Origin of the sequence: Candidatus Kuenenia stuttgartiensis (genome assembly GCF_900232105.1) — a bacterium.
Taxonomy (GTDB): Bacteria; Planctomycetota; Brocadiia; order Brocadiales; family Brocadiaceae; genus Kuenenia; species Kuenenia stuttgartiensis_A.
The window spans coordinates 3,458,415-3,689,100 of record NZ_LT934425.1; the positions used below are offsets into that span (position 1 = coordinate 3,458,415).

The window sequence follows — 230,686 nt, forward strand, 5'->3', positions numbered from 1 at the left end:
AGAACTGCGATATGTGCTGCAATGGCGGTATAATTTGTGCTTCCCGTCGCATTTAACATGATAATTTCTTTTTAAAATTGTCTGTCTTACTGTTTTGCGGAATAAATTTGACATTCAATGCTACCGGATTTATCGGCAGAATAGAGGTGGGTATTAGTGAATTTATGTTGCAGCATTTTACCGTTATGTATTTTTATGAGTTGTTTCGTTCCCTCCGTTTTTTGAAAATTATAATTGCTCATATATCCCGGTCTTTCTCACCATAAAAAAATGCATACCCATAAAGAGCATCATTGCAAGCGGAATACCGGCAATGTGTAATGTGTAAAAACAAGTAAGTTGGAATTTCGATAATTCCGCGGCAGTATTTGCCTTTAAAAAACTGCCGGTGTAATACATGAGCAGTGTTAAAATAAGGAGGTTTGCCCCAGATACCCAGTGTAATTCCCTTGGATGCCGGTAAATTCCTTTAAAATAAATCCTGAGCATATGGCTGAAAACCATTCCAATCATAATATGCGGTCCAACGGAATGTATGCGCTGAATCAACCATCCATACGGAACACTATGGCTCACACGCTGAAAACTTGCTGCCGCTTCATTCGGGCTGGGAATAAAATAGAACATAAGAAATATGCCTGTTCCCAACTGGATTAAAAAAGCAAGCAGCGATAATCCACCCATGCACCCTAACCAACTTAATCCTTTAGGGATCAGTTTCCTGGTTATGTTTGTTTCGATGATTTCCTTTAAAATACCCGTGTTTTGGGATTCATTTCCCGATACGCCTGGTTTAGACATGTAATTCCTGCAACCTCCTGACAATATAGCCAAACAAATATGGTCTGACTTCCGACTTCTGACTTCTGGCCTCTGACCATAGATTTGTTTGACTGTAGTTAGCCATCTGATACTTTTGATAAAATTATCCCTAACACCATGCAAAGGTGGTCGATGTCGTTTTGTGTAATCACCAGAGGTGGTTGGAATGTGAGTACATTTCTTGATATACCTGTCCTGCCCGCAAGGATCCCCAGATCCTTTAACTGTTCCAAAATATTATCTGTTTCGTCAAACGCCGGGATTTTATCCTCTTTTACCAGCTCCACGCCCAGCATAAGGCCCATCCCTCTGACGTCGCCGATAATGCGGTATTTTTGCTGCAAATCGTTCAATGCGTTTTTAAAATAATCGCCCAGTTCTTTTGCCTTCTCAACAAGACGATAATTCTCAATGACGTCAATTGTGGCAAGTGCGGCGGTTGCTGATACGGGATTTCCCCCGGTTGTTGAAGCCCCGGGCCTGGTATATGCCGACGCAACAGCGTCATTGGTAATAAAAGCGCCCAGGGGTGTTCCGTTCGCCAATGCCTTTGCCATACACATAATATCAGGCACAACGTCCCAATGTTCAATGGCAAACATTTTTCCGGTACGGCCAAAACCCGTCTGCACTTCATCTGTTATCAGGAGTACCTTATATTTATTGAGAATCTCCCTTATGAGTTGAAAATACTCTGGAGGCGGTGTAATAATTCCCCCGTTTCCCTGTATAGGTTCAATTATTAAGGCGGCAAAATCTCCATCCCGTACAACATCCTCAAGACGTCTGGCGCACTTTAAATCGCAATTGGGATAGGTAAGGCCGTAGGCGCAGCGGTAACAGTATGCAGCGGGGATGTGTGTCACATTACCGGATGGATACGGATCTGTCCTCCACATGGGAATGCCGGTAAGGTTCATCGTCAGCTTTGTACGTCCGTGAAGACCCTGCTCAATAGCGACAAATTTGCTCTTTTTCGTAAATAACTGTGAGATAAGCGCAGCGCCTTCATTTGCCTCTGACCCGCTTGCGCAGAAAAACGACCGCTTTAGATTTCCCGGGGTAATCTCCGATAACTTCTCCGCAAGGTCTGCAATGGGTTGTGTCAGGTATATTGTCGTAGTATGTTGCAGCGTGTTTACCTGTGCACATATTTTTTCAACAATTTCAGGATTGCAATGCCCCGCATTCATCACCGAGACGCCGCCATAAAGATCCAGATATTTTTTCCCTTTATGGTCATAAAGATATTGCATCTCTCCCCGGACGATCTGCATCGGCTTTTTATAAAAATGATAGACACAAGGAATAAGATATTCCTGTTTCTTTTGAAGAATGGCTTCAGGTCCTATGTAGTTCACCGTTGTATGCCTCCGATTACTATTGAAATAATGTACGTGCGCGATTTAATTTGAAATTACTAAGCTGGCATAGCAAGAGATGGACAAGCGAGAGAACAATCCTCAGTCCTCGATCGGCAATTTGCCGACTGCATTAAGAACACCTCGCTATTTTATACTTCTCATTACCGCTGCAGTACTCCGGGAATGGGTTATGTCTTGTACATATCCACCCAAATTAAACCCCCTCGGACTTTCTTTTGCCAGCATGTCCCAATCGCCTTCTTGTATTGGCAATGAAAGGCCGGAATATTCATTTGCAATATTTAAATACTTTCGATACAAGCCAACAAGGGTTTTTATGAAAGCCTCTTCATAATATTGCGCTTCGATCCTCAATACCTTTACGCCTGTTTGTACAAATGCGCCAAGATACGGCAACACGCAAATATCCCTGGCGAGTAAAATGTGATTACGGCAGTATTGATCCGTTTCGATAGGGCGTATTTCACCTCTTTCATCTCTCAGCGCGTATCCCATGTATTGGCAGACCTGCCTGCAGTGATCTTTTTTATGTGACCTCGATGTAATCATGGCAGGGATACAATGTTCAAGAATCATGCCGGTAACAGGGCCATGGGCAACGCATTCAACGGGGACTGCTGCATTTTGTACCAATTGTTTCAGCGTTGAATAAGAACACTCCAGTGAAGCGGTGACGCCGCAAATCCCTCTTTTTTCTAAAAAGCGCAATGCGGTGGAGTTGAGTATGTTTAATGAATAATCCGCAATAGGTTTTAATCCATATTCTTTTGCCAATCTTGCGGTTCCAAGATTGTGAACAAGGACACCATCCACTTTCAGTGAAACGGCTTGCTCATACAGCCATCGAACGTCGTTCATTTCTATTGCGGTTGTTATGCGCGGAGTACCGAATCTTATTATTTTCCCTGCGTCTTTTGTCCTGTCACATGCTTCTTTCCGCAGTAGCTTTGTCCATACCTGTTTTCTAAACTGTGAGCCTTCCGCATTTACGATAATCTGGTCAGCGCCTTCATCCAACGCTGCAATCAAAGCGCTTATTGACCCTACGTTTACCGATAACTGAGGAATAACGGTTATTTCATGCTCCATAGAATAGTGTTCTGCCGTTTCGAAAGGATTATCATAGATATCTTCTTTTGCAAGCGACCTTTCTTTTGCCGCACGGCTTAAAAAAAGAGGTTCACGTTCCCCGGAAATATCAACAAGAGAAGCGGAGGATGGCGTAAAGGACATTGCCGTTGTAAAATCCCGTACACGGCTCTGATAAAGCTGCTCGTATGATGAAGAATTCATGGCGTAGGACATTGGGTCATCCCTGTAAGTATCAATGGCGTGACGATAGATACCTACGATTTCTCTTAAATAATCTGCATGTCTCATCCTCCCCTCGATCTTAAACGAGCATACACCGGCATGGATAAGGTCAGGGATGTGTTTCAGCAAACACATGTCTTTTATTGCAAGCAGATAACCGGAGGGCAAATTGCCTATTGTTTGTCCCGAATTACTTTCCACGAGCGTATAATGCCATCTGCATGGTTTCATACATTCGCCGCGATTCGCACTTTTGCCAAAAAGCACTCCGCTGGAATAGCATTGTCCGCTATGGCAAATGCAAAGGTCGCCATGAATGAAGTACTCAACCTCGATGTCCGCCTTTTCATGGATTTCCTTTACAAGGGAAAGAGGGATATCCCTGGACGTAACAATACGTTTGACTCCCTGTTCCTTCAGCGTCAAGGCAGATTCAACATTATGAATGTTCATCATTGTGCTGATGTGAATTGGTATCGAAACATCCATGTTTTGTATTGCATGAAGCACTCCCAAATCCTGGACTATTATTGCGTCAATGTGTATTTCCTGTAAAAATGCAAGGTAATTGGCGAGCGTTGCAAACTCTTCATTGCCGAGAAGGTTATTAACAGTAATATAGAGTTTTACATTTCTTGAGTGTGCGTATGTGACTGCCTCGGCAATTTGTTCGTCGGTAAAATTAAAATCAGACCTGTGCAGTCTCATATTAAATCTCTTGCCGCCAATATAGACGGCATCCGCTCCCGATTCTATTACTGTGGTAAAAGCGTCCCATCGCCCGGCAGGCGCAAGCAGTTCAACGGTATTATTTATTTGTTTCATACTATCCCCCTAAGCTGGCATAGCCAGAAATAAACAAGCGAGAAAACGGTCCTCAGTCTTCAGTTCTCAATCCTCAATCCTCAGTCCTCAATCGGCAATTTGCCGATTGCCGATTGCCGACTGCCGACGGTAGATTTTAGATTGCCGACGGCATAAGAGACCATTAAATATTTCGCCAAAAAAATGCTAAGAAAAAACGTAACTATTCAGCGTAAACGATACACGGCTCGTTCCCAAACTCCAGTTTGGGAATGCATTTGTTCGAGAAACTCCGGTTTCTCGCCTGTTTGCTGATAGATAGGGAATAAAATTACAGGGTTAAGACAGTTTGTAATTTGTCAAGTCAGACCCTCACTGGAAACAAAGTTTCCAGTGCAATTGCGTTCCCAAACAGATACTTCACTATGTTCAGTACAAGGTTTGGGAACAAGTTGCGCTCTGATCTCCGGTAGTTTAATAAATTACGCTGAATAGTTACGAAATTACTGATAAGGCACTAATGAACTATCTCTTTGTTAATAAACCCCAATTTTGGCATTTGATGCAAGACCGGGTAATAGTGTTGGATTTTTAATGCCGTCCTGGAAAATGCCGAGCGATTTTGCCGTTTTTGTCGGTGCAATACGCACGGCTTCATCCCTTTCAAACATATTTGGTATAAAAAAAGATTCATCAAGTCTATGGCATACTATCTGTCCTTTTTCCCCATACTCAACAATGTGGTTAAGCCGGTTTTTATCCGGCCGGATACCGTCTTTTGTTGAAATGCACTGCACTACCATACGGGGGCCTGGTGGAAAATACTCCAAATCCCCGTTCATTGAAGCCTCAAGCTCCATGCACAAACCAAAAAGGGTATTTCCATACCCTGCAATATGCACCGCATTAGGGAAAAGATGCTCTCTGAAATTATTGTATTGTTCCGGTAGTATGGATACCCCGCCGTAATGAACGCCGCGTATCCGCATCCGTTGTTCCTGATTCATTTCTGCTGCCAGTCGTTCCAGTAAAGGGGGGGTTGTATAAAGAACTTCTATGTGCTGGCGCTGTAATATATCAAGCGTCTGTTCAATTATGTGGTTAATATATCGTTTGTATCCCAGTGACCCAGGGGCTAATTTTTTTAGCCAGCGGGGGTCAAGGTCTATGGAAAATGGATCCATACTCCCCATGCTGTTGGCAACAGGACCTACTGCCTTTCCTATAATATGAGGCCCCCCGGGCCCTGCCCACAGCCAGTTTGCCTTCTTGGGGAATCCTCTTTTTTCTGCGATATATCTGAACCAGTCCACAAATATTACCGCAAACTCTTCTTTTAGATATGCAGTCACTTTCGGCTGACCAGTCGTTCCCGCAGTTTCCCCCAAAATAAACTGCGCCTTGTTTTTAAGATAAAGATGCGGAATGAAATACTCCAATGGAAAACGGCGAAGGTCATTTTCTTCCATAGGGCCAATCAACCGCAGGTCTTCAAATGATAAAATATCTTTTCTCGCGTCAATCCCTGCTTCTTTTTCCTTTTGAAGCCAGTACGGCGAACCATTGTATGGATCGAAATGGAGAGAGACAATATATCGTACCCATGCATCTAAAGGCATCCCATACCATTTGGCGCTCTGGAGAGGTAAAAGAGCCGAATGCTGATTTGCGGCAACGCTTGCCTCCTCCTGTCCATTGTGAAAATCATATGGCACACTTTTCCGTTGTGAATTTCCCACCAGGTACGGAATCACGTTGTCAGTTGTTATCGTATTTTTTTTATCTTGTTCTAAAAACATAGTAGTTATTCACCAACTGAATATTAATTTTCAAACCATGCAACTCATGTTACGTAGTAAGAAATACGAAAGATGCACTTGTTTAGCATTTCAATTATTTTGTCATTAGAATTTGTTTCGGATTTCACCAGTATTTGGTTTCAACAGCATCAGGCAGCTTGGCGATAGTAACAAATCTGATACCAGTGCGCTGAGCATTGTAATACCGGTAAGTACACCAAAATATTGTATCGGTTTAAAACTGGAAAAGGAGAATACCATAAACCCAAATGCGGCGGTTATTGAGGTAAAAACGGCAGCCCTTCCCACCCTGAACATCGTGCGGCAGACAGCTTCCTGATAATTGCCGTCAAGGGATAATTCTTTCCTGAATCGATAAAATATATGTATCGTGTCATCCACCGATATTCCCAGTGCAATGCTTGCTATCATAATGGTAGCTGCATCGAGTCTCATGCCGGCAAATCCCATCAGGCCAAGCGTCACCGTTATGGGAATCAGATTGGGAATAACACTGACAAGACCTAGCCTCACCGATTTCAGTACGATGGTTGTGGCAATAAACATAAGAATAAATGCCAGGGAAAACGAGTAAATCTCGCTTCGGAGAATATTGTCCTGTACATTGATCAAAAGCGGAACAATCCCCGTTACGTGCCATGACAGTGAAGCCGTGTTTAAACGGGTATCTATGAATGCTTTTACTGATTCAATGATGGCTTGATATCTGTTTGAACCGACTTGTTTCATCCTTACGGAAACCCTCGCGTCGGAATGTTCCTTAGTATAAAGGGTATCAACATAGGTATCGCCGTATAGGGAAGCAAGTTTTACGTAATCCGCAGAACGCTTTTCCGATGCAGGCAGTGTGTAATATTCTTTTTTATTATTATTGAGTATCTGGTGTGTTTTCATAATGTAGTCAGCGATAGAAATTGAATGTGTTATTTCAGGTATTCCGCGCAGATGTTTTTGCAGTGCAACAACAGCATTCAGGATATTTGGTTGAAATATACTTGTGCCGGCGGACGTTTCGGCAACAATCTCAACAGGTAGCAAACCCGTTAGATGTTTTTCAATATATTTATTGTCCCTTGCAATACTGCTCTTTTTCGGGAAAGAGGTCATAAGGTCTGATTCCAGCCTGAGTTTTGTAATACCGATTACCGAAATAATGAAAACAGCAAAACCTGCTGAAAGAAGGATCGTTTTGTTCTTCACCGTAAACTGCCCTATTTTAAAGAACAAGGGTAGTGCATAGTCATTGCGGGAGGAGACATTCACACTGCGCTCCTTCTGCAGGGGAATAAAAGAAAGCAGTATTGGCACAAGCGTTATACTGACGACATACGAAAGAATCGCACTGCCGCTCATAAATAAGCCGGTGGTAAATACGGGGGGAATGCTGCTCGTCATGAGTGACGCAAAACCAATGGCAGTGGTAATACTTGCCATAAGAACCGGAATGCTGACGTGCTGCAGTGTTTCGTAAATCCGCCTTTCGTGGTAATAGTAATTAATTAACCGGATAGAGGTTGAAAGTGAAATGATAAACGTCAGCGGGAGCAGCATGTTTGCTATCATATTCATTGTATGACCCATTAATACAAATATTCCTGTAATCCATGTAATGCAGACGCCTACCGTTACAACAGGGATTACTACCCCTGAAACAGTACGAAACAAACATCCCAGCACAACAATGGATACGACAAACATCAGGGGAGTAAATTTCTCCATGTCTTTTTTTGACATACGGTCAAGTTCTGCATTTACCACCGACGGTCCCGCAAGATAATACGGGCGTTGTTTTTTTGTGGTAGCAGCAGATTTCACACCTGTTTCTTTAAGTACTTTTTTTACATCAGCCACCAGTTTCTTTCGTGCTTCAGGGCCTGCGCATTTTACCGTTGCTACAATTGCCGTGGTTCTGCCGTTTTTGGAAATAATCGTATTCTGGTAAACAGGATCAGTGCGTACCTCCTGTTTAAAGACGTTCATTACCGAACGGCGCCCATATGTCTTCAGCTTTTCCTTAAAAAGCGGCGATGTGACCTTGCTTTTAAATACATCCGCCAGTGAGGCAACGGTGACGATACCATCGAGGTTTTTTATCTTTCCGGCAAGCGTACTGATCTGCTGCATATATTCCCGGCTAAAAAGATTGACCGCACTGAATGCAACCACCAGAAACTCTTCGTCCCCGAATTTCTTTAAAAACTCATTGTAGTACGCTAAATCTTTATCATCTTCTGAAAGCCAGATTTCTATGGAATTGTCCGTCTTCATCCCTTTGGCAAAGAAACCTAAAAAAGCGGTGATGATGAAAAAACACACCAAAATGGCTATTCTGTAAGAAAGAAGTATGTGAAGATATCTTTTCACGGTATTTTAAAATTAATGACAAAAATTACAGCTTTTCGAACTAATCTCCATCGTGTTGGCAACCAGTTTCCCATTTTTAACGGAAGCGTTTACATACACCTGTACCCCCGATACCATGTTATCAAATGAAATCTTTCTGGAACTCATAGTAACGCTGGAGAGACTGCTGGCGTCAATTTCCTGTCCGAGGAGTTCAAAGGTTTTTTTTGACGTATTTACCTGCCTGGTTTCTCCGGAAAATTTTCCGTCATATTTTTTATTCAGTTTTACCGGTTCTTTCACCTTGCTTGCCTCAATAACACTTGAACTGCCTGCATCTCCCTTTACCTTCACTGTATCGCCCACTTTAAGGTCGGCAAGTGTCGGGTCATCAACTCCTTTTATACGTAGCTTTGCATCGATGCAATTTACCTCCACGAGATCATCCATCAACATGATTGTTTCATTCGTCTCGTCAAGACTGCTGATCTTCCCAACCATCGCACCTTTTTTTGCCGCATAGAGAGGGAATGCAGCGGCTAGAGTAAACATGCCGGCAATTATGGTGTTGAGTGTGATACGTTTCATGTGCGTTAACATACTTTTTTCTCCTTTTGTTAAAAATGTTTTTTTAATATTTGTTTTGCAGGTCAAATAGAACCAATACTTCGCGGGTTTAGGTTTGTAATCTGAACCAAATGTTTTATACTTCCAATCCAGCTTTCTATTAGCAGAAAAATGACAAATAAATTCCAGATGCCAAACAGGGATTTTTACAGCGGTACATGGCCCCATTATACGCATAAACTCATAGGCTCAGGTTGCAAACCTGAACCTGCCTGGATTTTTGCAAAAGCAAAAATGTTCGTTCCCGAGTAGGGTGCATGCCTGATTTTTTGTGACTTCCGCCATGTTTTAATGAAACGTTGCCGTAGTGTTAACCCTGACAGGGTTGTGTCGTCCTGACCCCCATGAATAGCTACAAAAAATCGGGAATGTTCTCCACGAGTAGTGACAAAGCACGCCTTGCCGCTACAATACATAATTATTTGTAACACTTTAGTTATATGAAAAAAACGCTCGTTCCCAAGCTCCGGCTTGGGAACGAGCATTTTTGTTTTTTCAAAAAACTAAAGTGTTACAATTATTTACATATACCCGACCAGTATATTCATCTTCAACGCTAACAGGATATCCCCTTTAATATCAGCTTTACCCTGAAAAAAAGCCTGTTGAGGGGTTATTTCCCTTTTCACTATGGAGAGGAACGTTGCGCTGTCCAAAAGGAAGACGCATGTCGGATTATCAATCGTTCTTTTTGTTACCTCTCTTACAAGCCCTTTTTCAATTACAACGTTCCACACCCCCTCACTATCATCAGTTATCTGAAATTGGATAATGGCATTCAGGGTATCGATTTTGGGAAGGGGGGATTTGTTTACCCTGTCCATGAATAGTGACTCAAAATATTCCCTGTGCGTGAGTATTGCGGGTATTTCAGGCCTTTCGCTCATATGTTTGACACCAAACTATTGTTACCGGTCTTTTGGTGATCCCCTGTTCCTTCCACTTCGTATTCTCTTTCTCGGTATTCCCTGTCCGCTCCTTTCTTTCCCCATTTTGTTTGTATTGCGTATTGAATACTACGGCTAATAAACTCCTGTGTTATTAATGGACAGTCTATATTTGCACCTGCGAGAAAGGCCCTTGTATTTGCAGAATCAAAACAAGCTTCTCCAAACATGTATGGCTGAAACGCCTTGTTTCTTCTGAAAAAACTCTTTTCCAATGCATTTGGTGCGGAGGCACTAAATTCATGTTGCGGGACGACTCTTACGCGGTAAATACCGGTGGCAACTTTTAACCATTCCGCAATCTCTTCTATCGTGGGGGGCGTAGGGTTGACAATATGAAATATTTTGCCTGCGGCCTCCTCTTGTTTGGAGATATGAAAAATAGCATTTGTCGCATAGTCTATCGGGATAAGATTTATCGTGCTGTGTTTATCTCCGGGTATTCTCAATGAAACAGGGCGTACCTCATGCCTTCCCTGAATAAGGCTGTCGTTTCCTGATTTCCTTCGTGTTTCATAATCATTAAGACAAACAAGCTCCCTGCAAAATGCATAAATATTATCGTAGTTTTTTGTGTACCCTGTTATTGAATCGCCGGCAATAATACTGGGACGGTAAACGGTTAACGGAATACCCTGTTGTTTTGCTAATGAGGAGATGCGTCTTTCCGCCTCATATTTTGATTGTTCATAGTTATTATTGAATTTCTGCCCCTTCTCAAGCTCATGTTCAAAGACGATTCCTCTTCTGTTTCCCGCTACATATGCAGTACTCACATAATGAAAACGCTTGACTTTCTTCCGTGCGCAGAATCCGGCGACGTGCAACGAACCATATATATTAGTTTGAGTAAGAATATCGTTCGCATCATTTTCAAATTTTGTGGCGGCAGCGCAGTGCACCACCATATCAACAGTGCCTGCCAGCCGTAAATAATCTGCTTCAGATAATCCCAGATTTTCCGTTGAAATATCTCCTTCAAGTAGTTCAATACGATCGGAAAATGCATTTCTTTCCTCTGTCGTTTTATCCGGGAAGATTTTATCCATCTTCTCCTTTAACGGCAATCCCCGTAGATTTCTTGCAATAATCCTGAGACGATATCCTTCCTCCAGATATTTACTTGCAAGGCAACCGCCAAGGAATCCGGTTGCTCCCGTAATAAGCAGTGTTTTCATTCTCATCGTCTTTACTAACGGTATTATTTTCAAATGAATAAAAAAATATATATGCCGCTAACATGAGCAATGATAGTGCCATGTATTGTGTAAAGTTGCTATAGAGTTGTATGGCAATAATACATCGATACTTATGGGAAATGGTTTTTATTTTTGGAGAAAACGGAGGTTTTTAGAGGGCTAAAATGTGTAACAATTACATGTGCTGTTTGTAATTATTACAATCGTTTTGACAAGTTAGTTTTTTTGGGAAATTTCAAATAATGAAAATCCTTCAAACGTAACGATGTGCGAAAATTGTTTGTCTGACAGGGGATTATTTTTACCTTTTTTTACTATAAGAATGGTTTCTGGATTAACGAGTGATGACTGAAGGTCAAAATAGATATCCGGCACTTCCCTTACGTTCCTCGCATCCCAGTGTGGTAGATAATAATCGAAGAACCTTTTTTTCCCATCAAAGCAATAAATTCTGACAGAGGTATTTTTGAAATGTGTTTTAATATACTGAATGAGTTGTGTTGACGCCGGAACACTGCGACGATGTTGGATAATTGCAGTGAGAGAGAGTGAAGAGGTTGCAATAATAAGCGTTATAACAAGGATCAGGAAAAGTCTTTTCCCCCAAACTTCGCATATTTTCCCTAATCCAAACGCAATAAACATTAGGATTAATGGGAGCAGCGGTAGAAAATGGCGTGTGTTTGCAACGTTTTGCCCAAAGATTATCCAAATCGTGTAGGGAACTGCATACATTATGCAGAAAAACCGTTTGCCGTCTGCCGGAAAAAACCGAAAGGCGAATAATATGGAAAGCACTGCAATAGCGAACTGAATGACGCTGAGATAATAAAGAGTATGCCGCCAGTCGCCTAACTCTAATTCCAAAAAAGGCCGGACAATACACAGCACCCTTTCCCATCCGCCAAAGGTGAGTACAGAGCCGCCCCAATCCGTAAAATGTCCATGTGTAAAGGAAAAAGCGTGGTAAAAAAAAGGGGTTATCCCCGTGTAATTTATTTGAGGAATAAACCACAGGCATATACCAGCAAAAAGTCCAGTGATGCCAAAAAAGATACTATTCATTTCAAGATGTATTCGGTGAAAGGCGTAGTACAGCAAAGTTCCCATCCATAAAAGAACAAAGGGAAAATACGAAAGCCTGACCCCAAGGCCAATACCTAAAAACAAGCTGCCAAAGAAAAGACAGTATCCGCCATATAAATGCGCATTCTTTTTCACACGCCAAAAAAGATGGTATGAAACGGAAGCATTTTTCCCATAATTCAGCGTACATGCCCCGTAACGTGCGGCATCAAAGGCAGAAAAAAGGAATTTTATGGACAATAGTATAAAAAACGTACCGGTAGTGTCGGAAGCCGGTCTTTCTGACTGCATCCAGCATAAAGGATTTATTGTGTAAAGGATGGCTGTCAGGATAGCCGTTTTTTCAGCAAACATACTGCGGGTGAGAAAGGAGAGAGGAAATATCGTGAGGCTTCCAAAAAATACGCCCGGCAACGTCAGTGCTGCAACATCGCTGTGAAATATTTTTAAAAACAAATACGATATGAAAATATATACAGGATAGCCCGGGAAGTGCGGTTGATGAAGGGAAATATCATAATCATGAAGCCCCATGGCAAAGTTAATACTGTCTTCATTTTCCAGGTATTTGTCCACAAAGAAAAATCGCAGGAAAAGGCAGAGAAAAAAAAGGACTGTTATTTTAATATTAAAAGAAAATTTCATAAAACGTGTAGTGGAAAACAGGGGGTATCCCTTATGGTTCACTCTCTTTCTTTTGCTCTTGTGCAGGATTCATGTATCAATTTAATCGAGAAAAATAATGTACAAGAGCAGGCAATGATTATCTCTTTGGATATCAAGGAAATAAAAAAAGTATGGAAACTTGCGCAAAGAATATTGTTGATTTTCACTGCATCAAGATGTAACTAAGATAAGATATGGGTTTCTGTTCAGTCCCTCATGGCTTTACCGGCGGTTTCCTTCGAAAACACTTTTTCTCTACATATTTCGCATATGAGCACAGACAAGAATCTCCAGGCGGGGTCAGGTTACCAGCCTGAACCCGTCTGGAGATTGAACCTGATAGTCCGAACCGGATCTGAGGTGTAACCTGTCTCTCCGTTAACAATGTCAAACGTTTGGGTTCGGTCGGGGACGATTTAATCAATAGAAACCGGGTGACCCTATTGTTCTTTTATCTTTGTCGTAATAATAATAAGTAAAACAATGACTTTAAAGAAAACAGTTTTATATTTTGATAGAATAAAAAAATTCATCAAGGTTGATCTCTGGGTTGAGGTGAGAGAGACCTCTGCTATCCTGTGGATTTTGCGCCGGGTGGTAAAATTTTGTGCCCTCGTAGTAAGCGAATTCACTGAAGGCCGATGTCTGTTAAAGGCATCAGCGCTAACCTTCATTTCAATTGTATCACTTATTCCACTCATGGCTTTTGTTTTATCTGTTTCAAAAGGACTTGGTGCTGAAAAAGTGCTGGATCAAAAAATCAACACCAATATTTTTAATCTACCAGGCGGTGAGATGGTTTCTGCCTTTATCAGTTTTAAGCAGGGGCTTTTTCAACAGATTGACAAGCTTGATTTTTCAGAACCTGCTGCCCGTGAAGAGATTCTCAGCGCTATCGAGGCCTTTGAAGGGTTCATTCTTCCCCCTGGAGGAGAAATACTTTCTACAAAACCCTATACATCAGGGGATTCCTCTAACGACAACACTCATGATGCATCTTATGAGCAAATATCGGCAGCCGCAAAAGAAGAAGAAGCGAAAACAGCCATTAAAAAATACAAAGAGGAACTTACATATATCATGGCATCTGTAGATTTTAGCAGTGAAGAAGCAAAAAATGAACTGAAAGAACGTATCGAATCTTCTGTCCTTTCCATGCCTTCAAACATCAGCTTAAATGCTTTCCTGTATAAAAAACAAATTATGCACTTTGTCGACAGAACAAGTTTTAGTTACCTTGGTGCAATCGGGCTCACATTTCTCCTCTTTTTTGTAATCAACACGATAGGTAATATTGAGACCTCCTTTAATGATATTTGGAAGATTAAAAAATCCCGTTCGGTTTTCAGAAAGTTTACCGACTACACCAGCATAATGTTTGTCTTTCCCATTCTTATTCTGACATCGACAACAATTACGGCTGTTTTAACGAATGAAAAACTCGTCACCCTCTTAAATAAAATAGGGATCGGCAAGATTTATTTGAGTACGTTGGGGTTGTTTTTGCCTATTGTTGCGCTGTGGATGGCATTTATTTCCGTTTATATTTTTCTGCCAAACACCAGGGTGAGGGTCATTCCGGGGATAATCGGCGGGATTATAGGCGGAACGCTTTTTTATATACTCCAGGTCTTTTATTTTAAAAGCCAGATAGGACTTGCACGATATAACCTGATTTATGGCGCATTCGCAGCAGTCCCTTTCTTTCTGTTGTGGTTGCAGATGAGCTGGAACGTTGTTCTTTTTGGAGCAGTGATTTCATATGTTATCCAAAACATACGGTTTATTAAGCTGAAAAGTCAAGCCATTGATATAAACTATGCATCAAGGGAACTTTTGGGACTTTTTATTATGGAACGGATATCCTCACAGTTTTTATACGGAAAGGGCGAACGATGGTCAACGGAGGGGTTATCCGGAGCGCTGAGCATTCCCATTGAAACCGTTCAAGAGATTATCTCCGAACTTTCCAAGGCATCCCTGATTGTAGAAATCCCCACAGAAAAATATTTATACTACATGCCTGGGAAGGACTTAGATGCAATCCACTTGGATGAAATACTATTTGCGATGAGAAATTTTGGTGAAAAATACATGCCTGTTTCTCTGTCACCTTTGGACCAAAAAATGGTAAAACTTCTTGACGACCTCCAGGATGCTATAAAGCATCGTATGAGATTTACCATGAAAGATATTATTCAGGATGCGGGGGCGCAGAACATGGTCACATGTAATCAGTAAGTTTATTATGGAACATGGGATTATGCCGGAATAATGAACCAGAATAATGAAATTGTAAAAATATTTATGTTTAGGAATTTTAATATTTTTGTAGAGACGCATTGCATGCGTCTGGAAACTGCTGCGCGTAAAGAATATGTTGACACAGCGGAAAGACGCATGCAATGCGTCTATACATTGACAGCCACCAGACAGATAGTAAATCACGATTTGGCTTCTGTGAACCAGATATCCTGACGGATTGCAAAAAATCGTTGGTATTGCATTTTAATACCTTTGCAGCTTTGAGTGAGGTTGCAAAAGTAGTCGTTGATGCCTTAAGGGAAGTTTTCGGTTAATTGATACAAATGAGGAGAACTTATAGCGTTGCACAATGTAACACAAAGTGTTATTGCGTATTAAAAGGAGGTGCGGAAATGGGCACTACATTAACAATAAGAATAGACGAAAAGACAAAGCAAAGGCTTGAATGTCTTGCTGCGGCTATGGCAAGATCAAAGTCCTATCTTGTGTCCACGGCAATCAATGAATTTATTGAGGCTAACGAATGGCAGATACGGGAGATTAAAAAAGCAGTTACGAAGGCTGACCAGCCCGATGGGGGAGCATTCCCGATTTTTTGTAAAAATGCCATTAGCGGGGAGGGGAAGGAATAGTAACACAAGCTTCCAGTTTGAGGGTAAAATGCCACAAGTAGTCATCATGTTTCATTTGCAACACCCAGAAACGATGAAAATGGTTTTATAACCATATCATATTGCGGTACCTGTGCTTGAGCTATTTTTTGTAGTTTTACTTTCGAGTCGGAAACATCTGGCATTTCTGTTTCTGTACCGGTTCAAATGTATAGGGCCATCCAAAAGGTATCAGCTTGTAATTTACAAGGTCTCTGCTTGTCATTGCAGCTAATCTTACACAATTCAGGCACCGTAGTGTACGCATGACAGCTTGTCATTGCGAGGGTCTTTTCCGAAGCAATCAATATACTACGAGATATTTCGTGACATAAGAGACGCCATATCGCGGGAGAAAGAAACAAATTAAGGGTGGCTCAAGGGCTAAAAAAATAGAATTAATTAATGGAATGAATGCAGGATGGAAGGATCTCTATTACGGTTTATGAGGTTGCTTCGGAAAAGACCCTCGCAATGACAAGCTGAAAAAAAGACCCTCGCAATGACAAAACGGATACCCGCGTAATGGCAAAATGAGTCATCAGTCATCATGTTTCATTTGCAACACCCAGAAACGATGAAAAATGGTTTTATAACCATATCGTGTTGTAGTATCTGTACTTAAACTATTTTTTGTAGTCTTATTTTCGAGCCAGGATGCTTGTGTTACAATGTACAATTAGTTAACCAAAAATCTGGAATGCGCCCTGTTGTTCAAACTATGTCCCCCGCTGGCGGGGGTGCAGGGGGTGGACTGGATTTCTCCATCGATTCAACTACCCCTTTATTATGAAAACAAATTTGACCCTCTTTCCCACGCTCCGCAGACTGGTCAAATGGACAATTTTATCCTGTTTCGTGACATGCATTCCCGCAGAACGTAGGAATGAGAAGAAAAATTTATGGCTATTCATGTTATAAACCTCCCAGATTTCCTCCGCAGACAATTCCACCCCCTTAATCCCCCGCCAGCGGGGGACAGGCTTGCCACATCCCTTGCAGCGTTGTTTTGCCCCAATCACACAAACGGTTACAAAAAATCGGGAATGCTCCTGTTGGGTTTCACTTACGTATGTTAGATTAGCTAAATCGAGGGGTTTTCGCAATCACGAACTGGCCGAGATTGAAAGAATTTTGGTAGAATATCAAAATTACGTTTTAGAAATGTGGCGAAAGGAGGAGAAGAAACGTGGCAACCACGAAAGTTAAAATTAAGACACACGAAAATCATATCTCTGTCATTCCTATTGTCATTCCAAACCTCGATGAAGTCAGAAAATTTGCGGCTAAGTTGCACGCTTAAGGAATGCCCTGGAAGGGAGAGTTGTTTGGTTGGCAAGCGGAGTATAATCCTGAACGGTCAGAGGTGCCGCTTGATTCGAAGATGACTTTCACACCTGCAGATTTCTGGATTGGTGAAAGTGGCATTTGGTTCTTCTCGCTCATATGGGAACATGGCAAACACGCTGAACCAGAAGAGTTTTTAGATGATAGAAACATTTTTTTGTAAGGTTGTGTTCGAAAACCTTATTTGTTGTAACACTTTAGTTTTTTGAAAAACCATCAAAGTAAAATCATGCTGCTCAGCAGTCATTCTGCATTCCTGCCCTTCAATTCCACCCACTACACCCCCGCCAGCTGGGGACAGTTTGAGCAATCGCTCTCGTTCTCAAACTCCGGCTTGGGAACGAGAGCTTTTAATTTTTCAAAAGACTAAATTGATACAAAAATTCTAATAATAACGATGTTTACCGCACGGTGTAGGGGCGAAGCATTTGCATGTTTGAGCATGAACGCATGTATGCCGGTTATTGCAAATGCTTCACCCTTATGGTTTCAAAAAACTAAAGTGTTACCAATTTATACAAACCTTGAAATACAAAATTAAAAATTGAATTACGATTTTTCCTGTCTATCAACCGAGCCTCTGTTTCTTATTTCTATCTCTGCTTCGAGAAGTATCTTATAGTGGTCGATTACTGGTGCAGGAAGCTTCTCTAACAGGCTGATTATCGTGTCGTAGATACGCCTTCTTTTGCCGTATGGTATGGTTTGCTCAGCCACGATAGCCGGTTCTTCTATTGTCTTTTCTGCAAAGAGTCCGGATATCTGAATTCCGAGGGCATTTACAATCTTTTCTAAAGACCTCTCACTATATCCCCTCTTTCCGTTCTCTAAAAAATTTATATAACCCTGGGTTAAGCCACTTCTTAAAGCCAGTTCTTCCTGTGTAATTCCAAGCCTTTCCCTGATCATCCGCACATTGCTTCCCACAATATTTTTCCTCATGAGGAATTTATAACAAGGTGTTATAAAATGGTCAAATACCCCAAGTAATATACTTCTTGACATATATAACTTTTAGTCATATATTACCTATCAAATTTTATCAGCATGCAAGTGACGTCACTTGACTCAACCGGAGCAATTAATCCTGCAACACTTGAAGGAGGCTGCAGGTGCGGAGTTAGTGGATGTGAAACGTATCTCCGGCAACCGATCGGGAATGCCTTTCTGCGTGCGACGCACATGCAGGCAAAGAACACCAGGGGTACAAAGAAAAACTTAAAAAAAAGGTAACACTTTAGTTTTTTGAAAAATGTATTACCTATAAGCTCCGTAGGAGCAGCCTGTTTGTAGCAAAATAGAATCTTATAACAGATATTAGCTCCGCTAGAAGCGACCTGTCTCTTGTAAATCCATATTAAACAGGTCTGCCTGAATACGTACAGGCCGCTCCTACGGAGCTATTTACTCTATTGAATTTTATTGTGCTACAAACAGACCGCCCCTAACGGGGCTACATGGTATTTTTTCTATCCCGTGAATTTTTCATAAAGCTAAAATGTTACAAAAAAAGAAGTTTTTACATGGTAAACATTCTCTTGAGCCGGAGGTTCACAAAAGGATATGAAAAATGTCCGTTTTTTAGACATTTGACTGTGTTTTCTTGCCAATACTATAGAAGGAGGAAAAAAGAAATGGCAGCGAGAGAGATGTGTCCGTTTATAACAACACCGCCGAGCAATGATTGTTATTGTATAAATGCCGATAGTCTGAAAATCCCATCGTTTCTTGAGTACTGTACAAATAATTTCCAAAGATGTAATTTTTACATCACACACTTAAAAAAGACACATGTATCCCCGGCAAGGTGATTCCCCGGGAAGATGATGTTTTTCAGCCTGTTAGAGATGAAAAAGCAACGGGAAATTTTCAGCGGAAAAACTACGGCTATAGCCAAAAGCATCTATTTCCATAAAGTTGTAATACTTTGTAATACTTTGTTTTTTTGAAAAGTAGGGGCGAAGCATTTGCCCATTTGGGTATGAACGAATTTATGACAATTTACAGCAAATGCTTCGCCCCTACACTTACACTATACGGCAAAACATCGCTATTGTTGAGTTTTTTAAAATATTCACGTGTGCCTGTTATATAAGGAATAAAACATTTTCCTTGTAATGGCACGAAACGCCTTGCCACTACAAATCATACCTCCCTATAGGCCGATTTTTTTCCAAAAAACTAAAATGTTACCTTTTTTGTGTTCCCACAAATATCCTGCCGATATAATCCTCAATCCGGATAATAGACGTGTCTGAATTCCAACCCCGACGAATCCTATCAAAACAATGGCGCGATTGTATCAAAAAGAAAGGAAAAAGTTTTCCCGAAATTCAATACAATATATCAACAAAGTCGTCGTTTGCTTTTTCTACAATTACCCGTTACAATGCGAAAAATGTTTATTTCATTCAGGTGATTTTTTACCGGTAATTATTGTTCATCTTCACTGACTTTTTTACATCCCTTTTTATAAAAAGGAGCGCCTCACAATGAAACGCATGAATTTCCTTACAATAATAACTCTTTTCATAGCAACGTTATCCCTCCCCTTTCATTCTTCCGTAACTCTGGGAGATGGCGCTAAAGAAGAACAATTCCTCAAAAATACGCGGCAATTAATCTACCAGGGCAAACGTTCGGGCGAGGGCTATTTTTCCGAAGACGGTAATGCCCTTATATTCCAGAGCGAACGGGAACCTGATAACCCGTTTTTCCAGATATACATTTTGGATCTCGAGACAGGAGATACTAATCGGGTTTCACCCGGAACGGGCAAGACCACCTGCTCGTTTATACGGCCAGGTTCAAATGAGGTACTTTTTGCTTCCACACACCTTGACCCCGAAGCGACGGCAAAACAAAAAGCAGAATTTGATATTCGCGCTTCCGGGGAAAACAAGAGATTTAGCTGGGATTATGACGAACATTATGATATATTTTCCGCCCACCGTGATGGAAGCAATCCGAAACGCATGACGGAGGCATTGGGCTATGACGCCGAAGGGGCATATTCTCCGGACGGCAGCAAGATTGTTTTTTGTTCATTGCGTGACGCATATCCCATCGAACATCTTTCCGCCGGGGATAAAAAACGTTTTGAAACCGACCCTTCATACTTCGGTGAAATCTACATTATGAATGCAGACGGCTCCGGACAAACCCGCCTGACCCATCAGCCCGGTTATGATGGAGGCCCGTTTTTCAGCCCTGACGGAAAACGCATCATTTGGCGTCATTTCAAAGAAAACGGTTTATTGGCAGATGTTTATACAATGAACCTGGACGGCTCAGACAAACGCAGATTAACCGATTTTGGCTCTATGTCCTGGGCGCCTTATTATCACCCCTCCAATACCTATATAATTTTTCATTCAAATAAATACGGATTTGCCAATTGCGAACTGTTTATTGTTGATGTCTATGGCAAAAAAGAACCCGTTCGTGTTACTTTTACGGACGGCTTTGACGGTCTTCCGGTCTTTTCCCCTGACGGAAAGAAGCTCGTATGGACTTCAAACCGCACCCCGCAGAAAAATTCTCAGCTTTTTATCGCCGACTGGAATCACGAAGAAGCACTATCTGCACTCAATGCTTCACCTGTACGAAAACAGTCAGAAACGACACCGGCATTCGAACTTCAGGAAAGCGCAGGGGGAATTACCTCGCAGGAACCTCCGCAGTCCTTCTCCTTTACTGAAAAAACAGACCACCCCTTTTCTCCTCAAATCACCGAAGAAGATTTGCATACAATCGTTGCATACCTTGCTTCTGATGAGTTGGAAGGAAGGCTGACAGGCACAAAAGGCTCCAAAATGGCCTCTGATTATATTGCTCATCGGCTTGAAAAAATCGGGATATTGCCTGTTGACAAAAATGGCAACTACTTTCAGGGGTTTCCCTTTACTTCAGGCGTAGAAGTTATGCCGGAAGGCAATTTTCTTCACATTGCCAAAAGCGGCAAAGCAAACGACACAAAATCTTTTGAATTAGAGAAGGATTTTCGTCCGCTTGCTTTTACTGCAAGCGGTGTAGCTGACGGTGAACTGGTTTTTGCTGGATACGGCATCTCCATGCCGGGCGAAGATGGCGCAGGTTATGATTCATACGCTGGTATTGATGTAAAAGATAAAGTGGTTCTCGTCCTTAATTATATCCCCGAAAAGGTTGAAATGAAGAGACGCCACGATCTGAACCGTTATTCCGGATTGCGTTACAAAGCCATGATTGCCCGGGAACATGGTGCAAAGGCGCTGCTGGTGGTCACGGGGCCAAACTCCCCGGATGCGGGAGAACTGCTTCCCCTCACCTTTGATAATGCCTCAGCAGATTCCGGTATTGTAGCCGCATCAATAAGCGGCGATGCGGCGAAGGCACTCTTTTCCTTTATTGGAAAAGATATTGCTACGGTACAATCTGAATTGGACATTGAAAAATCTGAAGCCCAAACCGCTTTTGCTATGCCGGGAATAAAAGCAACTATTTCCACCGCTGTAAAACGTGAAAAAACGTCAGATCACAATGTTATCGGATATCTGCCCCCTGCTGATGGTAAAGATGATTGCGAATACATCGTCGTGGGAGCACACTTAGACCACATTGGCTACGGTGGTACTGAATCCCTGGCGAGAAAAGGAGAAGAGGGAATGATACATAATGGGGCAGACGATAACGCCTCAGGGGTTTCCGTAGTGCTGGAATTAGCGGCTGCTCTGGCGGAAACATACAAAAAAAAACCACAAGATAAACGACGGGGACTTGTATTTGCGTTTTGGTCGGGGGAAGAAATGGGACTGCTGGGTTCCTCTCATTTTATAAAAAACCCTGCCTTTCCCTTGAAAAATACAATTGCATACATAAATTTTGATATGGTGGGGAGGCTGAGAGACAACAAACTCATTATCCAGGGGGCAGGTTCCTCAAAATCATGGCCGCAATTGTTTGAAAAGCGCAATATCATGTCAGGCTTTAATCTCATACTTCAACACGACCCTTATCTGCCGACAGACGCCACCCCCTTTTACCAGGAAGGCGTCCCTATCATGAACTTCTTTACCGGAAGCCATGATGATTATAACCGGCCGACCGACGATACAGTGACTCTTAATTACGAAGGTATGGCAAAGATCGCCCAATTTGCGAAGAATATCATTTCCGATTTGGTAAAAAGTCCCGGGCGGCCCGACTATTTTAAAGTAAAGAGTTCAGGACCGCCTGATAGCCTGCATGGTTCCAGAAGAATATATTTAGGCACCATTCCCGACTTTACCACAGAAGATATTGAAGGTCTAAAACTGAGCGGCGTCAAGGCTGGAGGCCCTGCAGATAAAGCAGGCCTGCGGGACGGAGATATTATTGTCAGATTTGGAGATTTGAAAATCACTAATATCTATGATTATAAATATGCCCTCGACGTTATAAAAATTGGCGAGCCGGTGACGGTTGAATATTTAAGAAACGGAACGAGCGGCACACTCACCGTTATCCCGGAAGCAAAGAAGTAAATGTACTGTAGCGAATTTCTTATTTATTGTATTACTTTCAAAAAGACAAGTGGAATATAACTTGGTTAAGGGAGCATTCCTGATTTTTTGCAACAGTTTAGATTTTTGGAAAACAAAAATGCTCGTTCCCAAGCTCCGGCTTGGGAACGTAATTGTGTTGGAAGCTCTAGCTTCCATTTAGCCGGCAAGCGAAGCTTCGTGTATTATTCGATTCAAAAGATGTTTCTAAATATCTTGGGTAACATACTGAAAAGCCTCCAAGCTGACATCATGGGTTCATTCCCTTTTCCATTCGAAGCTGGAGCTTCTCAAACAATCCCGTTCCCAAGCCGGAGCTTGGGAACGAGCGGTTTTTTTCATAGGACTAAAGTATTACAATTCTTTGTAAAAAAACAAAATGTGTGAAGATATACAAAAAATCGGGAATGCACCCCTTGGTTAAGTAGTTTGGTGGTTAAATAGTTAAGTGGTTGAAACGATTTAACGACACAACTTAAAGCAGGAGATAATAATATGGATAATGTAATTTCTGTTATTTTAGGTGGGGGACGTGGAACGAGACTCTATCCCCTTACAAAAGAACGGTCAAAACCCGCAGTGCCTCTTGCCGGTAAATACCGGTTGATTGATATTCCAGTTAGTAATAGTCTGAATTCAGGGATAAATAAAATTTATGTTTTAACCCAGTTTAATTCCGCCTCCCTGCACCGGCACATCACAAGGTCATATAAATTTGATAATTTCTCAAAAGGATTTATCGAAGTCCTTGCGGCAAACCAAACTATAGGCAGTTTGGACTGGTATCAGGGCACCGCGGATGCCGTCCGCCAGAATCTGCGTTTCTTTGACCAACCAAATATCGAATACATATTGATTCTTTCCGGTGACCAGTTATATCGAATGAATTATCAGCATTTTATCAGAGAACATATCAAGTCAGGCGCTGAAGTGACTGTTTCTGCCATCCCTTCTGAAAGGAGACATGCCCAAGCCCTGGGGCTTTTAAAAATAAACGAACAGGGACGCATTGTTGGTTTTTCTGAGAAACCTAAAGATGAAGCAGTTATCGATACGCTTTCTTTGGATGCATCATTTTTTGAGAAAAGGGGGGTTGAACCAAAAGGGAGAACACTTTTGGCATCGATGGGTATTTATCTGTTCAACATTGGCGTATTAAAAGAAGTATTAAAAAAATCACAAAAACCTGATTTTGGAAAGGAAATCATTCCTGAAATTATAAAGGAAAGAGCAGTCCATGCCTATTTATTTGACGGATATTGGGAGGACATCGGGACAATTAAATCATTTTATGAGGCCAATCTCGAATTGGCAACCTTAAGTCCGAGGTTTAACTTGTACAGCGAGAAAAACCCAATATATACCAGCCCACTGTCCCTGCCCGGAGCGATTATAAACAATTGCAGGATTATAAAGTCTATTATAGCCGACGGGTGTATTATTGATAGTGGGGAAATAAGTGATTCGGTAATTGGTTTTCGAACAAGAATAGAGAAAAACACTACGATCAGGAGTTCCGTGCTTATGGGTGCCGACTATTATGAAACAAAAGAAAATATTCGTGCCAACAAAGAGAAAGGGATACCGAACATCGGAATTGGAGAAAACACAAAAATCGTGGGCGCTATTGTTGACAAAAACGTTCATATCGGAGAAAACGTTCATATAGAAAATACGAAAAAGATAGAAACATTTGATGCGGAAAATTACATGATACGTGATTCTATTATCATTATTCCCAAAGGGAGTGTTATACCATCAAATACCGTCATATAGTTCATGCTAAATGTTATGCACTAAGAAAAATGTTCAATATTCAATGCTCAAGTGGTTGTTCATTTGCCTTTATTCTTTTACATTGAACATTGAATATTAATTTTCAAAATGCGAAAGATGCACTTGTTTGAAATTTCAAATCAATTTGTCATTAGAATTTGTTTCGCCGGGTTGGTAGTATGTTTTTTTAATATAACGTTTCATTAAAATATCTACATTGATACCGTCATTACGAGCTACAGCGAAGCACTCTTAAGTCTTTTGGGAACAAGAGATTGCTTCATCGCTTCACTCCTCACAATGACATTTTTTTACGTACACATTTTAACGAAACTATGCACTAATGGTAGGATTTTTTCAGGATAAGCATTATGATTTTATTCATAAAACACATTGATATTGAAGGTCCCGGTACTATTGGAGACTTTCTGGAAGATAACAAGATTTCTTCCGCAATTGTTGATCTTTCAAACAAAGATAATCTGCCGGAGTTAAAAAAAACTCTTCAAATGGTGATAAGTCTTGGTGGTCCTATGAATGTGTATGAAGAGGAAAAATATCCCTTTTTAGCGGATGAAAATGTTTTTCTTAAGGAAATAATAAAGAGGGATATCCCTTTTTTAGGCGTTTGCCTTGGGGCGCAACTTATGGTAAAGGCTATCGGCGGCACGGTATCAAAAAATCCAAAGAAGGAAATCGGATTTTACAAGGTTTCTATTGATGAAGAGGGATTGAAGGATAATGTGTTCAGAAATTTCCCCGGGGAAATAACCGTATACCAGTGGCACGGAGATACCTTCAGTATACCGGAAGGCGGGAAAAGGATTGCTACCTCAGAATTATGTGAAAATCAGGCGGTCAAATACGGCAGGAATATTTACGGCATACAATTCCATGTTGAAGTGACAAGGAACATGATTGCCGAATGGGCAGAAGCATACGAGGGTGAATTGGCGTCTTTGAAGGGCATAGTTTCCGATAAACAGAAAATGCTTGAAGATTATGATAATCTGAAAGGCGAATACCTCAAACAGGCAGAACGATTCTATGTGAACCTCTTTTCCGCTGCCAACCTGTTGAAAAGAAAGAGTTATTCCCTGCCGTAACAGTCAAATAGTTTTAACCACTTAACTACCTAACCGGGTTTTATAATTATCTTTGACATAAACGATATCCTTGTGTTATTGATTAATGTAGAGACGCATTGCAATGCGTCTCTACATTAATATTGAAATTCCTAAACATTTAATTGGAGGTTAATAACACACCCATGCCGCCGAATGGACTTGACGCAAAAACACTTTTTGAAGGGGGAGAAGGCATTACTTATAATGACTTCATTCTGCTTCCCGGACACATAGATTTTATTTTAGACACAATTAGTCTGGATACCAACCTTACCCGTAATATAAAGATAAAAAGACCCCTCGTCAGTTCGCCCATGGATACGGTAACCGAATCGAGGATGGCCATTAGCATGGCCTTGCTGGGCGGCATTGGCATTATTCATTATAACAATACCATTGAAGATCAGGCAAAGGAGGTTCGCAAGGTAAAGAGATTTGAAAATGGTTTTATAACTGACCCGGTTGTCCTCAGCCCTTTCCATACCATCATGGATGTCGATACTATTAAGGATACATATGGGTTTTCCGGGATTCCTATAACAGAAGACGGCACATTAAATTCTAAGCTGGTTGGAATTGTCACAAAGCGGGATATTGATTTTGAGGACAATCGAACGAAACCATTGAGCGAGGTAATGACCAGGCAATTGGTGACAGCTTCTTCCGGAATATCTCTTTCTGACGGGAACAAAATCTTAAAAGAAAGCAAAAAGGGAAAATTGCCGCTAATCGATAAACAGGGGAGGCTCGTATCTCTTATGAGCCGCACTGATTTGCTGAAAAACGAGGATTTCCCCTTTTCGTCAAAAGATAAGGGCAAACAACTCCTTGTTGGCGCTGCGCTCTCTACGCGCGAAGAAGACAGGGAACGCCTTGCTGAACTGGCAACGGCGGGTGTGGATGTGGTTGTCATCGATTCTTCTCAAGGTGATACAATTTTTCAGATTGATATGGTACGGTACGTTAAGAAACACTACCCGCATATTGACGTGATCGGAGGAAATGTTGTTACCGCAAAGCAGTGTAAATCATTGATTGACGCAGGCGTTGACTCGCTACGTATAGGTATGGGGAGCGGTTCTATTTGTATTACCCAGGATACCCTTGCAGTAGGAAGAGCGCAGGGGTCTGCTGTATACCATACAGCGAAATTTTCCAGGGAATACGCAAATATTCCGGTTATAGCAGATGGCGGTATTGCCCACATCGGGCATATTGTCAAGGCATTGTCCCTGGGGGCAAGTGCCGTGATGATGGGCGGACTGCTTGCCGGTACGACAGAATCTCCCGGCGAATATTTTTATGAGGGCGGCGTGCGGGTTAAAAAATACAGAGGAATGGCGTCTCATGAGGCGATGGAAAAGGGAGGCGGCAAAAGGTATTTGTCCGTTGAAGACCGGATAAAAGTTGCGCAGGGTGTTTCGGGAACGGTCGTTGACAAGGGTTCGGTTATTCATCTAGGGCAATATTTAATGCAAAGCTTATTGCATTCGTTGCAGGAACTCGGATGTAAAAGCGTTCATGATCTTCATCAGGGACTGTATGATGGAAACCTGCGTTTTGAAATGAGATCGCCGTCCGCACAGACAGAAGGCAGTGTCCATGACCTCTACTCCAGCAAGGAACCCCACCTTGGTCTTTTAAGAAGGGTACGATAGTATCCCCCCAATTCCTCCGGAATCTCCTTTATAAAAAACCTGGAATGTACATTTGAGCAGGAAGGAGGAAAGGGGGCACATCTGAATATTTGCATGATATGTATAATTCTGAAACCATGGCAAGGCTGGCAAGAATAGCATTTGAAGGGGCTTTTTACCATGTTACGAACCGGGGAAATCGCAGATAAGATATTTTTCTTGATACCAATGGTCGAGCAACGACTTGCAGAAGATCATAAATTACATAAATAATTCAAGAAGATATTGTCTAATGTCCGGATGTGACCCTTATTTTCTACACGATAGTTTTACCTGATAATAGTGATTTTCTCAAGTTATCAGGGCAATTCAGACATAAAAAAATACGATTTTATCGACGCGCTTCGAGGCATGGCAATTCTCGGAGTAATCCTTGTACATTCGTCTCAGTCGGTTGCACCAACCAACGTAACGCTGTTGTGGTTTATGGGTGAAGGGGCGAGAGGCGTTCAACTTTTCTATGTAGCCAGCGCACTGACGCTTTGCATGTCTTGGGTAGCTAGAAGCTCGCATGAAACATTTCCAATTCGGAATTTTTACATAAGGCGATTTTTTCGAATCGCTCCAATGTTTTATCTCGCCATATTGAGTTACATTTTCGTGAATGGGTTTTCTCCATCATACTGGGCTCCCAATGGTATCGAATGGTGGTTTGTTCCAATCACGGCAGTATTCCTCCACGGATTCCACCCAGAAACCATCACATCAGTTGTTCCAGGAGGCTGGTCAATTGCTGTAGAAATGAGTTTTTATTTCATCCTGCCATTTTTGCTTCCGCATATTAAATCTGTAAAGTCTTGTGCCTTCTTTTTCGTTATTAGCCTAGTATTGAGTGGTCTTAATCGACTTATAGTGCCGCATATTTTCTCTTACCCAGAAAGCCAACAGTACCTACTGCAAAGCTTCTCGTTCCTCAATTTTCTAGGCAAACTACCCGTGTTTATCATTGGCATTTTTGGCTATTTAATACTTCGAGAAAAGTATCCTCGTAAGCTAATCGCCATCGTTTGTGGGCCGCTTTTTGTCGTTCTTCTTCTGGCTTTTTTATACCCAGCTTTTAAACTTCCGAGCAATTTTATTGCTGATAAGTTGTTTAATACTCCGCACCATTTTATTGCTGGCGGGCTATTTTGTGCCTTTGCGCTTCTATTGGCTAACTGGCCTACGCAACTATTAGTAAATAAAATTACCACTACGGTTGGAAAGTTAAGTTTCAGCATGTACTTGACGCATTTTGCAATATTGACATATTTTTCTAGGCTTGGATTTAGCAACATCTTTCCAAAGTCGAATCTAGCAAGTCTTCTACACTTTCTGTGTGTTGTTTTTGCGGCCGCCGCAGTATCGTTCTTTTTCTACAAGTACATTGAAAAACCTGGCATTGCACTGGGCAAACGTTTAATCGAAAAATCTGAACAAGATGTTGCGCTAAACCCTAACCCGGCGCTCAACACGGACGCTGCGCTATAAGGCCGCGCAGCGCCGGTTAGCTCTACGTTAGATTTTACTTCATCCTATAGGGGAAATTCCCTATAATATTAACATGAGTACTTTAAAAGACAACATTGCAAAAATGATTCGTCACTTGCCGGAAGACTCCACACTGGAAGACATCCAATACCATCTTTATGTACTAGAAAAGATAAGAAAAGGCCAAGAATCCATAAAAGACGGTAAAGGTATTTCCAACGAGGAAGCCAAAGTTCGACTTTCAAAATGGATTACAAAATAATTTGGTCGCCTGACGCTTTAGAAGATATAGAGGCAATTGGGGAGTTTGTCGCAAGAGATTCTGATCTTTATGCTGAATCTACAATTCAAAAAATATTTTAAGCCCCTCAGTCGCTAATCCAACACCTCAAAATAGGCAGAGTCGTGCCAGAAGTTGGCAATGAATTTATGAGAGAATTATTTGTTTTCCAATATCGTATCGTTTATGAAATCAAAGCAAATGAGATCCATATTCTTACCGTAATACATGGAAAACGTATATTCGATAAATAAAAAATCTAACAAGCCGATGGAGATTGACGCCCAACAGCGAGTCTCCGTTCAAGCGACTGTTAAGCATAGACAGTTTATCTTATTCAAACCTGGTTGCTACTTTTGTTGAGCGCAACCCAATGAATTCCGGGGACATCATACTTAATTATTGACTTTGTTATTAGAATAGCTAAGAGGTGGTCATGTCCAGGATTGCTCGTGTGGTAATTCCAGAAGTACCGCATCATATCACTCAGCGAGGAAATCGTCGTTTGCAGACATTCTTTTTGCGATGAAGATTATGAGGCATACATAAACTTGATTGCCCAGTGGTGTACGCACTGGGACGTTGAAGTGTGGGCCTTTTGCCTGACGCCAAATCATATACACCTGAGATTGCGGTACAACCTTCTGAGAAGGCGCTTAGTCAGGTGATTGGCGAAGCGCATCGGCGCTACACGCGTCGCGTAAACTTCCTGGAAGGCTGGAGAGGGCACCTGCGGCAAGGACGTTTTGCCTCTTTCCCCATGGATAAAACCCATTTGTACTTAGCTGCACGCTATGTTGAACTGAATCCTGTCAGAGCAAAGTCGGTTAAGAAACCGCAGGAATATCGATGGAGCAGCGCATACGCATACATGCCGGGCGGGATGACCGGCTTGTGCATGTGGCTCCGTTGCTGGAGATATTTGGTAAGTGGGGTGATTTTCTTTCCAGAGGTCTATCGGATGAGGAAATCGAAGCGTTTCAATGTCACTAGCGGACAGGGAGACCTCTTGGCACGGACACTTTTATAGCCCGGCTTGAAAATGTCCCTGGACGAATACTCCATAAGCAGAAACCTGGGCCCAAGGGTATAAAAGAAAAAAAGGAATCTCCAAAATTAAGTAAGGTGTTCCCGGAATTACCCCCCGGAATTACCCATCACATATAACATATCTTAGGTCACAGCGTCTCCGTAATTATCCAGAATTTCAAAATACATTTTACTATATATAACGGTATCCATTATAATGCGGATGTATGGGTAATGCAAAAAGAGAGGAAGCCTGGTGATACAATCATTCCATGATAAGGGGACAGAGGATATTTTTGATAGAAAAAACACCAGAGAGGCGCGTAAGACCTGTCCGCAACAAATCTGGCGAGCGGCGCAACGAAAGCTCGATCAACTTAATGGAGTTGTTTCTTTAGGTTCGCTGAAAATTCCACCGGGAAACATGCTGGAAGTTCTTAAAGATGATCGAAAGGGACAGCACAGTATACGGATTAACGATCAGTTCCGAGTTTGTTTTGTGTGGGCTGATGATGGTGTAGATAACGTCGAAATTACAGATTACCACTAAATAATAAGGAGAAAGAGTATGGTTCGTATACCAAAAAATGGTCCGCCTACGCATCCGGGCGAAATGTTATTGGAGGAATTTCTCAAACCTCTGCATATGACGCAGCGCGAGTTGGCAGAAAAGCTTGGGGTTTCATATCCGCGTGTTAATGAACTGATTCATGGAAAACGCGGGATGACTCCAGACACTGCGCTTCGTCTGGAGAAACTTTTCGGCATGGACGCACAGTTTTGGCTTAATTTGCAGTTGGCATGGGATCTCTATCATGTAACCCACTCATCAACTGCGAAGGAGATACAAAAGATAAAAAGATTGCCTGCTTTTATCCATGTCTGACCACTTCATTAAGAGAATAGAGAAAGCAAACGGGGGTCGCGCCTATATATTTTACCATTTTTAATAAGACGCTAATTTGCGCAGATTAACGCAGATACTCTTATTAAATTCAATATTTCATAACAACCTGGTCCACCGCATATATGGAAGGTAATGATAAGTAAACATGCCCATAAAACAGAATGCCATTGAAATTGTAAAAACATTGCAGGATAAAGGTTTTGAAGCCTTTTTTGCGGGCGGATGTGTGCGCGATATGATTATGAGGAGGGAATCTGCCGATTACGATATTGCCACGAATGCCCTTCCCCGGGACATTATGAATCTCTTTAAAAAAACCTTTTCCGTAGGTGCGCAATATGGCGTGGTGGTTGTTGTAAAAGATGGACATAATTTTGAGGTTGCTACATTTCGCACAGAAAAATCTTATAGTGACGGACGGCATCCGGATTATGTGTCCTTCAGCACTGCCGAAGAATACATAATAACAGGAAAGGGGTCGCATCTGGATACTCATGATCGAGCAACGACTTGTAAAAGATCATAAATTACATAAATAATTCAAGAAAATATTGTCTAATGTCCGGATGTGACCCTTATTTTCTACACGATAATTTTATATGATAATAGTGATTTTCTCAAGTTATCAGGGCAATTGATTGTGATAATCAATGGTTGGAAAGAAAAATACTCCAAAACCAATTTAACACTTAAATAAAAGTGGATATGAGTAACATAGCAATATCATTTATGGAAAAGAGAGATATTGAAGAATCAGCGAGAGTTCTCAGCGTCGCCATGACAGAAAATCCAATACACCTTGCTGTTTTTCAAAATTCTAATGAAAACGTTCGGATTGAAATTGAAAACTATTTTAAAAAACTTTTGAGCGATAAACCTGGAATAGTTTTTATCGCAAAGGCAAATCAAAATATTATCGGTGTGGTGAGAATGTGCTCGTGTTATGGGAAAAACACGATAAATGATACAGAGGTCTCTATTGATGAAACTAATATTGATTGGAGAAGAGATATTTGGATTAACGAGTGGTCTCGTCGGGATCCAAAAGATCAACATTGGCATTTAGGGCCAATTGGAGTTCTACCCACACATCAGGGAGTTGGCGTTGGTTCAATGCTTATGGAACGTTTTTGCTCAGAGGTAGATGCATGTATGGCGAACGCATATTTGGAAACAGACAAAGATGTCAATGTTGTTTTTTATCAGAAATTTGGATTTAAAACTATTTCTGAGTCTATGATATTCGGGGTTAAAAACTGGTATATGTTACGATTATCAAGATTATGATCTCATCGTAAAACAAATAACGGTGGCAAATCAAAACAGTGTTTCCATATGATATTACAACTAATCCTAAAACAAGCGTAATTTTTTAATCTGAGAGAGTTAAAGTAGGTTGAAAAGCCTGAATTTACTGGTTAAGATAGTGATATGTAAAAATTCCGATAACCAGAAAAAGGGGCATTTCAGATGAGTAAAATAGCAGCAAGAAAATATAACAAGATATTGAGAAGAAAGAAACGGAAAATAGAGAAACGGTTAAAGAGAAAGCAATGGGGAGATCAGAAGCATCCGATGTTCACGGCAAAGAACATTCATTACGAGATAGCCGCGAATAGCCAGGCAATTGCCTGTGGTGGTATAGGCGTAATCCATCAAATGGCAATAAGAAGTGGATTGGTAAAAGAGATAGACGAGAATCTTGAGTTACTCAAAAGGCATATACCGTATCATGAATCGGATCATATATTGAATATAGCGTACAATGTGCTTTCAGGGAATGTGCGGTTAGAAGACATAGAGTTGCATCGGCAAGACAGCGGCTATTTGGATGCGTTGGGTGCAGAGCGGATACCTGATCCTACAACGGCGGGAGATTTTACAAGGCGGTTTGACCGTAATGATATTGAGAAGCTGATGGAGATTATCAACAGGGTACGAGAGCGTGTGTGGGAGGAAGGGCGGAAAGAGGCATTGGAAGAAGCGTTGATAGATGTGGATGGAACGATAGTGGGGACATACGGAGAATGTAAAGAGGGGATGGATATATCGTACAAGGGGATATGGGGATATACGCCACTCATTGTGTCATTGGCAAACACGAAGGAAGTGTTGTATATTGAGAATCGTCCGGGAAACGTACCGAGCCATAGCGGCGCAGTGGAGTGGATAGACAGGGCAATAAACTTGGTAAAACCACATGCGGAGAGGGTTTGTTTAAGGGGAGACACAGACTTTTCATTGACAGGGAATTTTGATCGCTGGTCAGAGCAAGTGGACTTTGTGTTTGGGATGGATGCACGAGGTGGGCTAATAAAACTAGCCGGGGAGTTGCCGGAAGATGCATGGAAAGAACTAAAGCGTAAACCGAAATACAAGGTAAAAACAGAGGAAAGGCAGAAACCTGAAAATATAAAAGAACGGATAGTTAAAGAACGTGAATACAAGAATATTCGGTTAGAGAGTGAGCAAGTGGCTGAGTTTGAATATCGGCCTGAGAAATGCAAGAAGAGTTATAGGGTGATAGTGCTGAGAAAAAATCTGAGTGTGGAAAAAGGTCAGAAACGATTATTTGACGACATTCGTTATTTTTTCTATATAACGACACTGAGGGACAGGACGGCAGAAAAGATAGTAGAGTTGGCAAACGGTAGGTGTGATCAGGAGAATGTAATAGAGCAGTTGAAGAACGGGGTAAATGCGATGAAGTTGCCTGTAAGGGATTTGGAAAGCAACTGGGCATACATGGTAATAGCGTCATTGGCTTGGAACTTCAAGGCATGGTTTGGCATGTTGATGCCAAATGTAGGAAGGGGAGAGCAGGTGTTAAAGATGGAGTTTCGGCGGTTTCTCAATACTCTGATAATGATTCCCTGCCAAATAGTGAAGACAGGGCGTAAGATTGTATATCGAATGCTCGGATATAATGACTGGTTAAAGGATTTTTTTGCAACGTGGGAACGAATCCGAAGATTAAAACTGTGCATGGAATAGTAGTTTAACAGTAAAAAAGAAAAGGAAAGCAGAAGAAGAGCGGGAGCGGTACGTAATCACCTTGCAAAAGTATGGTAGTTTTCTCTATCAATAGTAATATTTTTCTTTTTAGTAAGTTTTTTCGCGACGAAACAAACAAAAAATACATTTAGAGACGCATAATAGTCCAAAATATTATCCCATTGTGTGTAGAGTGTTAAATCGCGCTTGTTTTAGGACTAATTATGGGAAAACAGTGTAAAAATTTCGTAACACTTTAGTTTTTTGGAAAATGTACTACCTATAAGCTCCGTAGGAGCAGCCTGTTTGTAGCAAAATAGGATATTATAACAGAGATTAGCTCTGTTAGGAGCGACCTGTCTCTTGTAAATCCATATAAACAGGTCTACCTGAATACGGACAGGCCGCTCCTACGGAGCTATTTACCTTATTGAATTTTATTGCGCTACAAACAGACCGCCCCTAACAGGGCTACATGGTATTTTTTCTATCCCGGGAATTTTTCAAAAAACTAAAGTGTTACAAAATTTCCAACATTTTGCTACACCGGACCTTCACCGTGCGTCTGCGGCATACGGTGAAGGCCAGTGAGCTTGTCGTTGTGCTGCGTGCGCCTGCGCTAAAGAAGCCGAAACTTTAAGCACCCACGGGATTATCTAAATTCTTCGCTTGGCTTGACAGTTACTCGAAGGTTGTAACTTACTTTGTGTGCGCCAAGGATTTATGGAACAGGAGGGGAAAATGACTGCAAATCATTCATTTGAAACGGAAAAACTCGTTGATCCAATCTGCGGCATGGCGGTCGCGCCGGAAACCGCCGCAGGAAAATATGATTTTCAAGGCGAAACTTATTACTTTTGCTCGACGGGTTGCTTGAACAAATTTAGGCAAAACCCGCAAAATTTTCTCGAAGGGAAGAAAAACGAAAAGCAAGCGGAGGAAAGCGCGAGCGCGGAATACACTTGCCCTATGCACCCTGAAATCGTGCAAATCGGCCCCGGAACCTGCCCGAAATGCGGAATGGCGCTGGAGCCGAAAATATTTAGCCTGGACGATGCGCCCGACCCGGAATACGTTGACATGACGCGGCGCTTCTGGATTTGCGCCGTTTTTACCATTCCGGTTTTTATTCTGGCGATGGGCGAAATGCTGCCGAATTTCCATTCGTTTATTTCACCTGAAATTTCAATTTGGATTCAATTCGTTTTAGCGATGCCCGTTGTGCTGTGGGGCGGATTTCCGTTTTTCAAGCGCGGCTGGACGTCCGTTAAAAACGCCAGTCCAAATATGTTCACGCTGATCGCTCTCGGCACGGGCGCGGCTTATCTTTACAGTCTTTTCGCCCTGTTTTTCCCGCACTTTTTCCCGGCTTCAATGCAGGACGAACACACTGGATTGATCGGCGTTTATTTTGAAGCGGCGGCGGTGATTACAACGCTTGTTTTGCTCGGACAAGTTTTAGAGCTGCGCGCCAGAAGTCAAACCTCCAGCGCGATAAAAGGACTTTTAGAGCTTGCTCCCGAAACGGCCATCGTCGTCTCAGATGGCGGCATGGAAGAAGAAATTGCGCTTCAGGACGTGCCAATCGGAGCGACGCTACGCGTGCGCGCAAATGAAAAAATCCCGACCGACGGTGTGATTTTGCAGGGCGAAACAGCGATTGACGAATCATTAGTTACCGGCGAATCCATTCCGGTTGAAAAACAGGTGGGCGATAAAGTCATCGGCGGCACGATTAACGGCGGGCGCCCTCTTTTAATGCGGGCGGAAAAAGTCGGCAGCGACACGCTGCTTGCGCAAATCGTCCGCATGGTCGGCGAAGCGCAACGCTCGCGCGCCCCGATCCAAAGACTTGCCGATGTCGTTTCGGCGTATTTCGTTCCAGCGGTAATTTTGGTGGCGATTGCGGCATTCATCGTCTGGCTGATTTTAGGCTCGCTTACTTACGCGCTCGTCGCGGCGGTTTCGGTTTTGATTATCGCCTGCCCGTGCGCTCTCGGTTTGGCGACACCTATGTCCATCATGGTAGGTACTGGTCGCGGCGCGCGCGCCGGCGTTCTGGTCAAAAAAGCCGAAGCGTTAGAGGTTCTGGAAAAGGTCAATGTGATCGTTGTTGATAAAACGGGAACTTTGACCGAAGGAAAACCGCGCCTGCAAAAAACGATTTCGCTTTCCGGTGTGGATGAAAAAGACGTTCTGCGTTTCGCCGCCAGCCTCGAAAAATCAAGCGAGCATCCGTTGGCGGCAGCCATCATCAAAGGCGCGGAAGAAGAAAACGTCCGATTAGCAGCGGTCGACAGTTTCGAATCCGTCACCGGCAAAGGCATTTTTGGAACGATTGAGGGCAAAAAAGTTCTGGTTGGCAACACCAAACTCATGCAGGACAACAATGTGGACTTTCCGGCGGACGGAAAAGCTGACGAATTGCGCCTCGAAGGTCAAACCGTAATGTTTGTGGCGGTGGACGGGGAACCCGCCGGACTTGTCGGCGTGGCGGATACGATTAAAGAATCCGCCAGAGAAGCGATCAACGAACTGCACCGGCAAAAAATCAAGGTAGTGATGATGACGGGTGACAACGCGAAAACCGCCGGCGCGGTGGCGCGGAAATTAAACATTGACCAGGTTTTCGCCGACATTCTGCCCGACCAGAAAGCCGACAAAGTAAAACAATTGCAAGCGCAGGGAAAAATCGTGGCAATGGCTGGCGACGGCGTAAATGACGCGCCAGCACTGGCACAGGCTGATGTCGGAATCGCTATGGGAACAGGCACGGACGTGGCGATGCAGTCGGCTGACATCACGCTTTTAAAAGGCGATTTGCGCGGCATTCTGAGGGCCAAAACATTAAGCCGCGCGACGATGCAAAACATCCGGCAAAATCTCTTTCTCGCGTTTGTTTACAACGTCCTCGGCATTCCGATTGCGGCGGGAGTACTCTACCCATTCACCGGCTGGCTGCTCTCGCCGATGATCGCGGCGGCGGCGATGACCTTCAGTTCCATTTCGGTGATTATGAACGCTCTGCGACTGAGGAATTTGCAGTTGTAATTTCCACCACGTGCCGATGAACACCTCATTTAGCTGGAGCGTAATAGCTGTAAAGGGAGTACTCGCTTCACAGCTATCGTCGCTCGAACATGGTCGCTTGAGCTATCCCGCTTTTCGGGTGCCGGAACCGATTAACACGCAGTCCACCGCATATATGGAAGGTAATGATAAGTAAACATGCCCATAAAACAGAATGCCATTGAAATTGTAAAAACATTGCAGGATAAAGGTTTTGATGCCCTTTTTGCGGGCGGATGTGTGCGCGATATGATTATGAGGAGGGAATCTGCCGATTACGATATTGCCACGAATGCCCTTCCCCATGACGTTATGAATCTCTTTAAAAAAACTTTTTCCGTAGGTACGCAATATGGCGTGGTGGTTGTTGTAAAAGATGGACATAATTTTGAGGTTGCTACATTTCGCACAGAAAAATCTTATAGTGACGGGCGGCATCCGGATTATGTATCCTTCAGCACTGCCGAAGAAGATGTAAGGCGTAGGGATTTTACCATTAACGGACTGTTGTATGACCCGGTGAAAAAGGAAATGCTCGATTATGTGGGAGGCAGGGACGATATTGCCGCGGGTATTATCAGGACAATTGGCGACCCTGTTGAACGGTTAACTGAGGACAAGTTGCGCATGATACGTGCAGTCCGCTTTGCGTGCCGGTTTAATTTTCATATCCATGAGGAAACAAGACAGGCGATTATAAACCTTGCGCCGCAGATTCATGTAGTCAGCGCAGAACGTATTCGTGAAGAGTTGCAAAAAATTATTACCGGACCAAACCCGCATCTTGGGATTCAACTGCTGGATGAGCTTTGCCTTTTGCGCGAAATACTTCCTGAGGTATCAGAAATGAAAGGAGTCCGGCAGCCTGAAAATTTCCACCCGGAGGGAGATGTTTTTACGCATACTTTGTTATGCCTTTCTAAAATGGAAAATCCTTCGTGGACGCTGGCAATGGGCGTGTTGCTGCATGATATCGGGAAGCCACGGACGTTTCAGGAACTAGACCGCATTCGGTTCAATTTGCATGAAAAAGTAGGAGCTGATATTACCGCTAAAATCTGCAATCGTTTAAAGACTTCCAACGCCGATAAGGAACGAATTATCTGGCTTGTTTTGAAACATCTTTGTTTTAAAGATGCTAAGAAAATGAGGCTTAACAAACTGAAACGGCTCTTTGCCCATGAAGCATACAAAGAACTTGAGGAATTATGCAGGATTGATGCCCTTGCGAGTTCTGGCGATTTATCGGACTACTATTTTTGCCGTGAGATGTTTGAAAAACTATCGAAGGAGGAGGTTAAGCCAAAGCCACTAATTACCGGACATGATCTTATTGCGATTGGATTAACCCCGGGTCCTGCATTTAAGCATATTCTGACAAAGATTGAAGATGAACAGCTTGATGGAAATATAACAACAAAAGAGGAAGCACTCAAAAAAGCACAGGAGCTAGCCTGCGCGGATGCCGGATGATAAAATTCTTAGACAAGATTATTACTTACAGAGTATTTTCCAGCAAGCACGAAATAAAAAATACGAAATTCTAAATACGCAACAAATTTCAACATCCTACCCCTCCTTACCTCCGCCAAAGGGGGAGAATGTCCCCCGTTGGCGGGGGTGCAGGGGGTGGATTTGTATTTAGCATTTCGTATTTCACCAGTTAATATTTTGCAAAAAATGCAAAAAAATTACTGGCAAGGTACTAATTAGCCGGTGCTGATTGCAATGTCTGCTGCTCCGGGCTTGCAACCATTCTAATCATCTCTAAATATCTGTTCTCCCTCTTTAGTAAATTTATATCATTGGTTTGCGTTTGATAACCTTCTTTCTCATATTTGATTGTATAGGTTCCTACCTTCAGGGAAAGGGAATAACTACCGCTGCCGGAGGATTCTTCGCTATAGGCTCGATAATCGTCTTTGGCAGATATCTTAACCTTAGATAGACCTTTGTTGTCGGTATTATATACATACCCATAAATGTCCGCTGATGCGGAGGTTATCTTTGCAGTACTATACACGAATAAACTCAAAACCATTAATACCAACAATTTCTTCACAGACTGTTCTCCTTGTATAAAATTACCCTTTACCTTACACCATGACGACGAAATGGTGGATTCGTAAATATACTTATCGTGGTTACAAAAGAAATGCCGAAGTTAAGCAAAACAAGCGGCACTCTTTTCAAAGAACCTCGCTTCGTTTGTTTCCATATACTGGGGAATTAATAACCTTTTGTGGCGTGCATTGCTGTCTTTTTGCTTTAACTACAGGTTTTAGCAGGTTGATAATTTTTGAAATCTGACGAGAGCTTGTGTTTGATTGTAGAGGCAATCGTTGTTTAACGCAACACAAATCTACCAAGGTCATTTTACCCTATTGCTTCAAAGTCTTTAAAACAAACAAAAAACTAAAGTATCATCGAAAAGGGTGTATTCCCGATTTTTTGTGATTTCCGCCATGTTTTAATGAAACGTTGCAGTAGTGTTAACCCTGACAGGGTTTCAAACCCTGTCAGGGTTGTTTTGCCCCGACTCCATGAACGCTTACAAACAATCGGGAATGCACCCCATCGAAAAAGTAAATTCCAGGACAGCCTGTTAAGAGGATAGTCCTATCTCATAAAATCTTTTAGTTGATTATCGTCGTTCTTTTTCTTTTCTGCGATATAATCCTCTATAATCTTCCTTTCGTAAGGGGGTACCTCGCCGAACTGAACGGCGAATTTATAACTATCATATGCATTTGTTTTGGTGGAATGATCGATACGAATGGCAGTCCCCTGTAATCGTAACTGATGAGATTCAAATGTACTCATTGGCAGTTTGAAGGCTATTTGTACTTTTGTCTTCAGAGGGAGAAATTCTTCTAACACGCAATGTGCTCCCCCGCAACTCAGGTTTAATATCATCCCTTCGAGCGAATTATAATATGCGCTGATTATCACGAGGATGCAGGTGTTTATTCGTTGATGTTCACGTCTTTGTTCAAAATCGTTATTTTCTTTCATGTCGATTCTTTCTCTATTAATGACAGTAAGATGGTTCGTCTAAAGAAAAAAGGGAAAGCCTTCATAATTGTTTTCTCAATCCTCAATCCGCAGTCTGCAATTTGCCGACTGCTGATTGTTGCAGAGGCATATTACTCATCCGGTTCAAAGGGGTCATCTACAATCCTTCCGTTAAATTTGTCCATGTGGATTTGCGCATATTCTCTTTGTTGAAATACGTGGATGCGATTATCGTTGGTTTCATTGGTAATGAGTTCGCTCTCAACAAAATGTGCCATGTAGGAATCTATCTTATTGCCGCGTATTTCGTCAGTGACAATAACGTGGTCAACAGCGTGTTTATTTTTTTTAAACCATTGCACGGCACAGTAGATGGAGCAAAACCTTTTAATACCGCTATCCTTCAGAACGATTTCAACTTCGTAAATGGGCGTAACCGGAGAGCCATCATAATCGCAGCGGGGATATTTTACATATTTTTGATAAAATACCCCAAGGGTTGCAATTATAAGAAAGAGGGCAATGCCTGAGCAGAATTTTTTTGTCATATCACGTTAAAACGAGGTGTATTGTTACCATTAATAATGACGTCAACAAACAAAACAGGGATAAACTGTTTATCCGTGCTGTGAATAGTTCAATTATCTGCTTCGAAGAAGAGTTTTTACCAAGAATACGTAGTATGTTTATCCAGCCGATGCCGAAAATGCCAATGATAAATAATCCAAGCATGATAGATGCATCCGGCACTATGCCATTCCCTATAAAACAATACAGGCAATGGTGAAAGGGGAGTTGCATAAGTTTCGGTGCGATTATTTCAATGAAAGAGAGCAGCGTAACAGGAATGTTTAGGAGACCTGTTCCCGATTGGAGATAAAGCAATGTCTTGTCTGACACAGGTATCAAATGTCTCCATCTTTTTGAAAGGGGGAAAAATAACAGGATGATAAGGATAATGTTTATAGAATAATAAAGAAGGAATAATGCCTTATCAAAATTTTCCCCGAATATGGCCTGGGGGATCATGGCGGAAGGGCGCAATGGAACGTCAAAGAAGGTAGCGCAACAGGAAACAGATATAAGAGGTTTCATTGACAGCAGGTAATAGACGTCAGCGCCGCTGTCAACAAAGAGTATTACGCATATGGGAATGAGAAAAAGCAATATTTTTCTGGTGAACGGTGATGTGGGATGCGCCTTATCCGCATAATAACAAAAAATCCACCCCCCCATGATGAAAAATGAAATGGGTTTTATGATTTGAAGGAAAGCGGATGTAGCGGGTAAAATCTGCGTTACGCCAAATATGCACATTGCACCCGGTACTTCAGGCACAAAGCTTTGGAGCATAAAGTAAAACCATGGCCACGCAAGCATTCGTATGCCGATGACGACGCACGCTATCAGGAATATCAGGTATCCTTTTTGTTCATATTTTGTTTTTGATTCTAATGGAACAAGGGCATCAAATGCCAGAATCGCTCTGAGTGTTGTGAAAAGGAGGACCCCCCCCAGAGAGAGCGAAACGGCAGCAATAAACAACATAATAATGGTGTAGATGTTAATAATCATTGGAGCCTGCCATTTCTCATGGTAAATGTTTCATCCGCAATTTCCTTAAAACGGGGGTCATGTGCTGCTACAACGATAGTAGCGCCTCTGTTTTTTAATTCAATCAGTGTATTCATCAGTTTTACGCATGTTTCTTCATCAATATTAGACGTCGGTTCGTCAGCAATAATGATTCCGGGATTATTTATCAGCGCCCGTGCAATTGCAACGCGCTGCTGCTGTCCGCCGCTGAGTTCTTCCGGTGTATGGGTCACTCTCTCTCCCAGATCCATCATATCTAAAAGTGTCTTTGCCCTTTTGAAACGTTCTTTTGTGCCAATCCCCACAGGAATGAGCGGATACGAAACGTTTTCCCAGCTTGGTAGTCTGGGAATAAGCATAAAATCCTGGAAGATAAAACCGATCTTTTCGCGCCGCAATACAGAAAGGGCGATATCGGAAAATGCGGTGATTTCCTCTTCGTTAATAAATACTTTACCGGTAGTTGGTCTGTCTAACGTCCCGATAATGTTGAGCAATGTGGTCTTGCCAGAACCCGAAGGCCCTTTCAGTACGACAAAACTATTTTTGGCGATAGTGAGATTTACCTCCTCTACGGCACGTACTTCGTGTTTTGTGTTAGCGTTATACCATTTGCGTATGTTTTCCATCCGTATCATTATTTCATTGCAACAACCGGTGATTCGGTTGAAGCCCTCCACGAGGAATAGATGCTCCCTACCATGGTTAAGAGAAAGGCAAAGAAAAAACCCAGCAAAAGCGGCAGCGGAAGGAATTTCGAAGGCACGTTAAACTTGGGCAAAAGGGTTGTTTCTGAAATGAAAAATTGACCAATGAACGCACCGTTGAATACCCTGATCCAAAGGATTGATACAATAATTGCTATGGTCGCCCCTAGCAGGCTGATGAGTAATTGTTCAAAAGTAATGAGTTCCAGCACTTCGAGCGTATTCCATCCGGTTGCTTTCATAATGCCTATCTCTTTTCTCCGGTCCGACAATCCGAAGCCTGATGCTACAAGAATTGCAGGTATGCCCAGGGCAAAGGCGACAACATATAATGCGGTAAAAAGCCCTTCTTTCAGCAAAAATCCCTTTTTTACAAATAGTTCAATAATATGTTTATCCTGCAAGCGGTAAGGTTCGTTCATTAATAGCGTATACAAATCAGTGGCTATCTCCGCATTGTGCCCGGGGATGCTGTATATTTGTATGTCCGTGGCGACGTCAGTCCTTCCGAACAATTCCCCTGCATCTTTAAAAGACATAAAGAGCAGGGAAGCACCCCAAATGCCCGAGTCTGCGGAGAACATTCCTACGACAGTAAACACCTTTCGTTGCTGTCCGCGCATGCTGAACTGATCGCCAATGCGCAATTGAAAATGCCGGGCTAATTCGTTGCCTACGACGACTTCATCAGGGTTTTCAAACATCCTTCCGGAAATACACGACACGGAATCAGGGACGTCTTTTTCACTGATTCCAACGATTACCGCCAGTTTGTTTTGAAAATAAGCCCTGCCTATAATGCGCGGCACTGCCTTTTTAACCCCGAAAATATGCCTGATTCCTTCCAGATATTTCAATGGAACAGAGGTGTTTCTGCCGAATTCATCAAATGTAAGGTAGAGATCGCCTCCTTCGTTAACCGAGACAAGGGATTGCGCACGTATTCCGTCAGAAATGGAAATTGCGGTAATAAAAGGCGTCACAATTGCTATTATACAAAGACATACCACAACGGTCTTTGCCCTGTGCCGTAACAGATTTTCACTTGCGAGCAGAAGTAAATTAATATGTTTATTCAAAACAAAAAAATACCCGGTTGTTTAATGCGTAATGGATAAGAATGCCTGAAGGCCATAACGTGCTATTCGTAATATTGCAGAGAAAGATTGTACAAAGTGTTTGGAGATTTATTTTAATCCAATAATTTTGGCTTTGCAAGGGTGTTTCATAGAGAAAGAAATAAGGTCTATGAACTATGAACTATGAACTATGAACTATCAACTATCAATTAATTCTTTATTCTTCCTTCGCCTGATCGATTGTATTCTTTCCAATATCGGCGGATGGGAATAATGAAAAGCCGCGTAGAGTGGATGTGGATAGAGATTGGAAAGATTATCCTTTGAGAGCTTTACAAGCATGTTTATCATGCTCTTATTGTCCTTTGTCATTTCATAAGAAAACGCATCCGCCTCATATTCGTGTTTCCGGGAAAAATAGTGTGAAAGGGGGCTGAAGGGGAATGCTGCTATAGAGCCTAAAAATCCAATGATAACAATCTTCGCAAAAAAAGTGCTTTCCTTCAATTGGAAGAGCTGTATCAGGCCTTCTTTCTGCATTATATTGAATGAAATAAACATTACAATAATTGCAATAATTTCAGAAACAATAAGGTGTTTCATAAGATGTTTTTTCTTCCAGTGTCCTGCTTCATGTGCAAGTACTGCAATAATTTCGTCTTTTTCCATCTGCCCGATAAGCGTATCATAAAGAACGATCCTTTTTACTTTTCCAATGCCGGTAAAATAGGCGTTCGTGTGCTTCGTTCTCTTTGATGCGTCCATTTGGAAGACGCTCTTTACTTTAATGCCCACCTTTTGCATAAGTTCCCTTATCCCTTTTTGAAGCGATTCGTCTTCTACGGGAGTAAATGTGTTAAAGATAGGCGCTATTACATACGGGAATATATACATCATGAGAATGCTGAATAATAAGAAAAAGCACCATATCCAGAACCACCATAAACCAGGGCTGGCCTGTACGATGAAAAATCCCGTTGCGATTATGAAAGAAACCATGATGGTTGTTATTAAAAGTGATTTCCACAAGTCTGTTATCCATAGCTTCATTGTTGTGGTTGTGAAGCCATATTTATTCTCAATGACAAATGTATGGTACAGTTTGAAGGGAATCATCAAAACGGTATCTGCATAAAGCAGTATCAGGAAGAAGACTAACCCTGATACAATGAAGGGCATTTTCAAAGATACAATCCATGAGTTGTAACTATCAAGCAAACCGCCAAATAGAAAGGCCAGCAGAATTGCGTTATGGAAGAGAGAACTTACAAAATTGAACTTTGTGTTTTCAATAACGTACCTTTGCGTCTTATTGAGTAATTCCTGGTCTATGTAGCCCTCGAAGTCCGGAGGGATTTTGTTCCCATGTTTCTTTAAGTGGGAAAGATTAAGGTAATCTAGCCAGTACCCCGCAATTACCACAAAGATATATGCTGACAATACAATGATGAGATAGTTATTCATACCTGTTTAATCCACCTTATGGTTTTGTAAGAAGCGTAGTGTCATATAAAGCGCTGTGTTTGCTGAAAAATGTTTGTTGGAAATCCTTGTGCCGTGAAATTGGCATTTTTTTACTTCGGTAAAATTATCACCTGTAATTGCAATGTAAACCAGTCCGACGGGTTTTTTGTCTGTGCCTCCGCCTGGCCCTGCAATGCCGGTGATTCCAATGCCGATGCTTGCTTCAGAGACCTTTCTGGCGCCCTTTGCCATTGCTTCCGCCACTTGAGGACTCACTGCCCCATGCGTTGCAATACATAATTCCGGTACGTGTAAAATAGTTATCTTTGCTTTGTTGCTGTATGCGACGATTCCTTCCGGAAAATAATCGGATATGCCGGGGATATTGGTAAGTTTGTCAGAGACGAGCCCTCCGGTGCAGGATTCCGCAACCGCGAGAGTTGCATTCTTTTGTTTTAAAAGCTCATACACGGCGTATTCGAGACTTGTGTCATCCGTTCCAAAAACCGCCTGCCCAAGTGTTTTCCTTAAGGCTGCCTCTGCGGCGTCCAGCTTCTGCAGGGCATCTTCTTTGACAAGGGACGTAGTGAATGCATTGATAGTAACAATACCGTCATGAACCAACGTCATTATTTTTATTGAATTATTAATAACGCCGGATTCCCCAATGAGTTTGTTTATTTCAAATTCAGGCATTCCAAATGTATGAAATTGCCTTGTTGCGATACACGTATCGTCTGTCAAATGCCGCGCTTTATATATTTTCAAATAGGAGTTAAGCATTTGTCGCATTTCTCCAGGTACGCCGGGGAGGCATACGATATCTGTCTCATTATAGTTAATTGCAAAGCCTGTCGCCGTTCCGTGATCATTGGGAATGATAAGGGCGCCGGAGGGGATTGATTTTATTTTTTTTGTGCCTTCGTGCAATGTGTCTGCGCATTGTGGCTTGTTGGTATATGATTCACCGCTGGGTATTAATGGCATGTTAAAGAGATCTGATACTATTTCGCGTGTGAGGTCGTTTTCTGTTGGGCCGAGGCCGCCGGTTGTGATAATCAGCCGTACCCGGTCTTTGGCGATATTAAGTGCGGATCTTAATAATTCAGCATCATCGCGGACTGCTGTGGCAAAAAGGACATGAATCCCGTTTTTAGTCAACATTTCCGCAATATACCGGGTATTCGTCTCGGCTATTTGACCGAGAGCGATTTCCGTGCCTATGGCAATGATTTCCGCAGTAGTCATTTAATGTTGCTTCCTAAAGCTGGCATAGCCAGTACCAAACAGGTATGAGATAAAAAACACGAAACACGAAGCACGAAATACAAAACGAATTCCAAAATACAAAATCCCAATGAAAAGAACCTGGTATTGAACATTTCCCCCTGCTGTTTTGTTTTATTGAAACATTTCTTAAAAATGCATTTTACATGAAAGGATTTATACATACAACTTTAGATTTACGATGTACGATTTTAAATTCTAAAATCACGTCTTTGCCGCACTGTGAAAATGATTATAAACTTCATTTGCCAGTTTTGCCGGTAATTTGCCTATTTCTGTTAATTGGTTTATTGTGGCGTTTCGAATGCCTTCAATGCTTCCAAAGCGTTTTATCAGCGCTTTTTTTCTGATAATGCCGATGCCTGGGATTTCATCGAGGGGCGATTTGTAATACTCTTTGTCACGAAGTTTTCTGTGATAGGCAATGGCAAACCGGTGCGCCTCATCACGAATTTTGGCAAGGAATAAGAGGACGGGGGATGAAGACGGAAGGAGTATCGGATGAGGTATGTGGGGGGCGTGGACTTGTTCCCCCTGCTCTCCCTTAGGAATACCGCTTTTTCCTCTGTCTTTTGATAATGCGAGAAGGTCCGTATCATTTATTGCGAGTTCTTCAAACACCCTGAGCGCAACGCCCAATTGTCCCTTCCCCCCGTCTACCATAACGAGATCCGGCAAATCTCCCTCTTCGACTGCCCTTTTATACCTGCGTAATAATACTTCATGCATCATTGCGTAATCGTCTATCTGGTCTACTGTTTTTATCCTGAAGCGTTTATATTTCGATTTGTCAGGCATGCCGCATTTGAACGTTACCATTGAACCTACCGCTTGTTTGCCAAAAATGTTGGAGATATCAAAACACTCTATACGTTCCGGCAGGTTTCTCAGTCCGATAACATCCTTCAGCGCCTGTAATGTGCGTGAATAATTATCGTCCTGCGTCTGCGATACCTTATAGGCATTCATCGCATTTTTTTGCGCCATTTCAATAAGACGTAATTTATCACCGCGTTTCGGGCAAAACACGGAAACCTTTTTCCCCTTTCTTTCGGTAAGCCACTCTTCCAGCAAAACAGCATCCGGGGAATTAACCGGTATGATAACTTCAGAAGGGATAAATCGGGTCTGACTATAAAATTGATTTAAAAATGAACGAAATACCTCTTCGATTGTAGTATGGTTTATTGATAAACGATAGGAAGCGATGTCTTCCATATTGCCTGAGCGGATAAACATTACTTCAATATATACATCATTATCTGTAAGGTAATAACCAAAGACGTCCCGGTCGATAAAGGTAAGGGAATTGATCCTCTGCTTCTCAACGGTTTGTTCGATGGACTGTATCTGGTCGCGCAGTTTTGCCGCCTTTTCATATCGCAACTGTTTCGACTCTTCGTACATTTGTTTCCGGAGAATGCTGATAAGGTCTTCCTGTTTGCCTTTTAAGAGAAGGATTACCTGGTCTATCAATGTCTTGTAACCTGCACGGTCTATCAGTCCGCAGCAAGGCCCGAGGCACTTATGAATCTGATAATAAAGACACGGCTTTGTCCTGCTTTTGAACGCATTATCCCGGCATTTTCTGACAGGGATTGTGTCATTAATGTACCGTAGTGTTTCTCTGACAGCCCTGGCGGAGGCATAGGGGCCAAAGTACATTGCGCCGTCATCTTCCTTCTGGCGAACGACTTTCGGATACGGAAAATCTTTGTTGGTTTCCAGTTTGATGCAGAGGAAGTTTTTGTCGTCACGTAAATTGATATTAAATTTGGGTTTGAATTGTTTTATAAAATTATTTTCAAGGATAAGGGCTTCTTTTTCAGTCTCCGTAAGCACGAAGTCAATATCAACCACGTGCTTTATTAGATATTCCGTGTAAAGTCTGTCCCCGGTTCCTTTCTGGAAGTAGCTTCTAACGCGGTTTTTGAGATTCTTTGCCTTGCCAACGTAGATTACCTTATGTTTAGCATCTTTCATAAGATAAACGCCGGGAGACACAGGCACGTTTTTTAATTTAAGTGACAAGCTCATATCATATAGTTAAAAAAATCGTAACACTTTAGTCTTTTGAAACTGGAAATACTCATTTGTAGTGCGACGGGGGTTAGTCGCACCAAAAAAAGTAGTGTGATAAGGAATAGGGTCTACTCAAAACAATGCGACGAACCTCGTCGCACTACATTGTTGGAATTTTTCAAAATACTAAATTGTTACAAAAAATCTGATTTTAGAAATGTAGGAGCGAAGCATTTGCCTGCGCTATACTTTTAACTTCTCAAACAGTCCGCAGTCCACAGTCTGCAATTTGCCGACTGCCGACTCTACAGTCTTCCCCCCATTAATAAAAGGGGCAAGGGGGGTGTTTACCTCAATTAATTGAGAAGTTACCTATACTTTATATCAGCGGCAATGCGTTTTGTAAATATCTTTGACAATTAACAACATCGATGCTATATTTCAAAAACCATGTTGCAGAATACCCGAATTAACCAGCACAGGCATAGTTATGATAAGCATTCAGCATCTGAATGAAAACCATTTCCCGCGCGTACAGGCATTTCCTTCCGCCTTCACCGGAACGTAGATAACTCCTTCTGTATTTTATATTGATAAATTTTTTACGGATAACAGGTAAGGATACTATGAATACAAATGATCGCTCACAATTACTGACAGAACAGCGAAATCCAAATTCAACCGATATCGACAAAAAATCCACATTGGAAATTCTGGACATAATTAACGCAGAGGACGCAAAAGTATTTGCCGCAGTGTATAAGGAGCGTGAAAATATTGCAAAGGCAGTAGACCTGATAGTAGACGTCTTTATGAATAATAAAGGGCGTTTATTTTATATTGGTTCCGGCACCAGCGGCAGGCTTGGCATATTGGACGCTTCCGAGTGTCCACCAACGTTTAGTACGGATCCCAATATGATTACAGGGATCATTGCCGGCGGAGAAAAGGCGGTATTTCAATCAGTGGAAGGGGCGGAAGATTTCCCGGAAAACGGGGCGAGGGATATCCAGCAAAGAGAGGTGAACCACCGTGATATTGTTGTGGGTATTTCTACCGGCGGTACGACGCCCTATGTTACGGGTGCACTGTTTGAGGCAAAAAAGCGAAATGCGAAAACGGTGTTTATCTGTTGTAATCCTGAGATAATGCCAAGTTTTGATATCGACGTTATTATCAGGCCGATTGTGGGTCAGGAGGTAATAACGGGTTCTACCCGCATGAAGGCCGGTACTGCGACAAAGCTTGTGTTAAATATGTTAACAACCACTGCAATGATTAAAATTGGTAAGGTTTACGAAAATCTTATGGTAGATTTGAAGGCAATGAACGCAAAACTTACCGACCGTGCCGAGCGTATTATTATGACATGTACAGGCATCGGGCGTGAAGATGCTAAAAAGCTGCTGCAGGCGGCGTTTGGCAATGTAAAAGCTGCCATAGTTATGCAGAAACTGGGGATTGATTTTTCGGAGGCGAAAAAACGCCTTGACGCAAACAACGGTTTTGTAAGGGCAGTTTTGAAAGAATAAGCCCATTTCCTCTATTCGGGTGGTTCAGACATCTTGGCTGTACGTACAGACAGGACTCTGCACCACCGGAATGGAGAGCGAAGCGCCTCTTCGTCAATCTAAATAATGCTTCGGCAGGTAGGGTGGATTAAGCGACAGCGAATCCACCATTTCATCTGTCAAAAGCGCCACATCTTGTTCAGTGATTTCAAAAAGGGTTTAATTACAAATCCAGATGTAACCTCCGGCGGGGTCAGGTTATAAATTTGACGTTTGGGAATTTCAATGTTTTTGTAGAGACACATTGCATGCGTCTGGAAACTGCTGGATGTAAAGCTGTTTTGTTTTTACACCGTGTCCCATTCACTCAGTCTTCATCATTCACATGAAAAACAAGAGAGATTGCATTAGATGGATTGTCGCCACATGGTTTGGTTCCGGGCTTCTCCCGAAGGCGCCAGGCACATGGGGCAGCCTGGCGGCAATTCCCTTTGCGTATATGATTTCCGTATATACCGTTCCCTATGTATTTATCTCAGCAACTGTCGCCTTGTTTCTGTTTGGCATAGGGGTATCAAACAGCATTGAAAAAAGCGCCCGGAAGAAAGATCCGGGGTTCATTGTTGTTGATGAGGTCGTAGGCCAATGGATAGCCCTGTTCCCATTGCCTTTTCTCTATAAATGCACCAACCAATATTCCTTCCCCTACTTTTTGATTTCCCTGATAGCAACAGCATTTATTGCCTTCCGTATTTTTGATATATGGAAGCCATGGCCCATTAGACATTTAGAACAGAGCATTCCCGGAGGCCTGGGGATTATGCTCGACGATGTTATTGCCGGTTTCTACGCCCTCATAATAACCTCCGCATTCACAGCAGGAATACTGTTCATTCGAAACACTTTGGTTTTTTGAGAAAATATGGGCGAAGCATTTGCTGTAAATAGTCATAAATGCTTCATACGCAAACGGGCAAATGCTTCGCCCCTACTTCCTTTTTGTAAAAATTATTGTAACTATTCAACGTAAAACATTCCACGGCTCCAGGCGGGTTTGTAACCTGAACCCGCGAATGTATTTTCCAGCGCCAGTGCGTGCCCAAGTAGCGGCAATGCATGCATTGCCGCTACTTGGGCACAAGAACGAAAAATGCATGTAGTGCGACGAGGTTCGTCGCACTACAAATGACAATTTCCAGTCAATTTTTATAGGACTATGAGCAGGGCAACCCTTTAGGGTTACTATTCCGTACAAAGACTCCTCACTAATCGTTCGGGAGGACAGATTGCCGTTAAACGGCATAGATGATTTAAATCAAAGACTATTATGAAAAATTTTATTACTAACCATAACACCGCAAACCTTAAAAAACGCTTAATCGAATTAATCCGGAAAAGCGATGAACTGAAATTCCTGGTGGGCTTTTTCTATTTTTCAGGAATCAGAGAACTTTACGAAGGGCTGAAGGAAAAGCCCGATGTGAAGCTTAAGATTTTAGTGGGGTTGCAGGTTGACAAGACAAATAATGGTATTTTTGAGTTTGCAGGACAGGACCTCCAATTATCCGATGAAGAAAGATGCCATAAATTTCTGGAATCAGTAAAAAAATCTATCAATACAGAGGATTTTGATACAGAAGAATTTTACCAACAGGTGCGGTATTTTATTAAGCTTATCAGTGAAAACAAACTCACCATTCGAAAGACGTACAATCCAAATCATGCCAAGATTTATCTGTTCAAATTAGAAGAAGGGCAGGTGGGCAGGAAAAATTTATTTATCACCGGCAGTAGCAACCTGACAAAGGCGGGCATTACTACACAGGAAGAGTTTAATGTCGAGATAAGCGATTTTGGTTTTGATGATGCAGAGGCATATTTCGACAACTTATGGGACGAGGCGGTAAAAATAACCGAAGATGATGTTATTAAAAAGAGATTAATAGACATCATTGAAAATGAGACCCTTGTTAAAGACATTACCCCATTTGAAGCCTTTGTTCTGGTCTTAAAAACATACCTTGATTCGTTTGAGCAGAAAGAAGTCAGCCAATCGCTTGTTAACACATTGGAAGAAAACGGCTACACCCCCTATAAATATCAGTTGGATGCGGTAAAACAAGCCCTTGCAATCATTGAAAATAATAACGGCGTAATCATTGCGGATGTTGTCGGTTTGGGCAAGACGGTCATTGCCTGTGCAGTCGCAAGAGAACTGAAAAGGCGCGGCGTTGTTATTTGTCCTCCGGGTCTTGTTGGGGACAGAAACAAAAACTCCGGCTGGAGAAAATATACGGAAGATTTTGGCCTTTACGATTGGGAAGTACGGTCGTTGGGCGATTTGGAAAATATTGCAGATTTTGTAAGCAGGGCAAAAGATATTGATGTGGTGATCGTGGATGAAGCCCATCGTTTCAGAAACCAGGATACACAGGATTACGAGTATCTGAAAAACATCTGCCGCAATAAGATTGTTATTTTACTCACCGCTACACCCTTTAATAACAGGCCGGGTGATATTTTGTCCTTGCTAAAGCTATTCATAACACCAAAGAAATCGTCAATAACATTGGAAAATAACCTTGTCGGTAAATTCGCTGAGTTCAAAGGCGTTTTCGACAGGCTTGCTTACATCAAAAAATACCGGATCTCGTCAAATGAAGCTAAAAGAAAAAAAACAGAAAATTATTATACAGCGCTTTTTGGCGAATTGCCGGTCAATTTAACAAAAATAAAAAAACGTTCGCACTATCTTGCAAGACAAATCAGGGATGTAATAGAACCCGTTACCATCCGCCGTAATCGCCTTGATCTGCAGAAAAACCCTTATTACAAAGATGAGGTCAAAAATCTGTCCATAATCGAAGACCCGAAAGAATGGTTTTTTGAATTGACCAAAGAACAGTCGGCATTTTACGACCGGATCATTCGTGATTATTTCGGCGACCCGGACGAGGGTGGGCGATTCAATGGCGCAATCTATCGCCCCTTTGAATACAAAACCCAACTTGATAAAATCGTCGGGGAGAAATTAACGGAAAAGGAAAATTTTCAATATATCCAGCAGCGCAACTTGTACGACTTTATGCGGCGCTTGCTGGTGAAACGCTTTGAAAGTTCGTTTGGGTCTTTCAGACAGAGTATTGAGAATTTCAGGAAGATTACAGAGAATATCTCAAGGTTTATTGAGAAAACAAACAGGTATATCCTTGACCGTACTCTTTTTGAGAAAATATATGACCTTGATATGGAACAAATCGAGGAGTATTTAAAGGATTACTCTGAGCGGATAAGAAAGGGAGATTATCCCAAAAATCATGAAGTTTACGAGGTCAGTAAATTTACATATAAAGACGACTTCCTTGCCCACATAAAAGCCGATTTAGTCCTCTTTGACAGTATTCTGCAGGAATTATCAGGATTAAATTTGGTGGATAACGATCCAAAAGCAAATTGCCTGTTGAAGAACATCAATGACGTTTTAAATAAAAGACCAAACAAAGGCGAACCAAGACGAAAGGTAATCATCTTTTCCGAATATCTGGATACTGTGAAATATCTTGAGCCTATACTTGAAAAACACTTTGGGGAAAGACTTTTAGTAGTGGCGGGGGATTTGTCGGCGCACAAAATATCCCTGATCAATAAAAACTTTGACGCCTCTTATTCTACATTAATAAAGGGGGATGAAGGGGGTTGTCCTGATCAGGAAGAGGCATACGACATTCTGCTTGCTACAGACAGGATTTCCGAGGGCTTTAATCTGAACCGCGCCGGGATGGTTATTAACTATGATATCCCATGGAATCCTGTACGGGTAATCCAGCGAGTAGGCCGCATAAACCGCATCAGTAAAAAAGTTTTTGACAAGCTTTATATTGTAAATTTCTTCCCAACCGAAAAAGGCTCTGAGCTGGTTAAATCGCGTGAGATTGCCAGCAACAAGATGTTTTTGATCCATAATACCTTAGGTGAAGACGCCAGGATATTTGACATAGATGAGGAGCCTACACCTGCCGGGCTATACGAAAGAATCCGGCAAAACCCGGATAATATTGAACAAGAAAGCTTTTATACCAGGGTACTTGCCATTTACTCAGAAATCAAAAAAGAAAATCATGGACTTATTGACGACTTAAAAAATTATCCTCTGCGGGTAAAAGTTGCTAAAAAAGCCGATGAGAACGAACTTTTGGTTTTCTTCAAAAAGGGAAGGATGTATATCCACCGTATAAAATATGACGCCGGAAAGGAAGGCGGGATAACGCAGACAACCCTTGAGGAAATCTTTGATAATATTGCATGCGACAAAAACGAAACCAGGCTCCCCTTAAGCAGTTCGTTCTGGGAATTTTATGAAAAAGTAAAAATATTCAGAGAACACCGATATAGTCCTCCAGGTGAAGTAAGCTTAGAGCAAAAGGCATTGAATAATATCAACACTTTTATAAAAAAACCATGGGAAGGGCTGCTCCCGCATTTGGATTTCCTGAGAACATTGAGGGAGGATATGCTGGACTACGGTACGCTATCTGACTACACATTGCGCCGCATTGCCAATTTAACAAATTCCGATGATAATAATCGCAAAAAAGCCATTCAGGAAATATCAGCCCTGAAAAACGAACTTGGGGATGACTATTTGCGAAGAGAAAAGGAATGGCAGAAGAATCTTGTCAGAGAAATTATTATTGCAATAGAGAACCAGAATATATGAGCAAAACAGATACGCAATTTGATAAAGGCGAAATTATAATTTATCAATCCTCTGAAAAAGAGATTGAGTTAAAAGTGCGCCTGGAAAATGAAACAGTCTGGCTTACACAAAGTCAAATTGCTTTATTGTTTGGCACCCAAAGACCAGCTATAACTAAACATATCAATAATATTTTTAAATCTGGTGAATTAAATAAAGATTCAGTTAGTTCCATTTTGGAACATACTGCCGCTGATGGCAAAACCTATAAAACCCAATTTTATAATTTGGATACTATTGTTTCCATAGGATACCGCGTAAATTCCAAACGCGCCACGCAGTTTAGAATCTGGGCAACTAGTGTGATTAAACTGTATCTTGTTAAAGGCTATGCAATTAATCAGAAACGATTGTTAGAAACAAAGGAAAAGTTTAAAGAGCTTCAGGAAACTATATCATTTCTGCATAAGAAATCAAAACATGAGTTGTTAAGCGGGCAAGGCTCGGAAATATTAAACTTACTTGCCAGCTATTCCAAAACGCTTACACTGCTTGAGCAATACTATAAAGAAAAACTTGCTATTATTAAAAAGAAAAAAGGGAAATTTGTTTTGGATTACAAAAAGGCACGTTTTGTTATTGATGAAGCAAGGTAGGCGTTAATTATCAAAAAAGAAGCGAGTGATTTATTTGGATTGGAAAACAGTGATAGATTTAAGGGAATCTTGGGATGTATTTATCAAACCTTTGATGGCAATGAATTATATCCATGTTTAGAGGAAAAGGCTGCTCATGTGCTGTATTTGGTTATTAAAGACCATCCCTTTGTTGACGGCAACAAACGTATCGCCTCACTTTTATTTGTTTATTTTCTGCAGAGAAATAAATATCTGTATCGCACTAATGGCGAACAGAAGATAAATGATAACGCATTGGTTGCCCTTGCGCTTTTAATAGCCGAGAGCGACGCTAAAGACAAAGATATTTTAATAAAAATCATTACAAACCTTTTAAACGATTGATGATCAGAGAAATGTTAGAAGATATTATTACAGAATTTAAGGAAATTCGTCCGTTTCTTCCGTGAGAAAAACCGCAATGCCTTTGCGCCGGTAACAGAGGACTTGTCTCAATATGGCGATGATTATTTCGGGAACGGATCAAAACTTGGTGAAATCAGGTTTGCCCAAGAGGAGAAGATGCTTGTCTGCGCCTTTGAAGCATGCAAGCCACTTTCAGAGCGAAGCGGTAAAAAGGCGCAGTATGAAAAAGGGAAAAAAATCCTCAAAGACAACCAGACAGATGCCGGGTTTTTATTTTTTACGATACAGATAATAACTTCCGTTTTAGTTTAATCTATGCGGAATATCAGGGTGTAAAACGCAAATTCAGCTATTTCAAACGCCTCACGTTCTTTGTAAGCCCAAGACTTACCAACAAGACATTTCTTCAACAGATAGGCGAAGCCGACTTTTCCAACCTTGAAGGTATCAAAAAGGCATTTTCAGTTGAGCCTGTAACAAAGCAGTTTTACGGAGAACTTCAATACTGGTATTTCTGGGCAATGGACAAGATTAAATTCCCCGATGATTATAAATACAGCAATGACCCCGCAAAAGACAAAGAGATACGCAATGCAACAAATCTCATCCGATTAATCACAAGGATCGTATTCATCTGGTTCTTAACAGAAAAGGACAAGGACTTAATCCCTCTGGAATTATTCTCAACGGAGAAACTCAGTAAAATTGTAAAAGACTTTATGAAAGACAAAAAAGCATCTAACTTTTACAACACAATCCTCCAAAATCTCTTCTTCGGCACATTAAATCAAAAGATGGACGAACGGAAATTTGTACAAGAAAGAGGTTTCCAGACACATAAAAAAGAATACGGAGTGAAAAATCTTTTTCGCTATGCAGATAAATTCCTGGTAAGCAAAGATAATGTTCTGGAACTCTTTAAAAACATTCCCTTCTTAAACGGTGGATTATTTGATTGCCTTGATAAAGAAGATGAATCAGGCAAAGTGATTTATGTGGATGGGTTTTCAAGAAATCAGGCAAAGCAATCAATTATCCCTGACTATCTGTTCTTTCAGCAGGAGGGAGAAAGAGTTGATCTTTCAAATTATGGCCTTGGCGTCAGCAGACCTGTCATGGGACTGATTGCGATTCTGAATAGTTACAATTTTACCATTGACGAAAACACACCGATTGATCAGGAAATAGCCCTTGACCCCGAACTTTTAGGGAAGGTATTTGAAAACCTCCTGGCTTCTTACAACCCTGAGACAGCAACCACAGCAAGAAAAGCTACTGGAAGCTATTATACTCCACGAGAGATTGTTGACTATATGGTGGAAGAGAGCTTGTTTGCATACCTCAAAGGCAACCTATTTGAAACTGAAGAAGATAAAATCAGGAGGCTTCTTTCCTATTCAGAAGAGATTCCGGAATTTTCTGAATCGGAGAGGCAAAAGATAATCTCGACAATTGATGATATCAAGATTCTTGACCCTGCTTGCGGCTCAGGCGCATTTCCAATGGGAATTCTTCACAAACTTGTCTATGTCCTTCAAAAGTTGGACCCTGAAAATAAATACTGGTATGAGCTTCAATATCAAAAGGCGCTTAAAGAATCTAAAGAGGTCTTTAAGCAGGACAATAAAAACGAAAGGCAGGAAAGGCTTGGAGAGATAAATGAGACATTTGATGAGGGTATAAACTATCCTGACTATGCCCGCAAACTGTATTTGATAGAAAACTGTATATATGGAGTTGACATTCAGCCCATAGCTATCCAAATTTCAAAACTCCGATTCTTTATCTCGCTTGTTTTAGACCAAAAGGCTGACAGGGGCAAAGAAAATTTTGGAATCAGGGCATTACCAAATCTTGAGACAAAATTTGTAGCAGCAAACACATTGATAGGGCTTGATAGACCTAAGCAATTGACAATTAAGAACCCTGTCATTAAAAAAAAGGAAAAAGAGCTGAAACAAATCAGACATAAATACTTTGAGGCAAAGACAAGAAAAGAGAAATTGGATAGTCAAAAAAAGGATAAACAAATCCGCAAGGAGATTGCTGATTTATTAAAGCACAGTGGATGGGACACTTCCACGGCAGAAAAGATTGCAACCTTTGACCTCTATGACCAGAACGCTTCGGCAGACTGGTTTGACCCTGAGTGGATGTTCGGCATAGTAGTAGAGACAGGTTTTAAACCTGTCTCTACGATCAACGCCAACGACCAACCGCCAGCCTGTGTTTACCACCGCAATGGAAACAAACAATGGTAGCGTGTTAAGGAACACAAATGACATTTAAATAAACTTCTGCCTAAGTTCTCGTCGTCTGTTTCTACTCTACTGTCTGTGGTTCGAAAAACTCACCGAAAAAAAGTGACCATTTATTTTTTAAAAGTAGAAATATACCCTTTTGACATGCCTGGTTAAATCGGCTATCATTGATCTAAAACTGTTATCACTGGAGGCTGACATGGTACGTACGCTATAAGCTATGCGCTGAATAGTTACGATATCCCTCAGAGTTGATAAGAACACCCTATAAGACCTGTCGTTTGCCGTGACACGCTATTTTGCCTTTGCCAAATGCCGATAAATCGCAGTCAGTACCACGAGCATAGCTGATGGTACTGACTTATTAAGTTATTCAATAAGGTATGCAGGAATGAGAATTTTAGTAATAGAGGATGAAAAAAAGTTAGCCAACTATCTTAAAAAAGGCCTGGAGGAACACCATTTTGCCGTTGATACATGCAATGATGGTGAAGAAGGACTATTTATGATTAATTCGCATGCGTATGACCTTGTCGTCCTAGACATCATGCTTCCCCTGATGGACGGCTTTGAAATCCTGCGTACGGCAAGGAAGAGCGGCCTAAGAATGCCATTTCTTTTATTGACGGCAAAGGATGCCATTGAGGACAAAGTACGTGGATTAGACTTAGGGGCCGATGATTACCTCGTAAAACCATTTTCTTTTATTGAATTGACAGCACGCATACGGGCCTTAATTCGACGGGGAAAGGTCCATTATCAAACAAAATTAACGGTTGCAGACCTTTCTCTGGATTTAGCAACACACCGCCTTTATAGAAACGGAGAGACAATAGACCTTACCAATAAAGAATTTGCCTTGTTGGAGTTTTTCCTGAGGAATCTTAATATCGTATTAACCAGGACACAAATCACAGAACATGTATGGGATTACAATTTCGACAGTTTTACCAATGTCGTGGATGTCTTTGTGAATCGATTGAGAAATAAAATTGACAAAAACCGGGAAACCAAACTCATACACACCATAAAGGGTGTAGGCTATATAATGAAAGAGAAATAATTTTGATATCCTGGACAATTCGCACCAAACTTACCTTCTGGTACACCTGCATTTTGGGGGGTACATTATTCCTCTTTGGTATTCTCACGTATGTTACCTTTTCTTATGTAAACAGCAAAAGCATTGATATCGGGCTGAAAGAGGAGGCCGACGGCATTGTACATTATGCGCAGCTCAGTAAGAATAATCTGGAAGAATATGCAATCCGTATTTCAAAGGAAAGCGGAGAGGAGTGGGCACATGAAAAATATGTTGCAATTCTTGATCACACAGGAAATGTTCAATTCCTGTCGAGCAGTACTGCAGATAACTACCTGCATTTAAGCAGTCACCAGATAAAAGACATTCTTTCAGGAAAGCCCTATTACAAGACAGTTAAAAACGCAAAGGGTCATCCTTTGCGTATTATTACGATGGCCATGGATGATGGCAAACAAATGATTCAGATCGGATTTGTTTTTAAAAAGGATAAAACTTCAAGAACGTTTTTAATGCTGCTTATGTCTTTAGGAGGCTTTGCAATTGTTGGCAGTTTACTGGGAGGCCGCTTGATGGCGAAAAAGGCATTGAAACCAGTAGAACATATGATACAGGAACTTCGCAATATTCAGACTGAACACCTGAATGAAAGACTGACAGTCCACCCGGCGAAAGATGAAATGAACAATCTTGCAACCGTAATAAACAGCATGTTGTCCCGTCTGGAAGATTCATTTAGCCAGGTCCGTCAGTTTACCGCGGATGCCTCTCATGAATTGCGCACGCCGATAACCATTATGAAAACAGGAATAGAAGTTGCCTTACGCAAAGGAAGAACTGCGCTGAACTATCAACGGATTCTTGCCAATACGCTTGAGGACCTTGAAAGACTTTCCAAGATTGTAGAAAATCTCTTTATTTTAGCAAAGGCGGATGCAAAGCGATATGAAATGCATAGGGAACGGATGAATCTAAGTAATGTCATTACGGATATTGCCGACCAACTCATGCTCATCGCCGAAGCAAAGCATATTTCCGTATCAATAGAAAAGACTGAAGATGCATTTATTGCTGGAGATGAGCTACTAATGAGAATGCTTTTCCTGAATCTCATAGATAATGCCATAAAATATACCCCCCAGAAAGGTTCAATCAGTCTGACCCTTTCCAAAAACGCCGATTTTGTAAGAGTGGCTCTCAAAGACAGTGGGATAGGCATTTCAAGGGAAGAACTTCCTTATATATTCGACCGTTTTTATAGGGCAAATAAAGCCCGTAGTGCAGATACCAGCGGGGGAGGGCTCGGACTCAGTATCTGCCAATGGATTATCAAATCTCATCATGGCAATATCATTGTGAAAAGCAAACTCCATAAGGGCAGTACTTTTACCATTACCCTGCCTGCCTGTTAAAAACAGCAAAATGTTGAAAGATTAACTTTCTGTTTATTTTAGCTTTATCTTTATATTTATCTTACATAACGAAATCAGGAATCAAGTCCATCGCGCTTGGCGCATACGCCAAAAACCATGATCAGTATAATTTTTGCATCTCTCGGAGCTCGCGGGTCTTGCACAAACCCTGAACAATGGATATCATTCCAACATTGATCGGGAAAGCAGGGGGGGTATAAAATAAGCTTTTTAGATTTCTTTCTTAAGTGGGATTTTCACCGCATAAACACAATTATCCGTTTCAAGACAATAGGGTCTGTTGTATGCTTCGGCGTATACTAACTCCTAACCAAACAACAATAGTGATCAGTATTATATTGGAAAAAATTATTATAACAAAATGCCCTTTCATCCATGGATACAAATCAGCCAGGATAAACCGTTCAATCCTGTCTTCCAGGTCTTCGTTTCTGTTGATAAAGAGTATATTTTCAACAACCTTGTCCTCCGATACGTCGATAACCATTGCGTGGTGAAAACAGCCATATTTATTCTTTTTGAGGTGTGCGCCACCACCACCGGTAACCAGATACACGGTATTCCCTTTCTTTACTCTTGCGTACCCATGATAGTCGCCTGTTATTACATAGTCTGCATGCAGTTTTTCCACCAATGAAACGAACTCCTCTGAGCCTTCAAATTCTCTGGCATCGATGACGGAAGAAACCGGTGGCGGAATATGTGAAAACACAAATATCATCCTGTGTCGTGATGAAGCGTCTTCCGAAATGAGTTTTTCCAGGAACAGGAGACTCTCTTTTGTGGAATATGGCTTGTCAAGGATACGGAGAAAGACAAAGAGGCATTCCTGATAGGTAAAGGAAAAAATACTCGGGCCGTAGACCTCTTCAAATCTCGATATAGGAAAATTATTAGTATCGATATCATGATTGCCTGCAAGAAAAAAGGTTGGAAATGGAAATGCAATTTCCCTGGCCAACTCCGCCTTGAAATAAGCATGTTCACCTTCCGTGCCCCGGCGCACAAAGTCCCCCAGAAAGACAGCAAACGACAATGGTTCCTCTTTTAGTTCGTCGGCAATCTTTTCAAAGGTGCCAGTGCTTTTCGTATCACCAAAAACGGCAAACCGGAATGCTTCCTTAGGTTTTTCCTGTGTCAACACTTCTCTGACGTGCATAAAATTGCCGGATAACGGCGGGAGTTTCTCGTTTCCCTCAAAACGCTGCAAAAGCAAGGCATATACTTCAAAGGAGAAGAAGCATAAAATGAATAAAACAATCGGGACTGTTACCCTGAGAGAGGTTGGTTTTTGAATTAACTGGTGAATTCTCATCATGTTACCATTTCCAAAAGAGGATATTTGTCAGAAAAGTAGCTGGATAGCACATACGACAAAAGTAATACGCTGTCAGGAAGACGAGCAAGATTTCTATAGGAAATTATGATATAAGGCGTAATATTACATGAATTCAAGAAAAAAGAAAAATTAATTTTTTGTAATTTTGATAGAGGTAACAGGAGGATGATTTTATGGCAAAATGCATCTCTTGTGAAATTTAATGGTTAAAATACGTTCATTTTGCCATGAGATACCATATCTTGCGGTATTAACTGAGACTCTGAAACTTCAAGGCAATTCATGTGTCTTTCACACCAATAAGAAAAAGCATCTTCTTTTTATTATGTGCCTTCCGTTGAAGAATTAGCTTTTTTAGAAATGGTTCAGCATCCTTATAAATAGACTTCAGGTCATCTTCGCTGATAACTAAATAGGAATTTGCCTCTGCATTGCACAAATCTCGAATTGACAGGTGAGGATCTTTAGTATTTAACCTATGAATTCTTTTATATTGTTGTCCTACCCATGCCAATACCTCTGCGTCACCAGACGAGCAGTATATTTGAGCATTTAATCCGGTAACTTTATAAACTTCCTGTGCAAGATACATTTCTGAGTTTTTATATGGCTGGATTAGGGGCTGGATAGTTGTAAAGTAAAGAGGTATTGCAATTATCGGAAGAGGTATTATCAACCATGCCGCACGGCGTACTAGTTGGCTTGATTTACAATAATGGACAAGAGCGTTTGCAATACCAAGCGCAATGAACGGTTCCAGCGGCAAAAAGTAATGAGGCCGTTTTTTTGGAATGCATGAAATAATAACAAAAAGCGCTCCCGCAATTGCGAGTGGGGCAGAGTAACCACGACGTCTTAAATCTGCAATTGCGCAAGGAAGGAAAAGTAAGGGCGGCAGTGAATACAGAAACCCGTGACTCAGATAATAAAATGGGTTTCCGCTGTCCTTCTTGGTCACATTAAGATCCGGCTGAGAAAGTACATTTCTGAGATATTCCCCGTTGTCGCGAAGGTATGCAGGGATCGCCCAGATCGCCAAAACAGCCACAAGTGCAAAAGCGAACCAAAACCAATCTGACCGGGGTCGTTTGAAGTCTTGCCTGCGAATAGGGGCAAAAACCGCAAAAAGAACGGGCACAAGTACCCCATAGGGCCCCTTAGTTATTGCCCCAAGCCCTGCAAATAGTCCTGCGGAAACCAACCACAATACTCGTGGAAAGCCTATTTGCTTTTTCATGCCCAGCCCCAGGCAGAGGCACGACAACAAGATGGAGGCACACAGGATCATGTCGGGCCTTGCTTCGCGGGCCATTTTGCTATACCCTATCGTGCCAAGTAATGCTATGGCCCCGATCAATGCGGTGCGTCGGTCGAAAAACAGAAGCCCTATCCCATAGGTCGCCAGTATTCCTATCATACCAGCTACGGCGGAAGGCAAGCGTGCAATTGTCATACTAGGCCCACCCATCAAACGGGTGAGTAGCGCCGCCGGCGCATGCATAACCGGTGGCTTGTCATAGTATACTTTACCTAGAAGCCTTGGCACGAGATAGTCACCGCTTTCTGCCATTTCCCGGATAATCTCCGCATGGCGGATTTCACGGCTCGACCAATGCCTGTTCTGGCCAAGGGCCAGGAACAGAACCACTGCGGAGAGTATTGCCAATACGAATAAATCAAAAAATGGTGTTCGCTGTCTCCTAAAAATATTGATCATTTGAAAACCTCTTTTCCCGAAGAAACCGTATGTCAAGTTAGTCCCCCTTAATAAATGGGGATTCAGGGGGTTGTTTTCTTCTGGCGTTTTTAACAACCCCCTCCCTCCTTTTCGAATGGGGATTTGCTGCCATGTATGCCCGCTAACCCGCATAAAAAAAATGAAAATTCCTTTACAATGAACTTAGAAACTGACTTTGAACGCTTTTTGGCCGAGTTTATATGCGGCCGGCAGGACAACGAGTATAATAAGTGTTGAAGCAATAAGACCGCCAATAAGGGCGATTGCCATTATATCTCTTACAACCGTTGTTACCACCCTTCCACTCAATGTCATTAAGTTAAGCTACCTGCCGCAAAAGTCCCCCTTAGAAAAGGGGGATAAAGGGGGTTGTTTTTGATCAAATATCCTTAACTTAATGACATTGCTCTTCCACCTATAGCCGTCTCGACTGTATCACAAATTATCTTTGTCCTTGATCCTTGACAGTACCATAAGGAATACAGGAAGCACTATCAATGCAAGGGGCATCTGCACCACAAGGCCGGAGATGATGGCAATCGCAAGAGGCTGCAGCATGTCAGCGCCCTCACCGATGCCCCATGCAAGGGGAGCAAGGGCGAAGATTGCCGCAAGGGTGGTCATGGCAATGGGCCTCATTCGGTTCTTGCCTGCCAGGATCAGTCGTTGAGCTGGAGTAATGCCGCCACGCGGCAGATTACGATATTCCGAATAGAAGAATATCGTCACCTCGGTAACAATGCCCACGATCATTGTCATGCCCATCATGGCGGTGATGGTCAAATCGGTATGGGTGATCCACAACCCGATAAAGACGGCCACTAACGCGAGGAGGGTTGTCAGCATCATCGCTATGGCTGCCTGGAAACTCTCGAAGAGAAATAAGAGCAGAACGAAGATCAAAAGGACTGCTGCTACGAAAACAGTAACAAGATCTCTGAATGCATCCTGCTGCTGTTCGTATAAACCTCCAATTGTATAGTAAACGTCTTTTGGCAGGAAGCCGGGTTGATCCAGCGCCCTGATGACATCATGAACGGTGGATCCCATGTCTCTTCCGCTGATTCTTCCGGTGACAGCAATCATTCGTTTCAGATTATCCCGCGCGATCTGTGACTGGCCGGCAACCGGTTCTATATTGGCGATTCGTTTGAGTGGAAAGATATGCCCGTCCAATGACCGAAGTCTCAGGTTTCTAACGTCTTCTGTTGAAAAACGGTCCTCGTGCGGTATCCACGCACGCAATCCAACCATTTTCGGACCGGATTGAATATTGGTGGCTACGTTACCCCTCAAAGAGTTTTCCAGCGTTTGCGTCACCTCTCCAGGCGTCATGCCTTCCAGCGCCGCCTTTACCCTGTCCACATGAATTTCAATAGCGTCACCAGCCAGAACTATTCCATCACGGACATCTACAACGCCGGGTATGTCTTTTATCTTCCGGGCAGTTTTCCTCGCCAGGCGTTGCAGCAGGAGGCCGTTGTCTGAAAACAACTTAATTTCGATTGGTTGAGGAACGGCCGTCAGGTCTCCGATAATGTCCTCCATAAGTTTGGCCATCTCAATTTCTATACCGGGGACCTCATGCACTACATGGTCTCTGATTTCATCCATAACATCATCGAGACCGCGTCTTGGCATAGGTATTAGCCTGATGAAGAAATCGCCTTCATTGGCCTCAGTAATGAAACCACCCAAGCTTAGTCCGGTCCGCCGCGAGTATGTCTGGACTTCCGGAGTTGTCTGCAGGATTTCTTCCACCTGCTGTAGCAGCCGATCGGTTTCTGATAGTGATGTGCCCGATTTTGTGCGATAGTCCAGGATAAAGCCTCCTTCATCCATAGAGGGTAAGAAACCCGAACCCGTATGTTGATACGCAAAATATCCCAGTGTAAGAAAAGGCATGATTACCAGCGGGATTATCAACGGGTTCCGCAATATAATCCGCATCAGGGCATCGTAAAGGTTGTGTGCCGCGGTGGTCATGTGTCCTCCCTCCGCTTGTTCCGTGTCCTTTTGTTTCAGCAAATGGCGCCCGAACAGCGGCACAGCCAGCCAGGCTATTAAGAAAGAGACGGCAAGGCACATGGCCATCGTCAAAGAGAGCGCCTTGAAGAATGCTCCGGTGACGCTGTTGAGAAATGCCAGCGGCGCAAAGATGATAATTGTTGAGGCGGAAGAACCTGCCAACGGAAGGGTAAATTCGGCCGCTGCCTCATGAATGCGCTCCGCATAATGGCCGCTGCTTCCACGCAAACGCCTGATGATGTGCTCAATCATAACGATGATGTCGTCAATGATCAGACCTACGGCTGCCGCCATGCCGCCAAGGGTCATGATATTGAGGCTCATGCCCAGCCATGCAAGAATCTGTACAGTGGCAGCCAGCGACATGGGAACGGTTATCACAGCTATCAGGGTCAATTTCAGATTGCGAAGAAATATGAGAAGAACCAGTACCGCCAGTCCAATACCGATTCCAAACGCGTCTCGTACACTGCGCTCAGATGCCAGGATTAAATCGCTTTGATTATACCAGTTTGAGACACTGACATCCGGGGGTATAATCTTTTTTAACTCCTTGAGTTTTACCCTGCATTCATCGGTTATATGAACCGTGTTTCCGCCTGGTTGCTGATAAACCTGGAACAAAACCGCTTCGTGTCCATCCGCGTTCACACGCGTCCATTGCGGCATTGTGCCTTGGCTCACCGTGGCAACATCTTCCAGATACACCACTCCATTTATGTTGGAACGTAGTATTGTTCGTTCAATTTGACTGATGTCCCCAAACTGCGTATCGGAAAGTACAAGATACAGTTTATAGTTTTCTTCTATACGGCCCACGGCCTTAATGACGTTTGACCCGGAAACTGCTTTAACCACATCATCAATGGTTAATCCGAATGAATTCAGTTTTCTCGGATTTACAACGATCTGGTACTCCTCGACAGCGCCTCCCAACACACCGACACGAGCAACGCCCGTAACCGTTGATAAAACAGGCCGAATACGGAACAGGGCAATATCACGTAATTCCACAAGAGAACGTGTATCCGAAATTAAGCTGTACCCCAATACCGGAAATACCGTGGGATCCATTCTTCTCACCAGAAAGTTTATCCCGGTTGGAAGCGATCCACGCGTCTGGTTGATAGCCGATTCCACCTGAAGCATGGCCGATAGCATATCCACATTCCAGTCGAAATTTACGGACACGTTTGCGCTTCCGCGGCTGGTGTTTGACCGTACGTTACGCACACCGGGCACGGAACGTACGGCCTCTTCAACCGGCTGTGTAATCTCTACTGCCATACGTTCCACAGGGCAGTCTCCCGCCTCTATGTTCACAAAAACTCTGGGGAAATTCATTCGTGGAAAAAGGCTTATGGGCATACTCATTCCGGCGAAAATGCCTGCGGCTGCAAAAGCCGCCAGTGCGAAGAGGATAGACCGGTGATGACGCTGCGCCCACTGTGGGATTGTCATTGTTTCCGCTCCTCCACGACCGGCATACCATCAGATAACTCATAATTTCCCAACACTACTACAGGATCACCTTCTTTCAGCTCTTTTGAGATTATTTCCATTTTCCCGGAAGTTTCCAATCCGATTTGCACCAGATGTCTCACGGCATGACCTCCCATGACCGTAAAGAGACTATGTCCGCCGCTATCAGGCAGAATGGCTTCGCGAGGGGCCAGTAAGGCATTACGGGAACTTACGATAATCTTCCCTTCGATGTAGTCATTGAGCAGCAATTTACCTTCGGACATTGGCTTAACCATCACACTGACGAGACGTGTAATGGGATCGACCCGGCGGGTAATTGTCTGGATGGTCCCTTCAATAGATTTAGAGTCTGGTGCAAGAATGGGTTTCAATTTTACCGATTGACTTTTCTCAAGCCGGTTAAAGTCATCGGACTCAACCCCGAGGCGGACAATGATCTGGTCCTCATTCGCCAGTTGCAGGAGGTTTGTGCCCGCCGGCACGGTTTGACCCGGCTGCGCTCCGATGAAATACACAATGCCTGCTGAATCAGCCCTGATTTCCTTCATCGATTCAACACCGCGCTCTTTTAAACTATTGAGTTTCTTTTCAGCCAGACGGCTTCTGAGTTGTACCGGCACCATGTCCTGCTTTGTAGATAACTGTAACTTGATGCGATCGCTCAGAAGCGCCTCTTCCAGACGCACGGATTCAAGTTCGTCCTGTGCCTGTTTGAATATTAACTGTGTATCAGGGCTGGGCTTGATTATAAGTAACAATTCACCGGGGTTAACAACCTGTCCTGCCGTTACCAGCACCCTGGTGATAATACACTCAAAGGTAACATTGTATATTTCAATAGTACTCGGAAGCAGTTCCACTATTCCATACGCCGTAAGCGTTTCGTTAATACGGCCATAGCTCAACGGAACAGTTTTAACTTTTGCCACAGGAGAACTGTCCTCTACGATTACCTGACCGGCGCCTCCGGATACTACGGTTGGCGGTCCAGGCTGTCTACGCCACCAGTATAATGATAACGACACGATAGCCACGGTTATCGCTATTCCAATTGCCACTTTTACTCGTATTCTTTGAGTCATTGCGCTATTCCTCTATACTGTATATTCCGACGGCAAGTTCAAATGCGAAACGTGAATCCGCCAGTTGTTGTTTCAGGAGAATCAGGTCAATACGTTTTTGCGCCAGGCTGCTCCATGTATTGTAATAGATAACTACATCTGAATAACCTTGTTCCAACGCCTGCCGGTAAGTGAGAAGGAGCTTTTCCAATACTTGAACGGCCTCTTTGGAGGCAGTAATCCTGTTGTTGAGAGAAAGCATGATTTTTAAAAGTTTGGCGGCAGTTAATCGTGCCGCAAAAACACTGTTAACATATTGATCAAAGAGTTGTTTTCTGGTGGAGCGTTCGAAAGCTATCATTCCCTGATTGCGATTAAAGATGGGCACTCCTATGGTAATACCCGGACCGGCGTTATAGAAACCGCCAAAGTCTTGCGCTTGATTGACGCCCAGGTTTATCATCGGGAACTGTGTAAGAATCGCCTCCCTAACCGTCGCTTCCTGGCTTTTGTAACCTTGGCGTAATGCTAGCAAATCCAGCCGACGTGTATCAAGGCTTGCAGTCAACTGTTCGAGTGATGAAATATCAATGTTATCCATCAATTCAATGTTGTCCTGCAATTTTATCTCATAATCGGGAGGGAGGCCGAGAAGCTGTTTCAACGTCAGGAGCTGCTGACCCGATTCCTGTGTGATTTGTAACAATGCAACTTGCGCCTGATTATAGGCAGCCTCGGCTGCGGCCAGGTCAAGTTTTGTAAGAAGGCTATTCATAACCGCCTGACGAACACGGTGGACATTTTCAGATAATAGTTGTTCCATTTCCTTTCTGACCTGAGCCTGTTTATTCAGGGCCAAAAGTTGGTAAACGGCCATACGCGCCCCCTGTGCCACCTGCATCTCCTTCCAGGCAACAGCAAGATTTACTTCCGCTTGTTTTGCGGATGCCGCATCCACCCTGGCGGACCGGCTTATCAGGGATTTAATATCCCAGTTGAGATTGGTTGCGAAATTGTTTACGAGACCCTCTGTGGGCCCCCCGGTGGGAAAATTTATATTGTAAGAGAATTGTGGATTCGGCAATAACCCGGCCTGCAGCAATTGCGCCCCTGCAAGGAGACGGCGGTCTCTCTCCACCGTCAGGGAGGGATCCAGCAGGACGGCCAAAACTGCCGCCTCATTCGGTGAAAGTCCGTCACGGTCGTCAAAGTCTATAGGTTTCAGAACAGGGTGATCAATAGATCCGGCCATAATACAAATATCCTTTGTAGAAGGAACGGTAAGTTTCTCCTCTACGACCGCCGAGGTTAGATATCTTGGATGATACGAAGCGCATCCGGAGAAAACCACCGCCGGAAGAAACATCCAGGTAAGTATCTCCAGGCCCTTAACCCAAAAATTCTTATGTCCTGTGAAAAACAAAAAGAACTTTTTATAACCTTGTAATACGGCTAAACTCTTCATTTCGTATCCCGATTGTATAGGAATATCCATCTTGATTCTAAGACCTTTAGGATTTCAGCCTTTTGTATTTTGTATTAAAGGTTGACGGCATTTATTGTCGTAAATGAAAGGTTTTTATTGGCCAGCAGGATATCGTAGAAGGCCATTTTTAGTTTATAGATGATGTCTGGCTTTGTGCTTTCCAGAGTGAATTTCAGTATTTCTACATTCTTCGAAGCAATGTTTTTACGTGTTGACCGTTTGCCTGGGTATTCTACTCACTGGGTAAATTCCAGCGTTGTCTTTGCCGTCCCAAATTCACTCACACACTACTCACTTCAATCTCAGTATTTTGCTCTTTTTCAGGTGCCAGGCAGTACAAAACCCTAAAAATACCATCAGAAGAAAAACGGACAAGATCAATAATGTGTATTTACTTGTCTCATAGCCCCTGCCAAGGTAGATATTCTTAATAATGAGAAGGAGTACGCCGGTTATCCATAAAAAGGTAGTAGTATATTCCTTGATAATAAGCCTTCTCCAACTGAACTCCATACTTTGAATGGTGGTAAGCAGGCCTGAAAAGTCCGGAATAATCCTGTTGACCCGTTTACAGTAATCCTTGAACTCTTGTCCGAATTTATTTTCAAGGTAGTTCTCCTCTGAACATATGATTGCCATATAGGCAAACAGGAAAAACGGTATACCAAACAAGACAAATAGCAATGAGTTTGCGACGACGCCAATACCCGTGAAAATCAAAAGATTTCCCAAATAGAGGGGATTTCTGCAATGGGCGAACATGCCGTTTTGCACAAGTGTTTTCGCATATACCCGTTTATTCTTGCCACCACGCTTGATGTAGTCCAGTCCTATTGTAAGCGCCCGTAATGCCTGCCCGCTTAATGCCACGATAATGCCAATGACAATTTCCAGGTTTTCTATGAGTTCGTTTTCACATATCGGCCACGTTCCCTCAAAAAAAAGCAGCACAAATACCAATGGAAAAAGGACATTCCGGTATCGAAAAAAGAACGTACCTATTGGAATCATCATTTTACTGCCACCATTCCACAAAAGTTATACCACTTGAAAAATACGTCACAATACCGGAAACCTTCCTTTAACAGAAGTTCTCTGTTTTCCAGGAGTTTATATGGAATCAATACATTTTCAAGCGCCTCACGTTTCTGGGAGATTTCCAATTCGCTGTACCCATTTCGTTTTTTCATATCATAATAGTATTTTATAAAGAGACGGTTGAATAACGAATCTTCCCCGAGCACTTTTTCTACAAGGATAAGGCATCCGTTTTCATTTAATCCCCTCACTATATCACTGATTACTTTGTCCCGTTTTAATGGTCTGATGAATTGAAGCGTTAAAACCATGAGTACCACCGATGCATTTTCGACCGCAACGCCGTGATTCAAATCGCTGCAGATCAATTCGTATTCTCCGGCAAAACGGCGCTTGGAGAGAGTCTGTTTGCACCTGGCAAGCATGTCCTGCGAGGAATCGATACCAATGAATTTTACTTTACGGCTAATATTTTCACCTATATTGATGAGGGTGGTGCCGGTTGAGCAACCAAGATCATATACATTCGTTCCTTCGACAGCAAAATCAACGGCCATTTCCACGATCATCCTCTGGATTTCCTGATAAAAAGGAATAGAACGTTCCAGCATATCGTCAAACACGGAAGCGACCTTCTCTCCAAAGACAAAGTCCGCCACTGCCGGCACATTGTCTTTGAATATTTCATCCTTTGACATAGGCGAATTCCTCAACTTTCCTCAAGCGGAGTTTGCGTGGAAGCGGATGCCGTTGCCGCAAGCTTATGCTGCCTGATCAAATGGAGATTGCGCATATAGATCAGAGAGTTCGGCAGGTAGGCTAATATGCCGACAGGACTACGTTCCATAATCCAATAAACGCACATGATCATGCTTCCCGCTATACTCCAATACCAGAATGATACGGGAATGACACTCTTTCCCTTCTTTTCCGAGGCAATCCACTGTATAAAAAACCGTGTGGAGAAGACCGCATTGCCAATAAACCCAAGTATCGTAAGGTAGCTCCAGTCGAGTCCGAACAGGCGATGTTGTTTGCCAAACCAGGTAACAGCCAATGTCATATGCTCAACCATAAAAAATTCTCCTTGTTTTTAAAATTTCTTATTAATACATTCGCCCTTTATCATCCAATTGCACAATCAATGGATCAAAAAAAACTCCAAAACCTAACCCAATCACCGTTATACTGCTGTCCGGCAAATGCAACTATGACAATACTTGTTCTTCAGAAAGAACCGTAATTGTATGCATGTCATAGCTTTCAATTATTTCTCACTTTTCAATACAATGTATGCGCTATCCCGGTCTACAATATGGAAGCTATTTCTCAGCAACCAATCCTTTTTTTTCTGAAAGGAATGCAAAGTCATTACAAAGTAAATGGGTTTTCCCTTGTCGAAATTGGCTGTTTGAAGTGATGCATCCGGGTTTATTTCTATTACATTTCTGTCGCTGTAAAAGACTAAGCTCGGCAATGTCTTGGCATAACTGAGAAGAGTGCAATCATTTGTTTCATACAGATGGCTTTTATTAACAATGTCCCTGGTAGAACGAAAGGTTCCCACATATGTCACTACAAATATAATAACAGCCAGGAGGAATAAACCATGCGTGAAACAATACACCTTCAGTAACGATAAAAAGCCTTTTTTGTAATAAATGGCGTAAAACGCGGTCGGTGCTACAATGAAAAGAATCATAACGGGAATGACAACATGATATGTTGGCATTGTATAATTCGCGGGAACCCACTTTGACATGGTGGAAATCAAAACCATGGGGAGTGCTACTGAAAACCCCAACGAAAGCCATGATATCCACCGAATACTTTTTCCTGCGATGCCTTCTTTTTCCCATCGGTAAAGCGAAATAGTGAGCAATGCAATGGCAGGAGAAATGGGAAGAATGTAGGTCATCAATTTCGAGCGCGAAAGGGAAAAAAAGACCAGGGCAAGGACAAACCATATGCAAAAAAAATATACTCGTCTTTTTTCCTCAACAGGCAAGACAGTCCGTTTTTTGAAGATATTGAAAAATACCGCGCATAAGAACAACGACCATGGAAAATAACCCGCCAGGATCACCGGCAGGTAATAGTAAAATGGCTCCTGATGGGCATAACCATGAATAATCCGTCCTGTCGTTTCCTGTGTAATTAATCCGAAAATCTGTTTCGTGCCTAAAGAGAGCCAGAAAGGGATACCCCATGCACAAATAACGCCCAGAAAAAGCAGGAATCCTGGTAAATACCAAAGCTTCCTGACAAATCGAAGGTCGCGCATCCATGCGAGAAAACAGAGTATGGTTAAAACAACCAACAGTACCCCTACCGGCCCCTTTACGAGAAATACCATGCCCAGTAAGAAAAAAAGAAAACATTTTCTGGGCATGTTCTTGTTTTTTTCCGTGTATTCAACAAAGAAAAGGTACAGGCTGGCGCTGATAAAAAAGGTAAGGAGTATGTCGGTAATACATAATCGGGAAACAAGGAAAAAGAGAGGGCTTGATATTAGAACCATACCTGCCCAAAAGCCACTCTTACGGCTTTCATACCTCTTCCCTAGCAGGTATGTTATCAATACCGTACCAATAGCCGCCATAGCGGATGGGAATCGCGCACCAAATTCGTTTATTCCAAAGACCTTATAGGAACAGGCAACCATCCAATAAAAGAGCGGTGGCTTGTTAATACGTGGTTCCCCGTTAAAAAACGGTACAATCCAGTTGTTGTCTAACACCATTCCCCGTGCAGTGGCGGCATAACGAGGCTCATCGGGATCCATGAGCGGTATTGCCCATGTATAGAATAGGAAAAAAAAGAGGCCCAATAAAAATAGACAGAGAATGAAAGGAATGTCCTTTTTTGTTATACGCACTAAAATACCATTTTAAAAAATAAGGTGCCCTATTTAAGTATAATTTTTATGATTTTTGGCAGTATGTAGACACTTTTGCCAGTTCTTAATGACCCAAAATGATACGAAACATATGCAGGCGAACCTGAAAGGATCGCACTACGGTAACTTTTACTATAAGATATGGTATATGAATACGAGATTAACGCAGGATTACATTTTTGTAATTTTAGAGAAGTAAACAGCGGCAAGAAAATTAAGCGTAAAAATGTCATTCTTAAAATATTCAGATGTATTAAGGAAAAGCAGGTTCAGGCTAAGATGCCAACAAAAACCGACCTACCAATCTATGTACGCAGTTTCTGACGCAATTCGAGGGATAGATAAGCCGTTAAGCCAGTAAATACCAGGGGTCATCCTTTGAGGGTAGCAAAAGAGGGAGCAAGGAGGCCCGGCACTACAAATCAAAAGAGAGCCGTAATGATTGTCCGTTAATTACGCTATCCCTTACCGTTGATGAAGAGGGATTTTCCCAAACAGAGCAAGGTTTTCGGGGGCAATGCATCAGAGCCTGATATCCTGAAAGATATTTTGGCGGGATTAAAAAAAGAAGTCGGTATGTTTTCAAATTATGTAACTATTCAACGTAAACATTACTCGACTCCTGGCGGGTTCAGGTTGCAAACCAATGTCATTAAGTTCTGCTACCTGCCATAAAAATCCCCCTTAGAAAAGGGGGATAAAGGGGGGTTGTTTTTAATCAAATATCCTTAACATAATGACATTGGTTTGCAACCTGAACCTATGAGTTTATGTGTATAATGTGGCCATGTACTGCGGTAAAATTCCAATGCCCAAAGCCCGAAATCCCAAGCTCGAAAATAAGACTACAAAAATAGTTTAAGTACAGATACTACAACACAATATGGTTATAAAACCATTTTCATAGTTTCTGGGTATTGCAAATGTAACATGATGACTGGTGACTTATTTTGTCCTTACAAGGGCATCAGCTTGTCATTACAATGGACTCGGCTTGTCATTGCGAGGGTCTTTTCCGAAGCAATCTCATAAACCATCATAGAGATCCTTCCCTCCTGCATTCATCCCATTAATTAATTCTATTTTTTTAGCCCTTGAGCCACCCTTAATTTGCTTCTCCCGCGATATGACGTTTCTTACGTCACGAAATATCTCGTAGTATACTGATTGCTTCGGAAAAGACCCCTCGCAATGACAAGCTGAGACCCCCCTGCAATGACAAACTGATACCTTTGCCATTACGTACCCAATCAGATACTTCACTATGTTCAGTACAAGGTTTGAGAACGAGTTGTGCTTCGGTAGTTTAATGGATTACGCTGAATAGTTACGTTTTGTTTCGTATTTCGTATTTTTTATTTCCTGTTTGTTTGGTTCTGGCTATGCCAGCTTAGGGTAAACACATCTTAATCATTGTAAAATCAATGATATATATATATATGTTGCACGGTATATTTATATCACTGCACAATGTGTTGGGGATGGCGGCGGGTTTTTATTTATGGCAACTTCGTCTTCGTGGATAGGGAGGAGGATATTAGCGGTAGCTGCAGGGAGAAAACTGCCCTGAGCGTCCGAATACTACAGGCCGGGTTCAGATTTGCAATCTGAATCCACTTGATGTTTTTTATCTGTGCTCATCTTCGAAATCTGCCGGGGAAAAAGTATTTTCAGGCGAATGGTTGATTGCTTTATTTACAGGAGCAGCTATGGACATAGTTTTCGCCTGTTTAAAAGAAAACAGGCTGTCCGTGAATAGAGAATCCCGCAAAAATCCAGCTGTTAATATATGATGACTTATTATAGAAGAAAATTGCGAAAAACTGAATTCCCGGACAGCCTGAAAAGATAATAAAGAACATTTTGCCTGTTAGGCAGTGAATACATTACGAAAGAAAGTTTGTGCCATTACAAACCACTGAAATCCATCCTTAACAAACGTGGCTTCCTCCGTTATTTCTTCACTGTGGCTTCTTCCACGATTACATTATATTTATAACCGCTGCCAAAATCCTTATCCTTATAGAGAGTGCCGCTTACCGTAACAATATCACCGACAGAAGGTTGATCTTTTGTGGTGACTACGAGGTCTGTATTATTCTTATCCTGGCTTCCGCTTCCGTCCTGAAGATGCAGCCAGTTCTTACCCATAATGCCAACAGAAACTTTAATTACTTTACCCTTCACAATGACCTTTTTATTGTTAAGCTTCTTGCTGTTTTCATAAAGTTCCTCTACGGTATAAGCGTCCGCCCCTGTAGCTTTTTCCACAGAGATATTTTCATTTGTTGTAACGCTGATGCCCTTGCTGCCTTTGGTAGTGTATGAAGGAGCTTCTTGCCCTGAATCCGCCAGACCGTTGGAAAAAATGATTTTGTCAAATGTTCTGTTCAAGGTCTTGCTTTCAAAGCCGGTCATTTCAAAACCTGGTTGCAAAACAACTTCCTGCCCCACGGATACGGTTGTTTCCGGTATGGCTACCCATGTTTTTTTCCCGTAGTCATCAATGCAGAGATACGTATAGCCGCCACTGTTCATTGTTTCTGCAATTTTTCCGGCAAGAAAATAGCCGCCCTCGTTTTGCGCTTCATGCGAATGTTCCTGTGAATAATTACTATGTGTATAGTCACGAGAGGGTTCTTCCACCGATTTCATTTGATAGGCAAAAGTATTTTCTGCGATTATTACGGAAGATAATGTTAGCGATAAAGCAAATACAAATACAATCTTTTTCATTATAAAGTCTCCTACTCTATTTTACTAAGTTTTCAGGTGAAATAATGTACTGTTTAATGTATTAACGTTAAGCTGCAACACTTGCAGACTCCATTCGGCGGAGCTGTTATGCGGCAAGCAAGAAAAAAGGTTGTTTTTCAGCAAAAATACTGCAGTACGTAATGAAATCGGCCAATGAAAAAATGATACTCACTTTATCATGATAAAACAAGAATTTTATTATCCATTAATTTGTTGCAGGTTTGTCTATTCCGCCTCATATTTCATGCATACATGTTTTCAAATAGGAGAGGCGTAAAGGGTAAAATTACACTGCGTGCATGGCCGCAACCAGGACAACCCTGCACCTTCTCACCTTAGCAACCGGGGAATTACCAGAGTAGGGGAGAAGCATTTGACTGTGTACAGTAGACTAGTTCAATTAGAGTGGAGTTAACGCGTGTGCAGCAACATTTTACGTCCGAATCTTATATACAGGCAAATGTTTCGCCCCTACATTTCTAAAATCAGATTTGTTTGACTATATATTATGTCTATGAGCCTTTCTGCTATATCTTGTTTTGTATTGCACGTTGCCACCAGTTCCTGATGTGAATTAATGATATAACCGGGATGTTTATCCCCTAAAATCTCATGCTGGTCATTTGCTACCACAAAATCCGCTTTATTTTTCAGCAAGGAGGCATAGGCCCTTTTCATGAGTTCATCATGGGGAATCCCCGCTTCTAATTTAAAACTGATGAGCAGCAAACGGGGCCAAAGCTCTTTTATTAACTTTATTATTTTCGGAGTTTTTATAAACCGTATGGTAATCTCATTGCTATGGGAAGACACTTTTCCTTCGACCGGTTGTTCAGGGATATAATCCAGCACCGCCATGGCGTGGACAACGGCGTCAAAGACTTTCCCCTGTAAACCCTCCCGGAATAATTTTGACAGATCCTGTATCGTTTCTATTTCAATGAGGGTAAGCCGGTTACCCGTTTCTTTTCCTAAGCAAGTAACATCAGGAATAATACTTCCTGTGCCATACGCCATTGTGACGTCAGCCTCCCTTTTAAGCGCTTCGGTTGCTATTGCAGCCCCCAATCTGCCGGAAGATTTATTGCTTATATATCTGACGTCGTCTATATAACCCCTTGTAGGTCCTGAAGTTATAAGTATGTTTAACCTCTTTTTATCTTCCATCTGCTTAACGCGGCCTTTTAAAAAATTTGAGCGATTGGCAATAAGGTGATTTTCTGAAAAACTCTGTGAAAAACATGTTTTCTCCACCAACGTGGGAAGTGTATCAATTTGACAAAGCGGATGCAAGGTCCTGCTTGCCGTTATCGGCAATATAGTACAAGGCAAGTGGGATTGTAACACTTTCGTTTTTTGAAAAACGTAAGAGCGAGAGACGAAGCACGAGAGACGAGGGATGTCCGTTGTACCAGCATCGTACGGAAAACAGCGCTATTATTGGAATTTTTCAAAAAACTAAAGTGTTAAAGATTGTTGCAATAATCATTGTTCCATTTATGGTGTATTATGGCATTTTTTATTTGCAAATAGGGTGTTGGCATAGTAAAAGAATAGCCAAAGCATCCAAATCCCATTTTCCCTTAATGGTGAAATCCGAAATTCAAAACAAATTCCCATTTCGTGCTTGATAGGTTCTGGCTATGCCAGCTTAGGGGGAAAGGAGTCCGGGCAACGATAGAAAACATTAGGTTTTTGTTACAAATTGAACCTTCAAAATAAAGCGTTCGTATTTTTGATATGTTGTATCTGCCGCAAGTATTGTATTGTAAACTCAATGGCATTTTATAGGAAAAACGGAGTATGAAAAGCTCAAAACAAATAATAAAAACAGCGATGTATATTTTAGGTTTCACCGCATTGATTAGCGGCTGGCAAGGTAAAGGCATACACGCAGATGATCTGGTGGATAAGTTGGCGATAGACCAGCAAACCCACCGCAGGGTCAGCCGCACAGGTGTTGTTGCAGTTGACAGGGAAAAAGCGGCTATGGGATATATTCTTTTTACTCCAATGAATAATACCTGCGGCGAAGTATTTCTTATTGATACGAATGACGGCAAGGTGGTGCATCAGTGGAATTTGCCTTATGCCCCAGGTGTGTATGGCTATTTACTGCCGAATGGCAATCTTTTCTATAACGGGCAGGTTGAGGATGACGGCGCCTGGGATCTGTGGCCAAACTGGAACAGTTTTAAAGGGGGCATTATGATGGAAGTGGACTGGAAAGGAAATATTGTATGGGAGCTTCGCAATCCCTACCATCACCATGACGGCAGGCGTACTTCTTCCGGAGGCGCCATTTACCTGGCGGTGGAAAAACTGTCAGAGGAGATAAGAGACCAGGTACAAGGGGGGACTGAAGGTTCCAGCAAAAAAGGCGATATGTGGGCGGATATTATTATAGAGGTAGATGCGAATGGAAGTCAGGTATGGAAGTGGCATGCGAAGGATCACCTTGATTTTGATACGGATGTTATTCAATCAAATTGCCCCAGGGATGAATGGACGCACGCAAATGCCGTTGTCCCGTTAGAAGATGACAACCAGGTAATGGTGAGTTTTAGAAATATCTCTACCGTTGGAATTATTGACAAGAATACCGGGAAATTTGTCTGGAAGCTCGGACACTCTGTCTTTGCCCAGCAACATGACCCACGCATCCTTAAGAATGGCAATATACTTGTATTCGATAACGGACAGCAACGGAAGTCTGAACCCGTCCCCTATTCCAGAGTAATAGAACTAAACCGGGATACAAAAGAGATTGTGTGGCGATACCGTGATGTGCCGGCAATTAATTTTTTCAGCCCTACAATATCGGGGGCGCAAAGATTATCAAACGGGAATACCCTTATCACCGAAGGGTGTTTTGGCCGCATATTTCAGGTAACATCCGACAAGGAAGTGGTATGGGAATATGTAAGTCCTTATTTTTATGCGAATAAAGAAGATGTGATTGATAATTCCATTTTTAAAGCCACATTTTATACCGCAGAGGAAATTCCTAATTTACGATAACATAGTAGGGACATGGCATGCCATGTCCCTACTATGCAAGAACCCGAGGAGGGGAATTTTTGAGATGAAGAACAGGAACGTTGCGTTGGCATTTTTGATATGCATTGCACTATGGGTGTTTTCTTTTAAACAGGTATGTTTAGCGGCTGAGAAATTTGATATACAAACGCCTGTTTCCAAAGATGAATTGTTTGGTGGGAGCGGACAGCAAACAAAGGACAAAAAAGCCGTTGAAAAGATTGTGAAAATGGAGACGCCTTTCATTGTCAACAAGGGGCAGCAGGATGAACGGGTGGCATTTTATGCGCACATCTTCTGCGGCACAGTGTTTGTCACAAAAGACGGAGAAATGGTGTATGTATTGCCGGAGCATCAAAGAAAACAGGCATTAAGCGCGCGTAAGGCGAAAAACAAGACGACTCCCCCTGATTTCTCCGAAACAATTGAGAAAAGTTCCGGCAAGAAAGGCATTGCCGGTGAAAAGAGGGGGCTTTTCATTCTCCGGGAAAAACTTGCGGGCAGTGCCCTATCCGGAATACGAGGGGAAGAAGAGGTGGCAGCGAAGATCAATTATTTTAAGGGGGATGACGCTGGGAAATGGATGTCCGCAATTTCAAGCTACAGGATGGTAAGTCTGGGAGAGGTATACGATGGGATAGAATTGAAATTAAAAGCGTATGGAAATGCCGTAGAAAAGCTGTTTTATGTAAAACCAGGGGCAAACCCCGACGAAATAAGGGTTTGCCTTGAAACGGCAGAAAGAAGCACATTAAAAATTAATGCTTATGGCGGGCTTGCGGTTGAAACACAAACCGGGATGGCGGCATTTTCGCGCCCTGTTGCGTATCAGATTATCAACGGCAAAAAAGTAGATGTGCCTGTGACATATTATCTTCATGAGGGTGAAAAGATATCAGACAACAGTGGGCATCGTATCGTAGAAAATAAGAAGTATGGATGGCGCAGAACGGCAAATAGTAAGGGTGCTAAACCTGTATTTGCGAACAATATAACGGAAACCGCTATTGGTGATAAATTTATCTATGGTTTCCGAACGGCTAATTTTGACAGGTCAAAGGAACTCGTCATTGACCCTATTATTTCATCTACTTTTTTGGGAGGTTATTCTGACGAAGAGTGCAGGTCTTTGGGAGTGGACTCAAATGATAATGTGTTTGTTCTTGGAGTAACAATGTCAGATGACTTTCCTGTGACAGATGATGCATATGCAACCTCTTCCAGCGGTAATAAAGATGTTTTTATCTCAAAATTCAGCAATGACCTGACGAGTCTTCTTGCTTCAACATATCTTGGCGGTTCTAATACTGAAGATGCCCATGCACTGGCGATTGGTTCAGGCGACAACGTTTACATAACGGGCTTTACTTATTCAAAAGATTTTCCTGTAACGGGAGATGCGTATGACGCCTCGTATTCCGGCGGTGATGCCTTTGTGTCGAAGTTGAGCGGCGATCTTGGCAGTTTATTGGCGTCAACATATCTGGGCGGGTCGTATAGTGAAGAAGCCCGCTCGCTGGCGCTTGATATAAACGGCAATGTATATGTAGCGGGCATGACCTCCTCTACTAACTTTCCCACCACCGAAGGCGCTTACGATACATCGTCTTCGGGCTTATACAGAGATGTTTTTATCACAAAATTCGATGATGGTTTAAACAGTTTGCTTGCCTCGACATATCTGGGCGGGTCAGAGTATGACGGAGCCTATTCACTGGCGCTTGATGTAAGTAATAATGTGTATGTAACGGGCATTACCAAATCAGAAGACTTTCCGGTGACTGACGACGTTTTTGACGAATCATTTAACGGCAGTGCGGATGCGTTTCTCTCGAAATTCAACAGCGATCTGACCAGTCTGCTTGCTTCAACATATATTGGCGGATATGATTATGACGGCGCTTATTCATTGGCGCTGGATTCAAGCGGAAACGTATATATAACAGGTTATACAGGTTCAACAGAGTCCGCGGATTTTCCCACAACTGCCGGCGCGTATGATTCGTCTTATTATGGGGGAGACGTCTTTGTATCGAAGTTTAATGATGATTTAACCAGTCTGCTTGCTTCAACCTATCTTGGCGGCTCGGATTATGAAGAGGCGTATGCATTAGTAACAGATGCTGAGGATAATGTGTATGTAACTGGCATTACCAAATCAGAAGACTTTCCTACAACTGCTAACGTTTTTGACGAATCATTTAACGGCGGTGCGGATGTGTTTATTTCGAAATTCAACAGCGATCTGACCAGTCTGCTTGCTTCAACGTATCTTGGTGGGGCGGATGATGATAAATCCCTCGCGATGGTTTTGGGTGCTGCCGGAGGCGTGTATATTGCAGGTTCAACGTATTCGAATGATTTCCCGGTCACAGAAGCAGCATATAGCGCCGGTTTTAATAGTGAGTTGGGCAATGCATTCATATCACGATTCGACAGCTCACTTTCGGTAAGCGGGGAAGTAACTACGGGCGAGGCGTCATATATAACCGTTGAATCGGCTACATTGCACGGGACAATTAATGCCGCCGGACTGTCAACGATAGCATGGTTTGAGTATGGAACGGTGAGCGGTTCTTATGATAATACAACAGAAGAACTAACGGTTGGCGGATATGAGGATGTTTCTATAAATAGTAGTGTCAGTAGCCTGAGTTTCAGTACAACGTATTATTACCGGCTGGTAGCAAAAAACAGCGTTGGGACGTTATACGGAAGTGAAATGTCATTCAAAACATCAGCGCAGTGTAAGAGAGAGACTGTATCTGCGGATCAGCAGATTATGGAAATTGCCCGCACTTCTTCCGCACCGGTTACGATAACAGTTGCATGTAATGGTGGCGACCCTCGCTATGGTGTGCTGCTAATCTGGGAAATCATAAAGGGTGGAAACAATATTTCCATATCTCCCGAAAATGCAATCACAGATGATAATGGACAGGCTGTGTTTACGATTGAGGGCGTAAAGAGAGGAAATGCAACGGCAAGGTTTGTGTCAAGCGACTCAAATAGTAAGGCAAAAGTTAAAGTAAGAGTAACTCGATAGTGTAAGGTCAGAGGTCAGAAGTCAGAAGTCAGAGATCCATGTTTTTCGCGGACCTCCAACCTCCGGATGAAAGCGTAATTTTCTATTTTATCCCCAGTTTAAACTTCAAAGACCTGAGGGTATTTCTCATAAGCATTGTAATGGTCATAGGGCCTACTCCTCCGGGAACAGGGGTAATAAATCCTGCAATTTCACTCGCCGCTTCAAAATCAACATCTCCTTTTAAAAGAGCAACCATCTTGTTTGGGTCGTTCTTGCTGGGTTTTTCGCCTACCCTGTTCACCCCCACATCAATTACACACGCGCCAGGTTTAATCCATTCAGGTTTTACCAGTCCGGGAACTCCTGCGGCAACAATAAGGACGTCTGCGCGTTTGCAGTGTTCCGCCATATTTCTTGTTTGTGTATGGACTATTGTTACCGTAGCGTCCGCCCCTTTCCCTTTCTGAAGCATCATATTCGCGATTGGTTTTCCCACAATGTTAGAACGCCCAACCACAACCACCTCAGCGCCGCGGGTTTCAACGCCAGACCGTACAATCAATTCCTGAATGCCGGCGGGGGTGCAGGGCGGGAATTTTACCTCATTGCCTCCGATCATAAGACGTCCGACATTTACAGGATGAAACCCATCAACATCCTTGTCCGGATCAATGGCATTAAGCACCTTCTTTTCATCAATATGTTTCGGGAGTGGAAGCTGTACAAGGATGCCGTGAATTGAATCGTCGTGGTTGTACTTTTCAATAAGGGCGAGAAGGTCCTTTTCTGAAATATCCGCCGGTTGTGAATCCTGCACCTCTTTAAAACCAACCCGGTGAGCGGTTTTGATTTTTAAGGTTACATACGACATGGATGCCGGGTTTTCTCCGACAAGGATTGTTACCAGGCCTGGAACAACGCCGTGTTTCTTCTTTATTTCCGCTACTTCACCGGTAATTTCCTCTAATATTTGTTCACCAATCTCTGTACCTTTAATTAATTTTGCGGACATGACAATACACTCTCCTTTCAGCTATATACAATAAAAAACAAGTTTTAACTTTTAAAAAACTAAAGCGTTACAAATACTGTGAATCCTGAACCCGCCTTGAATATCTCATTGATTTTACAGTGGTTATAATGCGTTTGCACTGCAAAATGACACAACAGGTTCTTTTTTGAGGAGTTAGAATGATAGTAAAACACACAGGGAAATACAACTTTTTTTCGCCATTTTTCTGTGATTTACAACGTCAGATATTCAATGTATGGAAAAACACGTGTTTCAGCAAAGCCGGTGAGGGAATCAATCTGCCGTAAGGTGGGTGAGACGAATAAAGTGGATTATTTTAAGCTGCGGTTCGATTCTTGACAAGGGGGTATCTTAAATGTACAGTAGGTCGCATTTGTTCCATAATAAACGTATAGGAATTTCAATATTTTTCCTCCCGTTACAAAGCTCCAGCTTGGGAACGGGATTTGTCGAGAAGCTTCGTCTTAGACGTAGTTATGCCTGAGAAAAATGGCAAAGAAGTATATGAAATCATGTGTGGTTCAATTATTAAAAATTTATTATTGGGAGGTAGTATGATGAGCATTCGTAAGATACTTTTTTATGCCTTTTTTGTTACCGTGTCTTTTCATGGTATGAATTCTTCTTTGTATGCTGCCGGTGGTTTGCCTTCCCATTCGGCATTAAAAGATGCGTTATCGGCGGTGGTAAAAGAAGACAACGGCGGCTTTGGTTTCAATATGTGGGCAACCGTTGTAGATCGGGACGGCTTTGTGAGAGTGGTGGTCTTCTCCGGAAATGAGAGAGGCGATCAGTGGCCCGGAAGCAGGGTTATTTCAGCACAAAAGGCAAACACTGCAAATGCGTTCAGTTTGCCCGGATTTGCATTATCGACTGCGAATCTTTTTTCTGCAGTTCAGCCTGGCGGCAGTTTGTTCGGGCTGCAGTTGAGTAATCCGGTTGATACAGAAACCGCCTACAGCGGGGCGCCGCAGAAATATGGAAAGGAAAACGACCCTATGGCTGGCAGGAGGATTGGCGGTATAAATGTGTTTGGAGGCGGACTGGCGCTTTACAATAGTGAAGGTGTGCTGATTGGTGCATTGGGAGTGAGCGGAGATAGTTCCTGTGCTGACCATATTATTGCATGGAAAGTACGGCATGTCCTTATGCTGGACTATGTCCCCAAAGGTGTCAGCCCTTCCGGCGACGATAATATCATACATGACATAATTGCCGGGACAAGCCAAAGTGGCTGGGGGCATCCGGAATGTTCTCCGGAGGCAATGAAGATTGCGGAAAAATTGCCTAAAACACATCCTGTTCGTACAAAAAAATGAAATAGAGTAACAATTTAGTTTCTCGAAAAATGTATTATCTATAAGCTCCATAGGAGCGAACTGTTTGTAGCAAGATAAGGATGAAGAGGTACTAGCTCCGTCAGGAGCGGCCTGTTTATCTATGAATCATACACAGGCCGCTCCTGTGGAGCTATTTACTCTATTGAATTTTATTGAGCTACAAACAGACCACCCCTAACGGGGTTATATTGTTTTTTATATAGTGGCTTTTCAAAAAGCTAAATTGTTACAAAATAAATAATTTTTCAATGCAAAAATATCTCTTGAACTGCTTTTAAAGAAAGGTGTTATTTGTGATTATCAATGCGAAAACAGGACATGCGGCAGATGAAACGGCGGAAATGTTAGTTTTTTATATGTACGAAGATAGCAAAAAGATACACGAGACATTAGAACCCTTCGATGTTTCATTCAACCATGCCATCTCTGAATTATTAAAAAATAAGGAATTTACCGTAAAGCTTAACAATCTCCGTGCCTTGCCTACCTATGGCAAATTTCCCTCCCAGTATGTCCTGCTTGTTGGTTTAGGGAAAAAAGAAGATATTACCTTTGACAAAATCAGACAGGCGTCCGGTACTTCCGTTAAAACCGCGCGTGATATGGGTATTAAGAAGGTGACAAGCGTAATGGATTCACTGGAAATCCTTGCAGAAAGGCTGGAAGAATGGTGCCAGTCCTTTACCGAAGGCGCTGTATTAGGGCTGTATCAATTTAAAAAGTATAAACAAACAAAGCCGGAAGAAGAAAAGGAAGTCAGGGCGCTTACCCTTTTGGTATCTGATAAGAAAATCCTGACTCCGGTGAAGGAAGGCATAAAACGCGGACAGGTTATCGCAAATGCAGTTTCATTCGCCAGAGACCTGGTGAACACTCCCTCACAGGATAAAAATCCTACTATACTGTCGAATATTGCAAAAAATATTGCAAAAGAGCAAGGCGTCTCATGCAAGATATTATCAACACCTGACCTTAAAAAACTCAGGATGGGAGGCATATTGGGTGTTGCCCAGGGCAGCACACAGCCCCCGAAATTCATCATACTGGAGTATAATCCGCAAAGCAAAAATCAGGACACTATTGTAATTGTCGGGAAAGGCATCACCTTTGATTCCGGGGGGATATGTCTGAAACCGGCAAAAAACATGGACCAGATGAAAAGCGATATGTCGGGAGGGGCAGCCGTACTGGGTGTTTTCAGCGCCCTTGCCAAACTTAAGGTCACCCAGCGTATTGTAGGGCTTATTCCCTGTACGGAAAACATGCCGGGCGGCTCTGCAATTAAACCGGGTGATATTGTCACATTTCATTCCGGCAAAACTGCTGAGGTGGCAAATACCGACGCCGAAGGACGTCTGATCCTTGCCGATGCGCTTGCTTATGCTGAGAAATTTCATCCCGGTGCAGTAGTAGATTTCGCAACGCTTACCGGAGCATGCGTAGTCGCTTTGGGCGGCATTGCAACAGGAATGCTGGGGAATAATGAAGAACTGAAAAACAGGATAAAAACCGCCGGAGAAAAATCATGGGAAAGGGTATGGGAACTCCCTCTCTGGGAAGAATACCAGGAATTCATTAAAAGCGATATTGCAGATATTAAAAATACGGGAGGCAGCGGCGCCGGCACGATAACTGCTGCCTGTTTTTTAAGTAAGTTTACGGAGAAATATCCCTGGGTACACCTTGATATCGCAGGAACCTCCTGGGCGGAGAAAAATAACGCCTACATGCAAAAAGGGGCAACGGGAGTAGGTGTTATGCTGATGCTTGAGTTATTGAAGGACTGGAAGAAGTTTACGAAAGAAAAATGACCACAAAAGAAAACGGCAACTCCATTATCATCCGGGGGGCAAGAGAACATAACCTTAAAGGTATAAATGTGGACATACCGCGGGATCACATTACCGTTATTACCGGCATAAGCGGTTCCGGAAAGTCATCCCTTGCCTTTGACACGATTTACGCGGAAGGGCAGCGGCGCTACATCGAGAGTCTTTCCTCGTATGCCCGTCAATTTCTTGACCAGATTCAAAAACCCGACGTCGAACTTATTGAAGGGTTGCCGCCAACGATTGCCATTGAACAGCGCACCTGTCCCTCAAGCCCGCGTTCAACCGTGGCGACAATAACGGAAATCTACGATTATATGCGCCTGCTCTACGCAAAAACAGGCACCCCTTATTGCTGTCTCTGCAACTGCGTAATCGCCCGCCAAAGTATTGAACAAATACAGCAGAAAATCATGGAAATCCCCCAGAAATCAAGGATTATGCTCCTTGCGCCGCTTGTGATAGGGAAAAAAGGTGAACATCGGGAAATATTTCAATCGCTCTTACAAAAGGGGTTCGTAAGCGCACGGGTTGACGGCTCGGTCACTGACCTTGACGTCATCCCGAAACTGGCACGTTATAAAGCCCATGATATTTACGCAATTGTGGATAAACTCATTATAAAAGAAGGCGTCCAGTCACGGCTTCACCATTCCATTGAAACATGCCTCACTCTTGGCAATGGAGTGATGGTTGTAAGCGAAGAAAAGAAGAAACGTTGGAAAGACACGATCTTCAGCGAACGGTACGCCTGTCCCAATTGCGGCAAGGGATATGAAGAACCGGCCCCGCGCCTGTTTTCATTTAATAGTCCCTATGGCGCATGCCAGGGATGTGACGGACTCGGAAGTACCCTTGATTTTGATCCGGAATTAATTATTAAAGATAAGCATCTGAGCATTAAAGAGGGGGCAATTGACGCCTGGAACAATTGGGGTTCTCTTACACAGACAATTTATGATGATCACATCAAAACATTTACAGAAATGTATTCCATTTCACCTGCTACATCTTTCGCCAATCTGCCGGAAAAGGTTTCTCACGCATTGCTTTACGGGTCTGCGGATTTCGAGGGGGTTATTCCTGATCTGCACCGGATCTACAAAAAAACCACCTCTGAACGTGTTTTGAAGCGTCTCTCCGGTTACATGAGCTACAGAACGTGCTCACTGTGCAATGGCGCACGATTAAGGCCGGAGGCGCTTGCAGTAAAAATCAGTAACACCTCTATCCATGAAATCATGACATTCACTGTAGAGGAGGCGCTTGCATTTTTCAAAACGCTGACGTTCTCAGGACGACAGGCCGTTATTTCCAAACAACTGCTGAAAGAAATTCAAAGCAGGCTTCAGTTCATGATGGAGGTTGGGCTGCACTATCTTGCCCTTGGACGCAGCAGCGATACCCTTTCCGGGGGAGAAGCGCAAAGAACCCAACTGGCAAAACAGGTAGGAACGGGGCTTGTTGGTGTGTGCTACGTGCTGGATGAACCCACAATAGGCCTTCATCCGAGGGATAACGAACGACTCCAGAAAACCCTGTACGCCCTGAAAGAAAACGGAAACACGGTAATTCTTGTCGAGCATGACGAATACACAATTCGTCATGCTGATTACATCATCGACCTTGGGCCAAAAGCGGGAGAGCAGGGGGGGCGTATCGTAGCGCAAGGGACATTGAAGGAAATTCTCAGCAATCCTGACTCCATAACCGGCCGTTATCTGTGCCATTCACCGGAAACAATCACTACGCATAAAAGAAAAAAATACAATCTGAAACACGCCCTGGAAATTAAAGGTGCATGTGCCAATAACCTGAAGACAATCTCGGTAAAAATCCCTTTAAAGGTTTTCTGTTGCATCACCGGCGTATCAGGTTCAGGCAAGAGCACACTTGTTCACGACGTCCTGTACCGCGCCCTTACAAAAGCCCTGCACGGCGGCCATACCCTCCCCGGGAAACACGAAAAAATTACCGGCATCAGGCATATTGACAAGGTTATTGAAATTGACCAGTCTCCCATAGGGCGCACGCCACGTTCAAATCCGGCGACGTATACAAAGGTGTTTGACCCAATTCGCGCCCTCTTTGCGCAAACACAGTCGGCAAAGATACGCGGTTATACCGCGGCAAGATACAGCTTCAACATCAGCGGTGGGCGCTGTGAGGCATGCAAGGGACAGGGCACAAAAAAAATGGAAATGCATTTTCTGCCCGATACCTATGTTATTTGTGATGAATGCAATGGAAAGCGGTACACCACTGCAACGTTGGAAACCATGTATAAAGGGAAAAATATATCCGAGGTGCTTGAAATGAGAATAGAAGATGCGCATTTTTTTTTTGCCGCTGTTCCCAGGATAGAAAGGGTTTTACGCACACTCAAGGACGTCGGGCTGGGATATATAAAACTGGGGCAGTCAAGCACGTCCCTTTCCGGAGGGGAAGCTCAAAGAATCAAGCTTGCCACGGAGCTTTCCAGGAGAGAAACAGGAAAGACCCTTTATATCCTTGATGAACCGACAACCGGTTTGCATATGGCAGACATACAACAATTACTGAAAATATTGCATCAGCTTGTTGATTTGGGGAATTCCGTGCTTGTCATAGAACATAATCATGAGGTTATTAAAGCGGCGGACTACATTATCGATCTGGGGCCTGAAGGGGGTGCAAAAGGAGGTGAAATTGTCGCGGCAGGAACGCCGGAGGAAATAGCAGAAACAAAAGAATCCTATACCGGAAGATATTTAAAAGAATTTATGACAAAGCAAGTTCTCAATGTAGGAAATTTAGAATGCTAATTAACCACAAATGAAACACATTCGCGGGTTCACTCATTAGAAGGCTTTTGTCAAGGACAAAAGCCTTCTAATGAGTGAACCCGCTGGGAATTAACTGCTAATGGACGCAAATAAACGCTAATATGAGTTTTTTTTATTCGCGTCTATTTGCGTCCATTAGCAGTTAATTATTCGATATTCGACTACCAATTGCCGACTACCCGTTTTCCGTATCAGAAGAGACCCTGAGTAGTTCCTCCAGGGTGGTCTCTCCCCTTCGAACCAGATCCAGCCCGTCATCCCATAACGTTTTTGTCCCTTTTTTCACGGCTTCTTTCATTATTTCACTTGAGTCTTTGTGGGCTAAAACGAGTCTTCGAATGCCTTCATCCACTACAAGAAACTCTGCAATTGTCCTTCTTCCCTTCAACCCCGTATTATTACAATCATCACACCCCTTTGGGCCATACAGGGGGACGCCTTCTTCTAGCCCAACCGTCTTGCGGATCTCCGGCCCCGGCATATACAACTCCCGGCATTTCGGGCATAGCCTGCGAACAAGCCTTTGGGCAAGCACGCCAATAAGGCACGATGAAATCAGGTAATCCTCTACTCCCATATCCATCAACCGGGTAAAGGCAGAAGCCGAATCATTTGTGTGAAGTGTTGAAAACACGAGGTGTCCGGTCAAAGAGGCCTGGACAGCGATTGACGCCGTTTCGCGATCCCTGATCTCGCCGATCAAAACAACATCCGGATCATGGCGTAAAATTGAACGCAGCCCTGACGCAAACGTCAGGTCGATCTGGGGGTTTACCTGTATCTGGTTTACGCCCTGCATACTGTATTCTACCGGATCTTCTACGGTTATTATCTTCACTTCAGGGGAAACGATCTCCTTGAGAACGGCATACAGTGTGGTTGTCTTTCCGCTTCCTGTTGGGCCTGTCACAAGAAACATGCCTTCCGGCCTGCTGATCAGCCTCCGGAATTTCTTTAAAAATTCAGGTTGAAATCCCAGCGTTTCCAGATCCAGCATTACGGCAGTACGGTCCAGAATCCTCATTACAATACCTTCGCCATGACTCATAGGGATAATGGACACACGTAAATCAATCTCCTTGCCTGCAACCCTCATTCTTATCCTGCCGTCCTGCGGCAGCCGTTTTTCGGCAATATTTAACTTTGCCATAATCTTGATACGTGAAACAATTGAGTTATACAACTCGCGGGGCGGGGGGGCAAGCTCACCCAGGACGCCGTCCACCCGGTAACGCAGCCGGGTATTTCTCTCAAAAACTTCAATATGTATATCGCTGGCGCCTACTTCAATTGCTTTTGTCAGGATGCTGTTTACCAGGCGGATAACGGGCGCTTCGGAGGCCATATCACGCAATTGTTCTATGTCTTCCATCATCTCAACAGATGAAGCCATAGCATCTTCCTCTTCTTCGCTCACCCCGGTTTCATAGAGTTTTTCCAGAGAACTAATGATATCTCTTTCTGTTCCGGCAAAGACCCTTACCTCCCTGCCGGTTGACAATGCAATTGCTTCAATCAGCAGCGTATCCTGCGGATCTGCAAGCGCGATATCTAGTACGTTTTCATCGAGGCTTAAAGGAAGCACCCGGTTTGTGGTCAAAAACACCTTCGGCACATTTTCCAGCATCGGATATGTATCCGTCTTCTTTTTTTCCCAAACCGGTATTTCCAGCAACCTGCTGTATGCGAGGCGCAGGTCTTCTTCTGAAACGGTTCCAAGGTCAATGAGTATACGGCCAAGCTTTTGTCCCGTCTGCTTCTGCGCTTCAAATGCCCGCTCTAAGTCCTGACGGTTTATCTTGCCTATTTCAAGAAGTACCTCTCCGACATTATTGTCCGTTGCCAACACCATACTTTATTATTCTCTCCTGCAAAAACACCTTTGTGGGCTTAAATTTGGTAACACATTAGTTCTTTAAAAAATTTCAATAATAGTGCTGTTTGCCGTGTAGTAGTGTAGGGACAGTGCATTTGGAATAAAAGATTGCGGCTTGTTCCTCTCTGAGATATCTAAGCCCGCTAAATCCATGCAGTACGACGAGGTTCGTCGTACTGCAAATTACAATTTCCAGTTTAAAAATACTAAAGTGTTACCAAATTTGCGGCTTGAACCCTGCATTCATAATGTTGCTTCGCCGCCCTCACCTATGAATGCTACTCCCAGCTTACCACGTCTGCATTTTCACCATCGCCGCCTTCTGCGCCGTCAGCGCCATACGAAATAATGTCATAATCGCCATTCTCTCCCGGATACACATATACGTAGTCATTTCCCCACGGGTCTTTAGGAATAAACTTCTTTTTTAAGTAGGGGCCTTTCCAGTTTTCCACTTCGTGCGGCGCCGCAACCAATGCCTCCATACCCTCCTCCTGCGTTGGATATCTGGTAGTATCGAGTTTAAACATTTCCAGGGCCGTTGAGAATCCTTCAATCTGTTGTTTTGCCACTGTCTGCCGTGATTCACCCACACGGCCAATCATTTTAGGCCCTATCAATGCAGCAAGCAGGCCTATAATAATCATAACTATGAGCAATTCCAACAACGTAAAACCACCATTTCTCAACAAATACGACCTCATTTTCAATTCTTTCATTTCACCATACTCCATGTAGTAAAGGTTGTAAAATTGTAACAATACTTCTTTTTGACAAAATATTTAATGGTAAAATCCGAAATACTAAATACGAAACAAATTCTAATGATAAAGCATAAAATTCAAAACAAATTCAAAATCTGTGTGATCGGTGGTTCCCCTTTCGTCTTTTCAAAGTATTAATATAATACATTGGCCGTTTAGCGCATGCCATTAATCATCCACATCTTCATCTTCTTCATCGACATCATAGGAATCATCTTCGTAGTTGTCAAAGGAATCGCTTCTGTTCTCCGCGTGTAATGGGGTCTTTCCCCTTGGTCCTCTACTTGTTAAAACAGCAGAAACTTTCAATGCATTGATCTTTTGTTCAATTTCTTTATCGGTAATTTCTCCCGGGATTCTTTCATATTTTACGGTCTGTTCCATGTCTTCGCCTAAGCGAAACGTGGCAAGGCCGCCCAGGGGTTCTATGTGCAAAACCGCAGTCATTTCACCATATGCAAACCCCAATTTCCTGCCGTGGGCAGTGCCGCTCGGATAAAAGGTAAAGACCCTTATTTGTTCGTCAGCATCCTCAAAATTATCAGAAAACATTTGTATTTCATAGGGGATTTCCAATTTTTCCATGCCTTCACACCATAGATAGCCGTCCAACAGGTCAAGCACTACTTCCGTTTTTGCCCCCCCGGACATTGCAATAATCCTGGCTTCTCTCAGGGAAAAAACAATGCCGGACATAATCTTCCTGAATTTAATGGTATCAAGAGACCCTGTATAGCGGGGAATTGAAATACCGGCAATGATTCCCATAATTACCATAACGATAATAAGTTCGATTAAAGTAAATCCATGCTTTTGCAAGGAATTCTTATTTGCAAAAAATATATATTTATCCATACACGAAATTATGAAATATTAAACAAAATCCAAAATCCCGATTAAAATAACCGTAACAGTTTAGATTTTTGAAAAAGCAAAAAATGCTCGTTCCCAGTTAGCGACAAGGCATGCTTTGACGCTACCTGGGAACGAGTGGTTTTCTTTCATAGAACTAAAATGTTACGAAGTCAATATTATACAGCATGCCTAAGCGTTTAAATAGAATTTTTTGATGTTGCCACTCCCTCTTTGGCAATCGGCAATCTACAGTCGGCAAATTGCAGACTGAGGATTGAGGATTGCCGACTGTGGTTATAAAAACCTCAACTTATTAAGAAGTTGCCTGTATTTGCCCTGTCGCCCCGCTCACCTTTACGAAACTGCAACCAAATTGTTTCCATCTGTAACTTTATTGCATTTTTGCTTCTATACCTTGTTATTTTATGTAGTTATGCCTATTGCCATAAATTTAACAGGAAACAAAAAGGTTACAATATTCTTTGTTCACAGATTGCCTGTTTTAGTTTTTAAAAATTTTATATCTTCTGAATGAAAGCACTTATGAATGTTTTACTGTTCTGTTTTTTTACAGGCACATCGGTTGCTCTATTCATAAAACAACGAACGCTATCGCAAGAAAACATCTGGCATCACAAGAACAGTGAGAAAAGGTTTAACCATTTTAGTGCAGGAAACAGAGAGTACACACATGCTATCGAAAAGAATTCTGATCGTTGATGATGAAGAGGGGTATAGAAAGGTATTATCGAATTCCCTGACGGATTTAGGGTTTGAGACAACAGTTGCAGCAAACGGCATGGATGCACTGGAAGAGATGAAAAAGAAAAACTATGCAGTGATATTACTGGACATGAAGATGCCAGGCATAGATGGAATTGAACTGTTAGAACGCATTCGAAAGGAACAGCTTTTTTCTTCAATAGTGATTATTACAGCATATACGTATGAAGATATTGCAAGGGAAGCCATTTGTAAGGGTGCAAAAAAGGTAATTAGGAAACCTTTTAGTATGGATGAAATCAAGTCGTGTCTTAATGAATTAATGAAACCGGAAGAGGCCGGTAAATTTAACATGGAAGAGGTAAAACATGAAGAAATTATTTAAGGAAAGTATATTTATCGTAGCTATCACCCTTGTATTCTTTGGATTATTTCCGCTTTTGTTGTTTCGCATGTTGGCATTTCCCAATGCGAAGACAGAGCTGGAACAACATGTTCAAAGAAATCTGGAAGACGCATTGTACAAACAAAATGACCTTCTCTCACGGTTTTGGGAAGAAAGAAGATCGCATGCACGTTCAATTTCTGATGCTATTCAAAGCACAATGTTTATTTATGGTGATGAAGATTTTGTAGGTATTTTAAGCGGCGGAAATGAACTTGAATATTTACGATTAAGCACGCAACTGGAGTGTACGAAGGCAGATTATGGTTATAAAGGGATTTTTATATGTGATGCGGCAGGTATTGTACACATAACGACCGCAGACGAAAAGTCACTTAAGGGAACGAATATTATGAAGGAAGACGCCTTTCGGGATGTTCAGGAGACTTTGTACGACGGCAAGTCATATATTTCTGGCGTATCACATTTCTCGGTAAATAAAAAAGAAGACACTGAAGAACCTTCGCTGTTCATATCATACCCAATCAAGGGAAATCGCCACGATATCATTGGAGCGATTTTCCTTTGGATGAATACTTCCCTGCTGGATACGGCGATGAATAGTTTTGTACTCGGGAAAACAGGTGAAGCCTATTTGATAAATAAAGAAGGAATTATGATTACACAATCAAGATTTTCCCGTCACCATGGAAATGAGACGAATGATACATGCAAAACGTGTCACATTGTAGAGAACCCGGAAACAAAAATGATGACAAAAGGAGTGAAAAGTTGTGTTACGGGAAAGGCTTCCGGCTATAACCTGGAAGGATATCGCGATTATGGAGGAATAAAGGTCGTTGGCGCATGGCGCTGGCTGAAAGATATGCACATGGGTTTAATGGTGGAGATAGATGCAGATGAGGCATTTAATACAATAAACAATATTAACTCAATGATAAAATCTTTCATGATTGTAGTGCTCATTCCCGCAGTTGTTCTTGCCTTTTTATTACACAGAAAAATCAATCTGGGATATATGATAAAAGGTTTGCCTCTCCCTAAAAAAACCTTGATCGGGACTGCCCTTATTCTTGTTGTGGGATTTATCATAGCGATTTTGGACGGATATCAGTTGAAGAAGGAAAGCGGTTATATCAGAGAACAGGAATACAGAATATCAAATCCCTTTAGTGTACTGGGATCTATTGCCATACTGAGAGAAGAAGGTTTTATAGAAAATAACATTTCAAAGTTCAGAAAGGAGTATCGTATTAAAAAATCTGAAAATATTTTTCACAATGATAAGAAGGAGAGCGAACTGGTAAAAGGCGGAAATTACCATTAAAAAGCGCTCTCGTTCCGTATAAGGAATGATAGACCTTGTTAGCCATTGATAAATGATATGTCACAAAAAGGCTAAAAAAGCAAATTCGAATAACTACTGTAGATGATACAGACCATTTTCAAGACGCTTAATTTTTTGAAAGGAGTTATTTATGACTAACGTTATTTTATCCCCGAGGGAAAAGACAAAAAAAGTTTTAACCGCGGAATTTACAAAGGGGTGGTTTGAGTATGAGGCGTCTTACGATGGCGTACTTTTGAATATCGACACTGCGGGAGCAAGGCTTCTTGGCTTTTCGTCTCCGGATGACATGCTCGGGAAAAAGATAAATGAATTGTATGCGCATCCCTATGACCATGAAAAGACATTATCTATGCTGTTCAGGGATGGAAAGGTAAACGGTTTTTTCACCCTGATGAAGGGAATGGACGACAACCTGGTGTTTATAAAACAAAGCAGCACTCTGATTACCGATGAGTATTACCATTTGCCGTTAAAGGTACAAACCTCTTTCGAGATATCCCATACGCTGTAGTATTTTAAAAGGCTTTTCCATCAACCCTGACAGGGTTTGAAACCTTGTCAGGATTAAAATCACTGCGGTAAACATATAGATTAATTTCATTCATTACATTACCGGGAGTTTTTTTTATGAATGTTTCTGCAAATACACCTGTTGAAGTTGAAGAATTAAAAGGGAACACAAGGGTGCTTATACTTGCTACGCTTGCCTTTGCGGTAAGTTTTGCCGGATGGTCACTGTTTGCGCCTTTGGCCTCATATTTAAAAGTGGTATTTGATTTATCTTCAACCGCATTGGGATTGCTGCTTGCCGCACCGGTGTTGCTTGGCTCCATTGTCAGAGTGCCTATTGGTATTTTGACTGATAAATATGGCGGAAGAAAGGTCTTTAGCGCATTGATGGCGGTGTGTTTTTTCCCTATGTTCATCGCAGGCTTTGCGCATAGCTACCTGTTTTTATTGATATGCGGGTTGTTTTTTGGCGCAGTCGGGGCGTCTTTTGCCGTTGGTATTCCACAGGTCTCCCAATGGTATCCAAAAGAAAAACAAGGGTTGGCGCTGGGAATTTATGGCATAGGAAATGTCGGTTCTGCTGCAGCGGTCTTTGGAGCGCCATTTATTGCTGAATCCGTAGGATGGAACAAAGCGTTTATCTTTTATTCCATTCCATTGCTCTTGATGGCTGCTATTTACTGGTTTTTTTCCGCTGATGCGCCAAAACCTAAAACGGTGAAACCCAAGACCTTGAGCGACCGGCTGAAGGTATATAAATCTTCTCATTTAATATGGGTGTTTTCCCTCTTCTATTTCATGACGTTTGGTTTTTTTGTATGCTTTTCGCTTTGGCTGCCTTCTTATCTTAAAGAATCTTACAACATTACACCGGTAAAGGCGGGCAGCTATGCTTCTGTATTTGTGTTTCTGGCGACTTTTTCAAGGATTTTGGGCGGATACCTGGGAGATATCTTCCATGGGAAACATGTTTTAACAATTATCTCCTTGTTCCTTATTGGCATACTTATTTATCTGAATCTGAGCAGTTCTCTTGCGCTTACGCTTGTTGTTTTCTATTGCATGGCGGTTTGTCTGGGCATTGGGAATGGCGTTGTCTTTAAACTGGTAGCGGAATACTTTCCAAAAGAAACAGGCGCCGTAGGTGGCATGGTTGGAGCTGCCGGAGGGCTTGGAGGATTTTTTCTTCCCATAATTCTTGGCACCATCAGGGATTATACCAACAATAATTCATTAGGATTCATCTTTGTTTCTCTCGTGTGCCTCATGTGCCTCTCCTTTATGGAAGAAAAGACTTTTATAACAAAGAAGGGCGATGAAATGACGCCCGCCGTGGGACAATAGTATGAACATAGTAACGATTGCAACTTATTCAACCAATACCCGCTGGTTTATTCCCGCTATGGCAACAATGATGATGGCGCTCATATCGTCATCCTACGGGTATAATGAAGCTGCTCCCTATCTTTTTATCGCCGGAATTACAGCATTTTTTTTAGTGGCGGCCTTTATCACCATGAAGGCCGTATTTTTTTACAGCGAATTTTCACATGACATTCATAGCCCGGAAAAAACCAACTATCTCTTTTCAGTGGTGGGGGTTATTGGCCTTGCAGGTGTTTTTTGTTCTAAACTATGGAGCAATTATACCGTTTCCTGGATATTCTTGTATGTTTCTCTTGCCCTTTGGGTAATTATTACCCTTTTATCTTTCAGCTTTTTGTTTTTGTCCCGCAAATCTGAAGAGCGGAAACTGGAAGAAGTATTGCACGGCGGATGGTTTTTTATTTGCATAGGTACTCAGGCAACCGCTTTGATGAGTATCATTGCCGCCAAACAGGCAACGAGCCACCTATTCCTTATCCACCTGATTTCTTTTGGTTTGTGGTCGATAGGGGCGTTTTTATATCTTCTGTTTATAACGTTAATTGTACTCAGGCTCATTTTTTATTCATTCCCCAATAATTCAGAACTCTCACCCTATTGGATGAATGTAGGAGCCGCTGCGCTTACGGCGCTTACCGGTATTACATTATTTCAGCATATATCAGCCACAGGGGGAACATTTCTTGATCTTTTACCTTTTTTAAAAGGGTTTTCATTGTTTTTTTGGTCTGTGGGGCTATGGTGGCTGCCATTATTGAGTATTATGGCGCTGAAAAAACAGGCGTATAATGATGACCGCTTCGTGTTTACAGTAGGATATTGGGAGATAGCGCTGTCTCTTGCCTTATATGCGGCTGGAACCAAACAATTAACGGGCATTTTTGCCGGACAATACATAGTCGCATTTTCACACTTTCTTCACATTGCCGTTCTTCTTGTGTATGGTTATGCGCTTGTCTCTACCATTACACATCTGGCATTCTCATTAGTATGGATGCCGGTAAACGACCTTACAATCAGTTGTGTTGTCCCCTATCGTTTCACCTTACAGGGAAAGATCTTCTATGTAACCGGCATTGTAAGTGAATGGATGGACAAGAATATTCAGGGCAAGGTTAAAAAGCAATATTATGCAATTGTCAACAATAACCTTAACTGCCTGATTTCCTACGACCTGTTTTCAAAAAAGTGGTATATTCGCCTGGCGAACGCCGCAATTGACACAAAAGGACAACCACCCATTCAACCGCCAGTTCACAATTCTTAATACACAATCCACAATCCGCAGTTTGCCGACTATGCCATATTCTCCATTCTTCTCGTTTCCACATAGTAACGTAGGAACGAGAGGAACTTTCGTGAGATTTAGAGTTCAAAGGTTTTCAGCCATGAGCCACGAGCCACGAGCCATAAGCCATAAGCATTTTTGTATTGGCATACCATTCATATCGAATATAATAAAAAGCATGGTGTTTGATAGTCAGGAAGAGTAATAGTTGTGATGGCGGCGTTTTGCTGTATAAAGTCAAATGATAAAAAGGGGCATATTATGAAAATAGCGGTAACGGGTTTAACAGGTTTTTTGGGGTATTACCTTGCAAAGCGGTTTTTTGAGAAGGGCATTCAAATCCTGGCACTTGTTAGAAATACAACGAATCTGTTGCATCTTCAGGATTTTCAAAAAAACATAACGTATGTGCAGGGGAATTTAGACGATAAAGAAACGCTGAAGAAATTTGTGTATGGCGCGGATATTGTTGTTCATATGGCGTACGAAAGAAATGGGGCGTCATTTCATGAAGCGGGCAATAAGGATATAAAACGATTTGTGGAAACGAATCTTTTGGGGAGCATAGAGTTGCTTGATGCTGCGAAATGCGAGGGGGTGAAACAATGCATCTTTATCAGCTCCTGTGCTGTTTATGGATTTATTTATTCACATATCCGTCTTGACGAATTGCACCCCTTGCTGCCGGATTCTAACTATGGGGCTTACAAGGCGTCTGTGGAGGCATTTTGCCATTCTTATTTTCTTTCAAAACATTTTGGCATAACGATATTCCGGCCTGTCGGCATTTATGGGCTTGCGCCGCACCTTGCACATTCCGCCTGGTATAATATTGTAAAAGATATTAAGCATGGCCGCGATGTGGAAGTATCCGGCGGGGGAAAAATAGTTTACGTTGAAGATGTTGTCCGTGCAATTGAATTGGCGGCCGGCAATAAAGATGCTTCGGGAAAGATATATAATCTGATGGACATGTATATTGATAATATGAACGTTGCCCAAATTGCCAGGGAAATTTGTGGTTCACGGTCAATTATCAGTGGCACGCCAAAAAAATCTATTCATACAATCGACAATACGCAATCAAAGGAACTGGGAGTTTCTTATCCCGGCATTGAAGGGGTAAAACGATATATTAGGGAGTTAGCGCTTCGTATTTGAAAATTAATATTCAATATTCGTAACTATTCAGCGTAAACGATACACGGCTCGTTCCCAAACCCCAGTTTGGGAACGCATTTGTTCGAGAAACTCCGGTTTCTCGCCTGTTTGCTGATAGATAGGGAATAAAATCACAGGGTTAAGACAGTTTGTAATTTGTCAAGTCAGACCCTCACTGGAAACAAAGTTTCCAGTGCAATTGCGTTCCCAAACTGGGGTTTGGGAACGAGTTGCGCTCTGATCTCCGGTAGTTTAATAAATTACGTTGAATAGTTACCAATATTCAATGTAAAAGAATAAAGGCAAATGATCAACAATTTGAGAATTGAATATTGAATATTTTTCTTACTTAATGACTTAATGACTTAATGACTTAATGACTATCCTCAGTGACTTAATCATCGAACGTATAAAAAATAAGGGGAACATTACATTTGCTGAATTTATGCAGATGGCATTGTATTATCCGGAATACGGTTATTACAACTCGAATGCTGTGTCAATTGGCAAATCAGGGGATTTTTATACAAGCCCCGCTGTTCACCGGATGTTTGGAGAACTTATCGCAGTCCAATTGGAAGAGATGTGGAGGATATTGGGGCGTGCTTCATTTACTGTTGTGGAAATGGGAGCGAATGCCGGTTGGTTATGTTATGATATTATGCGTTATATAAAAAATGAGTATCCCTGGTTTTATAAAAAAGTACAGTACTTTATTGTTGAATCGAATCCCCATCTTCGGGAAAAGCAGCAGGAACTTTTTTGCGGCAATCCTGTTTTTGACGAAAAACTTTCATGGCACTCATATGGAGAGGATGGGTTTTCATTTGACGCTGTTCAGGGCTGTTTTTTGTCAAACGAATTTATCGATGCACTGCCTGTACACCGGTTATTAGTAAAAGAAGGTGAAGTAAAAGAGATATATGTTGGGTACAATGGCAACGATTTTTATGAAATTGTTGGTGATGTTTGTAATCACGCATTAAAAGACTATTGCATCAATGCTGAAATGCCTTTAAGAGAGAGCCGGGTGCTTGAAATAAACCTGGCCGCCCGTGATTATCTGAATCACGTTGCACAGAAATTAAACTGCGGTTTTGTGCTAACGATTGATTATGGAGACACCGCGCAGCGGCGTTATCGGGACAACACAACGGGAGGTACATTGAGGTGTTATTACCGGCACAACGTTAACCATGATTATTATGAACGACTGGGAGAACAGGATATTACCGCGTCTGTTGACTTTTCTTTCCTGATGGACGTTGGGAAGGGGGCGGGGCTGGAGGTGACGGGATTGGTCAAACAATCCCATTATTTAATTGCTTTGGGGGTACTGGAGAAGTTAAATAACATTAGGAACAATCTTGAAACTGTATTGAAAGTAAAGAACCTCTTCCTGCCTGAAGGCATGGGAGAGGTTTTTAAGGCGCTGATTCAGCACAGGAATGTGAAAAATCCATGCCTGTCCAGCCTGAAACCTTTAAGTTCGTTAAAACCCGGAACATAATGCGCTTTAATCGCGAAACGCGAAACACAAAAGAGGAACCACAGATTTCACAGATTGCACAGATTAAAAAAAGGAAGAGGAACCACAGATTTCACAGACTTCGTCGTGAGCGCAGTCGAACAATTGCACAGATTAAAAAATCGTCACAAGCTTACAATTGTCTCTTCTTCCACCGGTAATCTACCGTCGACAGTCGGCGGTTGACCAATGACTAATGACCAATTTCATTAAAACAGAAAGGAGTAATTTGTGGAGAGCAAACAACCATTGGAAGTGGGATTGATTATGAATATCCTGACTGAGGCGATAAAAAGAGAAGAGGAATCATATGAATATTATTATAATGCTTCATTAAAAGCAACAAAACCTGCGACAAAAAAATTGCTGCTTGAACTTGCAGAATGGGAGAAATCACATATTGAAGAACTACAACATCATGTGGCGGAACTGAAGGCGCAGAAGGAAATAGACAGGGCAATTACCGGCGGTATATAACCCCCTTTCCGGAAAGATTTCAACAAAATCCTTATTTTAAGCGGGTTTCCACAAATTCAAAATAATATGTAGTCGCAGAATAAATGGCCTATTTATTAATACAAATCCTTTATAACCCTATAAATACTGACTTGACAAAATATTTTATTAATGATAGTGTAGTCAAAGAATATTGGGACTACATTATGCACCTTACTTATAGCGATTCTAAATACAAAGGGAAAACCTATAAATCTTACTCTATTGCCGAATCCTACAGGGATGGCAAAAAGGTCAGAAAAAGAATACTTTGGCCCATCGGGAAACTTTCCGATATTCAAGCCGAGCAAATCAAACTGATATGTAAAACAGTTGAAAACACAGATCAATTGCAGACTCAGCTCAAAGACGTTGCAGTCCTGGAAAGCAGGGCATATCTCGATATAGCCGTTGTTAATGAGTTGTGGAACCAGTGGCAGCTTGATCAGGCTTTTGACTACGATGTCACTGCAGGCGCCCTTCCTACCAATATGATTGCAAAGATACTGACTATTAACAGGTGCACCGATCCGTGTTCTCATTATTCCATTCCTCATTGGGCGAAAAAGAGCGCGCTGGAGGACATTCTTAAAATTGATCTTTCAGGCCTAAATGACGATAAAATCTATTATGAATTAGATAAAATACACAAAAACAAAATATCTATAGAGAACCACCTTTTTAACCAAACCTTCTGGAAACGTCCGGAATCCTATAAATTTATCAACTACGACCTAACTACTTCCTACTTTGTGGGATATAACTGTGATCTATCGGCATTTGGCAAGGGCAAAATAGAGTGTCATGGCAGGCGGCAGGTCTTACTGGGTGTTCTTATCAACTCTGAGGGATATCCTTTCAAATGGGATGTATTCCCCGGGAACACCGCTGAGGTAAAAACCCTCAAACAGAATATCAATGCCTGTAAAACCAGATTCAAATTGACTGATAAAAACGTCACCCTTGTATTTGACAGAGGCATAATCTCTGAGGACAATGCCAATTTGATAGAAGAAGCCAAACTCAAATACATCTCGGCATTGGATAGAAATCAGATACCCTCTTGCGGTGTCAGTTTAAAGTCTCTTAATGGGTTATCCATAGAAGATAAGGACGCCTCCGATATACCTATCCCGCAAGGGTTTTTAAACTATGATGATGAATTATACTACCATGACAATGGCGTCATAGGAAACAAGCGTTTTATTACCGGTTTTAATCCCACTTTATTTATAGAAGACCGCAATAATAGAGACGAGAAAATAACCTTTTTTAAGGATTATCTCAAAGAAGAGAATAAAAACCTTAAAAATGCCCAAAGAGACCGGCAATATGACGCAACAAAGAGCCGCATTGTAGATGAGCTGAAAAGGTTAAAGATTCATAAATATTTCGAAGACCCTGTTCTGACGTCCATCACCGTTACCCATAGACTGAAAAACGGGCAGGTCAAATCCGTCAAAAGTTTCAAAATAGAAATCAAGCTGTTAACTGATGTTATAGCCGCAGATAGATTGTTGGATGGCGTATGTGTTTTTATCACTAACCATACAGAACGGGAAGATGGAGGTGCGTTTAAAGCAAAACCCCAATCTATAGTTAGAGCCTATCGGGACAAGACAAAAATAGAAGATGTCTTTAAAAATGTAAAATCGTTCTTAAAAATCAGGCCCTTCTTTGTCAATACCGAGGCACATGTTAAAGCCGTCTATACTATCTGCATCCTGGCATATTTTATAAACCGTTATCTATCAAACCAACGAAAGGCAATAGGAGAAAAAGATTTTTTAAACTCAAAGGAACTCTATGCGCCGTTCAAAGATATAGATATCGCCACTCTTGAGGCTAAAAATACCGGTGAAACCTTAAAGAAAGCCGTGAAACTTCCCGCCGTCACACAAATGCTATTGGAAAAACTTGGAATGTCCAATGTTGTTTTCGGCCAGTAATTAAAAGACTTCCAAAAGACATGTAGTCGCAGAATCAATGTTTATAAGTGTTTGCCAAATTTGACTTTAGTAATTTCTTTCCGGAACATGGGATATAAGGGACCTGCAATTTTTATTATACCGTAGCAGACGACAGTCGGCAAGTTGCAGACTGTGGACTGAACGAATTCTAGTATAACGTTTCATTAAAATATCTACATTGATACCGTCATTTTTTTACGTACACATTTTAACGAGACGATGTACTAGCATTAAATATTTTGTTAAAAAGCACGCACTGACGAATGGAAGTGTGCAAAGAAATTGTTGACATGTTATTTCACAAGAATCTTCATTTTTATCATATAAAGCAGAGGCATATATGGAAATAAAAAAAGACGATCTATTGCAGATGTATTATTACCTTAAATTAACGAGGAGGCTGGAGGATCGTGTAACCTCTCTCTACCATCAGGGGAAAATTATGGGAGGGGCATGGACGAGCAACGGTACAGAGGCGGTGTCTGTTGGATACGGATATGCGCTTGAAAAGGATGATATTGCCGCCCCTTATTTCAGGGACATGGGAGTATTCCTGATACGGGGTATTTCTGCAAAACGCATTATTGCGCAGTATTTCGGGAAAAAGACTGGCGTTACCGGCGGAAAAGAAGGCAATGTGCATATAGGTGATATGAAGTATGGCGTTGTCGGATTCCCAAGCCATTTGGCAGATAATTACCCCGTAGGCGCCGGTGTAGCCCTTGCCTTTAAAATACGCGGAGAGAAGAAGGTTGTGGCTGCGTGTACCGGTGATGGGGGCACAAGCCGCGGTGATTTTCACGAGGGGATGAATTTTGCTTCTGTGAGAAAATTGCCCATTGTTTTCTTCTGTAATAATAATCAGTACGCATATTCGACGCCGCTGCGGTTGCAAATGAATATCAAAGACGTCGCAGAACGTGCTGCCGCATACGGCATGCCCGGCAAAATTGTGGATGGCAACAATGTTGTTGAGGTTTACATGGCTGCAAAGGAGGCATATGAAGTTGCGAGGAATGGAGGAGGCCCTACGTTTATAGAGTGTAAAACCATGCGGATGCATGGTCATTCGGAACATGACAGTGCCAAATATGTGCCAAGGGAATTGCTGGAAGAGTGGAAGAAGAAGGACCCTATCACAAATATGGAAAGGTATTTGACGGAAAAGAATATAGCAGGTAAAGAGGAACTTGACGGCATTGACTCCAGGGTAAAAAAGGAAATAGATGAAGCGGAGGCATTTGCAGAAGAGAGCCCGTATCCCGACCCCGCTGACGGCCTGAAAGGTGTTTATGCGACATCGGTAGAAACAAGATAGGAATGGTCTTAGTACTTATTAGTAATTTCTTCGCACACTTCCATTCGTCAGTGCGTGCTTTTTGGCAAAAGATTTAATGGTCTCTTATGCAGTTGGCAGTCGACACTCTACAGTCGGCAGTCGGCAAATTGAAGATTGCAGACTGAGGACTGTTTTCGTTTTTTTTAGTTCTGGCTATACCGGCTTAGGATGCTGTATTAAATTTTTGGAAACTGAGAAATGTATAATATAAAATTTTCAGAGGTTACAGAACGGCTGAAGGAAGTGCTGAATACCAAATCGGAAGATGATTTGGCAAGAAGCCTTGAAATAACAGCACAGGCATTTCTTTCCTTCAAAAAACAAAATGAAATCCCCTCCGAATTGCTCGTCCGTTTTTGCCTCTTAAACCAGGTATCCATTGACTGGCTTATTAAAGGAGAGCAGGAAAAAACGAGTGATTATGTGAGTATCCCTATATATAACGCCAAAATATTTTCGGAGGAAAAGGCAAAAGAACCGGAACATGCTGCGGGATTTATGGCGTTTAAAAACGATTGGTTAATGTCTGAATTCGGTGCGAATAAAGCGAAGCTTTATTTATTTCATGTAAAAGATGATTCCATGGAACCTACGTTAAAAAACGGTGATGTTGTCATCGTTGACAAAAAAAATAATGTGCTGGACCGGGATGGATTGTATCTCTTGCGTACCGAAGGTGCGGCAGCGTTCATTAAACGAGTGCAGCGCCTTCCAGGCGGTAGTCTTCATCTGCTGTGCGACAATGCTACCTATAAACCCATTGAAGCAAAAACGGCTCAGATAGAGAATGGTGATATTGTGATTGTCGGCAGGGTTGTGTGGTCAGGCAAGCGGTTATGACGTGTAGCTTGCAGGAAGAAAAAATGAATCTATGAATCTATAGCAAGTAGAAGTCAGAAGTCGTAACACTTTAGTTTTTTGAAAAATTCCCGGGATAGAAAAAATACCATGTAGCCCTGTTAGGGGCGGTCTGTTTGTAGCGCAATAAAATTTAATAAGGTAAATAGCTCCGTAGGAGCGGCCTGTCCGTATTCAGGTAGACCTGTTTATATGGATTTACAAGAGACAGGTCGCTCCTAACAGAGCTAATCTCTGTTATAATATCCTATTTTGCTACAAACAGGCTGCTCCTACGGAGCTTATAGGTAGTACATTTTTCAAAAAACTAAAGTGTTACCAGAGGTCAGATCTCTGATTTTTAAACAGCACGGACAAACGGAGTTTGTTCGTGCCACCCTTATCTGTTTGATTATAATATAGCATGATTCGCTATTCCTGCAGAACCAATTGTCGATGTGTGAAAACACCTTTAATAAAATATATGCAAATGTAAAAAAGGAGGCATGGATGGGACAAATTACCTATCTTGAAGCAATAAGGGAAGCCATGGATGAAGAGATGTCCCGCGACCCAGGCGTGTTTGTTTTGGGTGAAGACGTAGGGGTATATGGCGGGGCGTTTCGGGCAACGGAAGGGTTTTATGAGAAATACGGAGAGTGGCGGGTGCTGGATACCCCTTTATCGGAATCAGGGTTTACCGGAGCCGCAATTGGCGCAGCCCTCGTAGGTATGCGACCGATTGTTGAAATGCAGTTTGCTGATTTTATTTCCTGTGCTTTTGACCAGTTGATAAACGTGGCGGCAAAGTTTCATTATCGCATGGGCACCGCCGTGCCTATGGTTGTCCGCGCACCTTATGGCGGCAATATACATGGCGGGGCATTTCACTCACAGTGTATTGAGGGATATTTTTTTAATGTACCGGGATTAAAAATTGTGGCACCGTCGAGTGTGTATGACGCAAAGGGTTTATTAAAGGCAGCCATCCGAGACAATGACCCCGTGCTCTATTGTGAGCATAAGTACCTTTACCGGCGGATAAAAGATACGGTTCCGGAAGATGATTACATCGTACCGATTGGTATGGCAAAGGTGGTTCAGGAAGGCACGGATGTATCGGTTATTACGTATGGAGCAATGGTGCATACGGCTATTGAAGCGGCAAACGAAGTGAAGACGAAAGGTGTTTCTGTTGAAATTGTCGATTTGAGAACACTCCTGCCACTGGATAAAAAAACAATTTACGAGTCCGTTAAAAAGACAAACAAGGTGATCATTCTGCATGAACAGACAAAGACGGGCGGCGTTGGCGCCGAGGTATCCGCATTGATTTCCGAATATTGTTTTGATGATTTGGATGCCCCGGTCATTCGCATTGCTGCCCCGGATACCCCGGTACCATACAGCCCTTTAATGGAAGAAGCATTTATCCCGCAAACAAAAGATGTGGTAAATACTATAGATAAAATAATACGTTATTAATTTGGAGAAATATATATGACCGTTGATATAATCATGCCGCAAATGGGAGAAAGCGTCGCGGAAGGCACCATTCTTAAATGGCTGGTTAACGAGGGTGATTACGTTGAGAAGGAACAGCCGCTGGTAGAAATCAGCACGGATAAAATTGATACGGAAATACCTTCGCCGTCTGCCGGTATCATAAAGAAGATTCTTTACAAAGAAGGCGCTGTCCTGGCGGTTCAAACCGTTATTGCTCAAATTGAAGAGGGCGAAATAAAGGCGCAGGCCGGAACAGTGAAGAAGGAGCAGGAAGAGAAAGAGAGGATTGAAATATCTGAAACGGCGGCAATTGTCGGTGAACGTGAAATGCATGAAAAAAGATATTCTCCTTTAGTAAAAAAACTGGCAAAGGAATATAACGTCAGTTTGACGGAAATAAAAGGTTCGGGCGAATTTGGCAGGGTAACCAAAAAGGATATAATGGAATATATCTCTTCAAAGCGGGAGATTACTGCTTCAAAAGAAAAAATTGTCAAAGAAGCGGAGCGTGAGACGCTTATTCCGTTGCATCCAAAACGCAAAATAACGGCGGAAAGGATGGCGCTAAGCAGACAAACAGCGGCGCTTGTAACTACTGTATTTGAAGTGGATATGACGCCTGTGACAAAATATCGCGAACTGAATAGAGAAGCGATGAAAAGGGAAGGCATACATCTTACCTATCTCCCTTTTATTGCATTTGCAGTCGTACAGGCTTTAAAAGAACATGTCGCCTTGAATTCATCGTGGACGGATAACGGCATTTTGCAGAAGAATTATATTAATCTGGGCATTGCCGTTGCCCTTGAGGATGGGCTGGTTGTTCCCGTTATTAAGGATGCGGATAAAAAAGATATGTTTCAATTAGCACGGGAAATTCAGGAAATAGCAGTAAATGCCCGCTCAAAAAAATTGAAACCGGATGACGTCCGGGGCGGGACATTCACTATTACAAATTACGGCGTCAATGGCAGCCTGTTTGGGACTCCCTTGATATTGCAACCCCAGTCTGCAATACTAGGCGTTGGGGCTGTGGTAAAAAGGCCGGTTATTCTCGGTGATGCTGACGCCATTGCCGTCCGGTCAATGGTATATCTGAGTCTTTCTTTTGACCATCGGGTAATGGATGGTGCGCATGCCGATGCATTTCTTCATAAGGTAAAAGATATATTGGAGACGTGGGGAGAATCTCTATATGAACAGAAAAAGCCTAATCCTCCTGGCGGATATGGTGGAGTATGGTGAAGCCTGGGAGTTGCAAAAAACGCTGTTAGAGCTAAGGACCTCTGGAAAAATAGAAGATTGCCTGCTCCTTCTCCAGCATCCTCCTACCTTCACCTATGGCCGCAGATATAAAGAATCAAATCTTATTTCAAATAAAATGTGCTATGAGAAAATCGGCATTGCTGTTTACAAAACAGACAGGGGCGGTCTTGCCACGTATCACGGACCTGGACAGGTAGTAGGGTATCCTATCTTAAAAATGCGTTCTTATACGAATGATTATTATGAATATCTGAGAATGCTTGAAGAGGTAATGATACAAGTAGTATCTGATTATGGGATAACCGTAGACAGGAGAAAAGAATATACCGGCGTTTGGGCAGATAATGCCAAGATAGGTTTTATAGGCGTCAGGATTGCCACGGGTTATACGATGCATGGTTTTTCACTCAATGTTAATAATGACCTGTCTCCTTTTGAATATATAACCCCATGCGGAATTGACGGGATAAAGGTCGCATCCCTGCAAAGCCTATTGAATACAACGGTTGATTTAAAAGAAATATATGAAAGGATTACAAATCATTATGCAAACATCTTCCAAACCGAAATAGTTTTCATAGAAAATACGTCACCATATAGTATTACGAGGGCAATTGTATGCATATAAATCTCAGCCAATTATCGGCAGTTGAAATAACGAAATTCTCCAAAAACATTAAAGATAAATGTAGTGGACATGCGTTTATGGAAGAATCGGTTCAGGAGGCAACAAAGCTTTTTTACAATTCATTTGTTACCGGTAACGGAAGCAGTTCTTTTGCATTAGTACACGTTTTTAAATCATGTTTTTACCAGGAACTTCCGGATGATGTTCAGTCATATATACAAAACAAGGTAACAACGAAATCAATAGTTTCACAAAGCAGGTATTTGACTTTATTAGGGACATGCGGCGATTTGGATGCATGGTGTGATAGAAAAAAATCCGGAAATCATATTGCCTTTCCCATGGATGAACCGCAATTGTCTCACAAATATCCTATGATCGCTGCGCTTTTAACGCAAATAGGAGAATATCCTCTTTGTGAAGTAAATGCGGGAATAGATTTCCTCAAAAATGACCAACATAAAAATTATGGGTTATATTGTATTGAAGATGCGGGAGACATGATGTCAATTCCGGATCAAACAAATTTTGTGAATACCCATTCCATAAAATCAGTTGTCGGGTTTGGTGGAAAATTTTCTTCAGGCAATGTCTATGCGATTATCATCTTTTCCAAAGAGTTAATTCGTAAAAATACCGCAAAATCATTTCTCGCCATCAATCCCGCGATAAAGCAGATTATGCTGCCGTTTGAAATAGAGGGCAATATATTTAAAAATAGCCTGCACGCACCGAATTCAAATGGAATAAGCATTAATAATGATGAATCAGGCATAAACACCAAACAGTTTCATAAAAATAGTATTGATTACCACAAGAAATACCTTATTGAAAGAGAAATGTCTGCCGCCATCCAGGCTGAACTGGATATGACAAATGAGTGCATGATTGAGGTGACAGAGGACTTGAAAAGGGCAAACAAAAGCCTGGAAGATGAAATCATTAAACGGCTTCAGGCGGAAAACGAACTGCAACAAAGTCAGAGTCAATTACAAGCAGTGTTTGATAATGCCGCAGCGTGCATTTACATAAAAGATATTGAGGGTAAGCACCTGTTTATTAATAAGCAATATGAAAAGGTGTTTCACATTACCGGGGATACGATAAAAGGGAAAACAGTTTACGATATATTCCCACGGGAGATGGCGGAGGCATTACATAAGACCGATCAAAAAGTGCTTGAGTCGAAAACTCCTATGGAATTTGAAGAAATTGTTCTCCATGATGACGTCCCTCACACCTATCTATCAATAAAATTTCCGTTATATGCTTCAAATGACGTCCCTTACGGGGTGTGCGGGATTTCGACGGATATTACACAGCGCAAGGAAATGGAGATAGAACTTAAAAAAATGAATGCACTTCTCAAACAGGATGCCGGGGAATATGCTGAAAGGCTGGGAAAACAGCATATTGAACTGGCAATGGAATCGCAAGAACGGAAAAAGACTGAATCCGCCCTGCAGGAAAGTGAAAAGCGTTTTCGCGTAATGTTTGATCAGGCTGCAGTGGGTTTTGCGCTTCAGGAAGTAAAGACTGGCAATTATATTTTAGTTAATAAAAAATACAATGAAATTATGAGTAACGCACCGCTTGTCCATCCTGATGACCGGCAGGCAGTTTTAGTAAACAAACAAAAATTAATTGACGGTACGATTCATGAATTTATTATGGAAGTGTGGTTTTTTCACGAGAATGGGGATACTGTGTGGGTGAACATGACGGTATCGCCCTTTTGGCAAACAGGAGAGGAACCTGATTTTTACATGATAACGGTGGAAGACCTTACTGAACGTAAGAAGGCGATAGCTGCGCTTGAGGAAAGTAATGAAAAAATCCAACTGTTACTTAACTCCACAGGGGAAGGTATTTATGGTATAGACGAGCAGGGCATATGCACGTTTGCAAATACTGCTTGCGTTAAATTGCTTGGATATGAGACCCCGCATCAGCTTATAGGAAATCAAATGCATAAAATGATTCATCATACCCACCGGGACGGCATGCCGTATCCCATTGAGGAATGTAATGTTTTTCAGGCGTACCAGAAAGGCGAAAGTATTCACGTCATTGATGATATTGCATGGCGTGCCGATGGATCGTTTTTCCCTGTAGAGTATCGGTCATACCCGATATATAAAAATAATAAAAATATCGGAGCGGTTGTTACTTTTCAGGATATTACTGCACGAAAACGCATGGAGAAAGAGCTTTTACATTCGAAAAAAATGCAGGCCCTCGGAACAATTACTTCCGGTGTTGCACATGAGGTGAATAATATCCTTGCGGCTATTGACGGCAATATACAGATGTTAATGAGACAGAATAAAGGCCGGAAGATGCTGCTGGACTCTCTTAAGATAGTTCACAAATACGTAAAAGACGGGGCTGAGATTGTTAGAAGATTAAATGAATTTACCAAAAAGAACGAAGATTCCCCCGGTTATGTGCCGGTTGATCTGGCTGAACTGACAAGGCATGTTGTGAGATTCCTCAGTCCCAGGTGGCAGGATATGGCTCAGGGGACAGGGATAAAGTATCGCATAAACACTGATGGACTTAAAAAAGTCAGGGATATAAAAGGCAATCCTTCAGAATTACGGGAAGTAGTATTGAATATTATCACTAATGCATTGGATGCCATGCCCAAAGGAGGTACCCTTTGTTTTAATATCTGGGAGGATGAAGATAACGTAAATTTGAGTATTTCCGATACGGGGGCCGGTATGACTGAAGAGGTGATATCGAAAATCTTTGATCCTTTCTTCACGAGCAAGGAAAAGGGCACAGGCTTAGGTTTGAGTGTTGTTTATGGGATTGTTAAAAGACATGGGGGTGTGATACACGTTTCCAGCACGGTTGGAATGGGAAGTGTTTTCCTATTATCGTTTCCATCAAAAAAAGAGGTTTATACGGTAGAAGAAGCACAAATAATCGGGACAAAAAAAGGGATGATGGAAGATAATGTATTGGTGCTTGATGATGCGAACACAGTCAGCGATGCGGTGTTGGAGTATGGTGGGGGAAATAAGATATTGGTGATTGAGGATGAATTGGTTATAGGAAAGGTGTTGTGCAATTTTCTTACAGAGGGAGGGTATGTTGTTGAATATTGTAATAATGGTGCAGATGCATTAGATAAATTAAAACAATACAAATATGACATTGTCCTTTGTGATCTTGGGATGCCGGGGGTTTCGGGATGGGATATAATGAATGCAGTAGAAATGTTACAAGAAAAACCAAAGGTCGGTATAATTACCGGATTCCTGAATACCGCGGATACTTTTCCAGATAATAAAATAAAAGCAAATTTTATCATCAATAAGCCATTTGATTTAGAAGTTGTATTAGAACATATTCAGCAGATACTTTAAAGGGATAGATAATTCGTATCTGCTTTGTATTTTAAAAGAGGTTAAAGTTATTCGCGTGGTAGGTACAATATGTACATGCGCACGCGCATTTGGAGTTGCAGAAAAAATGAGTTGGACGTGTCCTCACCAAAAAAATAATGAATGTATCCGGTTAAAGAAACCATGCCAGCCTCTGCAGAAGGGTTGTGTGTTGGAAGATAAAGTTACATTTATAGATTTTCAATATGAGGATAACGAAAATCAAAAACATTCAAAAAAAGGTAACTATCCAGCGTAAACATTACCGCCAAACACCGGCTACGGATTGCGTTGCTCGCCTGGAAGCCGGTTTTTGTACCATTTTAGTTTTTTGAAAAATTCCAACAATAACAAAATACATAAAACCAGGGTGTAGGGACGAAGCATTTGCATTTCAAACTCGAAATCCTCAGATGAGTGTCAGGGGGAGCATTCCCGATTTTTTGTAACCGATTATGTGATTGGGGCAAAACAACATTGCCAGGGATTAATACTACTGTACGTTTCATTAAAACATGGCAGAAATCACAAAAAACCGGGAATGCAGCCAGAGTTGACGTTTGAAGAATCAGCCCCACAAGGGCATGAAAGCTGCAAGAGACGTGGCAAGTCTGTCCCCCGCTGGCGAGAGGCATAGTTTGAACCGGTTTGTTGATATTATCAAGGAGAGATGTGTGACAGAGCCAATGATTACTTGTCCGAAATGCCAGACTGCGATTAAGCTGACAGAATCGCTTGCGGCGCCGATCGTCGAGTCCGCCCGTCGCGAGTATGAGCAACGTCTGGCACAGAAAGACGCTGACATCGCCAAACGCGAAACCTTGCTTTGTGAGCGTGAAAAAGAGATTGTCAGGGCAAAAGAGGCTATTGACGGACAGGTCGCAGAGAAACTGCGTCAGGAGCGCGACAGGATAGTTGCTGAAGAATCCAGGAAGGCCAAGCTTGCACTTGCTGCCGACTTTGAGCAAAAACGAAAGGAACTTGCCGATCTTCAGGAAGTGCTCAAACAGAGGGACGAGAAACTTGCCGAGGCGCAGAAGGCGCAGGCTGAAGTCTTGAGAAGGCAGCGGGAACTCGATGACGAAAAACGCGAATTTGACTTGACGGTGGAGAAGCGCATACAGGAAGGGCTTGCCACGGTACGTGAACAAGCGCACAAAGAGGCTGAAGACCAACTTAAATTCAAGGTGTTGGAGAAAGAGCAGACTATTGCTTCAATGCAAAAGCAGATAGAAGAACTTAAGCGCAAGGCCGATCAGGGGTCACAGCAACTTCAGGGAGAAGTCCAGGAGCTTGAGCTTGAAGCGCTATTGATCTCGAAATTCCCGCGCGATACGATAGAACCCGTTCCGAAGGGCGAGCATGGCGGCGATGTGTTGCATCGGGTCATTGGCCATCTCGGCCAATCCTGCGGTACTATCTTGTGGGAGTCCAAAAGGACAAAGAGCTGGAGCGACGGCTGGCTTATCAAGCTTCGTGAAGACCAGCGGGCAGCAAAGGCAGAGATTGCCGTAATCGTCAGCCAGGCGCTCCCGAAGGGCGCGGCGACATTCGAATTGATTGACGGCGTATGGGTAACGCATCCCAGGGCAGCAATTCCCGTAGCTGTCACGCTCCGCCACACCCTCATCGAGGTCTCATCAGCCAGGCAGACTATGGAAGGGCAGCAAACCAAGATGGAAATGGTCTACAGGTACCTCACCGGCCCTAGATTCCGACAGCGTGTACAGGCCATCGTTGAGGCGTTCTCCTCCATGCAGGAAGACCTCGACAAAGAGAAGAAGATCATTACGAAGCAATGGGCCAAGCGCGAGGAACAGATCGGGCGCGTGATGCAGTCTACCGTTGGCATGTACGGCGACCTGCAGGGTATTGCTGGGAAGACGTTGCAGGAGATTGAGGGGTTGGAATTAAGCGCTTTGGAGGCATCTGAAGAATAATACGGGTGCATTCCCGATTTTTTGCAAAAAAACAATCAGTAGGGGTTAACAGTAACGTAGAGACAGGTTTCAAACCTGTCTTTTACCGCTTGAAAATGACAGAAACAACCCTGACAGGGTTCCAAACCCTGTCAGGGTTAATCAAACAAGATGTTTGCGATACAATACCTGTTAGCCAACAGGTAGGTGCGAATATTTGCAAAAAATCGGGAATGCACCCCTTCCAGAATAATCGCAGTACGTAGTGTTATGTCTCTGGAACCGTCCAAGGTTAAAAGAAACATTCAGCCGGGTTCCTGGTTGATTAAGCCGCGTTTTTATTTACCGCAATACAGGTGAGAAAGTCTTCACTCTTTTTTTCACCATCATTTAAATCATCGCGTTAATCCATAGTGTGAAAGCGCACATATTTCTTAGCACATCGCAATATGTACTCACTATATGAATTAATTAGTGATACCGCCGCATCACATCCCTTATGTAATACTAAATTTAATACGAGAATCTGCTGTATGTATTTGCATACAGTGGAAAACAAGCATAACAACTCTAAGCATTAATAGTTTATGAAATATCTACTATACGGTGTATTGATTTGCATACAATATTTGTAAATTGCCCGGACTTGTTTTTATCACTACTTCTCATGCCGTTGTTAATTTCATCAGGCATAACTACTTTTATCTTTGAAGGTTATAAATTTATTACTACTAGTATAAAAAAATTGTATTGTTTTAATTTTCAATGGCAAAGGCATTGCGTAGGTATTGCGTTGAGAAAAAAGTCTGTTTCGGGAGTGTTCCCGGAAGATTGTTAAAAAAGATGCAAATTGAAGGAGGATGGCGAAATGTTTAAGAAGATAGGTATTGGTGTTGTTATTTCAGGGGCGTTAATGTTTAGTTATTTTGGATTAAACACAGCATTCATTAGCCCCGTAATCGCAGAAGAGGAAGGGAAAGACATTGAGAAAAAGACTGACGAGCTGATGGGTAGTTATAAAACAAGTAGTGCCTCATATGTTAGTGCTGTCGTTTCCAATGAGGATGTCTGCGAAAAATGCGGAAAAAAGAAAGATGATTGCACCTGCGAGGACTAATAAGCAGTAAACAATTGATACGTTCGTCATACAGGAGTATTCATTGTTATGTAAGCTGACGTTGGGCTAAATTGGTGACATATGAAAACAATTGGCGAAAGAAAACATTTATAGCATATCGCTTTGCGAAGTAGCGGGCGGATGTTTCCCAATAGCGCCAGTGGCTTGCATTTATTTGCTGGATTTTCAGGATGGCATGGACAAACAGGGTTTGTCCGTGCCATCAGTCGTGTAGGGGAGGGCATTATCCGCAGAGAAATAAACAACGTGTAAACGGAAGAGTGATATTTTGTTGGGTAATGCCCTGTCCTATCAGGTTCGCTTAATAGAAGATGAATTGTAACTATTCAGCGAGAAATATTTTAAATATAAATCAAAACATAAACATGCCAAATTACCTATTATGGGTTGGGTTTGAAATGCAGGAGGAAGAATTTCGTTACTCCCACGCACTGCTTAAAGAATCAAGACAAAAACATTTCAACCCTTACGATCTTATCTGTCTCTGTTGGATACCTTATTCTTAATGAGAAAGGGTTCATTCTGGCGGCAAACTTTGCAAGAGCTTTCATGCTGGGCATAGAGCCGCATTCGTTAACAAATAAACCTCTATCGAAATACATCGTAAAGGAGGATACAGATGCATTATACAAGGGCGTCTGAAATGGGAAACAAGGAAACCTGTGAACGGAGAATGCTTAAAGGAGATCAATCGTTTAATGCACAGCCTTAAAGCGTTGCGGTTGAGTATGCAGAGGGAAACATCATTCAATATCTTGTCACTATAGCAGATATTTCTGACTACAAAGATTTGGAAATAAAATTAAATAGTTTGTTAAAGTTCCACAGTGAGGACACTAATCCGGTGTTGCGGGTATCAAGTGAGGGAATAATTTTATATACCAATAATGCCGGTTCTCACATATTGAATTTGTTGGGCTGCCATGTATATCAAATACTTCCTGAACCATGGTTGAAAATGGTTGATAACGCCCTGCACAATGGCAGAACTATAACGTTTTACGGCGAATTTACCCTCCATGTGTATTCTTTTACGTTTACGCCAGTGAAAGAGAAAGGTTATGTTAATATTTACGGGCTTGACGTCACCCAACAACGCAAGCGGATGGAACAAGAACTGCTGCATGCGCAGAAATTACAGGCAATAGGTGTTATGACAACAGGGATTGCGCATGAGTTAAACAACATGCTTGCAATCATAGACGGAAAGATACAGATGTTAATGCAGGAAAATAAAGGCAGAAAAAAATTACTTAATGAATTACGTTTAATTCAAAGTTCAATCAAGGATGGCGCTGAAATTGTCCGCCGTATGAATAAATTTACTACGGAGAAGGAAGATCGTGAAGGGTTTGTAGCAATTGACTTACGGGAAGAGATAAAAAATACAATTGATTTAATTTGCCCAAAATGTAAGGAACACTCAGAGAGAAAAGGAATTACCTATACCATAAATTTGGACGGCGTTAAACACGTTTCATGCATAAATGGCAATCCTTTGGGGTTGCGGGAAGTATTGATTAACATCATCTATAATGCCCTTGACTCCATGCCAGAGGGAGGAACGCTTTCCTTTTCTACAAGGGAAGAAAACGGAAGCGTCGTTTTAGAGATTTCAGATACAGGCATTGGCATGGACGAAGAAACGCAGACAAAAATCTTTGACCCTTTTTTTACCACCAAGGAATATGGCATGGGGTTGGGAATGAGTATTGTTTATGGGACTGTCAACCGGCATGGAGGCAAAATAACGGTGCAAAGTAAAAAGGGAAAGGGCAGTACCTTTATTCTAAGCTTTCCCATAGTGAAAGGGTCGCAAGGTATAACGAAGAATTATGCGCCTGGCAAAGGGATGTCAGATAAAAAGGGCGGGTGAAACCGCATACTTATCGTAGATAATGAGGTAACTCAAGGAACAAAATTGAGCAGATTCCTTACGGGAGAAGGCTATAACGTTGTTTTTGTAGATAATGGCGCTAAGGCGTTAGCGCTTCTAAAAAAGGATGAATTTGATCTCGTGCTGTGTACCTTGGACTGCCGGATATATCAGGGTGGGCTATTGTGAATGCAATAAATACTATGGCCGGAAAACCAGTGATTGGCGTAATTACAGGATACCTTAATGCGTCAAATTCATTGCCAGGCAAAGAAATGAACGCAGATTTTGTTATCAAGGAGCCTTTCGAATTAGAGGAGGTATTACGTTCCGTTAATGATTCATTAAAAGATTGATATTGCAATACTTATAAAACCATTATGTGGCGATTGTGTTTGCAATGCAATTGTATTGTCTGGTAAGAAACCGACCTGCAGAAGCTCGTAGGCTGGTGGCCGTAGTTCCCAAAATTAATTCCTTCCCAGATACATGCGACACTGGCATGTTCCCTTTTAAACCACACATCTTTCTCGTAGTTAGCGACCACGATAGAGTTGCTCTAATTCAGAGAAAAGGACGCATATCATGCATTAAGTTAGTATATCCCTTATTAACGCCTTGTGAGCGTTTGGTGATATCTCTGATGGTGTCCCTTCGTTTCCTAAGATAGGGCTCTTGGGTTTATCCAGTGACTTCATGCTTAAACCCTTGTTCTTGCCCTTGAAATCGTATCATGGAAACCTTAAATTTTGTTTGAAGTTTAGGCGCTTTATCCTCACCCAGCCTCACTCCAAGCTTCCCTCCAACTTTTCGTTCAGGCTGGCCTTGCAGAGAATGCACCGGCAGGACGTTCAGGCGTAACCACAGATAACACAGATTAAAAAATTCGTTACAATCTTAGAATTGACCAATGACCAAACAAATTCTAATGACAAAATGATTTGAAATTCTAAATGAACGCATCTTTCGTATTTCGTGCTTTGTGCCTGTTTGCTTCTGGCTATGTCAGTTTAGAGGCAAAATGGTTTACAAAAAGATTTGAGAAGATGCTTGATCGAAACATTTTATCTAAGAAAGCAGGCGGCGAAAGGAAAAGATAAAGGTTGCTATTCCGCGTAAACATTACACGACTCCCGGTAGGTTCACTCATTAGAAGGCTTTTGTCCTTGACAAAAGCCTTCTAATGAGTGAACCCACGAATGTTAGTTTTCAGTGCTATTACATTCCCGAAAATCACAGACCGGGTCAAATGAACTTTGTTGTCAAGGAAGTGGGGATGAATTGCTATAAACTCCTGTTTTTGCGCCTATTTTGCCGCTTTTTAGTAACAAAGTGGGGAATTATACCCACGAAATAACGTAAAATTGCTTATTTGACCCGGTCTGCGGAGCTTGGGAACGAGCGGTTTTTTCAAACCACCAAAGTCTTATCCATAATTCAGCGTTTTAGCTTTTTAAAAGTTTTATTTGGCAATATGTTCTCATTCACGTTATTGCAGGTTTATAATAGGTAAACAATTGTATACTTATTTATTGACATATGCAGTTTCCTTAGTTATTATATTCAAGTATATTATCGGTTACTTATGTAAATGACCAAAAAATACATGCAATACTTTTTATCAGAAATGCAGTTGAAATACACAGTATTGAGTTTAATTAAGATTGATAATTTGCTTAAAAACAATTATCGTTTAGAAAGGACAAAATATGATAGTACCTTATGCACAGTTGGCAATCGGCAATCTACTGTCGGCAAATTGCAGATTGAGGACTGAGGACTTTTTTCGTGTCAGTACAGCACGCATGTTAATAATTGTTTGAAATGTAATTATTTTTAAATATTATTGAACAAAACACAATTAAATTAATCAAGACGGTAAATAGTAATTAATCAGGAAATTTTTTATGAATATGAATATGTCAGCGAATGAACAAATACAAACGCCAAATGGCAATACAAGGGTAATGATACTTGCAACCTTGGCATTTGCGCTATGCTTTGCCGGTTGGACATTATTTGCACCTTTAGCAATATATTTTCAGAGAGAATTTAATCTGTCTTCCACAATGGTAGGAATATTACTTGCTACGCCGGTATTACTTGGTTCCCTTGCAAAGATTCCTATGGGTATTGTGACAGATAAGTATGGCGGAAGACTCGTTTTTACGATTATGCTTCTGTTTGGATTCGTATCTCTGTTTTTTACCGGTTTTGCCCGTAGTTATGGTTCTTTGTTAGCGTGCGGATTCTTTTTCGGTTTAATAGGATCTTCCTTTGCTGTTGGAATTCCGCATGTTTCAGAATGGTATCCAAAGAAAAAACAAGGCTTTGCATTAGGCGTTTATGGCGTGGGAAATGCGGGTACTGCCCTTGCTGCATTTGGAGCGCCATTTATCGCGGAATCTTTGGGTTGGAGTAAGGTATTTATTATTTATTCATTTCCGTTACTTCTCATGGCATTTATCTACTGGTTTTTTACATCCAATGCCCCAAAACCTGCCAATTTAAAGGTTTCAACCCTGGGTGACAAACTGAAACTTTATAAATCTTCCAGATTGGCCTGGATCTTTTGCTTTTTTTACTTCATGTACTTTGGATTCTTCGTATGCTTTTCAGTATGGTTGCCGACGTATTTATATGACTTTTATCATATTTCACCGGTAAAGGCCGGTAGCTTCACCTCTATATTTGTATTTCTCTCATCATTTACCCGAATCTTGGGTGGTTACCTGGGCGATAAGTTCGATGGAAGAAAAATAATGGTACTGCTTACAGTAGCCGTACTTTTTATAGCGGTATTCTTAAATTTCAACTTATCATTAACAACCGCACTCGCGGTGTTTTACATTATGGGCACTTGTCTGGGTATTGGCAATGGTGTCGTATACAAGTTGGTAGCAGAATATTATCCAAAAGATACCGGGGCTGTGGGTGGCCTTGTAGGGGCAGCAGGGGGTCTCGGAGGCTTTTTTCTTCCTATAATTTTAGGCACAATTAAAGATTACACCGAGAATTATGCTCTCGGGTATATATTTGTATCCCTCGTTTGTCTTATGTGCCTTTCTTTTATGGAGAAAAAAACCCTGGTAAATGCACACAGAAAAGTAGCAACTGCAATGTAATGAGGGCGAGAAGCGCAAAGAGGCAGTGGGGTAATATTGAAGGCTGGTGCCGGTACATAAAGACGCTAAAAATTTATTTAATGGCATTTAAATAAAGAAGAATACCTATGGCTATTATCGAAAATTATATAGGTCAGAATAAGCTGACGCAATCTGCAATAAAGGATTTAAAGGTCGGTGCACGGTTAGTATTTATTGGTGTTAATCTAAGTTTCTTAGTAGGAAATTTAATTCACGGCCTTATCTATTTCGAATTTCTTCGGGCAGGAAATCACGGACGCGAATATGAGGCACATGTGCCGAATCTGCCCGATATGTTTGGTGATATTGTGATGGCAATAGTCTTTGCTTTCGCATATCTTTTTATCGCGTCTGATTCAGTAAAAAGAGTAGCAGATGGAATCTCTGATGTTTCATCAGGATTGACCTGCCAGGATAAACAAGCTGTGGAGCAGTTAATAAAATGGGTAAAAGGCCTTTTTTATGTAAGTATCATCGGGTTTGGATTGTATTTTCTCTCAAAATATTTCTTGTCTGAGGTACTTGAAGTATTTTTGGAAGAAGAGGAAGACGTTAGTGTTTCAATGCATCATATCTCTTTCGCCGCTCATAAACATCATGTAATTCCAATTATCTTAAATATTTTAAACGATTTTGTTAAATTAGGTTCGGTTTTCATATTCGTTACGGTATATTGCAGGTATCTTTCCTTAGGCAAGTATGCTTTTCTTACCCTTTATGCCTTCTTTTTTATACGATTCCTCTTTGCAACCAATATGTTTGGATTTATTGATAGATATGATTTGTATATGGGCGCCGCTATCCTGGATTTTCTAACACCGGTTATTAATATTATTTCAATTATTAGTATAGCTATTGGTGTGTAAGATGCTTTATACCTTTGGCAACTTGACCTGAAAAAATTTTAAATGAGCTACAAAGATTGTGCAGCTATGCTGCCATTCAGAAAAGAATTTTAAATTTAAGTAGTACGATTGGCAAACTATGAAATTCATTACCGAGAGAAGAAAAAAAGGACGGTTTATTAATGGGTCTGCTTCGCTTGGCCACTCCTATATGATTACTCCATTCAGCATGACGAACTGGCTGCCGATTAAACTTCTTGTAAAACGTTTAATCCACTGAATCGTCACCGCATTACATTCTCATCGTCAGCATGCTTAAGAAACACTATAATTGTTGCCCGGGAATGAATATACTCAAGAGGCTTACAATTTGTGATTTATAGACAATGTCGTCGCAGTTCAACACAGACAAACAAAGTTTGTCCATGCTACCCTATTTTCAATTTAAAATTCATATTTTATGGGCATCTTTAGTATAGTATAAGCCCTTACCTTAAAAATTAAGTTTCATTTTCAATCTTGTATATTTTTATTTTTACATAGAACCGTAGAGAAGTTATAGAGTCCTGTTGTAATTCATATACAGAAGAGGGGTATTGTGTGCAAGTAAGAAAATCTACGAAGATCAGGAGACAGCAGATTGTAGACATTATTCGGGCTATTATTTCTTCTAAAGGGATTGAACATGTTACCATAAGCGAAATAGCTGGAGAAATGGGAACCACCAAAGGGGCTATTTACCGGCATTTTAAGAGTAAAAGGGATATACTGCGCTTATTGATAGATAATGTAGAAGAAGCCCTTATGGATACTGTTGACAATGCAATGACGGATGAAAACCCCATTCAAAATTTAAATAATATTTTACTTGCACAACTTACTTTAGCCAAAAATCGTCGGAAGACTTCCTTTGTTGTTATTATGGGAGCCATGCAGTTTAGCGATCCAATCATACGCAAAAAGATATTAGCGCTTATCCAGAAGTACCTGCGGAAAATAGAGAAACTGCTTTTAAGCGGCGTAAAATTGGGATTAATAAAAAAGGACATCAATCCCAGGATATCTGCTATGGCTTTTATGGGGCTTATCCAATCTACTGTAAGCGTGTGGTCATATAAAGATTTTAATTTCGTACCAAAAAAAATGCATAAGCAGCTATGGAATATTTATCAACATGGACTTGGGCTTTAATCTTTGCACATAGTTATGTGAAATCATTCAGTACTATGTCGCTTATATCTATATTTTCTATCTGTTCTTCCACGAGGGGTGACTTTTCCGAAAGCCCGGTCTTTTCTTCAAAGGTCTTTTTTTCTGCCCTGTAAATTATACCAATGGGGATCCTGTCTCCCCATTCACAGGACTTCTGAAAAGCAAGCATCCTGTCTTCCGGATTGTATGATTCATCATCGTTAACTTTATAAATTCTTTTAGAATACCATCCGAAGGTGTTCTTTTTATTAAATGATACGCAGGGCTGCAATACATCTATGAGAGCGAAACCTTTATATTTTATTCCTTCAAGGATGAGCCAGGAAAGATGCTCATAATCTGCAGCATATCCCCTTGCAACAAATCCTGCCCCAATAGCAATCGCCATTTCCAGGGGACAAAGAGGTTCTTCAATTACCCCTTCAGGTTGGAATTTTGTTTGATATCCCGGATCTGTTGTTGGTGATGCCTGCCCTTTTGTAAGGCCGTATATTTGGTTATCGTGAACTATTAACGTTATGTCTAAATTTCTTCGTATATTATGAATAAAGTGATTTCCACCTTCACCGTAACAGTCACCATCTCCGGTAGTAATCACTACTGTTAATTTGTGATTTGCAATTTTTGCTGCAACGGCAACCGGCAGTGCCCTTCCATGAAGACCGTTAAAACAGTTGCATCTGATATAGTGGGGTAGTTTTGCAGCCTGGCCTATTCCGGAAACAAATAAGACATCTTTCAAATCCCTGCCAAGTTTGGCAACAGATTTTTTTACCGCAGTAAGGATACCGAAATTACCACACCCGGGGCACCAGGCTATCTCATCGCTGCTTTTAATATCCTGAACTTCTACCATATTATATCTCCTGTCTGATTTGCTGGATAAGAAAGTCTAAATTAAAAGGTCTGCCATCAAATTTTAATATAGATCTATTGGCTTGAATCCCGGTTTCCCGTTTTAATAATCTTGCAAGTTGGGCTCCGGCATTGTTTTCTACCACAACGGTGTTTTTCGCTCCCTTCAGTAATTCAATCATATCGGCAGATGGGAAAGGCCAGACTTGAGGCAGATGAATGTACCCTATTTTTTTATCAGCGATTGATTCCTTTGTTTCTTTTAATACACCGTAGGTAGAACCGAAACCAATGAGAATACAATCGGCGCCTTCTACATCAAACGCTTTGGGTTTCTCTATTTCGTTCGAAAGGCCTGCCATCTTTTTATAAAATCTTTTTTCAACCATCATTGTGCGTATCCCCGCATCTTCGGTTATGTGCCCTTCTTCTGTATGCTCATCACTGTCTGCATAGACAGGCTCTTCTATCCATGAGGGTATTGCCCTGGGAGAAATGCCTGATTCGGTGATTTGATATCGTTTATAATCTTTCACATTTTTAGACTCTTCCTTTGATAAAATATATCTTTGTACTTTTATTTTATCCAAATCAAACATTTCGATATTTCTATAAGAGTCTGTTAAATGCTGGTCTGACATGATAATTACAGGTATCTGGTATTTTTCTGCCAGATTAAAGGCTTTTATTGTTAAGTAAAATGCCTCTTCTATTGAACCGGGCGAGAATATGAGCCTTGCAAATTCGCCATGACCTGCAGAAATGAGAAAATCCAGGTCTCCCTGTTCTGTTCGTGTGGGGAGACCGGTTGCGGGGCCTGGTCTCTGCCCTTCATAAATTACAATGGGGGTTTCCGTCATACCGGCAAGGCTTAAGCCTTCTACCATAAGGGCAAATCCCCCGCCGGAAGTACCAGTCATTGACCGCACCCCTGCAAAGGATGCCCCGATTATCATGTTTATTGCTGCAATCTCATCTTCTGCCTGTTCGACAACCATGTTAAATCTTTTTGCATATTGTGCCATAAGGTTTGCAAGGCCGGTGGAAGGCGTCATGGGGTATGCAGAATAGAATTTACACCCTGCTTTAATTGCACCTAATCCTATTGCATCACTCGCGGTCATTAAAAGGGTGTCTTTCGCACTGCCTTTTTTTATTTTGAAGATATCCCGTTTAAAATTATTTTTGGCAAAATCATATCCGGCATGAGCGGTTTCTCTGTTTTTTTCTATGAGATCCTTTTTCTTATCGGCGAATGCAGTTCTTAATACATTATCTACGTAGCTAAAGTTCACGCCGGTCATTTCTGCCAAAAATCCACAAGCAACTGAATTAACAAATATTTCGTCCCCTCCAACCTCCTTTGCTATGTTGTACATAGGGATATCAAAAAATGTGCTATCTTCTTCAGTAATATTAAATCTCTTTTTATCGAGGACAATTACCCCGTTTTTTGATATATCTTTTCTGTGGAGATTAACGCTTTTATTATCAAAGGCTACCATGATGTCGGAGTTTTGGCGTAGTGTATGGAGGTGTTTATCTGAGATTCTTATTTGATAAAAATTATTACCCCCCCGTATCCTTGACATGTAATCCTGGGCAGCAAAAATATAGAACCCGGCATTTTTGAACATATTACATAATGCCCCTCCTACAGTTTGCAATCCCTGGCCTGCTTCACCGGCAATTTTTATTGTAAGCTCATTATCCATAAATAGTTACCTCGATAGTATATTTGGTGGTCTCACCCCTTGTAGATTATTTCAAATTTCAATTTATTTTGTCCTGGTGGAAATTCAATCCTTTCATGAGAAAAGGTGAAAAAGGAATGGGAAATTTGTTAAGGCAAGTATAATATGCACGTTATCAAATATGATTGTTCACTGCAAGGATAATTGACAGCGTGGGATTTTGAGGGAAAAAAGAAAAATTACGCAGAAAAAGTGAGGGGTATGGCTAAAATGTGAAGAATGGTACATGGCACAGAAGTGTAATATCGTAGAGGAGACCCTTTGTGGTCGCCCGACTATATGTTACCTGGAATATAATTTATAAGCGAGAAAGACCGTGAATTCAAAAAACCAAAAACCGTCGATGTATGACGTATCAAATTTTACCATTCGTGATATGACGGAATGTTGTAAAGTAGTACGCACTATTGGCAAAGGTGCAAAAAACATGGAAGAAGTTGCCAATAGCATTGTTAATCATTTATACGTCAATTTGATTGATGGGCAGAGCGGCAATAAGGCATGTTCGCTGGTTCGTTTTTTCAAAACGCATACATTTGCAAAGCTCGACCCTGAACTTCAAAACTTTTCAAAAAATGTGTCAGGAAATAGTACTGTTTTCCCGGAGACGAAGTGCCTGACCCTCCTGGCGACCGTTGGTGAAAACCCGGCGTGGAATTCCAGAAAAACCTCAAAAGGGCACAGGGCGATTCCGCTTTTAAGCGAAGAGATGGTAGATCAGATTCCGATGATCAAAAACCTTATTGCGCAGTTGGGGTTAGATACAGACATGGTGATCAAGCCAGACCCACGGTTTCTGTTGAGTAAAAACGATAAAATGTATAACGTCTTTTGCATACCAGAGGCGCTTGGCAGCTCCTGTATTCCTGCGCAGAAAGAATTTGTTATTCCCTATGGGATAAAATCTGTTATAGGATTTGGAGGTCTGTTTCCTTCGGGTGATATCTTTGCGATCATTATGTATCTGAAATGTACCATTACTAACAAAGTGGCGGATCTTTTTAAAATCCTTGCGCCAAATGTAAAAATAGCGGTACTGCCGTTTGAAGATACTGTATTTGCTCAATCCGCAAAAGCTTTTGTGCGTACCGCAGAAATTCAAAAGCTCAAGGATCAAATAGTTGCCATGGAGCAACTGCTGGAGGTGTACGAACAAAGCGTAATTGTGCAAACAATGAAACTTCAGAAAGAAGTATCAGAGCATAAAGAGATTGGGGAAACATTAAAGGACAGAGAACGGTTCCTGCAGACACTTATGGATGCAATTCCAGCCCCGGTATTTTATAAGGATGAACATGGTAAGTATATCGGCTGCAACAGCGCATTTGAGGATTTTTTAGGAATGCGGGAAGCAGAAATTATTGGCAAGACCGTCTATGATGTTGCTCCCACGGAGCTTGCAGATCGCTATCACGAAGCCGATACTGCATTGTTTAATAGGAGGGGAAGTCAGGTTTACGAAACCGTAGTGAAACACAGCAAAGGCTCAGTGCATAACGTTCTTTTCCATAAAGCAGTTTTCAATGATAGGGAAGGCAAACTCGCCGGGTTGATTGGAGTTGTTCTGGATATTACCCAACGGAAGCTGGCTGAAGAAATGCTCCGACACAGGACAAATTTTGAAAAAACAGTTGCGGCGATCTCCAGGCGATTTATAACCCTTTCTGATTTTGATGCCGCTGTTAACGCTTCCCTGGCAGATGCCGGACGGTTGTGCAGGGCAGGAAGGGCATATCTCTTTAAGTCCCGGGACAACGGCACTATTATGGATAATACTCATGAGTGGTGTGATTCGGGGGTTACCGCTGAAATGAATAACCTTCAGAACATTCCTGTTATTGCATTTCCCTGGTTAATAAAAAACTTACAGGAAGGTAAGGTCGTTCATGTTGAGGATGTTTCTGAAATGCCGGATGAAGCAATCGCAGAAAAAATTGAATTTGAGAGACAGTCTATTAAGTCAATATTGGTCCTGCCAATATATATAGAAAAAAAACTACTTGGATTTATTGGTTTTGACAACGTAAGGTCTACCGGCCAATGGTCTGAAGATGATGTGACACTGCTCAATATCATGTCAGAGATTTTGGGAAATGCAATAGCACGTGTTGAGTCGGAAAAACTCATCAGCCACATGGCATATCATGATGCCCTTACTAAATTACCCAACCGTAACCTCCTCTATGACCGATTGAAAGTGGCCATGGCACATGCAATTCGCAGTAAAAACATGGTTGCAATTATAATGCTTGATCTGGATGGGTTTAAAATGATTAACGACTCCTTCGGGCATCAAATGGGTGATTTATTACTCAAGGCTGTCGCAGAACGGTTGATGCAATGTTTGCGGGAAGGAGATACAATTGCCCGTATGGGTGGTGATGAATTTATAATCGTCATTCCAGACCTTGCTCAGACAGAAGATGCCGCTCTGTTTGCGCAGAAAATTCTGGAGGCATTTCGCCTGCCCTTTCTTATTGAGAAGCACGAACTTCATACTACTGCCAGCATAGGTATCACCATCTTCCCCCTCTACGCAAATGATTCAGAAAGCTTATTTAAACAGGCAGATGTTGCCCTGTACCTTTCCAAGGCAAAGGGTAAAAATACCTATCAAATCTACAAACCTGGCGTTACTTAAATTCTGCAATCGATATTAACCCTTCCTTTTGCTGGTTGTATTCCACAAATACTGAAGCCCATGCCCTGAGTAGCCTTCTTTTGGACAACAGTAATTTTGTATTCCATATACATTAAAGGCACACCAATCCTGGAGAGTTACCCTGACCCTCCAGTTGCAGCACAAGCTGGCGATGATTGAGTTTTCAAGTGAGGTTTCGTTTGAACTGAACAATGGCGCCGTGTATAATGCACCGGTCTATTTCGTATTATCCGCTAGGAGGTTACGGAAGCATATGCAGACACCTGCAGGGTTAAATTGTCCGGTGTTGAAGTTCAAGAGGCGTTGCTGCAAAAAAACACTAATTTTACGGGAGAAAAAAATGAAAAAGGGGCCAAAAATTCTAATATCGATTTTGGTGGTGCTGGTTGTTTTGATAGCGGTTGTTGCGCTGCTTACCAAGTTGTTCGGCGACCGCGCATTGAAGGTGGGGATCGAGGCCGGCGCCGAACGATCGATGCAGGTTGGGGTACATCTTGATGATGTATCGCTGTCGATTTTCGGTGGAACGTTGAATTTAAAAAACCTCATCGTCGATAACCCGGAAGGCTATCAGCATCCCAATGTGCTGAAGGTTGGCAATACCTATATTTCCGTTAATATTCGTACCCTCTTGAGCGATACGGTGGAGGTTAAAAAAATCCAACTGGATGATGTCTACCTGACCATCGAACAAAAGGGACTGACCAACAATCTTCGGCATATCCTCAATAATCTGCCCAAGGACGACGCCACGGACGAGCCCGGCAAAAATCTTCTCATCAAGGAACTCCAGATCAATGGCGTGACCGTCGAGGCCAAACTGCTGCCGATACGTGGACAGTCCGACACTGTTAGGCTGAGTGTTGCGCCTATGACGCTTACCAATCTCGGAACCAACGAAGATATTAATGTGGCCAAATTGACTGACATTATTTTGGAGACTATCGCCAGGAGTGTAATGGAACAGGGTAAAGGTCTGCTGCCGCTGGATATGATTAACGACATTGGCAAGGGCGTGCTGGGAGTGGGAACCGAACTGTTTCAGCATGGTACAGGTGTGGGTAAAGGCATCCTCGAAGGGGCCGGCGACGTCGGCAAAGGGGCAACCGATGCCATTCGCGGCATTTTCCAGCGCAAGAAAGAATGACCTCCTTTCGATTGACGATTGAGTCGGTATATAATGGAACGTCCCGGCGGTTTTCCCCTTTCTTGAAGAATCGAAGCATCGAATCCTCATACGCACCCAGAAGTCTTGTTTTTGGTTATAACATGATATTCTCCGGTGAAATAAGGGGAATAAAAAGGTATACCTTCTGTTCTTTTTTGTATTGTTTAAAACCCTTCAAAATCGTTTTTTTCGTGTTATTTTTGATGTCATGCAGTAAAATTTATACCAAGATATTTGATATATTTTTTTACCACATTATTTTTCAGTTTCAAATTCCATGGGTATTTTGTTAATATAACCGCGATTGAAATTTTGTAGCGGCCTGGAAATAATTATTGATAACAAATGCATGCAAAAAGTGGCAACATGCCGGAAGAAATTGCATAAAATATTTCAATTAATGAATATTAAGAAATACTGTAATATATTGTTAAAAAGTGACTTTTATACTAATGCGCCCGTAGCTCAGAAGGATAGAGCAACGGTTTCCTAAACCGTAGGTCGGACGTTCGAATCGTCTCGGGCGCATTAAAAATACTTATGATTGATTTGCACACACATACGCTATTTTCCGATGGTGTACTCTTGCCTTCCGAGCTTATCCGCCGTTGCGAGGTAAAAGGTTTCCGGGGCCTGGCCATTACCGATCATGCAGATTACTCCAATATTGATATTGTAATACCCAATGTATTAAAAGCATGTCAGGAAATAGCATCTACTACCAGGATGAAGGTGTGCGTAGGGGCTGAATTAACGCATGTCAGGCTGGAACATATAAAATTAATGGTTCAGAGAGCCAGAGAGTTGGGTGCGTGCATTGTTTTGGTTCATGGGGAGACAATTACGGAACCCGTTATTCCGGGCACAAACAGGGCGGCGATAGAGGCTGGCGCTGATATTTTGACGCATCCCGGGCTTATTTCCGTTGATGATGCTCGTTTGGCGAAAGAGAAGGGGGTAAGGCTTGAAATATCCGGCAGGAAAGGCCATGCATACGCAAATGGCCACGTCGCCAAAATGGCAAAAAAGGTAGGGGCAAAGCTTGTTATCGGTTCAGATTCTCATGCGCCGGGTGATTTGTTGGACCGTGCGTATGCTGAATTGATTATTCGTGCAGCAGGTTTGGACGATGATGATATTGAAAATATTTTTAGAGAAGCAGAAACTTTAATTGATTTATAAAAGAGAAAGAAAAATGACTGATACAAAATCTGACATACTTGGGGTGTTAAATAAATATAAAATTTTCATTGGTATAGGCGTTGCGGTTGTTATTTCTATTGCAGCAGTGACGGTAACTTTCGTTAAAGCAAAGTCCAGAAAAGATGAAACCGCATGGCAGAGTATGTGGAGAATCAATAGCGATCTTGCAATGGCTGCTCAGGCAGGGAAAACCGAAAAAGATAAAAACGAGGCATTGAACAATGCCATTGAATCATTCGAATACATCGAGGAGGCTTTGGCGTCTTCCGGCACAACGCCATGGATATTATTTCAGAAGGGCAATGTTTATTATGAGTTGAAAAACTATGATGAAGCGATTCGTGCTTATAATGATTTTTTGCAAAGATACAGCGGCCATCCCATTGCTTTCCTTGCGAAACAATCGCTGGGATATGCATATGAAGAAAAAGGACTTTTAGAGGAAGCCTGTAATCAATTTAATGACAACCTGCTATCGAATAAGGTTTTTCTTTTAGCGCAACAGGGGTGGGACGCAGGCCGTTGCTACGATAAATTAGGTCAAAAGGAGAATGCCATTCTCAATTACAACAAGGCAGTGGAGGCAGAACCGGATAGTATTTGGGCGTCTCTTTCGCGGTACCGTTTATCGGTAATCAAATAAATATAATGTTGCAGGAAAGCCAGGCACACGTTAAAGAAGTAACATTGGAAATAAAGAGGGTAGGTGAAAGTAAAAGAATAGACAGATTTATTTCTTCCCGCTTTCCTGACCTTTCGAGGACGTATATACAAAAACTAGTAAAAGAGGGTGCAATTGTTGTAAATGGAAACGTCGTCAAAAGCAGTTATTTCATAAAAAAAGGCGACGTGATTTCCGCTACCGTTCCTGTGCCGGAAGAGACCAAAATTACACCGGAAGACATCCCTCTGAATATCATCTACGAAGATGATTATTTAATGTTGATTAACAAACCATATGATATGGTAGTACACCCTGCAGGAGGGCATCCTTCCGGTACTCTTGTGAATGCAGTTACTTTTTATTGCCAAAATCTCTCTCAGATTAACGGACCCCTGAAAGCGGGTATCGTTCACCGGTTGGATAGAGATACAAGCGGGGTAATGCTTGTGATAAAAAGCGATGCTGTACACTCCCACATTGCAATGCAGTTTGAGAAAAGACTTGTGAAAAAGGAATATTTTGCAGTTGTAGAGGGCGAGGTGGCATTTGATTCCAATGAAATAAATATGCCGATAGGACGGCATAGAGTTGACAGACAAAAGATGGCGGTAAGAAGGGATACGGGAAAAAACGCAACTTCAGTTTACGAGGTAATCGAGCGTTTTCGAGGCTATACGTTGGTGAAGATAATGCCAAAGACGGGGAGAACACATCAAATTCGTGTTCATATGCAGGCAATAGGGCATCCGGTTGTTGCAGATGAAATGTACAGTAAATACAATGCTTGTTTTCGCTCGGATTTGCTTGGTAAGGAAAGGGCTCCTGACGAAGGGTCAATAATTGAAAGACAGGCGCTTCATGCACACAGAATTGAATTTTTCCACCCGATTCTGAACAAACAAATGGCTTTTCAGGTAGATATGGCTGAAGATATCTCTTTTTTGGTTAGCGCACTTCGGGAATTAAGGCCATTACGGAAATGAACAAGAAAATGTGAAATGTGTTTATATGATAAAATGTTTAATAAACGATATTTTTAAAATAATTTTGAAAATAAATATATTGATTTCTAATAGTCTGGTAGTATATTTTACTGACGTTAAATTTTTATAGAAGGAGTTATTGATATGTTTGGTATGCCAGGTGGTTGGGAGTGGATTATTATCCTGATTGTGGCAATTCTTATTTTTGGGAAAAGACTTCCGGAGGTAATGAAATCCTTGGGGAAGGGAATTGTCGAGTTTAAAAAAGGGGTAAAGGGAGTTGAAGACGACGTGGAAGATGTCAGCAGCAAGTCGCCACAGTCAAAGAAAAAAATAGACATCGAGAATGATACTGCAAAGCAGGAAAAAAATAGTTAGTTTTATTTTGAAAAAGGATAATAAAAATGCGGGATAGAAGAAGACAAAGATTAGGCTGGAAGAGTAAGAGAGCAAATCATGGAAGAATGGGTACGAAGGGAAGAAGGGTAGGCAGGTACAAGTAATCAGAAGGCGTTTAACGATGCCGGCCCTTTTGTCTGGATGAAGCTTTCAGGAACAACAATATGTTGAATGTATAGTAAATTTTTATATAGGAATAATTTATTCTGTTAGTTTCGGAATTGAATTGTGCAGAGGTGTTTTTGATTAGAAAACGTAATAATGAGGCATGGCAGGTTCCAGAAAGATTTTGAACGCGAAAGACGTAAGAGAAAATTTACGAAAAATAGAAAAAAAAGTAATAATTTAGTTTTTTATAAAATTACAATAATAGCGATGTTTGCCGCACATTGTAGGGGCGAAGCATTTGTCCGTTTGGGTATTAACACCTTCATGACAATTTACGGCAAATGCTTCGCCCCTATTTTTTCAAAGAACCAAATTATTACGAAAAAAAGGTATTTGTATTTTGCCGTAATAAAGTAAAGATTTATCAATAAAACCGGGAAAAGACGCTGCTTGCTTTTTTTACTTTCTGTCCAAGATCAATTCACACCTTTAAAATCATAGAGAGGCAGTAATGTGCGCTTTGTGGTTTTCTTGCTACACACCTTTGACGTTTGCTGCAAATTTACTGAAAAGCGCACAGAAATGCCAAAAATCCGACACTATTAAAAAATGCGTTGTGTATCAGTTGTAACCGAATGTAGTTTTCCAAATAACGTTTTGAGTGAAATGTAGGGTGCGCCCTACTCGCTAAATTCAACCCCCTGCTCCCGCCCTGGCCTTTACCCAAGCAGTTTAATTTTTTGGGAATAACATATGTTTTGTTTTATGAAGCTCCAAGATGTTAAATTTTATGTCCAAATGGCAAGAAGCATTTAGTCGGGGGCGGCATCTGTCTGGAAACATAGCATTACATAACACAGCCCCGAACATAACCTGGCTTCCCGCCGGACAGGGGTATATCTTAACGCGGTATTACGCGGGAGAATATTTATAATGCGGAAAATAATAATCATACTTTCATCTGTTTTTGTTTTTCTTTTAATAGCAGTGATTGCAGCGCCCTTTGTAATTGACCTAAATAAGTATAAAGACAGGATAATTACACTTGCAAAGCCATATCTGAATCGGGAGTTTGATTTTGCTGATGTTAAACTTACCCTAATAAGCGGCTTGGGGGTAGAAATCAATGGACTGCGTATTGCGGACAATCCGGAATTTGGAAGTGAAGATTTTCTGTCTTTGCAGAGTCTTCGCATAAAGGTGGCGTTGTTTCCGTTATTAAAGAAAAAGATACAAATCAAAAAGTTGATCATGGATGAACCTGTTGTGCGCCTGGTTCGGAATTCAAATGGGGTGTTTAATTTTTCTGATATGGCAAGTGATGCCGAAGAAGACGAAAAGCCGCAGGCAAAGGATGAAAAGAGAAAAGAAAAAAAATCAGGGAGTGAAAAAAAACCTGATAGCGAACACAACATTTTTCTGGCAGGATTAATGGTTTCCCAATTCACCTTACACAGTGGGCAAATACATTTTTTGGATAATTTTGTTCCTGATGCACCGGTGACGATGGTTTTTGATTCATTAAATATAGAATTAAAAAATGTGTCTTTGTATAAACCGATACGGATATATGCATCAGCCGGTTTACAGGGGACAACAGAGCAAAATCTTCTTATAAAGGGCATGGTCGGACCAGTAGGAGATAATATGGATCTTGTGGGTCTTGCTATGGACATTCACGTTTCCGTCCAAAATGTATTTCTCCACAAATTTGTCCCCTATATTCCCGATGGTTTAATGCTATCCCCCCTTGAAGGAATCTTATACATGACGGCAAATATAAAGGGCTCTGTTCATTCAGGATTGGATTTAGAGTCTGTGATTCAGGGCGAAAAACTTGTAATGTCCATAAAAGACTCTGATGAAAAAATACAAAACGTAAATATTACACTGAAAGAAAAGATCAAATATGATGACAGAAAAGGGGATATCGGTTTTCAGCAATTGGATTTGGCGTTGAATGATAACAATGTTTCATTGACGGGCACTATAGAAAATATAAAAACAGATCCGCAATGGGATGTAACCCTCATGGCAAAAATGAATGCACTTGACGAAGCGTTAGCACTATACCCTGTCTTTAAAGAAGCGTTGCCGCAAGATTTTCGATTCACAGGACCTTTAAACATGGAGATAACTTCAAGCGGAAGTAAGGATGCTATGCAAATATCCGGGCATACGGATATGACGAGAGCGGAAATACTCTATGGAGAGGTATTTAAGAAGCAAAAAAATATCCCATTTCAAATATCTCTAAAAGCAAATAAAATTGCAGATATCATTCAACTGGAGGCTTTTGCAGTTAATTTGCAAAATGCATCCCTTAATAGTTCTGGTTCGATAGAAGATATGGTAAACCCTCGTTTTGATTTGGTGAGTACCGCGAATGAATTTTCGTTGAAGGGATGGGATGCAATTGTTCCTTTGTTGAAAGAATATGAGCCGGAGGGTTCGGTTAGTATTAAGAATTATATGAAAGGTAATTTTGATGACGCATTCGTGAATCTACACGTTTCATCCCCTAAACTTTTGTTTAAATTCCCCGCATCTTCTGATAAGAAAGAAGATGAAAATACGAAACAACGTAAAGATGTTGCCGAATCGATTCGTTTTGAACTATTGGCAAAGAAGCTGGCGGACAATATCACAGCAGACGGGGGGCTTGAAATGGGAAATGGAACTATATTGGATATTAATTTTGAAGAAGCGAAGGGGAAATATAGTTTCCAGGATGATATTTTGAAAATACAGAGCTTTCAAATGCGTACCTTTGAGGGAGATATTTCACTTACAGGAAACTATGACTCCAAAAGCATGCAGTGGGATGCAAGCCCTATAATAAATGCAGTAAGGATAGATGGCGTTGTTGATGCTTTTACTCAATACCGCGGTATGATGAAAGGAGTTTTTTCCGGATCGTTTGACATGGGCGGTTCTCTGGGGAAAAACGATAAAATGGTAACGAATGCTAATGGATCGTTTCGTTTGTTACAAGGAGAGATCGAAAACGTAAATTTAATGGAAACGATAATAGATTCTCTTTTGGGGATAAAAGAAGTTTACAAATATGCAGGGGAAAAGAAAGATGTGTTGGAAAAATATGATGTAACACGATTTGATTCTCTCGACGGTGAATTTTCTCTTTTAAATGATATGCTTGATTTAAAAAAGTGTTATCTGGAAAATATTTATACCCCTGATGTTCCAGGTTCAGACGCAAAGCTAAAGGGGGATATCAATTTTGATACCGGGAAACTTGATTTAAGCGGCAAAGTTATATTGTCTTCTGAACATTCAGAAAAGTTGACCAAAAAAGCTAAACCTTTAAAGGCGCTTCTCAATGAAAAGGGGAATATTGTCTTGCCCGTTACCGTTACCGGGACGATGAGTAATCCAAAACCATTGTTGGATACAAGTTATGTACTCAATGCGATGATGAATTATTATGGAAAGGAAGAACTCGAAAAGGGATTGGATAAGTTAAAAGGAAAACTTGGTCTGGAAAAGCTTGGCCTGGAAAAATTATGGCAAAAGGATTAAAGATTAATACTGATTTAAAAGAAGAGAAAAACAGACCGTTCCGCTAAAGCGAATAAAGAAGTCTGCACTTTACTGTTTAAGCACCTCATTCATACTGCCGCTACGGTACCTTTTAGCTACCTATTCTACACAATAATTATCAATATAAGGGAATCCCAATGAACACGTTAGGTTAAAACTTAGCCTCATCCGCAGAATCTGTGGGTAAGTATTGGTTCCGGCAAATTACCAAGAGTATGATACAAGGCTGTTTGCAGGCATTCCAGAGATTTATAACCATAAGCCTTTCTCATAGTCAGTTTCGCCTTAAGGTTAAACCCCTCAACCGTACCGGAAGAAAGTCTGCCATCAGCCTTGAACCAGTTGAGAATGAGCTGCTTGTGATTGCGCAACATCTTTGCCACTTTTTTCATAGGTTCCAGGTTGGTTTTTAGGGTTCTCGTAATCCAGTTCTCGAGAAACCTGTCTGCATACGCCGGATACTTATACTCCCAAAAACGCTGAAAATCTTCACGCATTAAATATGCCTTTATTGAACTCAGGTTGATCTTAACTATCTGGCTTAACCGTACCGTTTGCTTTTCTGTCAAGTTCTCAGGCCTTTTCAACAGTAACCAACGGCTCTTTTCCAAAACATTGTCTGTGCCTTCATCCTTGAGCTTTTTGACCTCTTCCCTCCGTATCTGGTCTATGGCTTCATTGAATTTCTTCATGATGTGGAAACGGTCAAGAATATTAAGCGCCTGGGAAGCCTTCTTCGCTATCACCTTCAGGTACGGCGACCACATATCGCTGCAAACGAATTTGATTCTCAGACAACGTTCTATACCTAACTCCATGAAAAACTTCCGCAGGGTCTTTGCCTTCCGCTCAGGGCCACTCCATAAAAGCCTTTTGGCATGCGAATCAAGCTGATATACAAGGGTTAAATACTTGTGGCCACTCCAGACTTGTATCTCGTCTATTCCTATTTCCGTTATATTCTCCAAGTCCCTGTGGGCAAGGCCGTAGGCAACTACAAACTGCACTGCCCTATACACACTGTCCCAACTGGACTTGAATATCTCGGCTGTCTCTTTCCAACTCAGGCGTTTAGCCCATCGAGACAGGAATACCTTGTATGTGGTGGTCATCTGCTCCTTACCTTCTGACCAGGGAATTCGCTCTACATGGATTCCGTCCACTGGACAGGCGGCGCGTCGCGGGGAATATCGGAAAAATACTTGAAACCCCCATAATGGCGGATACTCGTATAACCGGGACGGCTGTGTATCATACCCAGACACTCTCTTCCCACATACTGAACATTCAGGCTTGGCATTTACCCTCGGCTTTATATCTGCTACTAATGCCTTTCTACCATTTATGACCTCGAAACTGACTGCTTTGTAAACAAATGACTTGAAATTCTCTACCGTATTTAATAATGTCTTTATCTGCATTGCCTCTCCTTTTGGGTTAAGATGCTTTCTTGATAAAAAACATCTTACTCCCTTTGGGATGGCAATGCACCTTTTCTCTTACTAATCCTTACTTATTACCCACAGATTCTGCGGACGAGCCAAAACTTAAAGGGTTAAAAGACGAATTAATCAAAACAGACAGTAACCCTTGAAGCATGAGAAGAAAAAAACATTTAGATTGTGATGAAAAAGACGAAAAGAAAATAAAATGCGAAAAATGAGTTTCAGACGTTCATCCGATAAAATCTAGCAAGGCGGAACCACAGATTTCGCAGATTACGCAGACAAAAAGATGCGAATTAATCTTTGGCATTATTCAAACAGGAGGTATAGAATGCAAGGAACGAGGTATATTCTCAGTGAGTATGTGGAACAAGCTATGGCACAAGCCCTTTACGACAAGCTTGAAGATAGTACATTTTCAGGCCGTATTCCTGTTTGTAAAGGGGTTGTGGCGTTTGGTACTACATTGCACCAGTGTGAGGACGAATTACGTTCAACACTTGAAGATTGGATTTTGGTTGGGTTGAAATTTGGCCATACTTTACCAGTGATTAGAGGTATCGATTTGAATAAGGAGCCAACCCGTGAGCCGATGGACGCCCTGTAAACGGAGAGATTTTATTCGCCGTTTACGAAAACTCGGTTTTGACGGTCCTTTTTCTGGAACCAGACACAAGTTTATTGTCTATCAACAATACTGTCTCACTATTCCGTCTAATGATGAGTATTCAGTGCCTCAACTTCGTATGATGATAAGGGAAGCGGAAGAAATAATAGGTAGTGAAATTACCGTTGATGAATGGAATCGTTTGTAAAAATAACAAATATATTCCCATGAATGGACTTTCAGATATGCCTATTGTTGAAAGGTATACCAAAAAGTTTTGTAACTATTAAGCGTAAACCCCGGCGGGTTCATGTTTGCAAACCTGATAATCATATAGAAGGCACCTCCGAGCGCACTCTTCATGGTAAAATGGAGGATACCGTGAAAGGCGATTGTTAAATAATAACAAAGTAAGGAGGGAGCGAGCAATGGGATATTTCGTAGGAATAGATTTACATGGTGATAATAATTATATTGGAATACTCGATGAGGAGGATCGGAAGGTATTCAAGAGGAGAAACCGTAATGACATCAATGAAATAAAGCGCGTATTAGAGCCATACAAAAAAGAAATAAAGGGTATAGTAGTAGAATCGACCTTTAACTGGTACTGGATAGTGGATGGTCTGATGGAGGCAGGCTATCAGGTACACCTGGCAAATACATCGGCAATGCAGCAGTATGAGGGATTAAAGTACATTGACGACACGAGGGATTCGTTTTGGTTGGCAAAGATGTTACGGTTAAAGATATTACCAGAGGGATATATTTATCCCAAAGAGACGCGGTCAGTGAGGGATTTACTGAGGAAGCGGATGATGTTGGTACAACAAAGGACAGCGCATATATTGAGTATGCAAACGATGGTAAACCGTAACAAAGGAGTACCGATAAGCGGTGATACGATAAAGAAGCTGAGTAACGAAGAGGTAATGGGGATGTTCAGCGACGTGCATTTGACCATGTCAGCACAGTGCGATCACGAGGTAATAGAGGTATTAAATAAGCAGATATACAAGATAGAGAAAGCGGTATTAAAGGAGGTGAAGCTAAAGAAGCCGTATAAGAAATTGCTCAAGGTGCCTGGGATAGGCGAAATCCTGGCAATGACGATAATGCTGGAGACTGGGAACATAGAGCGATTTAGTGATGTGGGGATGTATTCATCTTATTGCAGATGCGTATCGGCAAAAAAATTATCGAATGGTAAGAGCAAAGGGAAAGGAAACCGTAAGAACGGGAATAAATACCTTGCGTGGGCGTATGTGGAGGCAGCGCATTTTCACGTAAGATTTTGCGAAAAGGGAAGGAAATGGCATCAGAGGAAGGCGTCAAAGAGCCATGTAGTTCTGGCAACGAAAGCCTTGAGCAATAAGCTGGCCAGGGCATGTTATTACATAATAAAGGAGCAAGTAAACTACGACGAGAAAAAAATGTTTGGGTAGCAAGCAGATTAGGTGGTGCAAGGAACCGGTTGCGGGTTAGGTAACCAATCCATGAAACCTGATTGGAAGTTGTTCCACCTTTTATTATGAGTTGTGCCGGTAAAGGAATCGGCGAAAAAGAATATTCCATTCTGATCTGCCCATACCATGAGCCGTGAGGTTTTGGCCGTAGAGCCGAATATTCTGTGAATAACGATTGGACACTGGTATGGAACCGATGGTTTTCTGGGACAGAAGATAAGTCAGGGGCGGTGAGAAAGTCTTTCACAAAGCCTTGATCCCGATGGGTGAATGGTGCGGATGAGAACGATACCAAAACAATTGCGAAATACCACGGGCGTAGATAAACGTGAACGGTATAGTCATTTTCGTAAACAGCAGTAAGAGCGATTCCGTACTTGGAGGGGTATTCAAAACGTGAAAATGTAGATATTTTTGCGACCGGAGATATTTTGTCCTTGACAAAAGCCTTCTAATGAGTGAACCCGCCGGGAGCCGTGTAATGTTTACGCTGAATAGTTACATTATTTGAAACATATTTCTATAATATAGTCAAACAAATAAGGTTTTCGAAAAATTTACACACCCCCGGCCCCTCTTTTTAGAGGGGAGATAAGAAGTCCCCTCTATCAAGAGGGGATTTAGGGGTGTGTTTGATAATATGCCTAGTCAAATAAATCTGTTTTTTAGAAAGCCATTTTATCGCCAAATCTCTAAAATCATATTTGTTTGGCTATAAATACCATTGTGAAGGATAATCGAAAAGTATGTACTTATTGTTTAAGCACCTCATTCATACTGCCGCTACGGTATCCTTCTACATCGAGAGTGACGTATTTGTAACCTATTTCCTTGAATGTATTGATTAATTCAGTTCTTTTGCCGTTTTGTAATAATTTGAGAAAATCTTCCGGCAGTATCTCAATTCTTGCTATGGTATCGTGATGCCTGACGCGAAATTGTCGCAGCCCAATGCTTCGCAAATAATCTTCTGCGGCGGCAACGAGAACTAATTTGTCTTCAGTAATGGCTTCTCCATATGGGAAGCGGGATGACATGCAGGCGTATGACGGTTTATCCCAGTTTGAGAGAAGGAGGTATTTTGATATTTCGCGTATGTCGGACTTCCTGAATCCGAGGTCTTTTAAAGGGCTGCGTACGCTGAGTTCCTTTGCAGCTTCAAGCCCGGGCCTGTGTTCACTTGTATCGTCAAAATTGGCGCCATCCACAACATTCTTGAATCCTTGTGCCCTTGCAATGTCTTTCAGTTTTCCAAATAATTCCGATTTGCAAAAATAGCACCGGTTCGTGGGATTTTCCGCAAAGCCCTTAATATTAAGTTCGCTGGTATGGATGGTCATATGGGAGATACCAATCTCCTTTGCTATTTTTGTCGCCTCTTCATATTCAAAGGCGGGATATGTTTCTGAACGGGCAGTGACTGCCATAGCTTTTCCGCCTAAAACATCAAAACAAACTTTCGCGACAAGCGAGCTGTCCACTCCTCCTGAAAAAGCAACAACAACACTTTCCAATGCCTCTGCATAGTTTCTTAATTTATTAAGTTTTTCTTTCGTATCCATACTACTCAACTGTGATCAAATTTTTAATTTCAGCAAGGTGTATTTGAATATATTCCACTGAAAATTTACGATAAATCCAGCATTTTCTGGATAGCGGAATGTGCCTTTTGCGCGATATCCTCAGCGACCTTGACTTCATATACAAGGTCTTCCAAAGCCCACAATACCTTTTCCAGGTTAATGAGCTTCATATTGGGACAATCGGAAAGCGGTGTAACTGCGAAAAATGATTTTTGCGGGTTCTCTTTCTTTAGGCGATGTAAAAGACCGATCTCGGTTCCGATTATAAATTTGCCTGCACTGGATTCCCTGCAATATTTTGCGATTCCAGTCGTACTTGCAACATGGTCAGCCAGCTCAATAACATCAGGTGTGCATTCAGGATGCACCACGATTTTTGCCTGAGGATGTTCCTTTTTTGCTTTTACAATATGTTCCGCCAGTATCCTGTGGTGTGTTGGGCAGTAGCCCTCCCAAAGAATCATGGGACGGTTGAGCTGTTTTGATACATACCCGCCCAGACTCTTATCCGGAACAAACAGTATTTCCTGTTCTTTGGGAAATGAAGATACGATTTTTATTGCATTAGATGACGTGCAACAGATATCGCTCTCTGCTTTTACTGCGGCGGTACTGTTTACATAGCAAACAACTTTTGCACCGGGATACTCCTTTTTTTTCAGAATAAGTTCCTTCCGGGTAATCATATTTGCCATCGGGCAGCCTGCATTTTCATCAGGCAAAAGCACCAATTTGCCGGGACAAAGAATTGATGCGGTTTCTGCCATGAAATGTACCCCGCAGAAAACAATCATTTCCGCCTCAGTTTTGGCGGCCTGTTGTGATAATCCCAGGGAATCCCCGGCGTAATCCGCAATATCCTGTACTTCACCCCTTTGATAGTTGTGCGCAAGTATTATTGCATTTCTTTTTTTCTTTAATTCTTTTATTTTATCTATTATTAATGTAGTCAAATTCTAGGTGTTTTGTTGATGTTCTTGTATTGAGGTATCTTTTCATGCCAGTGTTTCTTTCTGAAAAACATGGCGTAAACGCTACGAAAATGAATGATAACACAGTATGATGCGATTTTAAATACTTTTTTTATGTGACTCTTTCGCCAAATGAGTCAATTGCTCCCAACTATTAATCGGGAGCAGTTATTTCATACGAGTGGTTATAAGCAAAGGGAATGTGTTACTGTTTTTTTTCAATTTGCAAAATTGGTTGCTTTTTATCGAAATCAAATATACCGCCGGGCAAAGTGAAATTGACTCGTATTTATCAATGTGATATAAAATGGATGCTAGGCGCAGAATACAGACAAAAAGATTATGTTACCGCAGAAGCAGAAAATAACAATAAATTTGTAACACTTTAGTTTTTTGAAAAATTCCCGGGATAGAAAAAATACCATGTAGCCCTGTTAGTGGCGGTCTGTTTGTAGCGCAATAAAATTCAATAAGGTAAATAGCTCCGTAGGAGCGGCCTGTCCGTATTCAGGTAGACCTGTTTATATGGATTTACAAGAGACAGGTTGCTCATAATTGCAGAGACAGGTTTCAAACCTGTCTCTACGATCTGTTATAATATCCTATTTTGCTACAAACAGGCTGCTCCTACGGAGCTTATAGGTAGTACATTTTTCAAAAAACTAAAGTGTTACATAAATTTACTTATTACCGTTATGTTCAATGGGGATGTTTCTTACTATTTTATTTGAGGGGGGAATTGCATTATGAAGGGTAAAAACTACATCAATGGCGCATTTGTTGATAGTGCTTCATCTGAAGTGTTTGAAAGCAGAAATCCGGCGTATTGTGATGAGGTGCTAGGGACATTTCCCCTTTCTTCTGCAGATGACGTCAATAATGCGGTGCTGGCGGCAAAGACCGCTTATGATACATGGAGAAAAATTTCACGGATAAGACGCGGCGAATATCTTGATGAATTGGCGCAGTTGCTGAAAAAAGACAGAGAAGCCATCTCTCAGTTGGTATCGAAAGAATGCGGGAAAGGGATTGCGGAAGGGCGTGCGGATGTAACGGAAGGCATTCATATGGTTCAATATATATTTGGCACAACAAGGATGCCGCATGGCGATATTATTGATTCGGAGATTGTAGAAAAAGACTCCTTCATGCGACGGAGGCCAAAAGGTGTTGTTGCCGCAATTACGCCATGGAATTTTCCCTTTGCGATTCCACTATGGCTGATTTGTCCCTCTGTAGTGGAGGGGAATACCGTTGTGTTAAAACCGTCCCGGGAGACGCCTTGCGTCGCTAATAAAATTGCAGAATATGTGCATGCTGCAGGATTTCCTCCCGGAGTAATTAATGTAATACATGGAGGTTGTGGAGATGCGTTGGTAAGACATTCCGATACACAGGTAATATTGTTTACCGGTTCATGTGAAGTTGGTGAAGGGATAAAGAAGATTGCTGCTGAATCCTATAACAAAATGTGCGCCTGCGAGATGGGGGGGAAAAATGCGATAATAGTTCTCGATGGCGCCAATATGGAGATAGCGGTGAATGCCTCTATTCTCAGCGCCTTTAAAACTTCAGGGCAGAGATGTACTTCCGCAGGCAGGTTGATTTTACATGTGAATATGCTTGAAGAATTTGAAAAGAGATTTGTTGAACTCGCCAAACGGATTAAAATCGGCAACCCTCTTGACGAAGAGGTATTTATGGGACCAGTTATAAATCAAGCAGCAACAGAAAAAATTTTACGATATAACGATTTTGCAAAGAATGAGGGGGCGGAGGTATTGCTTGACGGCTCCAGGCTTACTGGCGGGGGATATGATAAGGGGTACTTTATGTCTCCTTTTGTATATCGAATGAAAAATAATCCAAAGAGCCGTGTTCTCCATGAGGAGGTCTTTGGGCCTCATGTGGCGATTATCCCTGTGGAAAGTATTGATGAGGCTATTAATGTGTATAATGATACAGAATATGGTCTTTCCTGTGCAGTAATTACGGAAGATTTTCGAAAGGCGAGGCGGATAAGGGATGACTGTGAATACGGACTTGGGTATGTTAATTTACCTACAATAGGCGCGGAGGTACATTTGCCGTTTGGGGGACTGAAAAAGAGCGGGACCGGTCTCCCTTCCGCAAGCACTTTGATAGATGCGGTAACACACCGCACGGCATGGACGGTGAATCATGATTTAGAAATAAAAATGGCGCAGGGGCTTAGCGCTAAATTATCTTAGTACTTATCACCACTTACTTAATCTTGAGAGCACCACCATTAAACATCTGACGGAATTAGCAGAAAATGTATCACGAAAATGGCGATGGATAATTACTGTTGCATATATCATTGCCCTCTATGCCTTCCTGCCGTTTGCTCCTGCGATTTGGAGGTTTGCACTGCGACTGCTGGGAGAAAAAGTAAACTATTTGAGCGGGATATTCGTAAGTATCGCGGGAGTGTATTCCCTTTTCTTTTTAGTTTACCGGAAAAAGGCAAGGAATGTTTCTGTTTATGCGGCATTTTTTGTGATATCTCTGGCATGCCTTGTTTTGTTGAAGTATATGTGTGTGAATGGTGCGGAGAGATTCCATCTGCTATTTTACGGGATTTTAAGCGGTATTCTGTTCTGGGCGTTAAGAATAGACGTTCAAAATAAATTAATCTATGTGTATACAACCATTTTGGTATGTTTGGTAGGCGCAATTGATGAGTTTATTCAGGCAATTTTGCCGATGAGATGCTTTGATATGAGGGATATAGTGATGAACTGGTTTTCCGGCGGATTGGGAACTCTCTTTATTGTGTTTGTATTAAAGCCAGTTTGGGATACTGCAAAGGGGGGAAAGGGGTGTTGTCTTAAAAATCCTTATACGTAGCTCATCGTTTAGCCTTGCTAGTGAATATTACTGTGGTTGATTACAAAAACCTGCCTGGTTTTTCTTTTTGATCGTAAATGAGTCAAGCTGTTTTTGGGTTTCCTTGGAAGCTCTGCGGTCGAGCCACTTCCCGGGAGTCTCTCCCTTGCCCATTTTGTACATTATAAAAAGATAACCAAAGCCTCTAAGGAAATAGTTTCCTTCAACTGCTGCGCTGTGCCAGTGATTCCTGAGAAGTTTTGCATTGTGGCGTGTTACGGCAATAATATCCACCGGCAGGAAATAATCGCTCAGAATGCTGAACAGATTGAACCCTATCGGAAGAAACGGTTTCCCTTTTTTTGCCGAATCGGATACCAAAAGCGCCATATAGCGGCGGGGCTTGAGTATGCGGTGTATTTCCCGGATTACCTGTTCCAATGCTGTGTAATATTCCCCGGAAGTGGCCTCTAATTCTCCAATACAGTTTTCTTTTCCTGAATAAGTGATGTGGGTTGAATAGGGAGGATCGATAAAAACAAAATCTGCTGTTGCCTTTTCTATGGGGATTTTCCGTGCGTCTGCCTGTTTAATATCTTTGCGTGTTGGATTCAGATCAAACCCTAATGCCTCACGGTTTAGCTCCTTAGCAACATCTAGGGTTGTGCCTGCGCCGCACATGGGGTCAATTACAACATCTCCTGGTCGTGTATATCGCTGCAATAGGTTCCAGATGATATAAGAAGGAGTGGCTCCCTTGTAGTTCTGGGCGTGTTCCTGTTCACGAAGATAGTGCTGGGAAGGAAAATCCCAAAGTGTCAATGTCTGCAACCGGATTTTTTTATTCATTAATTAACTAAGGTCTCTTGAAATGTATTGCGCTTGCTTTAAAATATTGAATGGTTAAAACAGGATGGGGGGTAGTTGTCATTTGTTTTTGAGCGGTCTTCCTGGTGGCAGCGTCTTTATTCTTCTCCCCAGGAGTTTTTCAAATTTCTTGATAAATCGGTCATCACCGCAAGGACGTCCCGTCATTGAACATTTCTTTATATTTTTAATGATTTGTTCGTAATCCTTTTCTCTTAAATATTCTGACCAATCTTCGATTTCGGCATTTAAATAGCAATCGTAAGATAAAATACCATCTCTCTTTTGGGTGACATGACTGTACGCGCTCGACCATTTATACCTATGTGGTTTTCTTACGATGCCGGCACGAACAGGGTTGTTTTCTATATGTCGGACAGCGGCGTATGTGTGTTTTTTATCAAGGATGCAAGAATAAAATCTTCCTTGCCAGAGATGTCCTTTCTCATTTCGTTTACGATTAAAATATTGTGAATATCTCATGTGAAGCAGATTTAATGCGCGTGAAAGAGAATCTTTTTCGGCAGGTACACAAACGAGGTGAACATGGTCAGGCATAAGGCAATATGCCCATATCTTCAGAGAGTATTCACCGGCATACTCATGAAGCCATTGAATATAATGCTCATAGTCATCTTCTGTTTCAAAAACAGGCTTTTGATAGTTGCCTCTTTGTGTTACATAATGAGGGTAACGCGGGACTGTGATTCGTGCGATTCGTGCCATGAAAAAATAGTAATCCTTTTAATTTAAAATGTCAAAGAAAAAGGGTAGCTGTCCCTTGTATCACCATAATTATAAGAAAAAAAAGACCCCAATAAATTTTTACAATTATCAGGGTCTTTTGCGCCTTAATTATAACAATATTTTTAATAGTACTCTATATTTTCAATATACAACATTAATAGTATTTTATATACGGCAAAATATACGAGTATGCTTAATAAATATATTTATAATTTGACTACTTTTGTGGCTTTGTAGCCTTTTTGGTCTTTTACGACTTCAAACTCTACTTTATCTCCTTCTGCAAGAGTTCTAAAACCCTCGCATTCGATCGCAGTCTGATGTACAAATACATCTTCTCCATTGTCCTGAGAAATAAAACCAAAACCCTTTGAGTCGTTAAACCATTTAACGGTACCCTGTGGCATTCTTAAAATCACCCCCTTTCATAATTAAAAAAAACAACATTATAAACTAAAAAAGCTACAAGGTTGTAACACCTTGTAGCCTCGTTATAAACTTCCCTATATGCAACGATCCGGTACAGTACAACCAATCACTGGAAATAATATTATCACACTTTATCATTAAAGCAAGAGAAATTATTGCTTTTATCCATTTCAAAACAATAGTTCATGTGGTGTGTAGAACTCCACCAACATGGACAAGCCAGAACTAATTTCTACTCTAATGTAACTGGTGATTCTGGTGATTTGTTATAAAACGTTGCTCATTTGTGAAGATAAAACCCACATAAGGATTTTAATGATATAAATAACTTCGTTTTTATCTAATATTTTATTGAATTTGAAACCTATTATTGGTAACATTTCCCCTTACGTTTACTTATTTAGAAATTATTCTGAAAGTTTTTAAGGAGTTAGTATGGCTTGCGGTTTTGAGGGTAAGAAAAAACATCGGTTAAACAGGAGAAAATACATTTTAAAAAGACGTAGAAGAAGACGCGATAAGGTATAAAATCGCAGGTCTGTACCTGCATGGAAGCAGTTAGTTTGTTTCGGTTAACACTCCCGGATATTTTTTGATAAATCATTTTTAAATTCATGCGCGGTATGACGTGAATCTGTTAAAAAGATAAATTCATGACCTACTGCCAACCCATGTACAATAATGGGGAGGTAATGAAACATTCCGGAAAATCTCACCTTTCCTTTTACCTGCAATCATTCCCTGTCGTTGTAGCCGTTTTCGTATAATTATTTGCCATGCGAAACGGCTTTGTTTATGATGATATGTTTACAAGAACAAATAATTATTTGATAGATTTTTGGGCTAAATCCACCGCGTTTTTCAATATGGCATATTTTGCTGCTTAGGGAGAGCTGCTTAACTATCGCCCGGTAGTTAACATTTCCTTTTATTGTTACCTGTTTTTTTATTTAAAAAAATATCTGTTTTGCCACTTGGCCAGAGAGACAACATTAATAAGATAATTGGAAAAATATGGAGAAAAAAATAGGGGATTCGCCATATTTTCCAGTGAATCCCCTGTGTAAATTTTTGCAATACTGATATTTGAATTTCCTTTAATTCATCGTACCTTCAAGAAATCCTTCCAGTTTTCTACTGCGAACCGGATGTTGAAGTTTACGAAGGGCAATAGCTTCAATCTGCCGGATACGTTCGCGGGTTATATTGAACCTCTTTCCGATTTCTTCCAATGAGTGTGTGTATCCATCACTAATTCCAAAACGTAATTTAATAATCTCCCGTTCGCGGTAACTTAACGTATCAAGCACCTTTTGTATTTGTTCTTTTAATAAAGAACGCTGGGCAAGAAATATAGGGGCGTCTATTTTTTTGTCCTGAATAAAATCTTCAAACATTGTTTCTCCATCACTGCCAATTGGTGTTTCTAATGATATAGGTTGTGATGTTATCTGAAGCAATCTATATATTTCAGGCAATGGCGTATTGGTATCCCTTGCAATGGCTTCTAACTGTATTTTTTCCGCAGATGATCCCTGTCCAGCTTTGGCCACGTAAGTAGACTTATTGATTACATCCATCATATGCACAGGGATTCGTATTGTTCTTACTTTTTCTTCTGTTGCCCTGATAATAGCTTGTTTTATCCACCATGTTGCATATGTGCTGAATTTAAAACCCATCCTGTAGTCATATTTGTCCACGGCGCGCATAAGCCCCGTATTACCTTCCTGGATAAGGTCGTGAAAAGCCATCCCTCGTTTTCTATATTTTTTTGCGATACTTACTACCAGTCGTAAATTTCCCTCTGAAAACCGCTTTCTTGCCATCACATATTCATTGTAAATGGAATTAATAGAAAAAATAATTTTTTTCAACTCTTTCGCCGGCATTGCAAACAATGCCTCTATCTCATTGATATCACAAGAAAGTTCTTTGCATAATTCCCTTTTAAAATTACGATGGACGGTACGTTTTCTATTATAATCCGCAATTGTCGATAAAACCTCTAACAATTCACGCATAACCGGCAGTATGGTTTCCGACCGTACACTAATGGATTCTAACTCTTTAATCGCCATTCCCTTTCTTACGAGAATACTTTTATGCACCCTCAGCTTTTTATCCCGCGCAATATTTCCCCTGCGAATCTTTTCATAATCTTTTAAATTGCTTTCTATGCTCTTTCTGATATTGCTGGTAACCGCGTGAATCTGTTCAACAACTGCATCCCGGTTTTGTTCTCTTGCCGCTGATAATTCAACAAATTGAACAAGCTCTGATTCACTCTCCACTCCTTCCAGTAGTCGTATATACATTTCCAAGGCATAATCAAAACCCAGCACCTTGCGATGGAGCAGTCTGCTCATAACCCGTATCTTCTTCGCAAGGTAGATTTCTTCTGCAGGGGTAAGCAGTGGTATTTTTGCCATCTCATTTAAATATAATCGTACAGAATCATAATCGCGGCTCTTTTCTTCTTCCTGGTTCCATTCTGTTATCTCTTCCTCAACCGGGTTATTTTCGTTGTTTATTTGATCTAACCGTTCTGTTTTTTGTTTTAATATGGTCATAACACTATTTTATTGAGTTAAGTGAATAAAATAAAATAATCATCTACACGTATCATATAACATAATTTATTTATTAAATGTTCTCCTGGAATATATATTTTTACCATTTTACAAAATTTTAATGAAGTTTTTTTTATTCAAATTACTAAATAAGCGCGGATTATAACATAATAGTCTAATAAATCGGTACAAAATATTGCCCTGTTTTCATCTATTTTTTATTTTCGTACCACTTTAATTTTTTTTAAACAACCCCGGAGGGATGAAATGTTGAAAAGCTAAAACACCAAATACGATGATAAAGCTCCAAAAGGAGCGATGTATTGTTTATGTGCCTTATAGGCCGTTCCTCCTCACGAAGCTTTTCAGGAGTTTTTCAAGAGAATAAATTGTTCCGTAATAAGTCGTAGTGTCCTTAAAGTATTACACCAAGGGGAAAACAGCTAAAGCAGGATTCTAAAATAAAAAGTGAATGGCGGGATGGGATAACGAGTGTCTTTGTAAAGTGTCAAAAAGACTGTCTTTTTGAAGAGATTATACTAATTTTTGCTGCCTGAAATAAAGCAGAGACACAAAATTTTGCGTCTCTGCTTTATTTGGGGGGCGAAGCATAAAACGTGGGGGGTTCTGGCTACAATCATATTGCAAGATTCACGAGTGTTGATTTAAGCGTCTACCTCAACGGGTAGTTCCATATTTTGCATTGAAGCTTGTACCAAGGCCTCTCTGTCAATATCATCTTCAGGCTGTTTGATTCTTTCGGCGTTTCTTTCGACAAATCGTATACCATCTGCCCTGTATTTTTCCTTCAACGTTTCGCACTTTGGACAATCTTCAGCCGTATATATGTATTTCATCGACACCATCCTTTGTATAAATATATTTGCAGGCTTTTCTCACTAACAAAATTTCAAGGTATTTTACTACAGGATAAAATAGTTTCAAGGTTAATTTTCTTGTATAAAATAAAAATATAATTACAATAAATCGTTTGCCGGTGCAAGATGCTGCAATGATAATTATTTGACTACAAAAGTTTTGTGTGCTATATTTCACCCTTACCAGGGAAGGGGTAATGGTTATGAGATTTATTGGATTGCTTATTGCTGCGGCGGTGGCTGTTTGGGTTTACATGGATGCCAAAAGTAAAGGATATAAAACCATTTCTGCCGTCGGATGGATGTTAGGTGCGTTTTTGCTTATGATCGTATTTTTGCCGTTGTATTTATTTACACGGCCAAAACAGTCGCAGGTGGAGATATTGACGCCTTGTAAATACTGTGGGAGACATTATGAGGGCAGCCCTGCGTATTGCCCCAATTGCGGGCATAAGGTTGAAGGGTATTCATTTAACGGGGAATAAACTATGGATTTAAATGAAAAGATCAAAGAAGATTTAAAATCTTCCATGAAAGTGCAGGATAAGATGAGAACCTCCGTCTTGCGTATGATGCTTGCGGATATAAAAATTGCAGAGACATCTGGCAAGCCAAGGGATCAGATAGATTATGCTGCAGTAGTTCAAGGGTATCAGAAAAAATTAAAAAAGACGCGGGAAGAGTATGAAAGGCTTTCGTTACCGGAAAAGACAAGAGAAATAGATAATGAGCTTGCTATCGTGGAGGAATATCTTCCAAAGCAGCTTTCTGATGAAGATGTTCAGAAAATTGTTAATGAAGTTGTTGACGAAAACAAATTTACCGGAAAAGAATTTGGCGTTGCAATGAAACTTATTATGAACAAATGCGGCGGAACAGCCGATGGGAAGAGGGTTCAAACGATTTTAAAACAAAAACTAGGTTGTTGAGCCGTCTTCTGTCATTGAACACCCGAAGGCAGTAACACAGCGCAGCAAGCCTCAACCAAAGATAACCTCCCCTTCTTTCGTGAGGAAGGGAAAAACCTTGCAGAAAAAGAAGTTTTTACACAGTAATAAAAGAAAAACTTTTTCTGAATATTGTCCATGCAAAATGAAAACTGGAAGGAATCGCTTCGGAATTTAGCGGCCGATGAACTTAGGAATATCAGGTCTTTTGTCGATGAATTAATTCAGGAATCAGAAGCAAAAGCAACCATCCCTGCAACAGCAGCAGCAGCAGAAATTGCACCTGTCATTGTTTACCCGCCAGACACACCTCAGAAATCAGGAGAAAGACGCACAGAGAAACGTTTTGATATGAAGATAAGTGGTACGTGTGCGATCCTAGATAGGAGCTTGAATGATTATTCAAATGAAGAAATACCCATTACTATTAAGGATGTTTCTCAGCACGGAATCAGGTTTATTATCAATCGTTCATTGTTGCCGTCAAACCATTTAATCATTAAATTCAGCTTATCTCCTGCCGGCGTTTCCGGCAATTTGTATCGAAAGCCGCAAAAGAAAATATCTGTGGAGGTAAGGAGGGTGCTAAAACGTTCCACTTCGTCCGGTGAAGAGTATGATATAGGCGCTTTATCTATAGACGAGGATTCTATGGAGAAATTGCAGGAAGAGGTTAATGGTATTGAGGTTATAAAAAAACGTTGTAAAATGAAGAAAGACCTGAAAATAATGGTGCTCTATACCAAGGAAACCCAATGCAGGGCAATTGAAAATATATTATCAAAGCAAGGGTATATTATTTTTGCGGTAAATCAAAAACACAATGCTATGAGTATATTACGCAAAAACAAATGCGATCTTCTTGTTACTGAATTTGAATCTGCAAAGATTAATGAGTATGAATTGTTAAAAGATGTAAAGACCGAATTTGCTGATTTGGGAATAATATTGGAAATAGACTCGGTAGATACATGGATAGACCTTTTATCATTTCGTTTGGATGAATATCTCATAAAAGGTTTTAATGAAAGAGAACTCACTATTGTTGTTGAAGTGGTTTTTAAAAAAATATTGTATAAAAATATGTTTCGTCAATATATTGAAAACGAAAAACGGTCGAATCAAAATCTACTGATTGTTAGCCTCAGAGATACAGTGAGAAAACAGCTTTATGAGATTACAGACCAAAAGGGTTTGGATACCATTTTTGTCATTAATACGGAACACGCATGGAATGTGTTAAATATGAACAAAATTGATTTTATGCTTTTAGACACTGAAATTACCGGTGAGGAGGGATTGGATTTTATTACAAAAGTAAAAAAATATTTCCCGCGTCTTTCAACTACGATACTGTCGGAAAACATTCGGGAACGTAGCAGTTATTTGATGGGTGGGGTGGATAATTTTATTGTGAAGCCAAATGATATGCAAAAATTAAAACAATATTGGGACTCGGCTATAACACAACGGTATTTTTGCCAATAAGATCTTTTGTGCATGCACATTCAAAGGAAAGCGCCTGTGACATTCTGCTCTTATCCCTGTAAATGGTTATTCCTTTACAACCGCTTCTGTATGCCAGCAGGAAGACCTTTTCCACATCCTCAGCGGTTGATTCTTTTGGAAAATTAATAGTTTTGGAAACGGCGTTATCGATATATTTTTGGCAGATAGATTGAATTTTTACGTGATATTCCGGTGAAATGTCTCTTGCCGTTGTAAATATTCTTTTTATATCATCTGGAATATAGGCAATATTTTGTATTGAACCCTCCCTTTTTACCTCTGCTAAAAGTTTATCAGTATACAGTCCTCTTTTTTTTGCAACGTTTTCAAAAAACGGATGGATTTCCGGTAATCCACCTTCAACGAGAACATTTCTTGTATATGCAATGGCAAACAGAGGCTCTATGCCGCTGGAACAATTGGCAATAATGCTGATAGTGCCTGTAGGCGCTATTGTTGTTCGTGTCGCATTTCTATATTTGGGGCCATTTTGCCGGGCATAAATACTTTTTTCATAGTTGGGAAACATACCGCGTTCTGATGCCAATCTCTCAGATGCTTCATTTGCTTTTCCGGAGAAGAATCTTAAAAGTTTATCAGTGAATCTCATGGCTTCTTCTGAATTATAGGGAATATTGAGTTTTATGAGAAGGTCTGCAAATCCCATGATCCCCAATCCTATTTTTCTGTTGCCTTTGGTTAACACTTCAATTTGAGGTAATGGATGCTTTGTTGCATCAATAACATTGTCAAGAAAGTGCACGGCAAGATGGATTGTTTTCTCCAATGTGTGCCAATTCATTTCGTAATGATCATTTTTGTATGTAGTCATTTGCGAAACATTGACCGATCCTAAAACACATGCTTCATAAGGCAGCAGGGGCTGTTCTCCACAGGGGTTTGTTCCCTCAATACTCCCAAGCAATGGGGTAGGATTGGCGGCGTTTATGGCATCAATAAATAAAACGCCCGGCTCGCCATTTTTCCATGCGGATTGTACGATTTCCTGAAAAAGCACTTTTGCCCTTATTGTTTTGACAACCAATTTCGTTCTCGGATTAATGAGGGGAAATGGTGCGTCATTTTCCACTGCTTCCATGAATGCATTCGTAATCCCGACAGAAATGTTAAAATTTGTCAAAACACCTTCAGTATTTTTTGCATGAATAAAATCAAAAATATCGGGATGATTTACGTTCAGCGCCGCCATATTTGCGCCTCGTCTGAAACCACCCTGGTTTATGGCCTCCGTCGCTTCATTGAAAACCTTCATAAAGGAAACAGGGCCGCTTGCCATACCACATGAAGCGCTTACAATATCATTTTTTGGTCTTATGCGTGAGAAACTGAAACCGGTGCCGCCCCCGCTTTTGTGGATTAATGCGGCTTGTTTTACGGTATCAAATATGCCTTCGATGGAATCTTCTACAGGCAATACGAAACATGCGAGCAATTGTTGCAGATGCCTGCCTGCGTTCATTAATGCAGGTGAGTTGGGCAAAAATTGCAGTGAGGTCATAAGGTGGTAAAACTCTTCTTCCATGGAAACAATATCAGCCTTTTTATTATAAATTAAATCAACCGAGGCGATATTTTTTGCCACTCTGCGAAACATATCTTCAGGCGATTCTATGATCTTGCCTAAGACATTTCTTTTTAAATATCTCTTTTCAAGCGTCAGTTTAGCGTTTGGAGATAAGAAAAGGATATTTTTATTCATATTTTTATTGAAAAAAGTAAATTATCGTAACATTTTAGTCTTTTGAAAAACGTATTACCTATAAGCTCCATAGGAGCAGCCTGTTTGTAGCAAAATAGGATATTATAACAGATATTAGCTCCGTTAGGAGCGACCTGTCTCTTGTAAACCCATATTAAACAGGTCTGCCTGAATATGGACAGGCCGCTCCTACGGAGCTATTTACTCTATTGAATTTTATTGTGCTACAAACAGACCGCCCCTAACGGGGCTACATGGTATTTTTTCTATACCGGGAATTTTTCAAAAAACTAAAGTGTTACAAATTATCTCTATTGCGGCATTTTATTCTTACGTTCTGCGCAAAAATATAATAAATTTTCACTCACAAAGTGTGGATAAGCTTTATGGTTAAGTCAACAGAATTAAATGATCAGCATACAGTCACCGTAGCTGTAAAAGCGATATCCCTCTTTTTTGGCAATTTCATAGGCGTTAAAAATTTGTTCCCTTCCTGCAAAGGCTGAAACTAATAAGAAAAGAGTGGTTTTCGGAAGATGAAAGTTGGTAATGAGCGCATCAACGTATTGAAAAGGATATGGCGGATATATAAACAAATCTGTATAACCAGAAAACTGATGTATGTTGTTATTCAATGCAATCGTTTCAAGCGTTCGGCATGACGTGCTTCCGGTTGCAATAATGCGTCCACCCCGGTTTTTGGTGATAGTTATTTTTGGGAGCAATTCTTTTGTATATTCGTAATATTCTTTATGCATACGGTGATTTTTTATCTCTTCCGTTTTGATAGGCAAAAACGTGCCTAATCCGACATGAAGCGTGACAAACGCGATATCTGTTCCGCTATTTCTTATTTTTCCCAAAACATCTTCGCTGAAATGTAATCCCGCCGTTGGGGCTGCGATAGCGCCTTCCTTTTGAGCGAACACGGTCTGATATCGTTCTGCATCCAGGGTGGAAAGTGTATTGTTTTTTTTAGGACGTTTTATATATGGAGGTAATGGCATTTCTCCGGTCCGGTGAATAAGTTCCCTTATATTCGCCCCGTTTTCTATCCGCAATATCCACGAGTTATCTTCATGTTTTACAAGTAAACAGGCTGAAACGGCGGCATTATCAAGATAAATCTTTTCTCCTTTCTTCAACAGCCCATTTGATTTTAGCAAAGCCTTCCAGTGATTACCTTCCAATTCTTCTATGAACAATAAATCTACATATGCCCCCTGAGGTTTTTTACCAGCTATCCGTGACGGAATAACCTTCGTATTATTCAACACGAGAAGATCTTCGGGGCGGAGGTAACCGGCAATTTCACTGAATCTGCGATGTTCTATCCTGCCAGAGCGGCGATATAGAACCAAAAGCCGCGCATTATCCCTTTTTTCCGTAGGTTTTTGGGCAATAAGTTCTTTTGGAAGATCGAAATCGTAATCGGATAATTTATGAGAAATGACAGAGACGTCAGGCATTCCGGTATTTAGCAATGAAAAACAGAAAATTAGAGGCACTTTGGTTTATTTACTTCATATTAAAAGACATCTAAGAAAATAACAATTAAAAAAAACAGTGTTCAATTATGGAAATTCATGAAAAAAAGAAAAACATACGCTAAATTTTAGGAAAAACATTCTTTTTTATTACTACAACATATAGTATCCGAACATGACAATATGACAACAATTTGGATAGATAGTTAATATTACGCGGATTATGCAGAAGCAAAGGGAAAAATATTTGTTGACAAAAAGAAAAAATAAGATAATTTCATAGCCACATAAGTGGTATAAAGTGGTATAAAGTGGTGAAAAGTGGGGAAAGCGTATGTTCACCGGAGAGTACCGACACACAATAGATACTAAAAACCGCCTTGCCATTCCGGCTTCTTTGCGTGAAAGCATTAACGAAGAAGTTGAGGGGAAAGGGTTTTATATAACGCGGGGCCTCGATACATGTCTCTTCATGTATACCCCTAAAGAATGGCAAGGTGTTGTTTCCAAAATAGAACAATCCTCTTTTACGAATAAAAAGGCGCGACAATTTCAGCGTCTTTTTTTCTCTAAAGCCCAACACATTAGCGTAACGGATCCTCATGGTCGCATATTAATTCCTCAGTACCTCAAAGAAATTGCGAATATACAGAAAAATGTTGTTATTGTGGGCGTGAATAACCGGATTGAAATATGGGATGAAAAAAACTGGAGCGACTTTGAATCGGAAACTAACGAGGAATATGAAGAAATTGCAGAAGATTTATTCCAGTAAGCATGACTTTCCTTATAACCGATGAATGGCAGAAACGCATTATAATCACTGTGAAATCTATGAGATATTCCGGGATTGAACCCACGCAGGTTTTTAATGAAAATATCATATGTATGTTAAAAAAGATAATCTGCTTCATGAGCCTGTTATGGTTGACGAGGTGTTGGAATACCTGTGTTTGCAGCCGGGGAGCATTATTCTGGATTGCACGGTAGGAGGTGGAGGGCATGCAGGTAAAATAATGGACAGGATTAAACCTGATGGTTGTTTGATTGGTATTGATAAGGATTTTGATATGTTAAATATGACAAAAGAGTGTTTATCGGACAGAGGATGCCCATTTAAATTGTATCATGCCGATTATGTTGATGCAGATGAAGTATTGCGGCAGGCTGGCATTGACGGAGTTCATGGTGTACTTCTCGACCTGGGTGCTTCTTCATTGCAGTTTGATAGCGCAGAGCGCGGATTTAGTTTTTCTAAAGAAGGCCCGCTTGATATGAGAATGGACCGGACGGCTTCTTTTATGGCGCAGGATTTATTACGTAAGATATCTGAACGGGATTTGCAGGCATTGTTAAAAAAATATGGGGAAGAACGTTGGTCAAAAAGAATTGCAAGGCGGATAATAAAAGAAAGAAGTGTATCCGGATTAAAGTCAACAACACAGTTAGCAAGGATAATAGAACGTGCTGTGCCATCTATGAGACACAGAATTCATCCTGCAACAAGGGTCTTTCAGGCGTTGAGAATAGCAGTTAACAAAGAATTGGAAAGTTTGGAAAAATTTTTGAATAAGATTCATTTTTCTATGGTAAAAGGTGCGCGTATTGCCGTCATAAGCTTTCATTCACTGGAAGATAGAATTGTGAAAAACAGTTTTATAGAGATGGAAGATAAAAATATTTTTCACATAATAACCAAAAAACCATTAAGGCCGGGTGCTTCTGAAATAGAAAGAAATGCGAGGAGCAGAAGCGCAAAACTCAGAGTTGCAGAAAGGATTTAACATGGAGATGTTCAGATGGTTGGTAATGTTTGCTATTATAATAACGATGGCGGTGTTGGTTGTATGGGAGAGAAATAAAACCATTGAAACAGGATATCAGATTGCACAACTGCAAAAAGATTTTAATGAGATGTCTGAAAGAAACAAAAACCTCAATTATTATGTGCAGAAATTAAAATCACATGAGGTGATTGTAGATAAGGTAAAAACCTATCAACTGGCGCTTTTACCTAAAGAATATTTTCAGAACAGCGTGGTTGCCGGGAATATAAAGGAAAATGTGGGGCGGGATGCAAAAACAATTATGGCCGGTAATTTATATACACAAAAAGAACAAGTATTGAAGGGTAGTGTGCTCCATAACTAGTATAACGTTTCATTAAAATATCTACATTGATACCGTCATTGCGAGCGACAGCGAAGCAATCTTAAGTTTTTTGTGAACAAGAGATTGCTTCGTCGCGCCACTCCTCGCAATGACATTTTTTCACGTGCACATTTTAACGAAACGATGTACTAGAGATGGTTAAAGGTGAGAATTTTTCAGGAGATAGTAAAACGGTAAGATGTTATTAGTATTTGTCTGTTCAGCAGTTGGCAGTCTACAATCGGTAATCGGCAAAAGTGACCATTGCCGCCTGAGGATTGAGGATTGAGGATTGATATTTGAACTTATTTTATTGCCTTCCTCCCGAACGCTTTCGGGGAAAGTTTTTTTTCTCGAAAGCGTTCGTAAATTTCTAAAGGTATTTTTTTCTATTCTAAGGAAAGCCGGTTATGTATTTTAAAAACATGCACAGGTTTTGGACGAATACGATAGGCTTTATGCTTATTTTGGTTTTCATAGGGTTGGCAGTAAATTTATGCCGTATACAGGTACTTGAGCATGATAAATATTTGAAACTGGCCAAAGCACAACAAAGCAAGAAGGTAGCCTTATCTGCAAGAAGGGGTTTGATATTGGATAGAAATGGCAGGAAGCTTGCGGAATCTTTACGTGTCGGCTCTGTTTATGCAAACCCTTCTGCAATTAAAGACGTTTCTTTAGTCGCCAGCCACTTAAGCAAGGTCTTACACCTTAATCCCTCAAAAGTATCAGCAAAACTCGAAAAAGATAAAAAATTTGTCTGGATAAAGAGAAGGGTCAGCGATGAGGAATTGAAAGAGATTCGGAAGCTCTCCTTGCAAGGTGTGTATATTGAGCATGAGTATCAGCGTTTTTATCAAAATGGCCCGTTAGGAAGCCATGTTATCGGGTTCACGGATATCGATGAAAATGGTCTTGAAGGTATTGAATTGTCATGCAATCAAGCGTTGCAAGGTGAGCCTGGTTATAAAAGGATGTACCGCGATGCCCAGCAAAGCAATATTTTAACGGCAGACACAGAGATGCGGCGTCCAAGGCATGGAAACAATGTTATGCTGACAATTGATGCGAATATTCAGCGTTTTGCCGAAGAGGAATTGGAGAATCTTGACAAAACATGGTCGCCTGCCTCTGCTACGGCGATTGTGATGGATATAAGCACCGGAGAAATACTTGCCATGGCGAATCTGCCGGCATATGATTTAAATAATGTTGGTAAATATCCTGCGAGAGCAAGGAAAAATCTGGCAGTCACTGATTATTATGAACCGGGTTCAATAATAAAACCGATTGTGCTGGCCGGCATATTTGAAAATAAACTTGCCAGGCCGAATGATATGATTAACTGTGAAAATGGAAGATATGTAATGGGGAAAAGAATATTGCACGATTCGCACCGCTACGACACCCTTACTGTTGCAGAAATTGTTACCCATTCCAGTAATATTGGGATGGCAAAGTTGGGTATGCGCATGGGAATCGAAAGGATGTATCGTCACCTTGAACAGTTTAATTTTGGGAATAAGTCTGGTATTGAGTTATCCGGAGAACAGGGGGGGATTTTTCGTCCCATGAAAAGCTGGTCGAAACAATTTTCTTTAGTATCGGTTTCGATTGGCCATGAAATTGCTGCAACACCGCTTCAGTTTGTCACTATATTTAGCAGTATTGCAAATGGCGGCCTGCTGTTAAAACCAGTAATAATAAAGTCGATTACCGGCAATGACGGCAAGGTTAAAGAAGAATATCCTGTACCTCAGGTTGTCAGGCGTGTAATGAGTGAAGAAGTTGCCCGTGATTTATTAAATCCTATATTAGTTGATGTCGTGAGAAATGGCACAGGAAAGAGGGCTTTTTTAGCGGAATATGAGGTTGCCGGAAAAACAGGAACGTCCCAAAAGGTTAACAAGAGCGACGGACGTTATTCGCGCAATAAATATATCGCTTCCTTTGTCGCATATGCTCCGGCGGATAATCCCCGTATTTGTGTATTAATAATGGCTGACGAACCAAAAGGTGCTTATTATGGCGGCACTGTTGCGGCTCCGTCAGTGCGGGAAATTATCAAAAAAACGCTGCAGTATCTTGAGGTAGAGCCATTAAAATTAAAAATGGCTATGCACTGACTATTGGCACTACGAAAAAAGGAAGGAGGTGGTAGTTATATGATGTTATATCTAAAATAATGGTAAATATATTTGTTATAATTATAGCGCTTAGGAGAGAGGGGAGGAGGAGCAATGATGGGACCGAAGGATTTAAACAAGAAAAATTTTATTTTATGGTATAGTTTGTATGCTTCTCAAAAAGAATTAGAAATTGCGAGGTCGAGTAATAGAGAAGCGCTGCATAGGCTTTTAAAGGAATATGCAGAGGAGGTTGACAGGGTAGACAGTACCAAGCGTTTATACGAACGGATTGTTCAGCCGCAGAGTCTGAGTACACAAGGTTTCGATGGCGTACTGAGAATTGATTGTTTTTCAGGTAATGAAAAAAACATTTAGTTTGATGGGTTTTTGAAGGTCGCAAAATGAAATTAAGTGAGATTTGTGCTGTTTTAGAAAAATATAAGTGCAATTCCTTTACGGAGAAAGTCGTTTTAGGGCTAACACACGATTCCCGTAAAGTTAAAGAGGGGTATATTTTTGTTGCTATAAAGGGCTATAAATCTGATGGTCACGATTTTATTTCAATGGCAATAGAGAAAGGAGCTATTGCCGTAGTTGCGGAGAAAGGTGTTGACTATGTTATAAATGTTCCGCAAATTGTTGTGCCGAATGCCCGACGGGCGCTTTCTCTTCTGAGTGAATATTTTTATGGCTATCCTTCTTCAAAAATGACAATAGTAGGTATTACCGGAACGAATGGCAAGACAACTACTTCGTTTTTTACGAAGTCTATCATAGAATCTTCCGGCAATAAGGCAGGGTTAATAGGAACGATATATTACCAATTAGGGAGCAGGATTATCCCTGCGAATGAAACTACCCCTGAATCCGTTGATATACAATCACATCTTTCAGATATGCTTAACAACAATATACGATATGCGGTAATTGAGGCAAGTTCTCACGCACTTTCGCAGCACAGGCTGGACGGAGTGCATTTCCGTTCTGCTGTTTTTACCAATTTGTCTGCGGAACATCTCGATTATCATGAAAATATTAAAAATTACAGAGAAGAAAAAATTAAATTGATGAGGGGATTAGATGAAAATGCGTCTGCGGTTTTAAATGCCGACCATACTTCAAGCAAATATTTTGCAAAGAGTACTGTCGCACAAATAGTGTGGTATGGGATAAAAGATACGTCTGCACACGTGAGAGCAGAGATAATAAATATGGGGGTTAACGGAACAAGGTTTTTATTGATTTCTCCCTGGGGAAAGGAAGTTATTCACTTAAAATTAACAGGCAATCATAATGTTTATAATGCACTGGCAGCCGCAACGACGGGGTTTTGTCTCGGTTTTGATATGGAAATAATAAGAAAAGGCCTTGAATCTTTAAATAACGTTCCTGGCAGGCTGGAAAAACTGGACTACGGTCAGGATTTTCATGTCCTTATTGATTATGCACATACGCACGATGCGTTACAGGTAGTTTTAGAGACTCTTAGAGGCATTGCAGCCAGGAGGATTATTTTAGTATTTGGCTGTGGCGGAGACAGGGATAAAGGGAAAAGGGCAAAGATGGGGCATATCGCAGAAAAATATTCAGATTTATTTTGGATAACAAATGATAATCCCCGTTCTGAAGACCCGCTTAATATAATACGTGAAATACAGAGGGGAATAAAACGGGATTCATGCTATAAAGTTCAACTGGATAGAAAAGTTGCAATAGAAGAAGCACTCCTTGAGGCGAAAAAGGGCGATGTCGTCGTTATTGCAGGAAAGGGTCACGAACGTTGCCAGATATTGAAAGACAAGAGTATTCCTTTTGATGACTGTGAAGTGGTAAAGCAGGTATTATCCGGCACTATGGTATCTCAAAATTAGACGATGAATGAAAATGGACGCAATTTCTCTTGAAGAAGTGATACAAGCCGTTAACGGGAAAGCGATATCGAATGTCAGTGGTTTAATGGTGAATGGCGTTTCTGTTGACAGTAGAAACGTCCATAAGGGCAATGTGTTTTTTGCTATAAAAGGCGACCACTACGACGGGCGTCAGTTTATTGAGCAAGCCTTTGATGCGGGTGCAATTGGTGTGGTGGTATCAAAACAAGGTGGAATTGATATTAGCGGCAAGTGCCTTCCTCTGATTTTGGTAGATGATGTTAAAACCGCATTGGGCGATTTAGCAAGACATTACCGCCGGAAATTAAATGCAAAGATCATAGGTATCACAGGAAGTAATGGCAAAACCACCACCAAAGAGATGTTATATCACCTGCTTTCTCATTTTGCCCCGGTAGTAAAACCACAAAAGAGTTTTAATAATTTTATCGGTGTTCCTCTGACTATATTTGAAATTGAGTCAAAACATAAATACGGAATACTCGAAATGGGTACAAATGCTCCGGGAGAGATATTGCGTCTTTCGGAGATTGGTTTACCCGATATAGCGGTAATCCTGAATATTTCCAAAACACACCTGGAAGGATTAGGGAGTATTGAAGGCGTCGCATTGGAAAAGGGGGATATAGTAAAAAATCTGAAAGAAAACGGAGTTTTTGTATATAACGCCGATAACCCGTTGTGCTGTGAAATTGCGGATAAATTCGGGGGCAATAAGATAAGTTTCGGCTTAGGTCAGAATGCGCAAATAAGGGGTACTGATGCAAAGAAAAAAGGCAACGGTTCTGTGTTTACAATTGATATTGATTACAATACCTTTCGCCTCTGTGGGGTCAAGGGGGGAGGACGCAGGCAATTTGAAATACAACTTCAGGTTCCAGGTCATCATAATATTAGCAATTGTCTGGCTTCGTTTGCGGTCTGCCATGCGCTTGGCCTCGATATAAGTGGACTTTATAATGCCTTTCTCTCATTTAAAATGCCCGATATGAGAATCGATTCTCAGCAGATAGGCAATGTTACCTTTATTAATGATGCTTACAATGCAAACCCGGAATCCGTTTTTGCCGCCTTGAAATATTTTGAAGAAATTGATGCTGCAGGGAGGAAGATATTCATTTGCGGAGATATGTTGGAACTTGGGAAAGAATCACATGCCCTGCATAAAGAATTGGGGGAAAAGGCGTCAACGCTTAATCTGGATTTATTATGGACGGTAGGCAAATATGCATCTGATATTGCAGGCGCGGCAAAAGATGGCGGCATGGACGTGGAAAAGGTGTTAAGTTTTCGGAGTCTGGATGACATCACGGAATATGACATGGGTGAATTCAGGGAAAATGATGTAATACTTATTAAAGGTTCCAGGGGTATGCACATGGAAACTATCATTGATAAATATCGGGAATATTTCTCTCCGCGTGTACTTACTCATAACTGATTTTATTTAAGAGGGCATGGATTGTTATACGGTTTATTGTATTCAATGTTTTCGTTTGAAATATTCAGGTTCATCTCCTTTCGTTCCTGCCTGGCGGCATTTACGGCATTTTTAATAAGCATTATTTTCGGCCACTGGTTTATCAGGAAATTTCGCGCCTTGAATTATGGAGAAGACACTACGAAGACGGATTCTGAAGAATTGAAAAAATTGCACTTTTCAAAAAAAAATACACCAACAATGGGCGGTATTGTTGTTTTGGTTTCAATATTAGTTGCTACGCTATTTTGGTGTAATATTTACAATATTTACGTTTTGTTATTGATGTTTACATTGATCTGGTTTGGCGTAATCGGTTTTATTGATGATTACATCAAGCTTACACAAAAGAACTCGTCCGGCCTGACAGATATATCAAAATTATTATTCCAGTCTGCCTTGGGGCTTATCCTTGGGTTGATATTATATTTTTATTCCAGCAAGTTTACATGGGGCACTCAGTTGATGATTCCGTTAATTAAGGATTTGAGGCCGGAACTGGGACCTTTTTATGTAATAATAATCACTTTTTTTATTGTAGGTATGTCAAATGCCGTGAATATAACGGATGGCCTGGATGGATTGGCAATAGGATGCAGTATAATTGCAGGCATCTCCCTTGCCATTATTGCGTATATTTCCGGCAGGGTTGATTTTAGTGAATATTTAAGAGTTCCTTACATTCCCGGCGCCGGTGAATTGAGTATTTTCTGCGCCGCACTGGTAGGGGGCGGTATGGGGTTTTTATGGTACAACAGTTATCCCGCACAAATTTTTATGGGAGATACAGGTTCTCTGGCGCTAGGTGGGATGCTTGCCTTGGTAAGTATTATCGTAAAACAGGAAATATTGATGATTGTTATAGGGGGTGTTTTTGTTGCGGAGGCAGTATCGGTACTTATGCAGAGATATTTTTTTAAAATTACGAAGAAAAGAATCTTCCTGTGCGCCCCTTTGCATCATCACTTTCAATTTGCGAAATGGCCTGAATCGAAAATTACCCTTAGGTTTTGGATAATTGCAGCGTTGCTGTCAGTATGTAGTTTTATGCTTTTGTGATTCAATTTAATCGGGAGAGATATTTTGAAATCATGGCACTGTCTCGTATATATTGTCGTTGCGCTACTGGGTTTTAGTATTGTCACTGTTTATAGTACTGACACTACAATGTTTGCGGCAGATAGCAATGGTTATCAATTTGCCAAACATCTTTTATGGATAGTATTAAGTTTGGTGGTGTTAATTGCTATGTCATATGTCGATTACCGGCATTTACAGAAATTAACGTATCCGATTATTGCGGTATCAGTGATTAGCCTTATACTTGTGCTGTTGCCAGGTGTTGGAACGGTAGCCAACGGCGCGAGAAGATGGATCAGATTGGGAGGTATTGCGGGTATTCAGCCGTCTGAATTTGCAAAATTGGCGACGATTATATTTATATCGAATTATATAGCCAAAAATCATAATCACATGCATAGCTTTAAAAGTGGGTTTTTAATACCTCTGGGGTTCATAGCGATGATGGGCGGGCTAATACTCATGGAACCCGACTTTGGTACAGCGGCGTTTATCGTTATACTGTCAATATTGATGTGCATGGTGGGGGGGACGCGGATTATTTTTATCTTTTTTACTTTACTTGCGTCGGCGCCGTTTATCTACGAATTGATTTTTAGTGTTACGTATAGAAAAATACGATTTACCTCATTTCTCGATCCATGGCAGGACCCGCAGGGAACGGGCTATCATGTAATACAATCGTGGATTGCCCTTGGTTCCGGGGGGCTGACAGGCCTGGGACTCGGCAATAGCAAACAAAAACTGTTTTTCTTACCGGAAAGCAGCAGTGACTTTATATTTACCGTTATCGGGGAAGAATTTGGTTTTATTGGGGGAATGACAATTATTGTTCTTTTTTCATTACTGCTATGGCAGGGGTTGAGAATTGTCAGCAGGACTAAGGATGTGTTTGGTTTCTTTTTAGGACTTGGCATTACCATGATGTTTGGTTTGCAGTCAATTATGAATATTGCAGTTGTTTCCGGTATTATACCGACAAAAGGTATTCCCTTGCCGTTTCTAAGTACAGGGGGTTCTTCTTTGTTATTTTCAATGCTTGGCATAGGGATTTTGGTTAATATTGCGAAACAATCTTTAAGGTGTGATGCAGACAAACTATTGAACGGTGAAGCGAAAGAAAAACTATCCGTTAATGAAAGGTTTTTCCCCGTGAGAATTACCGGTAAAATAATTTCTAAGATATCCGCATTTTCATGGTAGTTGTTAAAAAAGGGGAACCACAGATTACACAGATTAAAAAATTCGTCACAAGCTTACAATTACCAATGACGAAAACAGAAATAAAAGATATTCTTTCGCTCTCGTTTCAAGGTTCCGGCTTGGGACGAGCGTTTTTAAATGTTTAATTATTGATGGCAATTATTGAAAATAGAGGTTGAGAAATGAGAATAATATTTGCGGGTGGCGGTACAGGCGGCCACCTTATTGCTGGAATTAGCGCTGCAGAAGAGATTCGCATGAGATTCCATAATGCAGAAATTATGTTTTGCGGCACGGAGAAAAAGTTTGAAGAGGAATATGTTGTACAACAAGGGTTTCGGTTTCAGAAAATACATGCAAAAAAATGGGAAAGATCATTTAAGGGGATTTTTGTATTCCTTAGAATGGCAATTTTAGGGGTGATTGAATCTCTTTTCCTGCAGCGAAAATTCAAGCCTGATATTGTAGTAGGGTTGGGGGGATATGCTTCTTTTGCGCCAATTATTGCGGCAAAATTACTGTGCATCCCTTCCGTATTGCTTGAACAAAATGTGGTGCCAGGTAAGGCGAATTTGTTTTTGGCAAGATGGGCGGATGAGGTGTGTTGCCATTGGCGTTCTTCTCTCAAATGGTTTGCAAAGGCAAAGAAGGTAAATGTTACCGGGACGCCTATCCGTAAGGGAATAGTGTCTGGCAGGAAGAAGAACTATTATGAAAAATTTGGTTTCGATAGCGCAAAATATACCATTGTAGTCACTGGTGGAAGCCAGGGCGCACAGGCAATTAATGAGGTTATGGTGAAAAGTCTACATAAACTGGAACCGTTTTCAGAGAAGATACAAATAATTCACTGTGCGGGCGAGCATGGATATGAATGCGTAAAAAAAGGATACAGGCAAACAAAGATTAATTCTTTTGTATGTAGTTTTCTAAATGAAATGGATGCGGCGCTTAATATAGCAGATATTGTTATATGCAGGGCAGGTGCAACAACAATTGCTGAAATTACCGCAATTGGTATTCCAGCTATTCTTATACCCTACCCTTACGCCGCCGATAATCACCAATACTGGAATGCAGTTGAAGTGGAGAAAAACGGCGGTGGATATTTATTGCCACAGATTGATTTAACGCCTGAAAAGATTGTTGAAATTATTATTGACCTTATCAGAAACAAGGAAAAATACGAGAGAATGAAGATGTTTAGTAAAGAAATGGGGCGTCCGAATGCCTCTGTTTGTGTTGTAGATACGATAAGCAGACTAATTAGCTACAGGGAGACGCGAGTAGCATTGCTCGCCAGATAACTCCTTTTTGGTAACACTTTAGCTTTTTGAAAAATTCCAATAATAGCGATGTTTGCCGTATAGTATAGGGGGCGAAGCATTTGCTACGAATAGTTATAAATGCGTTCATGCTCAAACGGACAAATGCTTCGCCCCTACTTTTTTTGTGAAAGAAGAACAAAATCCTGGTACGTGATTTTTGCTGTTAAAATAAGCAAAACCCATGTTTCAAAAAATAGTTTTAAAGTGGAGAAACGTGTATACAACATACAACAAAAACAATGGATATATCCTTAGCGCATACAACATCATCAGTTAATAACAGATTTTTTAATTACAAGCCTTTGCGCGGAAACCGTGTTTATTTTATCGGGATTGGCGGGAATGGGATGAGTGCGCTTGCACGTATTCTTGTGAGTGAAGGGTGTATTGTTGCCGGTTCTGATATTCTGCTATCGCCGCTTATTTCTTCACTGGAAAAAATAGGAGTGACGGTTAACTCAAAACAAGATGGAAGTATGATGTCATTGGAAACTGATATGGTGATAGTTTCTGCCGCGATTCAGGAGGGCAATCCGGAACTGAAAGTCGCAAGACAATTGGGCATTAAGGTGGTAAAATACTCTCAAATACTTGGCTCTTTAATGCAGGAAAAGAGAGGCATTGCAATTAGCGGTACACATGGAAAAACAACCACCAGCGCAATGATTTCCACTATTTTAAAAAAAGCGGAATTGGATCCTACCTATGTTATCGGTGGAGAAGTCCCTGATATCGGAGGAAATGCTCATTTAGGCAAGGGGAATTTGTTTGTGGCAGAGGCCTGTGAGTATAATAGTTCATTCCTCGACCTGGTTCCTTCCATAGGAGTGATTACAAATATAGAGGAAGACCATTTAGACTATTATGGCAATCTTGAGGAAATAGTAAATGCTTTTGGACATTTTGCAAACCTGATAGCAAAAAATGGTTTGTTAGTAGTGAATGATGACGACAGAAATGTTGCAGTTGCTGCGAAAAGATCCGTTTGTAAGAGAGAAACTTACTCACTACGGCATACTTCTCATTGGTATGCAAAAAAGATTCTTCCTACTACTCAGGGTATAAATAAATTCAGGGTTTACAATAGAGGCAAAATCTTCGGCGATTTTTGGTTAAAGATTCCAGGGTCGCATAACATATTGAATGCACTTGCCGCTATTGCCGTTTGTACATCTATTGGCGTTGATAAAGAAATTATAAAAACTTCATTGGAGTCTTTTAAAGGTGCAAAAAGGCGTTTTCAAATTGTTGCCATAAAGAATAATATTACAATAATTGATGATTATGCTCACCATCCCACGGAAATAGACGTCACCCTGAAAGCAGCGCGCGAGCTTTATCCCGCAAGAAAAATATGTTGTGTGTATCAACCGCATCAGTATAGCAGAACAAGGCATTTGTTGAAAAAACTCTCGGAATCGTTTTATCTTGCAGATAAAGTAGCGCTGGCAGATATTTATGAGTCACGCGACAATGATTTTGAAAAAACTTCAATTAGTTCATTAAAATTGTATGAAGAAATTCGCAAAACAGGCGTCGATATACAATATTATCCGCAAATGGAATACATTACAGACATGCTTTGTTTGAATGCGAAGCCTGGAGATGTTATTATTACGATGGGTGCGGGCGATATTTGGAAAGTGGCGCATGAACTTGCGGAAAGAATAGGAACAACATATAGTGCAGAAAAAAAGAATCAGGGGGCGTATTGCAATACGCCCCTACCGGGAATACTATAAAGCAGGCATAAAATGAGAACACGAAATATTGCAGTACTGATGGGGGGCGTTTCTCCTGAGCGTGAAATATCTTTAAGATCGGGTAATGCCGTAGCAAAGGCGCTAAAAGATGCGGGAAACAATGTTATTTGTATTGATGTAAAGGATGAAGACATAAAAGAACTCGATCATGAGGAGATTGATGTCGCATTCATTGCATTACACGGTTACTTTGGAGAAGACGGGGGGGTTCAGCAGCTTTTGGAAGTAAAAGGCATTCCCTATACAGGTTCAGGGGTTAACGCCAGCAGGATTGCCATGGATAAGGTGGAATCGAAACGATGTTTTTTGTATGCCGGACTCAAGACGCCGGAGTATTTCTTGCTAAAGAAACCCGTAAATCTGGCAGAGATAGAGCAAGAGATTCAAGAGTTTGGTTTGCCAGTAGTAATAAAACCAACGAACGGCGGCTCGAGCATAGGGGTATCCATAATTAAAGAGGGCAACAATTTTCATTATCATGTTGGAGAAGCATTAAAGTGTGGCGATGAAGCGTTTGTTGAAAGATATGTATCTGGCAGGGAGTTTACGATTGGAATACTGGATAGCAGGTCATTGCCAATTATAGAGATTTGTGTAGCAGATGATTTTTTTGATTATAATGCGAAATACAATAGCGGTAAAACAAGATATTTTGTAATAAATAAAACCTTTGAAAACAAAACAAACATATTGAATACCCCTTGTTGCGATGTTGGTTTTCTGGATGCTGCGTTGTATGATAAAGCTCAGGAATTGGCTATTGAGGCACACAATGCTATAGGTTGCAGAGGGTTTTCCAGAGTGGATATTTTGCTGGATAATAAGAATGATTTTTACATATTGGAAGTCAATACAATCCCGGGTTTTACAGAAAAAAGCTTATTGCCGATGGCGGCAAGGGCAGCAGATATTTCTTTCACATCATTATGTGAAAAAATTGTCGATCTTGCTTCACAAAAGAATTTTGTAAGTATAGATGGGTCGATTAAAAATTAAAAAATCTCTGAACCACACATTTACATTCAAATCTCTTGTGCCGTCTATTTTTGAAAAACTTCATTGGTTCCATCGGCAGCTATACCCCTTTTTATTAAAATTTGCGGGAGTGGTTTGTATTGTAATTTTTACCATTTGGGGACTAAAGGAAGTATGGAATACACTCACCGATTTAAGTATATTTAAAGTGAATCCTGCTACTTTGACATTTAATGTACCGCCATGGATGGATAATCGTTTTTCCGAAGATATAAAACAAGTAGAGGCATTGCATCGCCATTATAGTTTATATGAAAGGGACATAGCGAATAGGATAGCAACGATATATGGCGATATGGTAGTGATTAAAAAAGTCGATGTGGTAAAGCGTGTATTTCCCAATAAACTCAACATCAGGTTTACGATGCGCAGGCCGTTTGCTTTGATAAAAAAAGGGGAGAATTCTTATCTTGTTGATGAAGAAGGGGTATTGTTGCCAAAAGAATATTATAAATTCTCTGATGTCGATTATATAAGCCCTTACATTCAAAGCAGAAGGTTATCCAGGCTGCCATTGCCGGGAAAAGAGTGGAATGATAAGAAGATAAAGGCAGGAGTAGCATTGGTGAAATTTCTCAGGATAAATAACATACACAACCTCTTTGGAATTGTAACTGTGGATGTAACAAATGTGCATAGAGAGAAATATTCCCGGGGAAGTGATATTATTTTGTGGACGGAAAACAATACCCAGATTCGTTGGGGCTGCTCTTCATTATTCAAGTCTCCGGATGAGCTCACCGACGAAGAGAAACTTCAAAATCTCTTGAGTATTGCAAAGATTGAGGGTACGAGCTTGAAACAAATGGAGTACGTTGACGTGAGATGGAGCAAACCTGTCGGCAAAAGATGGGGAAACTAAAAGGCACAAGGGGGGGTAAAATTATTTGACATTTCATGCTATGGTGATAAAATTTACTAGGTTTTTTTAAGTGATTAGATAGATATAAGTTAAGAAAAATGTGCACACCTCTTGAAGTGGTATTGATTTTGATTGCCCGTTTTGCGAAGGTAATGAATATATCGAAAGAAAAGGGTTGTTTAATAGTATAAATGGAATAATATAATAAAGTATTAAAAGTATCATTGAAGTTGAGAAAGCCGGAAGTTGTTATAAAAATAGACAGAAGTTGCCACAGTAAAAGCACATCAACAAAATGCGGAAGTGGTGGAATCGGCAGACACGCTAGCTTGAGGGGCTAGTCCCTTAACCGGGGTGGGGGTTCAAATCCCCCCTTCCGCACCATTCGATATTCCCCCGCCAGTTAAATTTGGTATGACAATGCAATTGATGACACATCTACAAACATAAATAAAGGGCAGAAAGTAATGTTTGGATATTTTTCTCTTTTTGGAGAGGCAGCGTGGGAATGAATAAATGCACACGTGTTTTTATCATGATTGTTTTTGCACTTTTATCCGGGTGTAAAGAAACGCAGATAAAGCAAACAGATTTTACGCCTTTTAGAAAACCCATTTCGCTTTCAACTACCACGGAAAAAGTAGAAAAAAAATCGTGGGAATATGAAGTGATGCCGGAGAAGGAGGTTTTAGGAGGAAAGAAAGAGGGAGTACCGGATGAAATTATATATCCTTCTGAGTACAGAAGGCCTGAACCGGCGCTCTATAAACCAGCGTATACCGGGGAAAAAATTGATATTGCACTCAACTTTGATGATGCAGAAATCAAGGATGTGGTACAGGTAATATTGGGGGAAATTTTAAATGTGAATTATGTGTTGGATAAAAGAGTTGGGGGAAAAGTAAACCTTCATGCCAGCGGAGAAGTCTATAAAGAAGAATTGATCTCTATGCTTAATTCACTCCTTTATGTGTATAATTTTACGATACTGAAAGACGGGAATCTATACAATGTGCTGCCGCAGGCGGAAGCCAGACGGGAAACAAGTATCATTATACACGGAGATAAAATTCCCGAATGGAGTAAAGATATTATTATTCAAATTGTGCCATTGAAATATGCCGACCCGAAAAAATTGAGTTCAACCGTGAAGCAATTCATGTCTAGTATTGGAAATATTGTTACCCACGAAGACTTTCCCTATTTAATGATTATCGATAATGCCTCTGTAATGGAAAAACTGCTTACCATAATAAAAATATTTGATGTGCCTTTTTTAGCAGGGAAAGCCATGAGATTTTATGAGTTTAAATATGTTGATGCACGGAATATGTCGAAGGATCTTGGGAGTTTGGCAAAATCTTTAGGGGCAAAGGTCGGAGGGGACGGGGAATTTGATTTTGTGCCATTCTCAGATACAAATAAATTGATAGTGATTACGAAACTCCCGGAACTCTTGCCTAAAATAGACATGTGGATAAAAAATATCGATGTTCCTCCCACGCAGTTAGACGAGGAAATGAGAGTGTATATATATAAAGTTCAGCACCAGAAAGCAGAGACAATTGTGCCGATTATCACTCAGATGTATAGCGAAAAGATGGCGGCGCAGCCGAAGAAGCTTGGAAGAGATATAGTAGAATCAATGAAGGTGCTTGCGGACACTGAAACCAATTCGGTCATTATGAAGACCTTTCCCAGTGATTACAAGAGCATTAAAGCTATTATAGAAGCAATTGATGCAACCCCGCAACAGGTGTTTATAGAAGTATTGATTGTAGAAGTCACTCGTAACGATACATTAGACTACGGAACGGAGTGGTTGTGGTCGGGAAGTAATTTGCAAGTATATGGGGTAGGTGATATTGCAAGGGCTGCCGGTAATGCAGCGGTGCAGTTTACCAACACATTTGCGAAAGGGAGCTTTGAAATTCTTATTGATATTCTCGCCACAAGTTCTAATGCAAAAATACTTTCTGCGCCGCATATATTAGTACGGGACGAACAACCGGCAAGTATTCAGGTGGGAGAAGAGGTGCCGATTCTTACCAGTTCCGGCCAACAGACGGGCACTACGATTACTTTTGAACAGGTACAGTATCGTGATACTGGTATTATCCTTACCGTTACACCACATATTGCCGAAAATGGCCTTATTACACTGGAGGTAAATCAGGAAGTAAGCAATGCTAAACTAACAGACACAGGCGTTGAGAAATCCCCGACGTTTTCCACTCGTCAGGTGCAAACTTCGCTGGTGATAAAAAGCGGCCATACGATAGGTCTTGGTGGTATTATTGAACAAAAAAATGAGAAAGAGGTGAAAAAAATCCCTCTTTTGGGTGATATTCCCTATCTGGGAAATTTGTTTAAGGCGACATCGCTTATTGATAAGAGGACTGAGTTAATAATGTTAATTACACCATATATTGCAAATAACGCAGAAGATGCCGATTCGTTAACGCAGGCATTCGAGAAAAAATTGCAGGAAATTGATTTTCTGGTAAACCAGTAGGCAGGTGAGGTGATGAAATTCATTTTGTCTCAAAAAAGAAAAGGATTTACCCTGCTTGAGGTTATGGTTGCGATGGCAATTATCGGCGTTTCCATTGGTATTTTTTTCAGCATGGTGGGTAATTCTTCCAGAATTAGAGGGAAAATCGACGATCATACAAATTCGTTGTTGCTGGCAAGGACAAAAGCAGAAGAATCCTTTTTGGGAATACTTGATGGGATATACACCAGGCTGGATGAAAAAACAATATATGAGGGGGTTACCGAAAAGGGTGTTAAATGGAAAATCATGGAAATTGATAAATATAAAGAAGCACGTATGAGAGTTATGATGGGGGAGGAGGATGAGGAGCGAGAATTACCCCCGGAAGGTTATATGGCATTAAATACGCAAGTAGAGGGGATAACGATTGATACGGTAACATTTATCGAACAGAAGAGAAATGATACTATAAAGAAAAAGAAGAAGGGGAATGAATAGTAATTATTGTAGCGTATATGATGATGCGGTTGGCATACATGACAAAAAAGGCTTCACCTTATTCGAGTTACTAATAGCGCTTTTTGTTGGTATGGTGCTTGTTATGTCAGGGGTGTATGCGATCAGAATTGGCTTGTTTTCTATGGAAAAAGAGGGCGTTTGGTTCAGTGATTCCACAAGGGAAAAAGCGGCCTTTGATTTCCTTTGGCAGCAAGCGTCTGCCCTGTATAATCAAAAACTCCCGAAAGAAAACAGACTTCTAAATGATAATGTGAAAAAAAAGAAGGATAAAATGTTTGTTGGTGAAGAAGATTTTCTTGCTTTTGTCTCGCCGCTTTCTTTAAAAAAACATTATTCACAGGGATTGGTAATTGCAAATTATAAGGTGAAAATGAATGATGAGGGCAGGTTGGATTTGATTTATGTTGAAACACGATTGAATCCAAAATTGTTAATGGATTTGGCGGAAGGATTTAAAACGAATTTTCGTATGGAATCTAACGCCGTTTTGTATGAAGAGTATACGGTATTTTTTAATGACTGTACATCCGTTGCATTTGAATATTTAGTATCTGATGAGGACGCAATGGACGATGACGTGGATATTGCAGGAGGGGAAGTGTCTCCTTCTCAACAGAGTGATAATAGTAAAGAAGGCGTGAAAGCAGTATGGAAGGGAAAAATTATAGGGAAAATCCCGAAGGCAATAAAACTAACGGTAACAAAAAATGGGGAAGAACAAACGCTTATAACTCCAATTATGGCTATGTACTCGTTTTTAGCCTATGGACAATAGTAGTTATAGGATTTATCGCATTAAGTTTTACCCGCAATACCGGTATTGCGATAAAAACCGAATTGGCGTTTACTGAGCGTATAAAAAATGTTTATGCTGCCAGAGGGGCATGTATTTATGCGATAAAAATGCTATTGCTCCCGGAAAAACAGGTTAAAAAAACAGAGGATAATAAAAAAAAGCCGCGCGGGAAAGAGAAGAAGGGACAAAGTGTACGCCAATGGGTACCAAGCAATAAACCGTATTCTGTATTGATAGGGGATAGGAATTGTGATGTGCATATTTACGATGAAAGCGGCAAAATAAACATAAATAAGATTACTGATGAGACGAAACAGGGTTTTATTAAATTCCTTTTAGCCCTGAAGATCGAAGAACATGCAGCAGAAATTATAACGGATTCTATTTTGGATTGGGTGGATGAGGATGATTTGCACCATGTAAATGGAGCGGAAAAAAATTACTACAGCTCATTACCTGAACCTTACGAACCGAAAAATGGGGCATTTGAGATAATTGAAGAGTTAACATTAGTAAAGGGCGTTACCCCGCAAGTATTTGAATTATTACGGGAGCATGTAACCATCTATGGAGCCGGCAAAATTAATGTTAATTTTGCTTCTAAGGAAGTGTTGCTTTCCGTGCCCGACATTTCACCGGAAATAGTTGATGCGATTATTCAATATAGAGATGAAAACGGGAAAATAGAAAAATTCGGAGATTTAAAGGAATTATTCAGAGGGTATGGGGTCATAGGCAAATCCTTTCAGGAAGTGACGAAATATTTAACCGTGTACGATTCAAGTTTTTTGACAATTAATGCTCTTTCGCACCCTGAAAAATCAGAAAACTCTTATGGCTCTTACAAGATGATTGTGCGGAAAGGCAGCGGTGATTTTACTATTATTGCGGTATATCCTGATTAATAAGTGTCTGGCGAAGCCTCCGACCGATAAAAAGATATTTAAACCACAGATATAGGGTGGATTAAGCGATTGCGAATCCACCTTTCCTGTAAACACTATTGGTGGATTTTTGGTATATAAAAATTTTAAAATTGTAGAACGAAGCGCCTGCTTCGTTATGAGCGAAGTTGCACTTCGCCCTACATTCAGAAAATCGCCTAAGGACTAATGCTATGAGTAGGATTCCGTTTGTTGGTGTCTTTTCCCCCAGTGGCACTGGTTTATCTTTGCACGGGGATGATCTTGTTATTACGTTTGTTTCCAGGAAACTAATCAAATTATCGTATGAAACGTTTGTAGTAAAAGATTTTTTAATTAAAGATAGCCAGCAATTAAAACCCATTTTAGTGCAACAAAAGAAATTTGCCGGAGAGATAATCCTCTCCGTGCCCAGAGAATTATGTATTATCAGAGAAATAGAATTTCCCTATGCAAATATTAAAGAATTACGGGAAGCGTTATCATATCAGTTAGATAGTTTTATTCCTTTTAATAACGAAGATGTTTATTTTGATATTCACTTGCTTTCCCGCAACCGGCACAATTCAAAGGTACTCATTGTTGCGGTAAAAAAAGAGGCATTGGATGATATATTGTTGCGTTTGAAAGCTCTCGAAATAATGCCATCTCGGGTTATTATCACACCCTTCGCATTTATTCCTCTCATAGCAGACAAACGAGGCGCTGTTGCCGTTGTTAATAAAAATAAAAAGGATTACTGCTACAGCCTGTATGAAAATAGTTTCCTGAGGTCATCGTCGATTGTGAAGAATCTGGATGAGTTGACAAAACAGGTAAAGGCGAATGCTCCCGGAGCAGTTTTTTATATAAATAACGGTGATACAATTTTGCCGGAAGACTATTCTGTTCAAACAAAACGGATGGATGAGAATGCAGAATCATATGGCGCAGCGCTTTATGGCGTTTCTGGTTATCCGTGTAATATAAGCTTAATTAAGTTAAAGAGAAAACAACGCAATCCTCAAATATCGGCAATGTGTTTTTTGACAGGCTTCTTAATATTGTTTATTTTTTTGATACCCTATATTCAGAAAATGAATAACCTTACAAGAATAAAAACCGTGGATTCAATAATTAAATCATTAAAAAAAGAGATAAAGATTGTTGAAAATACAAAAGAGAGGATGGAGTTGTTGGAGAATACGGTGATTAATGTTGACAAAATCAGCGAAAAATACATTCCAAGAATTGATATTATCCTGGAATTAGCGAGAATTTTGCCGAACGACGCCTGGGCTAAAACCATTAAAATAGATAATAATCTGTTTGAGATAGAGGGTGATGCGGTATCTTCCACCCATTTAATACCCATTCTGGAAAATTCACCTCTTTTATCAGCGATTGGTTTAGCATCTCCTGTTACCAAAACGCAGAGCGGGAGGGAGAAATTCCGGATAAAGGGTAAGGTTGAAAGGCAGTAGTGATGGAAAAACTGATTGCTGTATTGAGAAGATTTAAAGTACGAGAAAGAGTTCTGCTGATTGGTGCAATACTCGTTCTCTTTTATATTGTCATCGATAGGGCAATAATTACCCCCTTCTTTACATCGATCAATGAAACGAAGCAGAGTTTAGAAACGAAAGAAAAACTGCTGGAGAAGAGTTACTCGTTTATTGCAAATAAAAAACGATACGAAGAACGATTGAGTGAGTTGGAACAATATTATGAAAAAATGAAGAAGAAGTTTTTTTATGAGGAGACGGAAGAACTTGCATCTGCAAAATTGCAGGAGATAGTAAATAATATTGCGAAAAAAAACGGTTTGGTGGTATCGAGAAGCACTGCACTAAAGAGAAATATCATCAATAAGAATCCGTATCTCATAGCATTATCAATTAATATTGAAATAAGCGATATCGCAAGTACGGAAGAATTGCGGAATTTTCTCTATGATATCGAATATGATAACGACAAAACACTTTTTATTGACAATCTCAGAATTAAAGTATTAGGTGTTACGGCAGTGAAGGGTGCGGTTCTTAACTCGACCTTAACAGCGGTTGCCTTTATAGAAAAGAAATCATAGAATAGCATAGACTGCACCGAACAAATCCAGTAATTTCTTTGCACACTTCCATTCGTCAGTGCGTGCTTTTTGGCAAAATATTTAATGCTTGCTTCTGCAGTCGGCAATCGGCTGTTGACCAATGACTAATGAATGACAGTTACAGTATAATCGCCTCATAATAAACGCTAATTTTCTTGACAATTCAACTTGTCAAACTAAAATGCCATAAGAACGGCGGCATTATTAATTATTTGAAAAGGAATTCGGGGAAAATAACATGAAAAAAACAAATTGCCATTTTGAATTTCTTTCGTGGTTAAAACCAATCTTCAGTTCTGCGTTTTTTTTTGCCTGTTGTTTTGTCTTGGTCAATGCGGGCTGCGGGAAAAAAGAAAGCCCTTTAACGGAAATAATTGAAATAGAACGAATAGAACCAGTTGCAGTAACGCCAGTTCCTTACGCGGTTACAATGGACACAAGGCCTCCTTTGGACATAAATGCCATTGCAGGCGTTCAAGCGCCGGAAACAACAGAAAAATCAATTCCTCCAGAAAAGCAACAAGCCGAACAACCTATTCAGGGAAAACCACTCACGGCAAATGATTATTACAACAAAGGATGTGAACTCTTTCAGCAGGGGTGGATAAACGAATCGACAGAAGCATTTAGTCTGGCGGTCAGTTTAGATCCGACGATGAAAGAAGCATTCAGGATGCTTGCTTTATCATATACTAAATCGGGCAAAGCAAACGAAGCGATTGCAAACTTCAAAAAAGTGATAGAATTAGATCCTCGCGACGCAAAAGCACTCCTTGAACTTGGAACTCTTTACTACAAGAACCGCATGGCCGATGACGCCATTGCTACCTTTGAAAAATATGTCTCGCTTGATCAAGGCAATGCCAATGTTTACTATAATATGGGATGTATTTATGGAGAAAAAAACAGGTTTGACAAAGCAGTAAAAGCATACCTTATGGCATTAACCATTAATCCGAATCATGTCCCAACGTATTACAATATCGGCGTAGCATATAATATGATGGAGAGATTTGATGAAGCCATTGAAGCGTTTAAAAAAGTTTTAAACCTTGACCCTGAAAATCATGATGCGCTGTACAATCTTGGATTTGCATATAATAAAAGTGGATTATACGGTGAATCTTTAGAAATTTGCAAAAGACTGACGGAATTAAACCCTGCAAACACCAATGTGCGCTTGTTGATGGGAGATTCATATAATAAACTCGGCAAACACGAAGAGGCGAAAAGAGAATTTGATATTTACAAAGAACTTGTATTTAAGAAATGAAATTATTTGTAACACTTTAGTTTTTTGAAAAATTCTAATAATAGCGATGTTTACCGCATAGTGTAGTGGCGAAGCATTTGCCCGTTTGGGTATGAATGCTTTTATGACAATTTGCAGCAAATACTTCGCCCCTAATTTTTCAAAAAACTAAAGTGTTACGATTATTTTGCTTATTACCACGCGTTGCGTCCTGATTGTGGATTATTTATTTTTATCCCCATTTGTGACTAAAGTTTATGGATGTTTCATTATGAAAAAAGTTTTGATTTTAATGTGCTTTTTTCTGCTAACGGGCAGTTTGTTTTCCGGCAGTTTCATTTACGCCCAAACAACACAGGGAAGTAATCAAACAGAGGAAGCCAAACAACCGCAACAATTTCAAACTTCCTCTCCCCTCCCGGAAATAACGCCATATCCACGGTCAAAACTAGAGATTATTCAATACATATTGCTGCCATTCGCCATTGGCGCATCGATCTGGCTCATCTTGCGGTTAGATAAACAGGAACAGAAAGAAAAAAACGAAAAGGAGGAAAACTAGTTTATGTGTGAAAAAAGAACCAAACTACTCTCTCTCATTGCTATTTTGGGAATAGTGTTTTTTTGCCGTGAAATGCACGCCCAATATACCATACAACTTGAGCGTCCCGGCAAACTGTTCAGTCCTGCAAAAATCCCGCTGCTTGAGAATCCGGAACGTGATGTCTGGCAAAAACCGGAATTACTGCTGGATGCGCTGGAAATCAAAAAAGGGAGCGTTGTTGCTGACATTGGAGCCGGTTCCGGATACCTTGTTATGAGACTCTTAAAACGTACCGGACCAACCGGGACTGTTTATGCCGTCGATATACAACAAGAAATGCTTGATTACATTAAAAACAGATTAAATGCGGAAGATGAAAAAACAGTTCGTCTCGTGCTGGGCGGCATGGACGACCCCTTATTGCCTGCAAATAGTATTGACACGGCAATCTTGCTAAGCATATACCATGAAATAGCGCATCCTGTCGATTTCATGAAGAAAGTGAAAGCATCACTGAAACCCGAAGGCCGGCTAGCAATTATAGAATTTAGCAAAGAGAGTCCCATTGGCCCACCGATCAATATCCGCTTGCCGGAAGAATTGGTTATCAACGAATTAAAACAGGCGGGGTTTACATTACAAAAGAAATATGACCTACTCCTTCCTTACCAGTATTTTCTGGTGTTTAGCCCAGAGGCATTATAGTCAACCTGTCCCTTAGGCTGGCACAGCCGGAATCAAACAAGCAATATATAAAAAATACGAAATTCGAAGTACGAAATACGAAACAAATCCGAATAACAAAGCATAAAATTCAAAACAAATCCAAAACTTACAATAATATGAAGCACGAAATGCGGGATACGAAAGGTGTACTTGTTTAGAATTTCAAATTATTTTGTCATTAGAAATTGTCTCGTATTTCGTGTTTCGTATTTCGGATTTCATCTAAGCCGGCACAGCCGAAATCAAACAAACACGAAATGCGGGATTCGTAATTACACTTATTCACACACCATGAAAATCAATGGAGTATATTTATGGCCAGAAAAAAAATAACCATTATTGGCGCAGGGAATGTCGGAGCCACATTGTCACAACGCCTTGCAGAAAAGGAACTCGGAGACTTGGTACTTTTAGACATAGTGCAGGATATGCCGCAAGGAAAGGCCTTGGACATCCTGGAGGCAGGTCCTGTTTATGGATATAATACGAAAATCACCGGTGCGAACGGGTATGAAGAAACAAAGGATTCGGATATAGTAGTTATCACCTCTGGTGTGTCGAGAAAACCAGGAATGAGCAGGGATGACCTGCTACAAATAAATACGGGTATCGTAAAAGGAGTTACTGAAAACATAGCAAAGACCTCGCCGAATGCCATTCTTATCATAGTGTCTAACCCACTGGATGCCATGACATATGTGGCTTACAAAATCAGCAAATTTCCCAGGCGTCGCATTATCGGAATGGCAGGCATTCTTGATGCTGCGCGTTTTAGCGCTTTTATTTCAATGGAGCTTGGTGTGTCCGTTGAAAATATCCATGCATTTGTCCTTGGAGGGCATGGGGATACTATGGTGCCCTCCACCCGGTATACCACTATTGCCGGCGTTCCTGTTGAAGAATTAATTCCACAGGAACGATTGAATGAAATTGTTGAGCGAACGAGAAATGGCGGCGCGGAAATTGTTAATTTGCTGAAAACCGGTAGCGCGTTTTACGCCCCTTCGGCAGCCGTTGTGGAAATGGTTGAGGCTGTTTTAAAAGACAAACGAAAGATAGCGCCATGCACCGCTTTGTGTGAAGGAGAATATGGAATAAATAATCTTTTTGTTGGTGTGCCGGTAATACTTGGATCCAATGGGGTTGAAGATATTTTTGAAATCAAGCTCAACGAAAAAGAGTCCGTTGCTTTACAAAAATCTGCTAATGAAGTAAAACAGCTATGCAATAAGGTTGACGCATTATTGGGACTTTAAAGCGTATCGCTTCTATTAAATAACTCACGAAGCAATCGCTTCGTGCTACAACTTTTTACGGAAAAGAGGGGGACTTTAATTCCTGGGCTAAATCCATGCGCAAAGTGGACAGTTTAGCGCAGGAATTATGTATGGTGTCTCCTGAATTACCTGCGGTTGGATTCTTTACTATTAAATCAATATGTGAAGTGTATAAAAAAAACTTATAATACCCTTCACCTCCCGACACTCTACTTCTCTTTTTACGTCATTGTTATGCAAAAAACAAACTGCCAATTAGGTGAGCCATAAGATGAAACTACTGTTGAAATATATGGATAGAATGCCTAAAATAATAATCGCAGCAAGCAGCTCTTTATTGGTTGTTTTTCTTGGCATTATAGACTATGCCTCAGGTTCCGAGATATCGTTTTCAATTTTTTATCTGTTGCCTGTGCTAATGGCAACGTGGTTCGCCAAGCGAAGATATGGAGTCGTAATCTCTGTTTTCAGTGCAATAACATGGTATCTGGCAGACATCAATTCTGGTCATGCATATTCGCATTATATAATTCCTGTCTGGAACTCGATTATGCGGTTAGGGTTCTTCTTAATTGTTACCTCCTCCATTGACAAAGTCAGAAATCTGTTAAATAAGGAAAAATCTATGGCGCGAAACGATTTTTTAACGGGAGTGGCTAATAGGCGTTTTTTTTATGAAATAGCTACAAAAGAAATAGAACGAATTGCAAGATTTATTCACCCATTGTCACTTGCTTATATTGATATCGATAATTTTAAGCAGGTAAATGATACCCTTGGTCACAGTGCCGGTGATAAACTCTTGCAAGTAGTTGCTGGCACAATAAAAGAAAACATTCGATCAATTGATACAGTATCGAGACTCGGAGGTGATGAATTTGCACTTCTAATGCCAGAAACAAATGCTCAAAGTGCTATTACAGCTTTAAATAAATTACGACATGCTCTTTTAGATATGGTGCATGAAAATAATTGGCCGGTGACTTTTAGCATAGGCCTTGTCACATGCTCCGAATCTTGCAAATTGAATGAATTAATAAAAGAAGCTGATAATCTCATGTACACAATAAAAGCGAGCGGAAAAAACAGAATTGAAAATAAAGTCCACTCATTTAATAAAACAAGTGCATAACATTTCAATCAAGGCTATGGGGAGTAAACGCTGTTTGGTTTTCAACAAGCTGGTTGCCATTGCGCCGTATTGTTTTCGTTAAGAGTTCATCAACCGCTGCAGATATCTTTGCGAACTATAATTGACTGGCATTTTCAGACCAGTAGTTAAGATGCATTTTGGGTAGGATATAATAACAATGGAGGTCTGAAAAATGAGAAAGAGTTCTAATACAGAATTTATGGCAAAAGTGGCATTAGAAGCGATCAGGGATGAAAAAACGCTAGCAGAGTTGTCATCACAGTACGAAATGCATAGGACGCAAATAGCAAAATGGCGTAAACGAGCGATAGAAGGATTAGGTGGGATATTTCAGGAGAAGGAGGCGAAGTTAGTCGGAGAGAAGGAGAAAGTAATAGATGAGTTGTATCGGCAAATAAGGAAATTGAAGGTGGAGAACGAATGGCTTAAAAAAAATCTACACAGATTGAGCATTCATGAGAAAAGGGGGATGATAGAGGTTTACAATAAGGAGTTAAGCAGTGTGACTTTTTTGTGGTTACAGAGATCAAACCGGTACTATTAGCCAGCCAGTGGTTTCGAGTGAGACCGTAAATATTTCTTAACCAAGTTGTATTCCACATACATTTCAAACCGGCTGAACTGTTGCTATGCTTACTGCACACATCCTCCCTCGGTGTCGGAATGTGTGTTGTAAACATAAAAGTTAAAGTCTTTTTAAAAAGACTAAAGAGTTACAAATATTTTAAAATATTTTTTTTGCCAAACCGCGATAATTTTCTTGACTAATTAATGTATTTTGGTAAAAGTGTGCATACAAAGGCAAACCAATCGTGAGGTTGGGACGCAAAGCCATGGGTCTTATTTTTTGGAAAGAATGCCAGGTTGCCACCTATAATGGTGTAAAAGCTGTTTATTGATCAGGCGCTGAGCCGGTAAGTATTTTGTTTGTAAAAGGTTTAGCTATAAACTTACGGTTGAATCCCTTTTATAAAATGTGATGCTTTATTGATTAGGTTCAAGATTTCAATAGGCTTTTAAGATAACCCAAAACCCAAGGCATATGTGGCATATTGTCTTGGGTTTTTTTATTTTACAATGGGTATAAAATTGTTGTTTTTGTTAGAGAAATTTTTTTTGGAAAGGAGTAAAATGATGAAAAGGAAATTAGTTTTAAGTGTATGGACGATTGTATTTACAGGTATTTATTTGTCGTTTGTAGTGGAGGGGGCTGGAGCGGATACCCTTTATAAAACCAGCCTTACCGTCAGTGATTCAAGCGCTTTTGATGGAGACAAATTAGATGCAAGTGTTGAAATAAACAAAAATGGAAAAGTAAAATTATCAATATCCAATTTAATACATCTTGATACACTACTGTATGCCAATAAAACATGTGCCTTGGTAATTGAAACAGAAGTGAACGATATCGCAAAGCCATATGAATTTCCATTTGAGATTGAAGAGGGAATTGCGTTGGAGGATATGGACCTTGTTCTTCAATCAGGCGATAAAGTGGAGATTGTAAGCGTCGTTATTAACGAAAAGGCTTCCCCTACAGGAACCCCAACGCCTTCTCCCATTGCCGTTGCTTCTCCTTTGCCGGCAGGTTCTCCAACTCCTGTTGCAACGGCATCTCCAATTGCAACCACCTCGCCCGTTGTGACGCCTACCGCAACTGTTGCGCCATACTCAACCTCTGTTTTGGAAGTTTCGGCAGAGATATCCGGGGATGATGTTGAATTGCTGGTTCCGGGAGGTTTGATTACTGATGCCGAAATAACGCCTACACCAACGTCATTTGCCACGCCTGCGGCAACGCCAACAGAACCTTCTGCAACTCCCACATCAACACCAGTCGAGACGCCTTCTGTAATAGAGGCATATGTGAGCTTCCAGTCAAAGACGATAAATCTTAATAGTAACGGTAAGTTTATTGCCAATATAAAACTACCTTCCACGCATAATATCGAAGATATAGTATGTGAAACAGTAGTGTGTGAAGGTGCTGTTGCAATTGATTGTGATGAAAAAAAGAATAAACTTAAGGTCAAGTTTAATATAAGTGATTTAGAAGTTGGTTTAGATTTAAAAACAAGTGAATCACAAAGTGTTGAATTTACCATTACAGGGGAATTATCAGATGGTACAAAATTCGAGGGAAGCGATACCGTTAAGGTGAAGGGAAGTAAGAAGGGAAAAAACGATGACAACGACGATGAAGACGAAGACGATGATGATGGCGATAAAGGCAAGGACAAGGGAAAAGGGAAAAATCGACGCTAATGAACAATCGTAGGATTGAGATTAAATTTGAATGGTTAATCAAAGATTTTATTCGGTTAGAGGTATCGTAGAGAAAGGAAAAAACCTTTCCCAACCTCTTGAAAGAGAGGTTGGGAGGCTTTTCCTTTTGGGAATGTTGCAGACTATTAAAAAGGGTTGATTAGTAATAAAAGCTGCTGCCGATAAGATAGTTTGGTCAAAATTTGATATCACTTAGGAGGTGAAAAGGAGATTATTATGGATAATACGTTGACAAATCTTGCGCAAAGCATGTCGAATAACGTGGTTATGGCAAAACAAGCCATGGAGTCAATGAAAACGGAAGGCGCTACAATTTTAAAGCTTATTGGGGATTCTGAAAGTGTGCGGACAGATAAGGGAGCAACTAATCCTGATGGTGTTGGTAAAAATGTTGACGTTTTCGCCTAGGAACTTGTCCATAAATATGGTCAAACAAATACTAACATTTTAATTTTTTGAAAAATTCCAATAATAACATTGTCTTGCCGCACGATATAGGGGCGAAGCATTTGCAATAACTGGCATACATGCGTTCATGCCCAAACATGCAAATGCTTCGCCCCTACGGTTTCAAAAAACTAAAGTGTTACAACAAATAAGGTTCTCGAAAGAAGAACAATAAAATTCATCGTAATAGGTGGCACGGACAAACTCTGTTTGTCCGTGTTGTTATGAGTTGAAGCAATTTTACTGACAAACAAGATTATCAGTGCTACCCATCAAGCTGTCTGAGCGCAACGCAAATGCAGGCATTCCCAAACAGGGGTTTTTGGTAACGAGTCGTGTTTCTGCAATTTAATATATTACGTTGAATAGTTACTCAAAAAACTATCAAAAGGAATAAAAAGAAGAATGACTTGAATACCCTGAGAATAGCGATAAAATAATATACTATTGCAAGCAAAAAAATAATAAACTACATGGGAAATCCATAGGGAATTATACTGTAAGAGCTCACAAATAGGGATTTCTAAAATTAGATTCAACTTTTGTTGACATAAATAGTTATAGCATTTCTTAAATCACATTTTGTGAACCCCTTGAGTATAGTATAGGATAATTCATCACAATAAGAGTAATTTATGTAACTTCTCAATAAGTTGTGTTTTTTATAATAATTTCTACCTTCCACCGTCCATAATCTGCAATTTGCCGACTGTACAGTATTCCACATTAATAAAGGGAGCAGGGGCGGTGTTTACCTCAACCTATTGAGAGTTCTTAATTTATGAGGTATTTTATTACCTATCCTTCCGTAAATAGCCGCATGGTAACCGGTAAAAATGTCCCCATAAACTATCTAATCTTTATTTCATGTTAAAGATAACAAAGGTTTCAGTTGTTCGATGCGAGGTCTATGACAAGGAAAAGATTTCTATTGCTCTTGCGCAAACGTTTGACTTTTTTGGCGGCCTTGGCAATGTAATAAATAAAGGGGCAAAAGTGCTCCTGAAACCGAACTTTTTGAAAGAAAGTAACTATGGCGATTGTACGGTCACCCACCCGCTTGTTATCGAGGGAATAGCGGAAAAACTATTAGAATTTGGAGCAACGCCAATAATTGGAGACAGTCCTGCTTTTGGGGCAGTGTCAAAGATTGTCAGACGTCTGAAGCTTGATACATTTGCGGAAAAACATGGAATCGACATTGTCGAGCTTGATAACGCACGCAGGGTAAAAGCGCAATGCGGGACAAAGACCTTTAACTTAACGGTTTCCGGAAAGGCGTTAGATGTTGATGCTATTATAAATATTCCAAAACTTAAGGCGCATGTACAATTGTTATTTACCGCCGCAGTTAAAAATATGTATGGTTGTGTCAGTGGCAAAAGAAAGGTATGGAGGCATTTCCGGTCAAATAACGACATCAGATGGTATACGGAAATGTTATTGGCAAACTATCATAGGGTAAAACCATCATTTACTATTGTGGACGCTGTTATGGCTATGGAAGAGCGGGGACCTTCGGGCGGGGTTCCCAGAAATGTGTCACTGTTAATTGGTGGAAAGGATTGCATTGCCATTGACCGCGTTATTGGAGTATCTCCCTCACAGTCGCCTATTTTACAAACAGCAAAATTGCATAACATAGGAGAGCAAGATTTGAACAGAATAGAAATTCATGGTGAATCATTGTCTGCCGCAAAGGTGAACAATTTCAGGCTTCCGAAATTAACACCAATAGGGTTCGGTTTTTTTAGAGTAGTAAAAAGTCTTTTAAAACACTTGTTGATGAAAAATTTCGGGAAAACAGCGTGTATCCTTTTTTTTTGTATCTTAACGTTAACTCTAAATGCTTTTTCTGAGGAAGAAAAGGTGACGAGATTAAAACATTTTCCGCAAAAAGTGGAGGTTGAGGATATTGTTCACGTGCCGACAGGGATAATAATGAATTTTACTGATGTATTAAAATTCTTTGATTCCGCCGGCATCATCTACGTGGGGGAAATACATGCCGTCGATGCTACTCATAGGGCGCAGTTAAAGGTATTGCAGGCGTGTTATGAAAAATACGGAGAAAATCTTGCTATAGGCATGGAAATGTTTACAAGACAGTATCAACCTTTTTTGGACCAATGGGTTGCCGGAGAGATTGACGAGAAGAAATTTCTGGAATATACAGACTGGGATAAACAATGGGGATTTGACTATTACTTGTATAAAGATATATTGGACTTCGCAAGGGAAAAAAAGATCAGCGTACGTGCGTTAAATGCGCCAAAAGAAGTGGTTAAAATGGTGAGCGAAAAGGGGCTTGAATCTTTAACGGAGGAAGAAAAAGCACAACTCCCAGAAATAGATACAACAGGTTTTTTCCACCGTATTTATTTGCAGGAAGTTATCGGCGGCCATATGCACGGGAAGGAAAATCTGGAAAAATATAATAATGTGCAGTGCCTTTGGGAAGAGTATATGGCGCAATCAATTGTGGACTATTTATCCTCATGGGAAGGTAAGGGTAAAAAAATGTTGGTTTTTGTGGGGAACGGCCACATAATCTACGATTTTGGCATACCGGCCAGGGTGTTCAGGCGCACTTTATTGCCGTATTATACTATCTACCCTACCGTGTTTAACGGCGGGATGCCGGGCGGGGACCATCACATGTTTATCTCTTCAATCCCCCTGGAGCCGGCGGATTTTATCTGGGTTGTAGCAACTACAACATCACAAACAAAGAGAATATATCTTGGCGTACATATACAAAACAGGGATGATAAGAAATTAATTATACAAAAATTAAGTGAAGGCAGTCCTGCGGAGAAGGCAGGACTTATGGCAGGCGATGTTATCTTGGCGGTTGACGGCAAGGCGATGAATACTGTCGCTGAATTGGTACACTACCTTCAAACAAAGCAGTTTGGGGATTCGTGTACCGTTAACATAGACCGCGACGGCACTAAAATTACGTATGCAGTTACATTGTTTGAAATGAAATAAGGTGCGGTAAAAAAGGAGCATTATTGTTGATATGAAGAAAGAACCGATTCCCATCAGGATAGAAGAAGAATTGCACCGTTGTCCTCAGTGTGGATACGAGGATGGTTTTCATATGTCATTTATAAGGAGAGAAAAGAAGAAAACCGGGATTATCCTGATATGCCCAAGCTGTCACGCAAGGTATGACCCTGATTGGAGTATCGAATATTAATGGGAAAAGAAGGGGAAATTCCGATCTAACCATTCTCGTCAATATATATCCTTGGTACCCGGTAACTCACATTACAGGTTATTTCATAGGGAATGGTTTTTCGCTGCTCTGCAACAGATTCTATTGAAATAGTTTCTTTTCCCTGTCTGCCATAGATCACGACTTCGTCTCCCACCGATACGTTTTTTATCGTGGTTACGTCAATAAAACATTGATCCATACAAATTCTTCCGATAACAGGAACCTTATTTCCCCGCACAATGACCCTTCCCTGATTTGATAATAACCGGTTGTATCCATCATCGTAACCTAAAGGCAGCGTCGCTACACGGGTAGTCCGGGTGATTTTATATGATCCGCCATAGCCCAAAGTCTCTCCCGGTTCCATTGTTTTGATATGTATAATCCTTGTTTTTAAACTCATAACAGGTTTAACAGACAGGTTGCGCGATTCTTTATCTGATACGTGTAAACCGTAGAGTGAAAGGCCAGGCCTTGCCATGGTAAAATACGAGTCATTGTAACGCAGTATTGATCCGGTATTTGCCATATGCTTCAGCGGAATTATTATACCAGCCGTATCAAGTTTCGCAATAATGTCCTTGAAATTTCTTATTTGCCGTTCCGTGTTAGTGGAATCATTATCGTCCGCAGAAGAACAGTGTGTGTAAATCCCTTCGATAACGAGGCCGTTCATTTCGGTCAGATGTTTTATACATTCAAAAGCGACGTCATGTCTCACTCCCGTGCCGCCCATTCCCGTATCGATATAAACGTGGACATTAACGGTTTTTCCGGCAGAATGTGCATGATGTGCAAGTTTTTCGGCAAGTGTCAGATCGTAAACGGTTGGCGTGAGGTTGTAGTGAATAATCGCATCAATTTGTTCTTCAAAGAAACCGCCAAAGAGGAGTAACGGAGAAGTGATTCCTTTTTCCCTAAGGTGGACGCCTTCTTCGAGAATGGCGATGCCGAGCATTTCAACGCCATTTTTTACCAATAGCGCACCAATTTCGTAATCACCGTGACCGTATGCATTTGCCTTTACAACGCCAAGGATTTTTATGTTTGCCCCGATGCGTCTTCTTATTTCCTGCAGATTATGTCTCAGGGCGGAAAGGTCAATCTCCGCCCATGTAGGCCTGTGCATGGAAGAGTCACTCCTTATCGTGGCGAATGTTCATTCAAAAATCCAATGTTACACAATACTTCAATTAATCTGTCAAGATGGTGTTTCTCGTGATTTGCCATAAGGGAGACACGCAAACGGCAGGTTCCCTCGGGAACGGTTGGAGGCCTGATTGCGGGAATTAGTATGCCGTTTTTAAATAGTTTCAGTGAAAGAGACAGTGCGTCTTTGGCTGACCCGGCAACAAAGGGGAAGATAGGGCTTTCGCTGGTAATGGCAGGGGTAAAATGAGACAAACGGGCGTTGAGATAACGGATATTTTCCCACAAGTTATTCATTAGGGATAAATCTTTCCGGATTAGGCCCAGTCCGGCCAGTGACGCTGCGCATACGGCCGGTGGCAGGGCGGTGGTATAAATAAAATGCCGTGCCTTGTTTTTTAAGAAATCAATGAGCTGCTGACTGCCGGCAATAAATCCGCCAACACTGCCAACAGCCTTGCTTAATGATCCCATGATGATTTCCACCTGTCCTTCCAGTCCGTAATGTTCAATCAATCCTCTGCCGTTTTCCCCGAATACCCCGGTAGCATGGGCGTCATCCACCATGAGCAGCGCGTCGTACTTTTTTGCGACGCTGGCGATTTCCACTAAGGGGGCAGTATCGCCATCCATACTGAATACACTGTCTGTTACTACCAGTTTTCTGCGGTATGATGAAGACCTCTGCAGCAATGACTCCAGTTTATTTATATCTTTGTGTGGATAAACACGGAACGTTGCGCCGGAATATAGGCATCCGTCAATAATACTTGCATGGTTCAGCTTATCGCCGATAACGATGTCTTCTTTCGAGACAAGTGTACATATTGCACCAAGATTCGCCATATAGCCCGTGGGGAAAAGCAATGCGGCCTCTGTTTTTTTGAGTTGGGCAATGTTCTTTTCCAGTTCTGTGTGCAGGGACATAGTGCCGGATACCAGCCGTGATGCGCCGGTTCCACAGCCATACTGGCGTATAGCCTCTATGGCTGCCTGCTTTACTATGGGATGGTTGGCAAGTCCCAGATAATTATTTGAGCAGAAAGAGAGATAGGGTTTTTCATTTATCTGTACAGTTGGCTCCTGAGCGCTTTCAATCGTTATGTAATCACGCAGTAGGGAGCGGTCTTTTAATTCATCTAATATGCCGGAAATAAATTCCATAGTCATAACATAAACACCTTTTCGTTTTCCGGTAACACTTTTTTTGGCAAAATATTTAGAGGTGCTATCCGATTATTGTGAAATCCTAAGTCCTCAATACACACGCAAAATTACGAAAGGGGAACCGCAGATTACACAGACTTCGTCGTGAGCTAAGTCGAACGATTACACAGATTTTCAGGTGTTTTCAGGTTTGCAAACCTGAAAACACCATGAGGCTTGTTTTGAATTTCAAATCATTTCGTCATTAGAAGTTCTTTCTAATTCTAACCCCAGGTCTTTTATCATTTGCAGGTCTTCCTCTCCTGGTTTCCCTTTTGTCGTTAAATAATTTCCAATCATTGTGCTGTTTGCCCCGGCGTAAAACATCCATGATTGCAGGCTTCTCAGATTCTTTTCCCTGCCGCCGGCGATTTTGATTTCTTTATCAGGCAAAATAAACCGGAAGAGAGAGATAATTTTTAATATTTCCATAGGAGTCAGAACTGAGCGGTTTCCCATAGGGGTGCCTGGGATGGGATGTAGAAAATTGAGTGGCACGGAATCGACGTCTAATTTTTTCAAAGTAAATGCAAGATGAATACGATCCTCCGTTTCTTCGCCAATGCCAAATATTGCACCACAGCAAATTTCGAGTCCGGCTTGTTTTGATGCGTATATTGTGTTTAAACGGTCAGCGTAGGTATGGGTAGTGCAAATGTTGCGGAAAAATCGTTCGGAGGTTTCCAAATTGTGATTTATTCTCTTTAAACCGCTCTTTGCCAGAGCATCCGCCATTTCTCTTGTTAATACGCCGAACGAGCCGTGTGGATGTATGTGTGCATCGCGGGAGATGGTACTTATTGCGCGGCACACACGGTCCAATTCATTTTCATTGTCAATACTATATCCGCTGGTAACGATGCCAAGCGAGTGGGCACCGGTATTTTCCGCGTACAATGCGGCATCGACTATCTTATTTTCTTCAATGAGATTATATTTTTCAATTGCCGTGGGATAATATGAAGACTGGGAACAAAAGGCACAGTCTTCTGTACACGTTCCCTGTTTGGCACTTACAATAGAGCATGCCTTTACTGTTTGCCCGAAATATTTCAGGCGAATTCTGTTTGCCCAATAAAAAAGATCATACACTTCGTCGTTTCCTGCCTGCGATAGATAAATGGCGTCTTCATGGCTGATCTCATTGTTCTGTAACGATTGTTGGGCGATTGTTTCTATCCGGTTATGCATAATTTTTGGTCATTGGTCATTGGTCATTGGTTATTAGTTATTCGTCCTTTTGCAGGGACGTGGTACTCCGTGCTCCTACTATTTTTTTTTTAATCGGTGTAATCGTTCGACTGAGCTTACGACGAAGTCTGTGCAATCTGTGGTTTCCCTTTCGTGTTTCGTGCTTGTTTAGTTCTGTCTATGCCAGTTTAGGGGTGTTTCTTTCTGTATTTTAAATAGGCGTTGCGTACATTTTGCCAAACGATCTCAGGACGGTCAGACCGCACGTAAGTCATGCAATCTGTGCCTTCAAAACTCCATGTGGCGATATTATGAATCCCGGTATTGTATGCAACGTCAACCGCCGTCATTATTTCTTCTTCCCTGTTGGCAGGAACTCTATATCCCTGTATCCATATTTGTGGTTCTTTTTTATGTTTTAATGATAGAGAGAGAACCGCTGATGAAATCTCTCTTACAAATTCCGTAACCTCTTTTTTATAGGCATACCAGTAAGGATCGCTGCCGAATATATCCATACTTTTAATCATCGCAACCTTTTCCCATTCATATATGCCGTATCGTGGGTCTGTCGTCGGGAACAGACACACGGAATTCCTGAGTCCCTTTTGAGAAGCAGTGTTTGCCAGGTATTCCAGAAAATCAACAATAGTGGATTGGCGAAATGCCTTTACCTCACCAGTAAATTCCAGTGGCATTTCATAGCCGTATTTCTGTTTGAACAGGTCGCGGCACGTGTTGCATACACAGCCCCATACGTCCTTTTTTCTGCCCCCGAAAAGGTGGGTAAATTCCCCGAAGAAAAGGTGTGGTTCATCCCAAAAAACCCCGTCTGTGCCTGTTTTTGCCGCCAATTCAATCCAATTTGTCATGTAATCCCTGAAAGTTTTTACGTTCAAGCAGGCCTTGTATATCATCATATCGCCTTCCGCGAAGTTCAGCTTTTGTCTGCAATGCGGGTATACCTTTACAAAAGCGGAAAAAGACTCTCCGCCAAAAACACGGCCTATGCCCCATGGATCGAGGAATACCTCAAGTCCGGCGTCATGGCTTGCTTTGACGATATCTGACATGTTTCCGGAATGGTACGTGACGTCGTGTTCGCTCATGGTGTGAACAACGAAGGTACACCCATCGTCTGCCATCTTTTCCATGTCTGTTTTTACATGACGTACTATTCTGTTAGCAAAATAACTGGCTCCGAATTTCATGCATGCAATATTAAACTTAAGCAACATTTCTGTCAAGAGAATCAAATGAACATCCGAAAACAAAAACCCCCTGATTGTTTTCAGACAAAAGTATTCCATTTTAAAAAAACTATTATTTGTAAAACTTTTTTTCGCTTGCCAGAAAATATATTTATTGCTAACATGAATTTACTTTTAAGGGCTCTGCCATGTACGTGGATAGAGGTATAATTTTTAAGACCTATAACAATAATTTGGGATCCCGTCTTTGTTAGTGGCGTATATAGTCTCCAGTGAGAAAAATACAAAGCTATCATTGGGAATACCACCGTAAAATACGGGTCATTTAAAAAAAACTCACACGGCATTGCGGTGGAGCCTTTATGCCTATCAATACAACTGAAACAACAAAAATAGACGTGACTTCTCAATAAGTTGAGGTTTTTATAATAATTTCTACCTTCCACAGTCCACAGTCCACAGTCGGCAATCTACAATCTGCAATTTGCCGACTGTAGATTGCCGACTGTTACAGTATTTTCATTAATAAAGAGGGTTGTTTCCCTCTGCTTATTGAGAAGTTACAAATAAACCTTCCCACTTGGCATTATCAAAGAACCACCTTTTTTACCGGTCGCATATTTTCTTAAAATTTGAATTAAAAATTGCAGAATACTCACTTCGTCGGGAACATTATCCAGTACTTAACTGTTTGTAAGGATGCATTGAGAAAAAATGAAGGGAAACGACACAAGAAAAGAATTCGAAGAACTCACAATGCCGCACGTAGATTCCCTTTATAATATGGCAGTGCGTATGTCAATGAACAAAGAAGATGCGGAAGATCTTGTTCAGGAAACATACTTGAAGGCATATCGGTTTTTTAACACATTCCAAAAGGGGACAAATGTTAAAGCATGGCTTTTTAAAATCCTAAGGAATACATTTATAAATAAATACAGAAAGACTATCAGTTCCCCAGGTGAAGTGTTTTACGAAGATATTGAATTAGTAAGCTCTTATGTATCAAACAATAATGAACCAGACACAAAGGAATCAATTGATACATTGAAAAGCAAGGTAGAGAGCCTTGATGATATACTGGGAGATGATATAAAGAACGCAATAGATAGTTTGCCCATCGAATATCGCGAGGCAATAATATATTCTGATATTGAAGAATTAACGTATAAAGATATCGCAGAAATTATAAATGTTCCCATCGGAACAGTAAAATCAAGGATTAATCGCGCAAGAAGTTTGCTGAGAAAAAATTTGTGGAACTATGCGAAAGAAAGAGGCTTTGTTAAGAGGGAGAAATGATGTCTTGTATCGATGTTAATAAATATCTCTATGAATTTATGGACGGTGAGTTGGAGACCGGTCTTTATCCCAAACTGCAAAAGCATTTAGAACAATGCATTCTTTGTAATCAACGATATGAATTTGAAAAACAAACCCGTTTATTAATAAAAGCTCATTGTAAAAACGTAACCGCCCCGCGCCATTTACGCAGCAGAATCATAGCAAATCTTGACTCCATTGACCATGAATCGGTTTCTCGCACAGCCCCCTCCCACGAACGAAAACGATTAAAAATACTATTTTCACCCCATACTCTTGCGATAGCGGCTTCTCTATTATTAATGATTGCAGGCGGAATATTTTATCTGGCGAACAATCGACAGGCAGGCTCGGTTTCTATTGTCGATGACGCAGTTACCAATCATGTTAAAGTGCTGAATGAGAATTTAGTCTTTAATGAAAGAACATCTGTTGTTGGGAACGCCAGCAGATATTTAAGCCAAAACATTAATACCCAGATACGCAAGTCATTAAATCCGTTGAATATAGAGCAGGTACGCATTGTAAATGACATGCCTGTAAATCATTATGGCACAAGCAGTCCGTGTATTGTATTTAACCACGAGGGGAATAAACTATCACTTCAAATTATCCGCAACATGCATTTCCCAATAGCAAAACTGGAACGTATTAGTTTTGGTCCCAGAGACTTTTACATCACTAACCGGCGTGGATTTAATACAGTTATTTGGATTGAAAATGACACTACCTATTTCCTTACATCAGACATTCATACCAATGAAATGCTAAGATTTGCCGCAACTCTTGCTTCGCATTAATTGTTGAGGCTATCTTGCCAGCAAATAATGGTGTCTTTGGCTATTGGCTTCACATCGTGTGTTTCTTTAGTACCCTTCCAACCCGCTATAAAAATATCCCCTTGATTTGTTTCGCATAATTTCTTCATATTTGAAAATGGCGGTATTGTTTATAGTGTTTAATAAAAGAATAGGAGAAAAGCATTTGCCAGTTCGGGGGCAATTCATAGCAAATGCTTCTCCCATACTTGCGGGGATTATATAAGGGGAGAAAAATGACTTTTTATGATGTAACCGTACCCATATCAAATGCCATGATTACCTGGCCATCCGACCCTGCGGTATCGATTACTGGAACAAGCCTGATTTCCCGGGGAGATTTTTGTAATCTTTCTGAATTAAAAATAGGTTCGCATTGCGGCACTCATATTGACGCTCCCAGCCATTTTCTGGAAAACGGCAGGACAATTGACCAGCTTGCCCTTGAAAATCTGATAGGCGAAGCAACGGTATTTGAGTTTAAAAACAAAGAAAATATCGACGTAAGTGATATAAAGCAATTGCGATTTGACAATGTAAAAAGGGTTCTTTTTAAAACAGTCAACTCATCATACTGGAAATTTTCCACCTTTAAAAAAGATTTTGTTTACTTAACAAAAGATGCGGCGCAGTACTTAGTAGACAAGGGAATAAGACTTGTTGGAGTCGATTATCTTTCAGTAGAAAAATTTGAAAGCCAACTGGCAGAAACACATCACACTCTTTTGCGAAACGACGTCATTATTCTCGAAGGCCTGGATTTATCAAATGTTGAGCGTGGAAGGTATGAATTAATTGCATTGCCATTAAAAATAAAGGACGGCGATGGAAGCCCGGCACGGGTTGTTTTAAAAAGTACCTAAGCTGGCATAGACAGAACCAAACAAGCGCAAAAAACAGTCTACAGTCTACAGTCTACAGTCTACAGTCTACAGTCTACAGTCTACGGTCAAATGCACAGAAATTACTGATAACGTACTACCTTAGACACGCTGGTCTGCAACTAAATCGTTACAAAATGCGTAAATATTTATTTGTTATCATGTGCGTGGGTATGGTCTTGTTCATGCGCATGTTCTTTGTTGTATAGATGTTTACTACTTTCACCATTGTTATTGTTGCATTCGCATCCATACTGTATCACAGTATGTCCTATCCTGAATTTCTCAACTAAAACACGGTTAATTTCCCTTGAAATTGCGGCAGTTTTGCTGATCGGCATATCCTTCGTGTCTATATGCACGCTCATTGCATACATGCCGGAAGTAATTGTCCAAATATGAATATCATGCGCTCCGTCAACGCCCGTGATTTGCTCTAATTGTGAAATTACCTCCCCGACATTAATATCCTTTGGCGTTGCTTCAAGCAAAATATCAACTGATTCCATTATTAATTTGTATGACCATATCAGGATGAGGATGCATAGCATTATACTAATGATGGGATCGATAATATACCAGTTTGTATAATAAATAATAACTGCGCCGATTATTACGCCAACGGAGGAAATGGTATCTCCAAGCATATGCAAAAAAGCCGATTTGACATTCAGACTGTGCCCATGTTCGCCTGACTTAAGAATATAAACACAGCTTATATTTGCAAGCAGGCCTATAATAGCCAGGAAAAACATCATGCCGCTAGATATCGCTTCCGGGGTTACAAACCGATGGTATGCTTCGTAAAATATCCAAACGGTGATGAGGAGGAGTATGATGCCGTTAAGCAATGCTGCCAGTATTTCTAACCGGTAAAAACCGTAGGTCTTTCTTTGCGTAGGCGGTTTTGATGCAAACATTATGGCAAACAGGCTAATCAATAAAGCAAAGAGGTGGGTGAGCATATGGCCTGCATCACTAAGTAAGGCAAGGCTGTTTGTGATAATCCCGCCAATTACTTCAACAATAAATATGACTCCCGTGATAGCGCTTGCCATGATAAGCTTTTTTCGCTCGTGAAGTCTATAGGTATGCTTGTGCGTATTCCCTTCAGATGAATTGTAATAATCTAAGTCATGAATGTGTTTAATGGCATGTCTCCATATTTATTTTCAGGATACCGGCTCGAAAATAAGACTACAAAAAATAGTTTAAGTACAGATACTACAACACGATATGGTTATAAGCCTATTTTCATCGTTTCCGGGTGTTGCAAATGAAACATGATGACTAGTGACTTATTTTGTCATAACAAGGGCATCCGTTTGTCATTGCTAACACATCCGTTTGTCATTGCAAGGGCATCATCTGTCATTGCGAGGGCTTTTTCCGAAGCAATCTCATAAACCGTCATAGAGATCCTTCCATCCTGCATCATTCCATTAATTAATTCTATTTTTTTTAGCCCTTGAGCCACCCTTAATTTGCTTCTCCCGCGATATGGCGTTTCTTACGTCACGAAATATCTCTTAGTATACTGATTGCTTCGGAAAAGACCCTCACAATGACAAGCTGATACCTTTTTGGATGACCCTATACATTTGAACCGGTACAGAAACAGAAATGCCGGACATTTCCGACTCGAAAGTAAGACTACGAAAAATAGTTTAAGTACAGATACTACAACACGAGATGGTTATAAAACCATTTTCATCGTTTCCGGGTGCTGCCAATGCAACATGATGACTATTTGGAAATAATTTAATATTAAGGGATTTCAAGATGAATTATAAATACCTCTCTTATCTAAAACAAACCTTTTTTAATTTGTTTAATGTTTTTAAAATTGAAATAAAAAGGTTCATTTTTGTATAATTAAACCTTTATGCTTTTTTAAATGTGTGGCATAATAAATTTTAACGCGTAATTTTGCAGGCGATTTAGACTTTTTGTACATTAATGCTAAACCTATTTTTTTACAAATTATATGTGAGATAGTTATAAAATGCAGGAGGAGACATGACGACAGTAATAATAGACGGGAAGCGTGTGGAGGCAGACCCTTCGCAGACGATACTGGAAGCAGCACGTCGGGTTGGGATACGGATACCGACACTATGCCATGATCCGCGGTTGAAGCCATCGGGGGCGTGCAGGATATGTGTGGTGGAAGTGGAAGGGAAGGACAATTTGGCGGCTTCGTGTGCGACGCCTGTATCGGAGGGCATGAAGGTGTCAACCCGGAGCGAAGCGGTGCTGCGTTCCCGGCGGCTGAATCTGGAATTGCTCTGGTCGAATCATCCCAATGATTGCCTTACCTGCGACAAGGCGGGGGAGTGTAGCCTGCAGAACCTGATGTATGAGTATGACGTAAAGACATCGCGGTTTGTGAAGCAGAATCCCGTGCCTGCGCCTGACGAGTCTAATCCTGCCATTTACCGTGACATGAACAAGTGCATAATGTGCGGCAAATGTGTCAGGATATGCGATGAAGTGCAGGGGCAGCATGTGTGGACGTTTTCGGATCGTGGGATAAAGACAAGGGTATCAACCGCCTTTGAGAAATCGATGCAGGACGGGGGTTGTGTGTTCTGCGGTCATTGTGTATCCGTCTGTCCGGTGGGGGCGTTAATGGACAAGCCGGTAATGAAGAAGGCGCGTTCATGGGAGACCAGAAAAGTGAGGACGGTATGTTCTTACTGCGGGGTGGGTTGCAGTCTGGTGCTCCATATAAAAAACAATGAAATATTACAAGTAACGGCGGATATAAACTCTGCGCCCAATTATGGGAGCCTCTGTGTTAAGGGGCGGTATGGATTTGAATTTTATTCAAGCAAGGATCGTTTAAAAACGCCGCTTGTGCGTGATAACATAAACGAACCGTTTCGGGAAGCAAGCTGGGAAGAGGCAATCGGCCTTGTGGCGAAGAGATTTTCGGAGATAAAGAAAAAGTACGGCCCGGATTCGTTCGGGTGTCTGAGTTCATCGAGGGGTACAAACGAGGAAAACTTTCTTGCCCAGAAATTTACACGTGTGGTAATGGGCACCAATAATATGGACAATTGTGCACGTGTATGTCATGCGCCTTCGGTAACGGGGCTGAGGGCTGCGCTTGGGAGCGGAGCGGCAACAAACTCACTGGCCGATATTGAAGGCGCTGAAGTGCTCATCGTGAGCGGTTCCAACACGACGGAAGCCCACCCGGTAGCCGCGTTAAAAATAAAAAAGGCGGTGAGGCAGAACGGAGCGAAACTCATCGTAATAGATCCCAGAAAAATAGAACTGGTCAAATATGCGGATATACACCTTCAGTTAAGGGCAGGGACAAATGTGGCGCTCATAAACGGACTCCTTCATGTAATCATAAAAGAGGGATTGCAGAATGACGACTTCATAGAAAGGCGTACCGAGAACTTTGAAATGCTGAAGCAGGTAGTAAGCAAATATACCCCTGAAGAGACGGAGGCGATTACCGGGGTACCGAAGGAAGACATAATAAAAGCCGCAAGGATGTATGCGGGTACGAACAAGGGTATGATCATTTACGGGTTAGGGATGACGGAGCACAAGGCGGGTTCACACGGGGTAATGTCTTTGGCGAATCTGGCGCTAATAACCGGGAATGTTGGGCGTCCGAATACGGGTATAAACCCTCTGCGTGGGCAGAACAACGTACAGGGGTCGTGTGATATGGGTGCATTGCCGGACGTATATGCATGTTACCAGAGGGTGGACGATCCGGAAGCCAACCGTAAGCATGCTGAAGCATGGAAGGTAAAGAAGCTTCCGGAGAAGCCCGGTTTGAAAGAGCCGCAGATGTACCGTGCGATAGAATCCGGGGATTTGAAGGCGATGTATATAATAGGCTATGACCCGGCGATATCACAGGCGGATATAAACAAGGTAAGGGCATCAATAAGCAAGCTTGAATTTCTGGCGGTGCAGGAGCTATTCATGACAGAGACGGCGAAACTTGCGCATGTGGTATTGCCAACGAGTTGTTACTTTGAGAAGGATGGTACGTTTACCAATGCGGAGAGAAGAGTACGGAGGCTACATAAGGCTATACCGTTGCCGGAGGGAACGAAATCGGACTGGGATATTATTTGTTCAATCGCCACGGCAATGGGATACCCTATGAGTTATAATCATCCGAGTGAGATTATGGATGAGATAGCGAAGCTGACGCCTGATATGGCGGGTATTAATTACAAGCGTCTGGAGGGAGACGGGTTAGTGTGGCCTGTGTGGGACATGAATCATCCCGGAACGCCGATACTGCATAAAGACACCTTTAAAAGGGGTAGGGGTATGTTTAACGACCTGATGTATACCCCTTCAGAAGAATTGCCGGACGAAGAGTATCCGTTGTTGCTGACAACCGGCCGGCGGCTGTATCAGTATAATAATGGATCGATGTCGTTGAGGAATCCGGAGATATGCGCCATAAACTCTGAGGAGTTTATGGAGATACATCCGGCGGATGCGGCGAAACTGGATATAAAATCAGGCGAGAAGGTCAGAGTATCTTCGAGGCGTGGTTCGCTGGAAGTGAAGACGGAGGTAACGGAAAAATCCCGTTTGGGAAGCGTCTTTCTATCCTTCCATTATCCTGAAACACCGACGAATGTGTTAACGGGGCCTGGAGAAGATATGCTTGCGCTTACACCGGAGTATAAGGTGTGTGCCGTTAAGGTAGAGAAAATGTAAACAAACACTACGGTTATATTTTTGTTTCAGAGATATAGCCGCGATTGTATATATGCTTCACCAGTATATAAAGGAAACAACCCTGACAGGGTTTGGAACCCTGTCAGGGTTAAACGGTGATGGTATTCAAATACATTTGTGAACCAGGAGTTCGGGAACGAGCTGGGGAAATGTTCAAAACCCGGTTTTTTAATTGGAATTTTGGAATTTGGAATTTGTTTCGAATTTCGTACTTCGAACTTCGGATTTTTTATTTCTTGCTTGTTTGGTTCCGGCTTAATGATAGGATTTTGTAGTAGTTTCCTGTTGCTCCGGAGGGGTATAAGGATACATTACATCTTTTACCTTTTCTCCCAAAACGGCAATGTCATTTAAATTATTAGAGCCAAGGCCGTAACTGCTTGCGAGTTGTATGTGGTTGTAGCAATTCACAAATGGAGGATAGGGGTAAGCCGTTTCCGGTGAAAACCCCATTATTGCGGTTCCTATACTATCCACTGCAACTGCATTATCGCCTGCTACCAATACCCCTGGAGTTGCGTAAGAGATGTTTTTTACCCACGGACCCTCGCCCTTATCGATGGCAGATATGCCGTCTATAAACGCAAAATCAATCGGAAAAGCCCTTGCAATATCCACTATATTATAAGGGATTTGAGTTCTTTGGTCGGGAGAGTGTACGTACTGCATGCGTGCGCCATTTCCATTTGTTCCATATTTTTGAATGGGCAACAGACCAATCATGTTTTTCAAAGACAGGGTAACTCCTGCCGAGCTGTGGACTTTTAATTTTGATACGGTGATAAGGCAATCTGTTTCGGCAATATGATTGTTCACCGCGATAGAGTTGTAAATAAGCCCTCTTTCAATGTCTACATGAGTGAAATCAGGATAAGGGTCTGCCTTATTCAGATCAATCAATGTTGCTTCGAGTTGAGAGGCAATTACGTCATATCCAAGCGCCGTGAATGCCTCCATTGTATTTGATGGATGTGTGGAGCCTTCAACGATAAATAATGAACCAGCGCCAAGATCAAGCAATACCTCTCCAAGCGCCTTCACCACCAGCGGATTTGTAACGTACGTATCGCCAGCAGGCAGGTCGAGACAATCTTTGGTTGCAACAAGATTTATTTTAAGGGATATTTTATCCCCATACGAAAAAAAGGGATTAATCTGATACAGGCTTGCAACCATTTCCCCAATACAGTTTTTAAGCTGTTGAAAGTCGTTTTTGTCGTAAGAGGTATATTTTTTAATGTATACGGAGTGTTTTTTTTGCTGAAGTCCTCCGTAACTGGTAAAAATGGTAGGAAAAGTGCTCATGGCAAATGTTCCTGCCGTTCCCTTGAGAAAATCTCTTCTGGTATAATCCTTGCATCGTACACGCATACATTTCTCTCTTTTTGGTGTTATCAGTATCTGTTTCCCGGGAAAATAACATCTCTCTGGATACATTGCATACGTCTCTTTGTGCTCCCCTATATCACAATGTAAATGTTTACAGATGGTGGACCATTTAAGGAAGCGCCTTAAAGATGTGGATAGGGAGAGGATCCTTTTATTTTCGATGATTTTGCTGTACTCATGATTAAGAAACACTATGTTTTAGAATATTGTAAAGCTCATCTTTTAAAGCAAGCCTGCGTTTTTTTAGTTCTTCAAGCGCAGTGTCCGACCGTGGTTCGATATCGTATTCAACACGGTACACCTTCCGATCGAGTTTGTGGTACTCATCAAAAAGTTTTTGAAAGTGTTCGTCAGACATTTTAAGGTCATGGATTTTGTCCCTAAATTCAGGAAATTCATTTGCGAGGGCATGGTGTTCGCTTTGCATTGTGCATCCTCTTTCTTACGTTTTAACGAATTAAGCTCGACTGGTAATTTCTATAAGGTGGTAGCCAAATTGCGTACAGATTGGTCCGTGAACTTTTCCTACTTCATCCCTGAATACTACCTGGTCAAATTCCTTAACCATTTGCCCTGGTCCGAATTCTCCAAGATCTCCTCCCTGTTTGCCTGATGGACATTGCGAATACTGCTGGGCCATTGTTGCAAATTCTTCTCCATTTTGAATTTTTGATTTAATATCTTCGCATTCCTGTTGAGTTGAAACCAGAATATGACGCGCCCGTGCTCTTACCATGCGGTACTCCTTTCGTAGTTTAAAATGATTAATTATCTGTACTATTTCACTGAAAAATTGCATAAAAGCCGAATTTTATTTCTGGCTCTCGTTCACACATGTTAGGCCAATAATTCTTTTTCCCCGGTTAAGAGCGGTGTTGAAGAAGGCCTTCAGCAACTCCACAAGGGGGATTTATGGAGTTGTTCCACACACCACATAAACTATTCATAAAAAATAGCAGTACAAATTTTAGACTATACCTGTCTTCAGGAATTTACTTACTATTTGTTTGCCAATCTCCATAATGTTAAGTTTTCCCCACGCATTCAGCTTTGACCGTTCCCTTTTAAACTCATAAACAGGAACAGAGGTTCCGCAGGAAGTCTGTGCTGAATTGATTTTAAGCAGGATAATCTGGCGTTTCCCGTGAATATGCTGAAAATGCCGGTAGTATTCGCTCCACTTCACGTCGTCTTGCCGGACCACTTCGCCTTTCCCATATAAACGAAGTATCATGGGATCTTTGTCAAAGCTGCAGAACATCATCGCCATTCTGCCATTTTCTTGTATGTTCATAGCGGTATTATTCCCACTGCCTTTCAAGTCCAGGTAAATAATCGTCTTGCGGTCTAAACACCTGAATGTATCCATGCATTTTGGAGAAATAGCAATATTGCCATTTTCAGGAGCAGTTGCAACAAAAAACATCTTCTGCCGGGAAATAAACTCTTGCAATTCCTTGTTAAGTTCATTAAAAGATTCTGACATTTCATACCTTTATTAATGACCCTGTGGAAATTACGTTGTCAAAATTTACTTATAAGACAATAAGGGAAATAACAATATGGGGAAATTGTCCAAACACACATCATCGTAATCCGGCGCAGGTAGTGACAGATTATCAAATAAAAATACTCGCCACGCACCTGATAATTATAACAGGCGCCTATTTTAAATGCGACATAAACGTATAGTTTTCTCTGTTGATACTCATAACCGCAAAACCCCGCTACAGAACCAATAGAGGGCATGCTTCATCCCAAACTCACATAGAGCTTATAATATGAAAACACCTAAAGAATAAAATATTTTTTCAGGTCTTTGAAATAGATAACAAAATATATCTTTATTTTCAATGCAAAAGAATAAAGTGGCTTGCCTTGCATTTCTTTTTACAAAAGCGGAAAACATTTTATATGTAGTAAACCAATCGATGAAATATTGGTAACTATTCAGCGTGATTTATTAAACTACCGGAGATCAGAGCGCAACTCGTTGCCAAACCTTGTACTGAACATAGTGAAGTATATGTTTGGGAACGAGCCGTGTATCGTTTACGATGAATAGTTACCCCAAATTTCAATTTTCAAATGTTCAAAACCCGTTTTTTCATTGGGATTTTGTATTTTTGAATTTGTTTCGTATTTCGTGCTTAGAATTTCGTATTTCACCATTAAATATTTTGCCGAAAAAAGAGGAAAATACATGGTTTATCTGATAATTTGCACGGTTTCACTGATAGTATCCGCCTTAACTCTCTTTTCCGGTTTTGGTTTGGGGACACTGCTTATGCCGGCCTTTGCGCTTTTTTTCCCACTGGAGGTGGCCATTGGCGCAACGGCCTTCGTCCATCTTGCAAACAATATATTTAAAGTCGTGCTGGTCGGGAAGAGGGCGGACATTCGGGTCGTACTTACATTTGCTATTCCCGCATCAGGCATGGCTATCGTCGGGGCGTTATTACTGAACTATTTCAGCGGCATGCAGCCTCTCGCCGAGTATGTGCTTGCCGGAAAAGTCTTTTCTATTACTTTTTTAAAATTGATTATCGCCGTTCTTATTGCAATCTTTGCAATCCTCGAATTGGTGCCCTCTTTTGAAACACTCTCATTCCATCCAAAATATATTCCGCTTGGCGGGATGCTATCGGGATTCTTTGGCGGATTATCCGGACATCAGGGGGCATTGCGTACTGCATTTCTGATACGAATCGGACTGAAAAAAGAGGCGTTCATAGGGACGATGGTTGTTTCTGCAGTCGTGGTGGATGTAACGCGGCTTGCTGCTTATGGGGTCACATTCTTTTCGCAAAACATTCATGTCATTCGTGGACAGATTGGGTATGGACTAATTGCGGCGGCTATTTTGACCGCATTTACCGGCGCATTTATCGGTTCGCGCCTCATAAAGAAAATTACTATGCGCACAATCAAACGTATTGTCGGGATATTATTGTTTGTGTTGGCATTCATACTGGGGACGGGGATTGTCTGATCTACATGCCCTGCTCTGTGTGAGAGGTGACCGTTTTTTGAATAATTGATGCTTTTGGCTATAGTGGGGCTTTTTTTACTATCTCCTAAGCTGGCATAGCCAGAACCAACCAGGCACGAAAATAATCCTCAGTCCTCAATCTACAACTTGCCGACTGCCGACTGCCGACTGTAGGCTGTAGGCTGTAGACTGTAGACTGCCACAACTTATCGGGAGGTTTAGATTTTGCCGATTTATGCTGAACAAATGCCGTTTTTTTATTATACTATTTTGAAATTAAGTGCTATAAGAACGTGTAACGGTTTTCAGTCCGTAGACTGCCGATTGCCGATTGCTGATTGCAGATTGCCGACGGTAGACTGATGAAGGCACAAATTAATCGATTATTGGGAGGAGGGGAGGTTTTCATATCGTATGGACATTAAAGATAAAACAAATACTGCGGGCAGTATGGACGAAATAAAGACAAAGCAACAACTGATTGAAGAGATAAAGATATTGCGTCAAAAATTGAGTGAATACGAGACGCGGCAATTAAAAGTTGAACAGGCGGAAGAAGCCGCTGCATGGGAGGCAAAAGCTAATGCAGCGCTGGTAGATTTATCAAAGGCATTGGTAAAACCGGAAAACTCAATTGAAAGTTTGTCGGCGCTTGTTTTGGAATATGCAAAATGTCTGACAAACAGTCCTGTTGGCTATGTCGGATATATTGACAAGCAAACAAACAGCTTTGTTTCTCCTGCAATAACACCCGAAGTTTCCAAAATATTTAATATACCGGAAGGAAACATCGGGGTTGATGAATTCCAGGGGCTATGGGGATGGGTGCTTGAAAACAAAAAACCTCTTCTATCAAACGACCCGTTAAATGATGCAAGGTCGGAGGCGTCATTAAATAAGAATGCATCATTAAAGCATTTTTTATCAGCGCCTGCCATGCTCGGCGAGATAATTGTAGGGCAGATAACTGTGGGTAATGCTGCAAACGGCTATTCCGGAAAAGATATTCAGTTGTTGGAACGTATTGCAATCTTATATGCCATTGCTGTCCAGCATCTGTGGACGCAAGAAGTGATTACACACATGGCGTATTTTGATGAAATTACGAACTTTCCCAATAGAAGGCTATTTAATGATCGCCTGTATGTGGCCATTTCAAATGCGAACCGGTACCGGCAAAGGCTTGCAGTAATGTTTCTTGATCTCGATGGATTTAAAGAGGTTAATGATGCCTTTGGTCACCAGACAGGCGACCAATTGCTTAGGGAAATTGCGTATAGATTAAACCAGACCGTCCGAAAATCAGATACGATTGCAAGGATGGGTGGTGATGAATTTACGGTTTTACTGACGCAGGTAGAGCATGAAAGCAATATAATAAGCGTAGCTGACAAAATACTTGAAGCGGTAAGACAGCCGGTAGTGCTCGACGGCAACACAATAAGCATTACCATTAGCATTGGAATTGCGCAGTATCCTGATAATGGCAAAGACGTGAATACATTATTAAAAAGCGCAGACATAGCGTTATACCGTGCAAAAGAATCGGGTAAAAATAATTATCAATTTTCATCTTTTAGCGAAGATTCTCTTCGCGGTGAATGCGTCTGATGCCACTCCTACAAATGCACGGTATAGCTAAAAGTATCTATTCTGTAACACTTTAGTTTTTTTGAAAAATTCAAATAATAACGATGTTTCGCCGCACGATGTAGGGGCGAAGCATTTGCTATAACCGGCACACATGCGTTTATAACCAAACATACTAATGCTTCGCCCCTACGTTTTCAAAAAATTAAATTCTTACTATATTTTCAGACAATTTAATATAGCATTTTAATATCGACCCGCCTGTGCGTTGCATCTCTCTGCGTGCGATTACGCACAGAATGATAACCATAAATAGAAGGGAGACGTCTATGAAAAAGATATCTATTTGTGCATTGCTTTTATTTTCAGTTTTTCTTCTTACTTCAAAAATATATGCTATTGGCAAATCACAACATGATTTGCCGTATGCGGTGAGCGAACAGACAAAGATATGTATATTATGTCATAAAAACGTGACACCAGGCATTGTGGAAGACTGGAAAACAAGCAGGCACTCGAAAATAACTCCAGAAATCGCCCTTAAAAAAACGGCATTAGAGAGAAGGGTTTCGAGCCAAACAATACCGGAAGACATTCGTCCGGTTGTCGTTGGATGTTATGAATGCCATAGTCAGAATATTTCACAACACAAGGACAGTTTTGAGCATTTCGGGTTTTGGATCAATGTAATTGTATCTCCAAACGATTGCAGGACATGCCATGCAGTAGAGGTAGAACAATTCTCCGGCAGCAAGAAAGCATACGCGTTGGATAATCTGCGGGAAAACCCCGTTTACCAAAAATTTGTTGATGCGATTCCGGGTATAAAAGAAGTAGGCGATAAATCAATACGATGTTTAATCCCATCGGAAAATTCAAGACGGGAAACATGCTATGCGTGCCATGGCACTGAAATAACAGTGGATGGCATGAAAGAAATACAAACAAACACTGGAAGCATTGAAGTTCCCAACCTGCAGAATTGGCCTAATCAGGGCGTAGGAAGGATTAATCCCGACGGGAGTCGCGGCGCCTGTACGGCATGCCACCCAAGACATAGTTTCTCCATTGAAATAGCAAGAAAACCATATACATGTTCACAATGCCACCTCGAACCGGATATACCGGCGTATGAAGTGTACTGTGAGAGTAAACATGGAAACATATTTCTTACAAAACAGGATACGTGGAATTGGAACAACGTTCCATGGAAGGTTGGCAAAGATTTTCAAGCCCCTACCTGTGCAGCATGCCACAATAGTTTGCTTGTCACACCCGAAGGGAAGGAAGTTGTATCCCGCACGCATGATTTTGGCTCACGTTTATGGGTCAGGATATTTGGTCTTATTTATTCTCACCCCCAACCTAAAAACGGGAAAACATATGAAATAGAAAATAAAGATGGTTTGCCTTTGCCTGTGACATTTATGAATGAACCGGCTGTGGAATATTTGATTGATGAAGAGGAACAATTACTGCGGAAAAAAGAAATGAAAAAAGTATGCAATAGCTGCCATAGCACCGACTGGGTTATGGGCCACTTTGAAAAACTCGATACAACAATAATAGAAACCGACACTATGGTTTTAAATACGACAAATCTTATGAAAAACATGTGGGATAACGGTTTTGCAGACGCATCGAATCCGTTTGATGAATTGATCGAATTGTTGTGGGTAAAAGAATGGTTCTTTTATGCAAATTCAATACGGTTTGCATCTGCCATGATAGGCGCAGACCATGCTACTTTTAAAAATGGATGGTGGCAGTTGACGGAGAATTTTCACGAAATATATGAATATTCAAAGAAATGCGAATCCGGACATTGAGCGACAAATCCGGCATGCTGAATGTTCATAACCGTAACGGCATTTGATGTACGATTTACGATGTACGAAGTACGATTTAAAAATCGTAAATCGTAAATAGTAAATCTAAAATCGTACATCGTTTGAGTCCAAGATGTATGCAAAGTAAGTCTTGCATGAATTATATTGAACCCCAAATGGTATATAATGCAATTGAAAACATTTTGAAATAAAATATGTGTAAAGAAGGGGTTTGAAAGACAGAAACTCGCATTTGTATCAGAGAAAGAAGTCGGAATTAAATATTTGGGTATTATTAGACTTTTAAACAGGAGGCGTAATCAATGAATATTGAATTAGAACGGGAGGAAGATGGTCGCTGGATAGCTGAAATTAAGCAATTGCCCGGAGTTGTGGTTTATGGAAGTAACCGGGAAGATGCTATTTCTAAAGTGGAAGTTTTGGCGCTTCGCGTGATGGCTGATCGGGTTGAACACGGCGATCAAATCCCCGAACTTGACGCACTTTTTGTGGCACCTGTATGAGTCAATGGCCTTCTAAAAAAGCTCGCCTTGTCCTGAGGGCGTTAATGAGACTCGGATGGAATATTAAGCGACATGACAAAACATCTCATAGGGTTCTGGAGAGGGAAGGATGGCCTGATTATGTTTTTGCCTTTCATGACAAAGAAGAAATTGGCCCTCGTATGCTTGCGAGAATTTCAAAGCATACAGGACTAACTCCAAACGACCTTTCATAAAGCACAAATTTTGCAATTTGATATTAATTTGATGAAAAATCTATGGATAAATATAGGAAATATAGGGACATTTCCCTTATTGATTGATTGATCTGGGGAAAATAAGGGAAGTGTCCCTATATTTCCATATTTCCATTTGATGAGTTGATCGAATTGTTGTGGGTAAAAGAATGGTTCTTTTATGCAAATTCAATACGGTTTGCGTCTGCCATGATAGGCGCAGACCATGCTACTTTTAAAAATGGATGGTGGCAGTTGACGAAGAATTTTCACGAAATATATGAATATTCAAAAAAATGCGAATCCGGGCATTGAGCGACAAATCCGGCACGCCGAAATGTTCATAACCGTAATGGCATTTGATGTATGATTTACGATGTACGAAGTACGATTTAAAAATCGTAAATTGTAAATCTAAAATCGTACATTGAAAACGGAAACGTTGGGAGAATTATGGACATATCCCATATTTCTTGCTTGATATGGTGGGAAAATAAGGGAAGTGTCCCTGTATTTCCTGTAAGAAGCATAGACCGGATAGTCCGACACGCAGAATATTGACAATGGGCATTTTGTCCATATTTTCTACAATTCTCTCTTCTATGGCTAACGTTGAGCTAAGCTACCGCGTGTCTTTTTGCGGTTAGCTTAAGTGACTGGTTATGTGTATTATTTGCTTAATTTTGCACTGGCAAGGCGGTTTATACTGACTCCTGCTTCTGCGGCTTGTATCGCAAGTTTTCTATGTTCTTCTGGTGGAACTCGCACCATAAACTTACCGCTATAAGTTCTATTAGCAATTGGCTCTGGTATTTCCTCACCGTTTCTTTTCATATCATCTATTACATCAGCAATAACTTTGCGTATGCCTCTTAATGCTCCCTCAGGAGTTTTTGCAAGCCAGCTTAAGCCTGGAAATTCTGCACATAATCCTACATATTCATTGTCGTCTGCCGACCATGTAACACGATAAGTATAATGATCATTTTTCAGTGCCATAATTTATCTCCAATCTCCAATCTTTCAACGGCCATAAGCACTTGTTTCACTTGATATGCTTTAGCCTTTCCTTTATTATTCTGTATATTTATCCGCGGGTTATCCAGCCATGGTGTTTTATATACTCGATGACTGCTTCCCCTTTGAAGTGCGTCTCCAAAATAATTATCACAAACTGCGCAAAGATCATTGAATCTTACATTATTAGGGCTTTGGCGCATCTGTTCTAAAATATCTTTTATCTTGCTCCATTTTAAGATAGTATCATTAATGATATCATTGTCAAGGCTAGAATGTGATTGGGCATTTATATTGTTTTGACACATAACGCCGAACTAAGCGCCGGCTGGTTTTTGCCGTCCGCTTGAGCGACTTGTTACGCGGCTGATTGTCATTTGATGTTGGCAGTTATTCGCCGTTTAGATGGAATAATCTCGATCAATGATCTAAGTGCTTTGTTGACCGCTTCCGAATCAGGAAAATATTTTTTTACGTCCGGCGCCAACAGAACTGCTCCATCTTCAAGCTTAAAATACTGTACTGAGATAGTGCCATCAGCCTGATGTATCTCAACTTTATGACCCGAACGATACGCTTTGTAGTGTTTTCCCCGTACCGCTCTTTTCATACTGGGAAAATCGTATTCCGACCTCATATCTTCTTCCCTCAACGAGCCTTTAGTGGATACCTTCTTCATAAAATCTTCTTTCGCGTGCTGTTGCCTTTCTGCAATTGATAATACGTATTTTATCCTTTCGTTCCGTATGGGGGATAGGGGGACACACTTCCCATATTTTGTTTGATCTGGTAGGAGAATAAGGGACGTGTTCCCATATTTCCCCTTAATAAAGGTTAGGTTGATGTGTATGGAGAGATTCCTTCCCGTTCACTCCTCAGAATAACCAAAAAAAAGCTTGCATTCTTCTTTATTTTTGTAGTATCTTCCTTTTTAAAGCAAAAGCAATTTCCTATCATCTTGATTTCGCCAAGGGGAGAAGACAATACAGGAAGCTCTCTTCGTAACAACAAGTTCGAACATGACCATCAAATGTCCACCAGACAAGTCGGAAATGGACCGCAAGCCGAAACTCATGAACCGTCTTCGTGAAGCCCTTTCAGCAACAGCACAGCAACTATCGCTGCACAAAGAGATAACCTTTAAAGGGGTGACATTTTTATCCTTAAATACCTATTTTTAGTACAGAAAAGAGTTGTTTAAGTAATTTTTGTTATGGCACGTGCAAATAGACATTATATCCCAAATTATGTTTGGCATATTACTCATAGATGCCATAAAAAAGAATTTCTTTTGAAATTTCTGAAAGATCGTAAGCGTTGGATGTACTGGCTGTTTGAAGCTAAAAAGAGATTTGGATTAAGGATATTAAACTATACTGTCACATCAAATCATATTCATCTATTGGTTATTGACAATGGTCGTGAGGTTATTCCGAAGAGTATCCAATTGGTAGCGGGGAGAACTGCACAGGAGTATAATCAAAGAAAAAAGCGTAAGGGTGCATTTTGGGAAGACAGATATCACGCAACGGCAATAGAAACTGACATACATTTGATAAGATGTATGATGTATATTGATTTGAATATGGTCAGGGCTGGTGTTGTAAAGCATCCGTGTGAATGGGCAATGAGTGGATATGATGAGATACAAAACCCACCGGATAGATACGCCTTAATAGACATAAAAGGCTTGATTGAATTATGTGGGTTATCCAACAAGGAACAACTGAGGCATGAATATAAACAATGGGTAGAAGCTGCCATTAATGATAATGGCCTCAGGAGAGAGTCCTGTTGGACAGCAAGTATCGCAGTAGGGAGTAGGCGATTTGTAGAAGATACGAAGGTTAAGTTAGGTTTAAAAGCACATGGACGCAAGGTAGAGGAGGGTAACGATAAGTTTGTACTTAAAGAACCGATTGTTCCTTACAAGGCTCATTTAAGTGCCAAAAAAGATCTTCTAAGGCATGAAAACATGTATTGTTGGGGGGGGAAACATAGTCAACGCAACAGGTTAGCTTGGTCCGACCCGATTTACCAACCCCAAAGAGGGAGTTCAATCTCTCATCAGAAAAGTAGGGGACATTATACGTAAACATGTGAGTGCTCCTATTGAAGCCTTGTTTGAAAAGCTCAACTCTGTTCTACGAGGTTGGGCTAATTATCACAGGCATGTTGTCTCATCGGAAGCATTCAGCCGTGTTGACACCTATATCTTTGAACAACTATGGCGTATGGTAAGAAGAAGGCATCAGAACAAGACCAAAGGCTGGCTAATAAAAAAGTACTGGTCAGCCGCAGGAAAACATGTCTTTTCAATCTTACACAAGTAAAAAGAGAAGACTCGAATTTTAAAAATAATTCGGGTAAGCTCTATAGGGATAAAAAGGCATATAAAGATTAAAGCAGAAGCAACTCCTTACCTTTCTGAATACAGTAATTATTTCTGGAGAAGGAGAAACAGTAAGGAATCACGTCTGCTTGGTGCGCTATCACATCGCCAATATCAGGCAATGATAGCATCGAGGTAAAACAGTCGGGTTGTCCCACAAGGGCAGCTTATTGAAATGCTTGAGCTGTATGATGGGAAACTATCACGTACAGTTCTTAGGAGGGAATCGGGCAGCAATGCCCGTGACCTATCCGGTGCGGCCAATTAAATTACGGCATAAATCAAATCCAATAATCATAAGGATAAGAATATGAAGGCAAGCGAAACAAAGGTAGAAGACTTTTTATCATCAAACAAGACACAATTCATAATCCCTGTTTATCAAAGGAATTATGACTGGTCTATCAGTCAATGCAAACTGCTACTCGATGACATTCTCGAAGTTGGTACAAACAAGAAGATGAACGCCCATTTTATCGGCAGTATCGTTTATGTTCACGATGACGTATACACGGCATCAAGAATCAAGGAACTTACCGTCATTGATGGTCAGCAACGAGTTACAACCTTGACCCTGATTTATTTGGTATTACATCGTCTTGCACAGGAACTCAAAGAAGAAAAGCTTGTTAATGAAATCAGTGAAACGTATTTAATAAACAAGTTTGCTCCTGAAGAAGAAAAGCTGAAACTCCGGCCAACAGACAATAACGATAAAGCACTGAAATACCTTTTGCGCGGCGATGCAAATGAAGAATACTCTGATTTTTCAAAACTCATTGATAACTTCAATTATTTCAAAGGCAGAATTACAGAAGATAACTATCAGATAGTATTGACTGGTTTATCAAAATTAATGTTCGTCGAAATTTCGCTTGACCGAGAAAGAGACGAGCCGCAGCGAATATTTGAGAGCCTTAATTCAACTGGCCTGGAACTTTCACAAGCTGACCTGATTCGCAACTATATTTTGATGGGTCTCAAACGAAGAGAGCAGAATAAGATTTATCAGAATTATTGGGAAGTAATTGAAAAACTTGCCAAGGATGAAATTCTTAATGTCAGCCGCGTTTCTGATTTCATCCGCGATTATTTAACAGTCGAAAATAATAATATTCCGAACAAAGGCAGAGTATATTTTGAATTCAAATCAAAGTATCCTACATCTACCCTTGAAGAATTGGAATCAAACTTATCAGGAATTAAATCATTAGGAAAGCACTATAACAAGCTGATTAATCCGAAAAATGAACCGGATAAAGAAATAAGATTGCAACTCGAATATATTAACCGCCTTGAAATTAATGTTGCCTATCCCTTTTTGATGAAGGTATATGATGATTACAGCAACTCCATAATTGACAAAGCAACATTCTTAAAGGTTTTAGATACAATCCAATCATTCACTTGGCGTCGTTTTATTGTTGGTCTCCCAACAAATGCTTTGAATAAAATATTTATGAATCTTTACGACAAGGTTGAGCGAGAGAATTATTTATATTCAATTCAAAAAGCTTTATTACAGCGGGCAGGAGTTCAAAGATATCCTAAAAATGAAGAGACCATAGATGCATTAAAAGTAAAAGATGTTTACAACATAAAGGCTAAGAACAGAATATATTTACTTGAGCGGCTTGAAAATTATGACAACCGTGAACACGTCGCAATTGATGGAAATCCAGATATTACAATTGAACATATCTTTCCGCAGAATCCTGATACCAAATGGAAAATTGAATTAGGTAATGATGAATATTCTTTCATTAAGGAAAATTATTTAAATACAATCGGCAACCTTACCCTTTCCGGCAACAATGGAAAACTTGGCAATAAGCCATTCCTCGAAAAAAGAGATAAAGAAAACGATGGTTACAAAGATAGCAGGCTGTGGCTAAACAAATATCTGTCAGTCGCAGAGAAGTGGGACAGGGCGGAAATTGAAAGACGTTTTGGCATAATTGCAGAGAGATTCTTGAAAATATGGGAGCTTCCAACCATAGCTTTTGCTGAGGATAATGGCAATAATGAAGTTAATATATTTGAGGCAGAGGACCCAAAATTCAAGAAATTGGAGTATGCCATATTTCTGGATCAAAAACTTGAAATCAGGGCGGTGTCTCAGCTTTACGTTGAAGTATTCAAACAACTCTTTGAATTACAACCTGAAACATTCTTTACATCAGACATAGGGCTGCGCATCGGCTTAACTAAAAATCCAGTCGAAGGAAGCCCCAGACAACCAATTGCCATTAACGACACGTATTTTATTGAAAGCAACTTAGACAATATAGGTAAGTTTGACAGGATTAAGCAGGCACTGACCTTGCTCAATCTTGAGGATGAATTAACAATTAAATATGCAAATGAAAACGCCGAACAAAAAAATCAACCCGACGCAGAATAGCGTCGGCGGTTTTTCCCGAAGTGGTTGCCTGCGCGGGTTATTTAAGTCGTTCTGCTGATAAATAAAAATGTCTCCATACACTACATTTGATGATATCCGTTCGATTAATGAAAAAATTGATCGAAACGTAATTATTAAAGAAGCTTATAGCCGTCAGTATCCTAGTGTGTTTCTTTCACATTCTTCCGCTGATCATGAATCTTTGCCTGCTGTAATAAAAATACTCGAGAACCATGGTGGAAGAGTCTATATAGATGATGGTGATCCCAGGTTATCAGGAAAGGTAAACCCTAATACAGCCGAAGTCCTGCGTGAAACAATTGGTAAGTGTAGCAAATTGGTCGTATTAGTAACAACAAACACGAAAGACAGCCGCTGGGTGCCTTGGGAATTGGGTCTTGGAGATGGGAAAAAATTTCAAAGTAGCATAGCCATTTTCCCAGTCGTAAAGGATTCGTTGACAGAAAGCTGGCATGAGCAGGAATATCTTGGATTATATAAAAGAATAGTGTGGTCAAAATTTAAAGGTAAAGATAAGAGTGAATGGATGGTTTGGGACCATAACGATAACACAGCCACTGGCTTGGGAGAATGGCTCCGTTAGGGAAAGGTTCGCTAAATGCAAAATTACGGCATATTATCTGGTCTACGCATCCCACCTAAGCATAAGGTTTTTATAAGTTATCACCATGCCAATGATCAATGGGATAGGGATCGATTCGAAAATTTATTTAGTAATTATTATAGCGTTTTTATTTCAAAATCTGTCCAAATAGGTGAAATTAGCGCATTCCTAAAAACAGATACCATTCGACAAAAAATCCGGGATGAATACCTCAGAGACAGCACGGTTACAGTAGTACTCATTGGTAAAGAAACATGGAAAAGAAAGAATGTTGACTGGGAAATTGGTGCGAGTCTAAGGCACACAATTTTAAATTCAAGATCTGGATTACTGGGAATTTTTTTGCCAGATCATCCTGATTTTGGTCGGGATAAATATATACCTTACATAACCCCTCCTCGCCTTCATTATTGCGCCAAATGCGGTTATGCTACACTTCATGATTGGTCTGATGACCCAGCGATAGTTTCACAATGGATAGAAGGAGCGTTTAACCGCCGTTTTAAGGTTGATCCAGATAATTCATTTCCCTCTTTCATTAATAACAAATCGGGAGAAAGGTGGTCAGAATGAAATGGAAAGAATGGCTTGAAAATTGGAGTATGACAACCCTTAAAATAAATCCACCTTTTCTGGAAATGGAGTGGAAGCCTAAAGATGAGGACAAAGATGCAGCTTGGGAGCTATATATTGAGCTTCTAACACGCATTACCACACAACCACTCCCCAAAGAACATGGCGATGAATCTACAGCACTTGATTCTATTCATTCCATATTCAACCTTACCAGAGAAGTTATCAAAAGGCGTGGTCGTCTCTGTATTGAATTTACTAAAATTGCGATTGTGATTCTTAACCAAAAAATTAGACCATTCACTGCAAAATGGCACAAACTGATGATAGACAAAGCTTTTGAGAATCCTACGAAATGCGCGGAGTTTAGGAAAGAACTAGAGGAGCTTCAAAAAATTTTACTAATATACACGAAAATGCTTGCAGATATGTCAGGGGTAGAGGATTTGACAGAACTTGAGAAACAATAAATAAAACCCAAAATGTCCAGTAATCAAAATAATTCAAGGTTTGTTTTTATTAGTCACAGTAGCCTCGATACTTGGATAGCGAAACAGATAGCTAAGGAGGTCGAACTATGTGGTGCAATTCCATTCTTAGATGAAGCAAATGTGAATATTGGAGACGAGTTTGAAGATAAAATATTGGAATTTTTGGATAAATCGCACTATTTGATAGTTTTATTTACCCCTTGGGCCTTAGAACGACCTTATGTATGGGCAGAGATAGGTGCTGCATGGAGCAATCGAATCCCAATAATAGTTGTTTTACATGGTATCACTTCATCTGAACTTCAAAAACGCCCTGGAATCCCTGTATTTATTAAAAAACGAGACATAATTGAACTGAACGAAATCGATAAATTCTTTTTGCAATTAAAAAACAAAATACAAGAGTTTCAATCTGGTGTGCAATGAATAAAAAAGTATTTATATCCTATTCAAGGGAAGATACCTCCGAAATAAGAGCTTTAGTTGACAATTTGAGTCAAATTAACCTTGATATTTGGTCAGATCAAAATATTTCTGCAGGTGATAACTGGGCTAACTTAATTGAAGAGAATCTTAGAAAAAGTGAAATTGTACTTTTGTTCATATCTCCACGAGCACTGGCAAGTGAGTGGGTGATGATGGAGTTTGGTGCTGCTGTCGCTTTAAAGAAAAAAATCATTCCTGTGGTTCTTAAAGATACTCATATTCCCTCCTTCTTGTCAGAGCATAAATATATCAGGGCGAATAGTATTAATGAAGCTGCTGAAAAAATCAAAGAAACATTATGCAAAATAGCAGAACAAGACGCTTCAGCGGACGAGAAAAAGTCGCGCCGCTGAGCTTTTTGTTAGGTATATATAGTAAACATGGATAAATCAATTAGAAAAAATGAGATATGCGTTGTTGGATTACCACGCTGTGACTTCGTGTTTTCTTCAACTCGTAGTTGTTTCATAGCGTATGGCTTTGATACTAGTACACTGGAAATGAATATCCTAAAAAGCCTACTAGAAGAGCGCGGCCTCATTGCTGAAGAAGCAGGTGGTACACTTGCTCCTGGTCAAAGTGCATTTTGCGCAAAAATTTGCTCGAAAATTATTACATCTCAATTCTGTGTAGTTTTATTAAATCATGACTTAAGAAATGGCGTTGAGACTCCAAATGCAAACGTAAATATGGAATATGGGCTAATGCTAGGATTTAATAAATATGTAATCCCTTTTCAACGTGAGGGCCAGCATCTTCCCTTTAATGTCGCTGGCCTAGATACCGTAAAATACACAAATCAAAACTTTCGAGATAAAGCGATTATTGCATTAGAACAGGCAATCTCTGAAACGACACAGGAGTCAGTGCCACGGGACAATTCTGATCAAATAATCCAATTGTTTTTAATGGAGAGAGGATTACTAGTTTCTGCGATAGATAGCGAAGGCGATAGAAACTTGTATCGCTTGGGTGATTCACTTGGATTTAACCTGCTCAATACATTCTCAGGTAACGAGTACGTATACTTTGGCAGATTTACTTCTCTTAGGCCAGAATCTGTCGTATGGCGATTAAGAAAACTTAATTCAGTAGTATCAGGCCGACGCAGCTCACTTCCTGGTAGAGTCGCGCAGGGTCTTATTACACAAGAACTACTACCTTTTGTAGATCGATTGTTCGAGACAATGAGTATTATGGTCATAGTAACAAGTGATGCTGATAAAACAGTAATTACTGAACAACTACAAAGACAACCACTTGATTACTCTGTGGAGCTACTTACCGTCACGGAAATATTTAATGAGGTTAAAAGTGCAATACCAACTAATGCCTAACAAGGCACTCCAGCCGACGCTAAAAAGCAGCGCGGCTGAGTTTGATCGTTAGTATCAGTAACTATCAATAAAGTACCAGGAGATTAAAGATGTTAAATACATTGTGGGGTGTTGTCAAAAAAGAAAAAATTGAGCTTCTGGAAAAGGCAAATATCCCTGAAGGGACAAGGGTTTTGGTAACTGTGTTGGAGATGGCAACGGGGTCGGACCATGATAAGTTATCGCTGCACAAAGAGATAACCTTTAAAGGGGTGACATTTTTATCCTTAAATACCTATTTTTAGTACAGAAAAGAGTTGTTTAAGTAATTTTTGTTATGGCACGTGCAAATAGACATTATATCCCAAATTATGTTTGGCATATTACTCATAGATGCCATAAGAAAGAATTTCTTTTGAAATTTCTGAAAGATCGTAAGCGTTGGGTGTACTGGCTGTTTGTAGCTAAAAAGAGATTTGGATTAAGGATATTAAACTATACTGTCACATCAAATCATATTCATCTATTGGTTATTGACAATGGTCGTGAGGTTATTCCGAAGAGTATCCAATTGGTAGCGGGGAGAACTGCACAGGAGTATAATCAAGGAAAAAAGCGTAAGGGTGCATTTTGGGAAGACAGATATCACGCAACGGCAATAGAAACTGACATACATTTGATAAGATATATGATGTATATTGATTTGAATATGGTCAGGGCTGGTGTTGTAAAGCATCCGTGTGAATGGGCAATGAGTGGATATGATGAGATACAAAACCCACCGGATAGATACGCCTTAATAGACATAAAAGGCTTGATTGAATTATGTGGGTTATCCAACAAGGAACAACTGAGGCATGAATATAAACAATGGGTAGAAGCTGCCATTAATGATAATGGCCTCAGGAGAGAGTTCTGTTGGACAGCAAGTATCGCAGTAGGGAGTAGGCGATTTGTAGAAGATACGAAGGTTAAGTTATGTTTAAAAGCACATGGACGCAAGGTAGAGGAGGGTAACGATAAGTTTGTACTTAAAGAACCGATTGTTCCTTACAATGCTCATTTAAGTGCCAAAAAAGATCTTCTAAGGCATGAAAATATGTATTGTTGGGGGTGAAACATAGTCAACGCAACAGGTTAGCTTGGTCCGACCCGATCCAACAAAGAGACATAAGCGATGGTGTTTGAAGTGTTTATCAATATAGTACTTGCCATATCAAAGGCGTGTTATATGTACAATAAATCTGTATTCCGCATATTATGCGGATCAATCTAATCAATGTTAGCACTTAAAAGAAGAAAACAGATGAAACCAGAAAAAAACGATATACCTATAAAGGTCAAAATATCTGGCAGGCAATTAGAAGAACTCCAGAAATATACAGTCGATATGTGTGAAGCATTTGGTCTGGATAGAAGAATTGAAAATTACAAAGGTACTAGACCAATATCCTTTTACAGTTGGGATTTAGATTGTATCCTAGATGTACTTTCTATGGCCCTTAATGATAAAAAAGAATATCCAGATAGAGAAGATGAAGGCTACATCAAGCTGCACGAATTATATGTTCAGTTGAAAACTGCATATAAAGAAACATACGGGTAATTTACAGGGTGTGGCTTGTCGGCGGCACTGGGATAAAGCCAATAGAATCCAAACATTATTGGTATCAATGAAATACAACCGCCAAGCCACGGCCTTATTTTGATGGGTCGGCTTAGCTCAACATATTTTGTAAATCAAACATTAATTGCAGCAGAAAGTAAGTGCAAGAAAAGTAAAGGCAAGGCAAGGCAAGGCTCGTGGGTATAATAAACAACGCAGGTAATTCAGTGCTAACCAGCGCATTCAGCCGACCAGCTACCCTTTTGCGGTTTTCTAGTTTTGTGGCTTCGTTCACCATCATCATGCAGGCCAACTTATGCGCTTCTAATCTGCTGTCGGCTGATGCTGTGCGTTAGTATCAGTAACTATCAATAAAGTACCAGGAGATTAAAGATGTTAAATACATTGTGGGGTGTTGTCAAAAAAGAAAAAATTGAGCTTCTGGGAAAGGCAAATATCCCTGAAGGGACAAGGGTTTTGGTAACTGTGTTGCCTGACGATACTGGATTTACAGTTCTGGTTGAAAACAAGCCAAATCTCTTTGGATGCGATTTGGAATAACTCAGAGGATGATGTGTATGCAGAATTACTCAAAGAATGATGTAGTTTTAGTCCGTTATCCCTTTGCAGATTTGTCAAGCTCAACGGTCAGACCTGCGGTTGTTATCAGTACGCCACATATCTCTGGTGACATTTTTGTTGTGCCACTGACCAGTAAAACAGCTTCTCTTTTGCCGGGTGAGTTTATACTGACAGACTGGAATAGTGCGGGGCTTAATGTGATCACGACGGTTAAGCGTGGAATTTACACTGCAAACAGGGAATATGGGGACACTTCCCATATTTCTTGTTTGATCTGGTAGGAGAATAAGGGAAGTGTTCCTATATAGTCAAACAAATCAGGTTTTCGAAATTTGCTCGCCAATAATTTGAAAATTTTCAGTTAAAAGAGTAGACAATTCATCTGTATACTCGTTAATATTTTTGAAAAAACTTAAACATTTGTTTTTAAACTTCTCATAAGTATCATAATACTTGTTATACAATATTTCTTTGCGAAAGAATTTCCATAATCTTTCAATGAGATTTAAATTGGGTGAATAGGAAGGGAGAAATTTGATCTTTATTCTCGAATTTGCAAGGTATTCTTTGACCAACTTAGAACTGTAATATTTAGCATTATCAGAGATTATGTAAATAGTACCGGCTTGAGCATACCTTGACTCTATTTCATGGAAAAGCTTTATTGTTGATTGAGCATTGATGCTTTCATCTTCCCGGATTGTTACTTCAAAGGTTTCTATGTCAATAGCACCGTTTAAATTTATTCTTTTCCTACCGGTATTAGAGGGTATTTCCTTCTTTTTGCCTTTCTCTATCCAGCAATATGCAGACGTAGAATTGTGCTGTGGATGAACTCCATCCATAAAAAGTATCTTATCTCCGGGGGCTTTCTCTTCTTTGAGTTGTTTGTATTTTTCGATAAATTCTTTTTGTTTTTCAGGGTTTGCTTTGCCTGGAACTATTGTAGTTTTCTTGTAAGTAAAGCCTAATCTATCGAGGGTATGTACCATTCCTTCGGGTGTATAGATTTTATTGAATGTCTGTTTTACATATTCAACAATTTCTTTTGCCGCGCTATAGTTGTTTTTCCTGATATGATCTTTTAATTGTTCTTCTTGTTCGCAGGTGAGTTTTGGCACACAGCCAATATAATTGTCAGATAAAAGCCCGTCAAAACCTTTATCTTTGTATAGTTTTTCGTAATTCCTGATTGTTTGATCGTCTAACAAGAGCGCTTCTGCTACTTCTTCATAACTCCATCCTGAATCAAGAAGAAGTATAGCTTTGATTCGGTCGGCATGACGTCTATGAGGCTCTTTCTTATGTGCTTTTTTAAATTCTATTCGGGTTTTTTCACTGAGAAATGGATTCATGCAGAATTTAATACTCTAGAAACAATTCAAATGCAAGAAAAAAACAGGTTCTTCTAAAAATAAATGCTTTTTACTATATTTCCCTGACTGGGTTATGCATCGTATTTCGCGTTTCGGATTTCAACATTAAATATTTTGCCAAAAAGCACGCACTGACGAATGGAAGTGTGCAGAAAAATTACTGATAAGGTACTGCAGGGTTATTACTCAGGGTCATCTTCCGGGATATTTCGTGTTTTCCCGCGGTGGGGCTTTTCATTTCTGTTCTCATAGGGGATAAAATCCACCTCTCGTTTTAAAAGATCTATTTTGTATATTTTTACTTTTACCACGTCTCCGATTCGAAACATTTTTTTCCGTCTGGTGCCTACAAGCGCCATATGTTTTTTGCTTATCTGATAGATATCATCTTCCAGGGTACGGATATGTACAAGACCTTCCAGGAGATATTCGCTTAATTGCACAAAGAAGCCGTATTCCTGCACTCCGGTGATAATGCCCTCAAAATTATCTCCCACACGGGTTTCAAAAAAGCGCAGCAATTTCAGTTTGGTGATTTCCCGCTCTGCTTCTTCCGCCCTGCGTTCCGTAACGGAGCAATGCCCTGCCCATTCTGGCAAACAGTTTTCCCATATTTTTTGCACGACAGGTGACCGCAATTCTCCTGAAAAATGCTGATCCAAAACCCTGTGGATAATGAGGTCGGGATAGCGGCGGATAGGGGATGTGAAATGAGCGTAATGTTCAAGGGCAAGGGCAAAATGCCCGCTCTCCGTTGCCGAATACACTGCCTGTTTCATCGATTTCAGCAAGACAAGGTTTATCATATGCGCCTCAGGTTTTCCGCTTATTTCCTTCAAAAATGCTTGTAATTGATGTATTTTAAAAGGGTCCACTCTGGTGTTTTCAAGCCCGCGGACAAAATCAGCGAATTCGAGCATATCTTCTTCGTCAGGCTCCGGATGCACCCTGCTTATCAGCGGCAATTTGTTTTTATGCATAAATGTCGCCACCATTTCATTTGCCAGGAGCATACACTCCTCAACAAGCCGGTGTGATACATCCCTTTCTTCCTTTTCAACATGTTCAATATTTCCCTGTTCGTCCAGTTTCAGGGATACTTCAGGCAGGTCAAGCTCTATTGCCCCCCGGTTCATTTTGTTCTTAAAAAGTATTTGTGCCAGTTGCGCCAGTTCTACCAAAACATTCTTTACCATCTCCGGTATATTCCCCGCCGATTCATTATTAATAATTGCCGTTGCCTGTTTATAGGTTAAGCGTTTTGTAGCGTTGATGACTGAATGTTTAACAGTGCTTTTGAGGATATGTCCCTCAGGGTCAATCGTTACGAGAACGCTTTTGGTCAGACGGTCTTCCCCTTCCATGAGACTGCAAAGATTATTCGATAATGCCTCCGGCAGCATGGGAATGACTTTCCCTGGCAAATATACGCTCGTACCGCGGAGTCGTGCTTCTTTATCAATGGCAGAGTCCTGTTTTACATAATAGGAAACATCGGCGATATGCACCCCCAATTGCCAATTACCCCTATCGTCCTTTTCAAGGGACAGCGCATCATCAAAATCCTTGGCGTCATCCGGGTCTATTGTGATAATGAGCTTTTTCCGTAAATCAAGCCGTGTTTGGATTTCCTCCTGAGGTATTTCCTGAGAGATGCTTTCCGCTTCATTCAATACATTTTTATGAAATGCCCGCGGCAGTTTGAATTGATATATTATGGAATGGAGGTCTACTTTCGGGTCGCCTTCTTTTCCTAATATTTCCGTTATCTCGCCTTCCGGATTCAGGTGTCTTGACGGCCATTGCACTATTTTAACCACTACCTTATCATCCGGTGTAGCGTCTTTTGCATCGCCTTCTGTTACATAAACATCTCTGAACAGGCGTGCGTTGTCCGGTACGACGTATCGTAACCGTTTGGACTTTTTAAAGGTACCCACAACTAAAGGATTGGCGCGTTTTAACACGTTGACAATCTGTCCGGAACCGCCCCCCTTTTGTTTGCCTCTTTTTGGTATTTGTTCTAAATCCGGCAGGCGAACAACGACGGTATCTCCGTGCATGGCAGAATGCATGTTTTCTTCGTTTACAAAGATATCCTTCCCCTCGCCTTTTTTCGCCGGCACTACAAAGCCAAACCCCCTTGAATTGCAATCCATCGTTCCCACCAACAGATTTACCGTTTTGGGATTGGCGTATTGTTTTCGTTTTATCTTGACGATTTCACCCTGGAATTCGAGATCCTGCAATAATTTGCAGAAAGCCCGGTATTCCTGGTCGTTGATCTCAAAATGTTCCGCCAGCTCGGCGGCAGTCATTGGAGTGTATTTTTTGCTGTGGACAAATTGTATAATTGATACAGGTTCTATCATAGGTACTTTATTAACAATAAAATTATTTTAATGAAAAAGGGAAATACATGTACGGATATTGAAAAGGTTATAGAGGGGATGTCTTTAATATAGGAGTAATGGACATAGAAGAATTTAATATGCCTGTAATTGTCATTTTCGCCAAAGGGAGAAATTCTAAGATTTCTCCCTTTGCACAGTCTTCAGTCTTCAGTCTTCAGTTTTCAATCCTCAATCTGCAATTTGCCTACTGCCTACTGCCTACTGCCTACTGCCCACTGCCCACTGCCTACTATCGACTGCCGAGTGTTACGGTATAATGGCAAATTCCAAATTCCAAATCCCTAAGTTCCATGAGCCTTCATTTTTTATAAAGTCTCCGCTCAAACATCCTCACATAATCCGTCCAGGCACTGCTGTCATCTTTATGATTACTGATGGCTTTTAAAGCGCCTTGCATTTTTGCGTCCAGATTATCAAGATAGTGCAGTGCTATTGCCTCAGGTGTGCCAGGTTTTACTGGGGAACCCCATTCATACTCGCCGTGATGACTCAATATGAGATGCAAAAGGACGTTAAGATGTTCTCCCGGAAATCCTTCAATCTTTGAAGCCTTCTCATTCACCATAAGGACGCCTGATATGAGGTGACCCGTAAGCAAGCCTTCATCGGTATATTGAAAGCTTCTCTCGTAAGATAATTCTCTAATCTTACCAATATCATGAAGAATCGCACCGGTAATTAACAGGTCCTTTTTGACCACAGGATAAAAACCGGAAAAATTGACTGCCAGTTTTGTAACTGAAAGGACATGTTCCAGCAAGCCGCCCAAAAAGGCGTGGTGATTTTGTGTTGCGGCCGGTGCAGCACAAAATGCCGTAACAAATGACTTATCCGTAAAAAAGGAGATGAGCAGTTTTGAAAGATAGGGGTCTTTAACGGACCTGATAATTTCTTTCAATTCAGCCAGCATTTCCGGGACATTTTTTTCAGTGCTTTGTACAAACTCATCCATTTGCACTTCTGATTCAGAAACAGGGGTAATTTCCAAAAGTTTGATTTGCAGAGAATTATTAAAGGTTTCTACCGTACCTTTGATTCTTATAAATCCGTCACTATTGAAACTATTATAAAGCGATGTGCTTGCATCCCATTTTTTTGCGTCAATACATCCGGATTTGTCTGCCAGTTGCAGATTGAGATATGGTTTTTTGTCTTTAGTCTCCCGAATCTCCTTTTTGAGAACAAGGAAAACGCCCTCTACCTGATTGCCACTCTTTAGATTTGCTATATATTGTCTGGACATTATTTAAGCAGGATTTTTTGGAAAGGTAATTTATGCAGAAATTGTAAGAGAGTAATTGTGTAAAGTCAAGAAATATAACGGAATACGCCGCATTTCTTTACAATAGACACAGTGCTCTATGCCAGTTAAAGGTGGAATTACAGATTACACAATAAGAATTTTCGTAACACTTTAGTTCTTTGAAAAATTAACAAGCGATATTATAAGTTAAGCCGGAAGTGGTTTTTGTTAAAAGAGCTTTTTTGGCGTATGCCAGAAGGTTTTCCACGGGGTTGTCTCCTTGCAATTCTGCAGAGCGAAGCAACGTCATAAGGATAGCCTGGGTATTGGCGCCCTGAACAGAACGATTCTGTTGTGATACCTTTCGGGTCAATACTGGCTTTCGCATCTGTTGCTCGGCATGATTATTATAGGGACTCACACCTTCATGTTCCAGGAACGTAAAGAGTTCCTGTTTATGGCGCTTCAGGCGTTTGGTCAATCTTTGTACGTCTTTATCCTGACAAGGCGTTGCCAAAAACTGTTCAAGCCTGCGATACAATCTTTTTTTTAGCCGAAGAAAGCATACCAGGCTTATCTGGTTCTTTTTCTCTGATAACCGGATGGCATCCTTGAGCAACCGGGAGAGTTTTTTCCGGAAAGCTTTCCATGCGGCAGAATGGTTGTGGGCATCTACTTTCACGAGTTCCGTGAACAGATGATAGAAACACCGCTGCTTTGCCAGTGCGCTTATCTTGTTGTAAGCGCCCAGAAAGTCACAGATCAGGATACCACCAAATAGAATGCCCAAGAGTTTTTTTATGACAGGAGACCCCCGACTTGGTGTTATGAGATAGTAGCAGAGTTTTTGTGTTGTAAAACACCATAGCCAATGGGTTTTTCCATTCAACCTCCATCCGGTTTCATCTGCATATAAGACAGCGCTTGCGGAGACTTTTTGGCCAATCTCGTTATACTGTGGCTCCAGGAGTGTTGCAAGGGATTTCCATGCCTGGGTTAGACCGCCGGCGCTTATTTGAAGGTTGAAAAATACGGAAAGCATCTTTACGATGTTGTTTACACTGATACCGATTAAGTAGTGAAGCCATGCGGTAAAGACAACAAGGCGCAATCCTAGTCGGGCGCCATGCAACGCATCTGTGACCTTGGGTTGAACTATCTTTTTGCAACAAGCACACCAGTAACCATGAACTGTATGTTCCGTCACAACAGGGTCAAGGCGTGGAATATCTTCGATGTATCGCTTATAAGTTCTTACCGGTTTTTGTAATGGCTGGTGGCAATCAGGGCAACTCTCCATGGAATGCGTTTGATAGGCAGTTACTGTTTCAGGTCGTTTCCGGCAAACTCCCTTATGTCCCTTTTTCCTGCCACAAGGCCGTTTTCTCTTTTTCTTTGTGGGCTTTAGATAGGGCGGTATCGAACCGGAAGGGGTAGTCGGACCCGGTTTATCGCAAAGCCGGTCATATTTTTCTGCTTTCTCCGCCAGTATCAGGATGGCTTGAATCGCATCCTCTCTGTCCATCTCCAAAATAGCTATGGCTTCATCCCTGGTCACAGTCAAGAAACCTCCGAAAGTTTTTTTGAAGAGGGTAGAGGTAGAGATCCTTAGGTTGGCCATGATACAGATAGCGATTGCCCCGTTTTGCGCTCCCTTTGGTTTTGCCAGCACGAATCCAATTGGCCGCCTGATAGCAGGTACCCTTAAACCGCGCGGTATCAACAAAGGTTTCGGCTAAATAAACGGGATGGCCGTAAACGGTATTCCAGTCATCTGACAGACGTCTGAGGGCAAGTGACAATACCTTGGATGCAAGGTGTTTGATCTTAACCCATGGTAGAATGAGAAATCGTACGTTATTTGCAATCAAATGTAAGTGTGTACGTTTAGTCGTCTCATCCCATTCAATGAAACGATCACGGTCTTTGACTTTCCATGCGGCGCTTGCCCACCCCAGGCAGGCAACAACCTGATTGCCTATACGTACGATGTGTCTGAGGTGTTCGCCAACAAGCCGGGGATTGCCGAGGTAGTGATAGTGTTGGAAGAGATACTCCCAGAGATATCTTTCCTGAGGGTCTTTTACCACATGGATTGTCAGGTTTTCATACTCTGTGATTTTACCTTCTAGTGGTCTCCTGACGAAAAGGGGTGTCTGGACAAAGACCTTGGGTTTCAGATTGTTTTTGGCCCGTATACGTGGAGGAAGCGTTATCAATCCCTGTTCTTCTAATCTCAAAAGGAGGTCTCGTGCTGCGTATTCTTTATGTTTGCCATTGGGCTGCACCCAGTTCCAATGCTTGCATAGTTCGCAGGAAATATAAGTCCGACCTCTGAGAAAATGCTGCTCGATGAGCGCCTTTATAAAGGCGATATCGTCCGCATGCAGTTTTCGTGAACGGTATTGGAATATGATAGGCTTCATAAACTGTTTCCCTTTATTGAAGCCTTTTATACCACAAAGGAAAAACAGACGCCAGCTTTTTTTACCTTTTTTCGCTATTAATTTTTCAAAGAACTAAAGTGTTACGAATTTTCTCATCTGTGTTAATCTGGTACGCCAAGGAGTGTTTATATATCAGTTGGTGCAAATCCAACCCGTCAATTGGCCGTTCGGGCATCAGTGAAAGAGGCAGAAAGCCTCACGGGAGGGTGTAAACAGCGATGAATACGTTCGAGTTTCCTGTAGCGAGCCGTCAGACCGTAGCGCAAGTGAACAAACACGCAGGCCTCGTTACGCTAAAAATACGAAAGATGATCCTCCCGGATTGGTCGAAATCTGCAATTGCATAAGCAGAAATGCTGCGTCTCAGTTTATTTGGTACAAAATCTCACATTATTTGAATTTAGAATTTTTTATTTGTTGTAAACGTCACCCCACCTTTAAAAAATGCATTTAATGATAAATTTATAACTATTCTAATTCAAACACTTTAGAGAAGAATTTTGTGTAGAGGCGCACAGCCGTGCGCCTCTATACAAATTAAATGTTAATTATAATTTCAAATTATTTTGTCATTAGAATCTGCTTCGGATTTCGTAATTTTATCATAGTACATAATTCATGGCATGCTGATTGCTCAAAAGAAAGGCCGTATTAATTATTTTTTTACAATTGTTTGGAGGAATTATGATGGGAAAGCATAAAAAGATTTTTTCAGAATATTATAACGATAATGACAGAGAAGAACTTTATGATACCCTGGATGCCTTACATGTTCTTATGGAAGGAGACAGGGAATTTAGATATGGCGACCTTCTCTCAGAGATGGATCAAATAAACAAGCATTAACGTAGGGGCTAAGCATGTATAAGTTTGGGTATGAACGCATTTGTGACAATTTATAGCAAATGCCTCATCCCTACATCGGGTTATATCGCAAGGTATAATAATTGGACATTACAATGACTTGTTTTGTGAGAAAATACGATACAACGTATTTTGAAACGCAGGTTTTGCATTATTGCGGATACACTCACTACCTGAGCTTGATCTTCATTTTTCGATTAATTTCCGCTTCCTGCCGTAGATTATTTGCCTCATTTTTTAACGCTCGTAAATCATTTAACATTTCCGGCCAACAATGAGAATACGCATAATTTACATTCATATGATGAAGCGCTTTTCCGGCAATAGCCGCATGGCGTTTTGTCAGACGTATAAAAATACCTTCCGCCTTTGAAACAGTGCTGTGCAAGGGGTATTCTCCTGTAAAATATGCATGCTCAGGATAACTGCTATTTAGCGGTATTGTCAATTCAGGTAAGAGTAGTTTCTCCCTGTCAAGCGCCAACACTAACCCTTCTGCCTCTTTTACTACCGTATTAAATACCTTTTGCGCATTTTTTGCGCTCACCAGCGCATCTTTTGAAAAAGCTGGGGAGTGGCATTTATTGCATAGCACCAACATATCATTTTTCTCTTTCCATGAATCTTCTTTATTGAAGCCTTTCTCTTCTTCTTTCTCTGAATAGGGTGATTTACCGCCCATTTTGCCGGATAGTCTGAAGCGTGTATCATGTGTGCCGTCAGGCATATGGCACGTTACACAAACGGGTGATGATAAGTAAGCGGATTTGGAATAGCCCTCTTTTGCAGATCGAATAGCGGAACTCACCAAACCATGCTTAGAATTCATATAGATTTCATACTGCGGATGATCAGAACCGGTGTGGCAGACGCCACAAACAGCGGGAGATTTTATGTGAGACTGGCCGGTTACATGCTGTGTATGGCATGAATTGCATTTAAATTGTATAGTATGACATGATTCGCAGGAAGTTAAAAGATTGTCTGACGAGAATGGAACATTTTTTTGGAAATCAACCACTGAATCCCAACTGGATGAGTGGCTGCTTTGCATGAACTC

193 protein-coding genes, 2 tRNA genes, 1 other RNA gene, 2 pseudogenes and 1 riboswitch (2 of these 199 only partly in view) are annotated in these 230,686 nt (G+C 41.1%); of the genes and pseudogenes, 131 read left to right on the forward strand and 67 right to left on the reverse strand.

Annotated features, from left to right (window positions below; all coding sequences use genetic code 11):
- From KSMBR1_RS16175 to KSMBR1_RS16225, 10 genes are all read right to left on the reverse strand, one after another.
- A protein-coding gene (locus KSMBR1_RS16175) for a hypothetical protein (RefSeq protein WP_099326241.1) crosses the window boundary here: on the reverse strand, nt 1-59 show its beginning. 199 nt of this gene lie to the left of the window's left edge; the window shows 59 of its 258 coding nt (coding positions 1-59); the start codon lies at nt 57-59; its stop codon lies beyond the left edge, outside the window.
- Nucleotides 60-228: 169 nt separating this feature from the next.
- A complete protein-coding gene (locus tag KSMBR1_RS16180) occupies nt 229-801 on the reverse strand; it encodes a cytochrome b N-terminal domain-containing protein (RefSeq protein WP_099326242.1) in 573 nt (190 codons plus the stop codon).
- A 98-nt stretch (nt 802-899) separates the two neighbouring features.
- A complete protein-coding gene (locus KSMBR1_RS16185) occupies nt 900-2,183 on the reverse strand; it encodes an aspartate aminotransferase family protein (protein WP_230408008.1) in 1,284 nt (427 codons plus the stop codon).
- A gap of 147 nt (nt 2,184-2,330) precedes the next feature.
- Nucleotides 2,331-4,346 carry a peptidase U32 family protein gene (locus KSMBR1_RS16190; RefSeq protein WP_099326243.1) on the reverse strand — a complete coding sequence of 672 codons (2,016 nt, stop codon included), beginning with the start codon at nt 4,344-4,346 and terminating at the stop codon, nt 2,331-2,333.
- Between the two features lie 515 nt (nt 4,347-4,861).
- On the reverse strand, nt 4,862-6,124 hold the full coding sequence (locus KSMBR1_RS16195; RefSeq protein WP_099326244.1) for a phenylacetate--CoA ligase family protein: 1,263 nt from the start codon (nt 6,122-6,124) through the stop codon (nt 4,862-4,864).
- A 105-nt stretch (nt 6,125-6,229) separates the two neighbouring features.
- Nucleotides 6,230-8,509, reverse strand: coding sequence for an efflux RND transporter permease subunit (locus tag KSMBR1_RS16200; protein WP_157820660.1), 2,280 nt, complete (start codon nt 8,507-8,509; stop codon nt 6,230-6,232).
- A gap of 12 nt (nt 8,510-8,521) precedes the next feature.
- Entirely contained in the window at nt 8,522-9,088 is a 567-nt protein-coding gene (locus KSMBR1_RS16205; RefSeq protein WP_157820661.1) for a DUF5666 domain-containing protein, read from the reverse strand.
- A 548-nt stretch (nt 9,089-9,636) separates the two neighbouring features.
- Nucleotides 9,637-10,002 carry an SCP2 sterol-binding domain-containing protein gene (locus KSMBR1_RS16215; RefSeq protein WP_099326248.1) on the reverse strand — a complete coding sequence of 122 codons (366 nt, stop codon included), beginning with the start codon at nt 10,000-10,002 and terminating at the stop codon, nt 9,637-9,639.
- Nucleotides 9,999-11,240: an SDR family oxidoreductase gene (locus tag KSMBR1_RS16220; protein WP_157820662.1), complete on the reverse strand. Its 1,242-nt coding sequence runs from the start codon at nt 11,238-11,240 to the stop codon at nt 9,999-10,001. The genes KSMBR1_RS16215 and KSMBR1_RS16220 overlap by 4 nt, the downstream gene beginning before the upstream one ends.
- A 237-nt stretch (nt 11,241-11,477) precedes the next feature.
- The gene (locus KSMBR1_RS16225) at nt 11,478-13,034 is read right to left on the reverse strand and encodes a glycosyltransferase family 39 protein (RefSeq protein ID WP_157820663.1); all 1,557 of its coding nucleotides are present in this window, start codon (nt 13,032-13,034) and stop codon (nt 11,478-11,480) included.
- 462 nt (nt 13,035-13,496) lie between these two features.
- Here KSMBR1_RS16225 and KSMBR1_RS16230 point away from each other — a divergent pair, with 462 nt between their 5' ends.
- The 6 genes from KSMBR1_RS16230 (at nt 13,497) to KSMBR1_RS16255 (ending at nt 17,438) form a co-directional block, all read left to right on the forward strand.
- Nucleotides 13,497-15,254 carry a YihY/virulence factor BrkB family protein gene (locus KSMBR1_RS16230; RefSeq protein ID WP_099326251.1) on the forward strand — a complete coding sequence of 586 codons (1,758 nt, stop codon included), beginning with the start codon at nt 13,497-13,499 and terminating at the stop codon, nt 15,252-15,254.
- Nucleotides 15,255-15,418: 164 nt separating this feature from the next.
- Nucleotides 15,419-15,592 carry a hypothetical protein gene (locus tag KSMBR1_RS21195; protein WP_157820664.1) on the forward strand — a complete coding sequence of 58 codons (174 nt, stop codon included), beginning with the start codon at nt 15,419-15,421 and terminating at the stop codon, nt 15,590-15,592.
- 78 nt (nt 15,593-15,670) lie between these two features.
- Complete coding sequence (locus KSMBR1_RS16240; protein ID WP_099326253.1) at nt 15,671-15,910, forward strand: CopG family ribbon-helix-helix protein; 240 nt, start codon at nt 15,671-15,673, stop codon at nt 15,908-15,910.
- A 728-nt stretch (nt 15,911-16,638) separates the two neighbouring features.
- A complete protein-coding gene (locus KSMBR1_RS21200) occupies nt 16,639-16,812 on the forward strand; it encodes a hypothetical protein (protein ID WP_157820665.1) in 174 nt (57 codons plus the stop codon).
- Nucleotides 16,813-16,924: 112 nt separating this feature from the next.
- The gene (locus KSMBR1_RS23895) at nt 16,925-17,137 is read left to right on the forward strand and encodes a DUF4160 domain-containing protein (RefSeq protein WP_478210071.1); all 213 of its coding nucleotides are present in this window, start codon (nt 16,925-16,927) and stop codon (nt 17,135-17,137) included.
- A gap of 97 nt (nt 17,138-17,234) precedes the next feature.
- On the forward strand, nt 17,235-17,438 hold the full coding sequence (locus KSMBR1_RS16255; protein ID WP_099326255.1) for a hypothetical protein: 204 nt from the start codon (nt 17,235-17,237) through the stop codon (nt 17,436-17,438).
- A 386-nt stretch (nt 17,439-17,824) separates the two neighbouring features.
- On the opposite strand, the gene KSMBR1_RS16260 is transcribed toward KSMBR1_RS16255, so the two are convergent.
- Nucleotides 17,825-18,280, reverse strand: a complete 456-nt coding sequence (locus KSMBR1_RS16260) for a helix-turn-helix domain-containing protein (RefSeq protein ID WP_197705230.1) — start codon at nt 18,278-18,280, stop codon at nt 17,825-17,827.
- 1,487 nt (nt 18,281-19,767) lie between these two features.
- Here KSMBR1_RS16260 and KSMBR1_RS16270 point away from each other — a divergent pair.
- From KSMBR1_RS16270 to KSMBR1_RS16345, 15 genes are all read left to right on the forward strand, one after another.
- Nucleotides 19,768-22,779: a M28 family peptidase gene (locus KSMBR1_RS16270; protein WP_099326257.1), complete on the forward strand. Its 3,012-nt coding sequence runs from the start codon at nt 19,768-19,770 to the stop codon at nt 22,777-22,779.
- A 513-nt stretch (nt 22,780-23,292) separates the two neighbouring features.
- Entirely contained in the window at nt 23,293-24,573 is a 1,281-nt protein-coding gene (locus KSMBR1_RS16280; RefSeq protein ID WP_099326259.1) for a glucose-1-phosphate adenylyltransferase, read from the forward strand.
- A gap of 371 nt (nt 24,574-24,944) precedes the next feature.
- The gene (locus tag KSMBR1_RS16285) at nt 24,945-25,679 is read left to right on the forward strand and encodes a type 1 glutamine amidotransferase (protein WP_099326260.1); all 735 of its coding nucleotides are present in this window, start codon (nt 24,945-24,947) and stop codon (nt 25,677-25,679) included.
- A gap of 164 nt (nt 25,680-25,843) precedes the next feature.
- A complete protein-coding gene (gene guaB / locus KSMBR1_RS16290) occupies nt 25,844-27,358 on the forward strand; it encodes an IMP dehydrogenase (RefSeq protein ID WP_099326261.1) in 1,515 nt (504 codons plus the stop codon).
- 321 nt (nt 27,359-27,679) lie between these two features.
- Nucleotides 27,680-28,867: an acyltransferase family protein gene (locus tag KSMBR1_RS16295; RefSeq protein ID WP_261341069.1), complete on the forward strand. Its 1,188-nt coding sequence runs from the start codon at nt 27,680-27,682 to the stop codon at nt 28,865-28,867.
- A 73-nt stretch (nt 28,868-28,940) separates the two neighbouring features.
- Complete coding sequence (locus tag KSMBR1_RS16300) at nt 28,941-29,129, forward strand: hypothetical protein (protein ID WP_099326263.1); 189 nt, start codon at nt 28,941-28,943, stop codon at nt 29,127-29,129.
- Between the two features lie 116 nt (nt 29,130-29,245).
- The gene (locus KSMBR1_RS23640; protein WP_099326264.1) at nt 29,246-29,401 is read left to right on the forward strand and encodes a type II toxin-antitoxin system RelE/ParE family toxin; all 156 of its coding nucleotides are present in this window, start codon (nt 29,246-29,248) and stop codon (nt 29,399-29,401) included.
- A 335-nt stretch (nt 29,402-29,736) separates the two neighbouring features.
- Nucleotides 29,737-30,177, forward strand: coding sequence for a hypothetical protein (locus KSMBR1_RS22515; RefSeq protein WP_230405684.1), 441 nt, complete (start codon nt 29,737-29,739; stop codon nt 30,175-30,177).
- 255 nt (nt 30,178-30,432) lie between these two features.
- A complete protein-coding gene (locus tag KSMBR1_RS16315) occupies nt 30,433-30,726 on the forward strand; it encodes a type II toxin-antitoxin system RelE/ParE family toxin (RefSeq protein WP_099326265.1) in 294 nt (97 codons plus the stop codon).
- Nucleotides 30,727-30,744: 18 nt separating this feature from the next.
- Nucleotides 30,745-31,062 carry a HigA family addiction module antitoxin gene (locus KSMBR1_RS16320; protein ID WP_099326266.1) on the forward strand — a complete coding sequence of 106 codons (318 nt, stop codon included), beginning with the start codon at nt 30,745-30,747 and terminating at the stop codon, nt 31,060-31,062.
- 166 nt (nt 31,063-31,228) lie between these two features.
- A complete protein-coding gene (locus tag KSMBR1_RS16325) occupies nt 31,229-31,609 on the forward strand; it encodes a tRNA nucleotidyltransferase/poly(A) polymerase family protein (protein WP_099326267.1) in 381 nt (126 codons plus the stop codon).
- Nucleotides 31,610-31,812: 203 nt separating this feature from the next.
- The gene (locus KSMBR1_RS16330) at nt 31,813-32,370 is read left to right on the forward strand and encodes a GNAT family N-acetyltransferase (RefSeq protein WP_157820667.1); all 558 of its coding nucleotides are present in this window, start codon (nt 31,813-31,815) and stop codon (nt 32,368-32,370) included.
- A gap of 183 nt (nt 32,371-32,553) precedes the next feature.
- A complete protein-coding gene (locus tag KSMBR1_RS16335; RefSeq protein WP_099326269.1) occupies nt 32,554-34,077 on the forward strand; it encodes an IS1380-like element ISCku9 family transposase in 1,524 nt (507 codons plus the stop codon).
- Between the two features lie 741 nt (nt 34,078-34,818).
- Nucleotides 34,819-37,128 (forward strand): heavy metal translocating P-type ATPase, encoded by a 2,310-nt coding sequence (locus tag KSMBR1_RS16340; protein WP_099326270.1) that lies wholly within the window; start codon nt 34,819-34,821, stop codon nt 37,126-37,128.
- Nucleotides 37,129-37,305: 177 nt separating this feature from the next.
- Complete coding sequence (locus KSMBR1_RS16345) at nt 37,306-38,619, forward strand: CCA tRNA nucleotidyltransferase (protein WP_099326271.1); 1,314 nt, start codon at nt 37,306-37,308, stop codon at nt 38,617-38,619.
- A 232-nt stretch (nt 38,620-38,851) separates the two neighbouring features.
- Here KSMBR1_RS16345 and KSMBR1_RS16350 read toward each other — a convergent pair whose 3' ends face one another.
- The 9 genes from KSMBR1_RS16350 to uvrC form a co-directional block, all read right to left on the reverse strand.
- Entirely contained in the window at nt 38,852-39,208 is a 357-nt protein-coding gene (locus KSMBR1_RS16350) for a carboxypeptidase regulatory-like domain-containing protein (RefSeq protein WP_099326272.1), read from the reverse strand.
- Between the two features lie 557 nt (nt 39,209-39,765).
- Complete coding sequence (locus tag KSMBR1_RS16355) at nt 39,766-40,161, reverse strand: PilZ domain-containing protein (RefSeq protein WP_099326273.1); 396 nt, start codon at nt 40,159-40,161, stop codon at nt 39,766-39,768.
- A gap of 131 nt (nt 40,162-40,292) precedes the next feature.
- Nucleotides 40,293-40,709, reverse strand: a complete 417-nt coding sequence (locus KSMBR1_RS16360) for a hypothetical protein (RefSeq protein WP_099326274.1) — start codon at nt 40,707-40,709, stop codon at nt 40,293-40,295.
- Between the two features lies 1 nt (nt 40,710).
- Nucleotides 40,711-41,736 (reverse strand): hypothetical protein, encoded by a 1,026-nt coding sequence (locus KSMBR1_RS16365; protein WP_099326275.1) that lies wholly within the window; start codon nt 41,734-41,736, stop codon nt 40,711-40,713.
- Nucleotides 41,733-42,386 carry an ABC transporter ATP-binding protein gene (locus KSMBR1_RS16370; RefSeq protein ID WP_230405683.1) on the reverse strand — a complete coding sequence of 218 codons (654 nt, stop codon included), beginning with the start codon at nt 42,384-42,386 and terminating at the stop codon, nt 41,733-41,735. The genes KSMBR1_RS16365 and KSMBR1_RS16370 overlap by 4 nt, the downstream gene beginning before the upstream one ends.
- An 8-nt stretch (nt 42,387-42,394) precedes the next feature.
- Entirely contained in the window at nt 42,395-43,543 is a 1,149-nt protein-coding gene (locus KSMBR1_RS16375) for an ABC transporter permease (protein WP_099326277.1), read from the reverse strand.
- A gap of 198 nt (nt 43,544-43,741) precedes the next feature.
- Nucleotides 43,742-45,007: a M48 family metallopeptidase gene (locus KSMBR1_RS16380; protein WP_099326278.1), complete on the reverse strand. Its 1,266-nt coding sequence runs from the start codon at nt 45,005-45,007 to the stop codon at nt 43,742-43,744.
- A gap of 6 nt (nt 45,008-45,013) precedes the next feature.
- On the reverse strand, nt 45,014-46,255 hold the full coding sequence (locus KSMBR1_RS16385; protein WP_099326279.1) for a competence/damage-inducible protein A: 1,242 nt from the start codon (nt 46,253-46,255) through the stop codon (nt 45,014-45,016).
- A 243-nt stretch (nt 46,256-46,498) separates the two neighbouring features.
- Nucleotides 46,499-48,325 (reverse strand): excinuclease ABC subunit UvrC, encoded by a 1,827-nt coding sequence (uvrC, locus tag KSMBR1_RS16390; protein WP_157820668.1) that lies wholly within the window; start codon nt 48,323-48,325, stop codon nt 46,499-46,501.
- Between the two features lie 617 nt (nt 48,326-48,942).
- Between uvrC and murQ the strand changes: the two genes are divergently transcribed.
- From murQ to KSMBR1_RS16435, 9 genes are all read left to right on the forward strand, one after another.
- On the forward strand, nt 48,943-49,848 hold the full coding sequence (murQ, locus tag KSMBR1_RS16395; protein WP_099326281.1) for an N-acetylmuramic acid 6-phosphate etherase: 906 nt from the start codon (nt 48,943-48,945) through the stop codon (nt 49,846-49,848).
- A 364-nt stretch (nt 49,849-50,212) separates the two neighbouring features.
- Nucleotides 50,213-50,743 (forward strand): phosphatidylglycerophosphatase A family protein, encoded by a 531-nt coding sequence (locus KSMBR1_RS16400; RefSeq protein WP_099326282.1) that lies wholly within the window; start codon nt 50,213-50,215, stop codon nt 50,741-50,743.
- Nucleotides 50,744-51,154: 411 nt separating this feature from the next.
- Nucleotides 51,155-54,544 carry a helicase-related protein gene (locus KSMBR1_RS16405; protein WP_099326283.1) on the forward strand — a complete coding sequence of 1,130 codons (3,390 nt, stop codon included), beginning with the start codon at nt 51,155-51,157 and terminating at the stop codon, nt 54,542-54,544.
- Nucleotides 54,487-55,179: a virulence RhuM family protein gene (locus KSMBR1_RS22120; RefSeq protein ID WP_230408009.1), complete on the forward strand. Its 693-nt coding sequence runs from the start codon at nt 54,487-54,489 to the stop codon at nt 55,177-55,179. Before KSMBR1_RS16405 ends, KSMBR1_RS22120 begins: the two co-directional genes overlap by 58 nt.
- Nucleotides 55,180-55,188: 9 nt before the next feature.
- The gene (locus tag KSMBR1_RS22125; protein WP_295101274.1) at nt 55,189-55,545 is read left to right on the forward strand and encodes a type II toxin-antitoxin system death-on-curing family toxin; all 357 of its coding nucleotides are present in this window, start codon (nt 55,189-55,191) and stop codon (nt 55,543-55,545) included.
- 102 nt (nt 55,546-55,647) lie between these two features.
- Nucleotides 55,648-55,878: a hypothetical protein gene (locus KSMBR1_RS16420; protein ID WP_099326286.1), complete on the forward strand. Its 231-nt coding sequence runs from the start codon at nt 55,648-55,650 to the stop codon at nt 55,876-55,878.
- Nucleotides 55,879-56,087: 209 nt separating this feature from the next.
- Complete coding sequence (locus KSMBR1_RS16425; protein ID WP_099326287.1) at nt 56,088-57,827, forward strand: Eco57I restriction-modification methylase domain-containing protein; 1,740 nt, start codon at nt 56,088-56,090, stop codon at nt 57,825-57,827.
- A 391-nt stretch (nt 57,828-58,218) separates the two neighbouring features.
- Nucleotides 58,219-58,890 (forward strand): heavy metal response regulator transcription factor, encoded by a 672-nt coding sequence (locus tag KSMBR1_RS16430; RefSeq protein ID WP_099326288.1) that lies wholly within the window; start codon nt 58,219-58,221, stop codon nt 58,888-58,890.
- Between the two features lie 2 nt (nt 58,891-58,892).
- A complete protein-coding gene (locus KSMBR1_RS16435; protein ID WP_099326289.1) occupies nt 58,893-60,281 on the forward strand; it encodes a HAMP domain-containing sensor histidine kinase in 1,389 nt (462 codons plus the stop codon).
- A gap of 283 nt (nt 60,282-60,564) precedes the next feature.
- Here KSMBR1_RS16435 and KSMBR1_RS16440 read toward each other — a convergent pair whose 3' ends face one another.
- From KSMBR1_RS16440 to KSMBR1_RS16480, 10 genes are all read right to left on the reverse strand, one after another.
- A complete protein-coding gene (locus KSMBR1_RS16440) occupies nt 60,565-61,620 on the reverse strand; it encodes a metallophosphoesterase family protein (RefSeq protein WP_099326290.1) in 1,056 nt (351 codons plus the stop codon).
- A 301-nt stretch (nt 61,621-61,921) separates the two neighbouring features.
- Nucleotides 61,922-63,454, reverse strand: coding sequence for an ArnT family glycosyltransferase (locus KSMBR1_RS16445; protein ID WP_157820670.1), 1,533 nt, complete (start codon nt 63,452-63,454; stop codon nt 61,922-61,924).
- Between the two features lie 87 nt (nt 63,455-63,541).
- A complete protein-coding gene (locus KSMBR1_RS21210; RefSeq protein ID WP_157820671.1) occupies nt 63,542-63,694 on the reverse strand; it encodes a hypothetical protein in 153 nt (50 codons plus the stop codon).
- Between the two features lie 120 nt (nt 63,695-63,814).
- A complete protein-coding gene (locus tag KSMBR1_RS16450) occupies nt 63,815-66,868 on the reverse strand; it encodes an efflux RND transporter permease subunit (protein ID WP_099326292.1) in 3,054 nt (1,017 codons plus the stop codon).
- Nucleotides 66,865-67,974: an efflux RND transporter periplasmic adaptor subunit gene (locus KSMBR1_RS16455; protein WP_099326293.1), complete on the reverse strand. Its 1,110-nt coding sequence runs from the start codon at nt 67,972-67,974 to the stop codon at nt 66,865-66,867. The genes KSMBR1_RS16450 and KSMBR1_RS16455 overlap by 4 nt, the downstream gene beginning before the upstream one ends.
- A gap of 4 nt (nt 67,975-67,978) precedes the next feature.
- A complete protein-coding gene (locus KSMBR1_RS16460; protein ID WP_164995329.1) occupies nt 67,979-69,418 on the reverse strand; it encodes a TolC family protein in 1,440 nt (479 codons plus the stop codon).
- Nucleotides 69,419-69,730: 312 nt separating this feature from the next.
- On the reverse strand, nt 69,731-70,453 hold the full coding sequence (locus KSMBR1_RS16465) for a methyltransferase family protein (protein WP_099326295.1): 723 nt from the start codon (nt 70,451-70,453) through the stop codon (nt 69,731-69,733).
- The gene (gene cmoA, locus KSMBR1_RS16470) at nt 70,450-71,175 is read right to left on the reverse strand and encodes a carboxy-S-adenosyl-L-methionine synthase CmoA (RefSeq protein WP_099326296.1); all 726 of its coding nucleotides are present in this window, start codon (nt 71,173-71,175) and stop codon (nt 70,450-70,452) included. The genes KSMBR1_RS16465 and cmoA overlap by 4 nt, the downstream gene beginning before the upstream one ends.
- Nucleotides 71,176-71,186: 11 nt before the next feature.
- The gene (locus KSMBR1_RS16475) at nt 71,187-71,552 is read right to left on the reverse strand and encodes a lipid-A-disaccharide synthase N-terminal domain-containing protein (RefSeq protein ID WP_197705235.1); all 366 of its coding nucleotides are present in this window, start codon (nt 71,550-71,552) and stop codon (nt 71,187-71,189) included.
- A 192-nt stretch (nt 71,553-71,744) separates the two neighbouring features.
- A complete protein-coding gene (locus KSMBR1_RS16480; protein WP_099326297.1) occupies nt 71,745-73,262 on the reverse strand; it encodes an ArnT family glycosyltransferase in 1,518 nt (505 codons plus the stop codon).
- 491 nt (nt 73,263-73,753) lie between these two features.
- Here KSMBR1_RS16480 and KSMBR1_RS23645 point away from each other — a divergent pair.
- Nucleotides 73,754-73,976, forward strand: a pseudogene (locus KSMBR1_RS23645) (IS1634 family transposase); the annotation flags it as partial.
- Between the two features lie 426 nt (nt 73,977-74,402).
- On the opposite strand, the gene KSMBR1_RS21215 reads toward KSMBR1_RS23645, so the two are convergent.
- The 3 genes from KSMBR1_RS21215 to KSMBR1_RS16500 form a co-directional block, all read right to left on the reverse strand.
- Complete coding sequence (locus tag KSMBR1_RS21215; protein WP_157820672.1) at nt 74,403-74,615, reverse strand: GIY-YIG nuclease family protein; 213 nt, start codon at nt 74,613-74,615, stop codon at nt 74,403-74,405.
- 714 nt (nt 74,616-75,329) lie between these two features.
- Nucleotides 75,330-76,112 carry an OB-fold nucleic acid binding domain-containing protein gene (locus KSMBR1_RS16495; RefSeq protein ID WP_099326300.1) on the reverse strand — a complete coding sequence of 261 codons (783 nt, stop codon included), beginning with the start codon at nt 76,110-76,112 and terminating at the stop codon, nt 75,330-75,332.
- 492 nt (nt 76,113-76,604) lie between these two features.
- On the reverse strand, nt 76,605-77,426 hold the full coding sequence (locus tag KSMBR1_RS16500; protein WP_099326301.1) for a phosphopantothenoylcysteine decarboxylase domain-containing protein: 822 nt from the start codon (nt 77,424-77,426) through the stop codon (nt 76,605-76,607).
- Between the two features lie 510 nt (nt 77,427-77,936).
- On the opposite strand from KSMBR1_RS16500, the gene KSMBR1_RS16510 reads away from it, so the two are divergent.
- Together KSMBR1_RS16510 and KSMBR1_RS16515 are read left to right on the forward strand one after the other, a co-directional pair.
- Entirely contained in the window at nt 77,937-79,154 is a 1,218-nt protein-coding gene (locus tag KSMBR1_RS16510; RefSeq protein WP_197705236.1) for an aryl-sulfate sulfotransferase, read from the forward strand.
- Nucleotides 79,155-79,218: 64 nt separating this feature from the next.
- On the forward strand, nt 79,219-82,218 hold the full coding sequence (locus KSMBR1_RS16515) for a DUF7948 domain-containing protein (protein WP_172953491.1): 3,000 nt from the start codon (nt 79,219-79,221) through the stop codon (nt 82,216-82,218).
- 82 nt (nt 82,219-82,300) lie between these two features.
- Here KSMBR1_RS16515 and folD read toward each other — a convergent pair whose 3' ends face one another.
- Nucleotides 82,301-83,212, reverse strand: coding sequence for a bifunctional methylenetetrahydrofolate dehydrogenase/methenyltetrahydrofolate cyclohydrolase FolD (folD, locus tag KSMBR1_RS16520; protein WP_099326304.1), 912 nt, complete (start codon nt 83,210-83,212; stop codon nt 82,301-82,303).
- A 578-nt stretch (nt 83,213-83,790) separates the two neighbouring features.
- Between folD and KSMBR1_RS16525 the strand changes: the two genes are divergently transcribed.
- The 3 genes from KSMBR1_RS16525 (at nt 83,791) to uvrA (ending at nt 89,206) form a co-directional block, all read left to right on the forward strand.
- Nucleotides 83,791-84,552 (forward strand): GlcG/HbpS family heme-binding protein, encoded by a 762-nt coding sequence (locus KSMBR1_RS16525; RefSeq protein WP_419470241.1) that lies wholly within the window; start codon nt 83,791-83,793, stop codon nt 84,550-84,552.
- Nucleotides 84,553-84,866: 314 nt separating this feature from the next.
- Nucleotides 84,867-86,384, forward strand: coding sequence for a leucyl aminopeptidase (locus tag KSMBR1_RS16530; RefSeq protein WP_099326305.1), 1,518 nt, complete (start codon nt 84,867-84,869; stop codon nt 86,382-86,384).
- The gene (gene uvrA / locus KSMBR1_RS16535; protein WP_099326306.1) at nt 86,381-89,206 is read left to right on the forward strand and encodes an excinuclease ABC subunit UvrA; all 2,826 of its coding nucleotides are present in this window, start codon (nt 86,381-86,383) and stop codon (nt 89,204-89,206) included. Before KSMBR1_RS16530 ends, uvrA begins: the two co-directional genes overlap by 4 nt.
- A 196-nt stretch (nt 89,207-89,402) precedes the next feature.
- On the opposite strand, the gene gspE is transcribed toward uvrA, so the two are convergent.
- The 3 genes from gspE to KSMBR1_RS16550 form a co-directional block, all read right to left on the reverse strand.
- Nucleotides 89,403-91,079, reverse strand: coding sequence for a type II secretion system ATPase GspE (gene gspE, locus KSMBR1_RS16540; protein WP_099326307.1), 1,677 nt, complete (start codon nt 91,077-91,079; stop codon nt 89,403-89,405).
- A 302-nt stretch (nt 91,080-91,381) separates the two neighbouring features.
- Nucleotides 91,382-91,822: a type II secretion system major pseudopilin GspG gene (gene gspG, locus KSMBR1_RS16545; protein WP_099326308.1), complete on the reverse strand. Its 441-nt coding sequence runs from the start codon at nt 91,820-91,822 to the stop codon at nt 91,382-91,384.
- A 213-nt stretch (nt 91,823-92,035) separates the two neighbouring features.
- Complete coding sequence (locus KSMBR1_RS16550) at nt 92,036-92,722, reverse strand: prepilin-type N-terminal cleavage/methylation domain-containing protein (RefSeq protein ID WP_099326309.1); 687 nt, start codon at nt 92,720-92,722, stop codon at nt 92,036-92,038.
- Between the two features lie 691 nt (nt 92,723-93,413).
- Between KSMBR1_RS16550 and KSMBR1_RS16555 the strand changes: the two genes are divergently transcribed.
- The 23 genes from KSMBR1_RS16555 (at nt 93,414) to KSMBR1_RS16670 (ending at nt 122,626) form a co-directional block, all read left to right on the forward strand.
- A complete protein-coding gene (locus tag KSMBR1_RS16555; RefSeq protein WP_099326310.1) occupies nt 93,414-93,830 on the forward strand; it encodes a response regulator in 417 nt (138 codons plus the stop codon).
- Complete coding sequence (locus KSMBR1_RS16560) at nt 93,814-95,178, forward strand: cache domain-containing protein (RefSeq protein WP_099326311.1); 1,365 nt, start codon at nt 93,814-93,816, stop codon at nt 95,176-95,178. The genes KSMBR1_RS16555 and KSMBR1_RS16560 overlap by 17 nt, the downstream gene beginning before the upstream one ends.
- Nucleotides 95,179-95,329: 151 nt before the next feature.
- Complete coding sequence (locus tag KSMBR1_RS16565; protein ID WP_099326312.1) at nt 95,330-95,713, forward strand: PAS domain-containing protein; 384 nt, start codon at nt 95,330-95,332, stop codon at nt 95,711-95,713.
- A gap of 116 nt (nt 95,714-95,829) precedes the next feature.
- Nucleotides 95,830-97,056 carry an MFS transporter gene (locus tag KSMBR1_RS16570; protein ID WP_099326313.1) on the forward strand — a complete coding sequence of 409 codons (1,227 nt, stop codon included), beginning with the start codon at nt 95,830-95,832 and terminating at the stop codon, nt 97,054-97,056.
- A gap of 1 nt (nt 97,057) precedes the next feature.
- The gene (locus tag KSMBR1_RS16575) at nt 97,058-98,365 is read left to right on the forward strand and encodes a tellurite resistance/C4-dicarboxylate transporter family protein (protein ID WP_099326314.1); all 1,308 of its coding nucleotides are present in this window, start codon (nt 97,058-97,060) and stop codon (nt 98,363-98,365) included.
- A gap of 282 nt (nt 98,366-98,647) precedes the next feature.
- Nucleotides 98,648-99,547 (forward strand): NAD-dependent epimerase/dehydratase family protein, encoded by a 900-nt coding sequence (locus tag KSMBR1_RS16580; protein WP_157820674.1) that lies wholly within the window; start codon nt 98,648-98,650, stop codon nt 99,545-99,547.
- A gap of 376 nt (nt 99,548-99,923) precedes the next feature.
- The gene (locus tag KSMBR1_RS16585) at nt 99,924-101,057 is read left to right on the forward strand and encodes a class I SAM-dependent methyltransferase (RefSeq protein ID WP_099326316.1); all 1,134 of its coding nucleotides are present in this window, start codon (nt 99,924-99,926) and stop codon (nt 101,055-101,057) included.
- 249 nt (nt 101,058-101,306) lie between these two features.
- Nucleotides 101,307-101,552 carry a ferritin family protein gene (locus KSMBR1_RS16590; RefSeq protein WP_099326317.1) on the forward strand — a complete coding sequence of 82 codons (246 nt, stop codon included), beginning with the start codon at nt 101,307-101,309 and terminating at the stop codon, nt 101,550-101,552.
- Between the two features lie 83 nt (nt 101,553-101,635).
- A complete protein-coding gene (locus tag KSMBR1_RS16595; protein ID WP_099324133.1) occupies nt 101,636-103,519 on the forward strand; it encodes an IS1634 family transposase in 1,884 nt (627 codons plus the stop codon).
- Between the two features lie 361 nt (nt 103,520-103,880).
- The gene (locus tag KSMBR1_RS16600; RefSeq protein ID WP_099326318.1) at nt 103,881-104,858 is read left to right on the forward strand and encodes a thiamine pyrophosphate-dependent dehydrogenase E1 component subunit alpha; all 978 of its coding nucleotides are present in this window, start codon (nt 103,881-103,883) and stop codon (nt 104,856-104,858) included.
- A gap of 219 nt (nt 104,859-105,077) precedes the next feature.
- Nucleotides 105,078-105,719: a LexA family transcriptional regulator gene (locus KSMBR1_RS16605; protein WP_099326319.1), complete on the forward strand. Its 642-nt coding sequence runs from the start codon at nt 105,078-105,080 to the stop codon at nt 105,717-105,719.
- A gap of 507 nt (nt 105,720-106,226) precedes the next feature.
- Nucleotides 106,227-107,201, forward strand: coding sequence for an alpha-ketoacid dehydrogenase subunit beta (locus KSMBR1_RS16610; RefSeq protein WP_099327100.1), 975 nt, complete (start codon nt 106,227-106,229; stop codon nt 107,199-107,201).
- Between the two features lie 15 nt (nt 107,202-107,216).
- Nucleotides 107,217-108,467 (forward strand): dihydrolipoamide acetyltransferase family protein, encoded by a 1,251-nt coding sequence (locus tag KSMBR1_RS16615; protein ID WP_099326320.1) that lies wholly within the window; start codon nt 107,217-107,219, stop codon nt 108,465-108,467.
- Nucleotides 108,418-109,116, forward strand: coding sequence for a lipoyl(octanoyl) transferase LipB (lipB, locus tag KSMBR1_RS16620; protein WP_099326321.1), 699 nt, complete (start codon nt 108,418-108,420; stop codon nt 109,114-109,116). The genes KSMBR1_RS16615 and lipB overlap by 50 nt, the downstream gene beginning before the upstream one ends.
- Nucleotides 109,107-112,493 (forward strand): PAS domain-containing hybrid sensor histidine kinase/response regulator, encoded by a 3,387-nt coding sequence (locus KSMBR1_RS16625; protein ID WP_099326322.1) that lies wholly within the window; start codon nt 109,107-109,109, stop codon nt 112,491-112,493. The genes lipB and KSMBR1_RS16625 overlap by 10 nt, the downstream gene beginning before the upstream one ends.
- Before the next feature lie 692 nt (nt 112,494-113,185).
- On the forward strand, nt 113,186-114,451 hold the full coding sequence (locus KSMBR1_RS16635) for a DUF2130 domain-containing protein (RefSeq protein WP_099327101.1): 1,266 nt from the start codon (nt 113,186-113,188) through the stop codon (nt 114,449-114,451).
- A gap of 847 nt (nt 114,452-115,298) precedes the next feature.
- Nucleotides 115,299-115,547, forward strand: a complete 249-nt coding sequence (locus KSMBR1_RS16645) for a hypothetical protein (protein WP_099326325.1) — start codon at nt 115,299-115,301, stop codon at nt 115,545-115,547.
- 865 nt (nt 115,548-116,412) lie between these two features.
- Nucleotides 116,413-117,444 carry a two-component system sensor histidine kinase NtrB gene (locus tag KSMBR1_RS16650; RefSeq protein WP_099326326.1) on the forward strand — a complete coding sequence of 344 codons (1,032 nt, stop codon included), beginning with the start codon at nt 116,413-116,415 and terminating at the stop codon, nt 117,442-117,444.
- 12 nt (nt 117,445-117,456) lie between these two features.
- Nucleotides 117,457-117,633, forward strand: a complete 177-nt coding sequence (locus tag KSMBR1_RS16655; RefSeq protein ID WP_261341109.1) for a hypothetical protein — start codon at nt 117,457-117,459, stop codon at nt 117,631-117,633.
- Nucleotides 117,630-117,800, forward strand: a complete 171-nt coding sequence (locus KSMBR1_RS21220; protein WP_157820677.1) for a hypothetical protein — start codon at nt 117,630-117,632, stop codon at nt 117,798-117,800. Before KSMBR1_RS16655 ends, KSMBR1_RS21220 begins: the two co-directional genes overlap by 4 nt.
- Before the next feature lie 1,551 nt (nt 117,801-119,351).
- Nucleotides 119,352-120,569: an MFS transporter gene (locus KSMBR1_RS16660; protein WP_099326328.1), complete on the forward strand. Its 1,218-nt coding sequence runs from the start codon at nt 119,352-119,354 to the stop codon at nt 120,567-120,569.
- A gap of 107 nt (nt 120,570-120,676) precedes the next feature.
- Complete coding sequence (locus KSMBR1_RS16665) at nt 120,677-121,456, forward strand: hypothetical protein (protein ID WP_099326329.1); 780 nt, start codon at nt 120,677-120,679, stop codon at nt 121,454-121,456.
- Nucleotides 121,457-122,035: 579 nt separating this feature from the next.
- Complete coding sequence (locus KSMBR1_RS16670) at nt 122,036-122,626, forward strand: TetR/AcrR family transcriptional regulator (protein WP_099326330.1); 591 nt, start codon at nt 122,036-122,038, stop codon at nt 122,624-122,626.
- Between the two features lie 13 nt (nt 122,627-122,639).
- On the opposite strand, the gene KSMBR1_RS16675 is transcribed toward KSMBR1_RS16670, so the two are convergent.
- Both KSMBR1_RS16675 and KSMBR1_RS16680 read right to left on the reverse strand, forming a co-directional pair.
- Nucleotides 122,640-123,503, reverse strand: a complete 864-nt coding sequence (locus tag KSMBR1_RS16675) for a 2-oxoacid:ferredoxin oxidoreductase subunit beta (RefSeq protein WP_099326331.1) — start codon at nt 123,501-123,503, stop codon at nt 122,640-122,642.
- A gap of 1 nt (nt 123,504) precedes the next feature.
- Nucleotides 123,505-125,217: a 2-oxoacid:acceptor oxidoreductase subunit alpha gene (locus KSMBR1_RS16680; RefSeq protein WP_099326332.1), complete on the reverse strand. Its 1,713-nt coding sequence runs from the start codon at nt 125,215-125,217 to the stop codon at nt 123,505-123,507.
- Nucleotides 125,218-125,572: 355 nt separating this feature from the next.
- On the opposite strand from KSMBR1_RS16680, the gene KSMBR1_RS16685 reads away from it, so the two are divergent.
- From KSMBR1_RS16685 to KSMBR1_RS16730, 8 genes are all read left to right on the forward strand, one after another.
- Nucleotides 125,573-127,897, forward strand: a complete 2,325-nt coding sequence (locus tag KSMBR1_RS16685) for a sensor domain-containing diguanylate cyclase (protein WP_157820678.1) — start codon at nt 125,573-125,575, stop codon at nt 127,895-127,897.
- A gap of 361 nt (nt 127,898-128,258) precedes the next feature.
- Nucleotides 128,259-129,065 (forward strand): AsmA family protein, encoded by an 807-nt coding sequence (locus tag KSMBR1_RS16690; protein ID WP_157820679.1) that lies wholly within the window; start codon nt 128,259-128,261, stop codon nt 129,063-129,065.
- A gap of 475 nt (nt 129,066-129,540) precedes the next feature.
- Nucleotides 129,541-129,614: transfer RNA gene (locus KSMBR1_RS16700), tRNA-Arg, on the forward strand.
- A 12-nt stretch (nt 129,615-129,626) separates the two neighbouring features.
- Nucleotides 129,627-130,268, forward strand: a complete 642-nt coding sequence (locus KSMBR1_RS16705; RefSeq protein ID WP_099326336.1) for a histidinol phosphate phosphatase domain-containing protein — start codon at nt 129,627-129,629, stop codon at nt 130,266-130,268.
- 13 nt (nt 130,269-130,281) lie between these two features.
- Nucleotides 130,282-130,932 (forward strand): tetratricopeptide repeat protein, encoded by a 651-nt coding sequence (locus tag KSMBR1_RS16710; RefSeq protein ID WP_157820680.1) that lies wholly within the window; start codon nt 130,282-130,284, stop codon nt 130,930-130,932.
- A gap of 5 nt (nt 130,933-130,937) precedes the next feature.
- The gene (locus tag KSMBR1_RS16715) at nt 130,938-131,936 is read left to right on the forward strand and encodes an RluA family pseudouridine synthase (protein WP_099326338.1); all 999 of its coding nucleotides are present in this window, start codon (nt 130,938-130,940) and stop codon (nt 131,934-131,936) included.
- Nucleotides 131,937-132,080: 144 nt separating this feature from the next.
- Entirely contained in the window at nt 132,081-132,314 is a 234-nt protein-coding gene (gene tatA / locus KSMBR1_RS16720; protein WP_099326339.1) for a twin-arginine translocase TatA/TatE family subunit, read from the forward strand.
- Between the two features lie 1,062 nt (nt 132,315-133,376).
- Entirely contained in the window at nt 133,377-135,983 is a 2,607-nt protein-coding gene (locus KSMBR1_RS16730) for an AsmA family protein (protein WP_099326341.1), read from the forward strand.
- Between the two features lie 185 nt (nt 135,984-136,168).
- On the opposite strand, the gene KSMBR1_RS16735 is transcribed toward KSMBR1_RS16730, so the two are convergent.
- Nucleotides 136,169-137,425, reverse strand: a complete 1,257-nt coding sequence (locus KSMBR1_RS16735) for an ISL3 family transposase (RefSeq protein ID WP_099326342.1) — start codon at nt 137,423-137,425, stop codon at nt 136,169-136,171.
- Between the two features lie 355 nt (nt 137,426-137,780).
- On the opposite strand from KSMBR1_RS16735, the gene KSMBR1_RS16740 reads away from it, so the two are divergent.
- From KSMBR1_RS16740 to KSMBR1_RS16750, 3 genes are all read left to right on the forward strand, one after another.
- Nucleotides 137,781-138,056: a hypothetical protein gene (locus KSMBR1_RS16740; protein ID WP_099326343.1), complete on the forward strand. Its 276-nt coding sequence runs from the start codon at nt 137,781-137,783 to the stop codon at nt 138,054-138,056.
- Nucleotides 138,034-138,264 (forward strand): type II toxin-antitoxin system HicA family toxin, encoded by a 231-nt coding sequence (locus tag KSMBR1_RS16745; RefSeq protein ID WP_169703175.1) that lies wholly within the window; start codon nt 138,034-138,036, stop codon nt 138,262-138,264. Before KSMBR1_RS16740 ends, KSMBR1_RS16745 begins: the two co-directional genes overlap by 23 nt.
- 220 nt (nt 138,265-138,484) lie before the next feature.
- A complete protein-coding gene (locus KSMBR1_RS16750; protein WP_099323925.1) occupies nt 138,485-139,501 on the forward strand; it encodes an IS110 family RNA-guided transposase in 1,017 nt (338 codons plus the stop codon).
- A gap of 773 nt (nt 139,502-140,274) precedes the next feature.
- Here the strand turns inward: KSMBR1_RS16750 and larE are convergent.
- Nucleotides 140,275-141,084, reverse strand: coding sequence for an ATP-dependent sacrificial sulfur transferase LarE (larE, locus tag KSMBR1_RS16755; RefSeq protein WP_099326344.1), 810 nt, complete (start codon nt 141,082-141,084; stop codon nt 140,275-140,277).
- 65 nt (nt 141,085-141,149) lie between these two features.
- A complete protein-coding gene (gene nadA, locus KSMBR1_RS16760; RefSeq protein WP_099326345.1) occupies nt 141,150-142,058 on the reverse strand; it encodes a quinolinate synthase NadA in 909 nt (302 codons plus the stop codon).
- Between the two features lie 764 nt (nt 142,059-142,822).
- Between nadA and KSMBR1_RS16770 the strand changes: the two genes are divergently transcribed.
- Both KSMBR1_RS16770 and KSMBR1_RS16775 read left to right on the forward strand, forming a co-directional pair.
- Nucleotides 142,823-144,307, forward strand: coding sequence for an aldehyde dehydrogenase family protein (locus KSMBR1_RS16770; RefSeq protein ID WP_099326347.1), 1,485 nt, complete (start codon nt 142,823-142,825; stop codon nt 144,305-144,307).
- Nucleotides 144,308-144,497: 190 nt separating this feature from the next.
- Complete coding sequence (locus KSMBR1_RS16775; RefSeq protein WP_099326348.1) at nt 144,498-144,947, forward strand: VanZ family protein; 450 nt, start codon at nt 144,498-144,500, stop codon at nt 144,945-144,947.
- Between the two features lie 27 nt (nt 144,948-144,974).
- Here the strand turns inward: KSMBR1_RS16775 and KSMBR1_RS16780 are convergent, their stop codons facing one another.
- From KSMBR1_RS16780 to KSMBR1_RS16800, 5 genes are all read right to left on the reverse strand, one after another.
- A complete protein-coding gene (locus KSMBR1_RS16780; protein WP_099326349.1) occupies nt 144,975-145,775 on the reverse strand; it encodes a DNA methyltransferase in 801 nt (266 codons plus the stop codon).
- A gap of 78 nt (nt 145,776-145,853) precedes the next feature.
- Complete coding sequence (locus KSMBR1_RS16785) at nt 145,854-146,519, reverse strand: transposase (RefSeq protein ID WP_099326350.1); 666 nt, start codon at nt 146,517-146,519, stop codon at nt 145,854-145,856.
- Between the two features lie 227 nt (nt 146,520-146,746).
- Nucleotides 146,747-146,947 (reverse strand): cold-shock protein, encoded by a 201-nt coding sequence (locus KSMBR1_RS16790; protein WP_099326351.1) that lies wholly within the window; start codon nt 146,945-146,947, stop codon nt 146,747-146,749.
- Nucleotides 146,948-148,066: 1,119 nt separating this feature from the next.
- Entirely contained in the window at nt 148,067-149,542 is a 1,476-nt protein-coding gene (locus KSMBR1_RS16795; RefSeq protein ID WP_099326352.1) for an RNA polymerase sigma factor RpoD/SigA, read from the reverse strand.
- A gap of 665 nt (nt 149,543-150,207) precedes the next feature.
- Nucleotides 150,208-150,399 carry a thioredoxin domain-containing protein gene (locus KSMBR1_RS16800; RefSeq protein WP_099326353.1) on the reverse strand — a complete coding sequence of 64 codons (192 nt, stop codon included), beginning with the start codon at nt 150,397-150,399 and terminating at the stop codon, nt 150,208-150,210.
- A 224-nt stretch (nt 150,400-150,623) separates the two neighbouring features.
- Between KSMBR1_RS16800 and KSMBR1_RS16805 the strand changes: the two genes are divergently transcribed.
- The 3 genes from KSMBR1_RS16805 (at nt 150,624) to KSMBR1_RS16815 (ending at nt 152,855) form a co-directional block, all read left to right on the forward strand.
- Nucleotides 150,624-150,905 (forward strand): hypothetical protein, encoded by a 282-nt coding sequence (locus tag KSMBR1_RS16805; RefSeq protein WP_099326354.1) that lies wholly within the window; start codon nt 150,624-150,626, stop codon nt 150,903-150,905.
- A gap of 3 nt (nt 150,906-150,908) precedes the next feature.
- Nucleotides 150,909-151,349 (forward strand): GatB/YqeY domain-containing protein, encoded by a 441-nt coding sequence (locus KSMBR1_RS16810; RefSeq protein ID WP_099326355.1) that lies wholly within the window; start codon nt 150,909-150,911, stop codon nt 151,347-151,349.
- Between the two features lie 156 nt (nt 151,350-151,505).
- Nucleotides 151,506-152,855, forward strand: a complete 1,350-nt coding sequence (locus tag KSMBR1_RS16815; protein WP_099326356.1) for a response regulator — start codon at nt 151,506-151,508, stop codon at nt 152,853-152,855.
- Here the strand turns inward: KSMBR1_RS16815 and KSMBR1_RS16820 are convergent.
- Together KSMBR1_RS16820 and queA are read right to left on the reverse strand one after the other, a co-directional pair.
- The gene (locus tag KSMBR1_RS16820) at nt 152,827-154,596 is read right to left on the reverse strand and encodes an adenosylcobalamin-dependent ribonucleoside-diphosphate reductase (RefSeq protein WP_099326357.1); all 1,770 of its coding nucleotides are present in this window, start codon (nt 154,594-154,596) and stop codon (nt 152,827-152,829) included. The two genes, KSMBR1_RS16815 and KSMBR1_RS16820, sit on opposite strands and share 29 nt — an antisense overlap.
- 404 nt (nt 154,597-155,000) lie before the next feature.
- Nucleotides 155,001-156,065: a tRNA preQ1(34) S-adenosylmethionine ribosyltransferase-isomerase QueA gene (queA, locus tag KSMBR1_RS16825; RefSeq protein ID WP_099326358.1), complete on the reverse strand. Its 1,065-nt coding sequence runs from the start codon at nt 156,063-156,065 to the stop codon at nt 155,001-155,003.
- 352 nt (nt 156,066-156,417) lie between these two features.
- Here queA and mraZ point away from each other — a divergent pair, with 352 nt between their 5' ends.
- The 30 genes from mraZ to KSMBR1_RS16975 all read left to right on the forward strand — a co-directional run bounded on the left by mraZ (nt 156,418) and on the right by KSMBR1_RS16975 (nt 188,720).
- Complete coding sequence (gene mraZ / locus KSMBR1_RS16830) at nt 156,418-156,858, forward strand: division/cell wall cluster transcriptional repressor MraZ (protein WP_099326359.1); 441 nt, start codon at nt 156,418-156,420, stop codon at nt 156,856-156,858.
- A gap of 109 nt (nt 156,859-156,967) precedes the next feature.
- Nucleotides 156,968-157,867: a 16S rRNA (cytosine(1402)-N(4))-methyltransferase RsmH gene (gene rsmH, locus KSMBR1_RS16835; RefSeq protein ID WP_099326360.1), complete on the forward strand. Its 900-nt coding sequence runs from the start codon at nt 156,968-156,970 to the stop codon at nt 157,865-157,867.
- Nucleotides 157,868-157,892: 25 nt separating this feature from the next.
- Complete coding sequence (locus KSMBR1_RS16840; protein ID WP_230408011.1) at nt 157,893-158,234, forward strand: hypothetical protein; 342 nt, start codon at nt 157,893-157,895, stop codon at nt 158,232-158,234.
- A 410-nt stretch (nt 158,235-158,644) separates the two neighbouring features.
- Entirely contained in the window at nt 158,645-160,360 is a 1,716-nt protein-coding gene (locus KSMBR1_RS16845) for a peptidoglycan D,D-transpeptidase FtsI family protein (RefSeq protein WP_099326362.1), read from the forward strand.
- Between the two features lie 114 nt (nt 160,361-160,474).
- Nucleotides 160,475-160,738 (forward strand): hypothetical protein, encoded by a 264-nt coding sequence (locus tag KSMBR1_RS16850; protein ID WP_230405681.1) that lies wholly within the window; start codon nt 160,475-160,477, stop codon nt 160,736-160,738.
- Between the two features lie 26 nt (nt 160,739-160,764).
- Nucleotides 160,765-162,234 (forward strand): UDP-N-acetylmuramoyl-L-alanyl-D-glutamate--2,6-diaminopimelate ligase, encoded by a 1,470-nt coding sequence (locus tag KSMBR1_RS16855; protein ID WP_099326364.1) that lies wholly within the window; start codon nt 160,765-160,767, stop codon nt 162,232-162,234.
- Between the two features lie 13 nt (nt 162,235-162,247).
- A complete protein-coding gene (locus KSMBR1_RS16860; RefSeq protein WP_172953492.1) occupies nt 162,248-163,696 on the forward strand; it encodes a UDP-N-acetylmuramoyl-tripeptide--D-alanyl-D-alanine ligase in 1,449 nt (482 codons plus the stop codon).
- Between the two features lie 21 nt (nt 163,697-163,717).
- A complete protein-coding gene (gene mraY, locus KSMBR1_RS16865; protein ID WP_230405680.1) occupies nt 163,718-164,794 on the forward strand; it encodes a phospho-N-acetylmuramoyl-pentapeptide-transferase in 1,077 nt (358 codons plus the stop codon).
- Between the two features lie 24 nt (nt 164,795-164,818).
- A complete protein-coding gene (gene ftsW, locus KSMBR1_RS16870) occupies nt 164,819-166,018 on the forward strand; it encodes a putative lipid II flippase FtsW (protein ID WP_157820683.1) in 1,200 nt (399 codons plus the stop codon).
- 182 nt (nt 166,019-166,200) lie between these two features.
- On the forward strand, nt 166,201-167,325 hold the full coding sequence (gene murG / locus KSMBR1_RS16875) for an undecaprenyldiphospho-muramoylpentapeptide beta-N-acetylglucosaminyltransferase (RefSeq protein WP_099326368.1): 1,125 nt from the start codon (nt 166,201-166,203) through the stop codon (nt 167,323-167,325).
- A 260-nt stretch (nt 167,326-167,585) separates the two neighbouring features.
- The gene (gene murC / locus KSMBR1_RS16880; protein ID WP_099326369.1) at nt 167,586-169,088 is read left to right on the forward strand and encodes a UDP-N-acetylmuramate--L-alanine ligase; all 1,503 of its coding nucleotides are present in this window, start codon (nt 167,586-167,588) and stop codon (nt 169,086-169,088) included.
- 12 nt (nt 169,089-169,100) lie between these two features.
- Nucleotides 169,101-170,105 (forward strand): D-alanine--D-alanine ligase, encoded by a 1,005-nt coding sequence (locus KSMBR1_RS16885; RefSeq protein ID WP_099326370.1) that lies wholly within the window; start codon nt 169,101-169,103, stop codon nt 170,103-170,105.
- The gene (locus KSMBR1_RS16890; RefSeq protein WP_099326371.1) at nt 170,086-171,006 is read left to right on the forward strand and encodes a cell division protein FtsQ/DivIB; all 921 of its coding nucleotides are present in this window, start codon (nt 170,086-170,088) and stop codon (nt 171,004-171,006) included. Before KSMBR1_RS16885 ends, KSMBR1_RS16890 begins: the two co-directional genes overlap by 20 nt.
- Before the next feature lie 297 nt (nt 171,007-171,303).
- Nucleotides 171,304-171,390, forward strand: a tRNA-Leu gene (locus KSMBR1_RS16895).
- A gap of 124 nt (nt 171,391-171,514) precedes the next feature.
- Nucleotides 171,515-173,521 carry a type II secretion system secretin GspD gene (gspD, locus tag KSMBR1_RS16900; protein WP_099326372.1) on the forward strand — a complete coding sequence of 669 codons (2,007 nt, stop codon included), beginning with the start codon at nt 171,515-171,517 and terminating at the stop codon, nt 173,519-173,521.
- Nucleotides 173,522-173,533: 12 nt separating this feature from the next.
- Nucleotides 173,534-174,001 (forward strand): pilus assembly FimT family protein, encoded by a 468-nt coding sequence (locus tag KSMBR1_RS16905; protein WP_099326373.1) that lies wholly within the window; start codon nt 173,534-173,536, stop codon nt 173,999-174,001.
- Nucleotides 173,994-174,797 (forward strand): prepilin-type N-terminal cleavage/methylation domain-containing protein, encoded by an 804-nt coding sequence (locus tag KSMBR1_RS22520; protein WP_099326374.1) that lies wholly within the window; start codon nt 173,994-173,996, stop codon nt 174,795-174,797. The genes KSMBR1_RS16905 and KSMBR1_RS22520 overlap by 8 nt, the downstream gene beginning before the upstream one ends.
- Before the next feature lie 128 nt (nt 174,798-174,925).
- A complete protein-coding gene (locus KSMBR1_RS16915) occupies nt 174,926-175,723 on the forward strand; it encodes a type II secretion system minor pseudopilin (protein WP_230408088.1) in 798 nt (265 codons plus the stop codon).
- A 212-nt stretch (nt 175,724-175,935) separates the two neighbouring features.
- Entirely contained in the window at nt 175,936-177,204 is a 1,269-nt protein-coding gene (locus tag KSMBR1_RS16920; protein WP_099326376.1) for a PilN domain-containing protein, read from the forward strand.
- A 2-nt stretch (nt 177,205-177,206) separates the two neighbouring features.
- A complete protein-coding gene (gene gspM / locus KSMBR1_RS16925) occupies nt 177,207-177,809 on the forward strand; it encodes a type II secretion system protein GspM (protein ID WP_099326377.1) in 603 nt (200 codons plus the stop codon).
- Nucleotides 177,810-178,068: 259 nt separating this feature from the next.
- Complete coding sequence (locus KSMBR1_RS16930) at nt 178,069-179,103, forward strand: tetratricopeptide repeat protein (RefSeq protein WP_099326378.1); 1,035 nt, start codon at nt 178,069-178,071, stop codon at nt 179,101-179,103.
- A 250-nt stretch (nt 179,104-179,353) separates the two neighbouring features.
- Nucleotides 179,354-179,644 (forward strand): hypothetical protein, encoded by a 291-nt coding sequence (locus KSMBR1_RS16935; RefSeq protein ID WP_157820684.1) that lies wholly within the window; start codon nt 179,354-179,356, stop codon nt 179,642-179,644.
- A gap of 3 nt (nt 179,645-179,647) precedes the next feature.
- Nucleotides 179,648-180,331 (forward strand): class I SAM-dependent methyltransferase, encoded by a 684-nt coding sequence (locus KSMBR1_RS16940; protein WP_099326380.1) that lies wholly within the window; start codon nt 179,648-179,650, stop codon nt 180,329-180,331.
- A gap of 335 nt (nt 180,332-180,666) precedes the next feature.
- Nucleotides 180,667-181,608 carry a malate dehydrogenase gene (gene mdh, locus KSMBR1_RS16945; protein WP_099326381.1) on the forward strand — a complete coding sequence of 314 codons (942 nt, stop codon included), beginning with the start codon at nt 180,667-180,669 and terminating at the stop codon, nt 181,606-181,608.
- 322 nt (nt 181,609-181,930) lie between these two features.
- Nucleotides 181,931-182,761 carry a GGDEF domain-containing protein gene (locus tag KSMBR1_RS22525; RefSeq protein ID WP_157820685.1) on the forward strand — a complete coding sequence of 277 codons (831 nt, stop codon included), beginning with the start codon at nt 181,931-181,933 and terminating at the stop codon, nt 182,759-182,761.
- Nucleotides 182,762-182,954: 193 nt separating this feature from the next.
- The gene (locus KSMBR1_RS16955) at nt 182,955-183,326 is read left to right on the forward strand and encodes a hypothetical protein (protein ID WP_099326383.1); all 372 of its coding nucleotides are present in this window, start codon (nt 182,955-182,957) and stop codon (nt 183,324-183,326) included.
- Nucleotides 183,327-183,572: 246 nt separating this feature from the next.
- Nucleotides 183,573-183,654: riboswitch (cyclic di-GMP riboswitch) on the forward strand.
- A 259-nt stretch (nt 183,655-183,913) separates the two neighbouring features.
- The gene (locus tag KSMBR1_RS16960) at nt 183,914-185,047 is read left to right on the forward strand and encodes a hypothetical protein (protein WP_157820686.1); all 1,134 of its coding nucleotides are present in this window, start codon (nt 183,914-183,916) and stop codon (nt 185,045-185,047) included.
- 237 nt (nt 185,048-185,284) lie between these two features.
- Nucleotides 185,285-185,476 carry a hypothetical protein gene (locus KSMBR1_RS16965; protein WP_099326385.1) on the forward strand — a complete coding sequence of 64 codons (192 nt, stop codon included), beginning with the start codon at nt 185,285-185,287 and terminating at the stop codon, nt 185,474-185,476.
- A gap of 906 nt (nt 185,477-186,382) precedes the next feature.
- Nucleotides 186,383-188,509, forward strand: coding sequence for a ChaN family lipoprotein (locus KSMBR1_RS16970; protein WP_099326386.1), 2,127 nt, complete (start codon nt 186,383-186,385; stop codon nt 188,507-188,509).
- A 31-nt stretch (nt 188,510-188,540) separates the two neighbouring features.
- A complete protein-coding gene (locus KSMBR1_RS16975; protein ID WP_099326387.1) occupies nt 188,541-188,720 on the forward strand; it encodes a hypothetical protein in 180 nt (59 codons plus the stop codon).
- A 25-nt stretch (nt 188,721-188,745) separates the two neighbouring features.
- On the opposite strand, the gene alr is transcribed toward KSMBR1_RS16975, so the two are convergent.
- The 4 genes from alr to KSMBR1_RS16995 form a co-directional block, all read right to left on the reverse strand.
- Entirely contained in the window at nt 188,746-189,870 is a 1,125-nt protein-coding gene (gene alr / locus KSMBR1_RS16980) for an alanine racemase (protein ID WP_099326388.1), read from the reverse strand.
- A 14-nt stretch (nt 189,871-189,884) separates the two neighbouring features.
- On the reverse strand, nt 189,885-191,060 hold the full coding sequence (bioF, locus tag KSMBR1_RS16985; RefSeq protein WP_099326389.1) for an 8-amino-7-oxononanoate synthase: 1,176 nt from the start codon (nt 191,058-191,060) through the stop codon (nt 189,885-189,887).
- 225 nt (nt 191,061-191,285) lie between these two features.
- A complete protein-coding gene (bioB, locus tag KSMBR1_RS16990; RefSeq protein WP_099326390.1) occupies nt 191,286-192,287 on the reverse strand; it encodes a biotin synthase BioB in 1,002 nt (333 codons plus the stop codon).
- Nucleotides 192,288-192,475: 188 nt separating this feature from the next.
- A complete protein-coding gene (locus tag KSMBR1_RS16995; protein WP_157820687.1) occupies nt 192,476-193,498 on the reverse strand; it encodes a hypothetical protein in 1,023 nt (340 codons plus the stop codon).
- Between the two features lie 177 nt (nt 193,499-193,675).
- Between KSMBR1_RS16995 and ssrS the strand changes: the two genes are divergently transcribed.
- The 4 genes from ssrS to KSMBR1_RS17015 all read left to right on the forward strand — a co-directional run bounded on the left by ssrS (nt 193,676) and on the right by KSMBR1_RS17015 (nt 196,502).
- Nucleotides 193,676-193,857, forward strand: a non-coding RNA gene (ssrS, locus tag KSMBR1_RS17000) — 6S RNA.
- Nucleotides 193,858-194,212: 355 nt separating this feature from the next.
- Nucleotides 194,213-194,800 (forward strand): sigma-70 family RNA polymerase sigma factor, encoded by a 588-nt coding sequence (locus KSMBR1_RS17005; RefSeq protein ID WP_099326392.1) that lies wholly within the window; start codon nt 194,213-194,215, stop codon nt 194,798-194,800.
- Nucleotides 194,797-195,621, forward strand: coding sequence for a mycothiol system anti-sigma-R factor (rsrA, locus tag KSMBR1_RS17010; protein ID WP_099326393.1), 825 nt, complete (start codon nt 194,797-194,799; stop codon nt 195,619-195,621). The genes KSMBR1_RS17005 and rsrA overlap by 4 nt, the downstream gene beginning before the upstream one ends.
- 254 nt (nt 195,622-195,875) lie before the next feature.
- Entirely contained in the window at nt 195,876-196,502 is a 627-nt protein-coding gene (locus KSMBR1_RS17015) for a cyclase family protein (protein WP_157820688.1), read from the forward strand.
- Nucleotides 196,503-196,669: 167 nt separating this feature from the next.
- Here KSMBR1_RS17015 and KSMBR1_RS17020 read toward each other — a convergent pair whose 3' ends face one another.
- The gene (locus tag KSMBR1_RS17020) at nt 196,670-197,662 is read right to left on the reverse strand and encodes a cation diffusion facilitator family transporter (RefSeq protein ID WP_261341110.1); all 993 of its coding nucleotides are present in this window, start codon (nt 197,660-197,662) and stop codon (nt 196,670-196,672) included.
- Nucleotides 197,663-198,539: 877 nt separating this feature from the next.
- On the opposite strand from KSMBR1_RS17020, the gene fdhF reads away from it, so the two are divergent.
- Nucleotides 198,540-201,230: a formate dehydrogenase subunit alpha gene (fdhF, locus tag KSMBR1_RS17025; protein ID WP_099326396.1), complete on the forward strand. Its 2,691-nt coding sequence runs from the start codon at nt 198,540-198,542 to the stop codon at nt 201,228-201,230.
- 276 nt (nt 201,231-201,506) lie between these two features.
- Here fdhF and KSMBR1_RS17030 read toward each other — a convergent pair whose 3' ends face one another.
- From KSMBR1_RS17030 to KSMBR1_RS17045, 4 genes are all read right to left on the reverse strand, one after another.
- Nucleotides 201,507-202,688 carry a DUF362 domain-containing protein gene (locus tag KSMBR1_RS17030; protein WP_099326397.1) on the reverse strand — a complete coding sequence of 394 codons (1,182 nt, stop codon included), beginning with the start codon at nt 202,686-202,688 and terminating at the stop codon, nt 201,507-201,509.
- A 133-nt stretch (nt 202,689-202,821) separates the two neighbouring features.
- On the reverse strand, nt 202,822-203,067 hold the full coding sequence (locus KSMBR1_RS17035) for an HP1242/YdcH family protein (RefSeq protein ID WP_099326398.1): 246 nt from the start codon (nt 203,065-203,067) through the stop codon (nt 202,822-202,824).
- 30 nt (nt 203,068-203,097) lie between these two features.
- On the reverse strand, nt 203,098-203,376 hold the full coding sequence (locus KSMBR1_RS17040) for a peptidylprolyl isomerase (RefSeq protein WP_099326399.1): 279 nt from the start codon (nt 203,374-203,376) through the stop codon (nt 203,098-203,100).
- Nucleotides 203,377-203,607: 231 nt separating this feature from the next.
- Nucleotides 203,608-204,126 carry a pyridoxamine 5'-phosphate oxidase family protein gene (locus KSMBR1_RS17045; RefSeq protein WP_099326400.1) on the reverse strand — a complete coding sequence of 173 codons (519 nt, stop codon included), beginning with the start codon at nt 204,124-204,126 and terminating at the stop codon, nt 203,608-203,610.
- A gap of 717 nt (nt 204,127-204,843) precedes the next feature.
- Here KSMBR1_RS17045 and KSMBR1_RS17050 point away from each other — a divergent pair.
- The 5 genes from KSMBR1_RS17050 (at nt 204,844) to KSMBR1_RS17070 (ending at nt 209,790) form a co-directional block, all read left to right on the forward strand.
- Nucleotides 204,844-205,632: a sulfite exporter TauE/SafE family protein gene (locus KSMBR1_RS17050; protein ID WP_099326401.1), complete on the forward strand. Its 789-nt coding sequence runs from the start codon at nt 204,844-204,846 to the stop codon at nt 205,630-205,632.
- A 414-nt stretch (nt 205,633-206,046) separates the two neighbouring features.
- Complete coding sequence (locus KSMBR1_RS17055) at nt 206,047-207,243, forward strand: sensor domain-containing diguanylate cyclase (RefSeq protein ID WP_099326402.1); 1,197 nt, start codon at nt 206,047-206,049, stop codon at nt 207,241-207,243.
- A gap of 308 nt (nt 207,244-207,551) precedes the next feature.
- Nucleotides 207,552-209,051, forward strand: a complete 1,500-nt coding sequence (locus KSMBR1_RS17060; protein WP_099326403.1) for a multiheme c-type cytochrome — start codon at nt 207,552-207,554, stop codon at nt 209,049-209,051.
- A gap of 323 nt (nt 209,052-209,374) precedes the next feature.
- The gene (locus KSMBR1_RS17065) at nt 209,375-209,575 is read left to right on the forward strand and encodes a type II toxin-antitoxin system HicB family antitoxin (RefSeq protein WP_099326404.1); all 201 of its coding nucleotides are present in this window, start codon (nt 209,375-209,377) and stop codon (nt 209,573-209,575) included.
- On the forward strand, nt 209,572-209,790 hold the full coding sequence (locus KSMBR1_RS17070) for a type II toxin-antitoxin system HicA family toxin (protein WP_099326405.1): 219 nt from the start codon (nt 209,572-209,574) through the stop codon (nt 209,788-209,790). The genes KSMBR1_RS17065 and KSMBR1_RS17070 overlap by 4 nt, the downstream gene beginning before the upstream one ends.
- Before the next feature lie 669 nt (nt 209,791-210,459).
- Here KSMBR1_RS17070 and KSMBR1_RS17075 read toward each other — a convergent pair.
- The 3 genes from KSMBR1_RS17075 to KSMBR1_RS17085 all read right to left on the reverse strand — a co-directional run bounded on the left by KSMBR1_RS17075 (nt 210,460) and on the right by KSMBR1_RS17085 (nt 211,486).
- Nucleotides 210,460-210,789, reverse strand: coding sequence for a type II toxin-antitoxin system HicB family antitoxin (locus KSMBR1_RS17075; protein WP_099326406.1), 330 nt, complete (start codon nt 210,787-210,789; stop codon nt 210,460-210,462).
- A complete protein-coding gene (locus KSMBR1_RS17080) occupies nt 210,780-211,115 on the reverse strand; it encodes a type II toxin-antitoxin system HicA family toxin (RefSeq protein ID WP_197705238.1) in 336 nt (111 codons plus the stop codon). Before KSMBR1_RS17080 ends, KSMBR1_RS17075 begins: the two co-directional genes overlap by 10 nt.
- Nucleotides 211,116-211,180: 65 nt before the next feature.
- On the reverse strand, nt 211,181-211,486 hold the full coding sequence (locus KSMBR1_RS17085; protein ID WP_099326407.1) for a hypothetical protein: 306 nt from the start codon (nt 211,484-211,486) through the stop codon (nt 211,181-211,183).
- 340 nt (nt 211,487-211,826) lie between these two features.
- On the opposite strand from KSMBR1_RS17085, the gene KSMBR1_RS21230 reads away from it, so the two are divergent.
- From KSMBR1_RS21230 to KSMBR1_RS17155, 15 genes and pseudogenes are all read left to right on the forward strand, one after another.
- Nucleotides 211,827-211,988, forward strand: a complete 162-nt coding sequence (locus KSMBR1_RS21230; RefSeq protein ID WP_157820689.1) for a hypothetical protein — start codon at nt 211,827-211,829, stop codon at nt 211,986-211,988.
- A 32-nt stretch (nt 211,989-212,020) separates the two neighbouring features.
- Nucleotides 212,021-212,902 (forward strand): transposase, encoded by an 882-nt coding sequence (locus KSMBR1_RS17090; protein ID WP_197705239.1) that lies wholly within the window; start codon nt 212,021-212,023, stop codon nt 212,900-212,902.
- 4 nt (nt 212,903-212,906) lie between these two features.
- Complete coding sequence (locus KSMBR1_RS17095; RefSeq protein WP_230408013.1) at nt 212,907-213,140, forward strand: group II intron maturase-specific domain-containing protein; 234 nt, start codon at nt 212,907-212,909, stop codon at nt 213,138-213,140.
- A 369-nt stretch (nt 213,141-213,509) separates the two neighbouring features.
- The gene (locus KSMBR1_RS17100; protein WP_099326409.1) at nt 213,510-215,603 is read left to right on the forward strand and encodes a DUF262 domain-containing protein; all 2,094 of its coding nucleotides are present in this window, start codon (nt 213,510-213,512) and stop codon (nt 215,601-215,603) included.
- A gap of 67 nt (nt 215,604-215,670) precedes the next feature.
- Nucleotides 215,671-216,207 carry a toll/interleukin-1 receptor domain-containing protein gene (locus KSMBR1_RS17105; RefSeq protein WP_099326410.1) on the forward strand — a complete coding sequence of 179 codons (537 nt, stop codon included), beginning with the start codon at nt 215,671-215,673 and terminating at the stop codon, nt 216,205-216,207.
- 15 nt (nt 216,208-216,222) lie between these two features.
- The gene (locus tag KSMBR1_RS17110) at nt 216,223-216,801 is read left to right on the forward strand and encodes a TIR domain-containing protein (RefSeq protein ID WP_099326411.1); all 579 of its coding nucleotides are present in this window, start codon (nt 216,223-216,225) and stop codon (nt 216,799-216,801) included.
- A complete protein-coding gene (locus tag KSMBR1_RS17115) occupies nt 216,798-217,271 on the forward strand; it encodes a hypothetical protein (RefSeq protein ID WP_099326412.1) in 474 nt (157 codons plus the stop codon). Before KSMBR1_RS17110 ends, KSMBR1_RS17115 begins: the two co-directional genes overlap by 4 nt.
- A 12-nt stretch (nt 217,272-217,283) precedes the next feature.
- A complete protein-coding gene (locus KSMBR1_RS17120) occupies nt 217,284-217,718 on the forward strand; it encodes a toll/interleukin-1 receptor domain-containing protein (protein ID WP_099326413.1) in 435 nt (144 codons plus the stop codon).
- Nucleotides 217,715-218,131 (forward strand): toll/interleukin-1 receptor domain-containing protein, encoded by a 417-nt coding sequence (locus KSMBR1_RS17125; RefSeq protein WP_099326414.1) that lies wholly within the window; start codon nt 217,715-217,717, stop codon nt 218,129-218,131. The genes KSMBR1_RS17120 and KSMBR1_RS17125 overlap by 4 nt, the downstream gene beginning before the upstream one ends.
- Before the next feature lie 27 nt (nt 218,132-218,158).
- Entirely contained in the window at nt 218,159-219,115 is a 957-nt protein-coding gene (locus KSMBR1_RS17130; RefSeq protein WP_157820690.1) for a hypothetical protein, read from the forward strand.
- A gap of 89 nt (nt 219,116-219,204) precedes the next feature.
- Nucleotides 219,205-219,399 (forward strand): hypothetical protein, encoded by a 195-nt coding sequence (locus KSMBR1_RS17135; protein WP_099326416.1) that lies wholly within the window; start codon nt 219,205-219,207, stop codon nt 219,397-219,399.
- A 32-nt stretch (nt 219,400-219,431) separates the two neighbouring features.
- On the forward strand, nt 219,432-220,211 hold the full coding sequence (locus KSMBR1_RS17140) for a transposase (protein WP_099326417.1): 780 nt from the start codon (nt 219,432-219,434) through the stop codon (nt 220,209-220,211).
- Between the two features lie 189 nt (nt 220,212-220,400).
- Nucleotides 220,401-220,700: a hypothetical protein gene (locus tag KSMBR1_RS17145; RefSeq protein ID WP_099327104.1), complete on the forward strand. Its 300-nt coding sequence runs from the start codon at nt 220,401-220,403 to the stop codon at nt 220,698-220,700.
- Between the two features lie 393 nt (nt 220,701-221,093).
- Nucleotides 221,094-221,301 (forward strand): annotated as a pseudogene (locus tag KSMBR1_RS17150) (hypothetical protein).
- Nucleotides 221,279-221,563: a MazF family transcriptional regulator gene (locus tag KSMBR1_RS17155; protein WP_099326418.1), complete on the forward strand. Its 285-nt coding sequence runs from the start codon at nt 221,279-221,281 to the stop codon at nt 221,561-221,563. The pseudogene KSMBR1_RS17150 and the gene KSMBR1_RS17155 overlap by 23 nt, the downstream one beginning before the upstream one ends.
- A gap of 36 nt (nt 221,564-221,599) precedes the next feature.
- On the opposite strand, the gene KSMBR1_RS17160 is transcribed toward KSMBR1_RS17155, so the two are convergent.
- From KSMBR1_RS17160 to KSMBR1_RS17180, 5 genes are all read right to left on the reverse strand, one after another.
- A complete protein-coding gene (locus KSMBR1_RS17160) occupies nt 221,600-222,637 on the reverse strand; it encodes an IS630 family transposase (protein WP_099326419.1) in 1,038 nt (345 codons plus the stop codon).
- Between the two features lie 203 nt (nt 222,638-222,840).
- Nucleotides 222,841-225,030 (reverse strand): ribonuclease R, encoded by a 2,190-nt coding sequence (rnr, locus tag KSMBR1_RS17165; protein WP_099326420.1) that lies wholly within the window; start codon nt 225,028-225,030, stop codon nt 222,841-222,843.
- 340 nt (nt 225,031-225,370) lie between these two features.
- Entirely contained in the window at nt 225,371-226,315 is a 945-nt protein-coding gene (locus tag KSMBR1_RS17170; protein ID WP_099326421.1) for a 3'-5' exoribonuclease YhaM family protein, read from the reverse strand.
- A gap of 187 nt (nt 226,316-226,502) precedes the next feature.
- Nucleotides 226,503-227,873: an IS66-like element ISCku7 family transposase gene (locus KSMBR1_RS17175; RefSeq protein WP_099326422.1), complete on the reverse strand. Its 1,371-nt coding sequence runs from the start codon at nt 227,871-227,873 to the stop codon at nt 226,503-226,505.
- The gene (locus KSMBR1_RS17180) at nt 227,860-228,741 is read right to left on the reverse strand and encodes a Druantia anti-phage system protein DruA (protein ID WP_099325006.1); all 882 of its coding nucleotides are present in this window, start codon (nt 228,739-228,741) and stop codon (nt 227,860-227,862) included. The genes KSMBR1_RS17175 and KSMBR1_RS17180 overlap by 14 nt, the downstream gene beginning before the upstream one ends.
- Before the next feature lie 705 nt (nt 228,742-229,446).
- Here KSMBR1_RS17180 and KSMBR1_RS21235 point away from each other — a divergent pair.
- Nucleotides 229,447-229,608, forward strand: coding sequence for a hypothetical protein (locus KSMBR1_RS21235; protein ID WP_157820691.1), 162 nt, complete (start codon nt 229,447-229,449; stop codon nt 229,606-229,608).
- Nucleotides 229,609-229,795: 187 nt separating this feature from the next.
- Here KSMBR1_RS21235 and KSMBR1_RS17185 read toward each other — a convergent pair whose 3' ends face one another.
- A protein-coding gene (locus tag KSMBR1_RS17185; protein WP_099326423.1) for a multiheme c-type cytochrome crosses the window boundary here: on the reverse strand, nt 229,796-230,686 show its 3' portion. Its footprint extends 411 nt past the window's final position; 891 of the gene's 1,302 nt are visible here — the last part of the coding sequence; its start codon lies off the right edge, out of view — the gene reads right to left on this strand; it ends in the stop codon at nt 229,796-229,798.

Excerpts from the sequence above, each read along its gene's own strand:
- bioB (WP_099326390.1), bottom strand. The coding sequence starts at position 192,287 with ATGCATAACCGGATAGAAACAATCGCCCAACAATCGTTACAGAACAAT.
- KSMBR1_RS17145 (WP_099327104.1), top strand. The coding sequence starts at position 220,401 with ATGAAACCAGAAAAAAACGATATACCTATAAAGGTCAAAATATCTGGC.
- KSMBR1_RS16425 (WP_099326287.1), top strand. The coding sequence starts at position 56,088 with ATGGACAAGATTAAATTCCCCGATGATTATAAATACAGCAATGACCCC.
- KSMBR1_RS16960 (WP_157820686.1), top strand. The coding sequence starts at position 183,914 with ATGATGAAAAGGAAATTAGTTTTAAGTGTATGGACGATTGTATTTACA.
- KSMBR1_RS16355 (WP_099326273.1), bottom strand. The coding sequence starts at position 40,161 with ATGAAAGAAAATAACGATTTTGAACAAAGACGTGAACATCAACGAATA.
- KSMBR1_RS16580 (WP_157820674.1), top strand. The coding sequence starts at position 98,648 with ATGAAAATAGCGGTAACGGGTTTAACAGGTTTTTTGGGGTATTACCTT.
- KSMBR1_RS16510 (WP_197705236.1), top strand. The coding sequence starts at position 77,937 with ATGAAAAGCTCAAAACAAATAATAAAAACAGCGATGTATATTTTAGGT.
- KSMBR1_RS16380 (WP_099326278.1), bottom strand. The coding sequence starts at position 45,007 with ATGAATAACTATCTCATCATTGTATTGTCAGCATATATCTTTGTGGTA.
- KSMBR1_RS17075 (WP_099326406.1), bottom strand. The coding sequence starts at position 210,789 with ATGGCACTGAAAAATGATCATTATACTTATCGTGTTACATGGTCGGCA.
- queA (WP_099326358.1), bottom strand. The coding sequence starts at position 156,065 with ATGCCTGACGTCTCTGTCATTTCTCATAAATTATCCGATTACGATTTC.
- KSMBR1_RS16570 (WP_099326313.1), top strand. The coding sequence starts at position 95,830 with ATGAATGTTTCTGCAAATACACCTGTTGAAGTTGAAGAATTAAAAGGG.
- KSMBR1_RS16860 (WP_172953492.1), top strand. The coding sequence starts at position 162,248 with ATGGACGCAATTTCTCTTGAAGAAGTGATACAAGCCGTTAACGGGAAA.
- KSMBR1_RS16645 (WP_099326325.1), top strand. The coding sequence starts at position 115,299 with ATGTTTAAGAAGATAGGTATTGGTGTTGTTATTTCAGGGGCGTTAATG.
- KSMBR1_RS17100 (WP_099326409.1), top strand. The coding sequence starts at position 213,510 with ATGAAGGCAAGCGAAACAAAGGTAGAAGACTTTTTATCATCAAACAAG.
- KSMBR1_RS17130 (WP_157820690.1), top strand. The coding sequence starts at position 218,159 with ATGGATAAATCAATTAGAAAAAATGAGATATGCGTTGTTGGATTACCA.
- KSMBR1_RS17170 (WP_099326421.1), bottom strand. The coding sequence starts at position 226,315 with ATGTCCAGACAATATATAGCAAATCTAAAGAGTGGCAATCAGGTAGAG.
- KSMBR1_RS16515 (WP_172953491.1), top strand. The coding sequence starts at position 79,219 with ATGAAGAACAGGAACGTTGCGTTGGCATTTTTGATATGCATTGCACTA.
- rsrA (WP_099326393.1), top strand. The coding sequence starts at position 194,797 with ATGATGTCTTGTATCGATGTTAATAAATATCTCTATGAATTTATGGAC.
- KSMBR1_RS16555 (WP_099326310.1), top strand. The coding sequence starts at position 93,414 with ATGCTATCGAAAAGAATTCTGATCGTTGATGATGAAGAGGGGTATAGA.
- KSMBR1_RS16370 (WP_230405683.1), bottom strand. The coding sequence starts at position 42,386 with ATGGAAAACATACGCAAATGGTATAACGCTAACACAAAACACGAAGTA.
- KSMBR1_RS16820 (WP_099326357.1), bottom strand. The coding sequence starts at position 154,596 with ATGAATAAAAATATCCTTTTCTTATCTCCAAACGCTAAACTGACGCTT.
- KSMBR1_RS17160 (WP_099326419.1), bottom strand. The coding sequence starts at position 222,637 with ATGAATCCATTTCTCAGTGAAAAAACCCGAATAGAATTTAAAAAAGCA.
- KSMBR1_RS16440 (WP_099326290.1), bottom strand. The coding sequence starts at position 61,620 with ATGATGAGAATTCACCAGTTAATTCAAAAACCAACCTCTCTCAGGGTA.
- KSMBR1_RS16940 (WP_099326380.1), top strand. The coding sequence starts at position 179,648 with ATGTGTGAAAAAAGAACCAAACTACTCTCTCTCATTGCTATTTTGGGA.
- gspE (WP_099326307.1), bottom strand. The coding sequence starts at position 91,079 with ATGGTGTTGGCAACGGACAATAATGTCGGAGAGGTACTTCTTGAAATA.
- KSMBR1_RS22120 (WP_230408009.1), top strand. The coding sequence starts at position 54,487 with ATGGCAGAAGAATCTTGTCAGAGAAATTATTATTGCAATAGAGAACCA.
- larE (WP_099326344.1), bottom strand. The coding sequence starts at position 141,084 with ATGGATACGAAAGAAAAACTTAATAAATTAAGAAACTATGCAGAGGCA.
- KSMBR1_RS16190 (WP_099326243.1), bottom strand. The coding sequence starts at position 4,346 with ATGAAACAAATAAATAATACCGTTGAACTGCTTGCGCCTGCCGGGCGA.
- KSMBR1_RS22525 (WP_157820685.1), top strand. The coding sequence starts at position 181,931 with ATGCCTAAAATAATAATCGCAGCAAGCAGCTCTTTATTGGTTGTTTTT.
- KSMBR1_RS16735 (WP_099326342.1), bottom strand. The coding sequence starts at position 137,425 with ATGCAGATAAAGACATTATTAAATACGGTAGAGAATTTCAAGTCATTT.
- KSMBR1_RS16965 (WP_099326385.1), top strand. The coding sequence starts at position 185,285 with ATGGATAATACGTTGACAAATCTTGCGCAAAGCATGTCGAATAACGTG.
- KSMBR1_RS17090 (WP_197705239.1), top strand. The coding sequence starts at position 212,021 with ATGGCACGTGCAAATAGACATTATATCCCAAATTATGTTTGGCATATT.
- KSMBR1_RS17050 (WP_099326401.1), top strand. The coding sequence starts at position 204,844 with ATGGTTTATCTGATAATTTGCACGGTTTCACTGATAGTATCCGCCTTA.
- KSMBR1_RS17135 (WP_099326416.1), top strand. The coding sequence starts at position 219,205 with ATGTTAAATACATTGTGGGGTGTTGTCAAAAAAGAAAAAATTGAGCTT.
- KSMBR1_RS16270 (WP_099326257.1), top strand. The coding sequence starts at position 19,768 with ATGAAACGCATGAATTTCCTTACAATAATAACTCTTTTCATAGCAACG.
- KSMBR1_RS16240 (WP_099326253.1), top strand. The coding sequence starts at position 15,671 with ATGGGCACTACATTAACAATAAGAATAGACGAAAAGACAAAGCAAAGG.
- KSMBR1_RS16280 (WP_099326259.1), top strand. The coding sequence starts at position 23,293 with ATGGATAATGTAATTTCTGTTATTTTAGGTGGGGGACGTGGAACGAGA.
- KSMBR1_RS16885 (WP_099326370.1), top strand. The coding sequence starts at position 169,101 with ATGAGAACACGAAATATTGCAGTACTGATGGGGGGCGTTTCTCCTGAG.
- KSMBR1_RS16730 (WP_099326341.1), top strand. The coding sequence starts at position 133,377 with ATGCGGAAAATAATAATCATACTTTCATCTGTTTTTGTTTTTCTTTTA.
- KSMBR1_RS16660 (WP_099326328.1), top strand. The coding sequence starts at position 119,352 with ATGAATATGAATATGTCAGCGAATGAACAAATACAAACGCCAAATGGC.
- KSMBR1_RS16595 (WP_099324133.1), top strand. The coding sequence starts at position 101,636 with ATGGCCTATTTATTAATACAAATCCTTTATAACCCTATAAATACTGAC.
- KSMBR1_RS16800 (WP_099326353.1), bottom strand. The coding sequence starts at position 150,399 with ATGAAATACATATATACGGCTGAAGATTGTCCAAAGTGCGAAACGTTG.
- KSMBR1_RS16495 (WP_099326300.1), bottom strand. The coding sequence starts at position 76,112 with ATGAAAAAGATTGTATTTGTATTTGCTTTATCGCTAACATTATCTTCC.
- KSMBR1_RS17140 (WP_099326417.1), top strand. The coding sequence starts at position 219,432 with ATGGCACGTGCAAATAGACATTATATCCCAAATTATGTTTGGCATATT.
- KSMBR1_RS16680 (WP_099326332.1), bottom strand. The coding sequence starts at position 125,217 with ATGGATAATGAGCTTACAATAAAAATTGCCGGTGAAGCAGGCCAGGGA.
- KSMBR1_RS16850 (WP_230405681.1), top strand. The coding sequence starts at position 160,475 with ATGATGGGACCGAAGGATTTAAACAAGAAAAATTTTATTTTATGGTAT.
- KSMBR1_RS16465 (WP_099326295.1), bottom strand. The coding sequence starts at position 70,453 with ATGATGATTCCAATAGGTACGTTCTTTTTTCGATACCGGAATGTCCTT.
- KSMBR1_RS16615 (WP_099326320.1), top strand. The coding sequence starts at position 107,217 with ATGACCGTTGATATAATCATGCCGCAAATGGGAGAAAGCGTCGCGGAA.
- KSMBR1_RS16345 (WP_099326271.1), top strand. The coding sequence starts at position 37,306 with ATGCCCATAAAACAGAATGCCATTGAAATTGTAAAAACATTGCAGGAT.
- KSMBR1_RS16330 (WP_157820667.1), top strand. The coding sequence starts at position 31,813 with ATGGAAAAGAGAGATATTGAAGAATCAGCGAGAGTTCTCAGCGTCGCC.
- rsmH (WP_099326360.1), top strand. The coding sequence starts at position 156,968 with ATGTATGTTAAAAAAGATAATCTGCTTCATGAGCCTGTTATGGTTGAC.
- KSMBR1_RS16790 (WP_099326351.1), bottom strand. The coding sequence starts at position 146,947 with ATGCCACAGGGTACCGTTAAATGGTTTAACGACTCAAAGGGTTTTGGT.
- KSMBR1_RS16550 (WP_099326309.1), bottom strand. The coding sequence starts at position 92,722 with ATGGATAAATATATATTTTTTGCAAATAAGAATTCCTTGCAAAAGCAT.
- guaB (WP_099326261.1), top strand. The coding sequence starts at position 25,844 with ATGCCGCCGAATGGACTTGACGCAAAAACACTTTTTGAAGGGGGAGAA.
- gspD (WP_099326372.1), top strand. The coding sequence starts at position 171,515 with ATGAATAAATGCACACGTGTTTTTATCATGATTGTTTTTGCACTTTTA.
- KSMBR1_RS16430 (WP_099326288.1), top strand. The coding sequence starts at position 58,219 with ATGAGAATTTTAGTAATAGAGGATGAAAAAAAGTTAGCCAACTATCTT.
- KSMBR1_RS16675 (WP_099326331.1), bottom strand. The coding sequence starts at position 123,503 with ATGGTAGAAGTTCAGGATATTAAAAGCAGCGATGAGATAGCCTGGTGC.
- KSMBR1_RS21230 (WP_157820689.1), top strand. The coding sequence starts at position 211,827 with ATGACCATCAAATGTCCACCAGACAAGTCGGAAATGGACCGCAAGCCG.
- murG (WP_099326368.1), top strand. The coding sequence starts at position 166,201 with ATGAGAATAATATTTGCGGGTGGCGGTACAGGCGGCCACCTTATTGCT.
- KSMBR1_RS16455 (WP_099326293.1), bottom strand. The coding sequence starts at position 67,974 with ATGACTCAAAGAATACGAGTAAAAGTGGCAATTGGAATAGCGATAACC.
- KSMBR1_RS16460 (WP_164995329.1), bottom strand. The coding sequence starts at position 69,418 with ATGAAGAGTTTAGCCGTATTACAAGGTTATAAAAAGTTCTTTTTGTTT.
- KSMBR1_RS16915 (WP_230408088.1), top strand. The coding sequence starts at position 174,926 with ATGCTATTGCTCCCGGAAAAACAGGTTAAAAAAACAGAGGATAATAAA.
- KSMBR1_RS16890 (WP_099326371.1), top strand. The coding sequence starts at position 170,086 with ATGGGTCGATTAAAAATTAAAAAATCTCTGAACCACACATTTACATTC.
- KSMBR1_RS16665 (WP_099326329.1), top strand. The coding sequence starts at position 120,677 with ATGGCTATTATCGAAAATTATATAGGTCAGAATAAGCTGACGCAATCT.
- KSMBR1_RS16205 (WP_157820661.1), bottom strand. The coding sequence starts at position 9,088 with ATGTTAACGCACATGAAACGTATCACACTCAACACCATAATTGCCGGC.
- KSMBR1_RS16975 (WP_099326387.1), top strand. The coding sequence starts at position 188,541 with ATGAAGAAAGAACCGATTCCCATCAGGATAGAAGAAGAATTGCACCGT.
- KSMBR1_RS17110 (WP_099326411.1), top strand. The coding sequence starts at position 216,223 with ATGCAAAATTACGGCATATTATCTGGTCTACGCATCCCACCTAAGCAT.
- KSMBR1_RS16215 (WP_099326248.1), bottom strand. The coding sequence starts at position 10,002 with ATGAGCGAAAGGCCTGAAATACCCGCAATACTCACGCACAGGGAATAT.
- KSMBR1_RS16365 (WP_099326275.1), bottom strand. The coding sequence starts at position 41,736 with ATGATTATTAACATCTACACCATTATTATGTTGTTTATTGCTGCCGTT.
- gspM (WP_099326377.1), top strand. The coding sequence starts at position 177,207 with ATGGAAAAACTGATTGCTGTATTGAGAAGATTTAAAGTACGAGAAAGA.
- murQ (WP_099326281.1), top strand. The coding sequence starts at position 48,943 with ATGAATACAAATGATCGCTCACAATTACTGACAGAACAGCGAAATCCA.
- KSMBR1_RS16625 (WP_099326322.1), top strand. The coding sequence starts at position 109,107 with ATGCATATAAATCTCAGCCAATTATCGGCAGTTGAAATAACGAAATTC.
- KSMBR1_RS16480 (WP_099326297.1), bottom strand. The coding sequence starts at position 73,262 with ATGGATCCCGATGAGCCTCGTTATGCCGCCACTGCACGGGGAATGGTG.
- KSMBR1_RS16970 (WP_099326386.1), top strand. The coding sequence starts at position 186,383 with ATGTTAAAGATAACAAAGGTTTCAGTTGTTCGATGCGAGGTCTATGAC.
- folD (WP_099326304.1), bottom strand. The coding sequence starts at position 83,212 with ATGTCCGCAAAATTAATTAAAGGTACAGAGATTGGTGAACAAATATTA.
- KSMBR1_RS16995 (WP_157820687.1), bottom strand. The coding sequence starts at position 193,498 with ATGAAATTCGGAGCCAGTTATTTTGCTAACAGAATAGTACGTCATGTA.
- KSMBR1_RS17125 (WP_099326414.1), top strand. The coding sequence starts at position 217,715 with ATGAATAAAAAAGTATTTATATCCTATTCAAGGGAAGATACCTCCGAA.
- KSMBR1_RS17120 (WP_099326413.1), top strand. The coding sequence starts at position 217,284 with ATGTCCAGTAATCAAAATAATTCAAGGTTTGTTTTTATTAGTCACAGT.
- KSMBR1_RS16585 (WP_099326316.1), top strand. The coding sequence starts at position 99,924 with ATGACTATCCTCAGTGACTTAATCATCGAACGTATAAAAAATAAGGGG.
- KSMBR1_RS21215 (WP_157820672.1), bottom strand. The coding sequence starts at position 74,615 with ATGGCAAAGGTATCAGTTTGTCATTGCAGGGGGGTCTCAGCTTGTCAT.
- KSMBR1_RS16780 (WP_099326349.1), bottom strand. The coding sequence starts at position 145,775 with ATGAATAAAAAAATCCGGTTGCAGACATTGACACTTTGGGATTTTCCT.
- KSMBR1_RS16385 (WP_099326279.1), bottom strand. The coding sequence starts at position 46,255 with ATGACTACTGCGGAAATCATTGCCATAGGCACGGAAATCGCTCTCGGT.
- KSMBR1_RS16325 (WP_099326267.1), top strand. The coding sequence starts at position 31,229 with ATGCCCATAAAACAGAATGCCATTGAAATTGTAAAAACATTGCAGGAT.
- KSMBR1_RS16195 (WP_099326244.1), bottom strand. The coding sequence starts at position 6,124 with ATGTTTTTAGAACAAGATAAAAAAAATACGATAACAACTGACAACGTG.
- KSMBR1_RS16285 (WP_099326260.1), top strand. The coding sequence starts at position 24,945 with ATGATTTTATTCATAAAACACATTGATATTGAAGGTCCCGGTACTATT.
- KSMBR1_RS16255 (WP_099326255.1), top strand. The coding sequence starts at position 17,235 with ATGCCCTGGAAGGGAGAGTTGTTTGGTTGGCAAGCGGAGTATAATCCT.
- murC (WP_099326369.1), top strand. The coding sequence starts at position 167,586 with ATGGATATATCCTTAGCGCATACAACATCATCAGTTAATAACAGATTT.
- KSMBR1_RS17015 (WP_157820688.1), top strand. The coding sequence starts at position 195,876 with ATGACTTTTTATGATGTAACCGTACCCATATCAAATGCCATGATTACC.
- KSMBR1_RS21195 (WP_157820664.1), top strand. The coding sequence starts at position 15,419 with ATGCGTCTATACATTGACAGCCACCAGACAGATAGTAAATCACGATTT.
- KSMBR1_RS21210 (WP_157820671.1), bottom strand. The coding sequence starts at position 63,694 with ATGACATTGAGTGGAAGGGTGGTAACAACGGTTGTAAGAGATATAATG.
- KSMBR1_RS17105 (WP_099326410.1), top strand. The coding sequence starts at position 215,671 with ATGTCTCCATACACTACATTTGATGATATCCGTTCGATTAATGAAAAA.
- KSMBR1_RS16920 (WP_099326376.1), top strand. The coding sequence starts at position 175,936 with ATGAGTAGGATTCCGTTTGTTGGTGTCTTTTCCCCCAGTGGCACTGGT.
- uvrA (WP_099326306.1), top strand. The coding sequence starts at position 86,381 with ATGACCACAAAAGAAAACGGCAACTCCATTATCATCCGGGGGGCAAGA.
- alr (WP_099326388.1), bottom strand. The coding sequence starts at position 189,870 with ATGCACAGGCCTACATGGGCGGAGATTGACCTTTCCGCCCTGAGACAT.
- KSMBR1_RS16230 (WP_099326251.1), top strand. The coding sequence starts at position 13,497 with ATGACTTTAAAGAAAACAGTTTTATATTTTGATAGAATAAAAAAATTC.
- KSMBR1_RS16475 (WP_197705235.1), bottom strand. The coding sequence starts at position 71,552 with ATGGTTGAGCATATGACATTGGCTGTTACCTGGTTTGGCAAACAACAT.
- rnr (WP_099326420.1), bottom strand. The coding sequence starts at position 225,030 with ATGATAGAACCTGTATCAATTATACAATTTGTCCACAGCAAAAAATAC.
- KSMBR1_RS16840 (WP_230408011.1), top strand. The coding sequence starts at position 157,893 with ATGTTTGCTATTATAATAACGATGGCGGTGTTGGTTGTATGGGAGAGA.
- KSMBR1_RS16770 (WP_099326347.1), top strand. The coding sequence starts at position 142,823 with ATGAAGGGTAAAAACTACATCAATGGCGCATTTGTTGATAGTGCTTCA.
- KSMBR1_RS16905 (WP_099326373.1), top strand. The coding sequence starts at position 173,534 with ATGAAATTCATTTTGTCTCAAAAAAGAAAAGGATTTACCCTGCTTGAG.
- KSMBR1_RS16810 (WP_099326355.1), top strand. The coding sequence starts at position 150,909 with ATGGATTTAAATGAAAAGATCAAAGAAGATTTAAAATCTTCCATGAAA.
- KSMBR1_RS16600 (WP_099326318.1), top strand. The coding sequence starts at position 103,881 with ATGGAAATAAAAAAAGACGATCTATTGCAGATGTATTATTACCTTAAA.
- KSMBR1_RS16360 (WP_099326274.1), bottom strand. The coding sequence starts at position 40,709 with ATGACAAAAAAATTCTGCTCAGGCATTGCCCTCTTTCTTATAATTGCA.
- mraZ (WP_099326359.1), top strand. The coding sequence starts at position 156,418 with ATGTTCACCGGAGAGTACCGACACACAATAGATACTAAAAACCGCCTT.
- KSMBR1_RS16260 (WP_197705230.1), bottom strand. The coding sequence starts at position 18,280 with ATGTCAAGAAGTATATTACTTGGGGTATTTGACCATTTTATAACACCT.
- KSMBR1_RS17115 (WP_099326412.1), top strand. The coding sequence starts at position 216,798 with ATGAAATGGAAAGAATGGCTTGAAAATTGGAGTATGACAACCCTTAAA.
- KSMBR1_RS16750 (WP_099323925.1), top strand. The coding sequence starts at position 138,485 with ATGGGATATTTCGTAGGAATAGATTTACATGGTGATAATAATTATATT.
- KSMBR1_RS16605 (WP_099326319.1), top strand. The coding sequence starts at position 105,078 with ATGTATAATATAAAATTTTCAGAGGTTACAGAACGGCTGAAGGAAGTG.
- KSMBR1_RS16320 (WP_099326266.1), top strand. The coding sequence starts at position 30,745 with ATGGTTCGTATACCAAAAAATGGTCCGCCTACGCATCCGGGCGAAATG.
- KSMBR1_RS16955 (WP_099326383.1), top strand. The coding sequence starts at position 182,955 with ATGAGAAAGAGTTCTAATACAGAATTTATGGCAAAAGTGGCATTAGAA.
- KSMBR1_RS22520 (WP_099326374.1), top strand. The coding sequence starts at position 173,994 with ATGAATAGTAATTATTGTAGCGTATATGATGATGCGGTTGGCATACAT.
- KSMBR1_RS16400 (WP_099326282.1), top strand. The coding sequence starts at position 50,213 with ATGAAAAACAAGAGAGATTGCATTAGATGGATTGTCGCCACATGGTTT.
- KSMBR1_RS16705 (WP_099326336.1), top strand. The coding sequence starts at position 129,627 with ATGATTGATTTGCACACACATACGCTATTTTCCGATGGTGTACTCTTG.
- KSMBR1_RS17030 (WP_099326397.1), bottom strand. The coding sequence starts at position 202,688 with ATGTATCCAGAGAGATGTTATTTTCCCGGGAAACAGATACTGATAACA.
- KSMBR1_RS17055 (WP_099326402.1), top strand. The coding sequence starts at position 206,047 with ATGGACATTAAAGATAAAACAAATACTGCGGGCAGTATGGACGAAATA.
- mdh (WP_099326381.1), top strand. The coding sequence starts at position 180,667 with ATGGCCAGAAAAAAAATAACCATTATTGGCGCAGGGAATGTCGGAGCC.
- KSMBR1_RS21235 (WP_157820691.1), top strand. The coding sequence starts at position 229,447 with ATGATGGGAAAGCATAAAAAGATTTTTTCAGAATATTATAACGATAAT.
- KSMBR1_RS16610 (WP_099327100.1), top strand. The coding sequence starts at position 106,227 with ATGGGACAAATTACCTATCTTGAAGCAATAAGGGAAGCCATGGATGAA.
- KSMBR1_RS16575 (WP_099326314.1), top strand. The coding sequence starts at position 97,058 with ATGAACATAGTAACGATTGCAACTTATTCAACCAATACCCGCTGGTTT.
- KSMBR1_RS17070 (WP_099326405.1), top strand. The coding sequence starts at position 209,572 with ATGAGTCAATGGCCTTCTAAAAAAGCTCGCCTTGTCCTGAGGGCGTTA.
- KSMBR1_RS16525 (WP_419470241.1), top strand. The coding sequence starts at position 83,791 with ATGAGCATTCGTAAGATACTTTTTTATGCCTTTTTTGTTACCGTGTCT.
- KSMBR1_RS16795 (WP_099326352.1), bottom strand. The coding sequence starts at position 149,542 with ATGACCATATTAAAACAAAAAACAGAACGGTTAGATCAAATAAACAAC.
- lipB (WP_099326321.1), top strand. The coding sequence starts at position 108,418 with ATGAACAGAAAAAGCCTAATCCTCCTGGCGGATATGGTGGAGTATGGT.
- KSMBR1_RS16710 (WP_157820680.1), top strand. The coding sequence starts at position 130,282 with ATGACTGATACAAAATCTGACATACTTGGGGTGTTAAATAAATATAAA.
- KSMBR1_RS16845 (WP_099326362.1), top strand. The coding sequence starts at position 158,645 with ATGTATTTTAAAAACATGCACAGGTTTTGGACGAATACGATAGGCTTT.
- KSMBR1_RS16450 (WP_099326292.1), bottom strand. The coding sequence starts at position 66,868 with ATGACAATCCCACAGTGGGCGCAGCGTCATCACCGGTCTATCCTCTTC.
- KSMBR1_RS16340 (WP_099326270.1), top strand. The coding sequence starts at position 34,819 with ATGACTGCAAATCATTCATTTGAAACGGAAAAACTCGTTGATCCAATC.
- KSMBR1_RS17035 (WP_099326398.1), bottom strand. The coding sequence starts at position 203,067 with ATGCAAAGCGAACACCATGCCCTCGCAAATGAATTTCCTGAATTTAGG.
- KSMBR1_RS16740 (WP_099326343.1), top strand. The coding sequence starts at position 137,781 with ATGCAAGGAACGAGGTATATTCTCAGTGAGTATGTGGAACAAGCTATG.
- KSMBR1_RS16300 (WP_099326263.1), top strand. The coding sequence starts at position 28,941 with ATGAGTACTTTAAAAGACAACATTGCAAAAATGATTCGTCACTTGCCG.
- fdhF (WP_099326396.1), top strand. The coding sequence starts at position 198,540 with ATGACGACAGTAATAATAGACGGGAAGCGTGTGGAGGCAGACCCTTCG.
- KSMBR1_RS17180 (WP_099325006.1), bottom strand. The coding sequence starts at position 228,741 with ATGAAGCCTATCATATTCCAATACCGTTCACGAAAACTGCATGCGGAC.
- cmoA (WP_099326296.1), bottom strand. The coding sequence starts at position 71,175 with ATGTCAAAGGATGAAATATTCAAAGACAATGTGCCGGCAGTGGCGGAC.
- KSMBR1_RS16565 (WP_099326312.1), top strand. The coding sequence starts at position 95,330 with ATGACTAACGTTATTTTATCCCCGAGGGAAAAGACAAAAAAAGTTTTA.
- KSMBR1_RS17045 (WP_099326400.1), bottom strand. The coding sequence starts at position 204,126 with ATGTCAGAATCTTTTAATGAACTTAACAAGGAATTGCAAGAGTTTATT.
- KSMBR1_RS16220 (WP_157820662.1), bottom strand. The coding sequence starts at position 11,240 with ATGAAAACACTGCTTATTACGGGAGCAACCGGATTCCTTGGCGGTTGC.
- KSMBR1_RS17080 (WP_197705238.1), bottom strand. The coding sequence starts at position 211,115 with ATGTGTCAAAACAATATAAATGCCCAATCACATTCTAGCCTTGACAAT.
- gspG (WP_099326308.1), bottom strand. The coding sequence starts at position 91,822 with ATGAAAGAATTGAAAATGAGGTCGTATTTGTTGAGAAATGGTGGTTTT.
- KSMBR1_RS16805 (WP_099326354.1), top strand. The coding sequence starts at position 150,624 with ATGAGATTTATTGGATTGCTTATTGCTGCGGCGGTGGCTGTTTGGGTT.
- KSMBR1_RS16935 (WP_157820684.1), top strand. The coding sequence starts at position 179,354 with ATGAAAAAAGTTTTGATTTTAATGTGCTTTTTTCTGCTAACGGGCAGT.
- KSMBR1_RS16690 (WP_157820679.1), top strand. The coding sequence starts at position 128,259 with ATGAAAAAGGGGCCAAAAATTCTAATATCGATTTTGGTGGTGCTGGTT.
- KSMBR1_RS17085 (WP_099326407.1), bottom strand. The coding sequence starts at position 211,486 with ATGAAGAAGGTATCCACTAAAGGCTCGTTGAGGGAAGAAGATATGAGG.
- KSMBR1_RS17005 (WP_099326392.1), top strand. The coding sequence starts at position 194,213 with ATGAAGGGAAACGACACAAGAAAAGAATTCGAAGAACTCACAATGCCG.
- KSMBR1_RS17065 (WP_099326404.1), top strand. The coding sequence starts at position 209,375 with ATGAATATTGAATTAGAACGGGAGGAAGATGGTCGCTGGATAGCTGAA.
- KSMBR1_RS16785 (WP_099326350.1), bottom strand. The coding sequence starts at position 146,519 with ATGGCACGAATCGCACGAATCACAGTCCCGCGTTACCCTCATTATGTA.
- KSMBR1_RS16815 (WP_099326356.1), top strand. The coding sequence starts at position 151,506 with ATGCAAAATGAAAACTGGAAGGAATCGCTTCGGAATTTAGCGGCCGAT.
- KSMBR1_RS16930 (WP_099326378.1), top strand. The coding sequence starts at position 178,069 with ATGAAAAAAACAAATTGCCATTTTGAATTTCTTTCGTGGTTAAAACCA.
- KSMBR1_RS17155 (WP_099326418.1), top strand. The coding sequence starts at position 221,279 with ATGCAGAATTACTCAAAGAATGATGTAGTTTTAGTCCGTTATCCCTTT.
- KSMBR1_RS17060 (WP_099326403.1), top strand. The coding sequence starts at position 207,552 with ATGAAAAAGATATCTATTTGTGCATTGCTTTTATTTTCAGTTTTTCTT.
- KSMBR1_RS17040 (WP_099326399.1), bottom strand. The coding sequence starts at position 203,376 with ATGGTAAGAGCACGGGCGCGTCATATTCTGGTTTCAACTCAACAGGAA.
- KSMBR1_RS16180 (WP_099326242.1), bottom strand. The coding sequence starts at position 801 with ATGTCTAAACCAGGCGTATCGGGAAATGAATCCCAAAACACGGGTATT.
- KSMBR1_RS16405 (WP_099326283.1), top strand. The coding sequence starts at position 51,155 with ATGAAAAATTTTATTACTAACCATAACACCGCAAACCTTAAAAAACGC.
- KSMBR1_RS16335 (WP_099326269.1), top strand. The coding sequence starts at position 32,554 with ATGAGTAAAATAGCAGCAAGAAAATATAACAAGATATTGAGAAGAAAG.
- bioF (WP_099326389.1), bottom strand. The coding sequence starts at position 191,060 with ATGACTATGGAATTTATTTCCGGCATATTAGATGAATTAAAAGACCGC.
- KSMBR1_RS16715 (WP_099326338.1), top strand. The coding sequence starts at position 130,938 with ATGTTGCAGGAAAGCCAGGCACACGTTAAAGAAGTAACATTGGAAATA.
- KSMBR1_RS16560 (WP_099326311.1), top strand. The coding sequence starts at position 93,814 with ATGAAGAAATTATTTAAGGAAAGTATATTTATCGTAGCTATCACCCTT.
- tatA (WP_099326339.1), top strand. The coding sequence starts at position 132,081 with ATGTTTGGTATGCCAGGTGGTTGGGAGTGGATTATTATCCTGATTGTG.
- KSMBR1_RS16855 (WP_099326364.1), top strand. The coding sequence starts at position 160,765 with ATGAAATTAAGTGAGATTTGTGCTGTTTTAGAAAAATATAAGTGCAAT.